We start from the raw sequence: 230,686 nt of genomic DNA, 5'->3' as shown, positions 1-230,686 counted from the left end.
ACCATTGCGCCGGATCCCGGGCGATGGCGGCGTTGGCGCGCTGGCCCAGCCTTTGGTAAAGCGCAGCGAAAGGCAGCGGCTGGCCGGTCTGCTCCAGCGCGGGCAGCAGGGCGGCCAGCCCGCCTAAGCCCATCTCGCCCAGCGCCCCATCCTGCTCCAGCAGGGCGGCAAGCGCCAGGGCCCAGGCCTTGGCCCTGGGGTAGATGGGGGAGCGCGGGTCCATCTCGGTCAGCACAAAGGCGCAAAGCGCCGCGGTAAGGCCGATGCTCTCGACGCGGTTGGCCTGCTCGTCATAGCTCCACCAGGGCGCGCGGGGGCAGGCATCGTTGCTGGGGATGGAAAAGCGCCAGCCGTAATCGGCGGTATCCGCGCCGCTTTCCAAATAGCGCAGGATGCCCTGAAACAGCGGATGCACCTTGTCGGCAAAGCCGATCTCGCGCAGGATGTTGAGGGCGCACAGCGTCTGATAGGGCGAGGATTGCGGGTTCCAGCAGTCCGGCTCCAGCGCGTGGCCAAAGCCCCCGTCCTCGTTTTGGTAGTAGGCCAGCGCGGCCACGACCGCCTGCGCGCCGCCGCCCTCAAAGCGGCAGCGCCACAGCGCCAGCTCCAGCGGCCGGGCGTTGCGGTGCATCCAGGCGCGTACCTCGTAAAACAGTTGATGATCCATTTTATAACCCCCTTGGATGATGATTGTCTCCTAACCCTATCACAGAGGGCCGCCGCCGGTATTGTAAAAAGCCGACAGGCCGCGGGCCAGGCGCACCGCCTCGCCCAGGGGCATGCCGTGGTGGCGGCGGAAAAAGTGGAGCAGATGGGCCTGGTCGCAAAAGCCCAGGGCGAGCACCTGATCCTGCACGTCGAAGCGGGGCTGGGTCACGGCCCGGCTCCACAGGGTCTGGTAGCGGATCAGCGCGGCGGTCTGCTTGGGCGAGGCCCCCAGATGCCGGGCGAACAGCCGCTCCAGCGTGCGGGCGCTGTAGCCGGTGTGCCCGGACAGGGCGCAGACCCGGGCGTCGCCGCCATGGGAAAGGAGATAATCGATGCTGTCCAGCAGCGCGTCCGGCGCGCCGGCGCGGGAGAGCCGCCCCAGCAGCCACCCTTCCAGCAGGGCCTTGCGGCCGGCAAAGTCCAGCGCGGCAAACTCGCCCTCCTGCGCCAGGCGGGAAAGAGCGGGGAGCAGGGTCTCCTCCAGGGCGGGGAGGCCGCCGGGGCATAAAAAGGGCAGCGCCCAAAAATAAAAGCGCACCGCAAACAGGTCGGGCGCCTGCGCGGACAGATCCGACCAGAAGGGCTGCTGATCCAGCGCGCAAAAGCGGGTGCGCACGCGGCCATTTTTTAAGGTAAAGATGATGTCCACGCAGGCGTCGGGGATGACCAGCTGGCGCCCGCCCGCCCCCTGGGCGGCGCTATGGCCCCAAAAACAGCGCACCAGCGGCCGCAGCGCCGGGCAGGGGGCCGCTTCAATACAGCGATCCGCCCGGGAAAAGGGGGTGGCCGTCAGGGGCGTAAACCGGGTGTGGAAGGTGAGCGTCATTTTATTACCTCGTGCGGGGCGTTAGTCCAGCGCAGGCATCTGCGCCTCCTGCGGGGTCAGGGGGTACTGGGCCTTGGCGGTGATGATCTCAGGGGTGACCTTCAAGATCAAAAGGTTATCGGTGGCGGGCATTTTCCGGAGCGCCGGACGGCCGGAGTGGCGGACCATCACGTTCATCCCGGCCAGGGAGGCGGCCTCGTCCGCCCTGGGGATCACCTGCGCGCGGCCAAACACCGTAACGCTGCGGTAATCGTGGGTCTCGCCCCGGTAGCTTTTATGGCCGCGCCGGTCCAAAAAGCTGTAGATATTGCAGGCCACCCGCGGGTCCTGGCGGATCAGCTCCAGCCGGTGGCCCTTGGCGGCCATGTGCAGGTACAAGGTCAGCTGCTCATCCCAGGTGTAGCCAAAGTTCATGGGCACGGGATAGGGATAGGGCCCATCGTGCAGGCAGAGGGTGCAGACATAGGTGGAATCCAGGATCGCGCGGATCAGGGCCGGATCGGTGATGCGGCGGTCCTCATGGGCCATGGAAAGCTGGGTGTGATCGGTCATGGACGGGGCGCTCCTTTCCAAGATGGGGCGCGGCCTGGGGCCGCGCGCATTACTAAATGATATCATCCTACCCAAGCGGGCAGGCGGACGCAGTCCCCGGGCAAGGGCTGCTTAAAATTTATTATACCACGGCGCGGGGCGTTGGGGGGCAGGAAAGCGCCCCGCGCCGCCGCCAGAAATTGGAAAACGCCCCGGCAGCTACCGGGGCGCGGAGGATCAGATATAATGGTATTTTTTGCGCTTGGCCGCAAGAAAGATCACCGAGATCAGGCAGGCAAAGACCTCGGCCACCGTGATGGCCCACCAGATGCCGTCGATCCCTAGGATCAAGGGCAGGAGCAGCACCGACAGGGCCTGAAAGACCAGCGTGCGCAAAAAGGAGATGGTGGCCGAAACGCCGCCGTCGTTTAAGGCGGTAAAAAAGCCCGAGGCGAAGATGTTGAAACCCGCCAGCAAGAACGAGAAGGCGAACAGGCGGAAGGCGTGCACCGTCAGGGCGTACAGCCCCGGGTCATACCCCACAAAGAGCTGGGCCAGCGGGCCGGCCAGCGCCAGGGCCAGGGCGGTGAGCACCACCCCCGAGCCCGCGGCCAGGGTCACGCTTTTGCGCAGCATGTTTTTCAGCTCCCCGTAATTCTGCGCGCCGTAATGGTAGCTGACGATGGGGGCGCTGCCGATGGCGTAACCGATGGCGATGGCGATGAAGATGAACTGCACGTACATCAGCACCCCATAGGCCGAAACGCCGTCCTCCCCGATCAGGCGCAGCAGCTGGAAGTTGTAGAGCATGCTTACGATGGAGGAGGAGATATTGCTCATCAGCTCAGATGAGCCGTTGGCGCAGGCCTTGAGCAGGGGCCGCGCCTCAAGCCCGGTCTTGTGCAGGCGCAGGTTGGCGCCCGGCCGAAGAAAGTAGACCAGCGGCGCCAGGCCGCCCACGCACTGGCCGATACCCGTAGCCAGCGCCGCGCCGGCCAGCCCCCAGCCAAAGCCGATGATAAAGACCGCGTCCAAAATGGCGTTGGTCACCCCGGCGGCCACGGTAAAGACCAGCCCCAGCCGGGGCCGCTCGGCCACGACCAAAAAGCTCTGGAACACGTTTTGCAGCATAAAGGCGGTGGTAAAGGAGATGACGATGCTGCCGTACAGCACGCAATCCTCCAGCATGGCCTCGGTGGCGCCCAGCATAAGCGAGATGGGGCGCACGAACAGTAGCCCGCCCATTGTGAGGACCAGGCCCAGCAGCACGGTAAAGATCAGCATCATGGTAAAGTAGCGGTCGGCCTTTTCCCGGTTGCCGCGGCCCAGCTCCCGGGCCACCAGGGCGCTGCCGCCGGTGCCCACCATAAACCCCATGCCGCCCAGGATCATGATAAAGGGCGTGACGAAGTTTAAAGAGGCAAAGGCGGTCTTCCCCACAAAGTTGGAGACGAACAGCCCGTCCACCACCCCGTAGATGGAGGTAAAGATCATCATGATGATGGAGGGCAGCACGAAGTGCGCCAGCTTTTTATAGGTAAAATGGTCGCTCAGACGAATGTTCATTTTTATCCTCTCCTATAGGCCGCGCGCGCGGCCGGTTGACCGGGGCTAAAGCGCGTCCATCCGCGCCTTTAACGACTCGGTATATTTCCGCAGCAGGCTGATAAAGGCGGCCTGCTCTTCCTCGCTCATATCCAGCAGGGCGCTGCATTCCGCGGCCAGCACCCGGTCTATGGTATTCTCGGCCAGGGCCAGGCCGCGCTCGGTCAGGCGCACCTGCTTGCTGCGCCGGTCGCTGCCGCTGCTTAGCTGCAAATACCCTTCCGCCTCCAAATGCTTCAGGGCGGAGTTGACCGTCTGCTTGGGCTGGTAGAGGGCGGCGCAGATCTCGCTCTGGGTCAAAGGGGCGCTGCTCTCCCGCAGGGTGTAAAGGATCCAAAAGGCGCAGTCCGGCAGGCCCAGGCGTTTGGCCGCTGCGCGGTAGATCTCGTCGTTTTCCTTAAACAGGTCGTTATACTCGTTTAGCCGTTTGCGGGCCCTTGCATGGCGCATGAACGGATCCTCCTCAAATAAAAATATCCGAAATCGGACTTTTTGCATTATAGTCTGATTTCGGATGATTGTCAAGGCGTATCTGCGGGTTAAAAAAGAGCGCAGGCCATAACGGCCTGCGCGGCGGTGCAGCGTCCTGGCGTTTTACGATTCGTAGGTGAAAAAGCCGTAGTTCGCCTCCCGGTTGTATAACCCGTAGCAGGAGAGGGTGGACGGCGTGCTGCCATCCTGGGAAAAGCGCAGGGGCCACCAGCTCAAAAAATCCTCCGAGAGCCGCTGCAGCGGCGTTTCCGGCGTGTAGAGCAGGAAGGACTTGCCGGTTTCCAGCCCGTACGGGTCGGCGGCGATATAGCGGATGCCGTCCTGGATCCAGGTCTCATCCTTGGGTTTTTCGGTGGCGACCTTCCCCAGCGTCAGGGCATAGGTGTGGTCATCCACCTGCCGGATATCCTCAAAACGGCCGCTGAAGGTGCACACGTAGACGGTGCCGTTGGGGTAGCGGGCCTCATCCCGGTCGCCCATCTCAGAATCGTGATAAGAGCCGGTAAAAGTGCCGTCCGGCTGCAGGGTCAAAACGGTGCCCCAGCCGCCGGCGCCGCTGGAAAAGGTGAACTCCAGGGGGAATGCATCGGGCAAAAGCGCCCCTTGCGCCTGTGCGGTAGCTGTAGGCTGGGCGGTGGGCTGCACGGTGGCGGTGGGCTGCGGCGCCTGGGTGGGCGCGGGCGAGGCCGGCGCCGTGGATGCCGCGGGGGTCGCACTGGGCGAGGGCTGCGCCGGGGCCGCGCAGCCGCCAAGCAGAGCCGTGCAGGCCAGGGCGCAGACCCAAGCGGTCAAAAGGGTGATGGTCTTATGCATTTTCATACGGAACATACGCCTCCCATGTCGTTGCTTTCAACATCATACTACAATTTGCGCGGCGGCGCTATACTTTGGGGCGGGGACAGCGTTTTACGATAGGCCGGCTGCTTGCGGATATAAAAATACCGCGGCCTGTAAATACAAATCGCGGTATCGGGCACTCGCTTGCCGCTGTGTACCGGTGACGATAAGGGCGCAGGCCCCCAGGCAATTACTTTGGATCATATGGAAATTTGCAGCTTAGAATAAAAAAGGATGCTTCCCGCCGCAGTGATATCCGCAAAAGAGTGGTAGCGCGGTGGAGGCGTAGCGAGCGCGTTTACAAGCAAGCAGCCGCAATAAGCGTGGCCTTTTGCGCATGAGGAGAAGCAAGGGAACGGGCGGATGGTTTATTTTTATAAAAAAAGCCGGAGCAAAGCGAACTTTGCTCCGACGTGTCAGATCGTTACAAAGAAGATGCCGCGTGCCCTTCCCGCCGCAGCGAAACCGCAAAAGGTTGGTAGCGAACAAACAGGCGCAAAGCGCCCGCGCTTGCAAGGGCGCAGCCTGTGCGAAGCGTGACCTTTTGCGGAAAAGGAGGAGCAGCGGCATGAGTGCGCTCCGATTTTTCACAAAAAAATCGGAGCAAGCGATATAAAGCTTGCTCCGACGTGGTGGTGCTTACTGGACTCGAACTAATACACGCATTTTTCAGGCGTATTTTCGGCAAATAAGAATGTAGCTAAAACCCTTACAGAATGCGGGTTACACGGTCTTGACATAAACAAGTGTAAACCCCATAAATACGCCCGTATGTAAAAAAGTGGGTTATTTTGTGGGTTACTAACACACCCCTGTTTTACCCTTTACCCTTCTTCGACAGAAGACAAAATTTTTGTAAACGCATCGTTTATCAGTCTCGCTGCTTGTGCCGCCTCGCCATCAAGTTCATGGCCGTAGTGGCCAAAAGTATCAAAGGCGTCGCTATGCCCGCCCACCAGTTTTACCAACTCTTCCGGAAGCGCTTTGTTGACTGAGAAAAACGTGTGCCGCAGCTCATAGGGAGAGATATCTGATAGTCCGTTGTGCTTTTTGAAGCGTACCCAATGCCGATAGCTGGTGTCATGCCGGGTGGCCCCTCCGTCTGGTTCAGGGAACAAATAAGGGGAGATCACGCCGTTTCGCTTGAGCATTTTTTGCTGGGCGATCACCTCGGCTACGGCTACGTCAGGGAGGACAAAGGAGCGGATCGCGTTTTTATTTTTGCCTTTAGTGGGGTTGTTACGGACGTCGAAGGATCCTTCGACCCGGCAGGTTTTTGCCTTTAGGTCGACGTTTTCCCTGCGCAGCGCAGCCAGCTCCCCAGGCCGCAGACCTGTGACCGCGGAAAACCTAAAAGCATGTATGTACCACTCGTCGACCTCTACGCCTCTATACGTCGTTTTGGTGGCGGTAAACAGCTTGCGGAGATCAGCAGGCTGTAGCGCCTGCTTATTTGGTTCGGCGGCATCTTTTGGAATCGTCAATGACTCGGGCCGCAGGGTGGATATGCCGTTTTTACGAGCGTATTTAGCAAAGGCGCACAGGCATCCCTTGATATCTCTCAGAGATTTTTTAGACAGGGGCTTACCCTTTGTAGGATGTTCCCAGGCGTAGAGGATCACGTCCTGATAGTCCTGCTCAGTTAAGGACGCCACCTTTTTAGACCATAACACCGGTTCCAGATATTGCCGGGTGAAAGGGTCAAACGCAGCTATGTGGCTCACGCTGGCAGTTATGCGCAGCTCATCTACCATACGGGTATATAGTTTACCCACCCTTATTCTAGGGTCTGTTGTTACCCCCTCGAGCCAGTCATCCGCCTTTTTGTTACAGATCCGTTGGCCCGTCCTCCCGGGGATTGAGCATGTAAATGTCCGCCGCTTACCATCCTTTTGCACATTGATCTGCCAGCGCTTTTGGCCCTCAAGCCACTTAGCGGTGTTGGTACGTATAGCCATAAAAAATCCCTCCTGAAATTGATTGTAAATGGAGGGCATGCTATAATGAGATATAGCAATGCCCGGTGGTACGTGGTTTTGCTTCTTTGGCCCGTCTCCTGTTGGCGCAGGGGGCGGGTCGTCGTTTATGATTTCTTATCGCGGGATTCTAACATCTTTTTGGTAGCTTTATCAAAATCAGAAATAAACTCGCGATCTTGTATTACTCTGAATTTCTCATACTCGCCTATAGCCAATTCGTCGGCAACGGCTCTCGTCACTTTACCCAGATTGTTTAATATTTCATACTCGTTAAATCTCAAAAAGGCATCTAACCTATCGGCCCAATCCGACATAGACATGAGATTATTCCGCTGGGCCTGCATTTCTGCATAGTCAAGATACATATTGACTATCGCGTTTAGTTCGCTGAGCTCGCGTTGCTGGAGGTAGTTCTTGGAAACGGTTACATCGCTTTTTAAAATCTTCCCATCGGGAGCATTTTTCCATGTCGTAAGCCCCATGTGCTCTTTTTTACTGTCGGCTCGCTCAGATATTAATTCTGGCGCTGTTTGCCCGGTAATAGCAAACAGCAATTTGTTCTGAGTATTTTGAAAAAATTTATTTGTAATTTCGCTATCGCTTCGATAATCGTAGCTACACTCTTTATAGATATCGGTAATCTTTTGATAAAAACGCCTTTCGCTCGCTCTGATCTCTCTGATACGCTCAAGGAGTTCATCAAAATAATCCTGACCAAAGGGGCGACCGTTTTTGAGCATATCGTCATTCAGCACAAACCCTTTGATAATATATTCTTTCAGCGTGTTTGTAGCCCATTGCCTAAAATGAGTGGCCTTCTTTGAATTAACGCGATATCCAACGGCGATGATTGCGTCAAGGTTATAGAACTGGGCATATTTTGTTTGGGTTTTTCCTTCAATCGCACCATGCTGAGTGGTTATTTCCATTTTGGAAACAACCACTTTTTCATCGAGTTCCCCCTCCAAAAAAATATTCTTTAAATGCTTACTAATGGCTGGTATTTGCACATCAAATAATTCAGCCATGGCTTTCTGCGTAAGCCAAAATGTTTCGTTTGCATAATAGACCGAAACGTTGACTTTGCCTTCTTCGGTTTCATACAACAAAATATTAGCTGTTGTAATATTGTCCATACTGCCTCCTGTAATTAGCGGTTTGGGAGAGCAAAGCCCTCCCACCGCCATCCATTAGCCTTACTTGATACGCCTAAGCTTTGGGTACGCGACCAGGTCCTTCAACCGACGCTGGGCTTGCAGCAGCTTCCATATCTCTGCGCCAGTAATGCTGATCTGCTCGCCACCTTGGCGGAGCATTAACCTGTTGTCCTTTATCCTCATGGTTACATTGGATTTCAACTTCATCAGAAATCCCTCCTGCGTTTTACTCAGCCACCTCTGGCGGCCGGCAAACCTTGCAGGGTTCTTTGCCCAATCTCAACGCCTCGGTTAAAGATACCGTCGTGACGCTGGCCCTGTCTTTAACATACTGGCAATCCGGTAAATGGTATTTATCACCGGTCGCGGTGATGAGCACTTCAGCGGCAGTCAAATCTCCAGGCTGTCCATTCTCCGCCTGGATACCAGCTGATCGGGAAGCCCCCGTCGCCGGAGCTGCCGAAATAGTTCCGTAGAGCACCCATGCAATGCAAAAGACCACGCACGCGCCAGCGATGGCAGCCGCCGCTGGCCAGTGCCGAATAGGTGTAAGGGACTTGGCCTGACAGTATTTGAATACCAACATGGTGAAACGCTCAGCATCGGTCTCATCCTGGTCCATTAGGCTTTCAATATCGTGCCCCAGGAGGATATGCCCCAATTCGTGAAGGAGCAAATGCCGTAGGTCCGCAAGGTGATCCTTGTTAACGCAAATGATTACGTCCCAACCCATCCGCAAACTAAAAGCTTCACGCCAGCGGATATAGTTTTTCGCAGCAGGGTATAGCTCTAAAAATTCGCAGCAGTCGTTTTGATCGAAGATATAGACCTTGAACCTGTTTTTCTCCAGATAATTCTTGACCGATTCTGTAGTAGCTGCTCCGAGCTCGCGTGCAACGTCTTTTGCTTTACGCCTTACGATATCCATAAGGACACCCCCAAATATTATTTGGGTACAATCTTCGACGTTGTAATACAAAAATCTTGCAGAATATATCACCGATTTTATTACGGGTGAGGTATGCAGGCGTTAGTCTTTACGGTTCTTTTCGTTTTGCTTCCGCCAGAATTCTTCTGCCTTTTTCTGCTGGTCCTTGGTTTGAATGATCGCGTCGGAATCACCACCATAGGCTGCGATTCCCCCGATGGTGGGCGCGTCCCGCTCGATGATAGCATCGGTGTAGAGCAGCTTGGCTTTATTATAGAGATAATCCTGCGCAGATGGCCCCATGCCTCTGTAAAATTTCAGCAGATCCTGCTCGCGGGGGGGGAGAACCGCCGACAAGGACCAGGCCTCTTCATTCGGATCGTCCGACCAGCCCATTATTTTAGTTGTGGTAGTTTGGAGTGCTTCAGCCAATTTGGCAATCTTATCTCTACGCATGTTTGCGATGTCTCCACTCTCCCACCTTGATACAGTACCTTCCGAAACCCCTACGCGCTCCGCGACTTGCTTCATCGTTAAGCCGAGTTCGGATCTTCTATTTTTCAAATAAGAATAATTACTCATAACAAACTCCTTATAATATGGAGTATACCCCTGCTTTTGCAAAAATGCAAGAAAAGCTTGCATAAAAGCATTGACAAACTGAAGCAGCGGGGTTATGCTTAACTTGCGGAAACGCAAGAAAGGGGCGCGACGGTGATTAACCGAAATGAATTTAAGGCGAGCTATGACAGGCTAGGCCTAAACCAAAACGATGTCGCTAGTAGGATAGGCGTGAATCCGACTACGTTACAGAGAAAGTTGAATGGAACAAGCGATTTTAATAGGAACGAAATCCAATTACTAAAGTCAGGGCTAAAACTGAGTGTCGACCAGGTGGTGAATATTTTTTTGCCGATGACTTGCATATACGCAAGAATTAACTCTAAAAAGGAGATATACAAATGGGTAGAAAGGAGCAAGAGAATGGCGAATCTGAGCACAAGATTTAATAGCATCGACAACGAAAAGGTTTTCCCTGCAATCAGCGAAGCCGTGGGGGCGCTGGTTGCGGATACAGAACCGTGGGCTATTAAGAAGTGGAAAGCCGGGGTTTTTGCCCCGGCTTTTTTTATTTTACCCAAGTGGGTTATTTAGTGTGTTATTTGACTCAATTTTGGGTAAATAAAAACCCCGCAACCGTGCATGATTGCGGGATTTCTTACCTGGTGGTGCTTACTGGACTCGAACCAGTGACCCCATCGATGTGAACGATGTGCTCTACCAACTGAGCCAAAGCACCATAACGAGGACGATTTATAATATACCAGCTTTGGGCGCTTTCGTCAAGATGCGAAAGCAAATTTTTCGGCCCGCGGGCGCAAAACCGGTTGGCGACAGGCGGCGGGCAGATGGAGATAACATGTTGTAAACCCCACGCGCGGGTGCTATACTTTTGGAAGGAGGGATGAAGATGGAGAATGTCATCTACTACTTTACCGGCACGGGCAACTCGCTGATGGTGGCCAGGATGCTGGCGCAAAAGCTGGATGGGGAGACCGAGCTGCGGCCGGTAGTCCGTGAGCTGGACAAAGAGAGCATCGTTGTGGATGCCAAGCAGACCGTAGGCTTTATATTCCCGGTATACGGCGGGCAGGCGCCCTGGCCCATGATGGCCGCGGCGGAGAAAATGAAGATCCCTAAGGGGGTATATCTTTACGCCATTGGCACCTGCAACGAGCGGGGCGGCACCTGTACGGATCTTTTCAACTGCTTTTTAAACAAACATGGCTATGCTCTGTCCTACGCCAAAAAGCTGGATATGCCCGGCAACTGCCTGCCCAGCAACGAGCAGGAGAACGCCCAGCGGCTGGAGCTGGCCAAGATCTGGATCGACGTGATGGCCAAAAATATCAACGACCGCTTTGTGGGCACCGTGGAGGATTTTGGTTCCCCGGATAACAATACAGAGGCCGTGCGCGCAAAGTATGCCCAGCAGCCCTTTGGCCCCTGGCGGGTGAACGGAGAGGCCTGCACGAGCTGCGGGCTGTGCGCCAAGCTGTGCCCCATGGAGAATATCGCCCTGCGCGAGGGCGTACCGCAGTTTGCGGACCGCTGCGCCTACTGCTTTGCTTGTTTCCACTTCTGCCCGCAAAAGGCGATCTATAAGGACTATCCGCACTTTGGAAGCGCGGATGGGCGCCCCCGCTACCACCATCCGGAGGTGACGTGGAAGGACATCGCCGCCCAGCGCAAAGGGCGCTAAAGCCGTTTGGACTTATGCCGGAGCGGGCAGCTGCCTGCCCCGGCCCTTTTATGCCCTAGCGCACCCGCGCGGTAAAGGCCACCGCCCGGCCCAGGATGCGTACCTCTTCGGCCTGGCCGGCGGCGTAGACCATGGGGGGATACAGGCTGTTCTCGGCGATGAGGGTGAGCTGGCCGTTGCTCTTATACACCCGCTTTAAGGTGGCCTCCTCGCCGATGAGCACGGCGGCGATCTCGCCGTTTTCCACGTCCGGCTGGGCCTGGATGTAGACGATATCCCCATCCCGAATGTGGGCGCCGGTCATGCTGTCGCCCTTGCAGCGCAGGGCGAAGTCCGCATGGATATACTCGGGGACGGATACCTGATCCTCGATATTCTCCTGGGCCAGGATGGGCGTGCCGCAGGCGATGGTGCCCAGCAGCGGCACGCTGCGCAGCTGGGGCATGGGCTCCAGCCCCGCGATGTGGGCAAAGGGATCGGGCACGGGGCGGGCGCGGGGGGCATCGTATCCGGCCAGCCAGTCCTCCCCCACGCCCAGGGCCTCGGCCAGGGCGCGCAGGGTGGGGCGCTTGGGCTCGCGCACGCCGCTTGTGTAGGCGCTGATTGCCTGCTTGGACAGGCCCACCTTATCGGCCAGAGCAGTGGCGCTTAAGGGGGAGGCGGCCAGCGCCTCCTTTAAACGGGTCTGAAAGTCAGCATTCTTTTGGGTCAAGGCGATCACTCCTTCAAATTAAGATCAGTATACCAAAGGGAGTACACAAAATCAACGATTATTAAAATATTACCAGAATATAGTCCACAATATTGACGATATCTCCCAAAAGTGCTAGGATAAGATTGTCCACAAAATAGTATATAGGGCGGCCTGTGGGGAAGGTTGCCGAAGATGTGGATGCGGAAATAAGGCCGGAGAGCGCATTTTTGTGCACGGTATGGGGGCGAAGCGGTGTGTTGCTACCTACGAGTACACAAAATGTACAAAAGGCCTCCGCAAAGAGCAAAGGGGGAAGGAAGATGACGTTAGAGGAGAAGCCGGGCGGGCGCGGGGCGGCGGCCCGGCTGCGCGCCGTGGGCGATTGGGTGATGGTGGATTACCCCTCTACCCAGCTTTTTGGCATTTCAGGCACGTTTAAAAAGACGCCGGCCCAGGTGCTCAGGGCCTATCCGCGGTTTTACCTGTGCCGCACGCCGGGCGGGCAGATGGTATGCCAGCCCATTGACGATGCGCGCCGGGCGCGCAGGCAGGAGGTGGCGGGGATATGAACGGCGTTTTGGAGGCGATGCTGGGGGCGCTAGCCCTGCTGGTGGCGGCGCTGGCCGCGGCGGACGCGGTGCGCCAGGCAAAATACCTGCGGGAGATGCGTAATATCCGCCGGGCGCTGGAATGTATCGCGCGCAAAGAGCGCAAACAGAGAAAGGGAAAGGAGTAGAAAGATGGATCTAACGCAAATGCTGGCGCCGGAGTTCGCGCTGATCGCCGCATTTTTATACGGGCTGGGGGCGGCGCTGAAAAAGCTGCCCCGGTTCCCGGACTGGGGCATCCCGCTGGCGCTGCTGATCTGCGGGATGGCGCTGGGGCTGTGCTACGGGCCCTTTGCCCTGGGTGGGCAGGGCTGGCCCTATTACCTGATGATGGGCGGCTTTGCCGGATGGACGGCAGTAGGGCTTGACCAGACGATCAAACAGATTGTAAAAAGCGACAAGGAATAGCCGCGGTTTTTGTGCAAAAGGGCGAAAAGGCGCTGGGGGGCCATCCTCCGGCGCTTTTTGCTTGTGGGCGGCCGCGGCAAGATGGTAAACTTTAAAAAACGGCTCAATATCGCCAGGCGAGGCTTATCTTTTGGCACATAACGCTTCTATATGGACGCATATCATCTTTTCAGCAGGCTGGGCGGCGCGCCCGGCAGTACGTTGCATTTAAATGGAATAAGAGGGAGGCGCTGTTTATGGCCAAGGCGCGGGATATGACCCGGGGCAGCCCTGCGCGGCTGCTGGCTGGCTTTGCCCTGCCGCTGATGCTGGGGCATGTGTTCCAGCAGATCTATAACATGGCCGACAGCGCCATCGTAGGCCGGCTGATCTCCATCGACGCGTTTGCGGCGGTGGGCGCGGCCGGGTTTTTGAGCTGGCTGGTGACCAGCGCGATCCTGGGGCTGACCCAGGGCTTTGGCACGGTGTTCGCCCAGCGGTTTGGCGCGGAGGACGCGGCGGGCCTGCGCAGGAGCGTGGGCGTAGGGGCGGGCTGCGCGCTGGGCGTAAGCGTGGCGCTGACGGCGCTGGGCATGGCGCTGGCCGTACTGGCGCTGCCGGCTATGGACACCCCTGCGGAGCTGCTGGGGGATGCGCAGCTTTACCTATACGTGCTCTTTGGGGGCACGCCGCTGCTGATGGGCTATAATTTTGCCGCGGCGGTGCTGCGGGCTCTGGGGGACAGCAAAAGCCCAGTGTACGCGGGCATCCTGTCCAGCCTGCTCAACATCGCCCTGGATTATGCGGCGGTGGCCTATTTGGGCATGGGCGTAGCGGGGGTGGCGCTGGGCACGGTGCTGGCCCAGGGCTTTTCGCTGCTGTTTTGCCTGTGGCGTCTGCGGGGGTTTGCGCAGGTGCGCCTGGGGCGGGAGGACCTGCGGATGGACGGGGCGGTGGCGCGGCAGCTCTTCGCCTTGGGCGGGCCTATGGCCCTGCGGGATGGGTTGATGGCCGTTGGCGGGCTGATCTACCAGCGGGTGATCAACGGCTTCGGCGCGGTGACCGTGGCGGGTGTGGCGGCCGCGTGGCGGTATTTTGCGCTGATGGAGGTGGTAGGCGCCGGGCTGGACGGCGCGGTGGCGGTGTATGTGGGGCAGAACCACGGCGCCGGGCGCGGGGACCGGGTGCGCCAGGGCATCCGCGTGGGCCGGCGCATGGCGCTGGGCGGGGCGGTGGGCATCGCTTTGCTGATGGCGGGGAGCGGGCGGGGACTGCTCGCCCTGCTGGTAGCCGGAGAGGCCGGGGAGGTGGCGGCCGTGGTATCGGTAGGTTATGGGGCGATGCTGGGAATGGCGCTGTTTCTGCCGGCGCTCTACCTGCTTTACATCCACCGCGCGGCGCTGCAGGGGATGGGGGACGCGCTCTGGCCCATGGGCGCGGGCCTGTTGGAGCTGGCGCTGCGGGTGGGGGCGGTGCTGACGCTGCCCGCCTTTCTGGGGCGCTGGGGCGTGTACCTGGCCGACGGCGTGGGCTGGCTGGGCGCGGCCCTGTTGCTGACGCTGGCGCTGGGGCGCGTGCTGCGGCGGGAGGGGATCAAGCGGCAGAGCGTGACGCAGCGGAAAAGCACCGGAGCGAAGGACGATGATGAAGGGCGAGGATAAAGCGGTATAAGGGCGAACGGGGGAAACAAAAGGACGGTGGTGGGGGCGCGGGCGGAAAGGCAGCGAGCAAGGCAAGCGGCTTTCCCAGCGAGGGATCAAGGGCTGCGCTGCGGGGACGAATGCTGGGGCGCAGGGCGGTGATGCGGGGAAGGGATAAAGCGGTATAAAAGCGGGCGGCGGAAAAAGAGCGATGAGGGCGCGAGCGGAAAGACGGTAAGCAAGGCAAGCGGCTTTTCCGGCGAGGGATCAAGGGATGCGCTGCGAAGATGAATGGGTGATGCGGGGAGTTGGTAAAGCAGCAGAAAGAGCGCGAAGGGGAACGAATGGGAAAGGCGATGGATGCCCTCCCGGATGCGGGCGGGTTTTGTATGTGCGGCCATGTACAAAAATCCGCGCAAACCCTCTGGACAACACCCGGCGCTTATGCTATAATAGCCTTTGCAATCGGCCTTGATGGAGGCGGATTGGCGTGCCAATGTGGCTCAGTTGGTAGAGCAGCTGATTCGTAATCAGCAGGTCAGCGGTTCGAGTCCGCTCATTGGCTCCAGCAGCGTGAAGCTGCACCCAGGTTCGCAAACTGCTTATGTGGTTTGCGAACTTTTTTATACCCAAAAGCAGGCATCCAATTCGTAAAGTTCTTTAAGCGCGGGCTGCTGCAATTTGCTTGTGCAGATTGCGGCAGTTTTTATGCCCGCAGGCCAATAGCCATAGGGCAAGATCTTGTGCCGCTGTGAACGATGTATCGTTTGGCAACGGCTTTTCCATAACATCAATAGGTTGATATGCCCCAGCACTTCCATTTCCATAAATGGGACGAAAGATGAGGATGGGGACGCGCATGAAACGTGCTGATTACGCCAGCGAGGCGGCCGCCCGCGGCGCACGGGCCGCAGGCGCAAGCCTTTTGTATTTAAGAGAACGCCGCGCAGTGTTTTGCGGCCCGCTGTAGGCCCTTGGGGTGCGAACTGCAAGCACACAGACTTTTCCCGGCGGTTTCGCACCGCATTTGCCATATGATTTATAGGCGGAGACCACTTTTTATGGTTGCGCACTCCCCGAAAAAAGGCTATATTGTAGATGAGCGGCGGCGAAACACAAGCTGTTGCAGTCGCTCCCCGCAAGGGGAGCGTGGGTTGAAATATCTGCTTTGACGATGATGTACATGGGCTGCGCCGGTCGCTCCCCGCAAGGGGAGCGTGGGTTGAAATCCCTATAAAAAGCGTTGTGCCGCTTGACGTGAACGGTCGCTCCCCGCAAGGGGAGCGTGGGTTGAAATGGTTGCGATGTGCATGGTCTCACCATGAGCTGGGTCGCTCCCCGCAAGGGGAGCGTGGGTTGAAATACTCATCTAGCCCTCCTTAGTCCCGTACCTGCTCCGTCGCTCCCCGCAAGGGGAGCGTGGGTTGAAATGACCGTGGCCGCATGTTCAACGTGGATACCATGGAGTCGCTCCCCGCAAGGGGGGCGTGGGTTGAAACGCTCGCCAGCGTTCCGCGTGGATCGACAAGGAGAGTCGCTCCCCGTGAGGGGAGCGTGGGTTGAAATGTCCATCATGTCCGCCCAGCCCTGCACGTCGGACTGTCGCTCCCCGCAAGGGGAGCGTGGATTGAAACGGGCAGGGCTTTAAGGATATGTCCCCGCCTACCGGTTGTTCCCCACATGGGAGCGTGGGTTGAAATGCCGTTGGGGTCGTAGACCTGGAAAACCGCCCCTCGGTCGCCCCATATGGGGGGCGTGGATTGTAACGCAATGGATTGTGATTTTTTCGCGAATCCTGTCTGCCGCTCCCCACATGGGGGCGTGGGTTGAAATACTACCTGCGAGCTGTTTCAGGACGGCCCGGCATTTGTCGCTCCCCGCAAGGGGAGCGCGGGTTGAAATGCCAAGGAGATTCTGACGCTGATCACCGGCTTAGGGGGAAAAGCGAAAAAGACCGCGATCCGGCCATCCGGATCGCGGTCTTGCTTTTAAAAAGGAACGGCGAAGTGGGGTTTACGGCTGCGCCGGCCGGAACGTCAGCCGCTCAAAACAGGCCTGCGCCTCCTCCTGGGAGTTTGGATTGGCCAGCAGAATGCCGGTTTCGGAGCCGGAGATCAGGATCAGGTGGTCAAACTCGGCCTCGCCATAGGCGTAAAAGGTATAGCGGATGCCATCGCCCTTGCCGCTATCCAGTATGGTGGCGGTGGGGTCGGCCTGCACTGCCTGCAGGTATGCGTCGTATTCATCGGCGGTAATGATGGCGCCGCGGCTGAGCACATGGCCGTCCTTCTTGACAAAAAACGGCAGATCGGGCGAAAAGGTATAGCCATCGGTGGTATCCAGCTCCACCTCGACCGCGTCGCCGTTATCCAGCTGATAAGTATAGCACACATAGGTAGAAAAGTTGGCGCAGCCCGTTAATGCAAGGGCCGCAAGGCAGGTTAGAAAGATCAACGATAAAAGCGCCTTTTTCATTTTGGTCATCCCCTCTCATATCGTACCGCGGCAAAGGCGGATCGCGCCGCCCGCTATCCCGCAGGATCGCACCGCACCCCTAAATTATACCGGAACCGGCGCGGGCGCGTAACTGCTGTGCACATTCCGACGGACAGGAAAAGAATTATGGCGAAATGTGGCGAAAAATAGGACGGAAAACCTTGAAGCCGCCCCCGCCCCATGGTATGCTAGGGGTAGTTTTACAAGTCTGTTCCAAAACCTCCCGGGCGGGTGGGAGCGCCGGGCGGTTTTGAACGCAAATGAAAAAAGAGGGGGATTATGCAATGGAGGCAATCGACTGCGGATGGTTATCCATCCTGCCGCCCATCATCGCCATCGTGCTGGCGCTGCTGACCAAGGAGGTGATCAGCTCGCTGATCATCGGCATTCTGGCGGGTGGGCTGATCTATACGGGCTTTAACGTGGTGGGCGCGGTGGACGTGACCTTTAACGTGATGGCCGAAAAAATGGGAGGCAACAGCTTTATTCTGCTGTTTTTGGCACTGCTGGGCGCGCTGGTGGTGGTAGTCACCAAGGCTGGGGGTTCCCGGGCGTACGGCCAGTGGGCGGTGACCAAGCTCAAGAGCCGCACGGGCGCGCAGCTGGCCACCAGCGCTTTGGGCGCGCTGATCTTTATTGACGACTATTTCAACTGCCTGACCGTGGGCACGGTGATGCGGCCGGTGACGGACAAGCACCGCATCTCCCGGGCCAAGCTGGCTTACTTGATCGACTCCACCGCGGCACCGATCTGCATCATCGCCCCGGTATCCAGCTGGGCGGCGGCCGTGGCCGGCTTTATGACCGATGCGGGCATTGAAGATGGGCTGGGCACCTTTGTGCAGACCATCCCCTACAACCTGTACGCGATTTTGACGATCCTGATGATCTTGGTGCTGGTCTTTACCAAGATGGACTTTGGCGCCATGCGCCGCTTTGAGCGAAAGGCGCAAGAGCAGGGGGACCTGGACGCCCAGGAGGGGGCCATCGAATCCACCGAGGAGTTTGACGGCACCAAGATCTCCGATAAGGGGCGGGTGTTTGACCTGGTGATCCCCATCGTGGCGCTGATCGTCTTCTCCATCCTGGGGATGCTGTACGTAGGCGGGCTGTTCACCGGCGGCGCGGCGGATATCGCCGAGGCCTTTGCCAACACGGACGCCTCGGCCGGGCTGACGCTGGGCGGCTTTGCGGCGCTGGTGGTGGCGTTTTTGCTGTTCGTGCCCCGCAGGGTACTCTCCTTCCGGGACTTTATGGCGGGCATCACCCAGGGGGTCAAATCCATGGTGCCGGCGTTTATCATCCTGATCCTGGCCTGGACCATCTCGGGCATGTGCCGGGATCTGCTCTCTACCGGTGAATTTGTGGGCAACCTGGTGCAAAGCAGCAACATCAGCCTGCAGCTGCTGCCGGCGATCGTGTTCGTGGTGGCAGGCTTTTTGGCCTTTGCCATGGGCACTTCCTGGGGCACGTTTGGCATCCTGATCCCCATTGTGGTGATCATCTGCGGGACGAATTCGCCCTACCTGATCCCCTCGCTGGCGGCTACGCTGGCCGGCGCAGTGTATGGGGACCACTGCTCGCCCATTTCGGATACCACCATCCTCTCTTCCACGGGGGCGGGGTGCAACCATATCGACCACGTATCCTCCCAGATGGGGTATGCCACGCTGGTGGCGGTGATCTGCTTTATCGGCTACCTGGTGGCGGGGCTGACGGAGAACCTGTTCATCACGCTGGGGGTATCGGTGGTGCTGCTGGGCGCGGTGCTGGCGGTGGCCTTTTACCTGACCCGGCGCAGGGAAGCGCGGGGCTAGGGCCGCGATAAGGACAAGTAAGGCCCCCGGGCGAGAAGGCCCGGGGGTTTTTTGTAAAGAAAACCACGCGTTAGACGCGTGGTTCAAAAGAGCCTATGGCGAAGAAGAAGAAAACTCCCTTTGCTAAAATAAAGTGTAGTCTGCCAACTGCACAAAGAAAGCAAAGGGAGTTTACATATGGGTATAAATGATATTAATAGTCTATCGCATAGCCGATGGAATTGCAAATACCACATAGTATTTGCGCCAAAGTACAGGAGAAAAGTGTTTTACCAAGAGAAACGGGAAGCAGTGGGGAAGATATTAAGACAACTATGCGAATGGAAAGGAGTAAATATAATACAAGCAGAAGTATGCCCAGATCATGTGCATATGCTGGTGGAGATACCGCCAAAGATAGCAGTATCAAGCTTCATGGGATACCTGAAAGGAAAGAGTAGCACAATGATGTATGAGCAATTCGGGGAACTGAAATATAAGTATAGGAATAGAGAGTTCTGGTGCAAAGGATATTATGTAGACACAGCAGGGAAGAATGCGGGAAGGATAGCAGAATACATCAAGAATCAATTAAAAGAGGATGAATTGGGAGAGCAGTTAACAATGCCTGAAGGCAGCCCTTTTAAGGGCTGCAGGTAGCAGAATACGCAGTTGGCAGACATATTTATGCGTTTACGCATCCCGCGAAGAGCAGAGGGCTTCGCCCGCACATGAAATACCACCCGCTTGGCGGGTGGATGTTTATTGTATGGGGAAGGATAGAGTATAGGAGAGAAGCAAGGTTATACTGGAACAATAATGCGCTGCCCCAAATTTATGCGAGTATCAATCCCAAAAGCCCAAACATATCAGGTCAACAATGGCCTCTTTACATGCTGGACAAATCGGAGAGGTGGTCCTGATCGGTTTAAAGTGATGGCTTGCGCAGTCGGGGCAGGATTGGTGTGCTTCAAATAGGAAAGCAAAACCGTTTTTTACAGACCAGTTGCCCAGAATTTTTTTGCTGTGCCACTTTAGCAAATTTTTACATTGTGCGCATTGATAAAGGTGTTCATCACAGCAATAAAACAGCTCATCTGGTGAGCTGGAACGCACGATGGTTTTGATCAATTGCCCATGTTGTCCAGCCAGGGCTTCATTTTTAAGTTGGTTACTCGCTTCTTGGCTTTTGGCGAAATATTTCTCTCCGGAGAGAAAACCAATGCCAAGACGGAATTCTTTTTCAAATCCACATTGATCACATTTATAGCGATAAAATTCTCCCATAGCATCTCCTCACAGAGCGGTAGATACGACATATTTTGTACACATTATACCAAAGTACAATCTGAACGGCAAAACACAGGTATATATGGAGATGTTGCTTGGTAAATTTGAAGCAGGGTATCCCCCTGGACGTGGGGAAAGGGCCGTGCTATCCTTAGAGAAAAAGGGGGCGAAAGGGCATGCGCGTGATCGATGGGATCGACTTTCTGCTGGACCGGCCCGCGGGCAGCGTTTTGGCGCTGTACCACTGCGGGCAGCAGACTTGCGCGCCGGGGCATGCCTTTGGGCCGGCCATTCGGGCGCACTTTTTGGTGCACGCGGTGCTATCAGGCCGGGGGCAGTTTACCTGCCAGGGGCATACCTATGCCCTTGGCCCGGGGGACGCGTTTTTGATCTGGCCGGGGGTATCCACCTACTACGCCGCGGACGGACAGGACCCCTGGACCTATTGCTGGGTGGGGCTGGACGGGGAGGACGCCGAGGAGATGTTGCGCGCCTGTGGCTTTAGCCGGGAGCAGCCCATCCTGCCGCAGCCCTGCCCGGCCTTTGGAGAGGCGCTGCGGGAGCTGGCCCAGGCCGCCGGCGCCGGCAAGGGGCACTATGCGCTGCTGGGGCTGGCCTATTCCGCCTTTGGGTTGATCGCCCGGGAGCCGGGCGCGCAGGGGGAGGGCCCCGGGTATCTGGCCCGGGCCATGGCCTATATCCGCCATAACTATCCCTACGAGATCACCGTGGCGGACGTGGCCCGGCAGGTGGGCTTGAGCCGCAGCTATCTTTATAAAGTATTCATGGCGGGACGGGGGGTGTCCCCGGCCCGGTACATTGCCGATACCCGGCTGGAGGCGGCCGCCGGGCTGCTGGAGCAGACCGACCTATCGGTCACCGAGGTGTGCTACAGCGTGGGGTATAACCTGCCCGCGGCCTTTACCAAGGCCTTCCGCAAAAAGTACGGAGTGGCGCCGATGGGCTACCGGCGGGCGAACCGGCAAAGGCGCTAGAGGGCAACGTTGCTGCCGCTGGCGGCTTAGAGCAAATGCGCGAGGCAGTATCCGGTAAGCGCGGGTCGTGCGACACTCCCTCCGGCAGGCTATGCCTGCCACCTCCCTCGTCAGAGGGAGGCGAGGGAGAAGGGGGAAGCTGGAGTGAGGTGGGACGGGCGCTTTATCCGGGTGGAGGGGGTGCGGGCGGGGCCAAGAGGGTGTAAAGAGATTCCTCGCCTGCGGCTTCGGAATGACAGAGTACCGCAGCAGTTAGCGGGCGCAAGGCGCGAGAAAGCGCGCGGCACATGGGCGGCTAAAGGGACGCTAGCCCTGCTCGGAATGACAAGGTACCGCAGCAGTTAGCGGGCACAAGGCGCGAGGAAGCGCGCGGCGCATGAGCGGCTAAAGGGGCGCTAGCCCTGTTCGGAATGACAGGACAGTGGAGCGGCGGGGCGCGGGGGTTGCAACTGGTAGCGGCATTGTACCCGGAATTGCGCCGGTGCGAGGGATCCGAATCTTAACTTTTGACAATAGTTATTTTTAGTGTTATTATTATCCGGCGGGGGGAGCGTTTCCCCGCGAAATCGACGATAAGACGGGGAGGGATGGGCGTGCAACGGGTCAAGGATATGACGAGCGGGCGGCCGCTGAAGCTGATCGTGACCTTTGCCCTGCCGCTGATGCTGGGCAACATGGGCCAGCAGCTTTACATGGTGGTGGACGGCATCGTGGTGGGCCAGGGGGTGGGCGTGGACGCGCTGGCGGCCCTGGGCGCCACGGACTGGACCTGCTGGATGCTGCTGTGGATGGCCCAGGGGTTTGCCCAGGGTTTCTCGGTGCTGGCGGCCCAGCGCTTTGGCGCGGGGGATCTGCAGGGCCTGCGCCGGGGCGTGGCCATGAGCGTGGTGCTGGGGCTGGGGCTATCGGTGGTGCTGACGGCCCTGGGACTGGGGCTGGCCCGGCCGCTTTTGACCCTGCTGGGCACGCCGGAGGACATCTTCCCCGGGGCGATGGAATACATCACCACCATGTTTTGGGGGATGACGGTGGTGTTTGCCTATAACCTGGCGGGGGGCATCCTGCGGGCGCTGGGGGATGGCAAGACGCCGCTTTACGCCATGGCGGTGGCGGCGGGCACCAACATCGCGCTGGATCTGCTGTTTGTGATGGTGTTCCACTGGGGCATCGTGGGGGCGGCGGTGGCCACGGTGCTGGCGCAGGGGGTCTCCTTCCTTTACTGCCTGCTGGTGATGCGGCGCATGCCGGCCCTGGGGCTGAAAAAGGCGGATTTTGCGCTGGATTGGCCGCTTTTGGGCCGGCTGTGGCGGCTGGGGCTGCCGGTGGCGCTGCAAAACGCCTTTATCGCCGTGGGCGGGATGGTGGTGCAATCGGTCCTCAACGGGCTGGGTTTTTTATACATCGCCGGCTTTACGGCCACCAACAAGATCTACGGCCTGATGGAGAGCGCGGCCATCGCCTTTGGCTACTCCATGACCACGTACATGGGCCAGAACCTGGGCGCCGGGCGGCACGACCGCATTCGGGAGGGCATGCGCTGCATGGTCAAGCTCTCCATCGTGGTGGCGGTGGGCACGGGGATACTGGTCTCCCTGGCGGGGCGGCCCATCCTCTCGCTGTTCGTTTCATCCACGGAGGCGAACGCGGGCCAGGTGGTGGACATCGCCTTCCAATACCTGTTTATCATGTGCTGTAACCTGATCGTGCTCTACCTGCTGCACGCCTACCGCTCGGCCCTGCAGGGGCTGGGCAATACCACGGCGGCCATGGTATCCGGGGTGATGGAGTTTATCTGCCGGGTGGGCACGGCGCTGATATTGCCGCGCCTGATGGGGGACTTTGGCATCTTCTTTGCCGAGCCCATGGCCTGGCTGGGGGCGGCGGTGTTTCTGTTTTTCGCCTACTACAAAGAGGCCCGTTCCCTGCGGGAGCGGGCTGTGGGGGGGATCGGCGGCCAGGCGTAGGAATAAGCGCCCCGGGCGAGAAGCCCGGGGCGCTTGCTGTTTGGGAGAAAGAGGGGGCCGGTCAAAGGCAGAGGGCGAACTCTAAAAGCAACAGCAGGCCTATAAGGTTGGCGCCGGTAAAGGCCGCAAGGTAACGCAGCGGCTGTGCGCCAGGCTCGCGCAGGTAGAATTTAAGGGAGATCAGGCTGGCTAAAGAGGCTATGGGCGTGCCCAGCCCGCCGATGTTGACCCCCAGCAGCAGCCCCTGCCAGTTGGCGGTAAAGCCGGAGAGCAGCACGGCGGCGGGGACGTTGCTGATAAACTGGCTGGCCAGCGCGGCGGTCAAAAGCGTGCTGCGGGATAGCAGATCCTGCAAAAGGGTGCGGACCCACGCGATCTGCCCCAGGTTGCCCGAGAAGATGAAAAAGCACACAAAGGTGGCCAGCAGCCCATAATCCGGCGCGCGCAGCAACGCCCGGTCAAAGCCCAGCAGGGCGATGAAGATCAGCCCGGTCAACACCCACCAGGGCAAAAGGCCGAAGACGGACAGCAGGCAAAGCGCGAACAGCCCGCCGTACAGGGCCAAAAGCCGGGCGGCGGGCCGGGGCGCGGGGGCCAGTGCGGGGACGGGCACCGCCCGGGGCAGCGCCGGCAGCGCGGCTGCGGTAAGGCAGATGAGGCTGAGCAGGACGGGCGGCAGCAGCAGGGTGAAAAATCCGCCGGCATCCAGGCCGTAAAAGCTGTACAGATACAGGTTTTGCGGGTTGCCCACCGGGGTGGCCATGCTGCCCAGGTTGGCGGCCAGGGTCTGCAGCACCACGATGGGGATGGCCGCGCGGGCCTGCCCCGCCCGCTTTAACAGCACCAGGGTAAAGGGCACAAAGGCAATCAGCGCCACGTCGTTGGTGACGGCCATGGCGGTAAAAAAGGGCAGCAGCACCAGCACCACGGCCAGCGCGCGCCCGTTGCCGCGGGCGGCCGATAGCAGGCGCGCGGTCATCCAGGCAAAGGTGCCGCAGGCTCGAAAGCCGGCCACCACGGCCATCAGGCACCATAAAAGGCCCAGCACCCGCAGGTCGATATACGCGGCGTAGGCGGCGCTGGGCGGCATGGCAAACATGCTGGCCAGCGCCAGGGCGGCGGAGATGCAAAGCAGCTTTTCCCGCCGGCAAAAACGCAGAACTTTCTTCATCAATACCTTCCCTCCCACCAGTTGGCCCTCCATATCCTACCACAAGCGGGCGGCGGGCTCAAGCGTGGATGCGGCAGAGGAGAAAGGGGCCTAAAGGGCGCCGCGCCCCCTGCGGCGGTACTCACGGGGCGAGCAGCCGGTCCGCTGGCGGAAACACTTGCCAAAGTGGCTGACCTGATGGAACCCCACCCGGCTGGCGATCTCGCCGATGGGCAGGTCGCTCTGGCGCAGCAGGGCCTCGGCGCGGGAGAGGCGGTATTCCAGCAGGTAGCGGTAGGGCGTGGTGCCCATGCTCAGCCTGAAGCAGCGCAGGCACTCGGACTTGCTGACATTGGCGCTGCGGGAGAGCTGATCTAAGGTGATCTCCTGGGCAAAATGGGCGGCGATATAGCGCAAAAAGGCCTGCATCCGCTCGCTGACGGGGGAGGGCTGGCTGGCTTTGGCCGGCGCACCCTGCAAAAGGGCCAGATAGAGCGCGCTCAGCGCGGAGAGGACCTGATAGGGGTACAGCGGGCCCCGATCCGCCTCCAGAGCGGCCAGACGGGCCAGGACGGCCAGCGCCGCATCCTGCCCGTCGGGGCGCAGCGCCAGCAGCGGCAGCTGGGGCTGGCCTACGATGCGGGATACCAGCTCGCGGGCCGGGCTGCCGGGATAAAACTCCAGAAAATAGGCGGGAAAGATAAAACTCTTGTAGTGCCCATCCGTACTGTGGGCCACATGATGCACCACATCGCGGTTGATAAAGCACCCTTCGCCCGCGGACAGCGCCAGAGCCGTATCCAGCGTCCTGAGCTGGACGCGGCCCTCTAAAACGTAGATAAATTGCAGATCCTCATGCCAGTGCATGACCTGAAAGCCCGGGTTGCGGGGATGGGCGCGCCCGGCAGCCACATCCAGCACCAGATAGGGAAAATCGCTTTCGGCCCTGAGGTTGACCGAGTTGATAAAGGATTCGCGCGCTGTAGACATGGGTTGCCTCCCTTTATGCCAGTTTTGCAATATTATGATAATTTAGGGTGGTTATTTAATATTATATCACACGTTAATGTGATAAGATCATAATATCGAAGATGGAACCGCGGGAAAGGGACGTTAAAGGCACGGAGAGGGGAACGGTTATGGAAAAAAGGTTGCAATACATCGCACATGCCGCCTCGCCGCTGGGGGAGATCACCCTGTCCAGCGATGGGGAGGCGCTGACCGGGCTGTGGTTTGACGGGCAAAAGTACTTTGGCGCCACGCTGGACGAGGGTGCACAGGCGCGGGAACTGCCGGTGTTCGCGCAGACCCGCCGGTGGCTGGAGGTCTATTTTGCGGGGCGGGAGCCGGCGTTTATCCCGCCGCTGCGACCGGCAGGCTCCCCTTTCCGCCAGGCGGTGTGGCAGGTGATGGCCCAGATCCCCTACGGGCAGACCCGGACCTATGGGCAGCTCGCCCAGATCATCGGACGGCAAAGGGGGCTGGCGCGCTTTTCGGCCCAGGCAGTAGGGGGCGCAGTGGGGCACAACCCCATCTCCATCCTGCTGCCTTGCCACCGGGTGGTGGGGGCGGATGGCAGCCTGACCGGCTATGCCGGGGGCGTAGGGCGCAAGGCGGCGCTGTTGGAGCTGGAGGGAACGGATATGACCGGGCTGTTCAGCCCGAAGAAAGGAAGTGCGTTATAGATGAAACCGGAGAATCTGGAGGCGATTCGCGCCTCTTTCGGGGTGCAGGCCAGGGCGTTTGAGAGCGGCAAGATGAACTTCTCCAAAAAGGAGTACCTGGATTATACGCTGGCCTGCATCGCCCCGCAGGCGGGGGAGGATGTGCTGGAGGTGGCCGCCGGTACCTGCGCCTGCGGCCGGGCCCTGGCCCCCTATGCGCGCAGCGTGACCTGCCTAGACGCCACGCCCGCCATGCTGGAGGTGGGGCGGGAAGCCTGCGCGCGGGAGGGGATCGGCAACCTGCGCCCGGTGATCGGCTATGCTGAGGAGCTGCCCTTTTTGGATGCCAGCTTTGACATCGTGGTCTCGCGGCTGGCCTTCCACCACTTTACGCAGATCGAGCGGCCCTTCCAGGAGATGGCGCGGGTGCTAAAGCCCGGCGGGCGGCTGGTGCTGATCGACATGGAGGCGGCGGCCCAGCCCCTGCGGGCGGTGGAGGACCGGATCGAGACCCTGCGGGACCCTTCCCACATAAAGAACCGCAGCGCAGAGGAGCTGCGGGCGCTGTACGCGCAAAACGGCCTGCGGGTGGAGCGCTGCCAGAGCACGCCCATCCCGGTAGCCCTTGAGAACTGGATGGAGCTGACCCAAACGCCCCAGCCGGTGCGCGCGCAGATCACAGCGCTGATGCAGTGCGAGCTGGCGGGCGGGGAGAAGACCGGATTTGCCCCGTATTTACGGGAGGGGCAGCTTTATTTTGACCAGCGCTGGGTGCTGATAATCGGCAGCCGGTAAGGAAAATGACGGATAGACGTGCGGCGCGGCCCATTGGGGGCTGCGCCGTTTTGGCGTTTGGGAAGTTGACGCGCAGGGGCTGATGGGCTAGGCCGGAGAGGCGGGAGAGGGGGGAGCGGGGAGAGGGGAGAGGGGGGAGCGGTGGGCAGGAGATTACGCGCTGCGCCCGGAATGACAGAGAGGGCATAAGGCAGCGTGATGCAAACAGGCCGCGAGGTGGGCGGGAGGAAACTCCCTCCGGCAGGCGGGGCCTGCCACCTCCCTCAAACGAGGGAGGCAAGGGCTTGCGAGGGGCGGCAGTGCTGGGGGGATAAGGCTGCGCGGTGCAAACAGGCTGCGAGGTGAGCGGTGGGGAAACTCCCTCCGGCAGGCATAGCCTGCCACCTCCCTCAAATGAGGGAGGCAAGGGCTTGCGAGGGGCGGCAGTGCTGGAGAAGGTGAAGGCGCATGGCTCAAGAGAGTGGGGGTGGAGGCGGGACTGCGAGATTGGCGGGAGGAAACTCCCTCCGGCAGGCGGGGCCTGCCACCTCCCTCAAACGAGGGAGGCAAGGGCTTATGAGGGGCGGCGGTGCTGGGGGGAAGGCGCTTGACTCAAGAGAGGCGGGGTGGCGGAGCCGCGAGGCAGATAGGTGATTCTTCACTGTGCCCGGAATGACAGGGAGTGCATAAGGCTGCGCGGTGCAAACAGACTGCGAGGCAAGCGGAAGGTGCGGATCGATCAGCGGGCATGAAAAAGCGCCGCATCATGCGATGCGGCGCTTTGAAGTACGCTGACAGGGCGCGCGGGATCAGAATTCCTCCCGGGGCTTGCCCATGAAGAATAGGGCCACCGTGCCCGGGCCGGAGTGGGAGCCAATGACCGGGCCCACAAAGTGGATGAGGATCTCTTTGACCTTGAACTTCTCCCGCACCATGGCGGCCACGGCCTGGGCGTCCTCCTCGCAATCCCCATGGCTGATAAAGACGGTCTGCTCCTCGTTCGGGTCGGCCATTTTGACCATGTAATCCACCAGCGAACGCAGGGCGCGCTTGCGGCCCTTGACTTTGGTGACCGGCACCAGCCGGCCGGCCATATCCACGTGCAGCACGGGCTTAATATCCAATATAGTGCCTAAAAAGGCCATGGTGCCGGACAGGCGGCCGCCCCGCTTTAAAAAGTTCAGGTCATCCACGGTGAACCAGTGGTTCAGGCGCAGCTTATTCTTTTCCAACCAGGCCACCACCTCCTCGATGGGGCGGGCGGCATCCCGCAGGGCCACCGCCTGGTGGATCAGCAGCCCCTGGCCCAAAGAGGCGCAGAGCGAATCCACAATATAAATTTTACGGTCGGGATATTTATCTTTTAAAAGGTTGGCGGCCAGCATCGCAGACGAGCAGGTGCCGCTAAGCGCCGAGGAAAAGCCGATGTACAGGATATCCTCCCCGGCCTCCAGGCTTTTGGTAAACGCGTCGATAAACCGCTCGGTATTGACCTGGCTGGTCACCCCGTTCTTGCCCGAGCGCAGCATGGCATAGTAATCCTTGGGCGTCATGCTCTGGCCAAAATCATCCAGATATTCCTTGCCTTCCACGATAAAGGACAGGGGCAGGGCGGTGATCTCATGTTCATCCACATAGCTTTTGGGAAAATCACAACATGAGTCGGTAAAGATCCTGAAACGCATATAGACCTCCAAAGGATTTACTAAACCGTTTTATGGAACGATTCAATTCATTATAATGGATTGGCAAATTAAAAGCAATCGAGAAATTGTCGAAAATATTTGACCTGAGGCCTTTGAAAGGGTAAAATAAGCGTTGTTCTATTAGATGAAGTCATTTGTGATGAGAAAATTGGGAGTGGAAGTTTTGATCAAAGAACGCAATGATGTCCGCAATGTAGCGATTATCGCCCACGTAGACCACGGCAAGACCACGCTGGTGGACGGCCTGCTGCGCCAGGGCGGCGTGTTTCGGGACAACCAGGCCGTGCAGGAGCGCGTCATGGACTCGGGAGACCTGGAGCGGGAGCGTGGCATCACCATCCTGTCCAAAAACACGGCGGTGCACTACAAGGGCTACCGCATTAATATTGTAGATACCCCCGGCCATGCCGACTTTGGCGGCGAGGTGGAGCGGGTGCTCAAGATGGTGGACGGCGTGCTGCTTTTAGTAGACGCCTTTGAGGGCCCCATGCCCCAGACCCGGTTTGTGCTGCGCAGGGCCCTGGAGCTGAACCACCGGGTGATCGTGGTGATCAACAAGACCGACCGGCCGGATGCCCGGCCCGAGGCGGTGATCGACGAGGTGCTGGAGCTGTTTATGGAGCTGGACGCCAACGACGAGCAGTTGGACAGCCCCTTTGTATTCGCCTCCGCCCGCAACGGCACGGCCACCACGGACTTAAGCGCCCCCGGGGAGAGCCTGCTGCCGCTGCTGGACGCGATCATCGATTACGTGCCCGCGCCCAAGGGGGATTTTGAGGGGCCGGCGCAGGTGCTGGTCTCCACCATCGACTATAACGACTATGTGGGCCGCATCGGCGTGGGCCGGGTAGAGCGGGGCGAGATCCGCGTGGGGCAGGACGTGGTGGTCAGCGACTTCCACGGGAATAACGCGGCCCGGCGCACCCGGGTGAGCAACCTGTTCATCTACGACGGGCTCAAGCGCATGCCGGTGGAGCGCGCCCAGGTGGGGGATATTGTGGCGGTATCCGGCATTGAGGATATCAATATCGGCGATACCATCTGCGACGCGGCCGCCCCTGAGCCCCTGCCCTTTGTGAATATTACCGAGCCCACGGTGGCCATGACCTTCTCGGTCAACGATAGCCCGCTGGCCGGTACCGAGGGCAAGTTCGTCACCTCCCGGCATCTGCGGGCGCGGCTGTTCCGCGAGGTGGAGACCGATGTGAGCCTGCGGGTGGAGGAGACCGACTCGGCCGATTCCTTTAAGGTTTCCGGCCGGGGCGAGCTGCACCTTTCCATCCTGATCGAGACCATGCGCCGCCAGGGGTATGAGTTCCAGGTATCCAAGCCCGAAGTGCTCTACCACGAGGTGGACGGCAAGATGCTAGAGCCCGTGGAGCGGGTGGTGATCGAGGTGCCCGAGGAGAACATGGGCCCGGTGATCGAGGAGATGGGCCGGCGCAAGGGCGAGATGCTGAACATGGCCGGCGGCCAGGGGGCCATGATGCGCCTGGAGTTTAAGATCCCCTCCCGGGGGCTGTTTGGGTACCGCTCCAAGTTTATGACCGATACCAAGGGCGAGGGCATTATGCACGCGGTGTTTGAAGGGTACGAGCCGGTGAAGGGGGAGATCGCCTCCCGCGCGGCCGGCGCGCTGATCGCCCACGAGGCGGGCGAAACCGTGACCTACGGCCTGTTTAACGCGCAGGACCGGGGCACCATGTTCGTAGGCCCGGGCGAGAAGGTGTACGCGGGCATGATCGTAGGGGAGAACGCCCGAACGGACGATATCGAAGTAAACGTGTGCAAGAAAAAGCACGTGACCAATATGCGCGCCTCCGGCTCGGACGAGGCGCTGCGCCTGACCCCGCCGCGCAACCTCTCTTTGGAGGATGCGCTGGAGTGGCTGGGGGAGGACGAGCTTTTGGAAGTGACCCCCAAGAGCCTGCGCCTGCGCAAGAAGATTTTGGATTCTCTGGCCCGTATGCGCTATAACAAGCGGCTGAACCAGGCGCAAAACAGCTAAAGAAACGAGCAAAGGTTGCTTAAAAGGCCGGCCCCCGGACAGGGGCCGGTTTTTTTATGGAAAGGGGGGGCGGGGCATCTCACGCGCGGGGCAGGATATCCATATATTATATCGAACGGGAATGAATGGGGGATATATGAAAGGAGCGATCACGATGCGCTACCAGACGAGATACCCCGGCGCGGGCTGCCCGCCCGACGGCTGTTTGCCTAACTGCTGCCCACCTATGCGCTGCTGCACAGGCCCCACGGGCCCGCAGGGGAGGCGGGGCCCCATTGGCCCCACCGGTCCACAGGGGCCCATGGGACCTGAAGGAGAGCCCGGCCCCACCGGCCCTACCGGCGCAACTGGCGCCAACGGGGCGACAGGAGCAACCGGCCCGGCAGGCTTCGCGGGAGCAACCGGCCCGACTGGCCCTAGCGGTGCAGCAGGTGCAGCAGGCGCAACCGGCGCAACCGGTCCCGCAGGCCCGGCCGGAAGGGATGGAACGCCCGGAGGGCCCACCGGCCCCAGCGGCGCGGCAGGAGCGATAGGCCCGACCGGCCCCAGCGGCGCAGCAGGAGCGACCGGCCCGACTGGCCCTAGCGGCGCGGCGGGAGCAACAGGCCCGACTGGCCCCAGCGGCGCGGCGGGAGCAACCGGCCCGACCGGCCCCAGCGGCGCAGCGGGAGCGACCGGCCCGACTGGCCCTAGCGGCGCGGCGGGAGCAACAGGCCCGACCGGCCCCAGCGGCGAAGCAGGGGCGACCGGCCCGACCGGCCCCAGCGGCGCAGCAGGAGCGACCGGCCCGACTGGCCCTAGCGGCGCGGCGGGAGCAACCGGCCCGACCGGCGCAACTGGCCCGGCGGGGACGGATGTGCTGGGCTGTGCCTGTGTGGCGCAGATGACCCACCTGCTTACGCAGATCATCACCCTGTATCCCAACGATAATATCGTGGTGGCCATGGAGAGCGGCAATAACGTCAGCGGCCGCCCAGGCACACTGCTGCCCGCGCCGGATTACGGCCTGCTGCAGCTGACCAACAACCAGGGCGTCCCACAGGAGGCGGTCTCGCTTTGCAGGATCGCTTCGGTACGGGTGACCAGCGCCGCGTATAATAACGCGATCACGTACCTGCCCGCCCCCGTGCCCGCGCCCACCGGCTGCGGGGCGGATTGCGAGGCCGCCGTACGGGCCTACCTGCCGGTAGGCACCACAGGCGCGGCCATCAATGCCGGGGGGCAGACGGTAGGCCAGGGGCAGGTACTGCGCAGCGAGTTTGGCGTTACGGTACTGGTAGGCCCCAACCAGAGCGACCCGACCTTCGTTTCCAACTGCAAGGCCGAGGTGCTGACCAAATAGGATATAAGAACGGCCAAAGGCCGGCCCCGAGCATGGGGCCGGCCTTTTGGGCTGGGCGGGGTGCGCCTGCAAAAACGAGAAGTATATAGACGATAGAATAACGGCGCGGCCCATCAAAAAAAGCGATGGACCGCGCCGCGTTTTTGGATGTTGTGCTGTACCGCTTAATCCTGCGCGTCCGCGGGCGGGGCTTTGGTCTCCTCCTCATCCTGCGCCGCGTCCACGTCTACATCAGACTGCGGGGCGGGCTGCGCCTCGCAGTCGTTTACGGGCTGGGCCTGCGGCGCGGGAGTATTTTGCACGGGCTCCTCCGCCTGTAACTGGGCCTTGCGCCCGCGGGAGGGCAGCACGCCCACCAGGATCAGCGCTACGCCGGCGGCCACCAGCGTCAAGGGCCACCAGCGGATGATCCACTCCGTCAGCTTCCACATATCCAGGTTGTAGAGCAGCAGGCTCAAAAGCCCGGCCGCGCCTACGCACAGCGCCACCACCAGGGGCCACACGCCCGTGCGCCGCCAACCCAACAGGTAGATCAGCAAAAAGCCCACCGTCATCATCAACATAAAGACCGAGGGGGCGGGCACATAGGGCACCCCGCCCAGGGAACCCACCACCCAGGCACCGCCCAGGCCCACGGCCACGCCGCCGGGGATCAGCACCCCCAGGTTTTTGATCATCACATCCCCCAGGATCAGGATCAGCCCCACCAGCAAAAGGAACGTGCCGCCTACAAATTTAGCCGTGGCCAGCTGCTGGAAGAGCAGGTACCCGCCCAGCAGGGCCAGGGCCAGCCCCAGCCATATCATCAGCCTTGTCGTGCGTTTATCCAATATCCTTACCTCCTTGCCATAAGGAACCCATTTGGCCCCTCTGGAATATAAACATTATAGGCCAACCAAAAACCAAACTGCAAGGGGGTATACCTTTTATGAACAAAACGTTACATAATTTGCTGCGCCCGGTTCTGGCGCTTGCGCTTTGCGCCTGCATGCTGCTGGGCTTTACCGGCTGCGGGGCGGGGGATGAGCTGCGCACGGTCACGCTGTGCGAGGTGACCCACAGCGTATTTTACGCGCCCCAGTACGTGGCCATCAACAAGGGATTTTTTGAGGCCGAGGGGCTGAAGGTGGAGTTGAGCAACGGCGGCGGGGCCGACAAGGTGATGACCGCCGTGCTGGCCGGGCAGGCGCAGATCGGGCTGATGGGGCCGGAGAGCGCCGTATACGTGTACAACGAGGGCAAGACCGAGCACGTGCGCGCCTTTGCCCAGCTGACCAAGCGGGACGGCTCCTTTCTGGTGGCGCGCCAGGCCCCGGAGGGGGAATTTGACTGGGATGACCTGCGGGGCAAGGTGCTGATCGGCGGGCGCAAGGGCGGCGTGCCGGAGATGACCCTGGAATACGTGCTGCGCAAACAGGGCTTGACGCCCGGGCAGGATGTGGAGGTGCTGACCAACGTACAGTTCGACCTGATGGCCGGGGCCTTCTCCGGCGGAAACGGGGACTATGTGGCCCTGTTTGAGCCGGTGGCCAGCCAGACCGAGCAGCAGAACGTGGGCACCATTGTGGCGGCCATCGGCGAGGCGTCCGGCGAGGTGCCCTATACCGCCTACATCGCCCAGACGGCGCTGATGCAAAAGGAGCCCGAGCTTTTCGGCGCCTTTACCCGGGCCATCTACAAGGCCCAGCAGTGGGTGCAAAACGCCACGCCCCGGGAGATCGCCGAGGCCATCGCGCCCTCCTTCCCGGACAGCGACGTGGAGCTTTTGACCACCGTGGCCGAGAACTACCAGAAGATCGACGCCTGGATGGCCACCCCGCAGATGAAGGCGGAGGCCTTCGAGCGGCTGCAGGACATCATGGACGAGGCGGGCGAGCTCAAAGCCCGGGTGCCCTTTGAGGGACTGGCGGACAACAGCTTCGCCGACGCGGCGGTGGAAAACGCGAAATAAAATTTTAAACGGAGCAGGGGCAGCGGCCTCCCGCATAGGCGGGGGGCCGCTTTTTGGCGTGGGGGGAGATATGTGGGCAATGTGAAAATAACAGGCCGCCCTTTATGTCTAGATTCGTAGACGGCGCGAAAGAAACATAGTAAAATTTAACTAATGATAAGAAAAATCATAGAAGGGCAGCTGAGTGCGTGGCGTACGGCGGAGCCGGTTGGAGGGAAAATTTATGGTAACGGGAATGAAGATCTGTGTACGAAAGCCTTTTCGGCGCCCGATCTGCCCTGATTGTAACGTGAGGCTGGATGTTCGTTACCAAAATCGCGCAGTTCATTCCAGCTCGCCCGAGGCAAAGAATTATGACTTTTCTACCGGCGGGGACACCTTTTATGTTGGAACGATAGATTTTGTGACCAATTACTATATGTGCCCCCAATGCGACCGGAAATTTACCGTAGACGATGTATTGAAACTGCAGGCAGAACGAACCCGTTTAAAGAGGGCAACGCACAAGCGCGGGCTGAAAAACTTGGTCGCACGCTGGGTTAAAGGACAGCGGGAATGAGCGTGGTGTTTCCGGGAAAAAGGCGGCTTTTGCGGGAAACGACATAACCCTGGAAGGGGAGAAAGGCAGTCTGCAATGAGCGTTAAAAACCGGTTGGCTTTTTTGGGGGCGCTGGTGATGATGCTGAGCTTGGCCAAAACGGGCTTTGCTGCGCCTAAATACCAAAAGGCGGAGGTACTGGGACTCCAGCGCCAAAAGGAGATATTTGAGGCAATCGAGATACAGCCGCTGGAAGCTTATGCCCCTGAGTATCCCATCGTCGGCTTTGATATCCGGCAGGATGGATATTTATTATTGGGTGTACAGGGTAGCGGCAATACTGGCCAAAATGAAATCTATATCTTTAACCCGCAGGGGCAGTACGAATACGGATTTGCCTTTCAATGTACGGGCCTCTATTTTGTCAGATGGAATGGCGAGAACGCCCAGCTGTACTTTGTACGCGGAGATACTTTGGTGGAATTAGACCGGGAGGGGAACCGGGTAGACGTGCAAAATCTGAGTTTTGCGCAATGGAATGCTATTGAGCCGCAGTTGCGCAGGAGCCGGATCAAAAAGAACGGATATACTTACGTTATTGAAAAGGCAAACGGCGTTGCGGGCTGTTTGGCCGACTATTACGCTAGAATAGTAAGACTGGGCCCGGAGGGAACCCGAGAGGTTATATATGACGTCGGTCAGGCTTTTGAGACCAGGGCGAATACGATGTTTGTGATCGCAATGTGCGGAATCGGGGGTGGAATAGCCTGCGCCGTATCTTCTGCTATAGATAAAAGGCGGCGCTACCGGGTCTACGCGGATTAACGCAGCTGCGGCATTTCCTGATGGAGATGGAAAGGATGGGACAGGCTTAAACAGGCGAGCTCAAGGCCCGGGTGCCCTTTGAGGGACTGGCGGACAATAGCTATGCCGACACGGCGGTGGAAAACGCGAAGTAAAATTTGAACGAAGCAGGGGCAGCGGTCTCCCGCATAGGCGGGGGGCCGCTTTTTGGCGTGGGGGGAGCGCGGCGTTTTTCACATAGATAGCCCGCACGCCAAGCGGGGGATATCCATATACTATAGATGAAGAAAAGGGAAGATATATCCCGAAGGAGTGGAAGAATATGAGCGATTATTGCAACCGGCCACAGAACTGCTGCCGTCCGCCTTGTCCACCGCCTTGCCCACCGGCGTGCTGCTGCCCTGGACCCACCGGGCCCCAGGGAAGGCGCGGCCCCATTGGGCCTACCGGGCCTACGGGCGCGGCTGGCAACGCGGATACCATTATCATCAACCAGACGCTGACAGGAGAGCCGGGCACGCAGGCCCAGGTGATTGACCGGACGGGCGGGCCGGAGCACGTGCTGGACTTTGTGATCCCAGCTGGCGCTACCGGACCTACCGGCCCCGCTGGCCCTCCGGGCCCCGCAGGGAGTATCGGAGCCACCGGTGCGCAGGGTAGACAGGGCGACCAGGGGTTTGCCGGAGAGACCGGCGCGGATGGCGAGATGGGCCCCACTGGCCCAGCAGGAGCGGATGGAGCCGACGGAGCAACTGGCCCTACCGGCCCGGCAGGAGCGGATGGAGCCGACGGAGCGACAGGGCCCACCGGCCCGGCAGGAGCGGATGGAGCCGACGGAGCGACAGGGCCCACCGGCCCTGCGGGAGCAGATGGAGTAGACGGAGCGACCGGCCCTACTGGCCCGGCGGGCGCTGAAGGCCCCACCGGCCCCACGGGAGATGCGGGAGCGCAGGGTGAGGTTGGCCCCACCGGTCCCACGGGCCCGGAAGGCGCGGCGGGCGCTGAAGGCCCCACTGGCCCCACAGGAGATGCGGGAGCGCAGGGTGAGGTTGGCCCTACCGGTCCGACAGGTACGGATGGTGCGACGGGTCCGACAGGCCCGGAAGGCGCGGCGGGCGCTGAAGGCCCTACCGGCCCGACAGGCCCAGAAGGTGCTGAAGGCCCCACCGGCCCGACAGGCCCGGAAGGCGCAGGCGGCGGAGAAGGCCCCACTGGCCCCACGGGTCCGGCAGCCACGATCCAGATCGGCACCGTTACCACCGGCGACCCGGGGACGGACGCGCAGGTGACCAACGTTGGCGACGAGAACAACGCGATATTCGACTTTGTGATCCCTCAGGGCGAACCGGGCGGGGGCGGTACGCTGGACGTACTGGCGGCGGTAGACCCTTCCAGCCAGTCCCCGGCCGCGGGCGGCAACCTGATCTTTACCGATACGCCGCTGCTGGTGGGTAATTCCATCACCCATAACGCGGGGGACCCGCAGGTGCAGATTTTACAGCCCGGCATTTATCAGGCCACGTTCAGCGCATCGGTCACGCCCAATGCGGGCACGTCCATCCCGGCGCTGGCCGAGGTGCAGATGAACCTGAACGGGACGATGGTGGCCGGCGCCATTGCGCGGCACTCGTTTACAGCCTCTTCGGAGATCGCTACAGTTAGCTTTTCCATGCCCTTCCGGGTGACCAGCACGCCTTCGAACCTGGAGATGGTGGTCAACCAGGATGGCTTCAGCTTCCAGGAAGCGGCGTTGACCGTGGTTCGCCTGGGCGACGGCTAGGTTTTAGATTAAATTTGCCGAGCCAAACCAAGGCCGCAGGGATTGCCCTGCGGCCTTATCCTTTGCCTGGGCGGGATAAAAAGGATAAGGCTGTGCCCGGGCGCAGGCGTTTGGCGGGAGGAAATGCGCGGAGCGGTAAAAGGGATGAATGTGAGAGTAAGTAGAACGGCAGCTGGCGGGTACGGGCGAGGATAATTTTTGAGGCTCGGTGCAGACGGGGCCAAGGGATTGCCGAGAGATTCCGCGCTGCGCTTGGAATGACGGGGAAAGCAAACGGGCGGGACCGCAACTCCCTCCGGCAGGCGGGGCCTGCCACCTCCCTCCCAGGAGGGAGGCAAGGGCATTGGCGGAGCTGTGGGCGGTGTAGGCTTAAATTAGACGACGCAACACCTGTCGTTCAGAGCGGAAGCGAAGCTTGCGCGAAGAACCTCGTGCGCGGGCGGGGGCGCGGCGTTTGAACCGCGCGGTTTAGGGGGACGAGTAAGGGCGCGGCACAGCGTAAGACAGCGTGGGGAGACGTTTTGCCATCTTGGCACGGTGCGGGGCGCAACTCCCTCCGGCAGGCGGGGCCTGCCACCTCCCTCCCAGGAGGGAGGCAAGGGCATTGGCGGAGCTGTGGGCGGTGTAGGCTTAAATTAGACGACGCAATACCTGTCATTCAGAGCGGAAGCGAAGCTTGCGCGAAGAATCTCGTGCGTGGGCGGGGGCGCGGCGTTTGAACCGCGCGGTTTAGGGGGACGAGTAAGGGCGCGGCACAGCGTAAGACAGCATGGGGAGACGTTTTGCGGTGTGAGGCGCGACTTCCTCCGGCAGGCGGGGCCTGCCACCTCCCTCCCAAGAGGGAGGCAAGGGCATTGGCGGAGCTGTGGGCGGTATAGGGTCAAATCAGACGGTACAGGCGGTCACTTTGCCTGCGGGCGCGGGCAGGGCCAATAGGTTGTCAAGAGATTCCGCGCTGCGCTCGGAATGACAAGAGAGTGGCTCACGGCGGGCGATGCGCACATGGAGGCCTGGGGCGAAAGGGAAAGCCCGTGGCGGGCGCGAACGAATGGGGGATAGTTAAGAAATGAGCGGTAAGAGGGGCGTAAGCCCGTCATGCGAAAGGGGGATAAAGAAGAAAGCGCATGGCGGGCACGAACGAATGGGGGGTAGATAAGAAATGAGCGGTAAGAGGGGCGTAAGCCCGTCATGCGAAGGAGGAATAAAGAAGAAAGCGCATGGCGGGAGCGAATGATGAGGGGACAGATAAGAAATGAGCGGTAAGAGGGGCGACAGCCCGATATGCCAAGAAGGAATGAATAGGGAAAGCTCGTGGCGAGCGAGGGTGGGGATAACACTTTAAAGGCTCGGTGCAGACGGGGCTAGGGAATTTCCAGGAGATTCCGCGCTGCGCTCGGAATGACAAGAGAACGGCTCACGGCGGGCGATGCGCACATGGAGGCCTGGGCGAAAGGGAAAGCCCATGGCAGGCGCGAACGATTGGGGGACAGTTAAGAAATGAGCGGTAAGAGGGACGTAAGCCCGATATGCGAAAGGAGGAATAAAGAAGAAAGCCCATGGCGGGCGCGAACGATTGGGGGACAGATAAGAAATGAGTGGAAAAAGAGGCGTAAGCCCAGTATGCAAAGAAGGAATGAATAGGGAAAGCTCGTGGCGAACGAGGGTGAGGATAACACTTTAAAGGCTCGGTGCAGACGGGGCTAGGGAATTGCCAGGAGATTCCGCGCTGCGCTCGGAATGACAAGAGAATGGCTCACAGCGGGCGATGCGCACATGGAGGCCTGGGGCGAAAGGGAAAGCGCATGGCGGGTGCGAACGATGGGGGGGATAGTTAAGAAATGAGCGGTAAGAGGGGCGACAGCCCCATTGCTTTTGGCGGCTGGCGCAAGCTATAATGAAAGAAACGCCCGGGCCGGCGGGGCGCGGGCGGATGAAGGCAAAATTCCTAAGGAAACGGGGCGTGGTCAAATGGCGCAGCGCGTGGTGGTAGGCCTCTCGGGCGGAGTGGATTCCTCGGTGGCGGCTCTGCTGCTCAAAAGGCAGGGGTACGAGGTCATCGGCGTGTTTATGAAAAACTGGGAGGAAAAAGACGAGGAGGGGGCCTGTACCTCGGACGCGGACTTTGCGGACGTGCGCCGGGTGTGCGAGGTGATCGACATCCCCTATTATACGGTGGATTTTGCCCGGGAGTACTGGGACCGGGTGTTTACCCATTTCTTGGAGGAATATAAGCGGGGGCGCACCCCCAACCCGGATATTTTGTGCAACCGGGAGATCAAGTTTAAGGCGTTTTTGGAGTTCGCCCTCTCCATAGGGGCGGACAAGATCGCCACCGGGCACTTTGTGCGCAGCGATGCGCCCCAGGGCAAGCCCCGCCTGCTGCGGGGGGTGGACCCGGGCAAGGACCAGAGCTACTTTTTATACGAGGTGCCGGCCGCGGCGCTGGGAAGGGCGCTCTTCCCGGTGGGGGGGATGACCAAGGCACAGGTGCGGGCGCTGGCCGCCCAGGAGGGGCTGGCCACCGCGGGCAAGCGGGATTCGACCGGCATCTGCTTTATCGGCGAGCGGAACTTTCGCCAGTTCCTCTCCCAGTACCTGCCGGCCCAGCCCGGGCAGATGCTAGATTATCACACCGGCCGGGTGGTGGGCCAGCACATGGGCCTGATGTACTACACGCTGGGCCAGCGGCGGGGCCTGGGCATCGGCGGGGACGCCCAGGGCGATGGGCGGCGGTGGTTCGTGATCCGCAAGGATTTGGAGCGCAACGTCCTCTATGTGGCCCAGGGAGAGGATGCGCCCGAGCTGTACTCGGGCGGGCTGATCGCCCACGGGCTGCACTTTTTTGACCCGGACGAGGCGCGGGAGCAGTTCAGCTGCACGGCCAAATTCCGCTACCGCCAGGGCGACCAGGGGGTGCGGGTTACCCGTACCGGGCCGGACGAGATGCGGGTGGACTTTGAAACGCGCCAGCGGGCGGTGACCCCGGGGCAGAGCGTGGTGCTCTACGATGGGGAGGTCTGCCTGGGGGGCGGTGTGATCGACCAGGTGCTGGATTAAGGCCCGCGCGGAGACAAAGGCCTCGAGGGCGCTTTGCCAGCCTGGTAAGGTGCAGACAAGGTGAAGTGGTTGTAAAGAAATGCCTCGCTGCGGCTCGGAATGACGGGGAAAGCAAGGGATGCGGGTGGAGCAGGCATTGAATGGGTAAAGCATAGCGTCTGTCATTCAGAGCGGAAGCGAAGCTGGCGCGAAGAATCTTGTGCGCGGGCGGGAGTGCGGCGTCTGAACCGCGCGATTTAAGGGAATGAGCGGGGCACGGCCCGGCATAAGACAGCATGGGGAGACGCTCTGCCATCTTGGCACGGTGTGAGAGGACGCGACTCCCTCCGGCAGGCGTGGCCTGCCACCTCCCTCTCAGGAGGGAGGCAAGGGCATTTGCCGGGGCTGTGGCGGCGGGGGCGTAGATTGCAGGGCGCTTTGCCGGCCTGGCGAGGTGTGGGCAGGGCGAAGTGGTTGTCAAGAGATTCCTCGCGAGGCTCGGAATGACGGGGAAAGCAAGGGCTGCGGAGCAAAGCGCGGGCTGAGGCGCAACTCCCTTCGGCAGGCGGGGCCTGCCACCTCCCTCCAAGGAGGGCGGCGAGGGCATTTGCCGGGGCTGTGGCGATGCGGGCGTAGATTAGAGGGCGCCAAGGCGCTTTACCCGCACGGCGGGGCATGGGTAGGGCCAAGCGGTTGTCAAGAGATTCCTCGCCTGCGGCTCGGAATGACGGGGAAAGCAAGGGCTGCGGGTGGAGCAGGGATTGAACAGGTAAAGCATAGCGTCTGTCATTCAGAGCGGAAGCGAAGCTGGCGCGAAGAATCTCGTGTGCGGGCCGAGGACGCGACTCCCTCCGGCAGGCGGGCCTGCCACCTCCCTCCAAGGAGGGAGGCAAGGGCATTTGCCGGGGATGTGGCGGTGCGGGCGTAGATTAGAGGGCGCCAAGGCGCTTTACCCACGCGGCGGAGCACGGGCAAGGCCAAGCGGTCGTCAAGAGATTCCTCGCCTGCGGCTCGGAATGACAGGGAAAAGGCGAACGCGTGGAAGCGCAGAACTATAAGAGTGGATAAGAGGGCGGACAAAAGCCGCAGCGCGGGGGAAAGGGCGCGCAGCCGCCTAAAGGCCCGGAAGATACGGTTACAAGAGAAGAGGAAAGGAGGGGCGCTATGCCGCCGCTGACGTTGCTGATCAAACCCGCGTCCAGCCTGTGCAATATGCGCTGCCGCTACTGCTTTTATGCGGACGTATCCGACAGGCGGGCGGTGAAATCCTACGGGGTGATGGACGGGGAGACCGCCCGGGCGGTGGTGCGCCGCGCCTTCCAATATGCCGATGGGGCGGTGACCTTTGGCTTCCAGGGGGGCGAGCCTACCCTGGCGGGGCTGGACTATTTCCAGAACTTTGTGGCCCTGGTGCGGGAGTATAACACCCGGGGCCTTGCGGTGCATTACGCCCTGCAGACCAACGGATACGCGCTGGACGAGGCGTTTGCGGCCTTCCTGGCGCAGCACGGGTTTTTAGTGGGCCTGTCCATGGATGGGCCGCAGGCCCTGCACGACAGTCTGCGCCCCGGCGCGGACGGGGCGGGCAGCTATGCGCGGGTACAGGGGGCCGCGCATCTGCTGGAGCAATACAAGGTGGCCTTTAACATCCTGTGCGTGGTCTCGGGCCCGGTGGCCAGAGCGCCCAAGGCGGTTTTCCGTGCGCTGGCGCCCTACGGCTTTTTGCAGTTCATCCCCTGCCTGGACGACTTTGGCGGGGCGGGGGCGGACTACTCGCTGACGGCGGAGGATTACGCGGGGTTCCTCAAGGGCTGTTTTGATGAATACGAGCGGGCGTTTTACGCGGGGAAATACGTATCGATCCGGCTGTTTGACAACTATGTGGGCATGCTGGCCGGCCGCCCGCCCGAGGCCTGCGACATGCGGGGCGAATGCGGGGGCTATCTGCTGGTGGAGAGCGACGGGGGCGTGTACCCCTGCGACTTTTACGTGCTGGATGAGTGGCGCATGGGCAACCTGAAAGAACAATCCCTGACGCGGCTGATGAAGAGCCCGGTGCTGGCCCGTTTTTTGCAGGAGGGCCGCAGCCATGAGGCGGCTTGCCAGGATTGCCGGTGGCGCGCCCTGTGCCGGGGCGGCTGCCGCCGCCACCGGGAGCAGGAACGGGGCGCGCTGGGGCCCAACCGCTTTTGCGAGAGCTACCGGGAGTTTTTTGCGTACGCCTACCCGCGCATGGCCCGGATGGCCCGCAACCTGCCGCGCGGGTAGCGCGCCGGGGTTGAGGGCGTTTGCAGCAGGCGGAGCCGGGCGCGGTAGAGGGGCCGTTGCGGGGCAGGTGAGCGAGGGCAAAAGGAATCTCGTACATCGATACTGGGCAGCGCTTGATCGCCGCTGTACAGAGGTAAGAAAGGCAAACCAGTTGTCAAAAGATTCCTCGCCTGCGGCTTCGGAATGACAGGTATGGCAATGGCCAGGCCTTTGCGCACCGAAACCCGCAAACGGTGGGAGCGGCTAAAAGGGCGCTAGCCCTGTCATTCAGAGCGGAGGGCGGAAAAAAGCAAAGCTGATGGCGGGCGGTGGCGTCGGGGTGCGGACAAGGTAGAGCGCGGTTCAGCGGCGGCAGCCCCGCAGCGAAGAATCTCACGCGTCGATACTGGGCAGCGCTTGATCGCCGCTGTACAGAGGTAAGAAAGGCAAACCAGTTGTCAAAAGATTCCTCGCCTGCGGCTTCGGAATGACAGGTATGGCAATGGCCAGGCTTCTGCCCGCCGAAAACCACAAGCGCAACGCGCGGTCAAGCGGGCGTTAGCCCCCCTCAAAAGACGGGCCCCTTTCCCTTGTCTTTGGCGGGCCTCTGCGCACCTAAACCCGCAAACGGTGGGAGTGGCTAAAAGGGCGCTAGCCCCCTCAAAAGACGGGCCCCTTTCCCTTGTCTTTGGCGGGCCTCTGCGCACCGAAACCCGTAAACGGTGGGAGCGGTCAGACGGGCGCTAGCCCCCCTCAAAAGACGGGCCGCCTTCCCTTGTCTTTGGCGGGCCTCTGCGCACCTAAACCCGTAAACGATAGGAGCGGCTAAAAGGGCGCTAGCCCCCCTCAAAAGACGGGCCGCCTTCCCTTGTCTTTGGCGGGCCTCTGCGCACCTAAACCCGTAAACGATAGGAGCGGCTAAAAGGGCGCTAGCCCCCCTCTTGACAAACCGGCGCTTGGGCAGTATGCTTAATTTTAGACATATGCCCAATACTTAGGGGCTTATGCTTTGTATGTGAAGGAGTGGAACACATGGCGGAAGCTGAAAATTGCACGCACAATTGCGAGACTTGTGGAGAGGATTGCCCCTCCCGCATGGCCCCGCAGGATTTTTTGGAGAAGCCCCATCAGCTCAGCAGCATTAAAAAGGTGGTGGGCGTGGTCAGCGGCAAGGGCGGCGTGGGCAAGTCCCTGGTCACCTCGCTGATGGCCGTGGGCCTGCAGCGGCGCGGCAAACACGCGGCGATCCTGGATGCGGATATCACCGGCCCCTCCATCCCCAAGGCCTTTGGCATTAAGGAAAAGGCCACGGGCAGCGAGGATGGCATCTATCCCGTGCGCACCAAGACCGGGATCGACGTGATGAGCATCAACCTGCTGCTGGAAAACGATACCGATCCTGTGGTCTGGCGCGGACCAATTCTGGCGGGTACGGTCAAGCAGTTCTGGACGGACGTGATCTGGAACGACGTGGACTATATGTTTGTGGACATGCCTCCGGGAACCGGCGATGTGCCGCTGACCGTCTTCCAGTCCATTCCCCTGGACGGGATCATCATCGTGGCCTCCCCGCAGGAACTGGTGGGGATGATCGTGGAAAAGGCGGTCAACATGGCCAATATGATGAATATTCCCATCCTGGGCCTGGTGGAGAATATGAGCTATGTGGTCTGCCCGGACTGCGGCAAGCAGATCAAGGCCTTTGGCGAGAGCCATATCGACGAGATCGCCGAAAAGTACGGCCTGAAGGTGCTGGGCAAGCTGCCCGTGGATCCGCACCTGGCTGCCGCCTGCGACGGCGGGCTGATCGAGCTGTATAACGGCGATTATCTGGACGCCGCGGCCGACCAGGTGGAGGCGCTGTAAAGCGCACCGGGCGTATAGCTTTTCCGCAAGACAAAAGCCGTCCCCCAAAAACGGGGGGCGGCTTTTTCACGCCCGGTTGGGATCATTAAAAAAGAGCTGCGGGGGCGGGCGGCAAAGGCGCTGCGCCCGCCGCCCGGTCTACCTTCCGGCTCTTTTCCCTTACTTCTCTTTTATCCCTTAGCGGTTGGCCGCCACGTAGATGTTGTACACATCATCCCGGCTCAGCTTTTTAAACCCGCCAATGGCCGTACGCCCGCGGGACACGCACATGTCCGCCATCGCCGCCATATCCTCCTCGGTCACGCCGCTCTGGATCTGGGGGATGTTGATGGGCATGCCGATGGAGGCGAAGAATTTCTCCGTGCAGGCGATACCCGCAAGCGCCGTGCGCTCGGGATCGGCCGAATCAAAGTCGCAGCCCCAAACGTTAACGGCGTACTGCGCAAAGCGCAGCACATTTTCGCTCATCACATACCGCGCCCAGGCGCCCCAAACCGCGGTCAGGGTCGCGCCGTGCGCCGCATCGTAGCGCGCGCTGAGCTCGTGGCCGATCAGGTGGGTGGCAAAATCGCCGCCGTTGCCGCAGCCGGTCATGTTGTTGTGGGAGATGGAACCGGCCCACATCACCTCGGAGGCCGCCTTGTAATCGTCAGGCGTGGCCAGATACTGCGGCCCGTACTGGATCATGGTCTTTAAGACGGACTCGGCGATCCGGTCGGTCAAATCGTTGCCCAGCGTTTCGGCAGCGGAGAAATAGCGCTCCAGCGTGTGCATGATAATGTCCGCAATGCCGCAGCCGATCTGGTATTTAGGCAGCGTGTAGATCAGTTCGGGGTTCATCACCGCAAATTTGGGGCGGATGGCGTCCTGATCGATGGAGCGCTTAACGTGCGTGCCATCCTCTTCCACCTTGGTGACTACGGAGGAGTTCGAGGTCTCGGAGCCCGCGGCGGCGATGGTCAGCACCACGCCCACCGGCGCCATTTTTTGGACCTGCTTGCCGAAATAAAATTCCCACACGTCCTCGTCCGGATGCCCCAGCCCCACGCCGATGGCCTTGGCCGAGTCGATGGTCGATCCGCCGCCCACCGCGAGGATAAAGTCTACCCCCTCGGCCTTGCACAGTTCGATCCCCTCGTAGATCAGGCTCAAGCGCGGGTTGGGCTGCACGCCGCCCAGGCTGACGAACGGGATCCCTTCCGCCTTAAGGGAGGCTTTGACGCGATCCAGCAGGCCGGATTTTTCAGCGCTCTTGCCGCCGTAATGCAGCAGCACCTTTTTGCCGCCCCATTTTTTGACCAGCGCGCCCACCTGCTGTTCGCCGCCCTTACCAAAGACGACCTCGGTAGGAGAATAAAAATCAAAGCTTTTCACGATTCTGGCTCCTTTCACATCTTGGATTATTAACTTTCAAAATAAACGTTTGCCAAAAACATTGTACTGCATATCCTCACCCATTTGCAAGCAAAGGTTCGCCCTTTTGCGCATATGGTTTATATTGTGCATGCCGCCCCGGCGCACGCCGGTTTACAGCCTCCCGCGCCCGGCAGCGCGATCGTCTGCATGTACCAAAAACATTCCCCGCCCCAAGTCGGTGCAGGTCCACGCGCTAGCGCACGCACCTTACCTGCACCGAAGTTCTCGCATTGGGCCATACGCCGCTCGGTTCGATTCTTCGCCTAGGGCCCGGAATGGCACTTGGCATGCCTGAGAAGTGAATGGATAAGTATGGGGTTTCGTTCAACGGAATCTCTCCCTCCGGCGCACCCAAAGGGTGCGCCACCTCCCTCGTCAGAGGGAGGCAAGAGAAAGGGAAAACAAGCAGCGGAGCATAAGCGAAACGATTGGAGAATATGTCTTTTTATCAGCATCGGAGAGCTTGAAAAACCTCCGTCCCCTCCACTTCAGTGGCCGTTTGGGGAAATCTATAGCACCCGCCGCCAGTGGAGTACGGAGTGAGCGCCGGCAGTGCCGGATGCAGCGAACGCAGTACTCTGTGAGTACGAGGTAAGCCCAAGGGGCGAAAGCCGCGCAGGGCGAACCCGTAACGAACAGAGGCTGACGGACCCGCAAAGCGAGCGATGATTTCTGTGAGGGTACGGAACGAGCGCCGGCAGTGCCGCGACGGGCGAACCCACAGTGAACAGAGGACCTTTAGGTTTAGGGATTGTTAAGGGGGTAAAGGGGGAAATCGGAATCCCCCTGCTTGCGCCCCCTCTGTTCGCTATGGACGCAGACTTCGCGGCACGTTGGCCGCTCGCCTTTGTCTCATGCTCACAGAGCGCTGCACTCACTTACCGGGACCATCTCTGGGGCCACCTCTGTTCGCTGAGGTTTCGGCCTTCGTGCCAAAGGGCACTTGCCCTCAACTTACGCTCACAGAAATCATCGTGCCCTTCATCGCCCACCGGGCGCGGGCACTATAGATTTCCACTAGCGGCGTTCGTTCCGCGCTCCCTTAACATATAAAACACGTTCCCTAACTTTTCTCCCTGTTTCGCATGAAGCCTTGGTTTTCTACTGAACAAAAAACCATACTTTAATGAAGGGGCTGTCGCCCGTCTTACCGCTTAGGTGGTTTTTGGTTTTAGGCGCGTAGAAGCCCGACCCTTGCCATACCTGTCATTCCGAAGCCGCAGGCGAGGAATCTCTTGACGCTTTCTTGGCTGCGCATGTCCTCCAGCCCTACAGTTCAAGAGTCACTTCTTTGCCAACGCATCAGATTCTTCGCTCCGGCTTCGCCTGCGCTCTGAATGACAATAGGATGCGAACGTTAAAGTATGGGTTTTGCGCATGGGGGCAAAAAAAGGATCTACGGGGTTGTGCCCGCAGATCCTTTTTCGCAACAAAAACCTTAGTTTATTTGGCCCTATGCGCGCGCAGCTTATAGCCCAGCGTGCAGATGATGGCCGCAAGGGCCAGCAGCGCCAGCATCACATAGGGGAGCAGGGAGCCGGACTCGCCGGTATCCGGCGTGCTGCCGGCAGACTGCGTGGGGGCCGGGGTAGGCGTGGCCGGGGCAGCGGGCTGCGGCGTGGGCAGCACGGCCTCGCCGCCGCCCTGGGCAGGCTGCTCATCCTCATAGGCCAGGGCGTAGGTGGAGAACGCATCGGTCTCAAACTCGCCCAGTGCGCCGTTCAGGGTCAGGGGCAGCTTTTGGGCCACGCCCTCGTGCACCCGGATGACATAGAAGCTGCGGCCCTCTTTGAGCAGCGCCTCGGGCACCAGCACCTGCACTTTGATGGGCGCGTCGAGCTTATCCAACGTGCCGATGGGCTGCCCGTCGGCCGTGATCACCAGGCGGATATCCAGATACTGGGCGATCTGCCCGTTTTCACCGGCCAGGGTCTGGGCTTTTTCCGCATCCGCGCCCGCCGCCTGGGGGGTCACCGGGGCGGCCTGCACCTGCAGGGCGATGGCGCTGCCCTGTTCGGCAGCCTGGGCGATGGCAGCCTGGGTCTGGGGGCTGACCGCATCCGGCGTGCCGCCGGTCACGATCTGATCCACCACGTCTTTAAGCTGATGATTCACCGCGTCGGCCGCCTGCTGGGGCAGGCCGGGGGTGACGGTATCCACGGGTTCATCCGGGTCCACCTGCGGAGGCTGGGCCTTTTCTACCACGATAACGGTGCACGTGGCGCGCTTATCCCCCGCTGTGGCGGTGATCTCGGCGCTGCCGGCGGCCCGGGCGGTTACGTTGCCCTGGGCGTCCACGGCGGCGACAGATGCGTCGCTGCTGGCAAAGGCCACGGTCTTATCCGCCGCCTCGCCGCCGGTGACAGTGGCATTCAAAAGCAGGGTATCCCCGGGGTTAAGGGTAGCGCTGCCGCGATCCAGCGTTACGGCGCTGATGCGCGCGTCCTTCACCTTGCCGGTGCTCTCCTCAAAGATGAAGCCGTTTGCCAGGTAGCTTTTTACCACCGGGTCGGGCGCGCCGTTTTTAAGGTAGGTGCCGCCCTCCACATAGGGGTTGCCGGTGACCTGGGCGCCGTAGATGGCCGAAATGCCGCCGTTAAAGGTGCCGCCGTAAATCGTCGTGGTGGCGTCGGCATTGATGCCGCCGTCGCCGTTCGTATTATCGTTGCCGATGTGGATGGCGTGTTTGGGGCTGGAGAAGTTGCCCCCGTACACAAAGCCCTGCACCACATCCGCCTCGCCGGCGATGTAGAGCGCGTAGAAAGAGGCGGAATCATTCCAATCGGTAGAGAAATTGCCGCCCTTTACCGTCAGCGTGCCGGCATTGGAGGCCAGCGCGCCCTGGATGCCGGTGATGGTGGCGTTATTCACCGTCATGATATTGGAATTGCGCACGCAGTAGGCAAAGCTGGGGTTGCGGTTGGAGGAGGTGGAGTGGAACGCCCCGGCGTTGATGGTGCAGGTCCCCTCGTTGACGTGGGCAAAGTTGGAGGCGTTGACCGTCACGTCGTTAAAGACCATGGTGCCGCCGGCCTCGTTCAAAATAGCGGTGCCGCCCTCGGTCGAGTGGGTGATAAAGGTGCCGCCGTTGACGGTCATATGGCCGAAGTTGCCCACGGCGTTGCGGTAGGCGTCCACCACGCCGGTGCCCTTGGAATCGTTAATGACCATGGTGCCGTAGTTATCCAAGATACGGCCGTTGCCCTGGGGCTTTTCCACCTTATGGCCGTTTAAATCCAGGGTGATGGTCAGCTCCGCCGGCACGGTCAGCATGACCCCGTCCGGCACGGTGATGTCGGCATCCAGCCGGTAGCTGCCCGAGGCAGTGATCTGCCCCAGCTGCTCCAGGCTTTCGATGCCGGTGACTTCCTCGCCCGCGGCCAGCCCCGTAGCGGGCAGGGGCAGCAGGCAGACCGCCAGCGCCAGCGCCAAAAACGCCTTTACATGATGCTTCATTTGTCTTTCATCCTCTCTGATCCGCCGGCAAGACCCAAAAGGGGAAACACGCAAAAGGGACGGCCCCCATTGCATTGCAAGAAGGCCGCCCCATAAAAGGCGCGGAAAAGGTGCAACTGGCTGCCATACCCCATTGTGGCGGTGAAGGCCCTCTAGCTTTGCGTCCCAGCCTTTCGGCCGGTTTGCCGACGATATTTTGTTATGAAGTACTACATTTTATATAATACTTTCGACCCCCATTCTACGCGCCGCGCAACACCCTGTCAACCCGTTTTCCGTCTGGAAAGAGATGGTAGAACGCGTGGGATCGGCCCGGCAGGGGGGCCATCCCCAAAAAATGCCCCCTATAGAGGTAAAAAAACCGGCCTTGTTTCCCCGTTGCGCGCGCCCTTATAATGGAGAAAGATTAACAGCGCGTAAAGAGCGAGAGAGCGCAAGGCCCCGCCCTTTGCCGCCACGCCAATGAAGGGGGATTAAACCATGGCAAACTGTTTTAGCCGCCAGCGGGTGGAGGGCTTTCTCCACACCCAGGGGCGCATCATGGTCAACGGAAAGGGCGAGGAGGTCATCCTGCGGGGCTGGGGCATGGGCAACTGGAACAACCCCGAGGGCTTCATGGTGGGGGGCACCAACGGCCTGCAGGACTGGGGGGAGGACTTCCGCCTGCCCGGGCGGATGGACCGCGCCCGCTCCATGAGTGCCACCATCGCCGAGCTGTGCGGCAGCGCTTACCGGGACGGGTTCTGGCCCCGGTGGTACCGCAACTATTTAGGTGAAAAAGATATCGCCCAGGTGGCGGAGGATGGGTACAACTCCATCCGCCTGCCGCTTTGCGCCTGGGCCTTTTTGCCCGAGGAGCCGGGCTACAACTGGAACGAGGATTCCTTTGCCATGCTGGACCAGATCTTGGACTGGTGCGAGCAGTACCGCATCTACGCCATCCTGGACCTGCACGCCGCCCCGGGCGGGCAGAGCGGCATCGCCTGCGACGACGGGCTGGACAACGTGCCCCACATGTTTGAGGCTGAGAATTACGAGCGCACCATCCGCCTTTGGGAGGAGCTAGCCAGCCGCTATAAGGACCGCTGGATCGTAGGCGGGTACGACCTGCTCAACGAGCCGCTCTCCCCGCCCCAGTGGGATTACCTGCTGCCCCAGCTCTCCCGGTTTTACGACGAGCTGATCGCCCGCATCCGCAAGATCGACCGGCGGCACATGCTCTCCATCGAGGGGCACCGCTTTTCCAGCCGCCTGGAGATCTTCGACCAGGATATGGACCCGGAGTGCCACAACTGGTGCATCCACGTGCACTGCTACGGCGCCTCGCCCGAGCCGGGCAGCATGATGGGCTACCTGGCCAAATCCGCCGAGCTGAACGTGCCGGTCTGGCTGGGGGAGACCAACGGCTCCAACGACTGGATGGCCACCTTCTTTGAGATGCACGTGCAGTACCACATCGGCTTTAACATGTGGTGCTTTAAGGTGGCAGACCAGCCCGGGATCTCCCACCACGGGTACGGGTTCCCCCTGCCCGAGGACTGGGCGCTAGTGCGGGATTACTGCGAGGGCGGCACCAAGCCCAGTTTTGAGAAGAGCCAGGCCATCTTTGACCAGCTGCTGGAAAACGTCAAGCTGGAGAACTGCCGCCGCATCGACCTGGAGAGCGATAAGCACATCCTGCGCCGGCCGGGCATCGCCATCCCGGCGGTGAGTTACGACCCGGTGCCCGGGCGCGGCCTCTCCTTTGACGGGGGATACGCCTACGGCAACCTGTTTGATTTCCGCCTGGCCGACGGCATGCACATCATGCCGGAGCCGGGGTATGTGGCGCCGGATAAGCCGCACTGGACGCAGTTTATGAAAAAGAAGCCCGGGCGGGATCACCGCGCCCCCTGGCGCAGCCGCCTGCTGCTGGGGCTTAGGGACGGCAGCTTTGCCTGCTACACCATAAGAGATGTGGCGCAGCCCTGCCCGCTGGCGCTGGACTATTACGCCGATGAGGAGGCGGAGCTGCTGGTGGAGATACCGGGCTGCCCGGAGCGGGCGGTGCTGCTGGCGCCCTCGACGGATAAACCCCAGCGGATAGAATTGGGCACCATCCCCGAAGGGGAAGCAGTACAGGTGAAATTGACGGTGGCCAGCGGCCGGGCCCGGTTGCAGAACATCCGGTTCGGCTGTTAATGCCATAGGGCGGCGCGCAAAGGGGGAAGCGCCGCCAGGGGAACACACTTTTGAAGCGAAAGCAGTGAGGGAAACGCGCCCGGCACATCTGGAATGGCAGATGGGCTGGGCGCGCTTTCCGTTGCGGGGCAAAAGAGGGGAGGAACATGGGGGCGGGAAAGCGGCGGCGTGGAAAGCACCGGGGCGCGAAGGAAAAGTGGATTTGGGAGGCGGGTGGCGCAGGCGCGGCCGGGCAGGAAAACGGGAGATTTTTCGCGCGGGGCTGGCCGCCCACCCTGCCGCGCCCACTTTTGTGCGCATTTATATGCTTGCGCCCGCCGGGGACGTGTTTGAACGGTGGCGGGCGCTGAATGACGGGCCGAAGTGGGCTAAATTTTATATGAAACTTATGCAATGGGAGGGGGACGGCGCTCCCTCCGTCAGGCTGCGCCTGCCACCTCCCTGCGCCGAGGGAGGCAAGGGGAAGGAGAAAGCCCGGCGCTGGGAGTGGGAGCTGGGCTTTGATAAAAAACGTGTGTGCGGTTAAAAGGGTGATAACCCCGGGGGTGTGGAAAGGCACGAGCGGGAGGGAAGCAATAGATTCTTCGCGCGGTGTGCCACGCTCTGAATGACAGGCTAGCACGAGGCGAATTTTTATAACGTAGCCTATGCGGATGGGGCGGGACAACGCTCCCTCCGTCAGACTGCGCCTGCCACCTCCCTCCGCCGAGGGAGGCAAGGGGGAAGAGAAAGCCCGGCTTCAGGAATGTGAGCTGGGCTTCAATTCATAACGTCTATGCGATTAAGAGGGCTTTAGCCCCGGGGAGTGGATAGGCGTTGGCGAGAGATTTTGCGCCCGACCACGGGCCGGGCGAAGAATGATAGGCTGGCGTGGGCTGAATTTTATAACGTAGCCTATGCGGATGGGGCGGGACAACGCTCCCTCCGTCAGGCTGCGCCTGCCACCTCCCTGCGCCGAGGGAGGCAAGGGGAAGAGGAAGTCCGGCTCTGGGAGTGGGAGCTGGGCTTTGATAAAAAACGTGTGTGCGGTTAAAAGGGTGATAACCCCGGGGGAGTGGATAGGCGTTGGCGAGAGGTGGGCGAGAGATTTTTCGCCCGACCACGGGCCGGGCGCTGAATGACGGGCTGATGTGGGCTGAATTTTATATGAAACTTATGCAATGGGAGGGGGACGGCGCTCCCTCCGTCAGGCTGCGCCTGCCACCTCCCTCCGCCGAGGGAGGCAAGGGGGAAAAGGAGAAAGCCCGGCGCTGGGAGTGGGAGCTGGGCTTCGATAAAAACGTGTGTGCGGTTAGGTGGGCGATAGCCCCGGGAGAAGAGGCAAGGGGAAGAAGAAAGCCCAGCTTCGGGAATGGGAGCTGGGCTTCAAATAATAATGCCTGTGCGGTTAAAAGGGCTTTAGCCCCGGGAGGAGAGGCAAGGGGAAGAAGAAAGCCCGGCTCCGGGACTGGGAGCTGGGCTTCAATTCATAACGTCTATGCGATTAAAAGGGCTTTAGCCCCGGCGGAAGAGCTTGTCCATCAGGGCGCGCACCTCGGCCTGGCGGCGGCGGGTCTCCTCGGGATCCAGGGCTATAGGGTTGCCCGCCTCATCCAGGCGCAGGGCGTCCCCGGCCCGGGCGCCCTGGGGCAGGGCCGCCCGGGGCAGGTCGCGCATAGCGCCGTCCGGCATCTCAAGGACAGCCATGTCCCCTTCAAAACGGTCGATAATGGCGTATTGCATGGGCCGATCCTCCTTAATCCTCTATCCGTTGCCAACCCTGGCCTTGGCTTTGCAGGGTGATGGTGCCCGCCTCATCGGTGCGCAGCACCTGCGCGCCGGCCTGCGTAAGGCGCTGCACCACCTTGGCGTTGGGGTGGTTATAGCTGTTATCCTGCCCCACCATGATGACGGCAAAACCCGGGGCCACCTTTTTAAGGAAGGCCGCGCTGGTGGAGGTGGAACTGCCGTGGTGCCCCACTTTAAGCAGGCCGCTGGCAAGCTCGCCGGGCAGCTGAGCCTCCACCTCCTTTTCCGCATCGCCGGTGAGCAGCACGGCGTCCTGCCCAAAGGTGATGCGCAGCACCACGCTGGCGTTATTGGGGTTATCCCCGGCGGCAGATTCGGCGTCCTCCGGGGGCCAAAGCACCTGCCAGGCGCTTTGACTGTCCAGCCCCAATGCCATGCCCTGGGCGGCGGGGGTGATGCTCAGCCCCTTTTGGTCGATGGCGGTGAGCAGGTCCCGATAGACCTTGGTGGTGGCCGGGTAGTAGGGCATGACCACCTCCCCGATCTCGTAGCGGGGGATGACCGCGACCAAGCCGCCGATGTGATCCTCGTGGGGATGGGTGGCGATCACCCGGTCCAGGCGGCGTATGCCCAGCGCGTCCAGATAGCCGCAAAGGGCCTGGCCGCTGGCCCGCGGCCCCCCGTCGATAAGGATGTTCTCCCCGGCCGGGGTGGTGACCAGGGTGGCATCGCCCTGGCCCACGTCAAAAAAGTGCAGGGTAAGCGCGCCCTCGGCCGCCGGTACGGGGGCAGGGGAGGACGCGGCGCTGGACGGGGAGGATGATGCGGACGCGTAAGGCAGGCCGGCGCCCGAGGACAGGCTGCAACCGGCCAGGCACAGGCAGACCGCCAGGCAAAGGGCCGCCAGCGCGGCGGGGCGGCGAAAACGGGATCGCATAGAGGATTCCTCCTTTATATATTGTGGATTCAATGGAGCAGGCAGGTCAAGCGCAGCTGACCTACCCATGCACGAGATTCTTCGCTCGGCCTTGCGGCCTCCCTCTGAATGACAGGGCTATCGCCCTTTTAGCCGCTCCTGGTTTTTGAGTGTTTTCAACCGTCTACCGCCCGTCACGAGCGTTATTCTGCTCTGAATGACAACGGGGCGAGTGCTGAAGTATAGGTTTTCGTTCAACGGCATCTCTCCCTCCGGCACACCTAAAGGTGCGCCACCTCCCTCGTCAGAGGGAGGCAAGAGAAATGGAAAACAAGCAGCGAAGCACAAGCGAAACGGTTGGAGAATATGTCTTTTTATCAGCATCGGAGAGCTTGAAAAACCTCCGTCCCCACCACGGAGTGGCCGTTTGGGGGGATTAGGGATTGTTAAGGGAAATCTATAGCGCCCGCCGCCAGTGGCGGATCAAGGGTGCGATGATTTCTGTGAGTGCGTGGTAAGCCCCAGCGCCTTTGGGCGCGCAGGGCGAACCCGTTACGAACAGAGGGGCTTTAGCCTAAGGGGGAAATCGGAATCCCCCTTCCCCCTTCCCCCTTAACCTAGTAAATTCGTTCTTTAGCTTTTCTCCCTGTTTCGCATCAAGCCTTGGTTTTCTACTGAACAAAAACCTATAGGTTTTTGTTCAACGGCATCTCTCCCTCCGGCACACCTAAAGGCGCGCCACCTCCCTCATCAGAGGGAGGCGAGTGTGAGTTAAATCAAAGAGCATAGCATAAGCGAAACGGCTGAAAAAGGAATTGGTTTATCAGCATCGGAGAATATGAACAACCTCCGTCCCTGCCACTTCAGTGGCTGTTTGGGGAAATCTTTTCTCCCTGTTTCGCATGAACTTTGGTTCTCTACTGGATAAAAAACCATACCTGGCTGCCGCCCTTTTAACGGCTCCGGGCGGCGGGGGCATACATTGCCGCGCCACCGGCCCGCCATTAGCTTACCACATTGGCCCGTGCGGGCACAACCATCCGCTGAATGACACGGTTGAACCGAACGTTTTACCAAAATGCGGGAAAACTTGCAAATACCCCCTTGACTATAAAAATAGAACGCGATATGATATTCCAATACGTTTATACAATCTTAATCTTTTAAAGAAGATTCTTCTCTACACCCAGCGACCGCCAAAAGGCGGCTTTCTTTCTCTTTCAACTGCAAATTAGGAGAACGCTAGCCCTGCAACGCATGGGAAGGGGAGAAACTGCGAGGAGGCAATATGGCGGGGAAACTCTCAAAATTCTTTGGCGCGCAGGATATGACAAAGGGGCACCCCTGGCTGAATTTAGTCCAGTTTTCCGTGCCGCTGCTGATCGGCAACCTGGCCCAGCAGCTGTACAACACGGTGGACTCCATCGTGGTGGGCCAGTACGTGGGGGATACGGCGCTGGCCGCGGTGGGGGCCAGCGGGCCGATCTTTAACCTGGTGCTGGTGCTGTTCATCGGCGTGGCTACGGGCGCGGGCATCATGGTATCCCAATACTTTGGGGCCAAGCAGCGCGAGCAACTCAGCAAGACCGTGGGCTGCACCCTGACGCTGACGTTGCTGGCCTCTCTGGTGATCATGATCGCCGGGCCGCTTTTAACCGGGCCGCTGATGACCCTGCAGGATACCCCACCGGACATCTACGCCATGGCCTGCGATTATCTGAACATCATCTTTATCGGCTGCGCGGGGTTGGCGTTTTACAACATCGTGGCCGGTATTCTGCGCGGGATGGGCGACTCGCTGATGCCGCTGGTATTTCTGCTGGTGGCCTGCGGGCTGAACATCGTGCTGGATATATGGTTTGTTTCCTCGGGCATGGGGGTAGCCGGCGCGGCCTGGGCCACCATCATCGCCCAGGCGATCTCGGCGGCGTTGTGCCTGTGGCGGCTGTGCCGCATGCGCGAGACGCTGGATGTGAACCTGCATACCATGAAACTGAATAAAAAGCTGGTGGTGCAACTGGTCAAGCTGGGCCTGCCTGCGGGGCTGACCCAGGCGGTATTCTCGGCGGCGGCCATCGTGGTGCAATCGCTGACCAACAGCTTTGGCACCAGCGTGATCGCCGTATCCACGGTGGTGATGCGGGTGGACGGCTTTGCCATGATGCCCAACTTCACCTTTGGCACGGCCATGACCACCTTTGCCGGGCAGAACGTGGGCGCGGGGCGGATGGACCGGGTGGACCAGGGCACCCGCGACGGCATGAAGATGGGGCTTTTGACCTCGGCGGTGCTGGTGGGGCTGATCCTGATCTTCGGCGAGGCGCTGATGCGCATGTTTACCACCACCGACACGGTGATCGACCTGGGCGTGCGGATGCTGCGCATCCTGGCTGTGGGGTATGTGGCCATGGCGGTGACGCAGATCCTCTCGGGCGTGATGCGGGGCGCGGGGGACACCATGACCCCCATGTGGATCTCCCTGGTGACCACGGTGGTGATCCGCGTGCCTATCGCCTACGCGATGGCGTACTTTACCAAGAGCGCGGCGCAGCCGGCGGGCAGCCCGGATTCGCTGTTCGTATCCCTGCTGGTGGCCTGGGTGCTGGGCGCGGCCATCACCACGGTGTTTTACAAGCGGGGTACCTGGCGGGGCAAGGCCATCGTCCACGAGCACGGGGCGAAGAACGAGCCCCACGAGGCGGCTTAGGGCAGAGGTTGTTTGAGGGGCTGTTTGCGTGCCCCTTAAAGATGTGGGTTTTAGTTTAAGGTAATCTCTCCCTCCGGCGCACCTAAAGGTGCGCCACCTCCCTCGTCAGAGGGAGGCAAGTATGGGTTAAATCAAAGGGCATAGCACGCAAAGAAAACCTAAAGAGAAAATGCGGTTAAGGGGCGACAGCCGCAGGTGCGTGAAAAAGCGGAGAAGCCCGGCCCCGGGAAGAAGTGCAAAGAAAACCTAAAGAGAAAATGCGATTAAAGGGCGACAGCCCCGGGCGGGTGTGATAAAATAGCTTTTGGGTGGCCGGGGCGCCCTGCGGGGGAGAGGCCCAGCGGCCGTAAAGCGAGGAGGAAGACAGATGAGATTAGGCGCACTGGAAGCGGGCGGCACGAAGATGGTCTGCTCGCTGGGCAACGAGAACGGGGACGTGCTGGAGCGGGAGAGCTTCCCCACCACCACGCCGGAAGAGACCATGCCGCTGCTGATCGGCTTTTTTAAGGATAAGGGGATTGAGGCGCTGGGCATCGGCACCTTTGGCCCGGTGGATCTGAAAAAGGAATCCCCCAGCTATGGGTATATCACCACGACCCCCAAACTGGCCTGGCAGAACCACCCGCTGCTGCCCCAACTGCGGGACGCGCTGGGCGTGCCCTGCGAGATCGACACCGATGTGAACGCGGCGGCGCTGGCCGAGTACACCTGGGGCGCGGCCAAGGGGATGGGCAGCTGCTTGTATGTGACGGTGGGCACCGGCATCGGCGGGGGGCTGGTGATCGAGAACAATCTGGTACACGGGCTGCTGCATCCGGAGTTTGGACATATGCTGATGCGGCCCATCCCGGAGGACATTATGCCGGAGGGGATCTGCCCCTTCCACACGGGGTGCCTGGAGGGGCTGGCCTGCGGCCCGGCCATTGAGAAGCGCTGGGGCGTAAGCGCCAAGGAACTGCCCAAGGATCACATCGCCTGGAGCATTGAGGCGGGGTATCTGGCGCAGATGTGCGCCAACGCGGTAGTCTGCCTGTCGCCTGAGAAGATCATTCTGGGCGGGGGCGTAATGGCGCAGGAGCACCTGTTCCCCATGATCCGCAAGGAGACGGGGCGGCTGCTGGGCAATTATGTACAGCACGAGGCTGTGCTGGAGGGAATGGACGGCTATATCGTACCGCCTGGGCTGGGGATCAACAGCGGCGTGGCAGGGGCCTTGCTTTTGGCCCGCCGCGCGGTAGCGGGCTAGGCCTGTATAAAGGAGAAGGGCAAAGCGGTATGGCCGGCCCTGCGCGGGAAAGCGCGGGGCTTGCCTGCCGCTTTTTTGTTAGGGAAAAGGCCTGGGCTGGAATGGGGGACAGGGTGGCCAGCGAAGATAAAGCGGCCGGAATGGGGAGAAACGGGCAGAAGCGTGCGCACGGCGGGCGCGGGTGCCGGTAAACCCGCGAAGGATGAGAACGGAGAAAAGGGGTAACACCCCCGAATGGAGCGGACGGAAAAAGTCCAAAAGCTCATGGCGGGCCGGGGACGCCGATAAACTCGCAAAGGATGAGAGTGGAGAAAGGCGAAAGCTTTGTTGCCCGGAGTGGGCCTAAGGCTGCATGAATTTTGCGGGCAGGGTGCCGGTAAACCCGCGAAGGATGAGAGCGGAGAAAGGCGAAAGCCCTGTCATTCAGAGTGAAGGCGAAGCCGGAGCGAAGAATCTATTGCGTGCGCAGTGGGCGGCGCTGGGCCGCAAAGTGTGGGGATTGAGATAGGCCTGCCCCGGGTTTCGCATAAGCGGGAGAAAGAGAGAATGCCTGAGATCCCTCGCCTGCGCTCGGGATGACAGTGAGAAAAGCGGCAGAAGCGGGCGCATGGCGGGCTGGGTGCCGGTAAACCCGCGAAAGATAAGAGCGGAAAAAGGCGGCAGCGCTGCTGTCCGGAGAGGGCCTAAGGCTGCATGAATTTTGCGGGCATGGGGACGCCGATGAACCCGCGAAGGATAAGAGCGGAAAAAGGCGAAAGCCCTGTCATTCAGAGTGAAGGCGAAGCCGGAGCGAAGAATCTATTGCGTGCGCAGTGGGCGGCGCTGGGCCGCAAAGTGTGGGGATTGAGATAGGCCTGCCCCGGGTTTCGCATAAGCGGGAGAAAGAGAGAATGCCTGAGATCCCTCGCCTGCGCTCGGGATGACAGTGAGAAAAGCGGCAGAAGCGGGCGCATGGCGGGCTGGGTGCCGGTAAACCCGCGAAGGATGAGAACGGAGAAAGGCGAAAGCCCTGTCATTCAGAGTGAAGGCGAAGCCGGAGCGAAGAATCTGCTGCGTGCGCAGTGGGCGGCGCTGGGCCGCAAAGTGTGGGGATTGAGATAGGCCTGCCCCGGGTTTCGCATAAGCGGGAGAAAGAGAGAATGCCTGAGATCCCTCGCCTGCGCTCGGGATGACAGTGAGAAAAGCGGCAGAAGCGTGCGCACGGCGGGCGCGGGTGCCGGTAAACCAGCAGAAGATCAGAGCGGAAAAAAGGGGTAACACCCCCGAATGGAGCGGACGGAAAAAGTCCAAAAGCCTATGGCGGGCGCGGGACGCCGATAGAAGCGCGAAAGATTAGAGCGGAAAAAAGGGGTAACACCCCCGGACAGAGGCGAACCGTAAAGCACAGAAAGCCTATGGCGGGCGCGGGACGCCGGTAAACCCGCGAAGGATAAGAGCGGAAAAAGGCGAAAGCTTTGTTGCCCGGAATGGGCCTAAGGCTGCATGAATTTTGCGGGCAGGGTGCCGATAAACTCGCGAAGGATAAGAGCGGAGAAAAGGGGTAACACCCCCGAATGGAGCGGACGGAAAAAGTCCAAAAGCTCATGGCGGGCTGGGTGCCGATAGAAGCGCGAAAGATAAGAGCGGAAAAAAGGGGTAATACCCCCGGACAGAGGCGAACTGTAAAGCACAGAAAGCCCATGGCGGGCAGGGTGCCGATAAACTCGCGAAGGATGAGAGCGGAAAAAAAAGGGGTAACACCCCCGAAGGGGAGAGAACGGATGCTTGAAAAGTATTTTGGGGGACGGGATTTTTGGAACGCGGTGCTGCGGCTGGCGATCCCCATCGCCTTCCAGAACCTGTTGACCAGCTCGTTTACGCTGGTGGATACCATCATGATCGGCCAGCTGGGGGAGGTGCCGCTGGCCGCGGTGGGCATGGCCGGGCAGTGGAGCTGGCTGCTGAACATCGTGCTGTTTGGGTTTATGAGCGGCGCGTCGGTCTTTATCGCCCAATACTGGGGCACGAAGGACATGCCGGGCATCCAGCGCACCTATGGGCTGCTGCTGGTGTGCGCGGCCGCGGGCGGGCTGATCTTTATGGGTGTGGGGCTGTGCGCGCCGGGCTGGGTGCTGGGGCTGTTCACGCAGGAAGCGCCGGTGGCGGCCGAAGGGGTAAGCTACCTGCAGCTGGCGGCGCTGAGCTTCCCGGCCATCGCCCTGAACCAGACCTTTACCACGCTTTTGCGCTCCACCGAGCAGGTGAAGCTGCCCATGTACGTCACCGCCGTCTCGGTGGCGGCCAACGCGGCGCTCAACGCGGTCTTCATCTTCGGGCTGGGGATGGGGGTGCGCGGCGCGGCGCTGGCCACGGCCATCTCGGCCTGGATCAGCCCGCTGGTGCTGTTTATCGTAGCGCTCAAGACCCGGAATATCATGATCGCCCCGGCCAAGCGGCTGTTCCACTGGACGGGGGAGTTTATCGGCCAGTTTTTGCGGATATCCCTGCCAGTGCTGCTGAACGAATCGCTCTGGGCGGTGGGTACGGTGGGCTACAATATCCTGTACGGCAATGTGGATACCCAATTCTACGCGGCGCTGACCATCTTCCGCTCCATCGAGAACATCGGCTTTGTATTCTTTGTGGGGCTGTGCCACGCCTGCGCGGTGCTGGTGGGCAAAAAGGTGGGCAGCGGGCTGATGCGCGAGGCTGTGGACGACGGGCGGCGATTTACCTTTGTGGCCATCGCCTTCTCGCTGCTGGTGGGCGGCGGGGTGATCGCCCTGCGGGACGTGATCATGCTGGCCTTCAACGTCAGCGCCACGGTGAACGCCGCGGCCCACACCATTATGCTGTGCTATGGACTGGAGCTGTGGCTGCGCAATATCCCCTATATTTTGATCGTGGGGGTGTTCCGCGCGGGCGGGGATACCCGCACGGGGCTCAAGTACGATATTCTGTGCGTATGGCTGCTGGCCCTGCCCCTAAGCTGCCTGGGCGCGCTGGTATTCAAGTGGCCGCTTACCACCGTATACCTGGTGATGTTATTAGCCGAGGATCTGCCCAAGGTGCTGCTGTGCCTGCGGCGCTTTAGAAGCCGGGCCTGGCTGATGCCGGTGACCGACCAGGGCCGCCAGGCGCTGGAGCAGCAGTAGCTTTCCAGAAAATGTAATACCAAAATATTACAATAGTCTTTCCATAACCGGCGGCGCGGAGGTATAATAAGGGCAAGCACGATACCGCCAAGGGAGGGAAGGGCCATGGAGAAAAACGGAAACGGCGCGGGGCCGAAGCTGGAAAAGGAAGAGCTGACAGCCGAGGAGGCGCTGATGCTGAAATTTTACCGGACGCTGAGCGAGGGCCAGCGCAAGGATCTGGTCAAGCGCATGGCCGACGGGGACTTGCGCGAAGGCGGCCTGCCGGATGCGCGGTATGAGAAGATCGACGCATCGCTCAAACACCTGCGCGAAACGGTGAATGGTCAGAAAAAGGATCAATAACCGCATGAATATTGGGATGGCGCCGGAGAGATCCGGCGCCTTTTTCGTACCCGGAAAGGGAAACTTAGGGGATGTGGGGCCGGGGGATTCAGACCAGAGCGAGAGGGAGTAAAGAGATCCCGCGCTGCGGCAGGAATGACGGGGAGAAAATGGGGTGTACGGGAAAGAACGATGCGCGCAACGTAAACGGAGCGGACAGGACGGATATACAGCTTGCTGTGTACGGGCCTATAAGGGAAGCGGGTTGAGCTGCCGCAAAGGGGCGCGGATATGTTATGATAGAGGGGGAAAACGCGGCCCGGGTGAACCGGTGAGAGGAGAGGATAACATTTGGAATTCAGACCGATGAGAAGGGCGCGCCAGGCCCTTAGCCGGGAAGAGAGCGAGGCGATCCTGCTGCAGGGCAGCTCGGGCGTGCTGGCGCTGCTGGGGGACGGGGGCTACCCCTACGCGCTGCCGATCAGCTACGTATATGCGCAGGGCAGGCTGTACTTCCACTGCGCAAAGGCCGGGCATAAGCTGGACGCGATCCGCCGGTGCGATAAGGCCTCCTTTTGCGTGATCGGCCAGGACGCGGTGAAGATGGAGGAATATACCACCTACTTTACAAGCGCCATTGCCTTTGGACGGGTGCGGATTTTGGAGGACGAGGCGGAAAAGCGGGCGGCTATCGACCTATTGGCCCGTAAGTACGCGCCGCAGGATAGCGCACAGGGGCGGCAGCGCGCCATCGAGCGGGAGTACGCGCCCCTTTGCATGCTGGAGATGCGGGTGGAGCACCTGAGCGGCAAGGCGGCCATCGAGCTTGTGCGGGACAAAAAGGGCTAGTAGATGCGGACGGGCGCTAAGGTAGCGTAAAGCGCAAACGCCACAAGCGTGTAAGGCCGAAAGAAAAGATGGGTGAAAAGCCGCTGGCGGGCGTAGTAGGTTGGAGGATGGGAAGAAGGGAAGAACGGTAGAGAGGGGGGGAAAAGCCCCGGAGTAAGGCATTTTGCCGCGAGGGCAAGGAGCGGCGCTAGAGCGAGGATGAAGCGGGGCAGGCAAAGCCGAGCGGTTTTCAAGAGATTCCTCGCTGCGCTCGGAATGACAGGGAGGTCAAGCACATGGCGGGCGCGGTGAGTTGGGTGATGATAAGAAGTATGAAGCGGAACAAGGGGCTTTAGCCCCTCTGTCATTCAGAGGGAGGCCGAAAGGCCGAGCGAAGAATCTTATGCGTTAGTAGGAAGCTGAACTTGACCTATTTGGCGCGGCGTTAGGCGGCACGGCCTTGGTACTCGTTCTAACAACAGCAAAGGCCCGGCAACTCTCGGTTCGCTGGGGGCTTGCGCTGCGCGGCTAACGCCACTTGCGCGCGCCTTACGCTCACCGGGCGCTGCGCTCGGAATGACAAGGATGAGATGCTCGCGCGGGGCGGAGGAAAAGGAAGCAAGCCCTGAATGAGAAGTTGAGAGCCGTGCAAAAGCAGCTGGCGGGGGCGGGAGGCTAGATAATCAAAACGTGTGGAGCGGAAAAAAGGGCGTGAGCCCTGAATGAGAAGTTGAGAGCCGTGCAAAAGCAGTTGGCGGGGGCGGGAGGTTAGATAATCAAAACGTGTGGAGCGGAAAAAAGGGCGTGAGCCCTGAATAAGAAGATATAAAGCGCGCAAAAGCCGCTGACGGAGACGGGTGAGGTAACGAGAAAAGGCGCAGAGCGGGAGAAGGGGCTTCCAACCCCATGCCAAAGGCCCCCGGGGGACGGGGGCCTTCGAACTTGAGAGAGGGGTATGTAGGTTGTAAAAAGTTATCTGTCGTTCATTCGTATCTCTTTGCTTCTCTGTCGCAATGTTAGAATACCCAAAGATGATGAACGGGATACATCTTTTTTGTTAAAAAATTTTATGCAATTCGTGAAGAAATTGTTAAGACCCGCCGGAGGGGCGCCCGCCCGCGGTGGCGGCGTTATAGCGCCGCTCGGCCTCGCGCCAGTTGAGCAGGGAAAACCAGCTTTCCACATAGGCATCCAGCCCTGTATAATAGGGGGAGAAGTAGGCGTGCTCCCAGGCATCCAGCACCAGCACGGGGGTAAAGAGATTCAGCTGCGGGGTGCGGTAATCGTTGGTGATGGCCAGGTGGATGTTGCCGGCGGCATCGGTATTGAGCCAGACAAAGCCCACGCCCAGAATATCCCCAGCGGCCTGACGCACCAGGGACTTAAAGGCCTCCAGGCTGCCGTACCGGGCGAGGATGGCCGCGCGCAGCGCCCCCTGGGGGGAGGCGGCGCCCTGGGGGCAGAGGCCGGCAAAGTACAGCTCGTGGCTAAAAAGGCTGCCGGCCAGGTGGCGGATGCGGGCGCGGTCTACCGTGCGCACAGAGGGCAGCGGATCGGTCAAAAGGGCGGCCAGCGTTAGGCCCTGCGCGTCCGGGTATTGGGCCAGCAGGGCGTTGAGGGCGGTTACATCCCCGCTGTAAAGGACGCTGTGGTGCAGATATACGCCATCGGCCTGCAGGCCGGGGGTCAGCCCATAGCAGGGATAGGGCAGCATTTGCGGGGCGAAGGGATAGGTTCGCGGCATGGATGATCCTTCCTTTCCTAGAAGAGATGGGGGACATCGGCCCGGGGGGAGAGGCCCCCAATGCTATGCTTATGCGCTCGCGGGGCGGCGGATGCCAGGGAGAGTACGGCATAAAAACGGCAAAGGAGAGGATCATCAATGGAACTGATTACCGCGCGCACGCGCATGCGTCCACTGGAGGAGGGGGATCTGCCGGGGCTGCGGGAGATTTTGCAGGACCCGGTGGCGATGACCGCCTATGAGCACGCCTTCACCGAGGAGGAGGTGCAGGCCTGGCTGCGCAACCAGCTGCGGCGCTACCGGGAGGAGGGCGGGCTGGGGCTGCTGGCGGTGCTAGACAGGAAAAGCGGCGCGTTTCTGGGCCAGGCGGGGCTGACCTGGCAGAGCGTGGAGGCGGACAGGGTGCTGGAGATCGGCTACCTTTTCTGCCGGCGGCACTGGCACAAGGGCTATGCCACCGAGGCGGCCAGGGCTTTGCGGGCGTATGCCTTTGAGACGCTGGGGGCGGGGGCGGTTTATTCCATCATCCGGGACAGCAACCTGGCCTCCCAGGCGGTGGCCCGGCGCAACGGCATGGCGCCGGTGCGGCGTTTTATCAAGCATTATTACAATACCGACATGCCTCACGATGCCTGGCGCATCACCCGGGAGGAATTTGAGGCGCTGTCCGAGGCGGAAAAATAAAAAAGGGTGACCTTTTGCCCCAAATGTCGCCCAAAGGGCTTTCAATGCGCAGGGCGGGGCGCTATACTAAAGCTAAAGAGGACGAAAAGGAGGGCGGGTTTATGATGCTGCTGATCGGCGGACCGATGGTGCTTTTGGGGTTTGTGATGCTGCTGCGGCCCCGTTTGATGTGGGGGCTGGCTTCCAGCTGGCGGTTCTACCCGCCCGCCAAGCCGCCCGAGGCGCACTTTAAACTGGTGCGGGTGGTGGGCGCGCTGGCGCTGATCGCTGGGCTGGCGGGCGTCGCGTGGTTTTTGTACATGAACCGCTACGACATCGGGGCGTTTTTGCGGTTTGGGATGATGTAGAAAAAGGGATAGGCGAGAAGGACAGGATAAAGGCAGGGCTTTGAGGCCCTGCCTTTTTCTGTGGAGAGGCGCGCGCAGGAGGGCGGGTGGGGGAGACGGAGAACGCAGAAAAATAGGAGCGGATAAGGGGGCGATAGCCCGCGGAGTGACAAGGGGGAAAGCGGATGGCGGGCGGAAGGAGTTTTGGCAACATGAGCAGATTAAAACGTTTAAGGAGCGATAGCCCCGGGGCGGGGACTCCCTCCGGCGCACCCGGTGGGTGCGCCACCTCCCTCATTCGAGGGAGGCGAGAACGCAGGCGGAATTGCCAAGGTAGGGAGGTGTGGGCACTTGACCTGCGCAAGAGGGCAAGGCAGGGGTAAGCGGTTGTCAAGAGATTCCTCGCGCTGCTCGGAATGACAGAGAAGGAGCGGATGGCGGGGGAAAAGGCCGAGAGACGCGAAAGCCAAGAGCGGTTAAAGGGCGGCAGCCCGCGGAGTGACAAGGGGGGGGAAGCGGATGGCGGGCGGGAACGTTTGGCAATGTGGATAGGTTAGAGCGGATAAAAGGGCGACAGCCCCGGGGCGGGGACTCCCTCGAATGAGGGAGGCGAGAACGCAGGAGGAATTGTTAAGGTGGGGAGGTGCGGGGCACTTGACCTATGCAAGAGGGCAAGGCAGGGGCAAGCGGTTGCAAAGAGATTCCTCGCGCTGCTCGGAATGACAGAGAAGGAGCGGATGGGGGGGCGGGGGCGTTTGAGAATATGGAAGGCGAGGCGGGGAGGGCAGACCGCAAAGGTTGGACGAAGATAGTGCAGCTTTTGTCATTCAGAGCGGAAGCGAAGCTGGAGCGAAGAATCTCTTGTGACGGCAGGAAAGCGGCGCATGTTCACAAAGACGCCAGGACAGGCGGAAGGGGAGGCGGTGAGGGCGGAATTGCCAAGGTGGGGAGGTGCGGGGCACTTGAACTATGCAAGAGGTGTAAAGCAGGGGCAAGTGGTTGTAAAGAGATTCCTCGCGCCGCTCGGAATGACAGGAGAAAAAGTAGGTGGTAGGCAGAGAGACGGGACAGGTGAGGGCAGGTTAGAGCGGTTAAAGAGGCGGCAGCTCCTTGGCGGGGCAGGGAGGAGAAGCAGATGGTGGGCGAAAAGGCCGGGAGACGCGAAAGCCAAGAGCGGTTAAAGGGCGGCAGCCCGCGGAGTGACAAGGGGGGAAAGCGGATGGCGGGCGGGGGAGACAGAGAACGCAGAAAAATAGGAGCGGATAAGGGGGCGATAGCCCCTCGGAATGACAGAGAAGGAGCGGATGGGGGCGAAAAGGCCGGGAGACGCGAAAGTCAAGAGCGGTTAAAGGGGCGATAGTCCCTTAGAGGGGCAGCGTAAAAAAGGACGCCCTGGCAGGGCGTCCCTTGAATGTTTGGCCTTAGCGCGCGGCCTGGGCGGGGGGCGTTTGGGCGGCTTGGCGCACCCGCTCATAGGCGGCGGCTACCTGGGCCATGGTCTGCTCCAGCGAGCGGCCCTCGGCGTTTTGCTGCCAGGGGCGCAGCGGCTCGCACAATACGGGGCCGGCGTAGCCCGCCCGCTCAAAGAGGCGGTAGGGCAGGGCCGCGTCGATGATGCCGGAGGTGAGCGGCAGCTGGCGCTCCAGATCCTCCTGCTGGGTGCGGGTGCGGCCGGGCACCCCGTCGTTTAGGTGGAAGTTGACCATGCGATCCACCTGGGCGGCGGCCAGATAGGCCTCGTCCACGCGCTGATAGCTGCCGGTGTACCAGTGGTAGGTATCAAACAGAAAGCCACAGCGGGGGCTGACCGCGTCCGCCAGGGCCAAAATGCCCGAGAGGCTGTTAAAAAACGGGTAGCGGAAGCTGCGCTGCAGCGGGCAGGGCCCTAAAAACTCCATGCCGTAGTGTAGGCCGTGGTCGTCGGCCACCTTCCAAATGCGGCGCAGGCGGCGCAGCACCCACTCAAACTGGGCCTCGGACTTGCGGGCGTTGCTGCCGTTCCACACGTGGTTATAGCAGTAGCGCACGCCCATCTTCTCGCCCGCGTCTGCCCAGCGCTTGAAGTGCTCCAGGGCGGAATCAAACGCCGCATCGGTCACGCTCTCGGTAAAAAAGTCGGCCGGGGTGGGCAGCAGGCTCCAGCGCAGGCCATGGTCAAAGATAAAGTCCGCCGCCGCCACGCCGGCTTTGGGGTCCTCCAGCAGGTTCTGGGGCACGGCTACCCCGCCGATGCCGTACTTTACGGCCAGCGGCGCGATCTCGTACACGCTGGCGGAAACGCCGCAGTGGCCCGGGTCAAATACCGTATACATGGGCTGATCCTCCTTTTCTTACAGGCCGGCGGCCAGCAGTTTTTCCCGCATGATGGCGATCGACGGGGCGAAATCCGCCGGGTCGTGCACGCCGTGCAGGATGAGCGGGCCGGCGTAGCCGATCTTCTTGAGCAGGTCAAAGTACAGGTCGTAATCCACAATGCCCATGCCGGGCGAGGCAAAGTGCACCGCGTCCCCCTCGGCCACGTCCTTGCCGTGGGCCAGCACGATGTCCCCGCCCAGCAGGGAGAAGGCCTCGCCGATGGTGGCGGCCACGTTCTCCCGGCGGGCGGTGCCGGCGGGGAAGAGGTTGGCGCAATCCATAATCACCTTAAGATGGGGGCTGGCGATCTCATCCAAATACCGGCGGGTGCGCCGGGCGGTAAACACCACGTTGCTGGCCTCGGTCTCCACGCCCAGGGTGAGGCCGTAGCTTTCGGCCACGGGCAGGATGCGCCGGGTGGTGGCGAGCAGCTGCTGAAATACCGGCTCCTCGGCGGTGGCGGGCGAATAGCGCCACATGCCCTCCGGGCTTTTGGAGCCGGTGCAAAGGGTGACGATTTTGCAGCCGAAATAGGCGCAGGCCTGCGCGATGACGGTAAAGCGGCGGATGTAGGCCTCCAGGCGTTCCGGGTCGCTATCCACCATATTAAAGGTGCCGTTGACGGCTGCAATGGAGATGCCGTTATCGCGGGCGGCCTGGGCCACCCGCGCAAGCTCGCCGGGGCCAAAGCCGGCGGGCATCTCCTCGCCGTGGGAGGTATCAAAATCGTACTGCACCTGGGTAAAGCCCAGGGCGCGGGCTTTGGCAAAGACTTCTTCGACGTTCTGGCCGGAAATTTCGGGGCTGAAAAATCCCAGTTCCATATTCTTCCTCCTCATCATGCAATGGAACGCGCCGCGCGGATGGGGCGCGGGTAAAAAGCTTACAGGGCGATGACGGCCTTGACGATGGCGGCCTTGTTGTCGATGCTCTCGTCAAAGGCCTGCTGGGTCTGGGCAAAGGGATAGATACGGTCGGCCACCTTTTGCACCGGCAGGATGCCCGCTGCGACCGCCGCGATGGCGGTGGGGTAGATGTTGCGGTAGCGGAACACGCCGCGAAGGGTGAGCTCGCGGTTGACGAAATCCTGCAGGTCGAAGCTGTCGGGCATGGCGCCGGAGGGATTGCCTACCAGCACGATGGTGCCCGCGCTCTTGGCCGCCTTTTGGGTCAGCCCGATGGCGGCGGGGTTGCCCGAGGCGTCAAACACCACGTCCGCGCCCCGGCCGGCGGTAAAGTCTTGGATGGCGGAAACCGCATCCTCCCGGGCGGAGTTGATGGTCAGCGCCGCGCCCAGCTCTTTGGCCTTTTGCAGGCGGATGTCGGCCACGTCGCACACGGCGATGCGCCCCACGCCCCGGGCCTTTAAGGCCAGCAGGGTCATAAGCCCAATGCAGCCGGCGCCGAAGATCACCGCGTCCATCCCCAGGCCCGCCCCGGACAGGGAGGCGGCGTGCATGCCCACGGCCACCGGCTCGATCAGCGCGCCCTGGAGGGTATCCATATTCTCGGGCAGCTTAAAGCACAGGTCCACCGGGTGGCTGGCGTACTCGCGCAGCACCCCGTCGCGCTGGCCGCAGACCGAGAGGAACTGCACGTCGGGGCACAGGTTATAAAGGCCGCGCTTGCAAAACTCGCACTTGCCGCAGGTGCTGCCCGGCTCCAGGGCCACCTTGTCCCCCACGGCAAAGCCCTGCACCCCTTCGCCTAAGGCGACCACCTCACCCGCGCCCTCGTGGCCCAGGATGAACCCGCCCTGGGGCAGGGCCTTGTAGCGCGCGCCCTCGGCCATGAAGGCGTGCAGGTCGCTGCCGCAAACCCCCACGTGGCGGATGCGGATGAGCAGCTCGCCCGGGCCGGGCTGGGGCACGGGGATGCGGCGCAGCTCCATCTGGCGGTTATCCACGGTATAGGCGGCTAACATATCTTTTTGCATAAAATTTTCCCCCTTTTAAATTTAAGTCTGATGGGTATTGTATGGGTGAAAAGCGCTGGAAGGCGCTTTACCGGTGTTGGGAATGGCCGCGCGGGCAGTGCGCGGGTGGTGCTGCCTTGGCCAACAGCTTGCGCGTGAGGTTCTTCGGTACGGCGGGAACGGTAAGGCGAGGCCGACAGCTGGCGCGGGAGGTTCTTCGCTCGGCCTGCGGCCTCGCGCTGAATGACAGGGGGCAGCGGGCGGTTGAGGGAATCTCTCCCTCCGGCAGGCTGCGCCCGCCACCTCCCTCGTCAGAGGGAGGCGAGAAGGTTAGCTGGGCGGCGGTGCGCGGGTGGTGCTGCCTTGGCCGACAGCTGGCGCGGGAGGTTCTTTGCTCGGCCTGCGGCCTCGCGCTGAATGACAGGGCGCGGCGGGCGGTTGAGGGAATCTCTCCCTTCGGCAGGCTGCGCCCGCCACCTCCCTCATCAGAGGGAGGCGAGAAGGTTAGCTGGGCGGCAGGGTGCGGGTGGTGCTGCCGGTTCTGCTTTGGCCAACAGCCGGCGCGTGAGATTCCTCGCTCGGCCTGCGGCCTCGCGCTGAATGACAGGGCGCGGCGGGCGGTTGAGAGAATCTCTCCCTCCGGCAGGCTGCGAGCGCCACCTCCCTTGGTAGAGGGAGGCGAGAAGGTGTGCTGGGCGGCGGTGCGCGGGTGGTGCTGCCTTGGCCGATTGCTCACGCTAGAGGTTGTTCGCGTTGGCGGACACGGTAAGGCGAAGCCGACTGCTGGCGCGCGAGGTTCTTTGCGCGGGTGGGTACGGTAAAGCGAGGCCGACTACTGGCGCACGAGGTTCTTCGCTCGGCCTGCGGCCTCGCGCTGAATGACAGTGGGCAGCGGGCGGTTGAGGGAATCTCTCCCTCCGGCAGGCTGCGAGCGCCACCTCCCTCATCAGAGGGAGGCGAGAAGGTGTGCTGGGCGGCGGTGCGCAGGTGGTGCTGCCTTGGCCGACTGCTGGCGCGCGAGATTCTTCGCTACGCTCGGAATGACAGGCATACAGGGCGATTGATCCCCCCTGATATGTGCCTAAACAGGGCCACAGGCACAGCATAGCATGGCAGTGCGCGTTCGTCAATTAACTTTTAAAACATTGTTTGGACGAGCGGACAGGTATGTTTTGCGGGGCGGCGGTCAACAATAAAAAACGAATGCCTAATGGAAGGAAGGAAAAGCCATGCTTACCGTATTTATACGCGCCCTGATCCTGTATGTGGCGCTGATCGTGGTCATCCGCGTGATGGGCAAGCGCCAGCTGGGGCAGCTGCAGCCCTTTGAACTGGTGCTGGCCCTGCTGCTGGCCGACCTGGCCGCCACGCCCATGAGCGATGTGGACATCCCCCTGATTTACGGACTGGCGCCCATACTGGCGCTGCTGGTCATCCACCAGGTCATCAGTTTTATCCTTTTAAAGAGCGAGAAGGCCCGCGCGCTGATCTGCGGGCGGCCCGCCATATTGATCTACCACGGCAAGATCGACGAGCGGGAGCTCAGCCGCCAGACCTGCACGCTGAACGACCTGCTCGAGCAGCTGCGCCAAAACGGCGTGACCGACATCAGCGAGGTGGACGCGGCGGTGCTGGAGCCCAGCGGCATGCTCAGCGTGCTGCAATCGGCCGACAAGCGGCCGGCCACGCCCAGCGACCTGAACATCGCCGTCCAGCCCGCATCCCTGCCCTACACGCTGATTTTGGATGGAAAAGTCAACCGGATGAACCTGCAAAAGGCGGGCAAGGATGAAAAGTGGCTGACCGAGAAGGTGCGCGCCCAGGGCCTGCACGGGCCGGAGGACGTGCTGTACCTGCTGTTGGATAACACCAGCGGGCAGATGCAGTTTCAGGCCCGGGAAAAGGGCAAGCGCAAAAGGAGGGGTGCGGTATGAAGACCAAGGAGATCTGCATTGCGGTGGCGCTGGTGCTGTTTTTGGGGCTGAGCCTGTTTTCCTACCTGGGCATCAAAAGCGACGCGGACGAGCTGCTGGGCCTGGTGGATGGGGCGATCACCGCCATTGACGGGGGAGACCACGCCAGCGCTAAGGCCAGGATCGACGAGGCGCAGGCCCGCTGGCAGGAGATACGCCACGGTTGGGAGCTGACGTGCGACCACGGAGAGCTGGACACGATCACGGGGAGCTTTGCCCGGGCCGCGGCCATGGCCAAGAGCGACCAATCCTTAGACGAATTGGGCGCGGAACTGGCGGCGCTGGCGGCCATGATCGAGCACATGCCGGTGCGCACGGCCCCGCTGATCGAAAACATCATATAGACCCTTTAAGATGCGAGAACGCCTCCGGTTGCCGGGGGCGTTTTGCGTGGAAAAATAAAGGGGAAGGGATTGACTTTTTGCTTTCGATCGCATAATATGAAGGTAGCTTCATGTGAAGTAAACTTCGTATTTAGGAGGCGATGGGGCGTGAAGACCAGGGTGCGCCAGGCGCGTTTGGCCGCGGGGATGACCCAGCAGCAGCTGGCCCAGGCGGTGCGGGTTTCCGCCAGAACGGTGATCTCCATCGAAAAGGAGCAGTATAACCCCTCGCTGATGCTGGCTTACCGGTTGGCGCAGGTATTTGGCACCACGGTGGAAGAGCTTTGCTGCCTAAAGGAGAATTTAGAAGCGGAGGAACTGGCGTATGAAAAGATTTAAAGCCTTAACCTATGTTCAGCAGATCCAATGGCGGATACGCTTGCTTTGGGCGGCGGTGGCGCTGATGTTGGGCTACATGGTATTGGTCGGGGAGACCGGCGGGGGAGATTCGCGGGTGATGACCGGGTTTGCGGACGCGGCCAGCCGGGTGATCTTTTTCGGCGGGCTGATTTACATCTTTGTGTGCATCCACCGCAACAAAAGGCTGCTGCGGGACCGGCAGGCCCGCAGGGCGCAGGCGCTGGAGCGCAGGGACGAACGAAAATGCTATCTGCACGATAAGAGCGGCGGGCGGGTGATGGATATTTTGCTGGTGGCGCTTTTGGCCATTACGCTGACGGCGGCGCTTTACGATATGACGGCGTTTTACACGGCGGCCGCCATCCTGGCGCTGGCAGCCGGGCTTAAAGGCGCGGCGTACTGTGTGGCGCGCTGGGCGTAAAGGAGAGAACCCAGGCGGGGCGGACGCGCCGGGCTGGGACAAACGCCCTCCAGCAGGCAGGGCGCGCCGGAGGGAGAGATACATCTGAACAAAAACTCATACTTTCCCCTTGCGGCGCGGTGCGGGCCTTTTAGAGGAAAGAGCGGGCATAGCAAAAGCGCCCTGCGCATTGCAGGGCGCTTTTGTTTATCCTGGCGGCGGAGTTATTTGAGGTTTTCGGGGTTGAGGGGCTCAAGCTCAGGCAGGACGAAAATGCCGTCCTTGCGCACCAGCACATCGTCAAAATACATCTCGCCGCCGCCGTATTCCGGGGTCTGGATGAACACCAGGTCCCAGTGCAGGGCGGAGGCGTTGCCGTTGGGCGCCTCATCGTAGCAGGCGCCGGGGGTAAAGTGGAAGGAGCCGGCGATCTTCTCGTCAAACAGGGTATCGCGCATGGGGCGGGTGATGTAGGGGTTGACGCCGATGGCGAACTCGCCCACGTACCGGGCGCCCGCGTCGGTATCCAAAAGGCTGTTGATGCGCTTTTCGTCGTTGGCGGTGGCGCGCACGATCTTGCCCTTTTGGAACTCCAGCCGAATATCCTGGAAGGTGAAGCCCGCCTCCAGCGAAGGGGTGTTAAAGGCGATATGGCCCTCCACCGAATCTTTCACCGGGGCGGTAAAGACCTCGCCGTCGGGGATGTTCATGCGCCCGTCGCACTTGATGGCGGGGATGCCTTTGATGGAAAAGCGCAGGTCGGTATCCCTGCCGGTGAGGCGCACCCGGTCGGTGCGCTCCATCAGGGCCACCAGTGCGTCCATGGCGGCGGACATTTTGGCGTAGTTGAGGTTGCAAACGGCAAAATAGTAATCCTCAAACTGCTCGGTGCTGGTGCCCGCCAGCTGGGCCATGGCGGGGTTGGGGTAGCGCAGCACCACCCATTTGGTGCGGGGCACGCGGATGCGCCCGTGCACCGGCTCCCAGTAAAGGCGCTGGTAGCGCTCCTGCTGGGAAGGGGGCACGTCGGACAGCTCGCTCATATTATCCCCGCCGCGCACGCCGATGTAGGCCTGCATGTTGGCCATGCGCTCGCCCTCCAGACGGGCCATGAGGGAAAGCTGCTCGTCAGTACAGCCCATTTGCAGCGCGCGCAGCACGGTGTTGTTTTGCAGCTGCACAAAGGGCAGCCCGCCGGCCTTGTAGGCCTCCTGCACCAGGGCGCAGGTAAGGGCGTTATCGATGCCGATGGCCTCGATAAGCACCCGCTCGCCGGGCTGAAGGTCCACCGAATAGGTGATGAGGTTGTGGGCCAATTCTTTGATGCGTGGGTCTAGCATAATGAAAATACCATCCTTTCGTTTGGTGGATTTTGGACGTTTGTTGAGGCCTGCGCGCAGCTGGGGAGCAACTCCCTCCGGCAGGCGGGGCCTGCCACCTCCCTCAAAGAGGGAGGCGAGAAGGGGGTGCGTTACCCATGCGCTGCCGGGCGGCAGGACGTTGTACCTAAACAGCGCGGTACAGGCGGGGCTTTCGAGGTAGCCGTGAGATTCCTCGCTTGCGCTCGGAATAACAGAGAGGGAAAGCGTTTGGCGAGCGAAAGCCTGCGGGAACGTACAACGTATGAGCGGTCAGGGGGGCGATAGCCCTGCTCGGAATGACAGGGGCAAATGGCCTGCGCATGGGGAGCAACGCCCGCCGGCAGGCGGGGCCTGCCACCTCCCTCAAGGAGGGCGGCGAGAAGGGGGGCCTTCTGCGCTGCCGGGGTTTTTGCCCCATCGGCGCGCCGCCATGCGGTCTATCCCTATTGTACCACGTTTGGCGGCGGGGTAATCCGCCGGTAAAGGGGCGCGGAGGTGAAAAAATCTAAAAAAGTTAACAAAAAACGCCACGCGCGGTGGAGAATCCTTTGGGAATGTGCTATTATAATTACGCCGACAGGAAATGTACCGGCCATGCGGGCCGGCAAATAGAATAAAAGGAGTTTGGAAATGGACAACCAGAGGCAGACGGAGAATGTGGAAGTGCAATTGTTTTTCGACGAGGCGGACTGCGTAGGACCGCTGGGCATTATCCCCTTAGAGGGCGCAAGGGAGCTGGGGGATAAGATCAACAACCACCTGCTTAACTGGGCCAAGGAGGCCGGACGCGACCATGAGACCTTTATCGTAGAGAGCGAGTGCCCCCGCTTCTCCTCGGGAGACGGCAAGGGCATCATCAAATCCACCGTCCGGGGGGATGACCTGTACTTCATCATCGACGTAGGCAACTACTCCTGCAAATACAACATGTTCGGCCAGCAGAACTCCATGTCTCCCGACGACCATTTCCAGGACTTAAAGCGCCTGATCCAGGCGGCCAGCGGCAAGGCCAAGCGCATCAGCGTGATCATGCCGCTGCTTTACGGCGGCCGCCAGCACCGGCGCAGCTACCGGGAGAGCCTGGACTGCGCGGTGATGCTCCAGGAGCTCCAGCACATGGGGGTGAGCAACGTAGTCACCTTTGACGCGCACGACGCCCGGGTGCAAAACGCCGTGCCGCTGATGGGCTTTGACAACGTGATGCCCAGCTACCAGGTGCTAAAGACCCTGTTTAAGCACGTGCCGGACATCAATATCGACCGGGAGCACTTTATGATCGTCAGCCCCGACGAGGGGGCCATGAACCGCAACATGTACTACGCCTCCGTGCTGGGGGTGGACCTGGGCATGTTCTACAAGCGCCGGGATTACTCCCGCGTGGTCAACGGCCGCAACCCCATCGTGGCCCACGAGTACCTGGGCAGCTCCGTGGAGGGCAAGGATGTGTTCATCGCCGACGACATCATCTCCTCGGGCGAGAGCATGCTGGATATCGCCTACAGCCTGCAAAAGCAGAAGGTGGGCCGCATTTTTGCCTACGCCACCTACGGCATTTTCACCGGCGGGTTCGCCGCCTTTGACAAGGCCTACGAGGAGGGCGTGATCTCGGGCGTGCTGGGCAGCAACTTGACCTATGTGCCCGAGGAGCTGCGCAAGAAGGAGTGGTTCTTCGAGGTGGATGTATCCAAGTACATCGCCTACTTTATCGCGGCGCTGAACCACGATATCTCGGTCTCCACCATTATCGACCCGCACCAGAAGATCGAGGCGCTGCTGAAAAAGCGCGGCCAGCGCTAGAGGACAAGCTGAAGATCGAGGCCCCCGCCTATATATAGGCGGGGGCCTTTTTGTATTGGGGGAGAGAGGGGATGCCGCACCCGGCGGCGGGCAAGGAAAAACGAGGGGGAGGGAAGGGGGACTCTCCCTCCGGCAGGCAGGGGCCTGCCACCTCCCTCAAAGAGGGAGGCAAGTGGGGAGAGGATGGCCTGGGTGGGGAGGCGAGGGGACTTTGCCGTGAGGCGGGTTGTGCAGGCTGGGTAGAGAAGGCGGTAAGGAGATAACGCGGTGTGCAGAGAATGAGAGAGGAGATTACTCCCTCCGGCAGGCAGGGCCTGCCACCTCCCTCAAAGAGGGAGGCAAGTGGGGAGAGGATGGCCTGGGTGGGGAGGTGAGGGCACTTTGGCGTGTGGTTAGCAGTGCAGACCGGGTGGAGAAGGTGGTAAGGAGATAGCGTGGTGTGCAGAGAATGAGAGAGGAGATTACTCCCTCCGGCAGGCAGGGGCCTGCCACCTCCCTCAAAGAGGGAGGCAAGTGGGGAGAGGATGGCTTGGATGGGGAGATGAGGGCACTTTAACTTAAAGGAAGTGGCGCGTGCAGGGTCAAGCGGTTGTCAAGAGATTCCTCGCTGCGCTCGGAATGACAGAGGGGGAAAGCAAATGGCGGGCAAGAGGGACGGAGAAAATTGTAAGGGCGGGGAGCGGTTAAGGGGGCGATAGCCCGCTCGGAATGACAGAGAGGGAAAGTAAATGGCGGGCGAAAGGGACGGAGAAAATTGTAAGGGCGGGGAGCGGCTAAGGGGGCGGCAACCTTGGCTGGAATGATAGAGAGAAAGAAAGCAAATGGCGGGCAAGAGGGACGGAGAAAATTGTAAGGGCGGGGAGCGGCTAAGGGGGCGACAGCCCTGCGAGGGATGACAGAGAGGGAAAGTAAATTGCGGGCGAAAGGGACGGAGAAAACTGTAAGGGCAGGGAGCGGCTAAAGGGGCGATAGCCCTGGCTGGAATGATAGAGAGAAAGAAAGCTGCTGGCGGGCGAGAGCATGTGGGGACGCACAACGTATGAGCGATCAGAGGGCGATAGCCCGCGGGGAATGACAGAGAGGGAAAGCATATGGCGTGCGAAAAAGCGCAAGGCAGTGCGCAAGGGCAGGAGCGGAACAAGAGGGGCCATGGCCCCAGGAGGAATAACGCGGGGGCAAGGCAAATGATGGTTGGAAAAGCGGAGGAAATTGCGCGGGAGGGGCCGGGACAGATCAAAAAGCAAAACGACAAAATTTGTAAAACTATTTTTACTTTAGGGGTTGCTTTTTAGAAGCGCAGCAGGCATAATGTGAATATAAAGTGAAGAATATGAATTAAATATGGCTAAAACGTGAAATAAAACCATAATTCGACGTAATTCTAGGCAATATACTCTTGTTCCAAGCTGATCTATTCCAAAAGGGCCCGGGCGGCAGGGGCGCCCATCTTTCTACAACAGGCGGTAAACAACATAGCGGCCGGGGTGGGCTTTGCGCTTACAGGTAAGCGCAGGGGCGTATTTTTTGTACCCATTTTACGGGCAGGCCGGCAAAAAGGCAAGCAAGACCTCTTCGCAAAAGGGCAGGAGGGGGGAGAGGTCTAAGGGTAAGGGCTTGAAGCGAACGACCCAAAATTGAAGGAGGGACACACAGCAATGAAAAAAGGACTGACCCTGATCATGAGCCTGCTTTTGGTGGCGGCCATGGGCCTAAGCATGGTAGGCTGCGGGGGTGCGCCGGACGCCGGCGGCGCCGCGACCACGGGCGGGGACGCGTCTTCCAGCGCCAGCGGCGGCACAGGCATGGCCGCCGAGCCGGTGGAGATCGTCTTTTGGGACATGGCATGGGGCGCGGCGGAGAAGTATCCCGCCATCGCTGAGGAGACCATCAAGCGTTACACCGAAGAGGTGGACCCCAACGTGACCTTTAACTACACCAACCTGCCCTGGAGCAACTGGTTTGAGACCTTCTCTACGGCGGTGGCCTCCAACTCGGCCCCGGACTTTTCCACCGGCGGCGGGTTCATGCCCTTCCAGTTCGCGGTGACGGGCGAAGCGGCGGACCTGCAATGGATCGTAGACGAGTGGAAGAAAGAGGGCACGGATACCGACTTCCCCGAGGGGGCCCTGGAATATTGGACCTATAAGGGCAAGCAGATCGGCATCCCCTGGAACTTTGACCCGCGCATCACCGTCATCCGCCAGGATTGGCTGGACGAGGCCGGGCTTGCCATGCCCACCAGCTGGGAAGAGATGATCGACGTGGCCAAGGTGTTCCGCAAACGGGGCAGCGATGTGTACGGCATCTCCTTTGGCGTAGCGGCCGACGGCAAGATCGCCAACATTTACGGCACGGCCAACGGCGGACTGTACTATGACAAGGACGGCAAGGCCAACCTGGATAAGAAAGAGACCTACAGCCTGATGAAGTGGATCCGCGACATGAAGGACGAGGGCGTGATCCCCGAGGGCATCGAAGGTTACCAAGGCGAGGACGCCAAGAAGCTGTTCATGGCCGAGAAGGCCGGCATCATCGTCGGCGGCACGGCCGAGCTGCGCGAGCCCCTGGCGGCTGGGCTGGATGTGGCGGTGGTCCCGCCGCTGAAGACCTATGACGGCGGCATCATGAAGGGACAGAACTGCATCAACGGCTTTATGGTGTTCGAGCAGAGCAAGCATAAAGACGTGGCGATGAAGGTGCTCAAGTGGTACAGCGAGAACACCAGCGAGTGCTTTGCCAAGGGCGATATGAACCCGCTGCCCACCCGTTCCAGCTTCTTTGACAAGTGCGAGAGCGAGTTCCAGCAGATGGTAATCAAGGACGTGCTGCCCAACGTAGTGCCCATGTGCTACCCGCTGCCCGCCTCTCCGCCTAGCGCCTCCTCTGTTGAGGGACAGCGCTTCTCGATGCAGATCGTCCAGAGCGCGCTGACGCAGGATGAAGCTGCGCAAAAGCAGACCATCGCCAAGCTGCAAAAGGATCTGGAGGATCTGATCGCGGCCAACGACCAGTAAAGGCGGCTTGTTATAAGAAAAATAGACTAATCGCGTTCGCTTAATGTTCGTTCCCCTGAAAAGCAGAAGGGGCCGGGAGACCGGCCCTTTTTGCGTGGCCGGGCTGCGCAAAGGAGCGAAGGGAGGACGGGTAGGAAAGCGGAGGGAACGGCGAGGGCGGGGAGCGGGGATTACTCCCTCCGTCAGGCAGGGCCTGCCACCTCCCTCAAGGAGGGAGGCAAGTGGGGAGAGGATGGCCTGGATGGGGAGGTGAGGACGCTTTGCCGTGAGGCCGATCGTGCAGACGGGGCGGGGGAGGGGGTAAGGAGATTCCTCGCCCTGCTCGGAATGACAAAGAGGGAAAGCACTTGGCGGGTGGAAAAGCGCGAAGCAACACGCAAGGGCAGGAGCGGAACAAAGGGCGGCAGCCCTGCTCGGAATGACAAAGAGGTAAGGCAAATGGCGGGCGAAGGCATGCGGGGACGCACAACGTATGAGCGATCAGGGGGCGATAGGCCGCGAGGAATGACAAAGGGGGAAAGCGGATGGCGGGTGAAAAAGCGCGAAGCAACGCGCAAGGGCAGGAGCGGAACAAAGGGCGGTAGCCCTGACTAGAATGATAAAGAGGGAAAGCACTTGGCTGGTAGGAAAGCGGAGGGAACGACGGGGCGGTGAGCGGGGATTACTCCCTCCGGCAGGCTGCGCCTGCCACCTCCCTCAAGGAGGGAGGCAGGTGGGGAGAGGATGGCTTAGACGGTGAGAGGGGGCCGCTTTGCCGTGAGGCCGGTCGTGCAGACAGGGCGGGGAAGGTGGTAAGGAGATTCCTCGCCCTGCTCGGAATGACAAAGAGGTAAAATAGAAGGCGGCAAGAAAGTGAAGGAAATTGCGAGGGCGGGGAGGGGGGGATTACTCCTCCGTCAGGCAGGGCCTGCCACCTCCCTCAAGGAGGGAGGCAAGTGGGGAGATGGAATGACCGGGAGGGGAAGAAGGGACGCTTTACCGTGAGGCCGATCGTGCAGACGGGACGAGAGAGGTTGTAAGGAGATTCCTCGCCCTGCTCGGAATGACAAAGGGGGAAAGCGGATGGCGGCAAGAAAGTGAAGAAAATTGCGAGGGCGGGGAGGGGCCAAGGGGGTGAAACCCCGTCATTCAGAGGGAGGCCGTAAGGCCGAGCGAAGAATCTCGTTCGTTGGCAGGGGGCGTTACTTGTAAGATGAATGGCGTGGCAGATAAGGATAAAGGGGTGCAACGTGGTGTGCAGAGAATGAGAGAGGGGATTACTCCCTCCGTCAGGCTGCGCCTGCCACCTCCCTCAAGGAGGAAGGCAGGTGGGGAGAGGATGGCTTAGGCGGGGAGGGAGCGGCAGATAAAGACAAAATGGCGCGATTTGTTAGCCGCGCCAAAAGACCGATGGAAAAAAGCAAACTGATAAGTAAAAAAATAGGAATCAATTTTAAGCAAAAAGGGGTTGATTTTTGCGCGGATAACCGGCATAATGTGAATACAATATGAACAAAGAAAACAAATCAGGCATAAGATATCATAAATAGCACATTTAAAAAAGACGGATCGAACCAGGACTCTGCCGTAAAGGCATCTGAAGCGGCCCGCTCGGGCCAAGAAAAATACAGGACGCGACAGCAGACAATTCCATAGGCATAAATGACGATGACCCAGGGGAAAAGTGCCCTTACTTACTTGTCAATTAGATTTCTTCTTAAGGGGGGAGAGATCTAAGGGTATACCACGCAAAGCGGACGACCCAAAGATTGAAGGAGGAGTGGACACATGAAAAAGAGATGGACTCTTGCACTGAGCCTGATCCTGGTGGTAGCCATGGGGCTGACGCTGGTGGGCTGCGGCGGCGCGCCGGACAGCAGCGCGTCAACCGGCGGGGAGGCCTCATCTGGCGCCAGCGGCGGCGGTGCCGGCATGGCCACGGAACCTACGGAGATCGTCTTCTGGGATATGGCCTGGGGCGGGGCGGAAGCCTATCCTCCCCTGGCTGAGGAGACGCTGAACCGCTACACCACCGAAGTGGACCCCAATGTGACCTTCAACTACACCAACCTGCCCTGGAGCAACTGGTTTGAGACCTTCTCCACGGCGGTAGCCTCCAACTCGGCGCCCGACTTTGCCACTGGCGGCGGCTTTATGCCCTTCCAGTTCGCGGTCAACGGCGAGGCGGCAGATCTAAGCTGGATCGTAGACGAGTGGAAGAAAGAGGGCACGGACACCGACTTCCCCGAAGGGACGCTGGATTACTGGGTGTACAAAGACAAACAGGTGGGCATTCCCTGGAACTTTGACCCCCGGATGACCGTGATCCGCCAGGACTGGCTGGATGAGGCTGGGCTTTCGATGCCCACCACCTTCACCGAGTTTATCGACGTGGCCAAGGTGTTCCGTCAGCGGGGGGACGATGTGTACGGCGTTTCCTTCGGCGTAGCGGCTGACGGAAAGGTGGCGACCATCTACGGCACCATGAACGGCGGCATCTACTACGATAAGGACGGCAACGCCGACCTGGATAAACAGGAAACCTACGGCGTGATGAAGTGGATCAACGACATGAAAAAAGCCGGTGTGCTGCCCGAGGGCATTGAAGGCTACCAGGGCGAGGATGCCAAGAAGCTGTTCCTGGCCGAGAAGGCCGGTATCCTGATCGGCGGTTGCTCGGAACTGCGCGAATCCCTGGCCGCGGGCTTTGATGTGGCCATCGTCCCGCCGCTTGAGACCTACGAGGGCGGCATTATGAAGTACCAGAACTGCATCAACGGCTTTATGGTATTTGAGCAGAGCCAGCACAAAGACATCGCCATGAAGGTGCTCAAATGGTACAGCGAGAACACCGGCGAGTGCTTCCAGAAGGGCGAGATGAACCCGCTGCCGGCGCGTACCAGCTTCTTTGAACAGTGCGACCAGCAGTACCAGCAGATGATCATCAAAGAGGTCATCCCCAACGCGGTGCCGCTGTGCTACCCGCTGACCGCCTGCCCGCCCAGCGCCTCCTCCGTCGAGGGCCAGCGCTTTGCGATGGAACTGACCCAGAGCGCGCTGACCATGGACGAGAACGGCTGGAAGGATACCGTGGCCAAGCTGCAGACCCAGCTGGAGGGCCTGGTAAACGACCTGGACCAGTAATGAAATAAAGATGAGAAAAATACGCTTCGCTTGACGTGTAAACCCCTCAGAAGGGGGCTGGGCATATGGCCCGGCCCCCTTTTGAGTTGCATGGACGGCGCTGTTTGCGGTGAGGTTTTGGCGGGTAGCCCGAGAAAGGGGCTGGACATGGGCCGCGCTTACCCTGTGCGGGGGCTGCGCCCGGGCAGGCAAGGATGGGCAAAAGCGGGTTGGCCCGCTGGCGAGGAGGACGTCCGGCGGCGGATGGAAGCGGGGGGACAGACAAAGCGATTAAGGGTATTGGGGGATGGCGGAGAGGGAAACGCTGACCCAATAGGAGGACACAGAAAAGTGCATCCTGCGGTACAGGGTGGAAAGACAACTGGCAGGCGTATTGCAAAGGGAGCGCAGAGCGAGAGGCGGGGCCGCAAAGCGGGCCTGGATGCGCAGGGCGGGCTGCAATTGCCGCCTTGGAAAATGGTGGAAAGAAAGTCTGTGAGGGGCTTGACGGAGGTAAAATTAGCGTATAATATGAAATTAAAGTGAAAGATTGTGAAATAAATGTGAACTAAAGACGGATGCGACGTAAAAAAATCCGTACGATAGGCGCGTGCCGGGCCGCGGCCCGGTAAGGCGAGAAGAAGGAGGGATACTATGAAACGAGGATGGACGATGCTCTTGAGCCTGGGGCTGGCGGCGGCCATGGGCCTGGGCATAGCGGGCTGTGGAGGCGCGCCGGACGCCGGCGGCGCAGGGAGCAGCGGCGGGGCCTCGGGCAGCGCGGGGAGCGGGGCCGGCATGGCCACCGAGCCGGTGGAACTGGTCTTTTGGGACATGGCCTGGGGCGGCGCGGAGACCTATCCGCCGCTGGCGGAGGCCACCATCAAGCGCTATACCCAAGAGGTGGACCCCAACGTGACCTTTAACTACACCAACCTGCCCTGGAGCAACTGGTTTGAGACCTTCTCTACGGCGGTGGCCTCCAACTCAGCCCCGGACTTTTCCACCGGGGGCGGGTTCATGCCCTTCCAGTTCGCAGTGACGGGCGAAGCGGCGGACCTGCAATGGATCGTAGACGAGTGGAAGAAAGAGGGCACGGATACCGATTTCCCCGAAGGGGCGCTGGACTACTGGCGCTATAAGGACAAACAGGTGGGCATCCCCTGGAACTTTGACCCGCGGCTCTCGGTGATCCGCAAGGACTGGCTGGACGAGGCCGGGCTTGCCATGCCCACCAGCTGGAAAGAACTGATCGACGTGGCCAAGGTGTTTGACCAGCGGGGGGACGATATTTACGGCGTCACCTTTGGCGTGGTGAACGACAGCGCGTGCTTCAACCACTTTGGCACCATGAACGGCGGGCTGTACTACAACGAGGATGGCAGCGGCAATGTGAATAAGCCCAGCACGCTGAGCACCATGAAGTTCTTTAGCGATATGAAAAAGGCCGGCGTGCTGAACGACGGCATAGAAGGCTACCAGGGCGAGGACGGCAAAAAGCTGTTTATCGCGGGCAAGGCCGGCATCCTGATGGGCGGCACCGCCCAGCTGCGCGAGCCCCTGGCGGCCGGGCTGGATGTGGCGGTAATCCCGCCGCTGAAGACCTATGACGGCGGCATTATGAAAGGGCAAAACTGCATTAACGGCTTTATGGTGTTTGAGCAGAGCAAGCACAAGGATGTGGCGATGAAGGCGCTGAAATGGTACAGCGAAAACACCGGCGAGGTATTTGCCAAGGGCGATATGAACCCGCTGCCGGCGCGCACCAGCTTTTACGAGCAGTGCACCAGCGAGTACCAGCAGATCATGATCAAGGACGTGCTGCCTGAGCTGGCGCCGCTGTGCTACCCGCTGACCAGCGCACGGCCCTCCACCTCCTCTATCGAGGGGCAAAAGCTGGCGATGACGCTGCTGCAAAGCGCCCTGACCCAGGACGAGGCGGGCATGAAGGAGACCCTGGGCAAGGTGCAAAAAGACCTGGAGGAGCTGATCGCCGCCAACGACAAATAGCGGCAGGAGAGATTATAAGCGGAACCGTTCCCCATACCGCCCTCGTGGCCAGAAGGGGCCAAGCCGCGTAAGGCGCGCCCCTTTTGGCGTGGAGGGCAGAACCCAAGTCCTTAAGCGGCCGGTAAACCATCCCGGCGGCTTTTGTGAAGCGGGCGCCCTGACCCTATGCAGGCGTCCGTTGTTCCCCGCGGCAGGGGCCGGGCAGTTTTGTCCGGCCCCTGCCGTTTGTGGTTATGGAGAGTTGCGGGGAAGGGGCGGCTAAAGGAGCAGAGGGAAGGGTGGGGACAAAGAAGCGCAGGACGGAGAGCAGGGGAAAAGCGGCCGCGCTTACCCTGTGCGGGGGCTGCGCCCGGGCAGGCGGCCGGAGACCACCTCGCGCGTGGCGCACAGCTTATCGGCCAGGCAGAGGAGGACGCCTTCCCGCGTGCGGGGCGGGTGCAGATTTAAAGGGAACATGTGCCGCAGGATCATATCCCGCTCGACAGGGCGCAGGGCAAAGTCCCGCTGGGCGTTTTGCAGCGCACGGGCGGCGTGGTGCACCCCGTGCCAGCGGTGGCTGGCATCCTTATGGTGCCAATCGTAGAGAAAATAGTCGTGCAGCAGGGCGCCGCGCACCAGTGCGCGCTGATCGGCCCGGATATGCAGGCGGGCGGCGATGGCCACGCAGGCCAGCGCCACGGCGAGGGAGTGGCTGTATACGCTGACATGGCCGTGCTGGAGATAAAGCCTGGTTTGCTGCATGCCCGGGGAGGCAAGGATCTCCCGGCCATAGCGGTGGACCAGCGCGCAGGCGTACAGGCTGTAGTTCATCCTTTCACCATCCTAAAGAATATACCTTATTTTATACGATGGACGGGGTGCGGGTAAAGCGGATGGATTGGATTTTGTGCGATGGAAGGGCAGGCGAGGCTTCACGCCCTCGGCTACGCTCGGAATGACAGGGCTAGACGAATATGGGAAACGGCAAAGAGGACGATAGCCCTGCAACGAGAGTCAACAAACAAACCCTTATGGCGGGCACAGGCGAATTGGGAAATGCGGTGTTGAGAGCGGTTAGAAGGGCGGCAGCCAGTTCTCTCCCTCCGACGCACCCAAAGGGTGCGCCACCTCCCTCATCAGAGGGAGGCAAGGGGCGGAGCGGATGGGCAGACGCGCCCTGTCATTCAGAGAGAGGCCGAAAGGCCGAGCGAAGAATCTTATGCGTCGGCAGAGGGTGGCGCTTGACCTGTGCGGCGCGGTGGCAGAAGGGCCAAGAGGGTGCCAAGAGATTCCTCGGCTACGCTCGGAATGACAGGGAGAAGTAGAGGGCGAATGAGGGCGCAGGGGAACGCGGAGAAGTAAGAGCGGATAAGGGAGCGACGGCCGTGCTCGGAATGACAGGGAGGTAAAGTGGACGGCGGGTGAGGACGTATGAGTTCGAAGAAAAATGAAAAGCGCCGCCTGATGTCAGGCAGCGCTTGAGTAACGTTAATGGCGTGCGAAAATAGGCGATACGATCAGGCTGTTAGAGCGGCTAAAAGGGCGGCAGCCCGCAGATGGTAAGGAGAGCGAGGTAAATAAATGGCGGGCGGAAATAAGCGATACGGTCAGGCTGTTAGAGCGGTTAAAAGGGCGGCGGCCCTGGGAGGATAGAGAAAGGAAAAAGCCCGGCCCCGGGACTGGGAGCCAGGCTTTAATTTATGGTTTGTGCGGTTAAGAGGGCGATAGCCCAGGGAAGAGAGAAAAAAGGAAAAGCCCGGCCCCGGGACTGGGAGCCAGGCTTTAATTTATGGTTTGTGCGGTTAAAAGGGCGGCAGCCCTACTCGAAGGGACAGGGAAGAACAGTGCGCAGGAGCGCAGGCCCCCTAAACAGGTGGTAAACCAACGGTCGATTGTGCCGGAGCACCTTTTCTTTTATACTGGATTTAATTCAGGAGGATAAACGCATGAATATCACACAAATCGGCCGTTTTATCGCACAGCGGAGAGCCGCCCTGGGGCTGACGCAGGCGGAGCTTGCCGAGCGGCTGGACATTACCGATAAAGCGGTATCCAAATGGGAACGCGGAAAAAGCATACCGGATGTGGCCCTGCTAAGCCGGCTGGCGGCCGAACTGCGCACCAGTGTGGTGGAGATATTGAGCGGCGAATCCCGCCATGTGGCGCGCAGCAGTAATCTGGATGAGTGTCGCGCGCCGGACGAGGACGGACGCACGATCCATGAGGCAGCGGGCCAGGGGGAAACGCTGGTGCTCGAACCTGTTGACGCCGGCGACCTTTTGGTTTCTCCTTATCTGTTCGGCAGCAATTTGGAGCACACCCGCTCCTGCCTGTACAGCGGCCTGTCGGCGCAGATGCTGCGCAACCGGAAGTTTGTGGGCAAGCCCACGGCTGGGATGGGATGCGCGATGGCGTGGTACCCCATCGGCAAACAGGCGATTTTTACCTTTGACGACCCCTACACGCGGCATGGAGAGGGCTACCATATGCAGCGCATGGCGGAGTGCAACGCGCTGCACATCTTGAACCCCCGCGCCGGAGCGGCGGCCGGGTTGGGGCAGCACGGCGTCTCCATTCAGGCGGAGCGGCCCTACCTTTTTGCCATGGTGGTTAAAACCCGGGGCCCAATCGCGGTTTCCATAGCGCTGACGGACCGGACGGAGGAACGCGTATACGCCCGGCATACCGTTGCGGCGCAGGCCGAGGACTGGACCCGGTATGAAATCGAGCTGACCCCCGGCAAAGGCGACGCGGACGCGGACCTGCGCATTACCTGGGAGGAGGCGGGCAGCGTTTGCTTTGGGGCGCTTTCGCTTTTGCCCAAGGATCATTTTCGGGGCATGCGCCGCGACGTGGTGCAGGCCATGGCGGCGCTGGGCATAGGCGTGCTGCGCTGGCCGGGCGGAAATTTTGCGGGGGAATACAACTGGATGGACGGCCTGCTTCCGGCGGATATGCGCGCGCCCTTCCAATCCTATTTAGGGCTGGAAACCCAGCCGCACACCATGGGCTACGACTTTAACGAAATGAACACCGATGATTTTATCGCCCTGTGCCGCGAAATCGGCGCTGAGCCGTTTATCACCATCAACCCCTGTTGGAATACGCCGGAAGAAAACGCGGCATGGGTAGAATACTGCAATGGGGACAGCGCCACGCACTACGGCGGGCTGCGTGCGGCCCGCGGGTATGTGGAACCCTACCGCGTCCAGCTCTGGTCGTTGGGGAATGAATTTGGCTACGGGCACATGGAGGGGGACAATACCCCGGGCGGGTACTGCAAAACCGTGCAGGAGCACGGCAAGAAAATGCTGGAGGTATCGCCCAACCTCAGCCTGTGCTCTTCCGGCCCCTATCCCAACCGGGAATGGGCGGAGCTTTCGGCACGCCCCCTTTCCGGCATGGCGCAGATGATCTCGCAGCATTACTATGGGTACGCGCCCTGCTTTACGGACCTGATGGCCGTGGAGCAGGAATACAACCGGTGTCTGGCCTCGATTGCTCGCATGCGCTGCCTGATCCGTCAGACGCACCAGATGCTCAGCCCCAATATGCGGATTTCTCTGGACGAGTGGAACGTGTGGTACGCCTGGTACAGGCCTTCCAGCGTGACGGACGGCATTTACGCCGCGCTGGCCATGCACCTTTTGATTGAAGAGGCCGAAAAGAGCGGCATCGCCATCGCCTGCCACTTTCAGGCGGTAAACGAAGGTATGCTCTGCGTAGAACCCGACGGCGTGCGCATGTCCGCCCAGGGGCAGATATTCGCCTTAATGCGGTGCCACGCGGGTAACCACCTGTGCTTTGCCTCACAGGAGGCCGTGGCCACAATGGACCGGGAGGGAAGGGTGACAGTTACCCTGATCAACGCTTCTTACCGGCAGTGTAAAACAGTGAACTTTTCCAAGTATGGCGCCTGCAGGGAAGCCGTGCTCTATTCCAGCGACAATGTACTGCCGCCGTCCTTCTTTTCAGAGACAAATCTATTGGAGCAGGCGGGCAGCGGCAGCCTGTGCATGCCACCGCACAGCGTTCTAAAGATCAGCTTTTAAGTCATCCACACACAACCATATAAAAAACAACAAAAAGTACAAGATTTCTTCTTAAGGGGGGAGAGGTCTTGGGGTTATGTCACGCAAAGCGGACGAATCCAAAGATTGAAGGAGGAATGTACACATGAAAAAGAGATGGACTTTGGTAGTCAGCCTGATGCTGGCTGCAGCCATGGCACTGACGATGGTGGGCTGCAGCGCGCCGGAGGCGGAGAAGGAGGCGGCTACGACCAGCGCCCAAGGGCAAGGCGGCGAAGGAATGGCCACTGAACCCACCCAGATCGTATTCTGGGACATGGCCTGGGGCGCGGCGGAGAGCTACCCGGCCATCGCCGAGACGACGCTGAACCGCTACACCGAAGAGGTAGACCCCAACGTAACCTTCAGCTACACCAACCTGCCCTGGAGCGGCTGGTTTGAGGCCTTCTCCACGGCGGTGGCCGCAAACGCCGCGCCGGATTTTGCCACCGGCGGCGGGTACATGCCCTTCCAGTTCGCGGTGTCGGGCGAGGTGGCGGACCTGAGCTGGATTGTGAATGAGTGGAAGAAAGAGGGAACGGACACCGACTTCCCCGAAGGGGCGCTGGAGTACTGGACGTACAAGGGCAAGCAAGTGGGCATTCCCTGGAATTTTGACCCGCGGATGACCGTGATTCGCAAGGATTGGCTGGATGAAATGGGCCTTTCGATGCCCGGGAGCTGGAAAGAGATGATCGAGGTGGGCAAAGCCTTCCGCAGCCGGGGCAGCGACATCTACGGCGTTGCCTTTGGCGTGGTCAACGGCGGCATCGTCGGTAACTACGGCACCATGAACGGCGGCGCCTGGTACGACGCGGACGGCAACGCCAACGTGGATACGGAGGCAAACCTGAGCCTGATGCAGTTTATCCGCGACATGAAGGATGCTGGCATTTTGCCCGAGGGGATTGAGGGCTACCAGTCGGAGGACGCGCGCAAGCTTTTCCTGGCCGAAAAGGTGGGCATTATCAACGGCGGCTGCGAGGAGCTGCGAGGCGCGATGAGCCAGGGCCTGGATGTAGCGGTTATCCCGCCGATGGAGACCTATGACGGCGGCATTAAAAAATACCAGAACTGCACCAACGGCTTTATGATGTTTGAGCAGGGGCAGCACAAGGACATTACCCTGCGCGTGCTCAAGTGGTACAGCGAAAACACGGGCGAGTGCTTCGCGAAGGGGGATATGAACCCGCTGCCGGCGCGCACCAGTTTTTATGAAAAGTGCACCAAGCCTAACCAGCAGATGATTATCAAAGACGTTATCCCCAATGTTGTGCCGATGGTTTATCCGCTTGAGGCCTGTCCGCCCAGCGCTTCTTCTGTTGAGGGGCAGATGTTCGACCAGGTGTTTACCCAGGCGGCGCTGACCATGGATGAGAACGGCTGGAAGGATACCCTGGCTAAACTCCAGAGCGATTTGGAAGAGCTGGTAGCTGAACAGGACCAGTAGGCAATATAAGCATTACATGACACGTATCGCTTGGCGTGTGACCCCTAAAGAGAGAAGGGCGGGCTCCGAAAGGAGCCCGCCCTTCTCTCTTTAGGGGGGTATTGGAGGCGGGCGAGGTGTAGGCAGAGAGGAAAAATGAAGGGGCGTGGATAAGGGGGGTAGCCTGCTGGGAAAGACAAAGAGATAAAGCGCTTGGAGTGCGAAGCCGTACGAGTACACAGAAAATAGGAGCGGTTAAAAGGGCGACAGCCCAGAGAATATAGAAAAAGGAAAGAGCCCGGCTTCGGGACTGGGGGCCCGGCTTTAATTTGTGGTTTGTGCGATTAAGAGGACGATAGCCCTGCAGCGAGAGTCAACAAACAAACCCTTATGGCGGGCACAGGCGAATTGGGAAATGCGATGTTGAGAGCGGATGGGCAGACGCGCCCTGTCATTCAGAGAGAGGCCGAAAGGCCGAGCGAAGAATCTGTTGCATTGGCAGTGAGCAATGCTTAGCCTGTACAATGTGGTGGAAGCAGGGCCAAGAGGATACCCAGAGATTCCTCGCCTGCGGCTCGGAATGACAGAAAGGGAGAAGCCACTGGCGGGCGGAAGCGCAGGACAATATGCGATGTATGAGCGGAAAGGGGGCGCAAGCCCTGTCTCAAGTTCTCTCCCTCCGACGCACCCAAAGGGTGCGCCACCTCCCTCATCAGAGGGAGGCAAGGGGGAGAGCGGATGGGCAGACGCGCCCTGTCATTCAGAGAGAGGCCGAAAGGCCGAGCGAAGAATCTCATGCATTGGCAGTGAGCAGCGCTTGGGCTGTGCAGCGTGGTGCTGACAGGGCCAAGAGGATACCCAGAGATTCCTCGCCTGCGGCTCGGAATGACAGAGGGGAAATAGAGGGCGGGCGGGAGCGCAGGACAATGTGCGACGTATGAGCGGAAAGGGGGCGCAAGCCCGTTGGAAGAGCCAACACACACAACCCTTATGGCGGGCGCAGGTGAAGGGGGAAGTGTGGTGTTGAAAGCGGCTAAAGGGGCGGCGGCCCAGGGAGAATAGAGAGAGGAAAAGCACGGCTCCGGGAAAGGAGCCAGGCTTTAATTTGTGGTTTGCGCGGTTAAGAGGGCGGCAGCCCAGGGAAGATAGAAAAAGGAAAAGCCCAGCTCCGGGACTGGAGCCAGGCTTTGATTTATAGTTTGTGCGGTTGAAAGGGCGCAAGCCCCTCTTAGCGGTACATGGCCATGTAGGGGCCATGAGCCTCAATCAGCTCGTCGCACATGGCGATAATATCGTCGATGGACAGCTCGGCGGCGGTATGCGGGTCCAGCATGGCGGCGCGGTAGATGTCCTCCTTGCATCGGGTGCGGGCGGCCTCAATGGTCAGCAGCTGGACGTTGACGTTGGTCATGTTCATGGCGGCCAGCACCGGGGGCAGGGCCCCCACCCGGCAGGGGGTCACCCCGCTGCCATCCACCAGGCAGGGCACTTCCACGCAGGCATCGGCGGGCAGATTCTCGATGAGATGGCCGCAGTTGAGCACGTTGCCCCCGATCTTATAGGGCGCGTTTGTGACCATGGCCTCCATGATGTAGCTGGCGTACTCGTTGCTTCGGGTGTGGGTGATCTTCCCGTCGGCCAGAATTTCGTCCCGCTCTTTCTCCCAGCCGGCGATCTGATTGATGCAGCGGCGGGGATATTCGTCTAAGGGGATGTTGTAGCGGTCGATCAGCTCGGGATATCTGGATTTAATATAGAAGGGATTGTACTCGGCATTATGCTCGCTGGACTCGGTACAGTAATAGCCCAGATGGCGGATGTACTCAAAGCGCACCATGTCGTCATGTTTCCCGGCGGCATTTTTGGCTGCGGCGCGCCGGCGGATCTCCGGGTACAGGTCGTTGCCCTCCCGGTCGCAAATCTCCAGCAGCCAGCCCATATGGTTGATGCCGGCAATCTTCTCCCGCCGGCCGGGGAGCTTATCGGCCATATCCAGGGTCTGGAGCAGTTTTTCCGAGCACACCTGCACGCTGTGGCACAGCCCCACGGTTTTGATGGGCGTGTAGCGCAGCATGTAGCCGGTGAGCATGGCCATGGGGTTGGTGTAGTTGAGCAGCCAGGCGTCCGGGCAGACGGCGGCCATATCATCGGCAAAATCCTGCATGACGGGGATGGTGCGCAGCGCCCGCATGATGCCGCCGATGCCCAGGGTATCGGCAATGGTCTGGCGCAGGCCGTACTTTTTGGGGATCTCAAAATCGATGACGGTGCAGGGCTCGTAGCCTCCCACCTGGATGGCGTTGACCACGAAAGAGGCGCCTTGCAGGGCGGCGCGGCGGTTTTCCACCCCCAGATGGGTGGTGATGCGGGCGCGGCCGGCGTTCACGTTCTCGTTAATGGCGCGGATGATGATCTCGCTCTCGCGCAGGCGCTGGGCGTCGATATCGTACAGGGCGATCTCGCTCTCGCGCAGGGCAGGGGTGCACATGCTGTCCCCCAGTACATTGCGGGCGAAGATGGTGCTGCCCGCGCCCATAAAGGTGATCTTGGTCATAAGGAATTCCCCCTTCATATTTCGTTTGGGGACAAGGTCCCCTTGAACCGCACGTGGGTTGGTGGATGTCATTGGTTGCAGCCCGCCAGAGGCGGGGTGGGTGGTCGTTCTTGAGCGATTTGGGGACAGGGTCCCCTTGAACCGCATGCGGGTCGGTGGGTTTTGCGAGGCAGCGCCCGCCGGGGCGGGTGGCCGTTCTTGAGCGGTTTGGAGACAAGGTCCCCTTGAGCCGCACGTGGGTTAGTAGGTGTTGCGAGGTAGCAGCCCGCCGGGGCGGCGGGAATGTGCCAGCCGCAATAAGGGCATGCGCGCGACCGCATTGGATCACCTTTATGATACCCGCTGGCCGGGGGAGGGGGCGAGGGCCGCAGGTTGCGGAAAATTGTCCATATGTTTCCTGATGGGGTGGGAGATGGGGTTTAGGGGAGGGTCTCTCCCTCCGGTAGGCTGCGCCTGCCACCTCCCTCATCAGAGGGAGGCGAGGGGGAGCGAATAGACGGGAGCGAGGGGGATGGGCGCTTGACGTGTGCGGCGTGGTGCAGACGGGGCCAAGAGGGAGTCAAGAGATTCCTCGCTAGCGCTCGGAATGACAGAGGAAGTGAAGCAAATGGCGGGAGTAGGCGCTGGGCTTGAGGCGAAAGACGGAGCGGCAAAAAGGGCGAAAGCCCCTAAGTGGAGCGCAGGGTAAAACGGCAACGCCACTGGCGGGCGCCGTTCTGAAACGATTACTTTGTAACGAGCGGCAAAAGGGCGGCAGCCCTGCCACAAGGTCTCTCCCACCGGCAGGCTGTGCCTGCCACCTCCCTCGTCAGAGGGAGGCGAGGGGGAGCGAATAGACGGGAGCGAGGGGGAGCGAATAGACGGGAGCGAGGGGGAGGGGGGCTTTGCCGCGGCGGAGCGGTGGGAGCGGAGTGGCGTATGAACTCGTCCCAGCAACGGCAAAGGCAGTCAACTCTCGGTTCGCTGTGGGTTCGGGCTACACGCCTTAAGGCGTTTGCCCTCACCTTACGCTCACCGGGCGCTGCACTCGCTGCATCCGCCACTGGCGGCGCTCGTTCCGCGCCCTCGCGTTGCTCGGAATGGGATCTATAGTGCCCGCGCCCAGTGGGCGAAGAAGGGCGCGATGATCCCTGTGAGCGTGAGGAGAGGACAAGTACCGTAAGGTACGTAGGCCGAACCCACAGCGAATAGAGTGACCCGCGGAGCAAACATTTAATAAAAAAGCGGCAAAAGGGCGGCAGCCCCTAAGTGGAGCGCAGGGTAAAAACGGCAACGCTGCTGGCGGGCACTGTTCTGAAATGACCACTTTGTAACGAACGGAAAAAAGGGCGGCAGCCCTGCCACAAGGTCTCTCCCACCGGCAGGCTGCGTCTGCCACCTCCCTCATCAGAGGGAGGCGAGGGGGGAGCACATCGGGTGCTTGGGTTTTATCTCGCGCTAGACGGCGGGCGGGGGAGCAGGGGGACGCAGGCAGCCCAGAGCGGAAAAAAGGCGAAAGCCCCGCGTGGAATGATGGGACGAGCAAGACTTTTGGCGGGCAAGGGCGCGTGGGGACTCGGGTAGCCCAGAGCGGAAAAAAGGGCGGCAGCCCTGTCACAAAGTCTCTCCCTCCGGCAGGCTGCGCCTGCCACCTCCCTCGTCAGAGGGAGGCGAGGGGGGAGTACATCGGGTGCTTGGGTTTTATCTCGCGCTAGATGGCGGGCGGGGGCGCGTGAGGACGCGGGTAGCCCAGAGCGGATAAAAGGGCGAAAGCCCCTAAGTGGAGCGCAGGGTAAAACGGCAACGCCGCTGGCGGGCACCGTCTTAAAACGCCCACCCTGTAACGAGCGGTAAAAAGGGCGACAGCCCCGCATAGCGGGCGAGGCGCGGGGGCATACTGGGCTTGACAAAAGCGGGCTTTGGCACTATGCTGAATATACCCCCCGGGGGTGGGGGTGGTGCAAAGGCGACGAGGTACGGACCGGTGCAAAGGCCGGTATAAGTGCCGTTATCAAAACCCTACGAAAGGGGAGAGGAAGATGACAAAAAAAGCGTTTGACGTGACGGGCATGACCTGCTCGGCCTGCAGCGCGCACGTGGAAAAGGCGGTGCGCAAGGTGGCGGGCGTGCAGGACGTGCAGGTGAACTTGCTGGGCAACAGCATGAACGTGACCTTTGACCCGGACGCGACCAATGAGGGCGCGATCTGCCAGGCGGTGGAGCATGCCGGGTACGGCGCCTTCCCTAAGGGGGACGAAAAAAGCGGCGGCAAGGCGCAGGCGCAGGATGGCGCAGCGCGAGAGGCCCAGCGCCAGAAAAAGGGACTGATCGCCTCCATCTGCTTTTTGGTGCCGCTGTTTTACCTATCCATGGGGCACATGATGGGCTGGCCGGTGCCGGGCTTCTTTTTGGGCGAGGCCAACGCCATGGCCTTTGCGCTCACCCTGTTTTTGCTGACGCTGCCCATCGTGGCCATCAACCGGCACTACTTTATCAACGGATTTAAATCGCTGTTCCACGGCGCGCCCACCATGGACAGCCTGATCGCCATCGGCTCGGGGGCGGCGCTGGTCTACGGGGTGATCGCCCTGTACCGCATCGGCTACGCGCTGGGGGCGGGGGATATGATGAGCGTGCACCACGCCGCCATGGACCTGTACTTTGAAAGCGCGGGCATGATCCTAACGCTGATCTCGGTGGGGAAATATTTAGAGGCCCGGGCCAAGGGCAAGACCAGCGCGGCCATCGCCCGCCTGGTGCAGATGGCCCCCAAGACCGCCGTGGTGCTGCGGGACGGGCAGGAGACCGAGCTGCCGGTGGCCCAGGTGCGGGTGGGGGACACCGTGGTGGTGCGCCCCGGCCAGGTGGTGCCGGTGGACGGCGAGGTTTTAGAGGGCTACTCGGCCCTGGATGAGAGCGCGCTGACCGGCGAGAGCCTGCCGGTGGAAAAGGGCCCTGGGGACAGGGTGGTGGGCGCCTCCATCAACGGCAACGGGCACTTTACCTTTACCGCCACCCGGGTGGGGGAGGATACCGCCTTTAGCGAGATCATCCGCCTGGTGGAGGAGGCCAGCGCATCCAAGGCCCCCATCGCCCGGATGGCCGACAAGATCAGCGGGGTTTTCGTGCCGGTGGTGATATTCATCGCCCTGGTGGCGGCCGTGGCCTGGCTGATCGCGGGGCAAAGTGTGGCCTTTGCGCTTTCCATCGGCATCGCGGTGCTGGTGATCTCCTGCCCCTGCGCCCTGGGGCTGGCCACGCCCACGGCCATTATGGTGGGCACCGGCAAGGGGGCGGAAAACGGCATTCTCATCAAATCCGCCGAGGCTTTGGAGACCCTGCACGGGGTGAACGCGGTGGTGCTGGATAAGACCGGCACCCTGACGCACGGCAAGCCGGTGCTGGTGGAGGTCATCCCCGCCGAGGGCGTGGAGGAGGACGAGGCGCTGCGCATTACCGCGGCGCTGGAGCAAAAGAGCGAGCATCCGCTGGCAAACGCCATTTTAGAGGCCGCCAAGGCCCGGGGGTTGACGCTGCCCGGCGCGCAGGATTTTACCGCCATCCCCGGAAGGGGGTTAAGCGGCGTGGTGGCGGGCAAGCGCTACTATTTGGGCAACCTGCAACTATTAGGGGAGCAGGGGGCCGAGGCCGGCGCGCTGAAGGCCGCGGGGGAAGCGCAGGCGCAGAGCGGGCGCACGCCACTGTTTCTGGCGGATGGGCAAAGGGCGCTGTGCGTGCTGGCGGTGGCCGATACCTTAAAGCCCACCAGCGCCGCCGCGGTGCAGGCCATGCGGGAGATGGGGCTTGAGGTGATCATGCTCACCGGGGACAACGCGGCCACGGCCCAGGCCATCGCCCGCCAGGCGGGGGTGGATACCGTGATCGCCGACGTGATGCCCCAGGACAAGGAGGCCCAGGTGCGCCAGTTGCAGGCCCAGGGCAAGCGGGTGGCCATGGTGGGGGACGGCATCAACGATGCGCCCGCCCTGGCCCGGGCGGACGTGGGGCTGGCCATCGGCGCGGGGACGGACGTAGCCATCGAATCGGCGGACATCGTGCTGACAAAGGGCGACCTTTTGGGCGTGCCCGCGGCGGTACAGCTCAGCCGGGCCACGCTGCGCAACATCAAGGAGAACCTTTTCTGGGCGCTGATCTACAACACCATCGGCATCCCGCTGGCGGCGGGGGTGTTTTACCTGGCCTTTGGCTGGCTGCTCAACCCCATGTTTGCGGCGTTTGCCATGAGCCTGTCCAGCGTGTGCGTGGTGGGCAATGCCCTGCGGCTGCGGCTGTTTAAGCCCAAGTTGCCGCAGGTGGAGGCCTGCCCGGTGGGGCAAGGGGCCTGTCCCATTGATTTGGAAGAGAATCCCGGCGAAAAGGCGGCCCCTGCCGGGGAGGAAAGCGAGCAAGCGGGGGCAGACCCTGCAAAAAATAAGGAGGAAGAAAAGATGACGAAGGTATTGAAGGTGGAAGGCATGAGCTGCATGCATTGCAGCGCGCGGGTGGAAAAGGCGCTGAACGCTTTGGAGGGCGTGCAGGCCAAGGTGGATCTGGAAAAGGGCGAGGCCACCGTGACTTTAAGCGCAGAGGTGGAGGATGCGGCGCTCAAGGCCGCGGTGGAGGACGCCGGCTACGAGGTAACGGGCATCGCATAAAGCAAAAGGGGTGTGGGGCGTATGATGGCGGACCAGGAGATGATCCTGCGGCTGCTGCGCACGGCGCGCGGGCAGATCGACGGGATCGAAAAGATGGTGGCCCAGGACCGGTACTGCATCGACATCTGCAACCAGATACTGGCGGCGGAATCGGTGCTGCGCAAGGCCAATAAGGAGATCTTGCGCGCGCATATGGGCCACTGTGTGCGGCAGGCCCTGGCCGGGCAGGACGAGGTTCAGGCCGAGGTGAAGGTGGAGGAGATCGTCGGCTTGCTGGATAAGATGAGCAAGTAGCCCGAGGGGCGGGGAAAGGTGCTGGGTTTGAAGCGAAAGGTTGAGCGGAAAGAAGGGCGAAAGCCCTGCTTGGAGTGACGGAGGATGAGTAAAGCCCATGGCGGGCGGAGGGGCTGGGACTGCAGCGAAGGGCCCGGAGCGGAAAAAAGGGCGAAAGCCCAGCCTCGAGGTCTCTCCCTCCGGCAGGCTGCGCCTGCCACCTCCCTCGCCAGAGGGAGGCAAGGACTTTTCCGCGACGGTGTGGTGCAGGATTGGCCAAGAGTGCGTCAGGAGATTCCTCGCATGGCTCGGAATGACGGTGAAGTAATGCGGATGGCGAGGCGAAGGCACGCGGGGACGCGGGTAGCCTAGAGCGGTTGCAAGGGAGATAGCCCAGCTCGGAATGACAGAGAATGAGTAAGGCCTAGGGCGGGCGGAGGGGCTGGGGCTGCAGCGAAGGGCCCGGAGCGGAAAGAAGGGCGAAAGCCCAGCTTGGAATGACGGTGAAGTAATGCGGATGGCGAGGCGAAGGCGCGCGGGGACGCGGGTAGCCTAGAGCGGTTACAAGGGCGGAAGCCCAGCGTGGAATGAGGGAGCGAGTAAAGCCCATGGCGGGCGGAGGGGCTGGGGCTGCAGCGAAGGGCCCGGAGCGGAAAAAAGGGCTATAGCCCGGGACGGCAAAAATCAGCGAAAAAATTGTAAAAAGGGCTTGACCAGAAATGGGTAGCTGCGCTATAATAACGGAGCAGCCAACAAACGGCCTGCCCGTGGGGGTATAGCTCAGCTGGGAGAGCGCTTGAATGGCATTCAAGAGGTCAGCGGTTCGATCCCGCTTATCTCCACCAAAGGAAACACCCGCAATCGTCTGAAAATACAGCGATTGCGGGTGTTTTCTTTTCTTCACTTCGGGAAGCCACCTGCATATACATAGCCTATTTGTAGCCTAATCTATTTCTTCTATTGCTTTTCACAGCCGCTCAATATTCGCCGACGGATAACCGCCGGAGCCGTTGTCCTCAATATCCAAAGTGTGAAAAAGGCGTATGCGGCGCGGACTTTTGGGGTATGCGTAAAATCATTGGCGGGAGCCTGAGGCCGCTATGGGTTTACAGGGGTCTGCGCAGCTTTAAAAAGGTGAGGTTGACCTCGCCGTCGGTGGCGTTGGCTGAGCCGGAATAGGTCAGGGAAAAGGTGGTGCTGGTGGGCGCGTACAGGATAAAATGGGCCGAGCCGGTGGCGCTGGAGCCATTGGCGGTGGTGGCAAAGTAGATGCCCGCCTCCAGATGCGGCGCGTTATTATAATAAGGCGTGATCTGCATGTAGTTGGGGGACTGGAAGAGGGCGGATACCTTGTAGGAAACCAGGTAATACCCCGCGGCCAGGGCGATCTGCGTGGTGCTGGTGAGGGCGATCTGCCCGGTCGGGTCTGTGACGGAAGGGAGCAGGGATATTTGATCTCCCACGGTAAGCGGGGTTTGCGGATTATAAAAGGACGCGAAAACATCGTCGGGCAGGGCGGCAGCAGGGCCGGTAGGCCCGGTAGCACCGGTGGGCCCAGTAGGGCCGGACAGACCCGCAGCGCCGGTAGGGCCGGTAGGGCCAGTCGGCCCGGACAGACCGGTGGAGCCAGTAGCGCCAGTGGGGCCGGACAGACCCGCAGCGCCGGCAGGGCCGGTAGGCCCGGTAGCACCGGTAGGCCCGGTAGCACCGGTGGAGCCAGTAGGGCCGGGCAGACCGGTGGAGCCAGTAGGCCCAGTAGGGCCGGACAGACCCGCAGCGCCGGTAGCGCCGGTAGGGCCAGTAGGCCCGGGCAGACCGGTGGAGCCCGTAGGCCCGGTAGCACCGGTGGGTCCGGTAGGGCCGGTGGGGCCGGACAGACCCGCAGCGCCGGTAGGGCCGGTGGGGCCAGTAGGGCCGGACAGACCCGCAGCGCCAGTAGGGCCAGTAGGCCCGGTAGCGCCGGTTTCGCCGATATGTCCCTCGTCGCCGGTGCGTCCGGCAGCACCTGCGGGCCCGGTGGGGTCGGTAGGGCCGGGCAGACCGGTGGAGCCAGTGGGCCCAGTAGGGCCGGGCAGACCGGCGGAGCCAGTAGGGCCGGGCAGACCGGTGGAACCCGTGGGCCCCGTGGGGCCAGGCAGGCCGCTACCCGCAGGTCCGGTAGCACCGGTAGGGCCGGGCAGACCGGTAGAACCAGTGGGCCCGGTGGGGCCGGTTTCGCCGATATGTCCCTCGTCACCGGTGCGTCCGGCAGCTCCCGCAGGCCCGGTAGGGCCAGTAGGGCCAGGCAGACCGGTGGAACCCGTGGGCCCCGTGGGGCCAGGCAGGCCGATACCCGCAGGACCCGTAGCGCCGGTGGGGCCAGTAGGGCCCATCCACATGGGGCAGCACGGGCAGGGGCAGTTTGCGCAGTTTCTATTGCAGGATGGATAGGAGCAGTACATGAAGATCCCAACCTTAATGATGATTTTACACTATTATATTCCCGGAGCGGGCATGACGTGTTACCGCCCCTTTGCCGGGAGAAGGGCCGGCACGGAAAAAGAAAGAGGAAGGCGTTTGAGGGGTAGCGGAGATGATGAATAAAAATGAAGCGATAGAAGGGGAAGATGGCCCCATACCGCCCCCTCTCACGCGCAGGGGAGTGGCGGCCGGCGTGGGCCTGTGGTAGGATAAAAGGGCGGGGAACGCCCCGCAAAATGCGCCCGGTGCGGCGGAAAGGCGGATTCAATTTGTTCAGGCGCGAAAAGAAGGAACTAAACGCATTGCAAATCAAGCTCAAGCGGGAGTTCCGGATCAACAGCATGCTGCGCTGGCTGTTTGTGTTGACGCTGATCAGCATATTTCTGGGGGTTGCGCTGGTAGTCTCCATCTCGCCCATGATGCAGGCGGGGGCCGATTACATGTGGGCGATGCTGTTTGTGCTGCCCATCCCGCTGGCCTCCATCGTGCTGGGCATCGTATACCGTAAAAAGGGCTACCGGTGCACGAAGAATATCGTGGCCGGGGCGATCGTCGCCCTTTACATCGGCGGAATGGGGCTACCCAGCCTGTTTTTCGGGCCCAGCGGAACGTATGATTATGGTTACGTGGCCCAGGTGGGGCAGGCGGTGGGCGTGGAAATGCCCGAACAGGGCCGGATCACCACCCGGGATTTTGGCACGCGGTTTTCTACCAATGATAAGGTAAACGTGCTGCGGGACAGCCACGTGATCTTTGAAGAGCAGGCGGAGGTGGACCGACTGGGCGGGGCGGTGCTGGAGGATGAGCGGTGGACTACCGACATCAAGACCGAGCAGGTCGGCCTTTTGCCTTACAGCTATGCGGGCATCTTTGAGACCGGGCATTACGACCGGTTTATGATCTACAACGCCACGCTGGATGCGTACAACACCCTGCCCCAAGAATCGGGCGAATATAAGTTTTATTACCTTGCATACAATACCAGCCTGGGTACGATGGACGTGACTGAGTATTACCTGACGGTGCTGGTATAGCGCCAGACGAGCAGGGCTGGGGCGGAAGGCTCCGGCCCTTTTTTTATGCCCGAAGGGCGCGCCTGCAAATTTGGCACAGGGATTTATATTGTATAAATATTGCTTTTTTGCTATAAATTCTGCATTTTTCATTCACTTTTGTTGCTATAATTGTTATAATAAAATCACATATCGGAGTAAATGTGACGGGGAACTCTGATCTATGACGCGAAGGTTGCGCCCGAAGCCGGACGGCAGGCCCGGACGGACGCATGAAACGGCAAAAGAACTGTTGACAAGGAAGTGGTCTTCATCTTTAACGCTGAAGAAAGGAAAGAAAGGATACTGATCGTTGACGATGCTCAGATGAATCGCGCCATACTGGCGGATATGCTGGAGGCCGATTATGAGATCATCGAGGCGGAAAATGGCGTAGAGGCAGTTTCCATCCTGCAAAAACGATCCGGGGAGATCTCGCTGGTGCTGCTGGATATGGTCATGCCCGAAATGGATGGCTTTGAAGTACTGGATGTGATGGAACAGGAACACTGGATGGACAGCATCCCGGTCATCATGATCTCTGCGGAAAGCGACGTTATACAGATGCAGCGGGCTTACGACAAGGGCGTGGTGGACTTTATTTTGCGGCCCTTTGACGAGCGCATCGTCCGCCGGCGGGTCGTCAATACGATATTGCTTTATACCAACCAGAAAAAGCTCATCGAATTGGTGGCGGAGGAGATATGGGAAAAAGAGCGCGTCAGCAACCTGATGATCGAAATACTCAGCCACGTAGTGGAATTCCGCAACGAAGAAAGCGGGCAGCATATTTTGCGCATCCATGTTTTGACCGAGCTTTTTTTGAAGCACCTGGCGGGCAAGACGCAGCGGTACCACCTCTCGCCGGCGGATATCTCGCTGATCGTAATGGCATCCGCGCTGCACGATATTGGAAAGATCGCCGTAGATGAACGCATACTGAACAAACCGGCGCGGCTGACCGATGAGGAGTTTGAGATCATCAAGACCCATACGCTGCTTGGCGCCAAGATGTTGGATAATCTGCCGATCTATACGGACGAACCGCTTTTAAAGGTAGCCTACCAGATCTGCCGCTGGCACCATGAGCGCTATGATGGCCGCGGGTACCCGGATGGATTGGCGGGAGACGATATCCCGATCGCCGCGCAGGTGGTGGCCCTGGCCGATGTGTATGACGCGCTGACCAGCGAGCGGTGCTATAAAAAAGCGTACAGCCATGAAACGGCGGTCAATATGATCCTGGAAGGGCAATGCGGCACCTTCAACCCCCTGCTGATGGAATGCCTCAGGGAGATGGATGACGGGCTGGAGGAGACGATCAAAAAGAGTGAATCGGCCCAAAACCAGCATGAGCTGTGGAAGACGATGCAGGAGGCGCTGCGCAACAAGGATGTAAGCATTTCGGACCGATCCTTACGGCAGCTGAACCATGAGCGGATGAAGGCGAATTTCTACGCCGATATGAGCGGGGAGATCCAATTTGAATATACGCTGGCGCCGGAGATGCTGACTTTATCGGATTGGGGTGCGCGTAAGCTGGGGCTTGAAAAGATCATTGCCGACCAAAAGCATGACCAGGCCATCCGGCAGATCGGCGGGGCGGATAAGCTGGATACCATCAGCAAAGCGATACGTTCCACCACGCCGGAGGCCCCGGTGGTACGCTATGAATGTGAGCTGCACCATGACGGCCAGCCCAGGTGGTACCAGATCGTGGCCAGATCGATCTGGGAGGAGGGCACGCCCCCCAAATATGTAGGGGCTATAGGCAAGGCGGTGGATATACACGAATCGCTGATGCGGCTGATGGAACTGGAAAAACAGGCCTCCTACGACATGATGACAGACCTTCTAAACAGATACTATGCCGAAAGGTATATTAAAGAGCGGCTGGCGAAAAACCAAAACGCTGAATTTGTGCTGGCATTGCTTGATCTGGACGAGTTTAAGCGCGCCAACGACACCAACGGCCATCTGTTTGGGGACCGTATGCTTCAGCACGTGGCACAGCTGCTGCGCCAGGCTGTGCGCGGCAGCGATATCATAGCGCGGGCGGGCGGAGACGAGTTTTTGGTCTTTCTCAAATATACGGAGGATACGGACCTGGATGCCATCATCAGCCGGATATTTAATATGCTGACAGGATCGTACCACGGGTTTAAGATCTCCATCAGCATGGGGGCTGCCCAGACCGCCACGGTGGGTTATGATTATGACAGATTGTTTCAGGCGGCTGACCAGGCCCTTTACAGCGCCAAAAAAGCCGGGAAGGGGCGCTACTGCTATTACGATGCAACCATGCGCAACACGCTTTCCGCCATTTCGCCCATTGACGGGCAGGATAACAAGGCGCCAGATTTGAGAGGGGGAGGCGTACAATGACATTGGAACAGTGTTACTTAGCGGTGGGCGGAGACTACGCCGACGTGCTGGCCCATTTGCGTAAAGAAGAGCGGATCAGAAAATTTCTGCTCCGGTTTCCGGAGGACCCAAGCTATGCGCATTTATGCCAAGCGATGGAGAGCCGGCAATATGACGAGGCGTTTCGCGCGGCGCATACCATTAAAGGGCTATGCCAGAACCTGGGCCTTGGCCGGCTGTACCAATCCGCCAGCAGGCTGACAGAGGCGCTGCGCGCAGGGACGGCGCCTGAGGACGGCGCCCTGTTTAAGCGCGTGCAGGAAGATTATGCCAGCACGATAGCCGCCATCGGCAAGCTGGAAGAGGGAGGATCACAAGCGAGATGAGAAACAAGATATCCCACTTTTTGATCATCAGCCTGCTCGCCAGCGCGCTGTTGTGCATCGGCGTTTTCTCCTCTCTGCTGATTTATATGAACCATAAGCAGGAGGAAACGATCGAAGCTGTAAGCGGAATCTATATGTCCGGGATGAACAGGCAGATCATCAAACAGTTCGGCCTGATCTTTGATAACTACATGGAAGCGGTCGAGCAGATCGACGAGTCGATCACGCCGGATATGGATGAAGCGCAAATATACCAGACGCTGGCTGCCACTGGGCAGACACAGGGATTTGAGGCCCTGGCCTTTTGCTCGGCAGAGGGAAAGATGGAAAAGATATATGGCGAACTGTTTGCTTCGCTGGATCCGGAACCGTTTTTAGCATCGTTAGAGCGGGGGGATAAGAGGATATCAACGGGCGCGGACGCGTCGGGTAACAAGAAGGTTTTGATCGGCGTGCCCCTTCGGGACAGTGTGGCGGAAAAGCTGGGGCATATCTCCCTTATCGCAGCCGTACCGGTTGACAATATCAGCGATGCGCTGAACCTGTACAGCGAGGATATGCTGATCTACTCCTTTGTGATACGCCGGGACGGCAGCTTTGTGATACGGAGCTACGACGCGTATCGGGAAAGCTATTTTGAGCGCATCCGCTCGGAGTATCAGCGGCTGGATGGCAAAGATGCGGAGCAGTATGTGGAGGAGCTCGCCAGCGCCATGCGTAATGGTGAGGACTACTCGGCGGTGTTCCTTGCAAAGCAAGGAGATAAAAGGCAGCTGCAATGCACCGTTTTACCCTATTCGGAGTGGTACCTGATAACGGTGATGCCCTATGGCCCGCTAAATGGGCAGGTAGAACAGATGAGCAGCCAGTGGCTGCTGGCGACGATCGGCAGCTGCGCGGTCATTTTGCTGGCGCTTTTGCTGATATTTATGCGCTATATGCAGCTAAACCGGATGCAGCTAAAGGAGCTGGAGGACGCCAGGCATCTTGCCGAACAGGCCAGCAGATCCAAAAGCGAGTTCCTCTCCAACATGAGCCATGATATACGGACGCCTATGAACGCCATTGTGGGGATGACCGCCATCGCCACGGCCAATATAGACGATACCCAGAAGGTGCGCAACTGCCTGAAGAAGATAACCTTATCCAGCCGGCACCTGCTGGGCCTGATCAACGATGTGCTGGACATGTCCAAGATCGAGAGCGGAAAGATGACGCTGAGCATGGACCGCCTCTCCCTGCGGGAGATGATGGAGGGCATCGTCAGCATTGTACAGCCCCAGGTGCATGCAAAAAAACAGCAGTTTGATATCTCCATCTACGATATTACCGCCGAGACGGTATGCGCGGACGGCGTGCGGCTCAACCAGGTGATGCTCAACCTGCTGTCCAACGCGATCAAGTTCACGCCCGAGGGCGGTACGATCCATGTATCGATGTACGAGGAGTCCTCTCCCGTTGGAGAGGACCATATCCGCGTACACCTGCGGGTAAAAGACAACGGCATCGGCATGACCAAGGAATTTCAGGAAAAGCTCTATGAGGTCTTTGTGCGGGAGGATAACGACCGGATCAAGAGGACCGAGGGAAGCGGCCTGGGCATGGCGATAACCAAATATATCGTGGACGCGATGAAGGGCAGCATCGAAGTGGAGAGCCAGCCGGGCGTGGGAACGGAATTCCACGTTACGCTGGACCTGCAAAAGAGCGCCGAGCGGGAAGAGGAGATGATCCTGCCCGAATGGCACATGCTGGTGGTAGACGACGACCAGCAGATGTGCCAGAGCGCCGCGGCGTCATTGCAATCCATCGGCGTGCGGGCGGATTGGACGTTGGATGGGGAGAGCGCGGTGGAACTGGTGTGCGCGCGCCATGAGGCGCGCCAGGACTACGATATCATCCTGCTGGACTGGAAGCTGCCGGGCATGGACGGCATAGATACGGCGCGGGAGATCCGCCGCCAGCTGAACGAGGATATCCCGATCCTGCTGATTTCGGCCTACGACTGGAGCGAGATCGAGCAGGAGGCGCGGGCGGCGGGCATAAGCGGGTTTATCTCCAAGCCGCTGTTCAGGTCCACCCTTTATTATGGGTTGAAGGCCTATGCGAATCTGCCCGATGAACAGGCGCCCGAGGGTGAAGCGCCGATAGAGCTGGCGGGCCGGCGCATACTGGTGGCAGAGGACAACGAGCTTAACTGGGAGATCGCCCAGGATCTGTTAGAGGATGTGGGCCTGGAACTGGAATGGGCAGAGAACGGGAAAATCTGCGTAGACAAGTTTGCCGGCGCTCCAGTGGGGCGGTATGACGCCATACTGATGGATATCCGCATGCCGGAAATGAACGGATACGAAGCTGCGCAGGCCATTAGAAGCCTTGAGCGCCCGGACGCCGGTATCCCCATCATCGCCATGACGGCCGACGCTTTTGTAGAGGACATCCAAAAATGCATGCAGTACGGGATGAACGCCCATATTGCAAAGCCCATCGACATCGATGAGGTGCTGGGGCTTTTGAAGAAATTCATCCAATAACATGCTGGGGCGCAGCTGGCCGGGCTTTGGCATGAAGCATGCTATGCCAGGGTTGGAGGATGGAACACTGTGAAATAGACGCGCCGCGCGCCCGGGATAAAGGGTGTGCGGCGCCTTTTTTGCGTACCGGCGGGGAAGAGAGCCGATGTCCCCATGAAGCGGCGGGATGGGCGTGCCGCTTGAGCAACGGCGCGCGCCTGCAAATTTGGCCCGGGTCGTGTATAATGGGGGTAAAAGAGGGGGCGCTCAAGGCAAGGGGCGTCCTGCAAAATCAAGGAGGGATGCGCGTGAACATTCAGCAGCTGCGCTACGTGGCGGAGGTAGCCCGGACCCAGAGCATCTCCCAGGCCGCAAAGAACCTGTACATGGGCCAGCCCAACCTGTCCAAGGCCATCAAAGAGCTGGAGGGGGAGCTGGGCATCAGCCTGTTCCGGCGCAACGCCCGGGGGGTGGAGCCCACCGGCGAGGGGCTGCAGTTTCTGCGCCACGCACGGGAGATATTAGATAAAATGGACGCGCTGCAATCCCTGTACGCGCCGCGGGAGGAGGGGGAAAAGCGCCTGGAGGTATCCGCGCCCCGGGCCACCTACATCGCCACCGCCTTTGCCCGGTTCATGGCCGAGTACGCCGCCGGGGACGAGGCGCTGGAGGTGCAGTACAAGGAGACCCACTCCATGGAAGTGATCGAGGATGTGGCGGGCGGGCGCAGCGCGCTGGGGGTGCTGCGCTATCAGGACATCTATGAGGAACACTTTTTAGGACTGTTGGCCGAGCACCACCTGCAGCACGAGCACCTGTGGTCCTTCCGGATGGGGCTGGTGATGCACAAGGACCACCCGCTCTCGCTGCTGCACAACATCCCCTACCTGATGCTGGGGAAATACCCCCAGCTGGTCCACGGGGATTTTCAGGTGCCGGCGCTGCCGCCCGAGCGGCTGGAGAACCTGCAGCGGGTGCAGCAGGTGCAAAAGCGCATCTATATTTACGACCGGGGCAGCCAGTTTGACCTGCTGCGCACCGTGCCGGGGGCCTACCTGTGGGCCAGCCCGGTGCCCCCGGAGGAGCTGAGCCGCCACGGCCTGGTGCAGGTGCGCTGCACGGACGCGGGGGTGAACAAGGACGTGGTGATCTACCCCCGGCGGGAGAGCCTGCCCCCGGAGGGGCGGCGGCTGATCGCCCTGCTGCAGGCGGGGGTGCGCGCGCTGCGGTAGGGAGAGAGGGACAGGCGCTTGATCTGCGCTGCGCGGTGCAGGCGAGGCCAACAGGGCGTAAGGAGATTCCTCGCTCACGCTCGGAATGACAAAGAGGTAAAGCCGCTGGCGGGCGAGGGAAGCGGAGGCAATGGCGAGAGTAAGGAGCGGATAGAGGGGGCGCAAGCCTTACGCTGAATGACAAAGAGGTAAAGCTGCTGGCGGGCGAGGGAAGCGGAGGCAATGGCGAGAGCAAGGAGCGGAATGAGGGGCGCAAGCCCATAAGTGGAATAGGGAAGGATAAAAAGCCGCTGGCGGGCGAAGTAGTAGGAAGTGCTGGGAGCAATGAGCGGATGGGAGGGCGCGAGCCTCACGCTGAATGACAAAGAGGTAAAGCTGCTGGTGGGCGAGGGAAGCGGAGGCAATGGCGAGAGCAAGGAGCGGAACGAGGGGGGCGCAAGCCCATAAGTGGAATAGGGAAGGATAAAAAGCTGTTGGCGGGCGAAGTAGTAGGAAGTGCTGGGAGCAAGGAGCGGACGAGGGGGGCGAAAGCCCTGGTTCAGAGAAACTCCCTCCGGCAGGCATAGCCTGCCACCTCCCTCAAAGAGGGAGGCGAGGGGAGAGAGGAAAGCCGCTGGCGGGCGAGGGAAGCAGGGGCAATGGCGAGAGCAAGGAGCGGATGGGAGGGCGAAAGCCTTACGCTGAATGACAAAGAGGTAAAGCTGCTGGCGGGCGAGGGAAGCGGAGGCAATGGCGAGAGCAAGGAGCGGAACGAGGGGCGCGAGCCCTGGTTCAGAGAAACTCCCTCCGGCAGGCAGGGCCTGCCACCTCCCTCAAAGAGGGAGGCAAGGGGAGAGAGGAAAGCCGGGACGGCGAGGGGCGCAGTTGGCAGAGTGGCGGGAGCGAGAGTGGCGTATGAACTCGCTCCAACAACGGCAATGCCAGGCATCTCTCGGTTCGCTGGGGGGTGGGCTTCACGCCTTACGGCGTTCGTCCTTACCTTACAGAAAGTGAACGAATTAGTATGGGTTTTCGTTCAGTAGAGAACCAAGGCTTCATGCGAAACAGGGAGAAAAGTTAAGGAACGTGTTTTATATGTTAAGGGGGAAGGGGGATTCCGATTTCCCCCTTTACCCCCTTAACAATCCCTAATCCCCCCAAACGGCCACTCCGTGGAGGGGACGGAGGTTTTTCAAACTCTCCGATGCAGATAAGTAGATATATTTTCCAGTCGCTTCGCTTATGTTTCACTGCTCGATATCCATATCTCTCGCCTCCCTCTGACGAGGGAGGTGGCGCGCCCAAAGGGTGCGCCGGAGGGAGAGAGTCTACTGAACGAAAACCCATACCTTTATATGCAAGTGTGTCATTCAGAACGAAGGCGAAGCCGGAGTGAAGAATCTGATGGCGTAGCTGGAAAGAGGCGCTTTATCAGGACTGCGAGGATGCAGGCCGCAGGCGAGAGGTTGTAACGAGATTCCTCGCTCACGCTCGGAATGACAAAGAGGTAAAGCCGCTGGCGGGCGAGGGAAGAAGGGGCAATGGCGAGAGCAAGGAGCGGAATGAGGGGGGGGCGAGCCCAGCTTCAGAGAAACTCCCTCCGGCAGGCAGGGCCTGCCGCCTCCCTCAAAGAGGGAGGCAAGGGGAGAGAGGAAAGCCGCTGGCGGGCGAAGCGGTATGAGGGAAAATTTACATCCCGGGGCGAAATAGGGGTAGTTTCCACGGTGTCAAGGGTGTATAATAAAGGTCAAGGGCCCGCCTTTTGGCGGGGCACAACCGGATAAAGGAGAGATGAAGATGGCGGCAATTGGCGACGAGGTATTGAACCAGTTCCAACAGAAAAAGAAACCCCAGCAGGTGATCGACCCTGAGCGCAGGCTCAAGGTGGGCATCATCGGCACGGGCTGGATCGCGGAATCCCATATCGAGAGTTACCTGCGCATGCCGGATGTGGATATTGTGGCGGGCGCGGACCTGATCGACGGCAAGGCGGAGGCCTTCTTTAAAGATTACGGCGTGGAAAACGTGCGCCTGTACAAAAACCACCACGAGATGCTGGAAAACGAGCAGCTGGACGCGGTCAGCGTTTGTACCTACAACACCACCCATGCGGAGTGCACCATTGACGCGCTGGAGCACGGGGTGAACGTGCTGCTGGAAAAACCCATGTGCGTGACCATGGAGGAGGCGGCGGCCATCATCCGCGCGGAGAAAAAGAGCGGCAAGCTGCTGTCCATCGGCTTCCAGCCCCGGCTGGACGAGAACATGAAGATGATCAAAAAGATCGTGGAATCCGGCGCGTTGGGCGAGGTGTACTACATCCAGACCGGCGGCGGACGGCGCAGGGGCATCCCCAACTCCACGTTTATCGAGCAAAAGACCGCGGGCATCGGCGCGTTGGGCGATATTGGCTGCTACTCGCTGGACATGGTGCTCAACGCCATCGGCTATCCCAAGCCCCTAACGGTGACGGGCTACACCTCCGACTTTTTCGGCACCAGCTACGAGTATTCGGCCCCGGAGAACGCCAGCCGCTTTAATGTGGACGACTTTGCGGCGGCCTTTATCCGCCTTGAGGGCGGCATTATTTTAGACTTCCGCATCGCCTGGGCCATGCACCTGGATACCCCGGGGGATACCATCATCATGGGCAAGAAGGGGTCGCTGCGCATCCCCTCCACCGAGTGCTGGAACGGCACGGTGGGCGGGCCGATGACGCTGTACTACGAGCTGGCGGGCAGCCAGGTGGAGACCATTATCCCCGTGATCGAAAACGAGGGCCCGGGCCTGTTTGATAAGAAGATCCGCTCCTTCCTGGATGCGATCAAGACAAACGGCAAGCCGCCGGTACCCTCCAGCCAGATCCTGTACAACCAGGCCATCATCTGCGGCATTAAGGACTCGGCCGAAGCCGGCCACGAAGTGGAAATTCAGATTCCCGAGGTGTAAACAAAAAACAGACCTGCATGCGGCCCCCGCCATTTTTGGCGGGGGCTTTTGCGTGCCCGGGCGAGTGGAGGGATGGGGGAAAGCCCTGGTGGGGATGATAATAAAGTAAAGATTATGGCGGGAGTGCGGAGCGAGGGGACGCACGGGAGCGCGTGCGGCTAGAGGGGATAGGTCAAGCCCATGGCGGGCGAAAACGGCCAATAAAGGCGGGCTGTTGGAGCGGATGAAGGGGGCGGGGATGATAGTTCTTGCAAGTCCCTTGGCGGGCCGGGGAAGTTTGGCTGATTTGGAAGGCCGTGAGCGGTTATAGGGTGGCAGCCCTGGTGGGAATGGCAGACGGATAAGGCTATTGGCGGGCTGGGGAAGCTTGGCTAATTTGGAAGGCCGTGAGCGGATGAAGGGGCGACAGCCCTGCTTGGAATGGCAGACGGATAAGGCCCTTGGCGGGTTGGGGAAGCTTGGCTGATTTGGAAGGCTGTGAGCGGAACAGGGGGGCGATAGCCCCCTGTCATTCAGAGCGGAAGCGAAGCTGCAGCGAAGAATCTATTGCGTTGGCAGTTGGACGGGCTGGGCGCGGGTTGCGCAAACGGGTGAGATGGAGTAGCTTACATGCTTTGCCCGGCGACGGCGAGGGTAGGCGACTCTCCCTCCGGCGTCCCCCAAGGGACGCCACCTCCCTCGACAGAGGGAGGCGAGGAAGCAGGCGAAATTGCCAAAGCGGGGAAGTGCGGAGCACTTGACCTGCGCAAGAGGGCAAGGCAGGGACAAGCGGTTGTCAAGAGATTCCTCGCGCTGCTTGGGATGGCAGACGGATAAGGCCCTTGGCGGGCTGGGGAAGTTTGGCTGATTTGGAAGGCTGTGAGCGGTTATAAGGGCGATAGCGCCGAGTGCGCTGCGGCTACCTGTGAATAAGCTCATGGCGGGAGCGAGTGCTTGACGAGCCTGGAACCCGTGAGCGGAACAGGGGGCGATAGCCCCGAGAATTCACAAACTGTTCACAGACGGCGCGTTGACAAACGCGGAGGAAGGGCATAGAATATTTAACATAGTTAATTATTAGCATGCTGATAATTAACATGGTTAAAATATGGCGCGAATGTGGCGGGCCCGGCAAGGGCTGCAGGGCAGGACGATAGGACGAGCGCAAAACGCTAAAGGAGGCGAAGGCATGCCAACGCAGGAGGACAGGTGGTTCAGGACCATGCACCGGTTCCGGCAGCTGAACCTGGCGGAGGCGCTGCGGCTGATCCCCCAAGGGGAGATGATGGTGCTAAAGACCATCAAGGAGATCGAAAAGGAGCAGGGGGAGCAGGGGTGCAGCGTGTCGGGCATTGCCAGGCGGCTGACGATCTCTCCGCCGGCGGTGAGCCGCTCGGTACGGCATCTGCGGGAAAAGGGATACCTGGAGGCGGTGACTGTGGAGCGCGACCGGCGGGGCGGGTACCTGAAGATCACCCCGCTGGGGCACGAGGCCATGGCGCAGGATCTGGCGCGCATCAAGGCATTTATGCAGCGGGCGGTGGCCCACCTGGAACCCGGGGAGCTGGATGAGTTTTACCGCATCTTCCAAAAGCTGTACCAGGGCTTTTGTGAGGAGATGGAGCGGGTGCGCCAGGAGCAGGGCCTGGACGAGCGGATGCGGCCCGGGCCGGGGCACGGGGTGCGCCGGGCGGGGTTGGAGCGGCACGGACGCGGATAGGCAGGTGGCCTCCCCGCAGAAAAATGGCAAAAGCTGCGCGCGGAGAAGAACGGGGATCGCTTTTGCCGGGATGAGAACGCCCACCACCGCCTTTTCGGCGGTCCCCTCCCTCAAACGAGGGAGGCAAGGGGCGAGAGGATGGGCGGGGCGGGGAGCGGAAGGCACTTTGCCCTGGCGGAGAAGGTAGGGCTGGGCTAAGCGGGTGTAAAGAGATTCTTCGCTCGGCAAGCCTCGCTCTGAATGACGGTTTGAAGGGTGAAGCTGCTGGCGGGAGCACGGAGCGAGCGCCGCCAGTGGCGGATGCAGCGAGTGCAGTGCTCTGTGAACGTGTGGCAAGGGCGAGTGACGGAAGGAACGAAGCGCGAGCCCACAGTGAACAGAGGGTATGTGAGGGCTTTACGCTTCAGATAGAGCGGCTGAAGGGGACGAAAACCCCTACTCCCTCCGTCAGGCTGCGCCTGCCACCTCCCTCAAACGAGGGAGGCAAGGGGAAAGCGGATGAGCGGAGCGGGGAGCGGAAGGCACTTTGCCCTGGCGGAGAAGGTAGGGCAGGGGCTAAGAGGGTGTAAGGAGATTCTTCGCTCGGCAAGCCTCGCTCTGAATGACGGTTTGAAGGGTGAAGCTACTGGCGTGCCTTGCAAGTGAAGGCTTTACGCTTCAGATAGAGCGGCCAAGAGGGGCGAAAGCCCCTACTCCCTCCGTCAGGCTGCGCCTGCCCCCTCCCTCAAACGAGGGAGGCAAGGGGCGAGAGGATGGGCGGAGATGTGGAGAGAAAGCAAAGCTACTGGCGTGCCTTACAAGTGAAGGCTTTACGCTTTAGATAGAGCGGCCAAGAGGGGCGAAGCTCCCCCTGAGAGAGAAGCTCGAGAACAAGAAGCCTATGGCGGGCCTTGCAAGTTAAGGCTTTACGCTTTAGATAGAGCGGTTAAGAGGGACGAAAGCCCCTACTCCCTCCGTCAGGCTGCGCCTGCCACCTCCCTCAAACGAGGGAGGCAAGGGGCGAGCGGATGGGCGGAGCGGGGAGAAAAGGGCACTTTGTCCTGGCGGAGAAGGTAGGGCTGGGCTAAGAGGGTGTAAAGAGATTCTTCGCTCGGCAAGCCTCGCTCTGAATGACGGTTTGAAGGGTGAAGCTGCTGGCGGGAGCACGGAGCGAGCGCCGCCAGTGGCGGATGCAGCGAGTGCAGTGCGCTGTGAACGTGTGGCAAGGGCGAGTGACGGAAGGAACGAAGCGCGAGCCCACAGTGAACAGAGGGTGTGTGAAGGCTTTACGCTTCAGATAGAGCGGCTAAGGGGGGGCGAAAGCCCCGCGAGCGTAGATGTGGAGAAAAAGCAAAGCTACTGGCGGGCTTTACAAGTGAGGGTGCTACGCTTTAGATAAAGCGGCTAAGAGGGACGAAGTCCTCACAAGTGGAGATGTGGAGAAAAAAGCAAAGCCGCTGGCGGGCTTTACAAGTTAAGGCTTTACGCTTCAGATAGAGAGGCTAAGGGGGACAAAGTCCCCCCTGAGAGAGAAGCTCGAGAACAAGAAGCCTATGGCGGGCTTTACAAGTGAAGGCTTTACGCTTCAGATAGAGCGGCTAAGAGGGGCGAAGTCCCTACAAGTGGAGATGTGGAGAAAAAGCAAAACCGTTGGCGGGCGTGGAGGCTGGGGTGCCTTGTAATACTTGGAGCGGCTAAGGGGGACAAAGTCCCCGCGAGCGTAGATGTGGAGAGAAAGCAAAGCTATTGGCGTGCCTTGCAAGTGAAGGCTTTACGCTTCAGATAGAGCGGCTAAGAGGGACGAAGTCCCCCCAAAGAAGGAGGATGAAGGTTTGATCAAGATATTGCGGAATATGAAGCCGTACTGGAAGGCGGTGGTGGCCATTGTGGTGCTGCTGCTGGTGCAAGCGGTGTGCGACCTGAGCTTGCCCAACTACACCTCAAAGATCATCGACGTGGGCATACAGAACAGCGGCGTGGAGTACGCCACGCCCACGGTGATGCGCCAGGAGAGCTTTGAGGGGCTGCAGCTGCTGATGACCGAGGATGAAAAGCAGGCCTGGCAGGCATCCTATACGGTGGGGGAGGACGGCTACTACCACCTGACCGAGGATGCGGCTAAGGACATGGAGGCGTTAGACGAGCAGTTTACCACCCCCATTTTGATGGGCGCGATGCTCGAACAGATGGACGAGGGCCAGCTGGCCCAGATGCAGGCGGCCATGGCCCAGCAGGGCGGCAACCCGGCACAGGCCCCGGATGGAACACAGGCCGGGGAAGGCGCGGGGCAGATGCCGCAAACTCCGCCAGAGGGCGCGCAGGCCCCGGACGCCGCGCAGAACCAGCCCGGCGGGGAAAACGGTATGCCGAACGCGGGGCAAACCCCGCCGCAGGGCGCGCAAGGCTTTGACCTGACTGCCATCCGCGAGGAGGTGGAGGCGCAGATGGCCGCCATGGGCGAGAGCCTGATCCACTCCACGGCGGTGAACTTTACCAAGACCGAGTACGAGGCCGTGGGGCTTTCCTTAGCGGACATCCAGAGCGGCTACCTGTGGCGCACGGGCGGACTGATGCTGGCCATCACATTGGGGATGGCGGCGGCCGCGGTGCTGGCCGGGCTTTTGGCCAGCCGGGTGGGCGCGGGCGTGGGGCGCGACCTGCGCGAGAAGGTGTTCAACAACGTGGTGGGCTTTAGCTCGGCGGAGATCAACAAGTTCTCCACCGCGTCGCTGATCACCCGCTCCACCAACGACATCCAGCAGATTCAGATGGTCTCCACCATGATCCTTAGGATGGTGCTGTACGCGCCGTTGCTGGCCATCGGCGGCATCTTTATGGTCTTGCGGACCGGGGCGGGGATGGAATGGATCATCGGCGTGGCGGTGCTGGCCATCGTGGCGCTGGTCGCCTTTTTGATGGCGGTGGCCATGCCCAAGTTCAAGCTGATGCAGGTGCTGGTGGATAAAGTGAACCTGGTGGCCCGGGAGATCTTGACCGGCCTAAACGTGATCCGCGCCTTTGGACGGGAAAAGGTGGAGGAGGAGCGCTTTGACGGGGCCAACCGCAACCTGACAAAGACCATGCTGTTCACCAACCGGACGATGACCTTTATGATGCCGATCATGATGCTGATCATGAACGGGATCAGCGTGCTGATCGTCTGGACGGCGGCGGGCGGCATCGACGCGGGCACCTTAGAGGTGGGCACCATGACGGCGTTTATCACTTACACGATGCAGATCGTGATGAGCTTCCTGATGATCTGCATGATCTCCATCATGCTGCCCCGGGCGGCGGTGGCGGCCGAGCGCATCGACGAGGTGGTGAACACCAAGCCCTCCATTTACGACAGCGAAAACGCCGTGGACTTAAAAGACCCCAAGGGCGTTGTGGCCTTCCACCATGTGGACTTTAAGTACCCGGGGGCGGAGGGGTACACCCTGCAGGATATCGACTTTACCGCCCAGCCCGGGCAGACCACGGCCATCATCGGCTCCACGGGCAGCGGCAAATCCACCTTAATTAACCTGATCCCCCGCTTCTTTGACGTGACGGACGGGCAGATCACCCTGGACGGGGTGGATGTGCGCCAGCTCACCCAAAGCTCGTTGCGGGCGGCGGTGGGGCTGGTGCCCCAAAAGGGCGTGCTGTTCTCGGGCACCATTGAGAGCAACATCCTCTACGGCGCGCCGGATGCCGGACAGGGGACCATGGAGGAGGCGGCGGCCATCGCCCAGGCCACGGACTTTATCGCCGAAAAGGCCGAAGGGTACGATAGCCCCATCGCCCAGGGCGGCAGCAACGTTTCCGGCGGGCAGCGCCAGCGGCTCTCCATCGCCCGGGCGATTGCCAAGGACCCGAAGGTGTACATCTTTGACGACAGCTTTTCGGCCCTGGACTTTAAGACCGATACCGCGCTGCGTAGAGCTTTAGGGCCCAAGGTGAAGGACGCCACGGTGCTGATCGTGGCCCAGCGCATCTCCACGATTTTGTATGCCGACCAGATCCTGGTGCTGGACGAAGGACGACTGGTAGGCAAGGGGCGGCATGGCGAGCTGCTGAAAAACTGTGAGACCTACCGGCAGATCGCCCAATCCCAGCTATCGCCTGAAGAGCTGGGAGAAGATTACGGAAAGGCGGGTGAATAAGCATGACGAAAAAGCAATACGCGCCCGAAGGGCGGCCGGCGGGACGGCCCCGGGGGCCTATGGGCGGCCACGGCCCCATGGGCAGCGGCGAAAAGGCCAAGGATTTTAAGGGCACTATCAAAAAACTGCTGGCCTATATCGGCCGCTACAAGATCGCGGTGGGGGTGGTGGCGCTGTTTGCCATCGGCTCTACGGTATTCTCCATCATCGGCCCCAAGATCATGGGCAACGCCACCACGGAGCTGGCAAACGGGCTGATGGCCAAGATACAGGGCACCGGCGGCATCGACTTTGGGGCCATCGGCACCATCCTGCTCTGGGTGCTGGGGCTGTACGGGGTGAGCGCCCTGTTCAGCTTTGTGCAGGGCTATGTGATGACCGGGGTGACCCAAAAGCTGTGCTACCGGCTGCGGCGGGAGCTGACCGAGAAGATCGGCCGGATGCCCATGAAGTACTTTGAGACCCGCACCTATGGCGAGGTGCTATCCCGCATCACCAACGATGTGGACACCCTGGGCAACGGCTTAAACCAGAGCGTGACCCAGCTGATCACATCGGTGGCCACCATGCTGGGCGTGATCGTGATGATGCTGACGATAAGCCCGCTGATGACGCTGATCACCCTTGTGATCCTCCCCATCTCCTTGGGGTTCATCGGCGCGGTGGTGAAAAAGAGCCAGAAGCACTTCCGCACCCAGCAGGAGTACCTGGGCCACATCAACGGCCAGGTGGAGGAGGTGTACGCCGGGCACGAGATCGTGCGGGCGTTTAACCAGGAGGGCGCGGTGCGCGAGCAGTTCCACAAGACCAACGAAGTGCTGTACCAAAGCGCCTGGAAGAGCCAGTTTTTAAGCGGGCTGATGCACCCCATCATGGTGTTTGTGGGCAACCTGGGGTACGTGGCGGTGGCCATCTCGGGGGCGTTTTTCGCCATCCAGGGGGCCATCACCATCGGCGACATTCAGGCCTTTATCCAGTACGTGCGCAACTTTACCAACCCCATCCAGCAGATCGCCCAGATCACCAACATGCTCCAGTCCATGGCGGCGGCAGCCGAGCGGGTGTTCGCCTTTTTGGACGAGGAAGAAGAGGCGGCTGCGCCGGAGAACCCCGTGCGCTTGAAGGACGTGCAGGGCAACGTGCAGTTTAACCACGTGCGCTTTGGGTACGACCCGGACAAGATCATCGTCAAAGACTTTAACGCGGACGTGCGCGCCGGGCAGAAGATCGCCATTGTAGGCCCCACCGGCGCGGGCAAGACCACCATGGTCAAGCTGCTGATGCGCTACTACGACGTGACCGGCGGCAAGATATCCTTAGACGGGCACGACATCCGCGACTTTGACCGCCACGAGCTGCGGGGCGCCTTTGGCATGGTGCTGCAGGATACCTGGCTGTTTAAGGGCACGATCATGGAGAACATCCGCTACGGGCGGCTGGACGCCACGGATGAAGAGGTGATCGCCGCGGCCAAGGCGGCCCACGCCCACCACTTTATTATGACGCAGCCCGGCGGTTACCAGATGGAGCTGGGCGAGGAGGCGGGCAACGTATCCCAGGGGCAAAAGCAGCTGCTGACCATCGCCCGGGCGATACTGGCCGACCGGCCGGTGCTGATCTTGGACGAGGCGACAAGCTCGGTGGATACCCGCACGGAGGTGCAGATCCAAAAGGCTATGGACAATCTGGTCCGGGGCCGCACCAGCTTTATCATCGCCCACAGGCTTAGTACCATCCGCAACGCGGACCTGATCCTTTGCATGAAGGATGGGGACATCGTCGAGCAGGGCACCCATGACGAGCTGATCGCCAAGGGCGGCTTCTATGCTGACCTGTACATGAGCCAGTTTGAGAAGGTGTCGTAGCGGGGCAAAAAGGAAAGCGGGCGCTTGACCGTGGAGGATGCGGTGCGGACATGCGGGGCGCGAAGGGCTTTTTCTTAAGTTGCGGCGGTGCGGGCAGGACAGCCGCGTGAGGGCTTTGCCCTAAGCTGTGGGGCGGTAAACGCCCACCACTGCTTAGCAGGCGTGGAATCTCTCCCACCGTCAGGCTGCGCCTGCCACCTCCCTCGTCAGAGGGAGGCAAGATAAAGAGGAGAACCAAAGCAGCTAGGGCGTGGGCACTTAACCTAAGCGGCGTGGTGTGGAAAGGGCCGAGAGGGCGTAAGGAGATTCCTCGCTGCGCTCGGAATGACAGACAGAAAAGCCATTGGCGGGAGTGGACGCATAGAAACATGCAGAAGTAGGAGCGGCAAAGAGGGCGCAAGCCTCCAGGAAAGAAGGTCATATCAATGAGATATAATTGCGTGACGATTGAGCGCGAGTATGCCAGCGGCGGCCGGGAGGTGGCCGCGCGGCTGGCCGAAGCGCTGGGCTGGCCTTATTACGGCAGCGAGGTGCTGGCGCTGGCAGCCCAGGAACTGGGCCGGGAGGTAGAGAACCTGGCCGGACAGGACGAGGCGCCCCCTACCCTGCGCACCTACGTCCGCATGGCGGTGGCCAGCGCCTATGGGCTGGAAAACGCTCTGCGGGGCGAGGAGGTGCAGGACGCCGAGGCACGGGTGATCCGCGGGCTGGGGGATAAGGGCGGCTGCGTGATCATCGGCCGGCGGGCAGGCGCCATCTTGCGCGGGCGGCGGGATGTGCTGCGGGTGTTTATCCACGCGGCGCGGGACGTGCGGCGGGAGCGGGCCGTAAGGGTGTATGGCGTGCCCGAGGAACGGGCGGAATCCACCTTGAAAAAGTACGATAAGGCCCGGGCGGCCTACTATCATTACTACGCCGGGCGGGGCTGGGACGACGCGGGCGAATACCACATGATGCTGGACAGCGGCCTGCTGGGGCTGGACGGCTGCGTCAAGGCTATCCGCGCGCTCTTGACCTAGTCCATTCGTTCCCTAACGCACTACCTACCTCGCATTAAGCCTTAATTCTTCCCCTGAGCAAAAATCTATGGGTTTTTGTTCGGGGGCATCTCTCCCTCCGGCGCGCCTAAAGGCGCGCCACCTCCCTCGTCAGAGGGAGGCAAGATAAAGAGGAGAACCAAAGCAGCTAGGGCGTGGGCATTTAACCTAAGCGGCGTGGTGTGGAAAGGGCCGAGAGGGCGTAAGGAGATTCCTCGCTGCGCTCGGAATGACAGAGGGAAAAGCTATTGGCGGGAGTGGTCGCATGGCAATGCGCAGGAGCTTGAGCGGTTAAAAGGGCGCAAGCCCGGGAGCGGAGGCCCATTTGGAATAGAGATGAAGCCATTGGCGGGCGAAGAAGTGTGGGTTAAAGCCTGTCCCCATGAGCGGTTAAAAGGGCGTAAGCCCCGGGAAGTTCGTTTGAATGAGAAGAAAAGCTGTTGGCGGGTGAACAAAGTATGCAGCGAACCTATCCCCATGAGCGGTTAAAAGGGCGAAATCCCTGTCATTCAGAGCGTAAGCGAAGCTGGAGCGAAGAATCTCGGGCGTTGGCAGTTGGGATGACTGGACTAAAGACAGCGCGGTGCGGGCAGGGCCGAGAGGGCGTAAGGAGATTCCTCGCCTGCGCTCGGAATGACAGAGAGATAGAGCTATTGGCGGGAGTGGACGCATGGCAATGCGCAGAAGTTTGAGCGGTTAAAAGGGCGTAAGCCCCGGGAAGTTCGTTTGAATGAGAAGAAAAGCTGTTGGCGGGTGAACAAAGTATGCAGCGAACCTGTCCCCTTGAGTGGAAAAGGGGGCGATAGCCCCGGAGCGGAGTGAGGATGGATAGAAAAGCCATTGGCGGGAGTGGACGCATGGCAATGCGCAGAAGTTTGAGCGGCTAAGAGGGCGTAAGCCCCGGGAGCATAAAAAAGGCCCGGATGGAATTCCATCCGGGCCTTTGGTTAGGACTGAAAAAGGCGCGCTATTGCAGCAGGCCGCTGCCCTCCAGGCATTGGTTTAAGCGCAGCATATAGGCGTTGAGGGTATTAAGGTCCCCTGCGGTGCCCTGCTGGAGGAAATCCCGGTTCAGCTCCACCAGGGGCGAGAGGCTTTGCTGGGCCTGGCGCAGGGCCTCTAGCTGGCCGTTGGCGGCCTCCAGCTCCTGCTGGGTCTGTTGCAGGCGCACGGCCAGCAGGTCGTGCCGGGCGGAGAGGGCGTCAAACTGCTCCAGGCGCTTGCGCCAGGAACCCGCCCGGGCGGCGCGGGAGGCCAGATCCTCCAGGCCCATGACCAGGGCCATCACCCCGGGGCCGTTTTGCCCGCGCAGCAGGCTGAAGATGCGCGAAAGGGCGCTGGCCAGCTCCGCCTCGTCCCACTCGGGCGCGGAGGCGGCCGCCTCGTCCGGCGCAGACTCTGCCTGGGGCAGGGGCGCTTTGCCGGCAAAGGGATCCTTGACGGGGACGCCCTGCTCCCGCAGCTCGGCCACCACCTCGCCCACCAGCGCGGGGTGAGAGCGCAAAAGACTTCTATACTTATTCTGGTAGCGCAGCATGCGGGTCTTATCCCCGCCGGCCAGCTCCATGGTGGCCTGGCGCACCGATGCGCCCCGGCCCACCGCCATCAGCACGGCGCGCAAAAGATCGCGTATCTCCTCGCCCGTAAAGGGCACAAAGGGCCCGTGGGCGCCGTTAGCCCCGCCGGGCAGGGCCATCTCCCGACGCAGCTGGGGGCGGATAGCCGCATAGTAATAATTGCGCACGCTGCCGCTCTTGCGCCCGGTCTTGCGGGCGATCTCTTCAAATACTTCGCGCAGGGGCCGCCCCTCCTGCAGAATCTGCGCCGCGCGGGCGCGCAAAAGGTCGGTCTCCGCCTGGGTCCAGCCTACGTGGGCCTGGGCTGCCGCCGTCGCCTCAAATGAGGTCATCTCCCGTCATCTCCCTTGCAGTTTGTTTGTATATACTATTCCCGCATAAAATGGGGCTTATACAGCGCGGGGCCGTATAAAAAACATATTTTGTAAATTCATATGTAGGGCCAACTTGTCCTCATGCAAGGGAAAGGGGCGGCTTTACGGGATTTGGGCGAAAAATACGCTTTTTAATCGTACAGGCCGGCCATGATGCGGGCAAGCTGCTCCACATCCGAGGTCTCGCGCAGCATTTGCTGGCGGCGCGCCTCGACCTTGGCCAGGCGCTCCAGGCGCAGGGCCACATCCCCCAGGGCCTGGCGGGGGAACTTGACCGCGCCGTTTTCATCCAGGTGGACGATCTCCCCGGGGGAGACGGCCATGGAGCACACCTCCACCGGCACGTTGACGGCCTGCAGGGCAAAGGGGCCGTGGCCGGGGGCGACGCCGGTGAGCATGTAGTGCAGCCCCAGCGCGCGCACCTCGTCCACATCCCGGGAGGGGCCGTCGCTGATCACCCCCACCGCGCCGGCAGAGCGCAGCGCCGTCATCATATTGCCGCCCAGCAGGCCGTTTTTGCGCTTGATCTCCTGGGGGAAGTTCTGTTTGACGATCACCACCGCCGGGCCGGGGGCCGCATCCACCGCGCGCAGCAGATCCCCAAAGGAGAGGCGGGTAAAGCCCGGGTCGGGCAGGCCGTACACGCAGGTGACCGCAAAGCCGGCGCGGCGGCCCAGCTCCGGATACATGCAGCGCAGGCGCTCGTCGGTGTACCACTGGCCCTGCCAGGGGTGGTAAAGGCCCAGGCAGTTCTCCTTGTCCTCCGGGTAGGTGGCCACCACGTTGGTGACCGAGGGGGTGTCGTAGGCTTTCAGCTGCTCGAGCAGCGCCAGCTCCTGTGGGCAGGCATTTTTCATGGTTGCAGCGCTCCTTCCAAACCGCCGGGCGGTTTTTTCTTTATTATAGCACGGGAAGGGGCGGATGGCGGGGGAAAGTCAGGGGGAGGGGCAAATGGCTACGGCAAAGCGGTATGCGTGGGGGGGAGAAGCGGGGAGCGCGGAGGGAATGGGAGGGGGGGCTTTTGCACAATGATGTGATATAGGCTAAGCTAAGGGGTCGTCAAGAGATTCCTCGCTGCGCTCGGAATGACAGGCTGTTGGCGGGCGTAAGTGTATGGAACGCGCAGAAGCCAAGAGCGGTTAGCCCGGAGCGAAGAATTTAGGGGCATCTCTCCCTCTGGCAGGCTAGGCCTGCCACCTCCCTCATCAGAGGGAGGCGAGGGGGGAGAGGAAAGAGAGGGGTAGGCATATAGGGCCACTGGCGGGCGTAAGTGCATGGAACGCACGAAAGCCAAGAGCGGTTAAGAGGGCGGCAGCCCTGGAGCGAAGAATCTAAGGCGTTGATAGAGGCGTGTTGCTTGACCGGTACGGCTGAGGCACAAGCGAAACCAAGCGGTTGCTAAGAGATTCCTCGCTGCGCTCGGAATGACAGGCCGTTGGCGGGCGTAAGTGCATGGAACGCGCAGAAGCCAAGAGCGATTAAAGGGGCAACAGCCCTTAGATCTGCTTTTTCATGCGCTCCAGGGCGCCCTTTTCCAGGCGGGAGACCTGGGCCTGGGAGATGCCGATCTCCCCGGCCACTTCCATCTGGGTCTTGCCCTCGAAAAAGCGCAGGGTGAGGATCTTGCGCTCCCGGTCGTTCAAGCGGCTCATGGCCTGGCGCAGGGCGATCTGCTCCACCCACTGCTCGTCGCTGTCGTCGCCCTGCACCTGATCCATGACGTACAGGGCGTCCCCGCCGTCGTGATAGATGGGCTCAAACAGGGAGACCGGCTCGGCAATGGCGTCCAGGGCAAAGACCACGTCCTCCCGGGGCAGGTCCATCTCCTTGGCGATCTCTGCCACGGTGGGGTCCTTGCCGGAGGCGTTGGTCAGCTTTTCCCGGGCCTGCAGGGCTTTATAGGCCGTATCCCGCAGGGAGCGGCTGACGCGGATGGCGTTGTTATCCCGCAGGTAACGGCGGATCTCCCCGATGATCATGGGCACGGCATAGGTGGAAAAGCGCACGCCCAGGGTGGTATCAAAATTATCGATGGCCTTGATCAACCCCATGCAGCCCACCTGGAACAGGTCGTCCACATTTTCCCCCCGGTTATTAAAGCGTTGGATGACGCTGAGCACCAGGCGCAGGTTGCCGCGGATAAAGGTCTCCCGGGCGGCGTTGTCCCCCGCGTGGATCTTGGGGAAGAGCGCGCGCATCTCCTCGTTGGTAAGCACCGGCAGCTTGGACGTATCCACGCCGCATATTTCAACTTTATTAATCAAAGGAATTCCCCCCGTCGTTTGATGTGTTCCGAATTTAGCATAGCCTTGGGACCGGGGATTTATACGGGCGCGGGCGGGGCGCGCGGGGTGCGAATTTAGTCGGACTTGGGGCGCGGCGCGGAGAGGCGCGAGAGCGGGAGCAGACCAATATGGCCATTGGCGGGTGTGTGAAAAAGGGAAAAGATTGAGCGGTTAAAAGGGCGGCGGTGCGGGAGTGAGGAGAGAAGCAATGGAATAAAGCAAATGACGAGCGCGGAGAGGCATGGAAATGCGCGAAGTTTGGGCGGTTAAGAGGGCGACAGCGCGGGAGCATCTCTCCCTCCGGCAGGCTGAGCCTGCCACCTCCCTCATCAGAGGGAGGCGAGAGGGGCGGAGGAAGAGCGGAGTAGGCCGGTATGGTCATTGGTGGGTGTTGGGGGCGGAAATGCGCGAGAGCCGGAGCGGTTAGAAGGGCGACAGTGCGGGAGCATCTCTCCCTCCGGCAGGCTGTGCCTGCCACCGCCCTCATCAGAGGGAGGCGAGGAGAGAGAGCGGAAAGAGGGGCGATAGGCCGGTATAGCCTTTGGCGGGCGCGGGCGTGTGAAAAAGGAAAAAGATTAAGCGGTTAAAAGGGCGGCGGTGTGGGAGCATCTCTCCCTCCGGCAGGCTGAGCCTGCCACCTCCCTCGTCAGAGGGAGGCAAGGGCTTTTGCGCGATGATGTGGTGCAGGCCTGGCCAAGAGGTTGTAAAGAGATTCCTCGCGTTGCTCGGAATGACAGTGGGAGTAGGCCAGTAGAATTTTTTGCGGGTGTTGGGGGCGGAAATGCGCGAGGGCTGAGAGCGGTTAAAAGGGCGGCGGTGCGGGAGCATCTCTCCCTCCGGCAGGCTGAGCCTGCCACCTCCCTCGTCAGAGGGAGGCAAGGGCTTTTGCGCGATGATGTGGTGTAGGCCTGGCCGAGAGGTTGTAAAGAGATTCCTCGCTGCGCTCGGAATGACAGAGCGGTAAATCAAATGGCGGGCGTTGGACGCATGGAGGTGACAAAGTTTGAGCGGTTAAGAGGGGCGATAAGCCCAAAAACCGCCCGGGCGGGGCGGCTTTTGGGGGTTGGGTCGTTGGGGAGCCATTAGATGGGGCGGCGGTTTTTGGCCGTGTCCGCCATGTTGGGCGAATCACCCTTGGGGGTTCTGGGCGGGTGGATGGCGTACAGGTCCGCGTAGGACTGGGCCTCCTCATCGCTCATGATCCCGCTGGGCGCCAGCCCCGTGCACTCGGTAAACGAGGCGACCTTATCCAAATCGTAAAAGGCCTGGTCGTTATCCGGGCGCTTGCGGTTCCGGGTCTCCAATTGGAGCGCGTCTTTTTCCAACAAATTTAGCCACTCCTTTCTCAAAAAGCAGGCTAAGGATAGTGTGCGCCGGCAGCGGCGAATTATAGCGGTAAGTTGCTGGAAATGGGGGAGAGGATTTCCAAAAAATAGAAAAATGCGAACCAAGGCGCGAAAATGCAAGTGTACAATAACCCTGAAGGGGGGTGTGGACGTGGAATTTTGGGAGGATGGCCTGAGTGCCGGCGAGGAGGCCGCGGGCGCGGCGGCCCGCCTGCTGGAGGCGCGCAGCGCGCTGGCACAGGAGCAGGAGCGGGAGAGCGAATACCGCCTGGCGGCCTGGCCGCTGGGGTTTTAGCGGGCGGATCTATGGGGAGCGGCGCCGGTTTGGTTGTGGGATGGGCCCGGGCAAGGGGTTGCCGGGGGAATCTCTCCCTCCGGCAGGCTGGGCCTGCCACCTCCCTTGGTCAGAGGGAGGCGAGGGGGAAGTGGAAAGCCGGGGTGCGGCGGGTCAGGCACTTGACATGTGCGGTGTGATGCAGGCTGGGGCGAGCGGGTGTAAGGAGATTCCTCGCTGCGCTCGGAATGACAGAGCCAGAGCGATACGGCAGAACCAGACAACTCGGGGTTCGCTGCGGATTCGCCCTTCGCAGCACGGCTTATGTGCTCTTCCTAACGACGGCAAAGCCAAGCAACTCTCGGTTCGCTGGGGGCTTGCGCTGCGCGGCTAACGCCGCTTGCGCGCGCCTTACGCTCACCGGGCGCTTCGTTCGCTTACCAAGACCATCTCTGGGGCCGCCTCTGTTCGCTGAGGTTTCGGCCTTCGTGCCACAGGGCACTCGCCCTCAACTTACAGAATCTCAAGCAACGGCAAAGCCAAGCAACTCTCGGTTCGCTGGGGGCTTGCGCTGCGCGGCGAACGCCACTTGCGCGCGCCTTACGCTCACCGGGTACTGCTCTCGCTTTTTCGCCCACTGGGCGCGCTCGTTCCGTGCCCTCACAGAAATCATCGCTCGCTTTGGCTCTGTAGGCCCGTCAGCCTCTGTTCGTTACGGGTTCGCCCTGCGCGGCATAAGCCGCTTGTGCTTACCTCGCACTCACAGAGTACTGCGTTCGCTCCTCCCGCCACTGGCGGCGCTCACTGCGTACTCCACCGGGCGCGGGCACTATAGATTTCCACTGGCGGCGCTCGCTCCGCGCCCTCGCATTGTTCGGAATGACAACGGGAGTGGAGTACGAGGTAAAGCCGGTAGCGGGGGAAAAACAGGGTGGACAGGAGAAGCCGAGAGCGGAACAAAGGGGCACAAGCCCCTGTCATTCAGAGCGGAGGGCCGATTGGAGCAGAGCTAAAGCCAGTAGCGGGAGTGGGTGGGACGTGGAAACACACGGGAGCAGGGCGGAACAAAGGGCGACAGCCCTGGGAGGGGAAGCGCGGGAAACCGGCGAGGTGGCTGGCGGGCGCAATGCGAATGGAAACGCGCGGGGTTTGAGCGGTTAAGAGGGCGCTAGCCCCGGAGCGGGAGTGGAGTACGAGGTAAAGCCATTGGCGGGAGTGGGTGCATAGAAACGCGCGGAGCAAGAGCGGTCAAGAGGGCGCTAGCCCCGGGAGGGGAAGCGCGCGGAGTTTGAGCAGATAAAGGCCTCTTTTTTTTACCCTAGACCTCACTTTTTAATAAGATACTTATAAATGCGATATGTAAAAGGGCGAACCAAAGGGTGGAGTCCACAAAAGGGACAAGAGGATCCTATAAAAATAGAGGAGGAGAGAACAAGGGCGATGGCGTGGATCGAACTACACGACAACCTGCCCGACCATCCCAAGACACTGGCGGTGGCGCGGGCGCTGGACATGGACAAGGACATGGTAGTGGGCAAGCTGTGCAGGCTGTGGACCTGGTGCCTGGCCAACCGGGAGGACGGCCTATTGGCGTTGGAGGACGGGGAGACGCTGTGTGAGGTGATGCGCTTTACTGGCGGGGCGAAAAAGCTGATGCAGGCGCTGTGCACCCCGCCCAAAGGGGGCGAGGCGGGCTTTATTGAGCCGACGCCCGGAGGTTACCGGCTGCACGGCTGGGAGGAGCGCACCAGCCTTTTGATGGAGACCCGGGCCAGGAAGCGGGCGCAGACGATGGAGCGGACGCGGCGCTACCGGGAGCGGAGAAAGGAGCAGGCATCGCAGGGCGGCGGGGATGGTGACGCAGTTGGTGACGCAGCTGTGACGCGTCACGGTGACGCGGGTTGTGACGCGGCTGTGACGCAGTGTGACGCACCTACCGAACCGAACCCAACCGAACCGTACCCAACCGAACCCAACCCCCTCGGGGGGATTCCTCCGCGGGAGGTGCGCGGCAAGGGCCGCGAGCAGGAAGGGCCCCCTGCGGGGGCGTGTGCGGGGCAGGCGGACGCGGGGCGGCGAAGGGATCGGGCGGAGGCGCAAGCGCGCAGGACGCTGGAGGACGGCGGCGCGGGAGCGTATGTGGGGGCGCGTAAGGCCGGTGAAAGCGTGAGAGAACAGCGGGAAGAAAACGGGCCGGATGAAGGGCGAAGTGAATGTGAGCCGATGCGCGCGGAGAATGAAACGCCGGTGAACGGCAGGTTGTTGGGTCAGAGGGCGGCGCACGGGAGGCACGGCGAGGCCGGTTGGCAGCGAGGACAAGGGGCGTGCGGGCTGGATATGGGGGATTGTGAGCGAACTGATGCGAAGGAGACCGGGCGGCTGGAGGACGGCGGCGCGGGGGCGTATGTGGGGGCGCATAAGGCCGGTGGAAGCGCAAAAGAACGGCGGGAAGAAAGCGGGCCGGATGAAGGGCGAAGTGAATGTGAGCCGATGCGCGCGGAGAATGAAACGCCGGTGAACGGCAGGTTGTTGGGTCAGAGGGCGGCGCACGGGAGGCACGGCGAGGCCGGTTGGCAGCGAGGACAAGGGGCGTGCGGGCTGGATATGGGGGATTGTGAGCGAACTGATGCGAAGGAGACCGGGCGGCTGGAGGACGGCGGCGCGGGAGCGTATGAGGCGTGCAAGGCAGGTGAAAGCGCAAAAGAACGGCAGGAAGAAAACGGGCCGGATGAAGGGCGAAGTGAATGTGAGCCGATGCGCGCGGAGAATGAAACGCCGGTGAACGGCAGGTTGTTGGGTCAGAGGGCGGCGCACGAGAAGTGCGGCGAGGCCGGTTGGCAGCGAGGACAAGGGGCGTGTGGGCTGGACTGTGCGCGGACTGACGCGGAGGAGCAAGGCGGCGCGGGGACGATCCCCCATGAAGAGAAAGCCGGTTTTGCGGATGGGCCCGGCGGGATGCCCTTTGCCCTGGAAGCGGGCGCGGTCTTTACCCTGCCGGCCAGGGACGGAGAATATGCGCTGGGTGCGGCGCAGATCGGCCAGCTGCAGGCGGCCTTCCCGGAACTGGATCTGGCCGGGGAGCTGCGGGCCATGGACAGCTGGCTGCGGGCCAATCCGCAAGGGGTGCGCCCGGCCGGGATGATGCCCCGGTTTGTGGACGGCTGGCTGCGCAACGCCCAAAAGCGGGTCTGCCGGCCCGTCGCGCGGGGGGACACGGTAGAACGCTTTCTGGCGCTGGCACAGCAGATGGAGCGGGAGACGTGAGGGGGGAGGACAGGTACGGCGGTTTATCTGGGCAGAGGGGGGTGGTTTGGCCAGCGGTCTGGCTTTGCCGTTGTTGAAGCGCGCACGCTGTGACCTGGAGGGCAACCCCGCGGTGAACGGAGGGCGAGGGGGCTGCGGAGCTGAAAATGCCTATGGCGAGCTGTGAGCGTCTCTCCCTCCGGCAGGCTACGCCTGCCACCTCCCTCATCAGAGGGAGGCGAGAGGGAGGAGGGAAAGCCGGGGTAAGGTGGGGTGGGCGCTTTACCCGGGCGGAGGAGGGGTAGGTAGGGGTGAGAAGATATCAGAGGAGAGGTGCTTGACCTGTGCGGCGGAGGTATGAGCGGAACCAAGAAGTTGCAAGGAGATTCCTCGCTCACGCTCGGAATGACGGGACAACGGCAGGCTGCGGGGGACATGGAAACGTACGTAGTAAGAACGGAACAAGGGGCGCAAGGCGCAAGGAAATGCGCGAAAGTAAGAGCGGTTAAAAGGGCGACAGCCCCGGGAAGGGAAGTGCGGAGATCCGGCGAAGTGGTTGGCGGGCGCAAGGAACGAGGAAATGCGCGAGAGCGGGAGCGGTGGTTGGGCGGTGGTGTGGGAATATCTCTCCCTCCGGCAGGCTAGGCCTGCCACCTCCCTCATCAGAGAGAGGCGAGGGGGAAGGAAAAGCGCCCATGGCGGGCGCAAAGCGCAAGGAAAGGTGCAGAAGCAAGAGCGGAACAAAGGGCGACAGCCCCGGGAAGGGAAGTGCGGGAACCCGCGAAGTGGTTGGCGGGTGCAGGTATAAGGGAATGCGCGAGAGCGGGAGTGGTGGTTGGGCGGTGGTGTGGGAATATCTCTCCCTCCGGCGCTGGCGCGCCACCTCCCTCGTCAGAGGGAGGCGAGGGGGAAGGGAAAGCGCTCATGGCGGGCGCTGGGTGTATGGAAAGGTGTAAGAGTAGGAGCGGTTAAGGGGGATGCATCCCTGTCATTCAGAGCGGAGGGCCGATTGGAGAAGAGATAAAGTCGGTGGCGGGAGTTGGCGCTGAGACGCGCAGGAGTAAGAGGGGAACAAAGGGCGATAGCCCGGAGCGAAGAATCTAATGCGTTGGCAGGGGAGAGGCGCTTGACCTGTAAGGCGGAGGTATGAGCGGAACCAAGAGGTTGCAAGGAGATTCCTCGCTGCGCTCGGAATGACAAAAAGCGCCCATGGCGGGCGCAAGGCGCAAGGAAAGGCGCGAGAGTAAGAGCGGAACAAGGGGCGCAAGGCGCAAGGAATGGCGCGAAAGCAAGAGCGGAACAAAGGGCGACAGCCCCGGGAAGGGAAGCGCGGAAATCCGACGAAGTGGTTGGCGGGAATTGGCGCATAGAAACACGCAGAAACAAGAGCGGAACAAGGGGCGATAGCCCCGGGAAAAGAGAAGGAGGAAAAACAGATGCGAAGGGAAAATAGACGATTTTGGGGAGACGGACAGGGGGTGCGGGCATGACGGCGGCGCAGACGGCGCGGCTGCTGGCGGTGCTGACGGCAGCCTATCCCGCAAGTAAGATACGGGCGGACCAGCACACCGTGGCGCTTTGGCAGGAGATGCTGGGCGACCTGCCCGAGGCGCTGGTGCTGGCGGCGGCCAAGCGGTTGATCGCCATCAGCCCCTACCCGCCCGCCATTGCGGACGTGCGGCGCAGCGCGGCGGAAGGGCTGCAGGAGGCCAGCGGTCAGCCCGAGGCCGACCAGGCCTGGACGATGCTGGCGCGGGCCATCTCCCGGTACGGCTTTTACGAGGGGGAGGCGGCGCTGCGCTCTTTGCCCGAGCCGGTGCGCCGGGCGGCACAGCGCTTTGGCTGGCGGGAGCTGTGCCTGAGCGAGCTGGATCATCAGGCCGTGCTGCGGGCCCAGTTTATCAAGACCTACGAGGCGGAACGCGAGCGGGAACGCAACAACATCCGCCTGCCCGCGCAGGTACAGGCGCGGCTGCGGGCGCTGGCGCAGCAGGGGGCAAAGTTATCCCTGAAAGGGGGTGAGGCGGATGCGGGAGCGGACGCTGGTTCTCGATAAGGCGGGCATCAGCCGGGAGGCCTACCGGGAATTGCTGCACTTTTGCCGGCAGCTGGAGGAGAAAAAGCGGCGGTTATCCCACCTGCGGGGCTGGGGCGGGCCGGAATGGGAGCGGGCGCGGCTGGAAAGGGATGTGGCGCTGATCGCCCGTCTGGCCCGGGAGGCTGCCGGGGAGGCGCTGGTGCTGAACGTGTGCTACGGGGTGCGCTTTGAGGCGCTGGGGGCGCCCTGCGGCAGACGCCAGTTTTACGAAATGCGCAGGCGGTTTTTCACCCTTCTGGCCCGGGCCAAGTGGGGGCCGGGGGATGAGGCGTGCGGGGAGGGATGAGAGCAGGCGGTGGGGAGGCAGGGATGAAGAAGGGAGGCGCGCAAGAGAGGAGGAGCGTTGGGAGAGGGTAGAGGGAGGACTGGGTGGAATGGGTGACGGGCGAGCGGGAGCGCGAGGGGAAGCTAAGGGTGTGGGGAGGGATGAGAGCAGGCGGTGGGGAGGTTGGGATAGAGAAGGGAGGCGCGGAGGAGAGGAAGAGCGCTGGGAGCGTTGGGAGCGCGAGGGGGAAAAGCCGTGCGGGGAGATGAGCTTGGACGGAGAGGCAGAGGGAACCAGCGGGGTGTGCGGGAGCAGAAAGAAGGGAAAAGAGGTCCGGCGGGATAGGGGAAAGAAGTGCAAGCCGGGGAGCGCGGAGAGCAGGATAAATGGAGAGGGGAGGCGTGTGGAGGAATTAGAGCGCGCCGGGACAATTTGGGAGGGGTGGGGTAAGGAGGAACGCGAGGCGGTGGGAGTGGGGAAGCGCGAGGGGGAAAGAGAGCTGAGGATACGGGGGACGAGAGCAGGCAATGAGGAGGCTGGGGGATGAGTGAAAGTGCAGCCGTGGAGAATATGGGGGAGAAGGGGGAGGAACGGCGGCGGTCCGGTTGCGGTGTAGGCCGAGAGGTTGGCGTGGGCAGCTCTCCCTCCGGCAGGCTATGCCTGCCACCTCCCTCGTCAGAGGGAGGCGAGGGGGAAGGAGGGAAAGCCGGAGTAAGGTGGGGTGGGCGCTTTACCCGGGCGGAGGCGGTGCGGACGGGGCGAGCGGTTGCCGGGAGCATCTCTCCCTCCGGCGCGTGCGCGCCACCTCCCTCAACATAGGGAGGCGAGAGGGAAGGAGGAAGCCGGGGTAAGGTGGGGTGGGCGGGCCAAGCGGTTGTAAAGAGATTCCGCGCTGCGCTCGGAATGACAGCGGAAAAGCGCCCATGGCGGGCACTGGGTGTATGAAAAGGTGCAAGAGCAAGAGCGATTAAGGGGTGCAAGCCTGTCATTCAGAGCGGAAGCGAAGCTGAAGCGAAGAATCTAGCATGTTGACAAGGGAGTGCTGCTTGACCAGTTCGGTTGAGGTACAGACTTAGCCGAGCGGTTGCCGGGAGCATCTCTCCCTCCGGCAGGCGGGGGCCTGCCGCCTCCCTCGTCAGAGGGAGGCGAGGGGGAAGGGGGATGCCGGGGTGCGGAGGGGGAGCACTTTGCCGGAGCAGAGGCGGTAGAGCCGGAGCAAGAGGGCGTAAGGAGATTCCTCGTTTCACTCGGAATGACAAAATACCGCAGCAGTTAGCGGGCACAAAGCGCGAGAAAACGCGCAGGAGCAAGAGCGGTTAAAGGAGCGTTAGCTCCCCCGGGAGCGGAGCAGGGCAACGGAAATAAGCCCGTCGCGGGCGCTGGGTGCATGGAAAGGTGTAAGAGTAGGAGCGGTTAAAGGGGCGCTAGCCCCGGCGCTTGGCGGTGAGGGAATCCACCGGGAGGGCCCAAACGGCGGTGGCGCGCAGGGCGGCATCCGCATAAATATGGGGGCCTGGGCCGGCCACGTGGTCCATGAGCGCGTCCAGAGCGGCGCGCTTCTCCGCATCCCCGGTGACGGCGCGGGGCGTGCCCTCCCCAATGATGGAGGCGAAACACTGGCTGAAGTTGCAGGCCAGCTCGCCGCGAATGATCTCGCCGGGGATATCCATCTCAAAACAGGCGGGGCTGCCGGCCAGCAGGGCACGGGGCAGGCGGCCCTCCCGGGCGGTGTGGAAGTACAGGGTGAGGCTCTCGCCCGCGCCGGTGTAGCCAAAGTGCAGGGGCACGACGTAGGGCTTGCCATCGGCCACCAGCGCCAGGCGCAGGATGGTGCAGGCATCGAGGATGGCCTGGATGGCGGCGGGGTCGGTGATCTGGCGGTCGCTTCTTCTCATTTGCATAAGGGGTACTCCTTTCAGGTTGGGTGGTCGTAGTGTGTCGGGTTTATGGGGAGCGGCACCGGTTCGGTTGTGGTGCGGACGGGCCGAGCGGTTGCCGTGGGAATCTCTCCCTCCGGCGCTGGGGCGCCACCTCCCTCGACAGAGGGAGGCGAGGGGGGAGGAGGAAGCCGGGGTAAGGTGGGGTGGGCGCTTTACCCGGGCGGAGGCGGTGCGGGCAGGGGCGAGGGGTTGCCGTGGGAATCTCTCCCTCCGGCAGGCGGGGGCCTGCCACCTCCCTGGTCAGAGGGAGGCGAGGGGGAAGGAGGAAGCCGGGGTAAGGTGGGGTGGGCGCTTTACTCGGGCGGAGGCGGTGCGGACGGGGCCGAGCGGTTGGCGTGGGAACCTCTCACTCCGACGCTGGGGCGCCACCTCCCTGGTCAGAGGGAGGCGAGGGGGGAGGAGGGAAAGCCGGGGTAAGGTGGGGTGGGCGCTTTGCCGGGGCGGAGGCGGTGCGGACGGGGCGAGCGGTTGGTGCGGGAAGCTCTCCCTCCGGCGCTGGGGCGCCACCTCCCTCGACAGAGGGAGGCGAGAGGGAAGGAAAAGCCGGGGTAAGGCGGGGTGGGCACTTTACCCGGGCGGAGGCGGTGCGGACGGGGTCGAGCGGTTGGCGTGGGCATCTCTCCCTCCGGCGCTGGCGCGCCACCTCCCTCATCAGAGGGAGGCGAGAGGGAAGGAGGGAAAGCCGGAGTAAGGTGGGGTGGGCACTTTACCTGGGCGGAGGTGGTGCGGACGGGGCCAAGAGGGTGTCAAGAGATTCCTCGCCTGCGGCTTCGGAATGACAGCGCATGTAAAGCCCTTTGCGTGCCCGTGCCGCGAGGCGTTCCGCACAACATAGGAGCGGTCAAGTGGGCGTTAGCCCCCCGGCAGCAGGGTGGAGGAAGGAAGCCGATGGCGGGCGCGGGCATATAAGTACGCGCAAGAGCTGGGAGCGGCCAAAAGGGCTTTAGCCCCCGGCAGCAGGGTGGAGGAAGCAGACACCGCCCTTTGCGTGCCCATGCCGCGAGGCGTTCCGCACAACATAGGAGCGGTCAAAAGGGCTTTAGCCCCCCGGCAGCAGGTCCTGCTGCACGGCCTCGTCGATCATGGCGCTGACGGTGGGCCAGAGGGCGGGCATCCACTTGGCGATGGGGGCCAGGCGGTTTTCCAGCTGGGCGCGGGTGATCTGCCCCAAGCGCCAGGTGTGCCCCTGGGTATTGACGTTGAGAATGAAGGGCTGCAGCCGGTCCACCGCGGCGGCGAACTGGCTGTCCGGGGTGTCCATGGCGTCGAACTCCTCCCACAGGGCGCGGTACTTTGCGCCCTGATCCTCGGGCAGCATACCGAAGATGCGGTCGGCCGCGGCCTGCTCCCGGGCGGCCTTGGTGGCGTTGCCCGCCTGGTCATAACAAAAAGTATCCCCGGCGTAGACCTCCACCAGGTCGTGCACCAGGGCCATGGCGATGGCGCGCCCCACGTCTGCCCCGGGCGGGGCGTACTCGGCCAGCACCAGGGCGCAAAGGGCCATGTGCCAGGAGTGCTCGGCATCGTTCTCCTGCCGGCGGGCCTTTATGGTGACGTTGCGGCGGAACACGTCCTTCATCTTGTCGATCTCGGTTAAAAACTGCAACTGGGCCTGCAAACGCTGCATGCTTAGTCCTCCTTTTCATATTCCAGAATGTCGCCGGGCTGGCAGTCCAGCACCTCGCAGATGCGCTCCAGCGTGGAGAAGCGCACCGCGCGGGCCTTGCCGTTTTTGAGGATGGACAGGTTGGCCATGGTCACCCCCACCCGGTCGGAAAGGGTGGTCATGCTCATCTTGCGGCGGGCCAGCATCACATCCAGATTCACTCGAATTCCCATAGCGCCCTCCTTTAGATGGTCAGCTCGTTTTCGCTTTGCAGCGCGGCGGCCTTTTGCACCAGGTGGCTTAAAGTCGCCGCCGCCACCGCCGCCGCCACGCCGATAAAGATCACAAGCCCCATGGCCAGCAAGACGCTGGGGTGGCCCACATTGCCAATCACCAAAGCGACCGCGCCCAAAAAGTACCACAGGGTATCGATCAGCGCCAGGCGGGAGATGGCCTTTAAGTGGGCGGCGTTTTCGGCGCAAAAGGAATGATCCCGCCCCACCTGCTGGAGCACCCGGTAGGCCCGGTAGAGCGCCAGGTAGAAGGGAATGGCGCTGACGGCCAGAAAGATCAGCGCCGGGGCCAGCATAAAGGCGAACTCCGGGTTGGCCGCGGCGATGTCCTGCCCCATGGTGGGGGCGATCAGGCACAGGAAGATGGCGGTGATGGCCGCGGTGAGCAGCACGATCATCCTGAGCCAGCGGGAGAGTTCTTGTTGTTTCATATCATACACCTGCCTTTGCCTTTATTATAGGCGGGATGGGGACGAAATGCAATAAAAATTTATTGTTTTTCGATATGACGGGCGCGGCCGGGGCGGTAGTGGTGCGGGTGGGGGGAGAGGTGATTTAGGGGCAGCAAGCCCTGTCATTCAGAGTGAGGCCAAGGGCCGAGCGAAGAATCTGACGCATTGGCACTTGCCCAACCCGCACCCCAGCCACCGCGCCCCAAATAAAGCCAAGCAGTTGTAAAGAGATTCCTCGCCGCGCTCTGAATGACAATTAAACAAACGTTAAAGCACGCCCTTCTTGCTTCCCTCTGAGGAGGGAGGTGGCGCACCCTTTGGGTGCGCCGGAGGGAGAGATACATCTGAACCCAAACCCATACCTTTAGAGGGCACGCAAGGGCGAGCGCGGTTGAAGGTGGGGCACCTGGGGGACGTTGGGGCGCCCTATGATGGGGACAGGAACAGGACGGGAGGGTTTGCATGAAGGCGCAGGGCGCAAAGGAGATCGAGCGGGCGGCGCGGGCGTACTTTGAGGACTGCGCGGGGCGGGCCGTCTGCGACCCGGCGAGCGGTCAGCCGCTTTTGGACAAGCGCACGGGGCTGCCGCTGCGGCAGGGGGCGCATCCCCCCACGCCGGCGGGGCTGGCCGGGGCGCTGGGGTTTGGCAGCGTGCGCCAGATGCAGGCGGCTTCCCGCAAGGGCGGCGAGCGGGGGCGCGCGGTGGGCGCGGCCATGCTGCAGGTGCAGGCCTACGCCGAGGGGCTGCTCTTTGAAAAAGAGGGCCGGGAGGGCGCGGCGCAGGTGTTGGCCCGGTTCTTTGCGGACTGGGGAGAGTTTCCCGGAGAGGCGGCGCCCGGCGGCCCGCTGGTGGAGATACGGGTAGCAGAGCCGACGGAACAGCGACCCGAAGAAGGATAGGAATGACAAAGCGGTAACCCATAAGCAGTTGGTGGGCGAAAGTGTATGGGACGCGCAAAAGTGGGAGCGGCGGTTGGGCGGTAGTGTGGGAATATCTCTCCCTCCGGCAGGCTGCGCCTGCCACCTCCCTCGTCAGAGGGAGGCAAGGGGAAGAGGAAAGCCGAGGGGCGCGTGTGCTTGCCAGGGCCCAGCGGTTGCCAGGAGATTCCTCGCGTTGCTCGGAATGACAGAATGAGAAATGATAACCCGCGTGGGAAAGTATACTTTATCACGCAGCCTGCGCAGGAGAGCGCGCGAGAGCGGAGCGGCGGTTGGGCGGTAGTGTGGGAATATCTCTCCCTCCGGCAGGCAGGGCCTGCCACCTCCCTAGTCAGAGGGAGGCAAGGGGTAGGTAAAGTCAAGGGCGCGTGTGCTTGCCGGGGCCCAGCGGTTGCCAGGAGATTCCTCGCGTTGCTCGGAATGACAGAATGAGAAATGATAACCCGCGTGGGAAAGTATACTTTATCACGCAGCCTGCGCAGGAGAGCGCGCGAGAGCAGAGCGGCGGTTGGACGGCAGCGCGGGAATATCTCTCCCTCCGGCAGGCTGCGCCTGCCACCTCCCTCGTCAGAGGGAGGAGAGGGGGTGTGCGGATAAAGGGGCGGTAGCCCTGTCATCCAGAGCGGAGGCGAAGTTGGAGTGAAGAATCTTCCGCATAGGCAGGAAAGCTGCGCTGAACCTGCGCGGTAGCGGCGGCCCCTCTGCTACGCGGTGCGGACGGGGCTGCCCAAGAGGTCAGGAGATTCCTCGCCTGTGGCTCGGAATGACAGTGCGGCAACATGTGGCAGGCGAAAACGCGGGAGAGCGCGCAAAAGGATGCGCGACTTAAGGGGACGGTCCCCCAAAGGATGAGCGGTTAAAGGGGATGAAGTCCCCTACGCGAAAGCGCGGGGAAAAGCGGAGCGGCCCTCGGCGGGCACAAGCTACGGGGAAACGCACAAGGGCATGTGCGGTTAAGGGGACGAAGTCCCCTACGCGAAAGCGCGGGGAAAAGCGGAGCGGCCCTTGGCGGGCTCGGAGGCGCGGGGAAACGCACAAGGGCAAGAGCGGCTAAAAAAGACGAAGTCCCCCTACGCGAAAGCGCGGGGAAAAGCGGAGCGGCCCTTGGCGGGCACAAGGCGCAAAGAAACGCACAAAAGCATGAGCGGCTAAGGGGGACAAAGTCCCCCCTACGCGAAAGCGCGGGGAACAGCAGAGCGGCCCTTGGCGGGCTCGGAGGCGCAAAGAAACGCGCAAAAGCATAAGCGGTTAAGGGGACGAAGTCCCCAAAAGGAGGAGCGGATTTGGCACAGGTGTACACGCTGACGCGGCGGCAGCAGGCCTTTATGGACGCGGGGGCGGACGAGGTGCTGTTCGGCGGGGCGGCGGGGGGCGGCAAGAGCTATGGGCAGCTGATCGACGCGCTGTACTACGCGCTGCGCTACCCGGGCAGCAAGCAGCTGATCTTGCGGCGCACCTTCCCCGAACTGGAAAAGTCCCTCATCCGGGTGGCGGAGGAACTTTACCCAGCCGCGGCCTACCGCTACAACGCGGCCCGGCACATGGGGAAGTTCTGCAACGGGTCGCTGATCGACTTTGGCTACTGCGACAGCGAGCGGGACGTGACCCGCTACCAGAGCGCGGAGTACGACGTGATCCGCTTTGACGAGCTGACCCACTTTACCGAGCGGATGTACACCTACCTACTCAGCCGGCTGCGGGGGGCCAACCCCTATCCCAAACAGGTGAAGAGCGCCACTAACCCCGGCGGGGTGGGGCACGCCTGGGTCAAGGCCCGGTTCATCACCCCCATGCCGCCGGGGGAGGAGCGACGATTTGCCGGGGGCAGCCGCATCTACCTGCCCGCGCGGGTGAAGGACAACCGCTTTTTGCTGGATGCGGACCCGGGGTACCTGCGCAGGCTTCAGAACCTAAGCGAGCGGGACCGGCAGGCCCTGCTCTATGGGGATTGGGATCTGTTTGAAGGCCAGTACTTTGACGAGTTCAAGCGGGGCGTGCACGTGGTAGCTCCCTTTGCGATACCGGAGGATTGGACGCGCTACCGCACGCTGGACTACGGGCTGGACTGCCTGGCCTGCTACTTTATCGCCCTGTCGCCGGAGGGGAAGGGGTACGTGTACCGGGAGATCTTTGAGAGCGACCTGATCATCTCCAGGGCCGCGGAGCGGATACGCACGGCCACCGGGGCGGGGGAGCGGATACGGGCCACCTTCGCCCCGCCAGACCTTTGGAACCGCCGCCAGGATACCGGGCGCAGCGCGGCGGAGGGGTTTGCCGCCGCCGGGGTGGGGCTGACAAAGGCGGACAACCGGCGGGTGATGGGCTGGTATGAGCTGAAGGAGTGGCTGCATCCCGGGGAGGCGGGGCCAAGGCTTTTGATCTTCCCCGGGTGCGTGAAGCTGATCGAGAGCTTAAGCTCCATCCTGGCCGACCCGGATAACCCGGAGGACTGCGCCCGGCAGCCCCACGAGCTGACCCACGCGCCGGACGCGCTGCGCTACTTTGTGGCCGGCCGGCCGCACCCGGCAAGATCGCGCCCGGGCGAGCGGGGGCTGGCGGCCTTCCTGCGGTATGGGGGATGAAGGGAAGGAAGGAGCGAGCGGCGGAAATCTGTAGCGAGCGCGTCCGGTGGGCGATGAAGGGCACGATGATTTCTGTGAGTGCGAGGTAAGCACAAGCGGCTTATGCCGCGCAGGGCGAACCCGTAACGAACAGAGGCAACCCCAGAGACGGACTATGCAGTGAGTGCAGTACCCGGTGAGGGCGTGGAGCGAGCGCCGCCAGTGGAAATCTATAGTGCCCGCGCCCAGTGGGCGATCAAGGGCACGATGATTTCTGTGAACGTGAGACAAGCGCGAGTGACGTAAGGAGCGAAGCGCGAGTCCACAGTGAACAGAGGCGACCCGCAGAGCCAAACTTGAAGCGAACGCAGTACTCTGTGAGGGTACGAAACGAGCGCGCCCAGTGGGCGAAGCAGTGAGTACAGTACCCGGTGAGCGTAAGGTGAGGGCGAACGCCGTAAGGCGTGAAGCCCAAACCCCCAGCGAACCGAGAGTTGCCGGGCTTTGCCGTTGCTAGGGCGGGCACATAAGTTAAGCCGCGCAGCCCAAACCCCCAGCGAACCGAGAGTTGCCTGGCTTTGCTGTTGCCGGGGCGAGTACATAAGCTAAGCCGCGCAGCCCAAGCCCCCAGCGAACCGAGAGTTGCCTGGTTTTGCCGTTGTTTGAGAGTCTGTAAGTTGAGGGCGAGTGCCGTGTGGCACGAAGGCCGAAACCTCAGCGAACAGAGGGAGACGGGCCTACGCGGAAACGTGCAAGCGTAAGAGCGGATAAGAGGGCGAAAGCCCTGTCATTCAGAGGGAGGCCGTAAGGCCGAGCGAAGAATCTCCTGCACCAATAGGAAGGCAACGCTTGAGCAGGAGGCTAAGAGAACGGGAAGGACGTATTGGGCCGGAACGTACCGGCGTGAGCAAAGCCAAGTGATTGTCAAGAGATTCCTCGCGTTGCTCGGAATGACAGGCGAGAGGCTATTAGCGGGAGTACGGAGCGAGCGCCGACGGTGGCGGAAGAAGCGAACAGAGGGAGACGGGCCTACGGAGCGAGGGCAAATAACGGTTTGAGCGGAACAAAGGGCGCAAGCCCCGGGAGGGAGAGCGTGGACATCCGGAAAAGCTTTTGGCGGGCTGTGAATGATGGTAAAACCACAAAGACATTGAGCGGAACAAAGGGCGCTAGCCCCCCGGGAAGGAGAGCGTGGACACCCGGAAAAGCCATTGGCGGGCTGTGAATGATGGTAAAACCACAAAGACATTGAGCGGAACAAAGGGCGCTAGCCCCCCGGGAAGGAGAGCGTGGACACCCGGAAAAGCCATTGGCGGGCTGTGAATGATGGTAAAACCACAAAGACATTGAGCGGAACAAAGGGCGCTAGCCCCCTGGGGAGGTGAGAGAATGGCCAAGTTGTTTGAAGCGGCGCGCCTGGCGCGGGAGGTGCGGGCGCTGCAAAGGGAGAACGAGCGGATGCTGGGCCGCATGCAGGAGCTGGAACGGGAGCTTGCGTACGAGCGGCGGGCCTCGCAGATCGCCCAGCAGTGGCAGAACCTGTGGCGCTACGACGGGCGGGATCAGACGCCTATGGAATAGGGCGCGCGCCGCGGTGGGGAACTCCCCCAGCCGCCCGAAGGGCGGCAGCCCCCTCAAAGGAGGGGGCCAAGGAGAGCAGAGCGGGCTGTAAAGAGGAAAGCGAATAGAGGAGAGATTCTCCCTTAAGGAAGGCGGAGCCGCGGCAGGCTGCAAAAGCTGCTGCGCGCAGTAGCGCGGGACAAACAGAAAAAGCGAATGCGATTAAGGGGAAGGTTTCCCCCAAAGCGCGGGCGGAGCGGATTAGGTACTTTGCCCTAACGGAGCGGTGCATGTCAGGCCGGGCGGTTGCCAGGAGATTCCTCGCGCTGCTCGGAATGACAGCGCGGTAATTCACAAGGCTGTTGGCGGGCTATGAGGAGATGGAAATGTGCGGGAGCGGGAGCAGCGGTTAGGCGGTAGCGCGGGAGCATCTCTCCCTCCGGCAGGCTGCGCCTGCCACCTCCCTCGTCAGAGGGAGGCGGGGGGGCGAGGAAAGAGCGGGGTAGGCCAAGATAGCCCTTGGCGGGACGCGGACGTAGGGAAATAAGCAAAGATAAGAGCGGATAAAGGGGACACTGTCCCCGGGAAAGACGAGGCATGCGGATGAAAAAGCGATTGGAGCCCCAGGCGATCTGGGAGGAATATGCCCGGGGGCGGGCCTATAACGCCCGGCACGGGCTGTATGAAACGGTGAAGCAGAACGAGAACTTCTACATCGGCCGCCAGTGGGAGGGGGTGGACGCGCCGGACCTGGATAAGCCGGTGATCAACATTTTAAAACGGGTGGTGGCCTACTTTATCGCCACCATCGTTTCCGACGACGTGGCGGTGCAGGTCTCCTTCCCCGGCGGGGCGGACCAGGGGCTGGGGCAGGCGCTCTCTGGCGAGGTGGCCAGGGTGATGGAGCAGGCCAAGCTCAAGACCCAGAACCGGGACGTGATCCGCAACGCGGCGGTGGACGGGGACGGGGCGATGTACCTGCGCTTTGAGGTGGAGGCCGACCCGCTAAACGGCGGGGCTATCGTTAGTGAGGTGGTGGACAACACCTGCGTGATCTTCGGCAACCCCCAGGTGGCGCAGGCACAGCGCCAGCCCTACATCCTGCTGGCGCTGCGGCGCACGGTGGAGAGCGTGCGCGCGGAGATGGCGCAAAACGGCTTTGCCCAGGCGGCCGAAAACCTCAAGCCCGACGGGGAGGGCGAATCCGCCGAGGACGGACGGGTGACCGTGCTGGTGCGCCTGTGGAAGGAAAACGGCAGGGTACACGCCATCAAGACCACGCGGGAGTGCGTGGTCAAGCCCGAGGTGGATTTGGGGTTGACCCTCTACCCCCTGGCCTGGCTGAACTGGGATAAGGTGCGAAACAGCTACCACGGGCAGGCGGCCATCACGGGCCTGGTGCCCAACCAGATCTTCATCAACAAACTGTTTGCCATGGGGATGGAGCACGTGAAAAAGATGGCCTTCCCCAAGGTGGTGTTTAACGAGGCGCTGCTGCCCGAGGGGTGGAGCAACCGGGCGGGCGAGGCCATCGCCGTGCAGGGAGACCCGCAGGTGGCGGTGGCAAGCCCCCTGCCGGCGGTAGATATGTCGAATCAGGTGATGATGCTGATCGAAAAGACCATCGCCTACACCCGGGAGACCATGGGCGCCACCGACGCGGCGCTGGGCAACGTGCGGCCGGACAACACCAGCGCCATCATCGCGGTGCAAAAATCCAGCGCCATGCCGCTGGAGCTGCAGCGCATGGGCTTTTACCAGTTTATGGAGGATGTGGTGCGCATCATTTTAGACCTGGCAAGGGTGCATTACGGGGTGCGCCTGCTGCCCACAGAGCAGGGCGGGGCGCTGCGGCTCGACTTTTCCAGCCTGGACAAGCTGCGCTACGCCCTGGCGGTGGACATCGGGCCTTCCACCTACTGGTCGGAACTGATGCAGGTGGAGACGCTGGACAACCTGTTTGAAAAGGGCGTGATCCAGGACGCGGAGACCTACCTTGAGAACGTGCCGGACGCGTACATCCGCAACCGACGAAAGATATTGGACAAGCTGCGCGCGCGCAGCGCCATGACGAGTATGGGAGGGATGCAGAATGAAGCTATGCCCCAGCTGCCGTACGGCGCTGAAGATCGGTAAAAGCTATACCCGGGTGGAGGGGGACCAAAGCTCGGAGACCCCCACGCGGGTGTACCTTTGCCAGGAGCTGTACTGCCGCAACCCCGCCTGCCCCCAGGCCAAAGGCGGGCAGGCGGTGGAGACGGTGGAGCACCGGGTGGTGTAGGAAATCTATAGTGCCCGCGCCCGGTGAGGGCGTGGAGGGAGCGCCGGTAGTGGCGGAAGTGGCGGGCGCAGCGCCCGGTGAGGGTAAGATAAACCCGAGCGGCCGACGTACTGCGAGGGTTAAGCTGATAGAAAAACAGGGAGGGGAGTTAGGGAACGAATTATATATGTTAAGGGGGAAGGGGGATTCCGATTTCCCCCTTTACCCCCTTAACAATCCCTAATCCCCCCAAACGGCCACTCCGTGGTGGGGACGGAGGTTGTTCAGACATTTCGAGGAGAATGGACCAATCAATTCTTCAGACGTTTCGCTGCACCACTGTGAACAAAAAATGCAAGTTAGGAAGAAGGATATGGAATAGGGGAGAAGCAAATAGCGGGCAGAGGCGCTTGTAAAAGCATGCGGCTTGAGCGGACAAAAGGGCGACAGCCCCGTCTCTCCCTCCGGCAGGCTGGGCCTGCCACCTCCCTCGTCAGAGGGAGGCAAGGGGAGAACCGGTATGGCCAGGATGGGGCAGGCATGAGCAGTTGACCTATACAAGGCGTTGCAGGCAGACCGAGCGGTTGCAAAGAGATTCCTCGCCTGCGGCTTCGGGATGACAGAGGTAACAAAGGCAAATAGCGAGCGCAAGCGCATGAAATACGCGAGAGGTAGAGCGGATAAGAGGGCGACAGGCCGAGGCAGAATGGTAAAGCAAATAAGGCAAATGGCGGGCGCGAGCGTATGCAAAAGCATGCGGTTTGCGCGGACAAAAGGGCGCAAGCTCGGAAGAAGAGCAAGGGAAAGAGTAAAAGCAAATAGCGAGCGTGAGCGCTTGAAACACGCGAGAGGTAGAGCGGATAAAAGAGCGACAGCTCCGGGCGGCAAAACCAGCTGGCCTGGGGATAAGATGGAGGGAAAGAGCATGACGGATCAAACCAATCCGGAGGAAAGGACGATGGATACGGCCCCGGAGGGGGCCGGGGACGCGGGCTTTGAGGCGGGGCTTGCCGGCGGAGAGGAGCAGGCGCGCTACATCGTAAAGTACAACGGGCAGGAGATGGAGATGGGGCTGGAGGAGTTGATCACAAACGCCCAGAAGGGGTTGAATTACGACCACGTCAAGGGCGAGCGGGACGCGCTGCGCGCCCAGCTGGCCGGCGGAGAGGACGGCTTTGCCGCCCTGGCCCGGGCCTATCCCGACCTCCAAAAACTGCCCGAGGCGGTGGCGGCGGCCATCGCGAAGGGGGCAGCCCCCCTTGAGGCTTACCGGGAGTATGAAAACCAGATGCTCCGGGAAGAGCTGGCCCGCAGCAGGCAGGAGACCCGCAACCGGGCGCTGTCCCTGGGCAGCGTTTCCGGCGAGGGCGCAGGCGAGGCCGACGATTTTTTGAGCGGCTTTGACTCGATCTAAACAACATGAATTAAAGGAGAGAAAAATTTATGGCGATTACCTTACACGACAAGTATGCCAAGCAGATCGCCGCGATGTTCGCGGAAAAGAGCTTTGTGACCGGGCGGCTCTCGGACGATTACGACTGGAGCGGGGCCAAGACGGTCAAAGTGGTCACCCCCCTTACGGTGCCCATGAACGACTACACCCGCACCGGCACCAACCGCTACGGCGAGCCGGTGGAGATGCAGGACATCGTCCAGGAGATGACCCTGACCCAGGACAAGAGCTTTGCCCTGACCATTGACAAGGGCAACAACGCCGACCAGAGCGGCTTAAAAGCCGCCGGCAAGATGCTGGCCCTGCAGATCGCCGAGCGGGCGGTGCCCACCATGGACGCTTACGTGCTGGACCGCCTGGCCAACCTGGCCGGCCGCATCGTGGGCAACGAGGAGGCGCTGACCACTGCCAACATCTGCGAGCGCATCTCCGAGGGCACGCTGGCCCTGGACGACGGGGAGGTGCCCCAGGAGGGGCGCACGCTGTTCGTATCCAACGCCACGTACAAGCTGCTTAAGCACTCGGACGAGTTTCTGGCCATTGACGAGCTGGGGCAGGCGGCGCTGTGCAAGGGGCAGGTGGGCCAGTACGACAACATGGCCGTGGTGAAGGTGCCCCTTGGCCGCTGGCCCAAGCACGTGAACTTTATGCTGGTGTACAAAAACAGCGCCACCGCGCCGGTGAAGCTGAACGATACCCGGCTGCATCAGGACCCCCCGGGCATCTCGGGCAACCTTTTGGAGGGGCGGCAGTATTACGACTGCTTTGTGTTCGGCGCGCGTTGCGAGGGGGTGTACGTGGAGGTGGATACCGCCCAGGGCAAGGGCGAGGTGGCCAAGACCCCCACGATCTCCAGCGCGGGGGCCATCACCTGCGCCACCAGCGGCGCGTCCATCCGCTACACCACCGACGGGACCGACCCGCGCTACAGCCCCACGGCCAAGACCGGCGCCCAGAGCGACGTGACCGCCACGGGCACGGTGGTGCGCGCCTATGCCTATAAAGAGGGCATCTACCCCAGCGCCCTGGCGGAGATGACGCTGTAACTTTGGGGGATAAGGACAGAAGGGCTTACTCCGCGTCCGCGGAATGACCGGAAGAAATGCTGGCGGGGGAAAGGGGCCCATAAAGCGAGCTGTTGGGGGGATGAAGGGGCGAGAGCCCTGGTGGGGATGACAGTTCTTGCAAGGCCCCTGGCGGGCTGGTGAAGTTCGGCCGATTTTAAGGCGTGAGCGGATGAAAGGGCGAAAGCCCCTGCCCGGAATGGCAACGCAGTTAAGCCCCTGGCGGGCGAAAACGGCCCATAAAAGCGGGCTGTTAGAGCGGAACAAAGGGACGGGAGTCCCAGGCGATGGGCAGCATGTGCCCAGGGTATGGACGGTGGGGATCTTAAATAGGAAAGGCGGGGATGCACTTGACGGGCAGAGCGGTATTCCGCGCGGCGCTGGGGCTGCTAGGAGAAGGCAGCGCGGCGGTGGCGGATTACGAGGAGGAAGCGGTATTGGCCATGCTCAACGCCACCCTTTGCGAGGTGCAGGATGTGAATAACGGGCTGCGCCTGGCTGCGGGGTTGGCGCGGGGCCAGGCCCTGGCTTTGGACACCCTGGACGGGGAGACCGGCGCCCAGGGGGAGCTGGAGCGCGGGGCGCTGCCCTTTGCGCTGGCGGCGCGCCTGGCGCTGACCGACGAGGAGACCACGCTGGCGGCGTATTATAACGCCCTGTATGTCGAGCAGGTCAACGCGCTGACGCGGGGGCGCGTGTGCCCAGTGCGGGACGTGTATTGAGGAACGGCAGGCGCTGGAGCGGGGCGCGGAACGGGCCGGGCGGCTTATGTGCTTTGTCCGGCAACGGCAAAGATAGGCAACGCTCGGTTCGCTGGGGGGTTGCGCTGCGCGGCACGGCGGCCGCTCGGGTTTATCTCGCGCTCATTGGGCGCTGCACTCGCTGCATCCGGCACTGCCGGCGCTCGTTCCGTGCCCTCACCGGGTGCTGCTCTCGCTGCTTCCGGCACTGCCGGCGCTCACTCCGTGCCCTCGGAATGACAGCGCGGGTTAAGCCTGCAGCTAGCGGCCTGAACCCGTGCGCAGTTCACTCCCACCACCGCCCGGAGGGCGGTCCCCCTCCCTCCACTGAGGGAGGCAAGGGGAGAGCGGATAAGGACGTGAGAGGGAGAGGCACCGTGCCCTGGCAGAGCGATATGGGCCGGGCCCAGCGGTTGCCAAGAGATTCCTCGCGTTGCTCGGAATGACAGTTCTTACAAATGCCCCTGGCGGGCCGGTGAAGTTTAGCCGTTCTGGGAAGGCCGGAAGCGGAACAAAGGGCGAAAGCCCCGGCGTTCGGAATGACAAAGCAAACAAAGCCCGTTGGCGGGCAAGAGCCGCCAATAGCAGCCCCGCGGGACTGGATCAAAGCACAAAGGAGTTATGCCAATGATAGGGAAAAACGATGGCCGGGACGGGAAAGCGCGGTTGCCCTTTGCCGCCCCGGCGGATGAGAAAGGGGGAGGGCGATGCGCGCAGGCGTGATCCGCGGCGGAAACGGGAATCTTTTATCCCTGACCCTGAGCGATTTTAAGGGGGTGGACCTGACCAACGCCCCGGCGGGGGTGGCGCTGGGGCGCAGCCCCAATGCGCCCAACATGCTGCGGGACGTGCCCGGCAAGGTGCGCAAGCGCATGGGCTATACCACCGTGGCCAACTATTCCGGACGCATCAACGGCCGCCACGCCCTGGCGCAGGGGGATGCGGTGCGGGAGCTGATCCACGCCGGGGACAAGCTGTACTTTGAGGGCCAGCCCATACGGGAGGGCCTGGCCGACGGGCGCAGCGTCAGCCGCCAGTTCGGCGGGAAACTCTACATCTTTGACGGCAAGCAGGCCCTGTGCTACGGGGAGGCCGATGGGCAATGGGCCGTGCAGCCCCTAAGCCAGACGGCCACGGTGCCGCTGGTGGCCATCTCCCGCCGCCCGGACGGGGGTGGCACGGATTACCAGCCGGTGAACCTGCTCGCCCGGGGCTGGCAGGAGAGCTTCCTTTGCACGGCGGAGGATACGGTGTACCAGCTGCTCTTTGACGGGCTGGCCACCGACCCGGTGCAGTGCGAAAAACTGGCCGCAGACGGCAGCTGGCAAACCCTGACCGAGGGGACGGATTTTTCGGTGGACCGGGCCGCCGGGCAGCTGACCTTTGTGACCGCCCCGGGGGAGAGCCCCATCTCCGGCCAGGACAACCTGAAAGTGACCGCCTTTAGGGAGTGGGCGGGCTACGCCGGCCGCATCGACGGGTGCCGGGTGCTGGAGACCTATGGGGTAAACGCGGCGGCGGACCGGCTGTTCGTCACCGGCAACGGGGACTACCCCAATTACGACTGGTACAGCGAGTATAACGACCCCACCTTTTTTGGGGATACCCGCTACAGCGTGCTGGGGCAGGACGACGCGGCGGTGGTGGGCTACTCCATCGTGGGGGACCTGCTGGCCGCCCACAAGGCTAAGAGCGAGAACGGGCGCAACGTGATCCTGCGCCGGGGCGAGATGGCGGACGGGCAGGCCGCCTTCCCGGCGGTGGGGGCGCTGCAGGGCGAGGGGGCGGTCTCCCCCTACAGCTTTTGCTACCTGGGCACCGAGCCCCTGTTTTTGACCGGGGCGGGCGTGTACGCCATCACCCCCAAGGACGTGACCGGGGAGCGCTACACCCAAAGCCGCAGCTTTTTTCTGGACGGGGCGCTGACCAAGGAGCCCGACCTGGCGGACGCCTTTGCCACCCGCTACCGGGACTTTTATCTGCTCTGCTGCGGGGAGAACCTTTACCTGCTCGACGGCCTGGTGCGGGATTACGACCGGGCCCGCCCCGAGAGCGCCTGGCAGTACGAGGGCTACTTTTTCCCGGGGCTAAAGGCCCGGGTGCTGTGGGAAGGGACGGACGGTGCGCTGTACTTTGGCCGGGCGGACGGGGCGGTTTGCCGCTTTGCCACCGACGTGCAGGCCCCCGAGAGCTACTTTGACGACGGGCAGCCCATTGAGGCTTATTGGGATATGGCGGATTTCTCCGGCAGGGAGTTCTTCCGCAACAAGACCATCCGCTTTATCGCAGTGCAACTGGCCGCGGCGGCGGATACCGGGGTGACGGTCAAAAGCCAGGTGCGCGGGGCCTGGCGCACCCTATGGGACAGCGCGGGCCGCGCCCGGTACTTTAGCTGGGGGGACCTGCGGTGGAGCCAGCTCTCCTGGACCGGGGACGCCACCCCCCGGACGCTGGGGAAGAAGATACGCATTAAAAAGGTGGATAAGACCCGGTTCCGCCTGCAAAACAGCGCCGGCGGCCAGCCCTTTGGGCTATACCAGGTGGGGCTGGAATACCGGGAGAAGGGGAGGTACAAGCGATAGCCTATGATCAAGAAGATTAATGAGGCGGACTTAGAGGGCCTGGGCGTCATCGGCCAGCCGGATATTCCGGGGCTTAGCGCCCTGGAGATGCAGCAAAAGGTGGAGGAGGTGGCGCGCAGTGGCATCATCCCCGCCTACAACGCCATGGTAGACGACCTGCAAAGCCCCTCTGAGGGCAGCGGCGCGGCCAACGTGGGCAGCGCCCCCATCGCGGGGCTGGCGGGCGTTACCGTGCAGGAAAAGCTGCAATCGGCCATGGACGCGCTGAACCGGAAGGTGGGGGCCGAGCAGATCAAAGAGATCCGGATCAACCAGCTGGGGGAGCTGGAATACTCCTACGACGGACAGAACTTTTTCCCCATCGCGGCGGACGTGATGGGCGCGGCCAAGGTGCCCTATGTGGTGATCCCGCTGGGGGAGAGCATCCCGCCCGCGCAGCGGGTGCCGGACACCCTGTACTTTGCCACGCTGGCCCAGGCCGGCGTCTACGGCGCCCGTTGGGCAGAAGGGTCGCCGGCCAGCGCCGGGGAACGGGTGGGGGATGCCGCAGGGATGGTAGCCAACGCCGGCGTGGGCGGCGAAACCGTGCAAAACGACTTTGACGGGGTGTACCCCTGGGCCGGGCGGCGGCGCTGCAACGGCTACCGGGGCAGCGACGGGGAGTTCGTGGTCACCGCCTACGAGGGCGAGGCGGGCTACAGCCAGACCGACCCGGACAAGCTGGTCTACGTGGAAACGCCCCTGTTTTACTACTTTGACGGGGTAAAAGACGGCTATGAGCAAAAGCTGATCTCCATGCAGCCCCAGCCCGGCTTTTTGCCCAGCCCCGCCTGCGTGGGGTCGGATGGCAGCCTGCGCAGCCATTCCTACAGCGCCGCCTATCTGATGGCCCTTGAGGATGGCAAGGCCACCAGCCGCGCGGGGGTATTCTCCCAGCCCTTCTCCCTGGACAGCGCCATGGCAGGCGCGCGGACCCTGGGCGCGCAGTACGCGGCCATGCGCATGGCCGATCACTACGTGGACGCCTTGCTGATGACGGTGGAATTCGCCACCAAAAACCTGCAAAGCGTGATGGCCGGGGCCACCTCGCTGCCGGTGACCACTAACCACAAGGCGGTGGCGGCGGAAACCGGCGTGAACCGCATCGCCATCGCTACACAGTACGCAGAACTTTACGTGCCGGGCTGCACCATCGAGATCACCGACGACGGCAGTACCTGGGGCAACAGCGTGGCCGCCAACCGCCGGGTGACGGCCATCGCGCAGCGGGACGCGCAGAGCAGCTACCTGTACTTTGACGGAGACCCGGTGGATATTACCACGGACTGCATGGCCGTGGCCCGGGCCTGGATCAACGGGGCGGCGGACGGCGTAGCGGCCACCAGCGGCTCGCCGGGGGCTAACGCCAGCGGCAAATACCCCTGCGTATACCGGGGCAAGGAGAACCCCTACGGCAATGGCGACCAGGTTGTGGCCGACCTGATGAGCCGCTGGGAGGAGGTGGACGGCGCCCCAAAACAGGTGATGTACTTTTTGCCGGACGCCACGAAGTATGTGGAAAGTACCCTGACGGCGGATCATAAAAAGGTGGACATTGCATTTGCCACGGTAGGCGGTTACATTAAAACGACCGGCCATGACGCGGTTTACCCGTGGGTATGGCTGCCCACGCAGACAGGGGGTAGCAACGCGACCTATTATGCCGACCAGTTTGGGCCCAGCAGTGCGCAAAACGGCGTCAAAATGAAGGTCACCGTCGGCGGGGTATGGTATGGCGCAGGGGCCTGCGGGCCTTATTACATGCAGACCGGCAACAATATATTCTCCCCGCGCGCAACAGATCGCGCCAGGTTGGGGTAAAGGAGGAGAAAAGATGGCACACGACATCATACAGATACAGGACGCGGGGGGCAACGTGTTTTACCCGGAGACTCTTTCCGCGGCGGTGGCGCGGGCGGATGGGCAGAGCGTGGAGCAGGCGCTCTCGGCCCTGGAGGCGCCGCAGCGCCAGCTACTGGCCTTTAGCTACCAAAACGGCTGGCAGGATTATACGGAAGATAACAGCCTGGAGATCTGGAAGGACCCCTGGGGCTATGTGCACCTGGCCGGGTCGATCACCGGCGGAACTGACACGGGCGTGCTGGCCCTGCCCCAGGGCTGGCGGCCCCGGCGCACCTATGCCCAGATGGCGCGCAACGCCTCAAACGGGGCTATGGCGGCCTATTACTACATCGGCGCCGATGGGGAGATGCGGCTGGTAGATGGAGCGCTGTCGGGCGGCACCTACAACATCAACGGTTATTTTTACGCCGGCTGAGGGTGGCGCGGGAAATGTTGTGCCACCAAATGGTAGCATTAAGGGGAGAAGCGGATGGACGAAATGGAGCTGGTACGGGAGATCGGCGCGCTGCGGGCGGACGCGGCCGTGCTGCAAAAGGAGATGCGCACGGCCTTCCGGCGGATCGACGAGCAGCAGCGGCTGGTAGAGGGCGTGCACGCCCTGGCCCTGACCCTGCGGGAGATGGCGGCGGAGCTCAAGGCCCAGCGGCGGGAGATGGAGCGCCTGCGAGAGGATGTAGAGCAGGTGCGCGCCCACCCCGCCCAGCGGTGGGAGGCGCTGGTGCGCGCGCTGCTTACTGCGCTTGCGGGCGCCCTTGCCGGGGCAGGCATGGGGCTTTTGGTGCGGTAGGCGAATGACGGGACTGAAGGCGGATAACGGTAGAAACGGGGGAAGATCATGGCGGAAGTGTACGATTATGTGGGGGCGGTGCAGGCCATCTATGAGGAGCAGCGCCGCCAACTGCAGCAGGCCCAGCAGCGGGCCGAACAGCTGCAGCGGCAAAAGACCGCCCTGGCCGTGCAGGAGCTGGAGAGCAGGCGGCCGGGGTACCAAAGGGAGTATGACGCCGGGGCGCGCCAGGCCTATGTGGCCAAGCGCGTGGCCCAGCGGGACCTGCCCCAGCAGCTGAGCGCCCTGGGGCTTAGCGGCGGCATGGCCGAGACCAACGCCGCCCGGTTGGAGATGAATTACGGCAATACCCTGGGGGAGCTGCGGGGCGTTTTGAACCAGGCCCTGGCCGCGCTGGAGAGGCAGATCGCCGCCACCACCGGCGAGGGGGAGCTGGCCTTAGGGCAGATCGGCGGGGAGTTTGAACAGAAGCTGGGCGAGCTGTATGTGGATTACCAGCAAAGGCTGGAGAGCGCGCGGCAAAAGCAGCGGGCCGAGGAACTGGCCGCGCAGGCCGCGGCAGCCAAGGCCGCCAGCGCCAAAAGCTCGGGCGGGAGCAAAAAGAAGGGCTCCTCCTCGGGCAAGGCTACCGCTTCCGGCAAAACCGCCACCACCGGCTCGGGCGGGGAGACCATGCAGAACCAGTACAACCAGAATACCGTGGACCAGTACCAGATGTACCTGAACGCCATGAAGCTGCAAAAGCAGCTGCAGGGCCAGGGCGCCAAGGCCTACGGGGTGCTGGGATCGGCGGTGAAGAGCGGGGCCATCAACGATAAGTGGCGCGGCATCATCCTGGGGAACCTGGGCCTGGCCAATTAGGGCGGGGGAACCAGACAAAGCGGATACAAGATAAGGCGGGGCTCTCCCCGCCTTTTTTGTGCTGTGATGAGGTTAAACGGCGCCTTTGCGCAGGGCAGGCGTATGGCCGGGGCCAAAGGGGAGAGCGGTTAAAGGGGCGGCAGCCTCAAGAGCGGGGCCGGGAAACGGAACAAAAACCATGGCGGGCGAGAGTGCATGGAAACATAGGAAGCCAAGAGCGGTTAAACGGGCGATAGCCCCCGGGGAGAAGAAGCGGGAAAGGCACATCAGTCAATGGCGGGCGGCAGCGTCTGCCATACGCACACGCCTGGAGCGGTTAAAAGGGGGCGCAAGCCCCCCTGTCATTCAGAGCGGAGGGTGGCTTGGAACAGTTATAGGGCATGTGGCGGGCGGGAGCTGTAGGGAAATATGGAACCTTGAGCGGTTAAAGGGGACGAAGTCCCCCGCAGCGAAGAATCTCCCGCATGGGCAGTTGGCCAGGGAAGAAGGGGCTGCGCCGGTCATGCAGCGGTGGAAAAGCCCTGCCGCGCCGGCTGTCAAGAGATTCCTCGCCTGCGTCTCGGAATGACAGATGAGAGCGCCCGAACAGCGGGCGCTTACGTCTGCCGTACGCACACGCCCGGAGCGGTTAAAGGGGCGGCAGCCTCAAGAGCGGAGCCGAGAAAGGGAATAAAAACCATGGCGGGCGAGAGTGCATGGAAACATAGGAAGCCAAGAGCAGCTAAAGAGGCGGCAGCCCCACGCATGGCGGCATGGCGAATGAATATGCCAATGGCGGGCGGCAGCGTCTGTCATACGCATACGCCCGGAGCGGTTAAAGGGGCGATAGCCCCCCTGTCATTCAGAGCGGAGGGTGGCTTGGAACAGTTATAGGGCATGTGGCGGGCGGGAGCTGTAGGGAAATATGGAACCTTGAGCGGTTAAAGGGGACGAAGTCCCCCACAGCGAAGAATCTCCCACATGGGCAGTTGGCCAGGGAAGAAGGGGCAGCGCCGGTCATGCAGCGGTGGAAAAGTCCTGCCGCGCCGGCTGTCAAGAGATTCCTCGCCTGCGGCTCGGAATGACAGATGAGAGCGCCCGAACAGCGGGCGCTTGCGTCTGCCGTACGCACACGCCCGGAGCGGTTAAAGGGGCGGCAGCCCTACGCATGGCGGCATGGCGAATGAATAGGCCAATGGCGGGCGGCAGCGTCTGTCATACGCATACGCCCGGAGCGGTTAAACGGGCGATAGCCCCCTACCGCTTGGCGCCCAGGGCGAACTTGTGCCCGTGGTGCGGGGCGCGGGCCTTGCGGGGCTGGCGCGGGGGCGGGGGCAGCCCCGCAGGGCCGGTCTTTTCCGCGCGGGGGATCACGTGGGCCAGAAACAGCGAACCCTTGGCGCAGGCCGGGCCGATCATCTCATAGAGCACCGAGGAGCTTAAGATGATGGTGCTCAAAAGCCCCCCGGTCTCCGGCGGGAGGATGCGCTGGGCCAGCAGCGCCAGGCCTATGGCCACCCCGGCCTGGGGGATCAGCCCCATCCCCATAAAATTGCGTACCGCTTTGGGCGCACGGCTAAGCGCCGCACCCGCAAAGCAGCCCGCGTACTTGCCCAGGATGCGCACCAGAAAATAGGCTATGCCGATCACCCCGGCGCTGGAAAGCGCCGTTAAGTCCAAGCGCATGCCGCTGAGCACGAAGAAGATGGCCAGCACCGGCACGGCAAAGGTATCCACCTGGCTGAAGATCTCCTGCTGCTTGCCGGCGTTGATGTACACCGCCCCCAGCGCCATGCAGGCCAGCAGCGGCGACAGGTCTAGCGCCGAGCAAAAGCCGGTCACCACCAGGATCATGGCCACGGCCACCATCAGCCGGGTATCCTTGGTATGGTTGGCGTCGATCACCTTATGCAGCGCGTAGCCCAGCAGCCCCCCAAGGCCGATGGCCGCAAAGTTCAGCAAAATGGGCTCCAGCACCGTCGCCAGGCTGAACCCCTCGCCCGCCAGGCCCTGGGCCACCGCCGCGCAGGCGCTAAAGGCCACCAGCGCCACCACGTCGTCCAGCGCCACCACGGCCAGCAGAATATCCACAAACTGGCCCTTGGCGTGGTACTGGCGCAGCGTCATGATCGTGGAGGCCGGGGCCGTGGCCGAGGCGATGGCCCCCAGCAGCAGCGCAAAGCTCACCGGCAGGCGGAAGACGGCGATCATGGTCACCGTCACCACCGCGGCGGCCACCAGCGCCTCAAAAAGGGTGATGATCAGCACGTGGCTGCCGTTCTTCTTCAGGTTGTCCCAGCGCAGATACTTGCCCACCGAAAAGGCGATAAAGCTCAGCGCGATGTCGGTGACGAAATCCATATTGTCGATGGCGGCCTGGGGGATCAGGCTGAGCATGCACGGCCCGATGAACACCCCCGCCAGAATATACCCGGTAACGTTGGGCAGGTGCAGCTTTTTGGTCAGCCGGGTCATAAAAAAGGCGGCCAGCAAGATGGCGGCCAGGCAGACCACCACCAGGGTGTGTTGGCTCAGGTGCCAGCTCTCAAAGATCATGACCCTTCCTCCTTCTCTCGGCGATAAAGTACATCCCCGCCGCCAGCAGCGCCCCGCAGGCCAAGGCCCCCGGCCCCGGCAGCGGGCTTTTTGCCAGCACGATCAGCGAGGTGCATAAATATAGAAACACCGCCACCGGGCTTTGCCGGTAGGCCCCGTAAAACAGGGCCGCCCCATAGCCGGCCAGCATCATCAGCCAATAGGGCAGGTGCGCCGCACCCGCGGCCACCAGCACGCCCAGCCCCAGCCCCACTGCCTCCAGCGCGCCCCCCGCGTCCAGCAGCAGGCCCACCAGCATCAGCACGATCGCCGCGTCCAGCGCGGTATGGGTCGCCCGTAGCGCCGGCAGCGCCGTTGCAGGACGCAGCAGCAAAACATGCACGGCCCGGCTGGCCACCGCCGCCCCCGCGCAGGGCAGCGCGCCCCGCATGGCCCGCTGGCGCAGCCTTATATACCGCCCCGCCAGGTAGGGGCTTATCGCGCGGGCCTCCTCATCCCATGGGTCTGCAAGGTATTCCCGTCTGTCCATCTGCCCGCGCCTCCTTTCGCCTCACAATAACGGCTTGCTTTGGATAATGTCCATTATATGCTTGCTTTTTAATAAAAGAAAATGATATTATTTTAGTTAGCCATAAATATAATGAATGCAAAGGCATGCTAAGGGGGAAAAACACCCATGATCGATCCCAAGATCCGCACTTTTTTAATGATCGTCGAGCTGCGCAACTACACCCAGGCGGGCAAAGTACTGGCCATGAGCCAGCCCGCCGTCAGCCACCAGATGCGCCAGCTGGAGGAAGAATACAACATAAAGATCTTCTACCCAAACCGCCGGCCCCTGATGCTGACGCCCGAGGGCGAGGTGCTGCTCAAATACGCCAGGCGGGCGGTCTCCATCGCCAATACTGCAAGACAGGCCCTGGAGGATTGCAAAAACAGCGTCAAACGCTTCTCGGTGGGCATCACCACCACCGTATCGGAGTACGTCATCAGCCGGGTACTGGCCGATTACTGTCTGGAGCACCCGGACGTGCATATCAATATTGTGACTGACTCCATAAAAAATATTTATGATAAGCTGCAGTCCTACGAGCTGGACTGGGCCATTATCGAGGGCACGGTGCCCAAGAACAGCTACCACAGCGTGCTGCTGGATACCGATTACCTGTGCCTGGTGGTCTCCCCCCAGCACCCCTTTGCCGGCCGCGCCCAGGTCTCCCTGGACGAGCTCAAGCGGGAGAAGCTGATCCTGCGCTCCCGGGCGGCAGGCACGCGGCTGCTGTTTGACAACTACCTGTACAACCACTCGGACGATATTGCCAACTACAACATCGTCATCGAGACGGACAACATCACCACCATTAAAGAGCTGGTAGCCCAGAATTTCGGCCTGAGCGTGATGGCCCGCAGCGCCTGCCGGGCCGAGCTGGCCACGGGCAGGCTGCGGGAGGTGCCGATGGAGAACTTCCGCATCGTGCGGGAGATCAACCTGATCTACCGGGAGGATTTCTCCCATACCGATATTCTGGGCGAGATCCGCCAGCTCTACGCCCAGAACCAATAGCACCCCGCGGGACAATAGGCCTTGCCAGCCGCGTCCCTTGCCTCCCGCTGACGAGGGAGGTGGCGCGCCTTTAGGTGCGCCGGAGGGAGAGATGCTGTTGAACAAAAATCTATGCTTTAACACGCGCTATGTTGTCATTCAGAACGAAGGCGCAGCCGGAGTGAAGAATCTATTGCGTTAGCAGAAAAGTGGCGCTTGAGCTGAGCTGCGCGGTGCAGTCGTAACAATGAGCGTACCCTGAGATTCCTCGCTTACGCTCGGAATGACATGTGCAGCATACTGTTGATGAGTGGAAAGGTATGGGTTTATGCGCAAGTAGGGGGCGTCTCTCTATCTGTCATTCAGAACGGAGGCGAAGCCGAAGTGAAGAATCTATTGCGTTAGCAGAAAAGTGGCGCTTGATCTGCGCTGCGCGGTGCAGCCGTAACAATGAGCGTACCCTGAGATTCCTCGCTTACGCTCGGAATGACATGTGCAGCATACTGTTGATGAGTGGAAAGGTATGGGTTTATGCGCAAGTAGGGGGGCGTCTCTCTATCTGTCATTCAGAACGGAGGCGAAGCCGAAGTGAAGAATCTATTGCGTTAGCAGAAAAGTGGCGCTTGATCTGCGTTGCGCGGTGCAGTCGTAACAAAGAGCGTACCCTGAGATTCCTCGCTTACGCTCGGAATGACATGTGCAGCATACTGTTGATGAGTGGAAAGGTATGGGTTTATGCGCAAGTAGGGGGGCGTCTCTCTATCTGTCATTCAGAACGGAGGCGAAGCCAGAGTGAAGAATCTCATGCTTAGGCAATCTGCTGGTGCAGAACCAGAAGCGCCGGGCGTATAAAAGTGAAAAGCCATGCCGCAGAGGTTGTAATCTCGCCTAAGGCTCGGAATGACGGAAGCCTTCTTCGGCATGCGGCCCCGCCCGCACCGCGCCGCATGGGCCGGACGCCCCACGCGCGCCGACGTCGCTTAGCTCGCCCCGCACTGCGCCGCATGGACCGGCCCCGCCCGCACCGCGCCGCTTTCGTTTCCCGCGCACCTTCCCCCAGGGCAACACAAAAGCCCGGGCCAATTTGGCCCGGGCTTATTCCTTCAATGCTGGCGCCGCCTATTTGTGGTGCTTGTGCTTGCGGTGGCGGATGATCATCAACTCGTCGTAGAACTCCTCGTCCACGTCTTTGACGATGTTGGCCAGCTCATCGTCCCCCATCACGGTGTTGCGGCCCTGGGCGTACAAGGCGTCCACCCGGTCCTTGACCGCGGCAACGATGTTCGAGCGCTTGCCCACCACTTCTTCATCCTTTAAGCGGAAGTAGCCGTTCATCCAGTGGGCGATGCCCGCAAGGCCGCTGTGGCTGTCCACCGCTACGGTGGCCGGGCGGTTTAAGATCTTGGCGGTGTTGAAGATGTTGTAGATCTCCTCGTTTTTCAGCAGCCCGTCGGCATGGATGCCCGCGCGGGTGGAGTTGAACGAGCGCCCCACAAAGGGCGTGCGCGCCGGGATCATGTAGCCGATCTCCTCTTCAAAGTACTCGGCCACCTCGGTGATCACCGAAAGGTCCATCCCATCGGTGGTGCCCCGCAGGGAGGCGTACTCGATGGCCATGGCCTCCAGCGGGCAGTTGCCCGTGCGCTCGCCAATGCCCAGCAGCGCGCAGTTCACGCCGCTGGCGCCGAACAGCCAGGCCGTGGTGGCGTTGTTGACCACTTTATAAAAATCGTTATGCCCGTGCCACTCCAAAAGGTGGCTGGGCACGTGTGCAAAGTGCTGCAGCCCGTAGATGATGCCCGGCACGCTGCGGGGCAGCGCCACGCCGGGGAAGGCCACGCCGTAGCCCATGGTATCGCAGGCGCGGATGCGGATGGGGATGCCGCTCTCCCGGGAGAGGTTCATCAACTCCGTGGCAAAGGGCACCACAAACCCGTAAAAGTCCGCCCGGGTGATGTCCTCAAAGTGGCAGCGGGGGCGGATACCCTGGCTGAGCGCCGCCTTGACGATGCCCAGATACTTATCCATGGCCTGCGAGCGCTTCATGCCCATCTTCTGGAAGATGTGGTAGTCCGAGCAGGAGACCAGGATGCCGGTCTCTTTCAGCCCCATGGCCTTGACCAACTCAAAGTCCTTCTCGTTGGCGCGGATCCAGCTGGTCACCTCCGGGAACTCGTAGCCCAGCTCCAGGCACTTTTCCACAGCCTCCCGGTCCTTATCGGTGTAGAGGAAAAACTCGCTCTGGCGCACCAGCCCCTTGGGCCCGCCCAGGCGGTGGAGCATCTTGTAAAGGGTGACGATCTGCTCCACGGTAAAGGGCGAGGTGGACTGCTGCCCGTCCCGGAAGGTGGTATCGGTAATCCACAGCTCCGCGGGCACGTGCATGGGCACCTGGCGGTGGTTAAACGAGATCTTGGGCACGTGCTCGTAATCGAACAGGTCCCGGTACAGGTTGGGCTCATCCACATCCTGCAGATCGTAATGATACACGCTCTGCTCGAGCAGGTTGGTCTTATCGCTGAATTCCAGCATGTTTATTCCTCCTTCTTTCGCGCTTTTCGCCTCCGTCCAATCTTTTCATCTTCAGGGAGGATCAGCTTGTCGTTTTATTTCAGCTTTTGGACAAAGGCCGCAATGCGATCCATGCCCTTTTCAATGTTCTCGCGGCTGGTGGCATAGCTCAGGCGCACGTATTCGTCCGCGCCAAAGGCCACGCCGGGCACCACGGCCACCTGGGCCTGATCCAGCAACACGCCGGCAAAGTCCATGGAGTTGCTGATGGTCTGGCCCTCGTAGCTTTTGCCGTACAGGCCGGATACCCGCATCATCACGTAAAAAGCGCCCCCCGGCCGCACGCAGCTAAGCCCCGGGATGGCCTCGATCCGGTCGCACAGGTAATCCCGGCGGGCGGCAAACTCGCGCACCATGGCCTCCAGGTCGTCCCGCGGGCCGGTCAGCGCCGCCACCGAGGCCCACTGGGCGATGGTGTTGGCGTTGCTGGTGGCGTGGCTTTGATAGTTGGCGATCACCTTGGCCACGGGGACGGGCGCCGCGCTGTAGCCGATGCGCCAGCCCGTCATGGCGTGGGCCTTGCTCATGCCGTTGATCACGATGGTCTGTTCGTAGATCTCTTTTCCCAGCGAGGCGATGGAGATGTGCTGGGCCCCGTCGTAGGTCAGCTCCTCGTAGATCTCATCGCTGATGATGTAAAACTGTTTTTCCACCGCCAGCGCGGCGATGCCTTCCAGCTCCTGGCGGGTGTAAATGGCCCCGGTGGGGTTGGAGGGGGAGTTTAAGATCATGGCCACCGTGCGGGGGGTGCAGGCCGCCCGCAGGGCCGAAAGCGAGGGCTTAAAGCCATCCTCCGCCGCGCCGGGTACGAATACCGGCACGCCGCCGGCCATCTTGACCATCTCCGGGTAGCTCACCCAGTAGGGCGAGGGGATCAGCACCTCGTCCCCCGGCTCCAAGATAGCCTGGAAGGTGTTGTACAGCGCGTGCTTGGCGCCGTTGGAGACCACGATCTGCGCGGGGGCGTAACGCACCCCGTTGTCCTTTTGCAGCTTATCGCAGATGGCCTGGCGCAGTTCCAGCAGCCCGGCGGCGGGCGTATAACGGGTCAGCCCCTTGTCCAGCGCGTCCTTTGCCGCGTCGATCACGAACTGGGGGGTGGGGAAATCCGGCTCGCCCGCGCCAAAGCCCACCACGTCAATGCCGTCCGCCTTCATCTTTTTGGCCTTGGCATCGATCTCCAACGTCACTGAACCCACAACGCCCGCAGCCCTACTGGAAACCTGCATGTTTATGCTCCTCCTTAAATATCGCCCAACCAGATTGCAAACCCTTGGTATATCGTGTGGTTCTAATGATAGCACAATCGGGAAAGGGTGACAATAGTTTCAAACCATTTTTTGCAATTCTATGTAATTTATTCTGCATTTATGCGTTAAGAATTTCACAATATCCGGCCCGTCCGGCTGCAAAATGAATGAACTGGTAAATACAAATGCACGGTGCGCAGGTTTAGCTGCATATTTCCCGCCCCTGCCCGCCGGGGGTGGGGGAGAAAGGGGCGGCGCGGGGGAAATGGCGGTCAGAAGGCCCGCCGGGCGCGCGTAAGGCGGGCTGCTTCGGGGTTAAAAAGGATGGCGGGCGCCGGGCGCGCGCGTTTCATAGCAACGCGGCAGGCCGGGAGAGCTTGAAAGGACGATAAGCCCCAGCAGCCGGGCACGGGCGGCAGGGCTGCGGCGGGCACAGGGCGGATAAAAATATGGGTTTTTGTTCGGCGGAGAACCAGGTTTAACGCAAGGCAGGGAGAAAAGTTAGGGAACGTGTTTTATATGTTAAGGGAGCGCGGAACTTTCCGCCGGCGGCGCTCACTCCGTACTCCACCGGACGCGCTCGCTATAGATTTCCTTTAACAATCCCTAATCCCCCCAAACGGCCACTCCGTGGTGGGGACGGAGGTTTCTTAAGCTCTCCGATGCAGATAAACAGATATATTTTTCAGCCGTTTCGCTTATGTTCTGCCCTTCGGATCAACCCACACTTGCCTCCCTCTGACGAGGGAGGTGGCGCGCCCAAAGGGTGCGCCGGAGGGAGAGATTACGCCGAACAAAAACCCATACTTTAACGTTCGATTAATTGTCATTCAGAGCGAGGCCGCAAGGCCGAGCGAAGAATCTCCTGCGTTAGCAGAGTCGCGGCGCTTGACCTGCGCTGCACGGTGCGGACGAGGCCAACAGGCCGTCAAGAGATTCCTCGCCTGCGGCTCGGGATGACAGCGCAGGGAAGTCTTACCTATTATCGGGAAGTCCTTCGCCTGTCGCCGCATCCAACGCCCTTAGCAGGCGCAGGATGTCCGGATGCCGCCCGTCCAGGCGGTAGCGCATCCCCTCCAGCAGCAGGTATAGATCCATCAGCGCCAGTAAAATGCAGCGGCGCTCGCTCATGTCCGTACCGGGGAACTCCTCCTCCACCATTTCCAGCAGGGGCTGTGGGTCGATGGCCATGATCCATGCCTCCTTTTAATAGCCGTATACTGTGTAAAAACTTAATAGTTAGTAAATACTTAAAGAAGTAAAGTTATTAATAGTCTTTTTGCCATTATAAAACTTAATATTAAGTTTTTCAATCAATAAAGACTAATAAAAATCTACAAGTGTAACTGATCTTCCTTATACTTGATCTTGTAAGGAGGTGCTTTTAATTGGACAAGATGAAGGTGACGGCCTTTGTACTGCAGCGCATTAGTGAGCTGCGGCTGCAAAAGGGCGTGTCTGAAAAGCAGATGAGCCGCGAGATCGGCCGAAGCGCCTCCTACCTTTCGGCAATGATAAATAATAAAAGTTTACCCTCTCTGGCTACGCTGATCGAGATATGCGATTATCTTGAGGTCACGCTGGAAGAGTTTTTTAGCGCCGACTATGAGAATCCCGTCCGGGTCAACCGGCTGGTGGCGCAAGCGCGCAGACTAACCGATGAAGAGCTGGATATGCTGACCCACCTGGCCGAGCATATGAATAGGCTGAAAGAGGAATAGACAGCGCATGCCGCTTAGCGCGTAAAAGCAAGAGCGAGTAAAAATCATTTCAAGTCAGTTGTTTTATATACAGCAACATCTGAAAATCAGATAGCCTACGCTGGTATTGGTGATAAAAGTGCGAATTGAACCTTTAAAGTATGAGCGCATCCGCTCCGAGCGGATCGACCGCGAGCTGACGCAAGCGCAGGTGGCCCAGCTGCTGCACGTTAAACAGAATACCTATTCGCAGTACGAGATCGGCGTGCTGAACTTTCCGCTGGAGGTGGTCATCAAGCTGGCAAGGTTTTACGGTACCAGCGTAGACTATCTGGTGGGGCTGACCGACGTGCGCCAGCCCTACCCGCAGAGCCGGTAGCCCCACTACCCCAGCCGCCCGTACTTTAAGCAAAGCCGAGCGACCGCAAGAGTTCCCTCGCTTACGCTCAGGATGACAAGCTACCCCATTATGGCGGGCGCAAGCGCGTTCCCAATAAAAAAATAGACGGAAAAAGAGCGCAGGCGGCGGTCTAAATAAGACGCCGTCCACGCTCTTTTTAAGGTTTAACCGATCAGCAAGGCTTTAATTAGAAGCTGCGCTGATTGTTGTTGTTCTTCTGCTGGTTATTGTTATTGTTCTGCTGCTGGTTGTTATTGTTGTTGTTCTTCTGGTTCTGGTTGTTGCAATCCTGCTGATTGTTGTTCTGCTGGTTGTTGTTGTTGTTAAACTGGTTCTGCTTGGAAGAATTATTGTTCATCGTTTTTTCCCTCCTTTCGTTCAACTTCAAAACTATTATGGGCCGAGTGGGCGGGCTTTATTCAGCTTTGGGGCATGATTATTTTGCCGCGTATAATCCCGCAGGCGCGCTGCATAATAGCCATGAACGCTTTTATAAAGGAAGGATCTATTTTGATTTTAATTGAGAACGCCCGCGTTTGGACCATGGCCGGCCCGCCCATCCCCGGGGGCAGCGTGCTGGTGCGGGAGGGGAAGATCGCCGCCGTGGGCCGGGATATCGCCCTGCGGGATGCGCAGGATCTGCAAAGGATCGACGCGGCGGGCGGCTGGGTGCTGCCGGGGCTGGTGGAGGCCCACTGCCACATCGGCATCTCGGAAGAGCGGGTGGGCGGCGTGGGGGACGATTGCAACGAGCTGGTCACCCCGCTCACCCCAAGCCTGCGGGCGGTGGACGCGGTCAACCCCATGGACAGCGCCTTCCACAACGCCCTGGCCGCCGGCATCACCACGGTGATGACCGGGCCGGGCAGCGCCAACGTGGTGGGCGGGCAGTTCGTGGCCCTCAAGACCCACGGGCGGAATATCGCGGAAATGGTGCTGCGCCAGAGCGCCGCGCTCAAGGTGGCTTTTGGCGAAAATCCCAAAACCAATTACGGGGGCAAGGGCAGCGCCCCGGCCACCCGCATGGCCATTGCCGCCATGCTGCGGGAGGCGCTTTTCAAGGCGCGGGACTATTTAAATGAAAAGCAGGCCGCCCAAAAGGCCGGCCGCTTCTTTAAAATGGATTACGGACAGGAGGCCTACCTGCCCGTCCTGCGGGGCGAGATCCCACTCAAAGCCCACGTGCACCGGGCGGACGATATTCTCACGGCCATCCGCATCGCCAAAGAGTTTGGGCTGAAGATGACCCTGGACCACTGCACCGAGGGGCACCTGATCGCCCGCGAGGTGGCCGCCTCGGGCTTTCCGGCCATCGTGGGGCCGTCGCTGGCCTCCCGCAGCAAGGTGGAGGTGGAAAACCTGGATTTTAAGACCGCGGGCGTGCTGCGCAAGGCGGGGGTGGAGGTGGCCATCTGTTCGGATCACCCGGTCACCCTGATCCAGTACCTGCCCATTTACGCGGGGCTGGCCGCCCGGGAGGGCCTGGGCCAGGCCGGCGCGCTGCGGGCCATTACCGCCGGGGCCGCCCGCATCCTGGGGGTGGATCACCGGGTGGGCACTCTGGAGCCGGGCAAGGACGCGGACATCGCCATCTTTTCGGGCAACCCGCTGGAGACCGCCACCTGCACCCTTTACACCCTGGTGAACGGCCAGGTGGTCTACGACCGCGCCCGGGACGGGGAGCGGTAGGGAAGCGCACGGGCGGGCAGCCAGCCTAAAGGATTGCCCGTCTACCCGCAAAGCCGCTGGCGGGTGAAAAGGTTTGGCGCGAGCAAGCTATTCTTCAATCTTTTCACTTATGCGCTGCCTTTTTCTTGCCTCCCTCTGACGAGGGAGGTGGCGCGCCTTTAGGTGCGCCGGAGGGAGAGATTGCGCTGAATAAAGCCCCAAAAGTGCGGGAAACCCCAAGGCGTCCGCTTGCAAAGCCGCTGGCGGGCGTAGACGTTCGGCGCGTGCAAACGTCAAGAGCGGTTAGGAGGGCGCAAGCCCCTGCTGTGCAGTTGTAAGCCAGAGAAAAAGCCGCTGGCGGGCGTAGATGCCTGGCGCGTGCAAGCTATTCTTCAGCCTTTTCGCTTATGCGCTGCCTTTTTCTTGCCTCCCTCTGACGAGGGAGGTGGCGCGCCTTTAGGTGCGCCGGAGGGAGAGATTGCGCTGAATAAAAAGCCCCAAAAGTGCGGAAACCCCCAAGGCGTCCACCCGCAAAGCCGCGCCGGGCGCGAAGGTTTGGCGCGGGCAAGCTATTCTTCAATCTTTTCACTTATGCGCTGCCTTTTTCTTGCCTCCCTCTGACGAGGGAGGTGGCGCGCCTTTAGGTGCGCCGGAGGGAGAGATTGCGCTGAATAAAGCCCCAAAAGGGCGGGAAACCCCAAGGCGTCCACCCGCAAAGCCGCTGGCGGGTGAAAAGGTTTGGCGCGAGCAAACGCCAAGAGCGCTCAAGAGGGCGAAAGCCCCTACCGTGCAGAGCCAGAGAAAAAGCCGCTGGCGGGCGCAAACGCATAGAAACGCACAACGCCGTAAGCGACTAAGAGGGTGGCAGCCCCCCTGTCATTCAGAGCGAGGCGAAAGCCGAGCGAAGAATCTCGTGCGTTAGCGGTTGGCAGTGCATAAACCATGAGCCACAGGGCACTCCCTCCGTCAGGATGCGCCTGCCACCTCCCTCATTGAGGGAGGCAAGCGGGAACGGTGAGAGCCAAAGCCGAAGCGGGACGGGCACTTGACCCGTACTGTGTGGCGCAGACTAGGGCAAGAGGGTGTAAAGAGATTCCTCGCTGCGCTCGGAATGACAGAGCCAGATAAAACCGCTGCCGGGCGCGGGCGTTTGATGAACATACACGCCGTAAGCGGATAAAAGGGCGCCAGCCCCTACCGTGCAGTTGTGGGTCAGAAACAATGCCTCTGCCGGGCGCAAACGTCTGGCGTACGCAAACGCCAAGAGCGGCTAGAAGGGCGCCAGCCCCTCACATCCGCTCCAGCCACCAGCGGCTGTCCTCAAAATAGAGGTAGGCCCGGGTCCGGCCGATCACCACGGCGTACCGGGTGCCGGTGCCCTGAGCCTTCAGGCTGCGCATGGGCCGCGCGTCCAGCACTCGGTCTATCCGGTACAGCCGGCCGTCCTCCCACTCGATGCTGCGGGGCGTCAGCCGGCCGTCCGGCGCGTAGTGGGCCACCACGCCCAGGTATTTTCTGCCCTGTTCCATCCTTTCACCCCCTTTTGCCATTAAGCATACCCGCAACCGGCCCGCCTTATTGGGGATAGGCCGTTTTTTTGCCCTTTGCAGGCCCGCCCGCCCTGCCTTATAATGGTAAAAAGGGGTGATTTTTTGCGTACGCTTTATGTCAGCGATCTGGATGGCACCCTGCTGGGCCGGGATGGAAAGCTATCCGCCTATACCGCCCGCACCCTGCAGGCGCTTACCCGCCGGGGGATGTGTTTTTCCTACGCCACGGCCCGCTCGCTCTCCAGCGCCCAGAAGGTGATGGGCGGCATCGCCCTGCCCGGGCCGGTGATCGTGTACAACGGCACGTTTATCCGCCGCACGGATGGGGAGATTTTGGAGGCCCGCTATTTTGAGGCGGATACCGCCACATTTTTGCGCGGGGCGATGGCCGCCATGGGCTTAAGCCCGGTGGTTTACGCCTATATCGGCGCGCGGGAGTGCGTCAGCTACCTTGCCGGGGCCGCCAATCCGGCGGTGCGGGAGTACCTGGCCGCCCGCCCCGGGGATAAGCGCTTCCGCCCGGTACAGGGGGAGGCTGCGCTCTATGAGGGCCGCAGCTTTTATATGACCTGCATGGGCGAGCGCCAGCAGGTCTATCCCCTGTATGCCGCCCTTGAGGGGCACAAGGGGGTGCGGGTCACCTTCCAAAGGGAGCTGGGCAGCCGCTATTACTGGTGCGAGATGATGCCCCCCGAGGCTACCAAGGCTGCGGCGGCGCGGACGCTTAGCCGGATGCTGGGCTGCGGGCGCATCGTGGCCTTTGGGGATGCGGTCAACGACATCCCGCTGCTGGAGGCGGCCGACGAGGGGTACGCGGTGGGCAACGCCGTACCGGAGCTGAAAAGGGTGGCCCGCGGGGTGATCGGCGCCAACGACGAGGATGGCCCCGCCCGCTTTATGGCCCAGGATTTTCTGGCCCGCCTGGAAAACCGGGCCTGAGGGGGCTGCCGCCCTCCTAACCGCTCTTGACGTTTGCACGCACCAAACGCACGCGCCCTCTTAATCACTTTTGGCGTTTGCACGCGCCAGACATCTACGCCCGCCAGGGGCTTTGCGGGTGGACAGGCTATCCTTTAACGGTCCTCGCTCTGTCATTCCGAGCGCAGCGAACCCCGAGTTGTTTGGTTCTGCCGTTGTTGGGGAGAACACTGAAGCTGCCCGCTTCCTCACCGTTCCCACTTGCCTCCCTCGTTGAGGGAGGTGGCAGGCGCAGCCTGACGGAGGGAGTGCCCTGCGCCGCGCGGTTTGAGCGCCGCCAACCGCCAATGCACGAGATTCTTCGCTCGGCTTTCGCCTCGCTCTGAATGACAGGGGGGCTTGCGCCCTCCTAACCGCTCTTGACGTTTGCGCGCGACAGACGCCCGCGCCCGCCAGCAGCTTTGCGGTGGACTCCTTGTGGTTTTCCGCCCTTTTGGGGTTTTATTCAGCGCAATCTCTCCCTCCGGCGCACCTAAAGGCGCGCCACCTCCCTCGTCAGAGGGAGGCAAGAAAAGGGCAGCGCATAAGCGAAAAGGTTGAAGAATAGCTTGCGCGCGCCGAACGTCTACGCCCGCCAGCAGCGTTGCGGGTGGACAGGCTATCCTTTAACGGTCCTCGCTCTGCCATTCCGAGCGCAGCGAACCCCGAGTTGTTTGGTTCTGCCGTTGTTGGGGAGAACACTGAAGCTGCCCGCTTCCTCACCGTTCCCCCTTGCCTCCCTCGTCAGAGGGAGGCAAGAAAAGGGCAGCGCATAAGCGAAAAGGTTGAAGAATAGCTTGCGCGCGCCGAACATCTACGCCCGCCAGCAGCGTTGTCTCTCGTTCAAACTGCACAGCAGGGGCTTGCGCCCTCTTAACCGCTTTTAGCGTTTGCACGCGACAGATGTTCGTTCCCGCCAGCGGCTTTGTTTCTAGCTCACAACTGTATGATAAGGGCTTTCGCCCTTTTACCGCTTGCCCCAGCCTGCACCACACCGCACATGTCAAGTGCCTCACCCGCCTCACCCCGTTCCCACTTGCCTCCCGCGTTGAGGGAGGTGGCAGGCGCAGCCTGACGGAGGGAGTGCCCTGCACCGCGCAGTGTTTAAGCGCCGCCGCGCGCCGCCCGCCCCGTTTGGACATAAAAAAACGGCCGGGCCCTTCGGCCCGACCGGTGGTGCGCCTGCGCGCTTAATTAAATTCCTCTTCCTTCACCTTGTACATGGCGATGGCCTCGCGCTTCAGCTCGGTGTACAGCCCCGCCTGCGCCGTGGTCATGTAGGGGATCACGTAAAGGATGTTCAGGATGCCCAGCGTCAGCACGCCCAGCAGCATCCAGCCTAAGAAGCTCAAGTCAAACACAAAGATATCCGCCCGGTGGCCCTTGGTGATGCGCGCGCTGAGCTTGAGCGCGTCAAAGGCCTTGATCTGGTGCGATTCGGCCAGGATGAACCGGGTCATCGAAAGGATGTAGTACACCACCGCTATCAGCACCAGGATGGCTAAAGCGATCAGGCCCAAAACCACTGAAAATATGGCGCTGGTAGCCATCGTGCCGCCGCCCGTCGCCGCGGATATGCCCATGGCAATACCGAAGATGATCCCCACCAGCATAGCCACCAGCAGACCGGACAGATACGCGCACACTATAAACAGCCCCTGCAGCAGCATGCTGCCTAAGTTGCGGCCAAAGTGCTCGAACCCGTCAAAGATCATGCCCACCTGGCAATCCTCCCGCCCGGTATAGGTGGCCAGGGCAAACAGGCTCAGCCCCACCATCAGCACCGGGGATAGTACGATAAAGGGCGATGCGAAGTAGATCAGCGCCCCGGCGGCCAGCACGCCGCCCAGGGTGCGCCCATAACGGGCCGTAAAGCGCTCTTTTGCCAGGCGCTTGATCTGGGCTCTTGGCAACATCCAAACCTCTCCTCTCAAGGGGCCCTATCCGGCCCTAATTATAGCTTAACCCAAAAGCGCGCCCAGCGCAATGCGTTTTTGTCTTTTGCCCCGGGGAAAGGGGAGCGGCCCGCCCGCTTCCCCCAATTTGCCCTTTGGGCGCAATAATTTACAAACCGGAAAGATTTTGTTCACCCCAAAACCACGGGTTCAGAGTACAATAGAAATAAAGAGAGCATTCAGACAAAGGGGGATCAGAATATGGACCGAAGAAAGCTGCGCTCTGCCATCTACCGGCGGCACTCCCGCCGGGCGTTTGCGGATAAGCCCCTGTCCGCCCGGGCGGAGCAGGTGTTAAAGGGCGAGATCGCCCGCATCAACAAAAAAAGCGGCCTGCACATCCAGTACCTGGCGCAGGGTTCCCGTTTTTTCAACCGCCTGGCGGGCGGGTACGGCATGTTCAAAAACGTGCAGGCGGTCATCGCCCTGGTGGGCCCGCCGGATACGCCCCGCATCGCCCCCGGCTACTGCGGGGAGGAGCTGGTGCTGGCCGCCACCGTGCTGGGGGTGGATAGCTGCTGGGTGGGGGCCACCTATCATAAAAAGGACGTGAAGGATTGCGTCAAGCTGGCCCCGGGGGAGGCGCTTTGCGCCGTCATCGCCCTGGGCTACGCCGGGCCCAAGCGCAGCCTGGTCGAGGGGCTGATGCTGAAGTTCGCCCACCGCAAGCCCAAAAAACTGCCCAAACTCTTTAACGAGGTGCAGGGCACGCCCAAAAGCTTTATGCGGGGGATGGAGGCGGTGGGGCGCATGCCCTCGGCCCTGAACCGCAAGGCGGTGTACTTCACCTTTGAGCGGGGGCGCGTGGCCGCCGCCCTCACCGGCGGGGATAAAAGCGGCGGGCTGGACCTGGGCATCGCCATGCTGCACTTTGAGCTGGGGGCCGGGCTTGCCGGCCGTTGGGAAAAGCAGGGGGAGCACTACCTGTTTTACCCGGAGCTGAATAATTTTTGATCTTGGGGAGGATGCTTTTGCACTACAAGGGCTTTATCTTTGATTTTAACGGCACCCTGTACCGGGACGCCCCCTACCAAAAGGCCGCCTGGGGGGTGATCTCTTCCCGCCTGCGGGGCGGGCGCGCCCTGACGGACGCGGAGATGGAGCGGCAGGTCAACGGCTGGCCGGGGGCTGCGGTGTTCGCCTACCTGCTGGGCCGCCCCCTGCCCCAGCAGGAGGTCTGGCGGCTGCTGGAGGAGAAGGAGGCCATCTATCGGGAGCTGTGCCAAAAGGACGCGGCGAACTTCCACCTCATCGCCGGGGCCGAAGGCTTTTTGGACGCGCTGAAGGCCCGGGGCGTGCCCATGACCATCGCCACCGGATCCGAGATCGTCAACGTCCGCTTTTTTATGGAGCGCTTCCGTCTGGACCGCTGGTTTGCGCTGGAGCGCATCGTCTACGACGATGGACAGCTGCCCGGCAAGCCCCACCCGGATATTTACCAGAAGGCGGCGGCAAACCTGGGCCTGGCGCCGGAGGTCTGCGTGGTGGCAGAAGATGCCCCCGCCGGGGTGGCCGCCGCCCGTGCCGCGGGCATCGGGCGCATTTTAGCCGTGGCGCAGGGGGAGGCGGCCGATCGCATGGCGGCCCGGCCCGGGGTGGACAAGGTGATGGCCGATTTCACCGGCCTGGATGCGGACGCGCTGTTTGGCCCCCCGCCGCGCTGAAGGGGAGGGCGGTGGGTTAGCGCGCCTGCAGATGGCGTATCCAAAGCGGATAAACCCATCAATTTTCCAGCCGTTTCGCTTGTGCTTTGCTGCCTGTTTTCCTTTTCGCTTGGTTTCCCTTTTTCTTGCCTCCCTCTGAGGAGGGAGGTGGCGCACCTTTAGGCGCGCCGGAGGGAGAGATGAGGCCGAACGAAAACCATAGGTTTTTGTGCGGTAGAGAACCAAGGCATTTTTTCAGTCGCTTCGCTTGTGCGCCGCCGCTTGTTTTACCTTTCTCCTGCCTCCCTCTGAGGAGGGAGGTGGCGCGCCTTTGGGCGCGCCGGAGGGAGAGATGAGGCCGAACGAAAACCATAGGTTTTTGTCGGTAGAGAACCAAGGCATTTTTTCAGTCGCTTCGCTTGTGCTCCGCCGCTTGTTTTACCTTTCTCTTGCCTCCCTCTGACGAGGGAGGTGGCGCGCCTTTAGGCGCGCCGGAGGGAGAGATGAGGCCGAACGAAAACCATAGGTTTTTGTGCGGTAGAGAACCAAGGCATTTTTTCAGTCGCTTCGCTTGTGCTCCGCCGCTTGTTTTACCTTTCTCTTGCCTCCCGCTGACGAGGGAGGTGGCGCGCCTTTGGGCGCGCCGGAGGGAGAGATGACGTTGAGCAAAACCCCGTACCTTAACACTCGCTCCGTTGTCCTTCAGCATGGAGGATGACTTGGGGCAGGAATAACATTTGTGACGGGCGAGCGTGTACGGCAATATAGGCAGTCAGGAGCGGCAAAAGGGCGATAGCCCAGGTACGGAGCCGAGAAACGGAACCAAGACCATGGCGGGCGAGAGCTTAAAGAAACATAGAAAGCTAGGAGCGGATAAGAGGGCGATAGCCCAGGAACAGAGCCGGGAAACGGAACCAAGACCATGGCGGGCGAGAGAATAGAAAAACATGGGAAGTTAAGAGCGGATAAGAGGGCGATAGCCCAGGAACGGAGCCGGGAAATGGAACCAAGACCATGGCGGGCGAGAGCTTAAAGAAACATAGGAAGCTAGGAGCGGCTAAAAGGGCGATAGCCCTGGAACGGAGCCGGGAAACGGAACCAAGACTATGGCGGGCAAGAGAATAGGAAAACATGGGAAGTTAAGAGCGGATAAGAGGGCGATAGCCCTGTCATTCAGAGCAAGGCCGTAAGGCCGAGCGAAGAATCTCTTGCATTAGCGGTTGGCAGTGCATAAACCATGAGCCGCAGGGCACTCCCTCCGTCAGGCTGCGCCTGCCACCTCCCTCAATGAGGGAGGCAAGGGAGAAAGGGGAGAGCGGGGGCGGAAGCGGGACGGGCGACTTACGTGCTCCCCCTAGCAATGGCAGAACCAAACAACTCGGGGTTCGCTGCGGATTCGCCCATCGCAGCACGGCTTAAGTTCTCCCTCTAACAACAGCACAGGCCCGGCAACTCTCGGTTCGCTGGGGGCTTGCGCTGCGCGGCTTAACTTATGTGCTCCCCCTGACAACGACAAAGTCAAGCAACTCGGGGTTCGCTGCGGATTCGCCCATCGCAGCACGTCGGCTGCTCGGGTTTATCTCGCGCTCATTGGGCGCTACGTTCGCTTCTTCCGCCACTGGCGGCGCTCGCTCCTCGCCCTCACCGGGCGCTTCGGAATGACAGCGCCAAAAACGTGAACGGCGGGTGCAAGCACGACGAAAAGCACAAAGTGCGAGCGGCACAAAGGACGCTTATTACGCAAGAGCGGAGGTGAAAGCTTTGAACCAGACCTTGATCCAATACTTTGAGTGGTACCTGCCCAGCGACGGGGCGCACTGGCGCCGCACGGCCGGGGATGCCCAGCACCTGGCCCAGCTGGGCTTTACCGGCGTGTGGCTGCCCCCGGCCTATAAGGGGGCCAAGGGCGGGGCGGATACCGGCTACGCGGTGTACGACCTGTACGATCTGGGCGAGTTTGACCAAAAGGGCAGCGTACCCACCAAGTACGGCACAAGGGCGGAATACCTGGCCGCCATCGCCGCGCTGCACCAAGCGGGCCTTGCGGTCTATCCGGATATCGTGCTCAACCACCGCATCGGCGCGGACGAGACCGAGCGGGTGACCGTGCGCCGCAGCGACGAGGCCGACCGCACCCGGGAGATCGGCGGGGAGGAGCAGATCGACGCCTGGACCCGTTTTACCTTCCCCGGCCGGGGCGGCCAATACTCCCCCTTCCAATGGAATTGGACCCATTTTAACGCCGTGGATTGGGATAACGGCGGCCAGCGCAGCGCCATCTTCCGCTTTGAGGGCAAGCCCTGGGAGCGGGATGTGGACAAGGAGCGGGGCAATTTTGACTACCTGATGGGCGCCAACCTGGACACCAAGAACCCCGAGGTGGTAGAGGAGCTGGACGCCTTTGGCGCGTGGTACTTGCAGACCACCGGGGCGGACGGCTTCCGGCTGGACGCGGTCAAGCACATCCGCTTTGACTTTTTTACCCATTGGCTGGAGCGCCTGCGCAATCTCAGCGGCAGGCCGCTTTTCGCGGTGGGGGAGTATTGGAACGGCGAGGTGGGCATGCTCACCCATTACCTGGACGCCTGCGGAAGGGTGATGCACCTTTTCGATGTGCCGCTGCACTATAACTTTTACCGGGCCTCCACCAGCGGCGGCAATTTTGATATGCGCCGCATCTTCGAGGGCACGCTGACCGCCGCGCGCCCTTGCCGGGCGGTGACCTTTGTGGATAACCACGATACCCAGTGCGGCCAGGCGCTGCACTCCCCGGTGCAAAGCTGGTTTAAGCCCCTTTGCTACGCGCTGATCCTGCTGCGGGAGGCGGGGCTGCCCTGCGTGTTTTATGGGGATTATTACGGCACCGGGGATGGCACCCAGCCCCCGCTGCAAGGGGTGCTGGACGTGCTGCTGCGCGCCCGCAAACACTGCGCCTATGGCGAGCAGACCGATTATTTTGACGATTATAACATCGTCGGCTGGACTCGCGCCGGGGATGCCGCCCACCCGGGCAGCGGCCTGGCCGCGGTGCTCAGCGATGGGCCGGGGGGCGAAAAGGAGATGTGCATGGGCGTTGCCTTTGCCGGGCGCGGGTTTTACGATGCGCTGGGCGGCTGCCCCGGGCGCGTGGTGATCGGGGAGAACGGCTGCGCCCGTTTCCCGGTGGGCGGCGGCTCCGTGGCCCTGTGGCTGCCCGAGGACGGGGCGCTGGGGCGGGCCAAATAGGCCGCACAGGGGACGATTGTTTGTGTTCGCCTTGCCGCCCGGTCTTCCCGCATTTCCCGCACCGCCGCTTAAGTGCTCGCTCCACGGGCCGGGCAATAGACGGGGCGTTTGCGCCCACTGTGCCGCCTGGCCTTCCTACATTTACCGCTTAAGCGCTCGCCCTGTAACGGTGGGCCCGCGCTTCGTCCCTTTTGCCGCTCGCGCTTGTATTCCCTTTCCGTTCGCTTCTCAAGTATACCCCCGTCATTCCGAGCCGCGGGCGAGGAAGCTTATTTGGCTTCGCCTCCGTTTTGAACGACATGCTCGCGCATAAAGGTATGGGTTTTTGTGCAGCGGAATCTCTCCCTCCGGCGCACCCAAAGGGTGCGCCACCTCCCTCGTCAGAGGGAGGCAAGAGAAATGGAAAACAAGCAGCGAAGCACAAGCGAAACGGCTGGAGAATTAATTGATTCATTAGCATCGGAGAGCTTGAAAAACCTCCGTCCCCACCACGGAGTGGCCGTTTGGGGAAATCTATAGCACCCGCTGCCGGTGGAGTACGGAGTGAGCGCCGGCAGTGCCGGATGCAGCGAACGCAGTGCTCTGTGAGTACGAGGTAAGCCCAAGGGGCGAAAGCCGCGCAGGGCGAACCCGTAACGAACAGAGGCTGACGGACCCGCAAAGCGAGCGATGATTTCTGTGAGGGTACGGAACGAGCGCCGGCAGTGCCGGATGCAGCGAGTGCAGTACCCGATGAGCGTAAGGTGCGGGCGAACGCAGTAAGGCGTAAAGCCCAAACCCCCAGCGAACCGAGAGTTGCCTGGTTTTGCCGTTGCTGGAGAAAGTACTAAAGTTAAGCCCCAGTGAACAGAGGGGCTTTAGCCTAAGGGGGAAATCGGAATCCCCCTGCTTGCGCCCCCTGAAGTTCGCTATGGACGCAGGCTTCGCGGCACGTTGGCCGCTCGCCTTTGTCTCATGCTCACAGAGCGCTGCACTCACTTACCAGGACCATCTCTGGGGCCACCTCTGTTCGCTGAGGTTTCGGCCTTCGTGCCAAAGGGCACTTGCCCTCAACTTACGCTCACAGAAATCATCGTGCCCTTCATCGCTCACCGGGCGCGGGCACTATAGATTTCCACCGGCGGCGTTCGTTCCGCGCTCCCTTAACATATAAAACTCGTTCCCTAACTTTTCTCCCTGTTTTGCATAATGCTTTGATTTTCTCCCGAACGAAAACCTATGCTTTTCCACCCGCCCGACACCATACACTCCCGTCATTCCGAGCCACAGGCGAGGAATCTTTTTATACCCTCTTGGCTGCGCAAGCCATGCCGCAGCGGGGAGCCTATCCCGAACGGGGGAGGGCATTAGGTTGTACCTGCTCTTTGGGGCGGGCGCCCCTTAGGCCGCATGGACAGCGCAAACGCGCCCCGCGCCGGCGCCGGGCACAGCAAAAGGCCCGCCTCCCCTGCGGGGCTGGCGGGCCTTTGATCGCGTCCGTTAGAGATCCAGCGGCGAAAAGCCGGAGAGGATGGTCTCCGTCCCGTCGGCCGTGGCGCTGGTCACGGTCATCACCACCATATACTTCCCTTTGCACTTGACAAAGGTGGTGATATCCATGCTCATGTCCAACCCGGCTTCGGGCTGGACCAGCTTTACCGTATAGGGCAGGCTGGTAAACGTTACCCCGCCGATCTCCTGCTCGGCAATTTCGCCAAAGGCGATCGTCATGCCCTGCGAAGTAAAGGCCTTCTCCATCTGGGATTGGGACAGCGTCAGGTACTGCCGTTCCGACAGGGAGACCAGCGCCTCCTCAACCAGCATGTTCACATTATCTCCTTCTGAGGACACGCACATCATCTCGTAGCCTAAGTTTCCGGCAGTCTTCTCCAGCATCTGCTGGCCTTCCTCATCCAGGATGACCTGCCCGCCCGCCTGCATAGACTGGCGCATCTGCTCTTCATCCAACATGATCATCCCCTTGGGCGGGGTGAATTGAAGGCCCAACCAGGTGCTGATATAGCCGTCCTCGCTCAGCTCGCCCGGACGATAGGCGGTTTCAGGCTCCTTTGCAGGGGTGGGTTCGGGCGTGGCGGTAGGCGTGGGCGCAGGCGTAACGGTAGCGCTGGCTGTTGGCTGCGGGCTTAGCGCCGCATCCTTACTGGCCAGCGCCTTCAAGCCCGCCTCACGAGAGGCGCAGCCTGCCAGAGCCGTGCAAGCCAACGCCAGGGCCAGTATGCAGCAGAGTAGCTTTTTCTTCCCCATAATTCTACCTCTCTCTACAATTTCTATACTGATATTGTATTATAGCTACAGGGCGGGGTCAATCTCCCGTTTAGATAGCAGAGGATGGGATGAATTGGAAGCCGGGCAGCAGGCCGGCGCTTGTCCGCCCATGAACGGTTAATGGGGATACGCATCTTTTTCGCTGCGCTGGGAAAAAGTGAAAGCCGCTGCCAGGAAATGAGGCCAGGGCGTATCGCCACAGTATATGCGATTAACGGGGACGATGTCCCCTTTGGGGTTGCGCTGGGCAACAGGGACACCCGCTGCCGGGCGCAGGAGGTGGCGTAAATCTCACAGCACATGCGGTTAACGGGGACGATGTCCCCTTTGGAATAAGCGTAATCAACCGGCACACCCGCTGCCGGGCATTGAAGTCAGGGCGTATCGCCACAGTATATGCGATTAACGGGGACGATGTCCCCTGTGGAATAAGCGTAGTCAACCGGCACACCCGCTGCCGGGCAATGAAGTCAGGGCGTATCGCCACAGCATAGGCGGTTAACGGGGGCCATGCCCCCTTTGGGACAGGGCGCGGCGCACCAGCACCTGGGCCACCGCCCCTACCGGCACGGCCAGGATCATGCCGGGGATGCCGAACAGCCCGCCCCCCGCCAGCACGGCGATCAGGGTCAGCGCGGGACTCAGGCCCAGCGCATTGCCGAACAGCCGGGGCAGGATGATGTAGTTATCCAGCGCCTGTGCCACCAAAAGGTAGCATAGGCCGCCCAGCACCACCTGCGTACCGTCCATCAGCCCCACCAGCGCCACCAATGCCCCGCCGATCAGCGAGCCGATATAGGGGATGAGATTGAGCACCGCCACCAGCACCCCCACCAGCGCCCCGAACCGCAGCCCGGAGAGGGAGAAACCGGCCATCAATACCAATGCCAACAGCGCGGTTTCCACCAGGCGCGCGGTAACGTACTGGCCAAAGGCCCGGTCCACCTCCTGGACCAGGGCGTGTAGATGCCGCTGCCGCTCCCGGGAGAGGAACAGCCCGGTCAGCCTGCCGGCGATGGCCGCTAGCTTTTCCCGCTCCGCCAGCAGGTAAAACGACACCACCACCCCCAGGCCCAGGTTCATCAGAATGCCCAGCCCGTTCATCAAATGGTAGGCCACCTGCCCCGCCAGCGCGCTCAGGTTTAGGGTCAGCCCCGCGGCCGCCTCGTCCAGCGCGCGCAGCAGCCCCTCTGTCAGCGCCGGGTCGCTCAACAGCGGCACCCGGGCCAGCAGGCCGCCAAGCTGCGCTTTGAGCCCGGCCATATCCTGCGGCAGGCAGGCTGCCGCGTCAATCAAATTGGCGTAGACAGCGGGCAGGGCGTACGCCGCCGTCAGCGCCAGCGCCCCGCCGATCAGCGCGTACAGCAGCCCCAGCGAGAGTGCGCGGGCCTTTTTCTCCAGCCCGGGGAAGATCCGAAGGCAGCCCTTTTCCAGCCCCGAGGCCAGCGGCCGCAGGATATAGGCCAGGATCATTCCGCAACTGAGCGGCAGCATGCCCTGCCACAGGCCGGCCGCCGCCTGCCCCAGCGCGCCCCACAGGTTCCCCAGGGAGGAAAGCCCCTGCTGAAACAGCAGCAGGGCAGCCGCGGTTACGAAAAGATAGAGGGCCGGTTTAAAGTACCGTGGATCGGGCTTTCGCATCCGCATGGGTCACCTCCTTTGGGCTATCGCCCCTTGTTCCGCTCATTGCAGCACTGTTTTCCATAGTACAACGCCCGCCAAATGCGTTGCAGCTTTGCCCTGCTTTACACTCCGGGGCTATCGCCCTTTTCACCGCTCACCACGGCTCTATTTTCTATAGGGTAGTGCCCGCCAGGGGCGTTACAATTTCGCCCTGCTTTACGTTCAGGGGCTGTCGCCCTTTATTCCGCTCATCGCGGCACTATTTTCTATGGGACAGCGCCTGCCAAGGACGTTGCGGTTTTGCCCTGCTTTACGTTCAAGACTTCATCTCACCACAAGTCTGTCATTCCGAGCGTAAGCGAGGAATCTCTCGACGTCCTCTTGGTTTTGTCGGTACCAGGCTGCATTGATTAAACACTTCGCCAACTGCCAATGCGTGAGATTCTTCGCGCGGGCTTTGCCCGCGCTCTGAATGACAGGGGGGCTATCGCCCTTTGTTCCGCTCATTGCGGCGCTATTTTCCATAGGGCAGTGCACGTCCCCCTTTACTCCTATGCGGCGCCGGGCGACAAGATTCCCCTGGGGCTATTGCCCTTTTCACCGCTCACCACGGCCCTATTTTCTATGGGGCGGTACCCGCCAAATACGTTGCAGCTTTGCCCTGCTTTATTCCCCTGGGGCTATTGCCCTTTTATCCGCTCTTCACACTTCTATTTTCTGTGGGGCGGTACCCGCCAAATACGTTGCAGCTTTGCCCTGCTTTATTCCCCGGGGGCTATTGCCCTTTTATCCGCTCATTGCGGCGCTATTATCTATGGGGTGGTACCCGCCAAATGCGTTGCAGCTTTGCCCTGCTTTATTTCCCGGGGCTGCCGCCCTTTGTTCCGCTCATCACTCCGCTATTTTCCACAGCACCACGCCCGCCGGGGACGCTAACACCCGCTTCCCCTTTGCGGGCCGGCATCCCCTTTCCCGCTGCACCGTCGCGCCATAATTAAGACAAAAGACAGATAATAAGGCGAGCGGTCCGCCTCATTTCCCGGCGCGGTATGTCATAAAATTGAAATTTCACAATTTTTACCCTTTGCGGGGGGGTGATTCTATGTTAAGATGAAGCCGTTTGGTGTTGCACCATAGAGATGGAGAGAGGGGTGCTACAGATGGACATAGCACAGATTCTGGCGGTGGTCATCTTTATCGGGATGTTTTTGATGATCGTGCTGGACAAGTTTGAACGGCATTGGATCACCCTGGGCAGCGGCGCGCTGGTGCTGGTGGTGGTCTTTGGCCTCTGCATGCAGAATTTCGAGGCGATTTGGGATACGCTGAACCTGCAAAGCGTGGTGATGCCCAGCTTCTGGTACGGACAGGCCTCTGAGAGCACCGGCGGCATCAACTGGGAGACCATTATCTTTATCGCCGGGATGATGGTGATGGTGGAGGGCATGGGCCGGGCGGGCTTTTTCCGCTGGCTGTGCCTGACGCTGGCCAAGGCCGTGCGCTACCGCACGGTGCCGCTTTTGATCTGCTTTATGTGCATGAGCGGGCTTTTGGCCATGTTTATCGATTCGATCACGGTGGTGCTTTTCCTGGCGGCGGTGACGGTGGAGCTGAGCCGGGTGCTCAAGTTTGACCCGGTGCCCATGATCCTGGCCGAGATCTTCTGCGCCAACCTGGGCGGGGCGGCCACCATGTGCGGGGATCCGCCCAACATCATCATCGGCACCTCGCTGCACTACACGTTTTTTGACTTTATCACCAACACCGGCCCCATCGTGGCGGTGTGCTTCGTGCTGACGGTGGTTTACTTTTACCTGTGCTTCCGCAAGCGCTTAAAGGCCAGCGACAGCGCCCGGGGCGAAGGGGTGGCCTATCCCGAACCTAAAGGCGCCATCACCAATAAAAAGGCCTTTATCGGCGCGGCGGCGGTGTTTGCCATCGCCATCGTGCTGCTGGTCACCCACGCGGAGACCGGGCTGACGGTGGGCTGCATCGGCGTGCTGGTGGCCGCGCTCACCCTGCTCATCACCGCATTGACTGCAGGCGGCGGGGATGTGCGCTACATCTTCCGCCATATCGATTACAAAACGCTGCTGTTTTTCATCGGGTTGTTTATCTCCGTCAGCGGGCTGGAGCACACCGGCGTGCTGGTGGCCATCGCGGAGTTTATCGGGGTGATCAGCGGCGGCAACATCGCCATCATCATCGCCATCGTGCTGTGGCTCTCGGCCATCGCCAGCGCCTTTGTGGACAACATCCCCTTTGCCGCCACCATGGTACCGGTCATCCAATCCATGGCTGCTACCCAGGGGGTAGATTTAAACATGCTGGCCTGGTCCCTGTCCCTGGGCACGGATATCGGCGGCAACGCCACCCCCATCGGCGCTTCGGCCAACGTGGTGGGCACCTCGGTTGCCGCCAAGAGCGGGCACCCCATCGGCTGGGGCAAGTACTGTAAGTATTGCGTGCCGGCCACGGTTATGGTTATAATAGTATCAATGGTATGCTTATATATAAAATACCTGTAAAGGGTGGGGGAAGATGTATCAACAGCTGATCGTTACCATCGGCCGCGAATTTGGCAGCGGCGGGCACTACATCGCTGAAAAGCTCTCGGAGCGGCTGGATCTGCCGCTGTTTGACAAGAAGATTTTAGAGCACGTGGGCTACTCCCAGGAGGATATCCACAAGTACGACGAAAAGCCGGGCAATCCGCTGCTCTCCCGGCGGGTGGGGCGCTTTTCCAACTCCATTGAGGAGGTACTGGCCGAGCGGACCTTTGACTTTATCCGCGAGCTGGCGGAAAAGGGCGAGTCCTTTGTGGTGGTGGGGCGCTGCGCCGAGCAGGTGCTGCGGGAGAACCCCAACGCCTACTCCATCTTCGTGCTGGCCGATGAGGCCACCAAGGTCAAGCGCATTGCCGAGCTGTATACGCTGACCGAGCGCAAAGCCCTGGAGCTGATGCGCAAGCAGGACCGGCGGCGCAAATATTACCACAACACCCATAGCGACATCAAGTGGGGGGATTCCCGGGGGTACGACCTGTGCATCAATTCCAGCACCCTGGGCGTGGATAAGACGGTGGAGGCCATCTTGCAGTTTTTGGCGTTGCGTAAGGACAAGTAAGCGGCACGCAGGGCAGGCGGCTTTCGCTTTAGGGGCGCGGCGACTAAAGCGCCGGGGATGCCCCCGATGAGCGGTAAAGTAAAAAAAGGCTCCGGGCCTATAGCCCGGGGCCTTTTATGTTGTCGCGGCCCTACAGCCACTGGACAAAGCCGGTCTTATCTACGCGGTTATAGCCTGCCTTTTCGTAAAAGCGCAGGGTGCCCGCTGCCTTGGAGCCGGTGAGCAGCATCAGCTTATAGCACCCGGCCTGGCGGGCCCGCTCCCGGGCCGCGTGCAGCAGCCCCAGTCCCAGCCCCTGGCGGCGGAAGGCCGCATCGCACACCACGTTTTCCACCAGCGCATAGGGCCGCCGGCCGTGGGTGAGGTTGGGCAGGATGACCAGCGTGCAGGTCGCCCGGGGCACGCCCTCCACCTGCGCCACCAGCACCTGCATGCAGGGGTTGGCCAGCATTTCGGCCCAGGCGGCCGTTGCCGCTCCGTCCGGCGCCGCGCGCTCCCCAGGTTTAAGCTGGGCATACAGCGCCAGCAGGGCGGGCAGGTCGCTTGCCACAGCCTGGCGGATGGTGTGCGCCATCGTTCCGTCTCCTTCCATCATTTCCTGTCCTAGTCCTCCCGGGCAGCCACAGGCAAGGTGTACTAATGAGGGCAAAGCCGCGCTTTTCCCGCCTGTAGCCTGATCTCCGTCATTCCGAGCGGCGCGAGGCATCTCTTTACAACCTCTTAGCGCTGTCTATACCTCCCGTTCCGATAATCCCTCGCCTCCCTCTGCCCGAGGGAGGGGGACCGCCGAAAAGGCGGTGGAGGGAGAGATACCGCGCCGCATAGATTCAGCACGACCAACTACAAGACGCAGGAGATTCTTCGCTCGGCCTTGCGGCCTCACTCTGAATGACACGCCATTACCTTTTTGTCATTCCGAGCGCAGGCGAGGCATCTCTTTACAACCTCTTAGCGCTGTCTATACCTCCCGTTCTGATAATCCCTCGCCTCCCTCTGCCCGAGGGAGGGGGACCGCCGAAAAGGCGGTGGAGGGAGAGATACCGCGCCGTATAGATTCAGCACGACCAACTACAAGACGCAGGAGATTCTTCGCTTCAGCCTTGCGGCGTAAACCCAGCACTTTTCCCGCCTGTAGCCTGATCTCCGTCATTCCGAGCGGCACGAGGAATCTCTTGGCTACCGCTGGGCTTTGCCCCTGCCGCGCCGTATTGATTCAGCACGACCAACTACAGGACGCAGGAGATTCTTCGCTCGGCCTTGCGGCCTCACTCTGAATGACAGGGCTATCGCCCTTTTTCCGCTCTCTCCGTTGTTCTTTTCTATTGTACTACACCCGCCACCGGCTTATTTCCGGCCCTTGCCCTAGGCCTCCTCCAAAATGGCCAGGCCCCAGGGGGGCAGGCTGATCTCCTCCTCCGGTGCGATGGGCTTGCCGCCCACAAGCTCGGTGGCCGGGCCGCCGAACCAGTGCAGGCTGCGCCGCAACCCCGAATAGTTGAACAGGTAACGCACCGCTTTGCCCGCCCGGTTGCGCCCGCCCCGGGCGATCAGCGGGAAGTGCAGCGGCGGCGGGGCGATCCCCGCGTCCTTTGCGGCGGCCAGCGCCACGGCCTCCATGGCCTCCCCTTCCGGCAGGTAGCACCCCAAATACCAGGCCGCGCCACGGCCATAGGCATTGCGGGTCAGCGCCGCATAACTTCCCCAGAAGGGATGCGCGTAGCTGGCCAGCACTTGCGCGCCGCAGGGAGTCAAAAGCTCCATCCATCCGGCGGCTTTAGCCCCGGAAATGCCGGGCAGCTCCCCCTCCAGGGGCACCCCGCCTGGCAGGGTGAACTGGCTGTAGCTGGCCCCGAACACCTCGCTTAGCCCCGCGGGCTGCAGGGCGGCGCGCACCTTGGTCTCCTCGTCGCTAAAGCCGAACTTGAAGGTGGCCAGCAGATGCCCGCCGTCCGCCACGTAGCTTTTCAGCCTTTGCAAAAGCCCATCCTCCGCACAGTACAGCGCCGGGGCGATCAAAAGGTCGTAATCCGCCAGATTCGTACTCTCCGGGCCGATAAAATCGCAGCCGATATTCTGGCGGTAGAGCGCGTCGTACACCCCGCGCACCACGTCGTTGTATGCCACCCCGTCCCCCATGGGGAAGGCTTTGACTCCAGTGAGCGCCTCGTTAGAGACCAGGATGGCCACCCGGTTTTCCACCTTTAGGTCGATCAGCTTATCGCTCAGCCGCGCAAAGTCCGCGCCGATGGTGCAAGCCTCCTGGTAGGTGGGGTTGGGGGCAAAATCCTGGGAGAGCAGGCCCTTCCAATAGGTCTCGTAGCTGTTGTGGATGGAGTGCCAGTGCCAGTACATCACCCCGTTTGCGCCGCTGGCCAGGTGGCTGAAGGCCTGCAGCCGCAGCTGGCCCGGGTAGGGCAGCCACTGGGGGAAGCCCTGGGCCTCGGTCTCCAGCACCAAAAAGTTATCCTTTTTGAGCGAGCGGCTCATGTCCCCGCCAAAGGCGATCTCCGCGCCGGTGAGGTGATCCTGGGAGGGGTGGTAGATATCCACCCCCGCAAAGTCCAGCGGGGCGCAGGCGGCAAAGTGATCCACATCCGGCTGCACGCCGAAGGAGTAGCCCCGCCAATCGTAATCAAAATTATGGGTGATGAACTGATCTTCCCGGCGGTATTCGTTGACAATATCCGCCTGCCACTGCAAAAACTCTGTGACCAACTCCCGTTGGAAGCGGGCGAACGCCCCGGTCAGCGAGGCGTTGATGCTGCCCCGCACGTCCGGAAAATCCTCCCAGGCGTCGATGCGGTTGGACCAGTAGTCCAGCCCGAAGGCCTTGTTCATCGCCTCCAGCGAGCCGTTAAAGCGCCGCTTTAAGTGCGCTACGAACTGGCGCTGCACGCTCTCCCCGGCGGTGCCGTAATGCTTGGTCTCGTTATCCAGCTGGTAGCCGATGACGCAGGGCGCGTCCTTGACGTGTTCGAGCAGTTTACGGATCACCCGCTCGCCGTAATAGCGGTAGGCCGGGTGGGTGATGTCCATGTTCTGCCGGTGGCCGTACAGCCCCCGGCCCTGCTGCGTCATCGCCAGCACGTCCGGGTGCCGGGCCGCAAGCCAGGCGGGGATGGCGTAGGTAGGCGTGCCCACGATCACGTCGATGCCCGCCTTCTCCATGGCGCAGAGCGCCCGGTCGATATGGGTAAAATCGAACACGCCGGGCTGGGGCTCCAGCGTGGACCAGGTGGATTCGGCAATGCGCACGGTATTGATGCCCGCCGCCCGCATCATCTCCACGTCCTTTTCCAGCCGCTCGCAGGGCATGTATTCGTCGTAATAGGCCGCGCCGTAGCGCAGCTTGGGGAAGTGCTTCATCTTCTATCCCTCCCGGCCTTCCCGGTCGTAAGCGTCCATCAGGGCCAGGCCGTCCTGGTGGTGGCCGGCGTAGTTGGCAAACAGCCAGGCCTCGATCATCCGCAGCGCCTCGGGCACGGTGATCATCCAGGCGCCGGTGCAAAGGATATTGGCGTTGTTATGCTCCCGGCTCATGATGGCCTGGAAGATGTCAAAGCACAGCGCCGCGCGCACCCCGGGCACCTTGTTGGCCGCCATGGCCATGCCCTGGCCGGTGCCGCACAGCAGGATGCCCCGGTCCACCTGGCCGGAGACCACCAGGTCCGCCACCTTTTTGGCCTCGGTGGCAAACAGGCCTTCCTGGGCGGAATCGCACCCCACGTCGTAAACGCTGTAGCCGTTTTGCTCCATCACCCGGAGGATCTCCACCTTAAAATCGTAGGCTGCCGGGTCGCACCCCATGGCGATCTTGAGTTGTTGCTGCATGAATTTTTCCCCCTTCTTTTACTGCTTGTAACATTATAGCGCCGCCAGGCGGGCCAGCGCCTCCTCCTTGGTGGGGAGGAAGCACACCTGCCGCCCGCGGTTGCTCTCGCGGATAAAGTCCTGCAGGGGCTTGCTGGTATAGCGGGTAAAATCCCCGTAAAAGGCCGCGCGTATCCCGTAGGTGACGAACTTTTGCAGGATCTCCCCGGCCATGCCACTGCTGAGGATGAAAAATTCCGCCGGCATGGCCCGTTTATCCACGGCCACCCGCTCGGCCCCGGCGGCGTATTTGACGTCCATGATCAGGTCCAGCGCCTGTGCAGCGCTTGCGATGCGGGCACCCGCCCCGCCCAGGTGGGCGATGGGGATGCCGTCTATGATTAAGGTTTCGATATCCATGTTTTTTCTCCTTTCATTTTTCCATATCCCGCGCTTTCTTTTTTCATTCTACCATATTTTGCCCGGCAGTGCGCAGGGAAGGCCGGGCGGTTTTTTGGGCGCGCGGGGGAAAGGGCGGGCCGGGGGCGGGGAAGGTTAGACGCCTGCCCCGTGCAGCGCGGTGCGGGCTGGGGTGGCTTTTCAGGCGGGCCAGGCAGCGAGCGGTTGAGCGGGGGGCGCGCGGGAAAAGTACAAACCGAGGCGGAAAGAGTTAAGACGCCTGCCCGTACAACGCGGTGCGGGCCGGGAGGGTGCAAAGAGATTCCGCGCATTCGCTCGGAATGACGGGGTTGTAAGCTGTCGGGCGGGTGGAAAAGTATGGGTTTTGTTCGGGGGAAAAACTTAACGCAAGGTAGAGAGGAAAGTTAAGGAACGACTCCACTAGGTTAAGGGGGAAGGGGGATTCCGATTTCCCCCTTTACCCCCTTAACAATCCCTAATCCCCCCAAACGGCCACTCCGTGGTGGGGACGGAGGTTTCTCAAGCTCTCCTATGCAGATAAACAGATATATTTTCCACTCGTTTCGCCTATACTCTGCCCTTCGGATCAACCCATACTTGCCTCCCTCTGACGAGGGAGGTGGCGCGCCTTTAGGCGCGCCGGAGGGAGAGATTCCTCTGCATTTCCCGCCCGCAGTCTGGCCTTCCCGCCGACCCTTGCGCACACAAAAAAGCGCCCCCGAAAAACGGGGGCGCTTGCAGCAAATGCGGTTTTATTTGGCCACGATGTTGACCAGCCGGCCGGGCACCACGACCACTTTTTTGATCTCCTTGCCCTCCAGCATGGCGGCGATCTTCTCATCCGCCAGCGCGGCGGCCTTGGCCTGCTCTTGGGTGGCGTCGCTGGGGAGCGTGATGCGCCCGCGCACCTTGCCGTTTATCTGCAGGGCCAGCTCCACGTGGGAGCGGGTGAGCTTGCTCTCGTCAAATTCCGGCCACTTCTGGTTGAATACCGAGTAGGGGTAGCCCATCTTTTCCCACAGCTCCTCGATAAAGTGGGGGGCAAAGGGCGCCATCATCAGCATTAGGTCGCGCACCACTGCCTCCAGATAGGTCCCGTCCACGTTGCCCTCGCCCTCGTACTTGTACAGGGCGTTGACCAGTTCCATCATCCGGGCGATGGCGGTGTTGAACTGGAACTTCTCGGTATCGTTCGTCACGGCCTGGATGGTGCGGTGGCGCACGTACTCCACCTCTTCATCGGAGCGGCCCTTTTGTCCGCGCAGGGCGATGGCACGCTCTACCAGCCGCTCCACCCGGTCTAAAAAGCGGGCTACGGACTTGATGCCGTTGTCGTTCCAGGGGCCGCCCTCGGTGTAGGCAAAGCCGAACATCAGGTACATGCGGAACACGTCGCTGCCGTATTGCTCCACAAACCCGTCGGGCGAGATCACGTTGCCGCGGGATTTGCTCATCCGCATCCCGTCCGGCCCCAGGATGATGCCCTGGTGTACCAGGGATTTGAAGGGCTCGTCAAAGGAGAGGTAGCCCAGGTCCCGCAGCGCCTTGGTAAAGAACCGGGCGTAAAGCAGGTGCATGCAGGCGTGCTCGGCGCCGCCCACGTACTTGTCCACCGGCAGCAGTTTGTTGGTCCACTCCTTGTTAAAGGCCTCGCTGCCGTCGTGGGCGTTGGGGTAGCGCAGGAAGTACCAGGAGGAGCAGACAAAGGTGTCCAGCGTGTCCGGGTCTCTGCGGGCCGGGCGGCCGCACTTGGGGCAGGTGGTGTTCATAAAGCCCTCATGGCTGGCCAGGGGGGAGGAGCCGTCCGGGGTAAAGTTCACGTCGTAGGGCAGCTGCACCGGCAGCTCCGACTCGGGCACGGGCACGGTGCCGCAGTGCTCGCAGTGGATCATGGGGATGGGCGCGCCCCAGTAGCGCTGGCGGCTGACCAGCCAATCCCGCAGGCGGTAGTTGACCTTAAAGCCGCCCTTGCCCTGCTCTTTCAATTCGTTTAAGATGGCCTCCCGGGCCTGGGCTCCGGTCAGCCCGTCCCGCTTATCGCTGTTCACCAGCACGCCGTCCTCGCAGAACGGCAGCGCATCCTCGCCGCCGTCGGCGGACTTGATGACCCGCTCGATAGGCAGGTCATACTTGGTGGCAAAGGCAAAGTCCCGCTCGTCATGGGCGGGCACGGCCATCACCGCGCCGGTGCCGTAGGAGTAGAGTACGTAATCCGCCACCCAGATGGGCACCTTGCGGCCATTGATGGGGTTGACGGCATACGCGCCGGTAAACACGCCGGTCTTTTCCCGGGTGGTGGAAAGCCGGTCGATCTCACCCATGCGGGCGCACATCTTTTGGTATTCCTCCACCGCCGCCCGGTTTTCGGGGGTGGTGATCTCGTCCACCAGCGGGTGCTCCGGGGCCAGCACCACATAGGTGCAGCCGTACAGCGTGTCCGCACGGGTGGTAAATACGGTAAAGCCGTCCTTGCGCCCGTCCAGCGCAAAGGTGACCTCGCCGCCCACCGAGCGGCCGATCCAGTTGCGCTGCATCATCTTGGTCTTTTCCGGCCAGTCCAGCTTGTCCAGGTCGTTTAACAGCTCATCGGCATACTGGGTGATCTTAAAGAACCACTGGGTCAGGTTGCGCCGCTCTACGATGCTGTGGCACCGCTCGCACGCCCCGTCCACCACCTGCTCGTTGGCCAGCACCGTGTTGCAGCTGGGGCACCAGTTCACCGGCGCCTCCTTGCGGTAGGCCAGCCCCGCCTCGTACAGCTTTAAAAAGATCCACTGGGTCCACTTGTAGTAGTCCGGCATGCAGGTCTTGATCTCGTAATCCCAGTCAAAGGTCGCGCCCATGGCTTTGAGCTGGCGCTCCATGGTCTCGATATTTTTAAAGGTGGAATCCTGCGGGTGCACGCCGGTCTTAATGGCGTAGTTCTCCGCCGGAAGCCCGAACGCGTCAAACCCCATGGGGTGGAACACGTTGTAGCCCTGCATGCGCTTAAAGCGCGCCCAGGAATCCGTGGGCCCGTAATTGTACCAGTGGCCCACGTGCAGCTTGGCCCCGGAGGGGTAGGAGAACATCTCCAGGCAGTATAATTTGTTGTCCGCATCCTCTTTGTTGAAGCGGTACAGCCCGGTCTCCTCCCATTTCTTTTGCCATTTGGCCTCTACCCGTTTGGCGTCCATGCTTAATACTCTCCTTCCAAAATCCCGTTTCGGGTCAATGCGGGCCAAGGGCGCGCCCCCGGCCCCGCATTTTCGCTACGCTTGTACCCAACCATTATAATGAAAAGGGCCTTAAAACACAAGCGGCAGCGGCAAATCTCTGGCGGGTGGGATGGAACTCAGCGGTGGGGAATAATCCAAAAACGTTATTGGGGAGAGCAAGGCCGTAAGGGCGCGCGAAGAATCTCTTGCATTGGCAGTGGGCGGGGCTTTGCCGCCGTGGCAGGGGTGACAGGTTGGAAAGACAGCAATATGGGCGCCAGCCGTTTCCGGGCTTTGACGCAAAAAAACCCGGCCTTTGGGCCGGACCGCAGTTTTGCGCTATCCCCTGGACAGCTCCTTCTCGCAGGCGGCTGCGGCAGCTTCCACCGCCCGCAGCAGGCGCGGGATATCCGGCTCCTTGGGCCCTGCGCAGTCCCGCAGGATCGACAGGTACATAGAAAAATCCGTCAGCGCCAGCAACAGGCATTTGCATTCGCCGTCATTGGCCAGGGGGAATTCCTCCTTCACCAGCGCCAACAGGGGGGATAGTTTGTCAGACATGCCAACGTCCTCCTTATATAAACTTTCGCCTTAATTTTGGTCATGGAGCAGGCGGGATATTTCCGCTTCGGTTATGCCGGTCGCTTGGGCGTATCTGCGCAGCTGTTCGGGGGAAGCGTTGCACAGCAGGCGGCGCAGCAGGGCACGGCTGTCCGCATCCATTTTTAACCATAGGATAAACGCCCGGCGGATATCATCGTCCATAGCGGCCTCCCGCAGGTAAATTTGTAGGTTTTATTGGGGGCATCTCTCCCTCCGGCGCACCCATTGGGTGCGCCACCTCCCTCGTCAGAGGGAGGCAAGTGTGAGTTAACCCGAAGAGCAGAGCATAAGCGAAACGAGTGGAAAACATATCTTTTTATCTGCATAGGAGAGCTTGAGAAACCTCCGTCCCCTCCACGGAGTGGCCGTTTGGGGGGATTAGGGATTGTTAAGGGGGTAAAGGGGGAAATCGGAATCCCCCTTCCCCCTTAACGAATAAAATTCGTTCCCTAACTTTTCTCCCTGTCTCGCAATATCCTCGTTTTCTCCCTGAATAAAACCTATAATTTATCATAGAATAGAATTTATAAACTGTCAATAATTCAAATAATGACATTAGATAAATTAACAAAATGGGAATGCTTGACGCGTTTTGCGTCCGAACTTAAACTGAATAAAAAAGGAAGATGGAGGCGGAAACGGTGGGAGAGCGTTTATACAGGCTGCGCGAAGAACTTGGTTTGAGTCAGCGGGCGTTTGCTCGCAAAGTAGGCATATCTCAGGCCACGGTCAGCGCGGTGGAGCTGGGCAAGCGCGAGCTGTCCACCGGCCAGATCAAAATGGTGTGCGGCGCCTTCATGGTGAACGAGGCGTGGCTGCTGCGCGGCGAGGGCGAGATGTTCCAGCCCGCCAAAGACGCCAATGAATTTCTGGAGGCCCTTAACCAAATGGACGCGGGCATGCGCCAGCTTACCCTCAAAATCGCCCGGCTGATCCTGCAAGAGCAGGAAAGGCGGGAGGGGAAGTAGACTATCGACTCATATGGGAGGGTATAGGTACAAAATGGATGCTAGACAGGAACACTACAGAAGACTGTTACTTTTTGAACAGTTGTTTGAGGGCAAGAATAAGTTTAAAGGTCCATTATTTCACTATACAAGGAGGCAGGGACTTACTGGAATCCTTCGAAGTGATAGTTTAATATTTTGGTTTTCGGCGGCTAATAAGTTAAATGATATGGAAGAAGGAGAAGAAATATATTCCATTGTTTATGCTGTAGGCAACAAGTTATTAAATGAACACAACATTTCAGAAGATTTTTTTAACTGTTTATTGAATTGTTGGATTTTATCTAAAGTAGTCGCACCCTTTAGCTATTATACTGATGATGGTGACAAAAGAGAGATACTAGATGAATATGATGTTTATATTTTATCTTTATCAAGATCTAAAGACTTGGCTTCAATGTGGAGAAGTTATACTAATCTTCCAGAACATGATGGTTTTGTAATTGGACTTGATCAAAATGTAAAGGATTATTTTCTATCTAGAACTAAGGACTTATACTATCAAGCTGTGCATATGCAGTTTAGAGAAATCATTTATGAAGATAGTATAAAACATAAAATACTTTACAATGATTTGCTTTTGCTTTATAAATATTTTTGTGAAGCTAAGGAGCGAGCTCAAAATTTTGTTATGGTATATTTATCCTCGCTGAGGTTTTCATTTAAAAATCAAGGATTTTGTGATGAACATGAAGTGCGCTTTATTGTTAAGTTGCCAAGCAATGTGCCTTTGCCAGGATGTAGCAAAAAACCTTACAAGATAGAAATAAGAGAAGGAGATGGGTATAGTATACCTTATATAGAATTCCCTTTACCCAAAAAATATTTAAGCAGTATTACCATTGCACCTACGATGGCGGTAGACGAAACAAATCTATACTTACGATCTTTATTGCAAAGCAGGATGTATGACGACAATCAAATACAGTTGGATGCTTCTAAAATAAAACTCCGTTTTTAAAAGTGTATATAGCAATCCACAAGCCAAAGCCCCCGGAACTCCGGGGGCTTTACCCTTACCTTTTCTTATTTTATCCTCACACGCGCGTCAAGTGTCAATCCGCCGCGTCCGCTGGCAGCCCCAGGATAAAGTCCTTCAGGGCGGCGTTGCGCGCCTCGGGGCAGGCGGCCGGGCCGGGGAGGGTGGTGAGGCGGGCGGGGCAGCCGCCGGCCTTGAGCCTCTCCAGCAGGGCGGGGGCCTCGGCATCCTCCGGCGCGGCGTAAAGGGAGAGGGCGGGCTTTTCGCAGCCCAGGGCGTCGGCAAGCGCGGGCAGGGCGTGCGCCGCGGCCTGGCCCCCCTCCGGCGTGCCGAATACGTAGGCATACTGCGCCGCGTTCCAGTGCGGGGCCAGGTTTTGGGGCGTGGGCTCCAGCAGCCCGAAAAAGCTGGCCGCCCTGCCGTAGCGGCCGGGGTGCTTCAGCGCCAGGCGCAGCGCCGCGTATCCCCCCATGGAGAACCCGGCGATAAAGGTATCCTCCCGCCGCTGGGATACGGGCAGCATCTGGCCGATCACCTGGGGCAGGCCGTTTAGCAAAAAGTCCTCCCAGGGGTCGCCCCGCTCTAGGTCCAGGCCAAAGCTGTTCTCAATGGTGGGGCAGACCACCACTAGGTCCCGCTGGGCGGCGTAGGCCTCAGCCAGGGTAAAGCGCAGCGGGTCCACACCGCTTTCCCCCTCCGCGTGCAGCAGGTAGAGTACCCTGAATTTCTGGCCGTAAAACGCCGCCTCGCTCATCCGGGCGTGGTGGGGCGCGTCCCCATATTGGGGGATCACCACATCCATCGTGGCCGTGCCGAATGCGGAATAGTTGATCTCAAGCCTTGCCATACCTTATTTCCCCCTCTTTTGAAAGTGATGCGGCGCCTCGGGCAGCTTTTCCACCGGCAGCCACTCCAGCAGGCGCTCGATATACGCGCTCCAGAAATCCCAGTTGTGCACGCCCGGGCCCTCCATATAGGTGTGGTCCAGCCCCTTGGCGCGGAAAAAGTCCCGCATGTCGCAGTTGATCTCGTAGGTAAAGTCCTCCGTACCGCAGGCGGAAAACAGCCGGGGCATGGGGTTGCCCTGCGCCAGGTTGCGCTCCACCAGAAAGCGGATCTCCCGGTCGGTGCCGATCAGGCTGTCCGCCGGCACCAGCGTGCGGCTGCCGGTGTGGCGCGCCCGCAGGTCCGCCACGATGTCCAAGGGGCTGGACAGGCTGCCCGCGCAGGCGTAGCGCTCCGGGTGGTTCAGGGCGATGCGGTAGGAGAAGTACCCGCCCATGGACAGCCCGGCGATAAAGGTATCCTCCCGCCGGTTGGAGATGGGTAGCATCCGCTGCAGATAGGCCGGCAGCTCCTGGGAGAGGTAGGCGTAATAGTCCGCATCCGCCCGGGAGGAGGTAAAATCGCGTATGCTGGGCATGACCACCAGCAGGTCCCGCGCCTCGGCCAGGTCGGCAATGCGGGTGCGCGTCAGCCAGTCGCTGTAGTTATCCCCGCCGCCGTGCACCAGGTAGAGCACCTTGAATTTTTCCGGGATGGGGGCATAGGTCACCTTTCTGCCCTCCGGGTCGCCAAAGGTCTGCCGCCGCAGGGGATAGATAATGTTCACATCCGTGCTGGCGCGCAGCGCCTGCGAGCGCAGGGTCAACCGTAAGATCGCCATGTTTTCTTCCTCCTTTTTTTATTTGATATAGGGATCAACGGGGCAGCCGCCCCGTTTCGCTTGCGCGATGCGAGCAATGTGCTTGCCTCCCTCGTTTGAGGGAGGTGGCAGGCGCAGCCTGACGGAGGGAGTAGAGCAGCCTTACCCCCGCCCCAAGCCGAGCGGCTCGGGGGCTGAAGGACAGGGGTCTCACCTTACAGCCCCGCCGGTTGGCCAGGGTAAACGCCAGTTTCCGTCATTCCGAGCGCCGGCGAGGAATCTCTTGACAACCGCCCGGCCGGGGCCCGCGCCCCGCCGTTTGGGCAATGTGCTTGCCCACATCTCACCTTACGGCCCCGCCGTTTCCGCGGCGGGCTGCGCAGGGGCGGGGAGGCCTGCCCGCGTCCGCTCCTTTTTCAGGTACCACACGTACCAGGCCACCGTGGCGGCGGCCAGCCCCGTGGCCACCCAGTACAGCCCCGCGTAGCCCAGCCCCAGAAACAGCCCCCAGGCCATGGCCCCCACGCCGGAGCCCACGTCCTTGGCGCCGAAGAACAGGGAGTTGGCCGCGCCCCGGGTATCCGGCCCGGCGTGGCGCACGGCCGATACGTTGAGCAGCGTATAAAGCCCGCTGTAGCCAAACCCATACAGCAGCCCGGCGCTCCAGATGCCCGGCTCGCCCAGGGCAGGGGTCAGGGCGATCAGCGCGTAGGCAGTCACCAGCAGGATGCCGCTGCCCACCGCCACGGGGATGTCCCCAAACCGGTCGCACAGGCGGCCCAGGGCGAACTTGGAGAGCACCAGCCCAAACACGTTCACCGTGAAAAAGGCGCTGGCCCCGCCCACCCCCAGGCTGGCCGCGAAAAAGGCCAGGTAGGTGGAAAGCGCCGTCTGGCACAGGATAAAGATCACCAAAATGCCGGAGGGCAAAATAGCCCCGCTGCGCACTGCCTTTTGCCAAAACCCGCCCTTTGGCCCTTTGGGCTGGGGCGCGTGGTCGTAGTGGACCAGCAGCAAAAGCCCCAGGCAGAGCAGGGAGGCGGCGGCCCCCACCCAAAACAGGTACTGGAAGCCCGCCTGCGCCAGAACAAGCCCCAGCGCCGGCCCGGCCGAGAGCGCCACCGCGTTGCCCAGGGAGAAGTAGCTCATCCCCCGGGTGAGGTTCTCCGGCGGCACCATGGCCGTGGCCACCGTGCCAAGGGCGGTGGTGATCAGCCCCAGCCCCGCCCCCTGCAGTATCCGCAAGGCCAGCATCAGGGGCAGGTTATCGCAAAGGAAATAGGCGGCGAATACCCCCACATACAGGGCGATGCCGGCAAAGGCTGTCTTTTTGCCGCCAATGCGGTCCACCAGCGCCGTGGCAAAGGGCCGGGCCAGCAGCGCGGCCAGCGTACAGGCCGTGGTGGCGCTGCCCGCCAGGGATTGCTCCACCCCCAGGGCCACCACGAACAGCGGCATGGCCGATACCGTCATCTGCAAACAGATGGTGGTTATACAGCTGAGCGGCGTCACCAGGATAAACGAGGGGGTAAAGAGTTTGGGGCGGGCTTTTTCCAAGGCGCTCTCCTCCTTCACAGGGTATTTACGGGGCGCTTGGCCCCTTTATGCCCATCATAGCAGAAGGATAGATTGACAAACAAACCGATTTGACCTAGGATTTATGTAGAAACTGCATAAATCCTCCGGGCATGCTGCGGCGGCAGCCGGGCCGGTGCCTCCGCCTGTAACCCTGGCCTCTGCCATTCAGAGCGTTGCCCGGAAGGACGGAAGCGAGAACCCTCACACAGCATTTCACCCGTGCAACCCGCGTAAAACAAGGCCTGAAGGCTGGCGGAAACGAAATAAGGAGGCGCGCATGAAGACCGAGTTCATCGAGGAATTTGTAGTGCTGGCGGATACCGGCAACTTTTTGGAGGCGGCCGAGCGGCTGTATATCGCCCAATCCTCCCTCTCGCGGCATATCCGCGCCATGGAGCAGGAGCTAGGGGAGCCGCTGTTTGAGCGCACCACCCGCCACGTGGCCCTGAGCGAGTTCGGCCGCATCTTTTTGCCCTATGCCCGGGAGATCGCCGCGCTGCAGGCCGGCTACCGCCAGGCCCTGGGGCGCTACCGCAGCGCGCTGGGCGGCACGCTGGCAGTGGGGCTGGTGCCCGCCGTGGCCCGCTACCCCGTTACCGATATGCTGATGGCCTTTGGCCGGGAAAACCCCGGGGTCAAGCTCAACCTGGTGGAGGAGGATTCCAATATCCTAAGCCAACGCCTGCTCTCCGGCCAGCTGGACCTGGCCTTTTTGCGGGAGGGGGAGGCCAAGGCCGCCGGGCTTAAACGCATCCCACTTTACCGGGACAGCCTGTGCGCGCTGCTGCCCCCGGGGCATCCGCTGGCCGGGGAAAAGGCCCTGCGGCTAGAGCAGCTGCGCGACGAGGCGTTTTTGCTGCTGCCCCAGGGCACGCTGGTGCACGCGCTCAGCCTTGAGGCCTGCCGCCGGGCGGGCTTTGCGCCCCGCATCGCCTACACCGGGCACCGGGGGGAGAACATGGCCCGCATGGTGCAGGGGGGCATGGGGGTGGCGCTTTTGATGCGCACGCCCTCCATGGAAATGGCGGGGGAAGGGGTGGCGGTGCTGCCCATCGTTCCGGAGGTGGCCACCACCATCAGCCTGGTCTACCCCGGGGAGCGGACCCTCTCCCGGGCGGGAAAAAGGCTGCTGGACTATGTGCGCGGGCCGGGCCGCGCGGCCTTGAAGGAGGCCTTGCCGCTGCAGGAGCCGGGCTGATGGACGCCTGGTTTTGAGCGGACCCATTTGCCGTTTGCAAAGCCCCTGGGCTGCCCCGGGGGTTTTGCCCTATCTTTACATACCTGCCGCGGGCACACGTTGACAAACAGGCGGGGTTTGCAATAGGATGGAGGGCGTATAGCGATCATGCAAGAAAGGGGAGCGCGCGATGGATAGGGAGAAGTGCTGCTGCTTTACCGGCCACCGGCCCGAGAAACTGCCCTGGGGGAGCGACGAGGGCAGCCCGGCCTTTCGCCGGGCCATGGCGGCGGTGGAGGCGGCCATCATCGCCCGGATCGAGGATGGCTGCACCTGGTTTTATACCGGCATGGCCCGGGGGATGGACCTTTGGGCGGCGCAGATCGTGCTCAAGTACCGGGATCTGGGCGCGGGCGAGCGGCTGGGGGTGCGGCTGTGCGCCGTGCTGCCCTGTGCGGATCAGGCGGCCCGCTGGAGCAGGACGAACCGGGCGCGGCACGAGCAGGTGCTGGCGCAGGCGGACAGAAAGGTGGTGCTGGCCCCCCGGTACGCGCCGGGCTGCATGCAGGCGCGCAACCGCTATCTGGTGGAGCATGCCGGGCACATCATCGCCCTGTACGATGGCCGTAGCCCCGGCGGCACCCGCCAGACGCTGGAGCTGGCCCGCCGGGCCGGGCTGGCCGCCACAGTGATCGACCCCGCCGCGCCGGCCCTCTACCCCTCGCTGCTGGGCGGGGGATGATCCCTTGTGTTATATAAGGAAGAAAGAGGGAAGGCCTGGCTCCCATCCCTGTCTGGAGCGCGGGTGGCGCTTTGCCCCCAGCGGCGGGCGGGATGGCCTGAAGTGCGCAGCGGTAAGAGCGGCCACAAGGGCGGCAGTCCCACAGCAACGCCGGATAAAGCCCAACCCTTACTGCCGTGCCCCGTCCCTTATTACAATCTCACTCCCTGAAACGACCAAAAGGGCGTATAGCCCCGTTGCAATTCGGGGACGGGTGGGTTAAAATAGAAATGGTGTTTGTAAACCCAGTTGAATTAAAGGACGAAGATTGAAGGAGGGCTTTATACATGTGCGCCAAATACACGGCTAAAACCGAAATGATCCCGGGGCTGGAGATCGAGCAGATCGTGCTGGAGGGCGAGGGCCAGGTGGCCAAACTCGCGCCGGCCAAGGGCGGCAACCTGTTTTCCTATGTGGTGGACGATCTGGAGATGCTGGAGACCCCGGCCAACTTTGACGGGGCGGGCACGGGCTACGGCTTCCCGGTGATGTTCCCCTATGCCAACCGCATCGTGGACGCCACCTTCCAGTTCAAGGATAAAAAGTATCAGGTGGTCAAAAACGGCGTGCCCAAGGTGCTGCACGGCATCGTCAACGACGAGGCCTTTACCGTGGAGGACGTTTGCGCCTGCGAGGACAAGGCCAGCGCCACCATCTCCATCGAGTTTGCGCCGGGCGGGGTGCTGTACACCATCTTCCCGTTCTACCTGAAGCTGTATATGACCTATTCCATCTCCAAAGACGGCCTGCGCCTGGATTGGGCCGTGGAGAATAAGGACAGCAAGGAAGCGCCCTTTGGCTTTGGCGTGCACACCTTCTTCAACAAGCTGGACCCGGTGACCGATACTTTTGTGACCGTGCCCAACCGCCTGATGATGGAAACGGATAACTGCTACCCCACCCGCAAGATGCTGGATACCCAGGGCACCAGCTGGGATCTGTCCGAGGGCAAATGCCTGGCGGAGATGAACTTTGACAACCTGTTCGGCGGGTTCGACTCCTCCAAGGTCTCCACCATCGAGTACCGCAAGAGCGGGCGCAAGCTGGAGCTGCGCGCTTCTGACGATATGAAGTACATGGTCATCTTCACCCCGCCCATGCGCGCGGGCGGCTTCTGCCTGGAGAACCAGACCAACGCCACGGACGGCTTCAACATGCTGGCCCAGGGCAAAAAGGATATGGGCAACGTCATCGTGCTGCCCGCGGGCGGCCGCCACGAGGGGTGGATCACCCTGCAGGCCGGCTACCTGAAATAAGGCTTAAAACGCCAGGCGGCGCTTCCGGTTCATCCCGGGGGCGCCGCCTTTTTGCCCCGGTGGCGAGCCCCCATTTGGGGCGGGTAAGGGCGATAAAAAACGGTAGCAAAAGCTAGAGCGGCATAAGCGCCCGAACTTGGGGAATATATTCCCCATAGCAAATTGACAAACGCCCGGCAATATATTAAAGTATGATTATAAACCAAGTAAATTTAGCAGGTTCCCAAGGGGCCCGTAGGGCCAGCACACATCCGTCGTCCTTCGCTTTTGAAGAAGGGGTCACCCTATGTTTTGACTAAAAAGGAGAGGTGCGAATCCATGTCCCAAGAAAAACTCAGCATTTCCACCCGTATCCCACTTTCCAGCGGCAACAGCATCCCCCAGTTCGGCTTCGGCGTTTGGCAGCTGGGCAGTGGCGAGGAGGCCAAGCGCGCCATTTTGTGGGCGCTGGAGGCGGGCTACCGCCATTTTGATACCGCCGCGGCTTACCAGAACGAGGGCGTCGTGGGCGAGGCCATCCGCGAGAGCGGCGTGCCCCGGGAGGAGATCTTCATCACCACCAAGCTGGCCAACATCCACCAACGGGACGGCCGCCAGCGCCACGGCTTTGAAAAGAGCCTGGAGAACCTGGGGCTGGATTATATCGACCTTTACATCCAGCACTGGCCGGTGCCGGGGCGGTATAAAGAGTCCTGGGCCATTATGGAGGATTACTACAAACAGGGGCTGACCAAGGCCATCGGCCTTTCCAACTTCCGCGTCAGCCATTTAAAGGAAATTATGGCGGATGCCACAGTCATGCCTGCGGTGGATCAGATCGAGTTCAACCCCGGCATACAGGATTATGAGACCATCAACTTCTGCAAGGAGCACAATATCGCCGTGGAGGCCTGGAGCCCCTTAGGCGGCGGCATGGCCGCCAGTGACCCCACCATTGCGGCCATCGCCCAGAAATACGGCAAGAGCGGCCCGCAGGTGGTGCTGCGGTGGATCCTGCAAAAGGGCATCATCGTGTTCCCGCGCTCTTCCAAACAGGAGCGCATCGTGCAAAACGCCGACGTGTTCGACTTCGAGCTAGCCGCCGAGGATTGCGCTAAGATCGACGCGCTCAACGCCTGGAAGCGCACCGGCCGCGACCCGGATCATCCGGAGGGCTTTATCTACCGCGTGCTGGACTAGGGGGATGGCATCCCTTTTAACCGCCCAAGGCGGGGGAGGAAAGCGGAGGCTTTATTGCCCGATCAAGGCGAAGCGGTATCGCTGTTAACAGCATTTGGGGATAACATCCCTTTTAACCGCCCAAGGCGGGGAAGAAAGCAGAGGCTTTATCGTCCGTCCAAGGCATAACGGGCGCGTCCGGCTAATAGGCTAGGCTGTCCGCCGTCATTGCGAAGCGGCAGCGGGGAATCAGCTACCCCCTCTCGGCCACGCCTACGCTCCGCCGCCGGGGCAAAGTGCCCGCACCCAACGCGCTTTACTATTGCGCGTACCCTTGCCTCCCTCTGCTAAAGGGAGGTGGCAGGCGAAGCCTGACGGAGGGAGAGGGAGGCCCAGCTGCCAAACTTTGTCGTTCCGAAGCGGCAGCTGGGAATCCGCTACCCCCTCTTGGCCGCGCCTATGCCCGGCCGCCGGGGCAAAGCGCCCGCACCCAACGCGCTTTACTATTGCGCGCACCCTTGCCTCCCTCTGCTAAAGGGAGGTGGCAGGTGGAGCCTGACGGAGGGAGAGGGAGGCCCGGCTGCCAAACTTTGTCGTTCCGAAGCTGCAGCGGAGAATCCGCTACCCCCTCTTGGCCACGCCTATGCCCGGCCGCCGGGGCAAAGCGCCCGCACCCAACGCGCTTTGCCATTGCGCGCACCCTTGCCGCTTAACCTAACGCCTGAAAAGTTTTAGACCGGAGAAATATCTTTCAGGACCAGAAGACATTTTATTTAGGAGGAAACCCACATGTACAAAGAAGTCATCACCCTGGGCGTGATGCCCACGAAGCGGCCCACCTTCTCGCTGGAGACCGCCACCAAGGAAAAAGACGCGCTGATGCCCATCTTCCGCGCGCAGATGCCGGAATTCGTCAAGCTGGTGGATTGCGACGACATCCTGGCCGAGAACAACGGCATGGGCGCTTTCCCGGAGGATATCGACAAAGTCGTGGCCAAGTTCAAGGCCAATAACGTAGACGCGCTCTTCTTCCCCTTCTGCGACTTCGGCTGTGAAGAAGTGGTGGTGGGCGTGGCCAAGCAGTTCAAGCTGCCGGTGCTGGTCTGGGGCAGCCGGGATAAGGTCTCCACCTGGGAGCACCGGGAGAAAGAGACCCAGTGCGGCCTGTTTGCGGCCACCAAGGTGCTGCGCAACTATGGGGTGACCTTCAGCTACATCTTCAACTGCGAAAAGGACAGCCCGGTGTTCGTAGAGGGCTTTGAGAAGTTCATCCGCGTAGCCAGCGTCTTAAAGAGCCTGCGCAACCTCACCGTGGCCGAGATCGGCGACCGGCCGCCGCAGTTCTTCAGCGTGATCCACAACCAGCTCAACCTCATTCGGGACTTTGGCATCACCGTAAAGCCCATCGCCATCGCCCTGGTCAAAGAGCGTACCGAGCAGATCCTCGCCGAAAAAGGCAAGGCCCTGACCGATTACTATGCCGAGTACACCGCCCGTATCGATTGCTCCCGCACCGAGGATGAAGTGGTGTGGAAGCTGCTGGCCTTTGAGATGGCCGTCGAGCAGCTGATGGATGAGCACGGCGCCCGCTGCGCGGCGCTGGATTGCCCGGGCCTGCGCAACGTGCTGGGGCTCAAGTCCATCTGCGCCATGCAGGGCGAGTTGACCGACCACGGCTATCCCACCTCCTGTGAGACGGACGTGTGGGGCGCCATCGGCCAGCTGATGTGCACCGCCGCCACCCTGGGACAAGAGGCCGAGTTCCTGGCCGACTGGACCTACCGCCACCCGGATAACGACAATGCCGAGCTGATCTGGCACGGCGGCCCGTTCGCCTATTCGCTGGCCACCAAGGAGCGCAAGCCCCGCCTGATCGACGGCGTGTCCGCCTGGGAGATGAAGCAGGGGGATATGACCCTGATGCGCATGGACGAGATCGACGGCGAGTACTTCATGTTCTGCGGCGAGGGCAAGACCACCACCGGCCCGGAGACCACCGGCACCTATGTCTGGCTGGAAGTGGACAACTGGAAGCGCTGGGAAGAGAAGCTGATGTTCGGGCCCTACATCCACCACGTGGCGGGCGTGTACGGCAAGTACCTGCCCATCTTCCGCGAGGTGGCCCGTTACCTGGGCGTAAATTTTGATACCGTAGACGATAAGGGCCCCTATAGCCTATAATAGGGCTAGTAGCTTAGCGCAAAAGGCAGCGGCGGCTTGCAGGCGGATGGATCAGCCGGCCTGCGGCTCCATGCCTTTAGCGGATAGAGGGGGAGATCATATCCCCCGGCTTTGATGACGATAAAGGGCAATAACCTGCTTAAAGCGCGAACACGCCGGCTTCCCCAAAAGACGGTTGCACCCCGCCTTGGAGAAGAGGGCTTGCAGCGCGGCAGGGCGGGCAAAAGCCCTTGATCGTATCAGCCCCTTTTAAGAACGGCAGGCGCCCTGGAGGCGGGACTTCGACCACCTCGCCTTCCAGGGTTGTGTGCCGTATGTGTCCCCTAATGCCCGCGGTACGGGCGGAAATCAGCATCAAGTTTGGCCTTTGCGGCGTTGGCGCCGCTTTACCCCCTCCTGGCCGGCGGGGCCGGCAATCTGGACTGTGTAAAGGAGCCTGGTGAAACATGCTGCGCTATTTCCGTATGCTGCGGGAGCGGCTCCAGCTGACCTGGGGCAATAAAGACATGCGGGTGACCCTGCTTTTCGGCCTGGAAGGGCTGATGCTGCAATACGTCACCTCTATAAACGGGTTCGGCAACAACCTGTACGCCACCAACATGGGCGCCAGCGACAGCCAGATCGGCATGGTGCAGCTGGTGCTTAACCTGGTGGCGGTGGTGTTGCTGTTGCCCATCGGCATCGTGGCCAACCGCCAGCGCTCCAGTAAGACGCTGCCGGTGGCCATGTTGCTTTTTATGGGCGCCATGTACTTTGTGTACGCCACGGTGCCGGAGTTCGGCAGCAACCGCATCGCCTTTTTCTTCGTGTTCCTGGGGCTTACAGCCGGCGTGCTGGCGGTGTACAACGCCCAGTGGCAGGCCTTTTTCGGGGATGCGGTGGAGGAGCGCAAGCGCAATGGCGTCTATTCCTTCCGCAACCGCTTTATGTTCCTGGTGGGCACGGTGGCCCCGGTGATCTGCGGGCTGTGCATGGGCACGGCGGTGGACAGCGAGGGCAAGCTGGTGGTGCTGCGCGTGTTTTACTACATCGCCGGTGCCCTGGTGCTGACCCAGGCGCTGATCCTCTCGCGCATCCCCTGCCCCAAGCGTACGGATGCCGAGATGGCGGCCATCAAGCGCTTTTCGCCAAGGGAGATCGGCCAGGCCTTAGGGCAGATGGCCACCACGCGGGCCTTCCGCTCGTTTTTCCTTTGCATCATGTTCTTTTACCTGGCCTGGCACCTGGACTGGAGCATGTGGTACATCGGCCAGACCCAGTACATCCATATGACCGAGGCCCAGCTCTCCTACTATAACGGGCTGGTGTGCGTGGGCCAGCTGCTCACGGTGGGCCTTTTCGCCCGCTTGAACGAGCGCAAGACCGTGCACTTTTCCTTTATCTTCGCCGTGCTGGGGCATACGTTTTGCTCGCTGGCCATGCTGGTAGGGGTCAACCTGCCCCAGGGCAGCCAATTGATCCCCTTTATGGCCATGGGCATCCTGGGCAGCGTGCCCCAGGGCTGTATCCAGCTTTGCGCGGTGCAGATGCTGCTGGATGTGACCCCGCAGCGCAACCGTGCGCTGATCATCAGCCTGCACACCATGGTGGTCACCCTCTCCAATGCGGTAATGCCTTACCTGGGCGTGCAGCTATACCAGGCGCTGGGCGCGGACCAGCACGCGATGACGCTTTTCGCCCTGATCGCCCTGCTGGCCCGGGGCAGCGCGGCGCTGCTTTTCATCTGGCGCTACCGGCACCTGAAAAAGGCCGGCCGGCTGCACCCCACCATGCCCTAACGTTTGCAACTTTTGTTGAATAATACATTGTAAAATCGCTGAAGAAATGGTAAAGTATAAAGGGCGAATGCGTGCGCTGCCACTTGGAGGGCTTGCACCGCCGCCTGGAGAATCCATTTTATTTTGAACCAAATTAACAGGGGGTAACAGGAATGGCAAAAGTGAAACCAGTCAAAGTCGGCCTCATCGGTTCGGGCGCGATCAGCTATACGTACCTGACCAACCTGACGAACACCTTCTCCATCATCGATATGGTGGGCTGTTCGGACCTGATCCCGGAGCGGAGCAAGGCCCGCAGCGAGCTGTTCGGCATCCGGCAGATGACCAATGAAGAGATCTTGAACGATCCTGAGATCGAGATCGTGGTCAACACCACGCAGATCACCTTCCATACGGAAGTGACCAAGATGATCCTGGATGCGGGCAAGAACGTCTATTCCGAAAAGATGATGGGCTGCTCCTTTGAGGATGCCAAGGCCAACATCGAATATGCCAAGAGCAAGGGCCTGCTCATCGGCGCGGCGCCGGATACCTACATGGGCGCTGCCCACCAGACCGCCCGCAAGCTGATCGACGACGGTTGGATCGGCGATCCCATCATGGCCCAGGCCTTCGTGCTGCGGCCCAACCGCCCGGCCAGCCTGGCTGCCGAGCCGGATCGCGCCAACTTCGGCGGCGCCGGCACCACCATGCCTTACGACATGGGCGGCTATTACATCAACGCTCTGCTCAACCTGCTTGGGCCCGTCAAGCGCGTGTCCGGTTATGCCGGCAGCCGTGCGGATCGGGTATATACCAATCCTATGCATCCCAACTTCCGCGAGCCCATCAAGGTCTATCCGGGGCCCACGTCTATCATGGGCTGCCTGGAGTTCCACAACGGCTGCTGGGGCAACCTGGTGGTCATGGGCGAGAGCTATGAGAAAGAGATTCCGCGCATCGAGATCTACGGCACCAAGGGCTGGATCTCCGTGCCCGACCCGAACATGTTCGGCGGCTACGGCAACGATGTGTACATCACCCTGTCCGGCAACGAAGGCACCTTCAAGATGCCCTTCACCCACGGCTATGGGGATACCGATCCGTCTCTGCCCACCACCAGCGGCAAGCCGGAGCCCTGCTACAACTCCCGCCGCGGCATCGGCGTGGCGGATATGGCTTGGGCCCTGCGCGATGGACGCACCCCGCGTCAGAGCGCCGAGCAGGCCCTGCACGCTGTGGAGATCGTCACCTCCATTGAGAAGAGCTGCCGCGAGAACGTGGTGTGCGAGCTGACCACCAAACCGGCCCAGCCCGCGGCACTGCCCTGCGGCTTCATCACCGGCGACGATATGGAGGCCGCTCTGGCTTTCTAATCCGGGCCAAACCTTTTACTGAAACGAACCAGAAGAGGACGTGGAAAATTCCACGTCCTCTTTTTTGGAGCTATCGCCATTTTAACCGCTCAAAGCGGATAGGGAGGCCTGACTTTAGCGCCCGGTAAAGGCTATTATCGTCCCTTGCCTCCCTCTGCCGAGGGAGGTGGCAGGCGAAGCCTGCCGGAGGGAGAGGAAGCCCCCTGTTCCCAAACCCGCTGTCATCCCGAGCGGCAGCGAGGAATCTCTTTGCCCCCTCTTAGCCGCGCTCATACTCCGCCGCCGGGGTAAGGTGTCTAACCCACACCTCCTCGGTCAAGCGTCGCGCCCTTGTCACCTCATTCCCGTGTGCCAAATGGTAGGGCAGGCCTTTACCCGCCCGATCCACCGTCTGCCGCGCGTCCGCGCCCACACCGTCCTATTCACGCCTGTCAACGGATGGCCCCCAGGCCCGCGCTCCCCGCACACAATAAAATCCCCCGGCAAAATGCCGGGGGATTGGCTTTATCCTTTTGGCACGCCCTTAGGGCGCGGTGGCCGGACGCACCGAGTCGATCACTTCATTGGCGTCAAACAGGTCCAGGTTGCGCTCGCGGGAGTTGCGTAGGGAATACCCGTCAAAGGGCCGGCGGTCCTGGAACAGGGCGTCGCCGTTCTTCTCCAGCTTCAGGTAGGGCTTGGGGCCCACGCCGCAGAAGATGCGGAACCCGTCGTCGTACAAGACCTGCCACTTCTCCGAGCCGTAGGTCACCTTTTCCCCATAGGGATAGGCGAATACCTGCGTCTCGCCCACCAGGGATTCCACCTCGTCGTGCCACTTCTGGGTGTCGTCCTTCATCTTTTCAAGGTCGTACTTCTGCTCCATATGCCCGTGCCCATAGGAGTGGGAGCCAAAGTTCCACCCGGTCTCCTTCAGCCGCGCGATCACCGGCTTTACCGCCTCGATCTCCGCCTCCCGGTCCAGCGGGCTGTCGTGCTGGGTGCGGTAACCCAGTATGCCCTGGAAGCCCGTCAAAAACAGCGTGCCCTTGGCGCCTTTAAAGGAGAAATCCGGGTGCTCTTTGACGAACGCGTCGATAATGGGGAAGACCTCGTTGTCGTAGCGCACCTCCTCGGTGCCGTCGGCGTGCTTGGTGTAGGTGGCGATGTTGCCCTCGCTGTCCAGGATCAGCTTGTCCACCATGCCGGTGCCGGCCTTGCGCGCGTCGTACACCACGTCGTCCACCGAGAGCACCAGCGGCTTTTTGCCCTTGGGCAGCTTCAGGTCGCTCACGTAGATCTTGCCGTCCTGCTCTTCACTCTTGCCCACCAGGGCGTTGATGTCGATCAAAATATAGCCCTTGTCGTATAAGGACTGGATGATCTTGGTGAACTCCTTGGGCGTCAAACAGTCGGTATCCAGGGATTTCATCATCTCGGGGCTGGAGTAGCAGATCTCGGGGTAGGCGATCAGGCAGTGGGTGAACACGTGCTCCACCGGGCCTGAATAGCTCACCAGGGATTCCTCGTACTGCTCCAGCGCGTTTTTATAGTCGTTCACCCGGTTTTGCAGCGCCGTATCGTTGGGGAAAAAGGCCGCCGCCCGCTCTACCAGCGCGTAAGCCCCCTCGTAATCCCCGGCCTGGTACAGCTTTTCGCTCTCGGCCATGGCGCTGGGCAGCAGCTTTTCAAGGTTGACCGCCTGCACCTCCTGGGCCTTGCCGTAATAGGCCGCATCCTCGGGGATCACCAAGGCCAGTTCCTCCACGGCGGTGGCGTAGTCCCCGCTGTCGCTGGCCGCCATGCCCTTTTCATAATGGTCGCGGGATTCGTAATAGGCCGCGGCCTGGGCGCTGTATTCGTCGCACAGCTCGCCTGCAAAGGGCAGCAGCCGGTAGTTTTGGATAAAGCGGGCCATCTGCTCATAGGGCAGCTGCTCGCTGATATACTGCTGCACGGCACCCTGCAGCTCGGAGTGCACCTTGGCGCTCACCAGGTCCGGGAAGCGGTCCAGCGCGGCTAGGTCCGCCGGCACATCGCTCAGCGCCGCGTCCTCTTTGTCGATGTCCTTGCGCGCCAGGGCGCTAAAAGCCTCCACCTTGGCGTTTAAGTGCTGGGTGATCTGCTGCACCGTGCGCTCGTGCAGCGCGCCCATGCCTGCCACCTCGGTGTCCAGATACTCCCGGGCAGCGTCTACCTGCCCCTCGTTTAATAATTGAATAAAGCGGGCGCTGGCTCCGCTCACCTTGCCGTTATCCACCAGGGCCTTGACCCCGAAGAACCCGCCGATCAGCACCAGAACGGCCAGGGCCAGCATAAAGGTGGGCCGGGGCTTAAAGCGGTAGCGCCTGCGGGCCCGCGCGCGGGCCGTGTTTTTCTTTTGCGGCATCACTCGCCCTCCCTCTGTTATGAGAATTATCCGCATATTGTGCTAAAATACCACAAATTTATGCTATTTTCATTATACACAATACCGGCTGGGAAAGCCATTTCAAAAATATGTCTTTTCCTTCATAGATTCCTCTCTAAAGTGTAAAAATTGATATTTGCGCCGAAATTAGAGCGAGCGGGCTTTTTTTTAGCAAAAGGCCATGATATAATAGGCCAGGACGTGGGACAGGCCCTGTGCCGCCCAGGTCGCTTAGCGCTCCCCGCAGGGGCGGGGCGCGAGGGAGAAGGATCCTGCCCGTTTTTTCCGGGCGTGATGAAGTATTTGGAGGAACGATTTATGGAGCAACAACCGCAGAGAAGGCCGGCCCCCCAGGGCGGGCCCCATAAAAAGCCCAATGCCGCCGCCATTGCCAAGCGCGTGCGCAAAGAGAAGCGCACCATCGCTATTTTAAGCGTATTTTCGGTGGCGCTGGCCGTGGGCATCTATTTCATGGCGGATTTTTTGATCGTCAACCAGAGCCCGGCGCTGACCACGATCCCGATCGCCTCGTCCACCGAGTCGGCTGAGGAGATCATCCCGCCCAAGGCGGGCCCGGCGGTCACCGCCATCGAGCTGGCCGATACCCTGTACGTGCCCAGCGAGGGCGCGATGACCATTAAGTATTTGGTGGATCAGGATTGCCAGGTGCACGTTTCCATCCAGAAGCCGGACGGCACCACCGTGCGCCGCTTGAATGAGGAGTGGCTGGACGTCAAGGCGGGCGTGAACCGCATCACCTGGGATGGTAAGGACGAAAACGGCAAGACCCTGGCCGAGGGCAAGTATCAGGTACTGGTGGACGCCGGTATCGATGGGGACATCACCGGCACCGAGACCAAGGACTTTACGGTGGCCTATTCCCGCGCCACCCCCACGCCGCAGGCTACGGCAAAGCCCACCGCCAAGGCCACGGTGAAGCCTACGGCCAAACCTACGGAGAAACCTACCGCGAAACCTACGGCTGAGCCTACCGCTAAGCCTACGGCTGAGCCGACTGCTAAGCCAACGGTTAAACCTACGGCTGAGCCTACCGCCAAACCCACGGCTGAACCGACTGCTAAACCTACGCAAACCCCTACGAATAGCCCGGCGGCCCCTACCCCGGATGACGGGGATCACGAGTAGGGGGAAGGCGCCCCGCGCACAGATAGGAATCAGGGCCGGAGAGCAAATGCTCTCCGGCCCTTTTGCATGCACGGGGAAGATCAGGCCGCGAACGGGGGAGAGGGGTGAGGGAAGGCCGTTATGCCGCGCTGAAGCGAATGGCCGTGAAGCGCGCTGATGTTTCCTGCCGCTTCTGGTAAGATTATTCCATAAAAATAGCTTTCCCGTCATTCCGAGCGGCGGCGCGGAATCTCTTTATAACCGCCTGGCCAGGCCTGCACCACGCCGACCAGACATGCGCTCAGGTTAACCCCGTCTGCCCCGGTAAAGCCTGGCCCCCGCACCGTCCAGCCCCGCGCCCAGTTAGCACCGTTGCCCTGCCCGCCCCCGGCAAAGCCCTGCTGCAACCGCAAGCATACACCCTGTAAATGAGCTATGCCCCCGGGATATACCCCCCATTCCCATTAAACATTACCCGGTTTTGCCCGCGCGTGCTATACTGGCACTGTAAGAAAAAGGGAGCCTCCGGCCAAGGGAAAAAGGCCGCCGGCCCCCACAATAACCGCCGGGACCGGTATAAAGCGCGGCGCGCCAGAACATCATAAAAGGAGCAAGGCGCCCCACCTTACGGGCCGGGCCCGACAGATTTTAACGATCAACGGTCGAAAGGACGACACGAAGGAGGATCATTATGGCACGTTTTACACTTCCCCGCGACATCTATTACGGTAAAGGCACCATGGAAGAGCTCAAGAACCTGGATGGCAAAAAGGCCATCATTGTTCTGGGCGGCGGCTCGATGAAGCGCTTCGGCTTCGTAGACAAAGCGGTGAATTATCTGAAAGAGGCTGGCATCGAGGTCCAGCTGTTTGAAAACGTAGAGCCCGATCCGTCGGTGGAGACGGTGATGAAGGGCGCCCAGGCCATGCGCGAGTTTGAGCCGGACTGGATCATCTCCATGGGCGGGGGCAGCCCCATCGACGCGGCCAAGGCCATGTGGGTGTTCTACGAGTATCCCGACGCCAAGTTTGAGGACCTGATCACCCCGTTTAGCTTCCCCAAACTGCGCACCAAAGCCAAATTCTTAGCCATCCCGTCTACCTCCGGTACGGCGACCGAAGTGACGGCCTTCTCCGTCATTACGGATTACGCCAAAGGGATCAAATACCCGCTGGCAGACTTTAATATCACCCCGGATGTGGCCATTGTCGACCCGGATCTGGCCGAGACGATGCCCCCCAAGCTCACGGCCCACACCGGCATGGACGCCCTGACCCACGCCATCGAAGCGTACGTTTCCACGCTTAACTCCCCCTTCACCGATCCGCTGGCGATCAAGGCGATCCAGATGGTATTCGAGTTCCTGCCCGCCTCTTTTGCAGGCGACATGAAAGCGCGCGAGCAGATGCACTACGCCCAGTGTCTGGCCGGTATGGCGTTTAGCAACGCCCTGCTTGGCATCGTACACTCCATGGCGCATAAGACCGGCGCGGCCTTTGAGACCGGGCACATCCCCCACGGGTGCGCCAACGCCATGTATCTGCCCTTCGTGATTCAATATAACGCCAAGGATGAGACCGCCAAAAAGCGCTATGCCGATATCGCCCGGGCTGTGGGTCTGGAGGGCAAGGACGATTGCGAGCTGGTCAATGCCCTTTGCAAGAAGATCGACGCCTACAACGTGGCGCTGAACATCCCCAAGACCCTCAAAGCGTTTGGCATCAACGAGGACGAGTTCAAGCGCAAGGTCGCTTCCATCGCGGAATTGGCGGTGGGGGATGCCTGCACCGGCTCCAACCCGCGCGCCATTACGCCCAAGGAGATGGAGAAGCTGCTGGAGTGCTGCTACTACGGCACGGAAGTGGATTTCTAAACCGTAGCCTCAACACACGCGAACACGGCTCTGGTCCTACAAATATACACGCGATACACCGGAAAGCGGGGGAGGCGGATGAACGCCCCTCCGCTTTCCAGTTTTGGGGCAAAGCGGTAGGGTAACCCCTCATTCAAAGCGCAGGGCCGGTTGGAATGGGGATAAAGCCTCTGGCGGGAGCTGCCGCACAGGAATATACAAGGGCAAGAGCGGCAAAAAGGGCGAAAGCCCCGCCTCTCCCACGCTATACCCTTTGAGTTACTGGCGGGCGCAAACGCCGGGTGAATATGAAAGGCTATGAGCGGTTAAATGGGCGCTAGCCCCCTTGCGGGCCGGTGCACGCAGCGCAGATAACCTTTTGCCAGGATTTTTTAATTGACAATGGACAAAAAATACATGAGAATAGTAGAGTCCCCAGGTTTTGCCTGGTGCGTGGCCGCTATCTGCGGCGGCCATGGAGGAGCGTACCTTTAGGAAAGGGAAGGGAAGAGCATGTTTGAGATCGTCAAAAAAGAGCCTTTGAACGCCACGGTCACCAAGATGGTGGTCAAAGCGCCGTTAATCGCCCGCAAGGCACAGCCCGGGCAATTCATTATCTTTCGCGCGCTGCCCGACAGCGAGCGCATCCCGCTGACCATTGCGGATTATGACCGGGAAAAAGGCACCGTCACCATCATCTTCCAGATCGTGGGCCGGGGCACGATGGAGCTGAACACCTTAAACGTAGGGGATAGCATCAACGACTTTGTGGGCCCCTTGGGCACCCCCAGCCACCTGGACGGGCTTAAAAAAGTGGCCGTGGTGGGCGGGGGCGTGGGCTGCGCCATCGCCTATCCCGTAGCCAAAAAGCTGCACAAGATGGGCGCGCAGGTGCACGCCATCACGGGCTTCCGCAATAAGGAGCTGGTGATCCTCGAGCAGGATTTCCGGGACATCAGCGACGTGTATAAGATCGTCACCGACGATGGCAGCTATGGCGAAAAGGGCCTGGTGACAGATGCCCTGGAGCAGCTGATCAAAGAGGGCAACCAGTATGACGAGGTATTCGCCATCGGCCCGCTGATCATGATGAAGTTCGTCTGTCTGCTCACTAAAAAGTACGGCATCAAGACCGTGGTGTCCATGAACCCCATCATGATCGACGGGACGGGCATGTGCGGGGGCTGCCGGCTGACCGTGGGTGGAGAGACCAAGTTCGCCTGTGTGGACGGGCCGGACTTTGACGGCCACCTGGTGGACTTTGACGAGGCCATGAAGCGCGGGGCCATGTACCGCCAGTTTGAAGCCCGGGAGCGGGAGGAAGAGTGCGAGCTGATGCAAAAGGAGGTCGAAGGCTGATGGCGTTTGAGCGGAATATGGACCCTAAAAAGACCCCCATGCCCACGCAGGATGCGGAAAAGCGCAGCCATAACTTTGAGGAGGTAGCCCTGGGCTACACTTATGAGATGGCCGTTGCCGAGGCGCGGCGCTGCCTGCACTGCAAAAACAAACCCTGCCAGAGCGCCTGCCCGGTGGCCATCGACATCCCGGGCTTTATCGGCAGGATCGCCGAGGAGGACCTGCAGGGCGCCTGGGAGATCCTCTCGGCCTCTACGGCGCTGCCGGCGGTGTGCGGCCGGGTCTGCCCGCAGGAGCACCAGTGCGAGGGCAAGTGCGTGCGCGGCATCAAGGGCGAGCCGGTGGGCATCGGGCGCTTAGAGCGCTTTGTGGCCGACTGGCATAACGCCAGGGAGGATCAAAAAACCGAAAAGCCTAAGGCCAACGGGCATAAGGTGGCCATCGTGGGCAGCGGCCCGGCGGGGCTGACCTGCGCCGGCGAATTGGCCAAGATGGGTTACGAGGTCACGGTGTACGAGGCGCTGCACCAGGCCGGCGGCGTGCTGGTATACGGCATCCCCGAGTTCCGTCTGCCCAAGGCCATCGTGGCCCAGGAGATAGAAGGGCTGAAAAAGCTGGGCGTTAAGGTGGAGACCAACATGGTCATCGGCAAGGTGCTGACCATTGACGACCTGTTTGACATGGGCAACGAGGCCATCTTCGTAGGCTCCGGCGCGGGGCTGCCCCGGTTTATGAACATCCCCGGGGAGAATTTGAAAGGGGTGTACTCGGCCAACGAGTACCTCACCCGCGTCAACCTGATGAAGGCCTATCAGCAGGATAGCAAGACCCCCATCCAGCGCAGCCAAAAGGTGGCGGTGGTCGGCGGGGGCAACGTGGCCATGGACGCGGCCCGCTGCGCCCGGCGCATGGGGGCGGACGAGGTTACCATCGTCTACCGCCGCTCGATGAACGAGCTGCCCGCCCGTAAAGAAGAGGTGGAGCACGCCTTAGAGGAGGGCATCGCCTTTAAGACCCTGTCCGACCCCATCGAGGTGCTGGGGGATGAGAACGGCTTTGTCTGCGGCCTGCGCTGCATTGCGATGGAGCTGGGCGAGCCGGACGAGAGCGGGCGGCGCCGGCCGGTGCCGGTAAAGGACTCGGCCTTTGATATCCCGGTGGACGCGGTGATCGTGGCCATCGGCACCAGCCCCAATCCGCTGATCCGCAAGACCACCCCGGGGCTTGAGACCAACAAGCGCGGCTGCATCATCACCGAGGACGAGGGCGGGCTGACCAGCCGGGACGGCGTGTACGCCGGCGGCGACGCGGTGACCGGCGCGGCTACGGTGATCCTGTCCATGGGCGCGGGCAAGGAAGCCGCCAAGGCCATGGACGCCTATATCAAAGGGAAGAATCAGTAATCGTTTCGTACGCAAAAGCCATGCGGGGTACTGCATGGCTTTTATCATAGGGGGAGCCGTATAAAAAGAAGGGAGCGTGACGGCTATGACCAGGTGGCCCGGCGTGGGGATGCGGATGCTCAAAAGCGTGCTGGCCGTTTGGCTGTGCCTGATGCTGGGGCTTTTGCGCCCGGGCGGCATGCCCTTTTACTCGGCCATCGCGGCGGTGCTGTGCACCCAGCCGGACGTGCGGGGCAGCCTGAAGGTGGGGCTGAACCGCACGGTGGGCACGCTGTTGGGCGGCGCGGCGGGCATGGGCATGCTCTACGCCTTAAAGGGGATGGGCGTGCCGGCGCTGGGGGCGGGGCACTATACCCTGATCGCCCTGGCCCTGCTGCCGCTGATGTATCTGACGGTGCTGCTGGAAAAGCGGCCGGCCACTTATATCACCTGCGTGGTGTTTTTGAGCGTGACCATCTCCCACGGCGCGGACAGCGTCCCCTGGCTTTTTGCCCTCAACCGCGTGGTGGATACCCTGATCGGCATCGCCGTGGCGCTGGCGGTCAACTTTCTGCTGCCCGGCGGCCGCGGGGGAGAGCGCCTGAAACGTGGAAAGGGAGACGCCTTGCGCCCCACAAAATAGTAGGAGGAAAAGAAAATGATCATCACCACTACGCCCAGCGTCGAAGGGCGGCGCATTACTGACTATTACGGCATCGTGTTTGGAGAGGTGGTCTCCGGCGTGGACTTTATCAAGGATTTTGCGGCCGGCCTGCGCAACTTTTTCGGCGGCCGCTCGGGCAGTTACGAGGGCGAATTGATCGAGGCGCGGGAGGCCGCCCTGCAGGAGATGGCAGAGCGCGCCCGGGCGCTGGGCGCGGACGCGGTGGTGGGCGTGGATATCGATTATGAGGTGCTGGGCGAAGGCGGCAGCATGCTGATGGTCACCGCCAGCGGCACCGCGGTGCGGCTGGGGGCCTAACCCGCGCAGTCATTCCGAGCCGCAGGCGAGGAATCTCTTTATGGCCTCTGGGCTGTGGTTGCACCGCTCCGCCCCGGTCAAGTCCCGCGGCATTGCCAAAGCGCTTGCCTCCCTCAGCCGCAGGGAGAGGGACCGCTATTAGGCGGTGGAGGGAGTGAGCGGCGCATGGCCCCAAGCCGCAGCCTGCACCCGTGCCTAACCCGCGCAGTCATTCCGAGCCGCAGGCGAGGAATCTCTTTATGCCCTCTGGGCTGTGGTTACACCGCTCCGGCCCCGGTCAAGTCCCGCGGCACCGCCAAAGCGCTTGCCTCCCTCAGTGGAGGGAGGGGGCCCGCCGCCCGCGCCTTTGCCATTGTTCACCTTTTTTCACAGCCCGGGGAGCGATTGTGCGCCTTTCAGTCCCGCCGGGACGATTGCGCGCCCCCTTCAACCGTGTTATAATGGTTGCGGAAAGCCAAGGGGGTTTAGAAACCTTATCGACAAAACGAAAAGGGAATTGGAGTGAAACGAAATGGGCATCATTGAAAAACTTCGGTTAGACGGCAAAAAGGCCTTTGTCACCGGCGGCGCCCGGGGCATAGGCAAGGCCATCGCCACGGCGCTGGCTGAGGCGGGGGCGGACGTGGCCATCGTGGATGTGGACATCGACGAGGCCCAAAAGACGGCCCAGGAGATCGCCGCGGCCAACGGCTGCAAGACCCTGGCCCTCAAGTGCGATGTGACGGATAAAGAGCAGGTGGACGCCACCATCGCCGAGATCCGCGGCCAGTTCGGCCGGATCGACGCGGCTTTTTGCAACGCGGGCATCTGCATCAACGTCCCTGCGGAGGAGATGACCTACGAGCAGTGGAAAAAGGTGATCGACATCAACCTAAACGGCGTGTTCCTCACCGCCCAGGCTGCGGGCAAGGTGATGCTGGAGCAGGGCGCAGGCTCGATCATCAACACCGCCTCTATGAGCGGGCATATCGTCAACTTCCCTCAGCCCCAGTGCGCGTATAACGCCTCCAAGGCCGGGGTGATCATGCTCACCAAATCCATGGCGGTGGAATGGGCCAAAAAGGGTGTGCGGGTCAACTGCATCAGCCCCGGGTATATCGGTACGGATCTGATCAACAATGCTGAGCACTTAAAGCCCCTCATCAAGATCTGGAACGAGCAGGGCCCGCTGGGCCGGCTGGGCAGCCCCGAGGAGCTGCAGGCCATCGCCGTGTATCTGGCGGGGGATTCCAGCGCCTTTACCACGGGCAGCGACTTTGTCATCGACGGCGCTTTCACCTGCGTGTAAGCGCAAAGTTTTACGGTTTTCAGGGCGCGCGGAGGATTCTCCGCGCGCTTTTGCTTTACCCCCCGGCTCCGCACCCGAGGCGTTTTCGTCCCTTTTAACCGCCAAACTCTGCCAAAGCCCTCGCCTCCCTCACCGGAGGGAGGGGGACCGCTATTAGGCGGAGGAGGTGGTGGGTGGCGCATGGCTCCAAGCCGCAGCCCGCACCCGTGCCTAACCCGCGCTGTCATTCCGAGCGACGCGAGGAATCTCTTTACGCCCTCTGGGCCGTGGTTGCACCGCTCTGTCTTGGTCAGGCCCTGCGCCCCGGCCCTGCGTCTCACCCCGGTCAAGCCCCGTGCCCGCTCCGGTCAGGCCTTACACTCCGCCCCGCCCTGGCCCTGTGCTCCGTCACGGTCAGGCCCGGCGGTACAGCTTTAAGCGCCGCCCACCGCCAATGTGGGAGATTCTTCGCGCGGGCAAAGCCCACACTCTGAATGACAGGGCTAACGCCCTTTAACCGCTCATATATTGTGCGCGTGCATGCGTCCCCGCCCGCCAACGGCTTTAACGCTTTGCCCTTCCAAGTAGGGCTAACGCCCCTTTAACCGCTCATACATTGTGCGCGTCCATGCGCCCGCGCCCGCCAACGGCTTTAACGCTTTGCCCTTCCAAGTAGGGTTTTCGCCTCTTTAACCGCTTTTGTACGTGCCTTTCATTGTTATTCATGTTTGTCATTCCGAGCGGAAGCGAGGAATCTCTTTACACCCTCTGGGCCGTGGTTGCACCGCTCCGTCCCGGTCAGGCTTTACGGTACAGCTTTAAGCGCCGCCCACCGCCAATGCGGGAGATTCTTCGCGCGGGCAAAGCCCGCACTCTGAATGACAGGGCTAACGCCCTTTAACCGCTCATACAGTGTGCGCGTGCATGCGCCCCCGCCCGCCAACGGCTTTAACGCTTTGCCCTTCCAAGTAGGGCTTTCGCCCCTTTAACCGCTCATACATTGTGCACATCCATGCGCCCCCGCCCGCCAACGGCTTCAACGCTTTGCCCTTCCAAGTAGGGCTTTCGCCCCTTTAACCGCGCTTGCCTTTGTGTGCATCCACGCGTTCCCACCCGCCAACGGCTTTAACGCTTTGCCCTTCCAAGTAGGGTTTTCGCCTCTTTAACCGCTTTTGTACGTGCCTTTCATTGTTATTCATGTTTGTCATTCCGAGCGGAAGCGAGGAATCTCTTTACACCCTCTGGACCGTGGTTGCACCGCTCTGTCTTGGTCAAGCCCTGCGCCCGCTCCGGTCAAGCCCTGCGCCCCGGCCCGGTCAGGCCTTACGCTCCATCCACCCCCGGCCCTGCGCTCCGTCGTCCCACTCCAACCCCCACCCCGAAGGCGGTGGGGGTTGCAAACCGCTTCTCCGCCCGCCTTCTGCCCCAACCCGATTTTCCCATTCCGCCCCCCGGCGCGGGCGCGCATTTCTCGCGGGGCACGCCTGCTGCGGGCGCATATAATCTTGAAAAAACGGCGTTTATAGGGTATACTAACCTGTAACCTTGTATCCTTGCGGCCTTTTGGCCGCTCTATCGTGCGATTAGGAGCGCAGGACCACCCGCGCGGCCGGCGGCCTCTTCCTTACTCGGGAGGTGCGCTGCCGGCTGGCTCAAACCCTGTTTTGCGGCGGGGGCGCTCCCCTAAGGAGGAAGCCATTTTTTATGGAAGCGGAACGCAAAAAGATCGTCTTTAGCGGCATCCAGCCCAGCGGTACGCTGACGCTGGGCAACTATATCGGGGCCATCCGCTCCTGGGTGGAGATCCAGGAGCAGTACAACTGCCTTTACTGCGTGGTGGATGAGCACGCCATCACCGTGCGCCAGGTGGCAAGCGAGCTGCGCGCCCGCACGATGAGCACCCTGGCACTGCTGATCGCCTGCGGGCTGGACCCGGAAAAGAACATCATGTTCGTCCAGTCCCACGTGTCCGGCCACGCGGAGCTTGGCTGGATCCTCAACTGCTATACCTACATGGGCGAGCTGCAACGCATGACCCAGTTTAAGGAAAAATCCCAAAAGCATGCCGATAACATCAACGCAGGGCTCTTCGATTATCCGGTGCTGATGGCGGCGGACATCCTGCTCTACCAGGCGGATCTGGTACCCGTGGGCGTGGACCAAAAGCAGCACCTGGAGCTGACGCGGGACATCGCCATCCGCTTTAACAACCTCTATGGGGACGTGTTTACCGTGCCCGAGCCCTACATCCCCAAGGTGGGCGCCCGGGTGATGAGCCTGCAGGACCCCACCCGCAAGATGTCCAAGTCCGACGAGGCGCAGACCTACATCGCCCTTTTGGATAAACCGGAGGATATCCGCCGCAAGTTCAAGCGCGCGGTGACCGATTCGGACGCGGAGATCCGCTACGACCCGGAGCATAAGCCAGGGGTGAGCAACCTGCTGGACATCTACGCCGCCATGACCGGTACCGCCATCGAAAAGGCGGTGGCGGCGTTTGAAGGGCAGGGCTACGGCGTCCTGAAAGAGCGGGTGGCCGATGCCGTCATCGCCAAGCTCGAGCCTGTGCAGCAGGAGCACGCCCGCCTGATGGCGGATAAGGCGCACCTGTCGGCCATCATGGCCCAGGGGGCGGAGCAGGCCGCGCGCCTGGCCGGGCGCACGCTTTCCAAGGTCAAAAAGAAGGTAGGCTTTATCCTACCGTAAGGAGAAAACATTGTTTGGATATATCGCGCCCTTCCGCCCGGAGCTCAAAGTCCGGGACGAGGCGCTGTTCAAGGCCTATTATTGCGGGCTATGCAAGGCCATCGGCCGGGGCTGCGGGGCGGTCTGCCGCCTGGGGCTGACGTATGACCTGGCGGCCCTGGCGGTTTTTGCGGATATGGTGCAGCCCGTCCCGGGCAAACTGTACGCGGGGCGCTGCGCGCTGCACCCCACCCGGCGCCGCCCGCTGGTGGAGCGGGGGGAGGCCCTATCGTACGCGGCGGACCTGAATACCCTGCTGATGGCCGGCAAGCTGCGCGACGACGTGGCCGACGGCAAGAAAACCCGCTTGCCCGCGGTGTGGGCGCTTGCGCCCGGGGCCAAAAAGGCGGCTGCCCGCCGCCCAGAGCAGTATCAAAGCATCAAAGAGAACCTCGCGGCCCTGGCGGAGCTGGAAAGGGCGGGGTGCGACGTGGCCGACCAGGCCGCCCACCCCTTTGCCACCCTGATGGGGGAGATCTTTTGCGGGGCCGTGCCCGGGGAAAAGCGCAGCGCCCGGGAGGCTTGGCGCTTTATGGGCTACAACCTGGGGCGCTGGGTCTACCTGCTGGACGCCTGGGACGACCTGGGGCGGGACCTTATAAGCGGCAATTATAACCCCCTGCGCCTGTCCCGGCCCGGCCTCTCGCAGGAGGGGGAGATACGCGCTAGCCTGCGCGAGGAGATGGCTTTTTCCCTCACCCAGTCCCTGGCGCAGGCCTCCCGGGCCTTCGAGCTGGTGGCCGCCGGGCGCAATCAGGCGCTAGCACACAACATTTTGTACGACGGATGCGCCCAGAAGATGGACGAGATTCTGGCCCATCCGGGAGAAAAACGGAAAAGAGAAGGAAGAAAAAAAGAAGATGAATCCTTATGAAGTATTAGGCGTGCCGGAAAACGCCTCCCAGGAGGAGATCAAAAAGGCCTACCGGGAGCTGGTGCGCAAATACCATCCGGACCAGTATCAAAATAACCCCTTAAGCGAGCTGGCCCAGGAAAAGCTTAAGCAGATCAACGAGGCCTACGACATGCTGACCAAGGGCAGCGGCGCCCGGGGCGGGTCATCCTCGGGCTACAGCGGCGGTGGCTACGGCGGGGGCGGCTATGGCGGTGGCCGCGCGTCCTCGGGCTATGGCGGCTCGGCCAGCTATAATGACGTGCGCAGCGCCTTGAACCGCAACGACGTGCGCACCGCAGAGGCGATGCTGGACCGCATCCAAAACCGGGATGCGGAGTGGTATTACCTGCGCGGCATGGTCTACGTGCGCAATAACTGGTACGCCCAGGCGCTGCAGTGCCTCCAGCAGGCCGTGCGCATGGACCCCACCAACCCCGAGTATCAAAGCGCCTTAAACCAGCTAAACGCCGTCAACCAGCAGTACCGGGCAGGGGGCTACCGGGGCGGCGGCGGGGGGATGGACGCCTGCTCCATCTGCCAGACGCTGTGGTGTGCGGATTGCTGCTGTGAGTGCTTCGGCGGCGATCTGATCTCCTGTTGTTAGATATGGATAGGAGAAGGCAAGCTGCCGCAAACGGCGCGGCCAAGCGGGTGGCGCTCTCGGCGCTGGTGGCCGCGCTCACGCTCATCTGCCTGGCCGGGGCGGGTATGCTGCCCACCTCGCGCCTGGCGCTGTACGCCCTAAGCGGCCTTTTTATCGGTGCGCTGATGGTGGAGGGCCAGGTGCGCGGGGCGATCCTCACCGTGCTGGGGGTGGGGATACTGGGCTTTTTCATCCTGCCGGACAAGACGGCCATCCTGCCCTACGCCTGCTTTTTCGGCTGGTACGGGGTGGCCAAGTATTATCTGGACGGGTTCCATTCAAGGCTGGCGCGCATCGCCTTAAAAGCGCTGGCCTTTAACCTGGGCCTGGGCGCGGGCTACCTGCTCGTTACGCTGGTGTTCGGCCTGCCCATGCCCACCGGGCTTTGGCTCTTGGGGCTGTGGGCCGGGGCGCAGGCGGGCTTTGCGGTTTACGATATTTTGTACGGCCGGCTGGCCCAGATCTATATGCGCCGCTTTCGGGGCCGCATTTTCGGTGGCTAATAAAGGAGGAAGGTTATGACCAGGCGGGAATACCAAAAGGTGTTGGAGGAAAGAGGGCTGGGCCTTGGCGCCCTGCAGATCGAGCCCTTCGAGATGGACGACCTGCTCTTTGACGGGCGGACCTGGCTCAAGTGCCTGTTCACCTGCGAGAGCGAGGGCATCCGCCCTGCGGACCGGGCGGATCTGGAGCTTAGGCAGCGTATGCTGCGCGAGTTCAGCTGGGGCGCCTTTATCCGCGCAAAGGACGCGGGGGAGGCCGCGGCCATCGCATCCGAGCTGGAAAAGCGCGCCATGGAGGACGGGTACTACTTCGCCTTTGCCATTGGCGAGTGCGCCGCCGCCTGCGGGGAGGGCCCGATGCCCATTTGCCAACGCCCGGCCTTTTACGGCATGGGGATCGACCTGATCGCCACCGCGCGCAGGCTGCAAATGCCCATCAGCCTGCAGCATACCATCCCCGGCACGCCGGACGACGGGTACGCCACCATCTTTGTGGAGTAGGGGCAGAGCGGTTAATAATGGTACAAGAAAGCATTTAAAGAAAACGTATGAACCCTAAGAGCATTGGATTTGTTATATAGAAATTATAGCCGTTATATATGAGAAGAAAAGCTTGGGGGTGCTAAACGGTGGATATACAAAAATATGTTGATAAAGATATTTTACATAAATTTGAATTTTATAATTATGGACATGCTATAGAGATACTTCATGAGGCGTTTCCTTTAGAATGGAAAGAGTTGCAAGAGTGTTTGCGTGAATTAAAACTTACTTTGGGTGATATTAAAATTGAGGGAGGAAATGAGTCGCCAATTCCCAAAAAGTTTGATGCAGTTTTATATCCGTTTGGCTGGAGAGAGATACGGATAAGCGGAGACTTAATCGTTAAAGAATATCCAAGACGTATTGCCATGGGAAGAGGAAAAGGAAAGTTTTCAGATGAGCCTAGCGATATCTCAAAATTAGAAGGTTATGTTGACGGGCATAATATTGATTTTTTAAAAAATAGAGTTGCTTTTGACTTAGAATGGAATAGTAAAGACCAAACGTTTGACCGTGATTTATTAGCGATGAGAACCTATTTTGATTGTAATTTAATTGATGTCGGCGTTATCGTTACAAGATCTGAAGAACTAAACGAAATTTTTAAACAAGAAAGAGATAGTCGTGGGCAACTTCTTATGAAAAAGTATGGAGCCAGTACGACATGGATGGGAAAACTGATTCCTAGGCTTGATTCGCGTCGAAATGGAGGATGTCCAATTTTAGCAATAGGGATTAGAAAGGACTGTGTTGAGGGATATGACAGAGCTAACGAGTACAATACAAAATCTGCGACTTTTTGCAGGGGAGAAGAAATATAATACGATTTATGCCGATCCACCATGGCAATTTAAAAATAGGACTGGCAAGGTCGCACCCGAGCACAAACGCTTAGCTAGATATGAAACTATGACGCTTAAAGATATAAAGGCGCTACCTATTTCAGACATCGCCGGTGAAAAGGCGCATTTATACCTATGGGTCCCTAATGCTTTGTTACCAGATGGCCTTGCTGTAATGGATGCGTGGGGCTTTGATTATAAAGCGAATATAGTATGGGAAAAGGTTAGAAAAGACGGTGGTCCCGATGGACGAGGTGTTGGCTTTTATTTCAGAAATGTAACTGAGCTACTTTTATTTGGTGTCAAACGAAATAGCACTCCGAATCGAACTTTACAACCTGCCCGTTCTCAGGTCAATTTAATTCGGGCAATGAAGCGGGAACATAGTCGTAAACCAGATGAGATTATACCCATTATCGAAGCCTGCAGCCAGGGACCTCGAATTGAATTGTTTGCTAGAGGAATAAGAAAAGATTGGGATATGTGGGGAAATCAAGCAATTGCTGAGTATGAACCAACTTGGAATACATATGCTAATCATACTACAGCAACTATTGACAAACCGTAGACAGATAAAAGAATCCCATAAAATTTAGAAAATTTAAGTTATCCCATTGACAAGGAGGAAAAAATATCATAATATATTTGATATTTTGTTGACAACGGTTCGCTAGGTGGATTATAATTATAATTCGCCCCGGTGTGCGCCTTTTTAGGCCGACGCACCATAAGGCAGGAGGAGGCCGCAAAAGCATTTGCTGCTTTTCACCACGGTATCAAAAACCCAATTTCTGGGAAAAATAGGGTTGGAAGAAAACGGATGAAGCCGGTAGTCCCCTTTGAAAAAAGGGGGGAGACCGTGCCTGAATCCGTATTGCCATTTTACGAGAGGAGATGAGCCACCATGTACGACGTACAGATGGGTAAGCGTACGCGCAAATCCTTTTCGGAGACCAAAGCGGTTCTGGACATGCCCGATCTGATCGAGGTGCAAAAGAACTCTTACAAACGGTTTCTGGAGGAGGACCTGCGCGAGGTACTTGCCGACGTTTCTCCAATCACCGATTACAATGAGAACCTGGTGCTCGAATTCACCGATTATTCTTTGGACGAGGCGCCCAAATATACGGTGGAAGAGTGCAAGGAGCGGGATGTTACCTATTCCGCACCGCTCAAGGTAACGGTCCGTCTTTTGAATAAGGAAACGCAGGATATCATCCAGCGCGAAGTCTTTATGGGCGATTTCCCGCTGATGACCGAGCACGGCACCTTCATCATCAACGGGGCCGAGCGCGTGGTGGTCAGCCAGCTGGTGCGCTCCCCCGGCGTGTATTTTCACGACGCCATCGACAAGACGGGCAAATACCTGTACTCGGCCACGGTCATCCCCAACCGGGGCGCCTGGCTGGAGTATGAGACCGATTCTAACGACGTGATGTGGGTGCGGATCGACCGGACCCGCAAGCTGCCCCTTACGGTGCTGCTGCGCGCCATCGGCTATGGTACCGATGCGCAGATCGTAGAGCTGCTGGGCGAGGATGAGCGCTTGAGCGCCACCATCGAGCGGGACAGCGCCAAGAGCCGCGAGGAGGGGTTGCTTGAGATCTACCGCAGGCTGCGCCCCGGCGAGCCCCCCACGGTGGAAAGCGCCACCAGCCTGTTGCGCGCCCTGTTCTTTGACCCCAAGCGCTATGACTTAGCACGGGTGGGCCGCTATAAATTCAATAAAAAACTGGCCATCTCCCGGCGCATCTCCGGGCAGACCGCCGGGGCCGATGTGATCCATCCTGCTACCGGCGAGGTGCTGGTGGCCGCGGGGGAGACCATTTCCCGCGAAAAGGCCATGGAGATCGAAAAGGCCCCCATCAACGAGGTCACCCTTTCCGTACAGGGCAAGGCCCTGAAGGTGATCTCCAATAACTTTGTGGATGCGTCCGGCTTTTTGCCCTTTGATCCGCTGGAGGCCAACCTCAAAGAGAAGGTGCACTATCCCACCTTGGTGGAGATCATCGAAGCCGCCGCCGGGGACGTGGATGAGCTGCGCGCCCAGCTGAAGGCCAACCACGATAAGCTGATCCCCAAACACATTTATGTGGACGACATCATCGCCTCGGTCAGCTATGCCATCGGCTTAAGCTATGGCATCGGCACTACGGACGATGTGGACCACCTGGGCAACCGGCGCCTGCGCTCGGTGGGCGAGCTGCTGCAAAACCAGATCCGCATCGGCCTTAGCCGCTTGGAGCGCGTGGTGCGCGAGCGCATGGCCTTGCAGGATACCTCCACGGGCGTGGATCCCCAGGCGCTGATCAACATCCGCCCGGTGTCCTCTGCCATCAAGGAGTTCTTCGGTTCCTCGCAGCTTTCGCAGTTTATGGACCAGACCAACCCCATGGCTGAGCTGACCCATAAGCGCCGCCTTTCGGCCCTGGGCCCCGGCGGACTGAACCGGGAGCGCGCCTCTTTCGACGTGCGCGACGTGCACTACTCCCACTACGGGCGCATGTGCCCCATCGAGACGCCTGAAGGTCCCAACATCGGACTGATCGGCTCGCTGGCCACCTATGCCCGGGTCAACCAGTATGGGTTCGTGGAGTCCCCCTACCGGGTGGTGGATAAGGTGGGCAAGCGCGTGACCGACCAGGTGGTGTACCTGACCGCCGACGAGGAGGACGAATTCGTGGTGGCTCAGGCCAACGAGGAGCTGGACGAGAACGGCTACTTCGCCCACGAGCGCGTGATGATCCGCGTGCGCGATGAGATCATCGAGACCAACCGCGACGCGGTGGACTTTATGGACGTAAGCCCCCGGCAGGTGGTATCGGTGGCCGCGGCCATGATCCCCTTCCTTGAAAACGACGACGCGCAGCGGGCGCTGATGGGCTGCAATATGCAGCGCCAGGCCGTGCCGCTGCTGCGGCCTGAGGCTCCCTTTGTGGGCACGGGCATGGAATATAAAGCCGCTTATGACTCCGGGGTGGTGCTCATCGCCCGGGAGAGCGGTACGGTTACCAAATCTTCGGCCCGCCACATCGTCATTACCGATGATAACGGCCAGCAGCACGTGTACCGGCTGCAAAAGTTCGTGCGCTCTAACCAGGGCACCTGCATCAACCAGCGCCCGGTGGTCAAGGCCGGGGACCGGGTGGAAAAAGGCCAGGTCATCGCCGACGGCCCCTCCACCGATCAGGGCGAGATCGCGCTGGGCCGCAACATGCTCATCGCCTTTATGCCCTGGGAGGGGTATAACTACGAGGACGCGATCCTGATCTCCGAGCGCCTGGTCAAAGACGACGTGTTCACCTCCATCCATATTGAGGAGTACGAGTCCGAGGCGCGGGATACCAAGCTGGGGCCTGAGGAGATCACCCGGGATATCCCCAACGTGGGCGAGGACGCCCTGCGCGACCTGGACGACCGGGGCATCATCCGCATCGGCGCGGAGGTGCACGCCGGCGATATTCTGGTAGGCAAGGTCACCCCCAAGGGCGAGACCGAGCTGACCGCGGAAGAGCGGCTGTTGCGCGCCATCTTCGGCGAAAAGGCGCGCGAGGTGCGGGATACTTCCCTGCGCGTGCCCCACGGCGAGGGCGGCATTATCGTAGATGTCAAGGTATTCAACCGGGAGAGCCGGGACGAGCTTTCCCCCGGGGTCAACCAGCTGGTGCGGGTGTATATCGCCCAGCGCCGCAAGATCTCCGTGGGGGATAAGATGGCCGGCCGCCATGGCAACAAGGGCGTTATCTCCCGCATCCTGCCCGAAGAGGATATGCCTTTCCTGCCGGATGGCACGCCGCTGGACATCGTGCTAAACCCCATGGGCGTGCCCAGCCGAATGAACATCGGCCAGGTGCTGGAAGTGCACCTGGGGCTGGCGGCCAAGGCCAACGGCTGGCACATGGCCACCCCGGTATTTGACGGGGCCTCGGAAGAGGAGATCATGGAGCTGCTCGAGCAGAGCGGCCTCTCGCCCGACGGCAAGACCGTGCTTTACGACGGGCGCACCGGCGAACCCTTTGAGAACCGGGTGACCGTGGGCTATATGTACATCCTAAAGCTGCTGCACCTGGTGGACGATAAGATTCACGCCCGCTCCACCGGCCCGTACTCCCTGGTCACCCAGCAGCCGCTGGGCGGCAAGGCCCAGTTCGGCGGCCAGCGCTTTGGTGAGATGGAGGTTTGGGCGCTGGAGGCTTACGGCGCGGCTCATACCCTCCAGGAGATTCTGACGGTCAAGAGCGACGATGTCACCGGGCGCGTGCGCACCTATGAGGCCATCGTCAAGGGCGAGAACATCCCCGAGCCCGGCGTGCCGGAATCCTTCAAGGTTTTGATGAAGGAGCTCCAGTCCCTGGCGCTGGATGTGCGGGTGTACGGCGAGAACCATCAGGAGATCCAGATCCGCGAGATCGAGGAGGATGAGGACGATATCCCCAGCCGCCTGGAGGTCAACATCGAGGGCGACGAGCCCGCCGCCCCGGGCGAGGATGAATACACCGCCCCCGCGGCCGCCGCTGCGGTGCCCGATGAGGAGCTGGAGGAAGAGGTCGACTTTGACGACTTCGATCTGGACGATATCCAGGGCATCGATACCGACGACGCACTGCTGGATGACGACGAGGAGACAGACGGCCTAGCGTAAGCTTGGCCCCTGCTTCCCCGTTTCCCATAGGCTTAATAGAAGGGAGAGTGTCCCCTTGCAAAACGAACTGAACAATTTTGATTCCATTCAGATCAATCTGGCCAGCTCCGAGCAGATCCGCGAGTGGTCTTACGGCGAGGTGAAAAAGCCGGAGACCATCAACTACCGCACCTTGAAGCCCGAGCGGGACGGCCTGTTCTGCGAGCGCATCTTCGGCCCCCAGAAGGACTGGGAGTGCCACTGCGGCAAGTACAAGCGCGTGCGCTACAAGGGCGTGATCTGCGATAAGTGCGGGGTAGAGGTCACCCGGGCCAAGGTCCGGCGCGAGCGCATGGGCCACATCGAGCTGGCCGCGCCCGTATCCCACATCTGGTACTTTAAAGGCATCCCCTCCCGGATGGGCCTGCTGCTGGATATGAGCCCCCGGGCGCTGGAAAAGGTGCTCTACTTTGCCTCCTTCGTGGTGCTGGACCCGGGCGAGACGCCGCTGATCAAAAAGCAGCTGCTGACCGATAAGGAGTACCGCGAGGCGCAGGATCAGTACGGGGCGGACAGCTTTAAGGCCGCCATGGGCGCCGAGGCCGTCAAGGTGCTGCTCGAGGAGATCGACCTAGAAAAGATGGTCGAGGAGCTGCGCGCCGAGATTGCAAACGCCACCGGGCAAAAGCGGCTGCGCGCCGTCAAGCGCCTGGAGGTGGCCGAGGCCTTCCACCAGAGCCATAACAAGCCCAGCTGGATGATCCTGGACGTGGTCCCGGTCATCCCGCCCGAGATTCGGCCCATGGTGCAGCTGGACGGCGGACGCTTTGCCACCAGCGACCTAAACGACCTGTACCGGCGCGTGGTCAACCGCAACAACCGCTTAAAGCGGCTTTTGGAGCTCAACGCTCCGGATATCATCGTGCGCAACGAAAAGCGCATGCTGCAAGAGGCCGTGGACGCGCTGATCGATAACGGCCGGCGCGGCCGCCCGGTCACCGGCCCTGGCAACCGGCCGCTCAAGTCCCTGAGCGACATGCTGCGCGGCAAGCAGGGGCGTTTCCGCCAGAACCTGCTGGGCAAGCGCGTGGACTACTCCGGCCGTTCGGTTATCGTGGTCGGCCCGGAGCTGAAGCTCTACCAGTGCGGCCTGCCCAAGGAGATGACCCTGGAGCTGTTCAAGCCCTTTGTAATGAAAAAACTGGTTCAGGAGAACCATTCCCACAATATTAAGAGCGCCAAGCGCATGGTCGAGCGGGTGCGCCCCGAGGTCTGGGACGTGCTCGAGGAGGTCATCAAAGACCATCCGGTGCTGCTCAACCGCGCGCCCACGCTGCACCGCCTGGGCATCCAGGCCTTTGAGCCGGTGCTGGTGGAGGGCCGGGCGCTGAAGATCCACCCGCTGGTATGTACCGCCTACAACGCCGACTTTGACGGCGACCAGATGGCCGTACACGTACCCCTTTCGGTGGAGGCCCAGGCTGAGGCCCGGTTTATGATGCTTTCGGCCAACAATATCCTAAAGCCCCAGGATGGCAAGCCCGTTGTCAGCCCCACGCAGGATATGGTTATCGGCTGCTATTACCTGACCATCGTGCGCCAGGGCGCCAAGGGCGAGGGCAAAATCTTCCGCGATTTCGACGAGGCCGTGCTGGCCTACAGCGTGGGCGAGCTGAGCTTGCAGGCGCAGATCAAGGTGCGCATCACCCGCGAGATCGACGGGGAGAAAAAGACCAAGATCATCGACACCACCGTTGGCCGGTTGATCTTCAACCAGGCCATTCCGCAGGATCTGGGCTTTGTGGACCGCAGCGAGCCGGACAGCGCATTCCTTTTGGAGATCGATGGCAAGGTGGGCCGCAAGGAGCTGGGGCAGATCGTGGATAATTGCTTCCGCGTGCACGGCACCACCCGTACCGCCCAGATGCTGGACGATATCAAGGCCATGGGCTTTAAGTACGCCACCCGCGCGGCCATCACCGTGGGCATGGGCGACGTACAGGTGCCGCCTGAAAAAGCCGATTACCTGGAGGCGGCCGAGGCCTCGGTGCTCAAGGTCGAGCGGCAGTACCGCCGCGGCCAGATCTCTGAAGAAGAGCGCTACACCCGCGTGGTGGATATCTGGACCCAGACCACCGATCAGGTAACCGCCGCGCTGAAAAAGACCATGAGCGAGTTTAACCCCATCACCATGATGGCGGATTCCGGCGCCCGTGGTTCCATGAACCAGATTCGACAGCTGGCGGGCATGCGCGGCCTTATGGCAGACCCCTCGGGCCGGATCATCGAGCTGCCCATCCGCTCAAACTTCCGCGAGGGCCTCTCGGTGCTGGAGTTCTTTATCTCCACCCACGGTACCCGCAAGGGCCTGGCCGATACCGCCCTGCGTACGGCGGACTCGGGGTACCTGACCCGGCGCCTGGTCAACGTGGCGCAGGACGTCATCATCCGCGAGGAGGATTGCTTCCATAACCTGGGCGAGAAGATCTCGGGCGTATGGGTAAGCGATGTGACCAACGGCAAAGAGTGCATCGAGCCGCTGCACGACAGGATTTTGGGCCGCGTCTCGGTGGATGAGATCACCGATCCTAAAACGGGAGAGGTCATCGTCCACGCCAATGAGATGATCGACCATGAGATGGCCCACCGGATCGTGGACGCGGGCATCCGCCAGGTGCAGATCCGCTCGGTCTTCACCTGCCGGGCCGAGCACGGCGTGTGCGCCAAGTGCTACGGCATGAACCTGGCCACCGCCAAGCCCGTGGACATCGGCGAGGCCGTGGGCATCATCGCCGCCCAGGCGATCGGCGAGCCGGGCACGCAGCTGACGATGCGTACCTTCCATACCGGCGGCGTAGCCGGCGACGATATCACCCAGGGTCTTCCCCGCGTAGAGGAGCTGTTTGAGGCCCGCAAGCCCAAGGGCCTGGCCATCATCAGCGAGATCTCGGGCATTGTCTCCCTGGGCGAGAACAAGAAAAAGCGGGAGATCACCGTCACCAGCGACAAGGGCGAGGCCAAGACCTACGCCATCCCCTACGGCAGCCGCATCAAGGTGATCGAGGGGCAGGAGATCGAGGCCGGCGACGAGCTGACCGAGGGCTCCATCAACCCCCACGATATCCTCAAGATCAAGGGCGTCAAGGGCGTGCGCGCTTACCTGCTCAAAGAGGTGCAGATCGTTTACCGCCTCCAGGGCGTGGCCATCAGCGATAAGCATATCGAGGTCATCATTCGCCAGATGCTGCGCAAGGTCAAGATTTCGGATGCGGGCGATACGGAGCTGCTGCCCAACGCCTTGGTGGATATCTTCAAGTTTGAAAAGGAGAACGAGCAGGTCATCTTGAATGACGGCATGCCCGCCACCGCCAAGCGCGTGCTGCTGGGCATCACCAAGGCCACGCTGGCTACGGATTCCTTCCTGTCGGCGGCCGCCTTCCAGGAGACCACCCGCGCGCTGACCGATGCGGCCATCAAGGGCCGGGTCGATCCCCTGGTGGGCCTGAACGAGAACGTCATCATCGGCAAGCTCATCCCCGCCGGTACGGGCATGAAGCGGTATAAGGATATCGAGATCAAGTCCACCGAGCCGGTCATCGGGGTCTAGGTCCAGGGCAATAAAAAAACTGCCAAAGATGGTATAAAAAGGGCGCTTCGCGGGCAATCTTTCCCGTGGGGCGCTCCCTTTTTAGGGGAATGGCGTGTCTGGGAAGATCAGCGCGGGATCAGGCGTTGCGCGGGGCGCAGCCATAGCGCCCTCAGCCGGCGGGCTGTGCCGCTGCCGGGGAGAGCGCCTGAGGGGAAATGCATGGGTTTTTGTTCAGTGAAGAAGCAGAACTTAACGCGAGGCAGGGAGAAAAGTTAGGGAACGAATTTTATTCGTTAAGGGGGAAGGGGGATTCCGATTTCCCCCTTTACCCCCTTAACAATCCCTAATCCCCCCAAACGGCCACTCCGTGGTGGGGACGGAGGTTTCTCAAGCTTTCCTATGCAGATAAGCAGATATATTTTCCACTCGTTTCGCTTATGCTCTGCCGTTTGGATCAACCCCCACTTGCCTCCCTCTGACGAGGGAGGTGGCGCACCCTTTGGGTGCGCCGGAGGGAGAGAGTCTACTGAACAAAACCCCATACCTTAACGTTCAATTAATTGTCATTCCGAGCGTAGCGAGGAATCTTCTTACGTCCTGTCGGCCTCGCCTGCACCGCGATGCTCGGGTCGAGCGCTATACCCTTGTCAGCACACGCGATTCCTCGTTCGGCAAAAGTACTGCTGCAAGGGGGGGCCCTGCGGCTTTAGTCCAAAGCGGCGCTGCGGGAAACATCAATGGCCATCCCCAAAGGTTTGATGAGGAAAACGTTGACAAACCCCGCTTTTACGGCTTATAATATTCATCGTGCTGTTTTGTGTGCATTTTTTGCGATGAAGGAGCGTTTTGAAGGTAAAATGTTGGAAGATGTTACATCGGCTCCCGGGCGATCAGTCGGCCGCAAACAGGCCCTGCGCGCCATCGAGGCCGGGCAGGCCGCCAAGGTCTACCTTGCCCCGGATGCGGACGAGCATTTCCGGCGCGGCTTATTGCAGGTGTGCGCGGAAAACGGCTTGACGGTGGATGAGAGCGCGACCATGGCCCAGCTGGGCCGTGCCTGCGGCATCGACGTGGGCGCTGCGGTGGTGGTCATCCACAAAAATTAGCTTGAAACCCCCGAGGGTTGCGGGGGATTTCATAGATTCAACTTTGAACCGAGTACCGAAAGGAGGTGCCTTATGCCTACCATTAATCAGTTGATCCGCAAAGGCCGTCAAAAGATGGAATACAAGACCACGGCTCCGATCCTCAAGGGTTGCCCGCAAAAGCGCGGCGTGTGCCTGAGCGTGCGTACGATGACGCCCAAAAAGCCGAACTCTGCGCTGCGTAAGATTGCCCGTGTACGCCTGACCAACATGGAAGAAGGTACGGTCTACATTCCGGGTATTGGCCACAATCTGCAGGAGCATAGCGTAGTGCTGATCCGCGGCGGCCGCGTACGCGACCTGCCTGGTGTGCGTTACCACATCATCCGTGGGGCTCTTGATACCGCTGGCGTAGCCGGCCGTATGCAGGCCCGCAGCTTGTACGGCGCCAAGCGTCCGAAGAAGTAAAAAACGACCTGAAACCGCTTTTTTAGGGGGAGACCGCCTGTCGGGGTTTGGAACGGCTTCGGCAGGGGGGTTGCGCTTTTTCTAAAAGGGTGGCGGACTGGTTTTTTGGAACCTCCGGCAGGGAGCAAGACCCGGCCGGAATGCGTCATGCTTATTGAAGCGGACGATTTGAAGTACAAGTAAAGGAGGGGAAGAAATGCCTCGACGTGGTTTTATACCCAAACGTGAAGTGCTGCCCGATCCCATTTACGGGAACGCGGTCATCACCAAACTGATCAATAACGTCATGCTCGACGGCAAGCGCGGGGTTGCCCAGCGTATTTGCTACGATGCATTTGAGCTCATCCGTGAGCGCACCGGCCAGGACCCCAATGAGGTATTCGAGCAGGCCATGAATAACATTATGCCCATGCTGGAGGTCAAAGCCCGGCGCGTGGGCGGTTCCAACTATCAGGTGCCTATCGAGGTGCGCCCGGAGCGCCGCCAGACCTTGGGTCTTCGGTGGCTGGTGGAGTTTTCCCGCAAGCGCGGTGAAAAGACCATGCATGAGCGCCTGGCCGCCGAGATCATGGATGCGGCTAACGGCACCGGCGCGGCCGTGAAGCGCCGCGAGGATACGCACCGTATGGCGGAGGCCAACAAGGCGTTTGCCCATTACCGGTGGTAATCTGTTTGTAAGGGGTTAAGATTTTGACGAGTAAGACTACGCTGCCCGCCGCTTTGCTTTGCGGGCACAATGCGATTGTAAAAGAAAGGAGGAGCGGACGTGCCTAGAGAATTTCCTTTAGAGAAGGTGCGTAATATCGGCATCATGGCTCATATCGACGCCGGTAAGACCACCACCACCGAGCGCATTTTGTACTACACCGGCCGGGTGCATAAGATCGGCGAGACCCATGAGGGCTCTGCCACTATGGACTGGATGGAGCAGGAGCAAGAGCGCGGTATCACCATTACGTCGGCCGCGACGACCGCTCAGTGGAAAGGGATCCAGATCAACATTATCGACACTCCGGGTCACGTAGACTTCACCGTAGAGGTGGAGCGCTCTCTCCGTGTCCTGGACGGCGCCGTGGCGGTTTTCTGCGCCAAGGGCGGCGTCGAGCCGCAGAGCGAGACCGTGTGGCGCCAGGCGTCCACCTACGGCGTGCCCCGCATCGCCTTCGTCAACAAGATGGACATCATGGGTGCGGATTTCTACCGCGTGGTGGACATGATGAAGGACCGCTTGCAGGCCAACGCGGTGCCCATCCAGCTGCCCATCGGCTATGAGGATTCCTTCGTGGGCCTGATCGACCTGATGGAGAACCAGGCCATCATCTATCATAATGACGACGGTAAGGTCTCCGATACCGTGGAGATCCCCGACGATATGAAGGAGAAGGCCGAGGAATACCGCCAGGCTATGATCGAGGCCATCGCCGAGACCGACGAAGAGCTGATGATGAAGTACTTGGAGGGCGAGGAGATCACCGTGCCGGAGCTGAAAAAAGCCCTGCGCGCGGCCACCATCGCCAACGAGATCGTGCCGGTATGCTGCGGTACCGCTTACCGTAACAAGGGCGTACAGCCCCTGCTGGACGCTGTAGTGGATTTCATGCCCTCTCCGGTGGACGTGCCCGATGTACAGGGTACCGAGCCGGGCGACGAGAGCGTGGAGCTCACCCGTCCTTCCAGCGACGATGCTCCCTTTGCCGCCCTGGCCTTTAAGATCATGGCGGACCCCTTCGTAGGGCGGCTGGCCTTCTTCCGGGTCTATTCCGGTACGCTGACCAGCGGCAGTTACGTTTATAACCCCGTCAAGGGCAAGCGCGAGCGCGTAGGCCGCATCCTGCGGATGCACGCCAATCACCGCGAGGAGATCCAGGAGGTGCGCGCCGGCGACATCGCCGCCATGGTGGGCCTGAAGGATACCTCCACGGGCGATACGCTGTGCGACGAGAACCATCCCATCGTTCTGGAGTCCATGGTCTTCCCGGAGCCGGTTATCTCGGTAGCCATCGAGCCCAAGACCAAGGCCGGCCAGGATAAAATGACCATGGCGCTGATCCGCCTGGCTGAAGAGGATCCCACCTTCCGTACCCATACGGATGAGGAGACCGGCCAGACCATCATCGAGGGCATGGGCGAGCTGCATCTGGAGGTTATCGTTGACCGGATGATGCGCGAGTATAAGGTAGAGTGCACCGTGGGCGCGCCCCAGGTTGCCTACCGTGAGACCATCCGCAAGGCCGTGCGCGCCGAGGGGCGCTACGTCCGCCAGTCCGGTGGCCGCGGCCAGTACGGCCACTGCGTCATCGAGATGGAGCCGGCCGAGCCGGGCGAAGGGTACAGCTTCGAGAACAAGATCATCGGCGGCGTCATTCCCAAGGAGTACATCGCCCCTGTGGACGAGGGCATCCAGGAAGCCTCCAAGTCCGGCACGCTGGCCGGCTACGAGGTGGTGGACTTCAAGGTCCGTCTGGTGGATGGTTCCTACCACGAGGTCGACTCTTCCGAAATGGCGTTTAAGATCGCCGGTTCCATGGCCTTTAAAGAGGCGATGGCCAAGGCGAACCCGGTGCTGCTCGAGCCTATGATGTCCGTAGAGGTCGTCGTGCCCGAGGATTACATGGGCGATGTTATCGGCAACTTGAACTCCCGCCGCGGTATGATCGAGGGTATGGAAGCCCGTGCGGGCTCCCAGGTGATCCGCGCCTTCGTGCCGCTGAGCGAGATGTTCGGTTACGCGACAGACCTGCGCAGCCGCACCCAGGGCCGCGGCACGCACACCATGCAGTTTGACCATTATGCGGAAGTGCCCAAGTCCATCGCGGAAAAAGTGATGAAGAAATAATCCCTCTCCAATTTGAGGAATTAAGGAGGAAAAGATCAAATGGCTAAGGCTAAATTTGAGCGGAACAAACCGCACGTAAACATTGGCACGATCGGCCACGTAGACCACGGCAAGACCACGCTGACGGCGGCGATCACA

At 61.1% G+C, this 230,686-nt stretch carries 168 protein-coding genes, 3 tRNA genes, 1 CRISPR repeat array and 1 riboswitch (1 of these 173 cut by a window edge); of the genes, 110 read left to right on the top strand and 61 right to left on the bottom strand.

Going from position 1 to position 230,686, the window contains the following annotated elements; genetic code table 11:
- The 11 genes from H8699_RS10290 to H8699_RS10240 all read right to left on the bottom strand — a co-directional run.
- Positions 1 to 667, bottom strand: the 5' portion of a protein-coding gene (locus tag H8699_RS10290; RefSeq protein ID WP_249285624.1) for a hypothetical protein. Its footprint begins 275 nt before the window's first position; the window shows 667 of its 942 coding nt (coding positions 1–667); it begins with the start codon at positions 665 to 667; its stop codon lies off the left edge, out of view.
- Positions 668 to 706: 39 nt separating this feature from the next.
- Positions 707 to 1,534 (bottom strand): helix-turn-helix domain-containing protein, encoded by an 828-nt coding sequence (locus tag H8699_RS10285; RefSeq protein WP_249285623.1) that lies wholly within the window; start codon positions 1,532 to 1,534, stop codon positions 707 to 709.
- 21 nt (positions 1,535 to 1,555) lie between these two features.
- Positions 1,556 to 2,086 (bottom strand): pyridoxamine 5'-phosphate oxidase family protein, encoded by a 531-nt coding sequence (locus tag H8699_RS10280; protein WP_249285622.1) that lies wholly within the window; start codon positions 2,084 to 2,086, stop codon positions 1,556 to 1,558.
- A 216-nt stretch (positions 2,087 to 2,302) separates the two neighbouring features.
- Positions 2,303 to 3,631 (bottom strand): MATE family efflux transporter, encoded by a 1,329-nt coding sequence (locus H8699_RS10275; protein WP_249285621.1) that lies wholly within the window; start codon positions 3,629 to 3,631, stop codon positions 2,303 to 2,305.
- Positions 3,632 to 3,676: 45 nt separating this feature from the next.
- A complete protein-coding gene (locus H8699_RS10270) occupies positions 3,677 to 4,120 on the bottom strand; it encodes a MarR family winged helix-turn-helix transcriptional regulator (protein ID WP_138294346.1) in 444 nt (147 codons plus the stop codon).
- Between the two features lie 144 nt (positions 4,121 to 4,264).
- The gene (locus H8699_RS10265) at positions 4,265 to 4,981 is read right to left on the bottom strand and encodes a hypothetical protein (RefSeq protein WP_249285620.1); all 717 of its coding nucleotides are present in this window, start codon (positions 4,979 to 4,981) and stop codon (positions 4,265 to 4,267) included.
- Positions 4,982 to 5,823: 842 nt separating this feature from the next.
- Entirely contained in the window at positions 5,824 to 6,957 is a 1,134-nt protein-coding gene (locus H8699_RS10260) for a tyrosine-type recombinase/integrase (protein ID WP_249285619.1), read from the bottom strand.
- Between the two features lie 125 nt (positions 6,958 to 7,082).
- Complete coding sequence (locus tag H8699_RS10255) at positions 7,083 to 8,114, bottom strand: virulence RhuM family protein (RefSeq protein WP_249285618.1); 1,032 nt, start codon at positions 8,112 to 8,114, stop codon at positions 7,083 to 7,085.
- A gap of 60 nt (positions 8,115 to 8,174) precedes the next feature.
- Positions 8,175 to 8,342 carry a hypothetical protein gene (locus H8699_RS10250; RefSeq protein WP_249285617.1) on the bottom strand — a complete coding sequence of 56 codons (168 nt, stop codon included), beginning with the start codon at positions 8,340 to 8,342 and terminating at the stop codon, positions 8,175 to 8,177.
- 19 nt (positions 8,343 to 8,361) lie between these two features.
- Positions 8,362 to 9,063: an ImmA/IrrE family metallo-endopeptidase gene (locus tag H8699_RS10245; RefSeq protein ID WP_249285616.1), complete on the bottom strand. Its 702-nt coding sequence runs from the start codon at positions 9,061 to 9,063 to the stop codon at positions 8,362 to 8,364.
- Positions 9,064 to 9,165: 102 nt separating this feature from the next.
- Complete coding sequence (locus H8699_RS10240; RefSeq protein ID WP_249285615.1) at positions 9,166 to 9,645, bottom strand: helix-turn-helix domain-containing protein; 480 nt, start codon at positions 9,643 to 9,645, stop codon at positions 9,166 to 9,168.
- A 402-nt stretch (positions 9,646 to 10,047) separates the two neighbouring features.
- Here H8699_RS10240 and H8699_RS10235 point away from each other — a divergent pair, with 402 nt between their 5' ends.
- Positions 10,048 to 10,218 carry a hypothetical protein gene (locus H8699_RS10235; protein WP_249285614.1) on the top strand — a complete coding sequence of 57 codons (171 nt, stop codon included), beginning with the start codon at positions 10,048 to 10,050 and terminating at the stop codon, positions 10,216 to 10,218.
- Between the two features lie 69 nt (positions 10,219 to 10,287).
- Here the strand turns inward: H8699_RS10235 and H8699_RS10230 are convergent.
- A tRNA-Val gene (locus tag H8699_RS10230) sits at positions 10,288 to 10,363 on the bottom strand.
- 171 nt (positions 10,364 to 10,534) lie between these two features.
- Between H8699_RS10230 and H8699_RS10225 the strand changes: the two genes are divergently transcribed.
- Entirely contained in the window at positions 10,535 to 11,326 is a 792-nt protein-coding gene (locus H8699_RS10225; RefSeq protein WP_249285613.1) for an EFR1 family ferrodoxin, read from the top strand.
- Positions 11,327 to 11,381: 55 nt separating this feature from the next.
- Here H8699_RS10225 and H8699_RS10220 read toward each other — a convergent pair whose 3' ends face one another.
- Positions 11,382 to 12,038, bottom strand: a complete 657-nt coding sequence (locus H8699_RS10220; protein WP_249285612.1) for a LexA family protein — start codon at positions 12,036 to 12,038, stop codon at positions 11,382 to 11,384.
- A gap of 302 nt (positions 12,039 to 12,340) precedes the next feature.
- Here H8699_RS10220 and H8699_RS10215 point away from each other — a divergent pair, with 302 nt between their 5' ends.
- The 5 genes from H8699_RS10215 to H8699_RS10195 all read left to right on the top strand — a co-directional run bounded on the left by H8699_RS10215 (position 12,341) and on the right by H8699_RS10195 (position 15,223).
- Positions 12,341 to 12,589 carry a hypothetical protein gene (locus tag H8699_RS10215; protein ID WP_249285611.1) on the top strand — a complete coding sequence of 83 codons (249 nt, stop codon included), beginning with the start codon at positions 12,341 to 12,343 and terminating at the stop codon, positions 12,587 to 12,589.
- Positions 12,586 to 12,756: a hypothetical protein gene (locus tag H8699_RS10210; RefSeq protein ID WP_249285610.1), complete on the top strand. Its 171-nt coding sequence runs from the start codon at positions 12,586 to 12,588 to the stop codon at positions 12,754 to 12,756. The genes H8699_RS10215 and H8699_RS10210 overlap by 4 nt, the downstream gene beginning before the upstream one ends.
- A gap of 4 nt (positions 12,757 to 12,760) precedes the next feature.
- A complete protein-coding gene (locus tag H8699_RS10205; protein ID WP_138294340.1) occupies positions 12,761 to 13,036 on the top strand; it encodes a phage holin family protein in 276 nt (91 codons plus the stop codon).
- Positions 13,037 to 13,272: 236 nt separating this feature from the next.
- A complete protein-coding gene (locus H8699_RS10200; protein ID WP_249285609.1) occupies positions 13,273 to 14,676 on the top strand; it encodes an MATE family efflux transporter in 1,404 nt (467 codons plus the stop codon).
- A gap of 471 nt (positions 14,677 to 15,147) precedes the next feature.
- Positions 15,148 to 15,223, top strand: a tRNA-Thr gene (locus tag H8699_RS10195).
- A gap of 560 nt (positions 15,224 to 15,783) precedes the next feature.
- A CRISPR array of direct repeats spans positions 15,784 to 16,289; the repeat unit is 33 nt; unit sequence GTCGCTCCCCGCAAGGGGAGCGTGGGTTGAAAT.
- A gap of 379 nt (positions 16,290 to 16,668) precedes the next feature.
- On the opposite strand, the gene H8699_RS10190 is transcribed toward H8699_RS10195, so the two are convergent.
- Complete coding sequence (locus H8699_RS10190) at positions 16,669 to 17,130, bottom strand: hypothetical protein (protein ID WP_249285608.1); 462 nt, start codon at positions 17,128 to 17,130, stop codon at positions 16,669 to 16,671.
- 305 nt (positions 17,131 to 17,435) lie between these two features.
- On the opposite strand from H8699_RS10190, the gene H8699_RS10185 reads away from it, so the two are divergent.
- Both H8699_RS10185 and tnpA read left to right on the top strand, forming a co-directional pair.
- Positions 17,436 to 18,968, top strand: coding sequence for a Na+/H+ antiporter NhaC family protein (locus H8699_RS10185; protein WP_249285607.1), 1,533 nt, complete (start codon positions 17,436 to 17,438; stop codon positions 18,966 to 18,968).
- A gap of 177 nt (positions 18,969 to 19,145) precedes the next feature.
- Positions 19,146 to 19,607: an IS200/IS605 family transposase gene (gene tnpA / locus H8699_RS10180; protein ID WP_283244213.1), complete on the top strand. Its 462-nt coding sequence runs from the start codon at positions 19,146 to 19,148 to the stop codon at positions 19,605 to 19,607.
- Between the two features lie 186 nt (positions 19,608 to 19,793).
- Here tnpA and H8699_RS10175 read toward each other — a convergent pair whose 3' ends face one another.
- Positions 19,794 to 20,234 (bottom strand): hypothetical protein, encoded by a 441-nt coding sequence (locus H8699_RS10175; RefSeq protein ID WP_249285606.1) that lies wholly within the window; start codon positions 20,232 to 20,234, stop codon positions 19,794 to 19,796.
- 179 nt (positions 20,235 to 20,413) lie between these two features.
- Between H8699_RS10175 and H8699_RS10170 the strand changes: the two genes are divergently transcribed.
- On the top strand, positions 20,414 to 21,232 hold the full coding sequence (locus H8699_RS10170) for an AraC family transcriptional regulator (RefSeq protein ID WP_249285605.1): 819 nt from the start codon (positions 20,414 to 20,416) through the stop codon (positions 21,230 to 21,232).
- 593 nt (positions 21,233 to 21,825) lie between these two features.
- Positions 21,826 to 23,196: an MATE family efflux transporter gene (locus H8699_RS10165; protein WP_249285604.1), complete on the top strand. Its 1,371-nt coding sequence runs from the start codon at positions 21,826 to 21,828 to the stop codon at positions 23,194 to 23,196.
- A gap of 61 nt (positions 23,197 to 23,257) precedes the next feature.
- On the opposite strand, the gene H8699_RS10160 is transcribed toward H8699_RS10165, so the two are convergent.
- A complete protein-coding gene (locus H8699_RS10160; protein ID WP_249285603.1) occupies positions 23,258 to 24,367 on the bottom strand; it encodes an SLC13 family permease in 1,110 nt (369 codons plus the stop codon).
- Positions 24,368 to 24,457: 90 nt separating this feature from the next.
- Positions 24,458 to 25,336 carry an AraC family transcriptional regulator gene (locus tag H8699_RS10155; protein WP_249285602.1) on the bottom strand — a complete coding sequence of 293 codons (879 nt, stop codon included), beginning with the start codon at positions 25,334 to 25,336 and terminating at the stop codon, positions 24,458 to 24,460.
- 149 nt (positions 25,337 to 25,485) lie between these two features.
- On the opposite strand from H8699_RS10155, the gene H8699_RS10150 reads away from it, so the two are divergent.
- The gene (locus tag H8699_RS10150; RefSeq protein WP_249285601.1) at positions 25,486 to 26,031 is read left to right on the top strand and encodes a methylated-DNA--[protein]-cysteine S-methyltransferase; all 546 of its coding nucleotides are present in this window, start codon (positions 25,486 to 25,488) and stop codon (positions 26,029 to 26,031) included.
- On the top strand, positions 26,032 to 26,805 hold the full coding sequence (locus tag H8699_RS10145; protein WP_249285600.1) for a methyltransferase domain-containing protein: 774 nt from the start codon (positions 26,032 to 26,034) through the stop codon (positions 26,803 to 26,805).
- Between the two features lie 788 nt (positions 26,806 to 27,593).
- Here H8699_RS10145 and H8699_RS10140 read toward each other — a convergent pair.
- Positions 27,594 to 28,469 (bottom strand): DegV family protein, encoded by an 876-nt coding sequence (locus H8699_RS10140; RefSeq protein ID WP_249285599.1) that lies wholly within the window; start codon positions 28,467 to 28,469, stop codon positions 27,594 to 27,596.
- Between the two features lie 160 nt (positions 28,470 to 28,629).
- Here H8699_RS10140 and typA point away from each other — a divergent pair, with 160 nt between their 5' ends.
- Positions 28,630 to 30,498: a translational GTPase TypA gene (gene typA / locus H8699_RS10135; protein WP_249285598.1), complete on the top strand. Its 1,869-nt coding sequence runs from the start codon at positions 28,630 to 28,632 to the stop codon at positions 30,496 to 30,498.
- An 856-nt stretch (positions 30,499 to 31,354) separates the two neighbouring features.
- Complete coding sequence (locus H8699_RS12545; protein ID WP_330605230.1) at positions 31,355 to 31,840, top strand: hypothetical protein; 486 nt, start codon at positions 31,355 to 31,357, stop codon at positions 31,838 to 31,840.
- Positions 31,841 to 32,004: 164 nt separating this feature from the next.
- Here H8699_RS12545 and H8699_RS10125 read toward each other — a convergent pair whose 3' ends face one another.
- Positions 32,005 to 32,670 carry a hypothetical protein gene (locus H8699_RS10125; RefSeq protein ID WP_249285597.1) on the bottom strand — a complete coding sequence of 222 codons (666 nt, stop codon included), beginning with the start codon at positions 32,668 to 32,670 and terminating at the stop codon, positions 32,005 to 32,007.
- Between the two features lie 98 nt (positions 32,671 to 32,768).
- On the opposite strand from H8699_RS10125, the gene H8699_RS10120 reads away from it, so the two are divergent.
- The 6 genes from H8699_RS10120 (at position 32,769) to H8699_RS10095 (ending at position 44,062) form a co-directional block, all read left to right on the top strand.
- Positions 32,769 to 33,791, top strand: a complete 1,023-nt coding sequence (locus H8699_RS10120; RefSeq protein WP_249285596.1) for an ABC transporter substrate-binding protein — start codon at positions 32,769 to 32,771, stop codon at positions 33,789 to 33,791.
- Positions 33,792 to 34,425: 634 nt separating this feature from the next.
- The gene (locus H8699_RS10115; RefSeq protein ID WP_249285595.1) at positions 34,426 to 35,154 is read left to right on the top strand and encodes a hypothetical protein; all 729 of its coding nucleotides are present in this window, start codon (positions 34,426 to 34,428) and stop codon (positions 35,152 to 35,154) included.
- A gap of 301 nt (positions 35,155 to 35,455) precedes the next feature.
- Complete coding sequence (locus H8699_RS12475; protein ID WP_283244212.1) at positions 35,456 to 36,913, top strand: collagen-like domain-containing protein; 1,458 nt, start codon at positions 35,456 to 35,458, stop codon at positions 36,911 to 36,913.
- 1,968 nt (positions 36,914 to 38,881) lie between these two features.
- The gene (mnmA, locus tag H8699_RS10105; protein WP_249285594.1) at positions 38,882 to 39,970 is read left to right on the top strand and encodes a tRNA 2-thiouridine(34) synthase MnmA; all 1,089 of its coding nucleotides are present in this window, start codon (positions 38,882 to 38,884) and stop codon (positions 39,968 to 39,970) included.
- A gap of 1,143 nt (positions 39,971 to 41,113) precedes the next feature.
- Positions 41,114 to 42,217, top strand: a complete 1,104-nt coding sequence (locus tag H8699_RS10100) for an anaerobic sulfatase maturase (RefSeq protein WP_249285593.1) — start codon at positions 41,114 to 41,116, stop codon at positions 42,215 to 42,217.
- A 1,011-nt stretch (positions 42,218 to 43,228) separates the two neighbouring features.
- Positions 43,229 to 44,062 carry an Mrp/NBP35 family ATP-binding protein gene (locus H8699_RS10095; protein ID WP_138294319.1) on the top strand — a complete coding sequence of 278 codons (834 nt, stop codon included), beginning with the start codon at positions 43,229 to 43,231 and terminating at the stop codon, positions 44,060 to 44,062.
- Positions 44,063 to 44,239: 177 nt separating this feature from the next.
- On the opposite strand, the gene H8699_RS10090 is transcribed toward H8699_RS10095, so the two are convergent.
- Complete coding sequence (locus H8699_RS10090) at positions 44,240 to 45,436, bottom strand: iron-containing alcohol dehydrogenase (protein ID WP_249285592.1); 1,197 nt, start codon at positions 45,434 to 45,436, stop codon at positions 44,240 to 44,242.
- A gap of 1,485 nt (positions 45,437 to 46,921) precedes the next feature.
- Positions 46,922 to 48,934: an Ig-like domain-containing protein gene (locus H8699_RS10085; RefSeq protein WP_249285591.1), complete on the bottom strand. Its 2,013-nt coding sequence runs from the start codon at positions 48,932 to 48,934 to the stop codon at positions 46,922 to 46,924.
- A 108-nt stretch (positions 48,935 to 49,042) separates the two neighbouring features.
- Positions 49,043 to 49,131: riboswitch (cyclic di-GMP riboswitch) on the bottom strand.
- A gap of 283 nt (positions 49,132 to 49,414) precedes the next feature.
- Between H8699_RS10085 and H8699_RS10080 the strand changes: the two genes are divergently transcribed.
- Positions 49,415 to 51,115, top strand: coding sequence for a glycoside hydrolase family 5 protein (locus H8699_RS10080; RefSeq protein WP_249285590.1), 1,701 nt, complete (start codon positions 49,415 to 49,417; stop codon positions 51,113 to 51,115).
- 1,494 nt (positions 51,116 to 52,609) lie between these two features.
- Here H8699_RS10080 and H8699_RS10075 read toward each other — a convergent pair.
- Complete coding sequence (locus H8699_RS10075) at positions 52,610 to 52,837, bottom strand: DUF3006 domain-containing protein (RefSeq protein ID WP_249285589.1); 228 nt, start codon at positions 52,835 to 52,837, stop codon at positions 52,610 to 52,612.
- Between the two features lie 13 nt (positions 52,838 to 52,850).
- The gene (locus tag H8699_RS10070; RefSeq protein WP_249285588.1) at positions 52,851 to 53,780 is read right to left on the bottom strand and encodes a ComEC/Rec2 family competence protein; all 930 of its coding nucleotides are present in this window, start codon (positions 53,778 to 53,780) and stop codon (positions 52,851 to 52,853) included.
- Between the two features lie 1,267 nt (positions 53,781 to 55,047).
- Between H8699_RS10070 and H8699_RS10065 the strand changes: the two genes are divergently transcribed.
- The 5 genes from H8699_RS10065 to H8699_RS10045 all read left to right on the top strand — a co-directional run bounded on the left by H8699_RS10065 (position 55,048) and on the right by H8699_RS10045 (position 62,019).
- Positions 55,048 to 56,466 carry an MATE family efflux transporter gene (locus tag H8699_RS10065; protein WP_249285587.1) on the top strand — a complete coding sequence of 473 codons (1,419 nt, stop codon included), beginning with the start codon at positions 55,048 to 55,050 and terminating at the stop codon, positions 56,464 to 56,466.
- Positions 56,467 to 56,833: 367 nt separating this feature from the next.
- Positions 56,834 to 57,712, top strand: coding sequence for an ROK family protein (locus H8699_RS10060; RefSeq protein ID WP_249285586.1), 879 nt, complete (start codon positions 56,834 to 56,836; stop codon positions 57,710 to 57,712).
- 1,760 nt (positions 57,713 to 59,472) lie between these two features.
- Positions 59,473 to 60,846, top strand: coding sequence for an MATE family efflux transporter (locus H8699_RS10055; RefSeq protein WP_249285585.1), 1,374 nt, complete (start codon positions 59,473 to 59,475; stop codon positions 60,844 to 60,846).
- Positions 60,847 to 60,951: 105 nt separating this feature from the next.
- Positions 60,952 to 61,191: a hypothetical protein gene (locus tag H8699_RS10050; RefSeq protein WP_249285584.1), complete on the top strand. Its 240-nt coding sequence runs from the start codon at positions 60,952 to 60,954 to the stop codon at positions 61,189 to 61,191.
- A 345-nt stretch (positions 61,192 to 61,536) separates the two neighbouring features.
- Positions 61,537 to 62,019 (top strand): pyridoxamine 5'-phosphate oxidase family protein, encoded by a 483-nt coding sequence (locus tag H8699_RS10045; RefSeq protein ID WP_249285651.1) that lies wholly within the window; start codon positions 61,537 to 61,539, stop codon positions 62,017 to 62,019.
- Positions 62,020 to 63,088: 1,069 nt separating this feature from the next.
- On the opposite strand, the gene H8699_RS10040 is transcribed toward H8699_RS10045, so the two are convergent.
- A complete protein-coding gene (locus H8699_RS10040; protein WP_249285583.1) occupies positions 63,089 to 63,742 on the bottom strand; it encodes a superoxide dismutase in 654 nt (217 codons plus the stop codon).
- A gap of 138 nt (positions 63,743 to 63,880) precedes the next feature.
- Here H8699_RS10040 and H8699_RS10035 point away from each other — a divergent pair, with 138 nt between their 5' ends.
- A complete protein-coding gene (locus tag H8699_RS10035) occupies positions 63,881 to 64,426 on the top strand; it encodes a GNAT family N-acetyltransferase (RefSeq protein WP_249285582.1) in 546 nt (181 codons plus the stop codon).
- Positions 64,427 to 64,527: 101 nt separating this feature from the next.
- Positions 64,528 to 64,773, top strand: a complete 246-nt coding sequence (locus H8699_RS10030; protein ID WP_249285581.1) for a DUF6199 family natural product biosynthesis protein — start codon at positions 64,528 to 64,530, stop codon at positions 64,771 to 64,773.
- 1,400 nt (positions 64,774 to 66,173) lie between these two features.
- On the opposite strand, the gene H8699_RS10025 is transcribed toward H8699_RS10030, so the two are convergent.
- From H8699_RS10025 to H8699_RS10015, 3 genes are read right to left on the bottom strand one after another with little or no spacing between them, the layout of a single operon-like run.
- Positions 66,174 to 67,064, bottom strand: a complete 891-nt coding sequence (locus H8699_RS10025; protein WP_249285580.1) for a sugar phosphate isomerase/epimerase family protein — start codon at positions 67,062 to 67,064, stop codon at positions 66,174 to 66,176.
- An 18-nt stretch (positions 67,065 to 67,082) separates the two neighbouring features.
- Positions 67,083 to 67,931, bottom strand: a complete 849-nt coding sequence (locus H8699_RS10020; protein WP_249285579.1) for a sugar phosphate isomerase/epimerase family protein — start codon at positions 67,929 to 67,931, stop codon at positions 67,083 to 67,085.
- 59 nt (positions 67,932 to 67,990) lie between these two features.
- A complete protein-coding gene (locus H8699_RS10015) occupies positions 67,991 to 69,043 on the bottom strand; it encodes an NAD(P)-dependent alcohol dehydrogenase (protein ID WP_249285578.1) in 1,053 nt (350 codons plus the stop codon).
- 1,208 nt (positions 69,044 to 70,251) lie between these two features.
- Here H8699_RS10015 and H8699_RS10010 point away from each other — a divergent pair.
- The 4 genes from H8699_RS10010 to H8699_RS09995 all read left to right on the top strand — a co-directional run bounded on the left by H8699_RS10010 (position 70,252) and on the right by H8699_RS09995 (position 72,159).
- Positions 70,252 to 70,956: a DUF421 domain-containing protein gene (locus H8699_RS10010; RefSeq protein WP_249285577.1), complete on the top strand. Its 705-nt coding sequence runs from the start codon at positions 70,252 to 70,254 to the stop codon at positions 70,954 to 70,956.
- Positions 70,953 to 71,339 (top strand): DUF4363 family protein, encoded by a 387-nt coding sequence (locus H8699_RS10005; RefSeq protein WP_249285576.1) that lies wholly within the window; start codon positions 70,953 to 70,955, stop codon positions 71,337 to 71,339. Before H8699_RS10010 ends, H8699_RS10005 begins: the two co-directional genes overlap by 4 nt.
- 147 nt (positions 71,340 to 71,486) lie before the next feature.
- Positions 71,487 to 71,717, top strand: coding sequence for a helix-turn-helix transcriptional regulator (locus H8699_RS10000; RefSeq protein WP_249285575.1), 231 nt, complete (start codon positions 71,487 to 71,489; stop codon positions 71,715 to 71,717).
- Complete coding sequence (locus H8699_RS09995; RefSeq protein ID WP_249285574.1) at positions 71,704 to 72,159, top strand: hypothetical protein; 456 nt, start codon at positions 71,704 to 71,706, stop codon at positions 72,157 to 72,159. The genes H8699_RS10000 and H8699_RS09995 overlap by 14 nt, the downstream gene beginning before the upstream one ends.
- A 203-nt stretch (positions 72,160 to 72,362) precedes the next feature.
- Here H8699_RS09995 and H8699_RS09990 read toward each other — a convergent pair whose 3' ends face one another.
- On the bottom strand, positions 72,363 to 73,478 hold the full coding sequence (locus tag H8699_RS09990; protein WP_249285573.1) for an aminopeptidase: 1,116 nt from the start codon (positions 73,476 to 73,478) through the stop codon (positions 72,363 to 72,365).
- Positions 73,479 to 74,129: 651 nt separating this feature from the next.
- On the opposite strand from H8699_RS09990, the gene H8699_RS09985 reads away from it, so the two are divergent.
- The 4 genes from H8699_RS09985 (at position 74,130) to H8699_RS09970 (ending at position 83,422) form a co-directional block, all read left to right on the top strand.
- Complete coding sequence (locus H8699_RS09985; protein ID WP_249285572.1) at positions 74,130 to 75,296, top strand: ribose-phosphate pyrophosphokinase; 1,167 nt, start codon at positions 74,130 to 74,132, stop codon at positions 75,294 to 75,296.
- Positions 75,297 to 76,951: 1,655 nt separating this feature from the next.
- Positions 76,952 to 78,310, top strand: coding sequence for an ABC transporter substrate-binding protein (locus tag H8699_RS09980; protein WP_249285571.1), 1,359 nt, complete (start codon positions 76,952 to 76,954; stop codon positions 78,308 to 78,310).
- A 1,767-nt stretch (positions 78,311 to 80,077) separates the two neighbouring features.
- Complete coding sequence (locus H8699_RS09975; protein WP_249285570.1) at positions 80,078 to 81,433, top strand: ABC transporter substrate-binding protein; 1,356 nt, start codon at positions 80,078 to 80,080, stop codon at positions 81,431 to 81,433.
- Positions 81,434 to 82,066: 633 nt separating this feature from the next.
- Positions 82,067 to 83,422, top strand: coding sequence for an ABC transporter substrate-binding protein (locus H8699_RS09970; RefSeq protein WP_249285569.1), 1,356 nt, complete (start codon positions 82,067 to 82,069; stop codon positions 83,420 to 83,422).
- Between the two features lie 327 nt (positions 83,423 to 83,749).
- Here the strand turns inward: H8699_RS09970 and H8699_RS09965 are convergent, their stop codons facing one another.
- Positions 83,750 to 84,232, bottom strand: coding sequence for an HD domain-containing protein (locus H8699_RS09965; protein WP_249285568.1), 483 nt, complete (start codon positions 84,230 to 84,232; stop codon positions 83,750 to 83,752).
- Positions 84,233 to 85,347: 1,115 nt separating this feature from the next.
- On the opposite strand from H8699_RS09965, the gene H8699_RS09960 reads away from it, so the two are divergent.
- Together H8699_RS09960 and H8699_RS09955 are read left to right on the top strand one after the other, a co-directional pair.
- Complete coding sequence (locus H8699_RS09960; RefSeq protein ID WP_249285567.1) at positions 85,348 to 87,453, top strand: helix-turn-helix domain-containing protein; 2,106 nt, start codon at positions 85,348 to 85,350, stop codon at positions 87,451 to 87,453.
- A gap of 124 nt (positions 87,454 to 87,577) precedes the next feature.
- Complete coding sequence (locus H8699_RS09955) at positions 87,578 to 88,921, top strand: ABC transporter substrate-binding protein (RefSeq protein ID WP_249285566.1); 1,344 nt, start codon at positions 87,578 to 87,580, stop codon at positions 88,919 to 88,921.
- Between the two features lie 1,207 nt (positions 88,922 to 90,128).
- Here the strand turns inward: H8699_RS09955 and melA are convergent.
- On the bottom strand, positions 90,129 to 91,454 hold the full coding sequence (gene melA, locus H8699_RS09950) for an alpha-glucosidase/alpha-galactosidase (protein ID WP_249285565.1): 1,326 nt from the start codon (positions 91,452 to 91,454) through the stop codon (positions 90,129 to 90,131).
- Positions 91,455 to 93,472: 2,018 nt separating this feature from the next.
- Between melA and H8699_RS09945 the strand changes: the two genes are divergently transcribed.
- The 3 genes from H8699_RS09945 (at position 93,473) to H8699_RS09935 (ending at position 97,206) form a co-directional block, all read left to right on the top strand.
- Positions 93,473 to 96,088, top strand: a complete 2,616-nt coding sequence (locus H8699_RS09945; RefSeq protein ID WP_249285564.1) for a heavy metal translocating P-type ATPase — start codon at positions 93,473 to 93,475, stop codon at positions 96,086 to 96,088.
- 21 nt (positions 96,089 to 96,109) lie between these two features.
- Positions 96,110 to 96,382, top strand: coding sequence for a metal-sensing transcriptional repressor (locus H8699_RS09940; RefSeq protein WP_249285563.1), 273 nt, complete (start codon positions 96,110 to 96,112; stop codon positions 96,380 to 96,382).
- A 748-nt stretch (positions 96,383 to 97,130) separates the two neighbouring features.
- Positions 97,131 to 97,206 (top strand) — tRNA-Ala (locus H8699_RS09935).
- Positions 97,207 to 97,467: 261 nt separating this feature from the next.
- On the opposite strand, the gene H8699_RS09930 is transcribed toward H8699_RS09935, so the two are convergent.
- Positions 97,468 to 98,733 (bottom strand): collagen-like protein, encoded by a 1,266-nt coding sequence (locus H8699_RS09930; protein WP_456237271.1) that lies wholly within the window; start codon positions 98,731 to 98,733, stop codon positions 97,468 to 97,470.
- A gap of 357 nt (positions 98,734 to 99,090) precedes the next feature.
- Between H8699_RS09930 and H8699_RS09925 the strand changes: the two genes are divergently transcribed.
- From H8699_RS09925 to H8699_RS09880, 10 genes are all read left to right on the top strand, one after another.
- Positions 99,091 to 99,855 carry a hypothetical protein gene (locus H8699_RS09925; protein ID WP_249285562.1) on the top strand — a complete coding sequence of 255 codons (765 nt, stop codon included), beginning with the start codon at positions 99,091 to 99,093 and terminating at the stop codon, positions 99,853 to 99,855.
- Between the two features lie 282 nt (positions 99,856 to 100,137).
- Complete coding sequence (locus H8699_RS09920) at positions 100,138 to 102,258, top strand: bifunctional diguanylate cyclase/phosphohydrolase (RefSeq protein WP_330605228.1); 2,121 nt, start codon at positions 100,138 to 100,140, stop codon at positions 102,256 to 102,258.
- Positions 102,255 to 102,623, top strand: coding sequence for an Hpt domain-containing protein (locus H8699_RS09915; protein WP_249285560.1), 369 nt, complete (start codon positions 102,255 to 102,257; stop codon positions 102,621 to 102,623). Before H8699_RS09920 ends, H8699_RS09915 begins: the two co-directional genes overlap by 4 nt.
- Positions 102,620 to 105,157 carry a response regulator gene (locus H8699_RS09910; protein WP_249285559.1) on the top strand — a complete coding sequence of 846 codons (2,538 nt, stop codon included), beginning with the start codon at positions 102,620 to 102,622 and terminating at the stop codon, positions 105,155 to 105,157. Before H8699_RS09915 ends, H8699_RS09910 begins: the two co-directional genes overlap by 4 nt.
- Before the next feature lie 287 nt (positions 105,158 to 105,444).
- Complete coding sequence (locus H8699_RS09905; protein WP_249285558.1) at positions 105,445 to 106,368, top strand: LysR family transcriptional regulator; 924 nt, start codon at positions 105,445 to 105,447, stop codon at positions 106,366 to 106,368.
- Between the two features lie 1,776 nt (positions 106,369 to 108,144).
- Complete coding sequence (locus H8699_RS09900) at positions 108,145 to 109,296, top strand: Gfo/Idh/MocA family protein (protein ID WP_249285557.1); 1,152 nt, start codon at positions 108,145 to 108,147, stop codon at positions 109,294 to 109,296.
- Positions 109,297 to 110,464: 1,168 nt separating this feature from the next.
- Positions 110,465 to 110,995: a MarR family winged helix-turn-helix transcriptional regulator gene (locus H8699_RS09895; protein WP_249285556.1), complete on the top strand. Its 531-nt coding sequence runs from the start codon at positions 110,465 to 110,467 to the stop codon at positions 110,993 to 110,995.
- Positions 110,996 to 112,806: 1,811 nt separating this feature from the next.
- Positions 112,807 to 115,122 (top strand): ABC transporter ATP-binding protein, encoded by a 2,316-nt coding sequence (locus H8699_RS09890; RefSeq protein ID WP_249285555.1) that lies wholly within the window; start codon positions 112,807 to 112,809, stop codon positions 115,120 to 115,122.
- Positions 115,123 to 115,124: 2 nt separating this feature from the next.
- Positions 115,125 to 116,987, top strand: coding sequence for an ABC transporter ATP-binding protein (locus H8699_RS09885; protein WP_249285554.1), 1,863 nt, complete (start codon positions 115,125 to 115,127; stop codon positions 116,985 to 116,987).
- A gap of 425 nt (positions 116,988 to 117,412) precedes the next feature.
- On the top strand, positions 117,413 to 118,006 hold the full coding sequence (locus H8699_RS09880) for a cytidylate kinase-like family protein (protein ID WP_249285553.1): 594 nt from the start codon (positions 117,413 to 117,415) through the stop codon (positions 118,004 to 118,006).
- A gap of 985 nt (positions 118,007 to 118,991) precedes the next feature.
- Here the strand turns inward: H8699_RS09880 and H8699_RS09875 are convergent.
- The 4 genes from H8699_RS09875 to H8699_RS09860 all read right to left on the bottom strand — a co-directional run bounded on the left by H8699_RS09875 (position 118,992) and on the right by H8699_RS09860 (position 123,588).
- A complete protein-coding gene (locus H8699_RS09875) occupies positions 118,992 to 119,933 on the bottom strand; it encodes a hypothetical protein (protein WP_249285552.1) in 942 nt (313 codons plus the stop codon).
- A gap of 173 nt (positions 119,934 to 120,106) precedes the next feature.
- On the bottom strand, positions 120,107 to 120,832 hold the full coding sequence (locus H8699_RS09870; RefSeq protein WP_249285551.1) for an RraA family protein: 726 nt from the start codon (positions 120,830 to 120,832) through the stop codon (positions 120,107 to 120,109).
- Positions 120,833 to 121,471: 639 nt separating this feature from the next.
- Entirely contained in the window at positions 121,472 to 122,239 is a 768-nt protein-coding gene (gene sigG / locus H8699_RS09865) for an RNA polymerase sporulation sigma factor SigG (protein WP_249285550.1), read from the bottom strand.
- 1,103 nt (positions 122,240 to 123,342) lie between these two features.
- Positions 123,343 to 123,588 (bottom strand): hypothetical protein, encoded by a 246-nt coding sequence (locus tag H8699_RS09860; RefSeq protein ID WP_249285549.1) that lies wholly within the window; start codon positions 123,586 to 123,588, stop codon positions 123,343 to 123,345.
- Between the two features lie 169 nt (positions 123,589 to 123,757).
- Here H8699_RS09860 and H8699_RS09855 point away from each other — a divergent pair, with 169 nt between their 5' ends.
- From H8699_RS09855 to H8699_RS09835, 5 genes are all read left to right on the top strand, one after another.
- Complete coding sequence (locus H8699_RS09855; protein WP_171026119.1) at positions 123,758 to 123,901, top strand: hypothetical protein; 144 nt, start codon at positions 123,758 to 123,760, stop codon at positions 123,899 to 123,901.
- Positions 123,902 to 125,320: 1,419 nt separating this feature from the next.
- Entirely contained in the window at positions 125,321 to 127,144 is a 1,824-nt protein-coding gene (locus tag H8699_RS09850) for a putative sodium/potassium/calcium exchanger (RefSeq protein WP_249285548.1), read from the top strand.
- Between the two features lie 1,465 nt (positions 127,145 to 128,609).
- Positions 128,610 to 129,179 (top strand): replicative helicase loader/inhibitor, encoded by a 570-nt coding sequence (locus H8699_RS09845; protein WP_249285547.1) that lies wholly within the window; start codon positions 128,610 to 128,612, stop codon positions 129,177 to 129,179.
- Positions 129,151 to 129,507, top strand: coding sequence for a hypothetical protein (locus H8699_RS09840; protein WP_249285546.1), 357 nt, complete (start codon positions 129,151 to 129,153; stop codon positions 129,505 to 129,507). The genes H8699_RS09845 and H8699_RS09840 overlap by 29 nt, the downstream gene beginning before the upstream one ends.
- A 130-nt stretch (positions 129,508 to 129,637) precedes the next feature.
- A complete protein-coding gene (locus tag H8699_RS09835; protein WP_249285545.1) occupies positions 129,638 to 130,033 on the top strand; it encodes a hypothetical protein in 396 nt (131 codons plus the stop codon).
- An 877-nt stretch (positions 130,034 to 130,910) separates the two neighbouring features.
- On the opposite strand, the gene H8699_RS09830 is transcribed toward H8699_RS09835, so the two are convergent.
- From H8699_RS09830 to H8699_RS09815, 4 genes are all read right to left on the bottom strand, one after another.
- On the bottom strand, positions 130,911 to 131,387 hold the full coding sequence (locus tag H8699_RS09830) for a pyridoxamine 5'-phosphate oxidase family protein (RefSeq protein WP_249285544.1): 477 nt from the start codon (positions 131,385 to 131,387) through the stop codon (positions 130,911 to 130,913).
- 1,078 nt (positions 131,388 to 132,465) lie between these two features.
- Positions 132,466 to 133,053, bottom strand: coding sequence for an HD domain-containing protein (locus H8699_RS09825; RefSeq protein ID WP_249285543.1), 588 nt, complete (start codon positions 133,051 to 133,053; stop codon positions 132,466 to 132,468).
- 2 nt (positions 133,054 to 133,055) lie between these two features.
- Positions 133,056 to 133,265, bottom strand: a complete 210-nt coding sequence (locus tag H8699_RS09820; RefSeq protein WP_249285542.1) for a helix-turn-helix domain-containing protein — start codon at positions 133,263 to 133,265, stop codon at positions 133,056 to 133,058.
- An 11-nt stretch (positions 133,266 to 133,276) separates the two neighbouring features.
- The gene (locus H8699_RS09815) at positions 133,277 to 133,756 is read right to left on the bottom strand and encodes a DUF2975 domain-containing protein (RefSeq protein ID WP_249285541.1); all 480 of its coding nucleotides are present in this window, start codon (positions 133,754 to 133,756) and stop codon (positions 133,277 to 133,279) included.
- Positions 133,757 to 134,239: 483 nt separating this feature from the next.
- Between H8699_RS09815 and H8699_RS09810 the strand changes: the two genes are divergently transcribed.
- From H8699_RS09810 to H8699_RS09750, 13 genes are all read left to right on the top strand, one after another.
- The gene (locus H8699_RS09810) at positions 134,240 to 134,677 is read left to right on the top strand and encodes a hypothetical protein (protein WP_249285540.1); all 438 of its coding nucleotides are present in this window, start codon (positions 134,240 to 134,242) and stop codon (positions 134,675 to 134,677) included.
- 1,331 nt (positions 134,678 to 136,008) lie between these two features.
- Positions 136,009 to 137,298: a terminase large subunit domain-containing protein gene (locus tag H8699_RS09805; RefSeq protein WP_249285650.1), complete on the top strand. Its 1,290-nt coding sequence runs from the start codon at positions 136,009 to 136,011 to the stop codon at positions 137,296 to 137,298.
- A 1,368-nt stretch (positions 137,299 to 138,666) separates the two neighbouring features.
- On the top strand, positions 138,667 to 138,858 hold the full coding sequence (locus tag H8699_RS09800; protein ID WP_249285539.1) for a hypothetical protein: 192 nt from the start codon (positions 138,667 to 138,669) through the stop codon (positions 138,856 to 138,858).
- Between the two features lie 582 nt (positions 138,859 to 139,440).
- Complete coding sequence (locus H8699_RS09795; protein WP_249285538.1) at positions 139,441 to 140,973, top strand: hypothetical protein; 1,533 nt, start codon at positions 139,441 to 139,443, stop codon at positions 140,971 to 140,973.
- Complete coding sequence (locus H8699_RS09790) at positions 140,930 to 141,118, top strand: hypothetical protein (protein ID WP_249285537.1); 189 nt, start codon at positions 140,930 to 140,932, stop codon at positions 141,116 to 141,118. Before H8699_RS09795 ends, H8699_RS09790 begins: the two co-directional genes overlap by 44 nt.
- Positions 141,119 to 142,022: 904 nt before the next feature.
- A complete protein-coding gene (locus H8699_RS09785) occupies positions 142,023 to 142,511 on the top strand; it encodes a hypothetical protein (RefSeq protein ID WP_249285536.1) in 489 nt (162 codons plus the stop codon).
- A gap of 29 nt (positions 142,512 to 142,540) precedes the next feature.
- Entirely contained in the window at positions 142,541 to 143,596 is a 1,056-nt protein-coding gene (locus H8699_RS09780; protein WP_249285535.1) for a chitobiase/beta-hexosaminidase C-terminal domain-containing protein, read from the top strand.
- A 368-nt stretch (positions 143,597 to 143,964) separates the two neighbouring features.
- Positions 143,965 to 144,336 (top strand): hypothetical protein, encoded by a 372-nt coding sequence (locus H8699_RS09775; protein ID WP_249285534.1) that lies wholly within the window; start codon positions 143,965 to 143,967, stop codon positions 144,334 to 144,336.
- A gap of 725 nt (positions 144,337 to 145,061) precedes the next feature.
- A complete protein-coding gene (locus H8699_RS09770; RefSeq protein ID WP_249285533.1) occupies positions 145,062 to 146,936 on the top strand; it encodes a hypothetical protein in 1,875 nt (624 codons plus the stop codon).
- Positions 146,937 to 146,939: 3 nt separating this feature from the next.
- Entirely contained in the window at positions 146,940 to 148,796 is a 1,857-nt protein-coding gene (locus H8699_RS09765; protein ID WP_249285532.1) for a hypothetical protein, read from the top strand.
- Between the two features lie 13 nt (positions 148,797 to 148,809).
- Complete coding sequence (locus H8699_RS09760; protein WP_249285531.1) at positions 148,810 to 149,253, top strand: hypothetical protein; 444 nt, start codon at positions 148,810 to 148,812, stop codon at positions 149,251 to 149,253.
- 54 nt (positions 149,254 to 149,307) lie between these two features.
- Positions 149,308 to 149,625 (top strand): hypothetical protein, encoded by a 318-nt coding sequence (locus H8699_RS09755; protein WP_249285530.1) that lies wholly within the window; start codon positions 149,308 to 149,310, stop codon positions 149,623 to 149,625.
- A 48-nt stretch (positions 149,626 to 149,673) separates the two neighbouring features.
- On the top strand, positions 149,674 to 150,486 hold the full coding sequence (locus H8699_RS09750) for a hypothetical protein (RefSeq protein WP_249285529.1): 813 nt from the start codon (positions 149,674 to 149,676) through the stop codon (positions 150,484 to 150,486).
- Between the two features lie 1,236 nt (positions 150,487 to 151,722).
- Here H8699_RS09750 and H8699_RS09745 read toward each other — a convergent pair.
- The gene (locus H8699_RS09745) at positions 151,723 to 153,021 is read right to left on the bottom strand and encodes a cation:proton antiporter (protein ID WP_249285528.1); all 1,299 of its coding nucleotides are present in this window, start codon (positions 153,019 to 153,021) and stop codon (positions 151,723 to 151,725) included.
- Positions 153,011 to 153,550, bottom strand: coding sequence for a hypothetical protein (locus H8699_RS09740; RefSeq protein WP_249285527.1), 540 nt, complete (start codon positions 153,548 to 153,550; stop codon positions 153,011 to 153,013). The genes H8699_RS09745 and H8699_RS09740 overlap by 11 nt, the downstream gene beginning before the upstream one ends.
- Positions 153,551 to 153,697: 147 nt before the next feature.
- Here H8699_RS09740 and H8699_RS09735 point away from each other — a divergent pair, with 147 nt between their 5' ends.
- A complete protein-coding gene (locus H8699_RS09735; RefSeq protein WP_138296640.1) occupies positions 153,698 to 154,585 on the top strand; it encodes a LysR family transcriptional regulator in 888 nt (295 codons plus the stop codon).
- A gap of 1,098 nt (positions 154,586 to 155,683) precedes the next feature.
- Here the strand turns inward: H8699_RS09735 and H8699_RS09730 are convergent.
- From H8699_RS09730 to H8699_RS09720, 3 genes are all read right to left on the bottom strand, one after another.
- The gene (locus H8699_RS09730) at positions 155,684 to 157,096 is read right to left on the bottom strand and encodes a beta/alpha barrel domain-containing protein (RefSeq protein WP_138296639.1); all 1,413 of its coding nucleotides are present in this window, start codon (positions 157,094 to 157,096) and stop codon (positions 155,684 to 155,686) included.
- 74 nt (positions 157,097 to 157,170) lie between these two features.
- Positions 157,171 to 158,364 carry a pyridoxal phosphate-dependent aminotransferase gene (locus H8699_RS09725; protein ID WP_249285526.1) on the bottom strand — a complete coding sequence of 398 codons (1,194 nt, stop codon included), beginning with the start codon at positions 158,362 to 158,364 and terminating at the stop codon, positions 157,171 to 157,173.
- A gap of 996 nt (positions 158,365 to 159,360) precedes the next feature.
- The gene (locus H8699_RS09720; RefSeq protein ID WP_249285525.1) at positions 159,361 to 159,576 is read right to left on the bottom strand and encodes a hypothetical protein; all 216 of its coding nucleotides are present in this window, start codon (positions 159,574 to 159,576) and stop codon (positions 159,361 to 159,363) included.
- Positions 159,577 to 159,782: 206 nt separating this feature from the next.
- On the opposite strand from H8699_RS09720, the gene H8699_RS09715 reads away from it, so the two are divergent.
- Positions 159,783 to 160,106 (top strand): helix-turn-helix domain-containing protein, encoded by a 324-nt coding sequence (locus tag H8699_RS09715; RefSeq protein ID WP_249285649.1) that lies wholly within the window; start codon positions 159,783 to 159,785, stop codon positions 160,104 to 160,106.
- 118 nt (positions 160,107 to 160,224) lie between these two features.
- The gene (locus tag H8699_RS09710) at positions 160,225 to 160,464 is read left to right on the top strand and encodes a helix-turn-helix domain-containing protein (RefSeq protein WP_138296635.1); all 240 of its coding nucleotides are present in this window, start codon (positions 160,225 to 160,227) and stop codon (positions 160,462 to 160,464) included.
- Positions 160,465 to 160,672: 208 nt separating this feature from the next.
- On the opposite strand, the gene H8699_RS09705 is transcribed toward H8699_RS09710, so the two are convergent.
- The gene (locus tag H8699_RS09705; RefSeq protein WP_249285524.1) at positions 160,673 to 160,843 is read right to left on the bottom strand and encodes a hypothetical protein; all 171 of its coding nucleotides are present in this window, start codon (positions 160,841 to 160,843) and stop codon (positions 160,673 to 160,675) included.
- A gap of 152 nt (positions 160,844 to 160,995) precedes the next feature.
- Here H8699_RS09705 and H8699_RS09700 point away from each other — a divergent pair, with 152 nt between their 5' ends.
- Entirely contained in the window at positions 160,996 to 162,174 is a 1,179-nt protein-coding gene (locus H8699_RS09700; RefSeq protein ID WP_249285523.1) for an amidohydrolase, read from the top strand.
- Positions 162,175 to 163,442: 1,268 nt separating this feature from the next.
- Here H8699_RS09700 and H8699_RS09695 read toward each other — a convergent pair.
- Positions 163,443 to 163,682: a hypothetical protein gene (locus H8699_RS09695; protein ID WP_138296632.1), complete on the bottom strand. Its 240-nt coding sequence runs from the start codon at positions 163,680 to 163,682 to the stop codon at positions 163,443 to 163,445.
- 123 nt (positions 163,683 to 163,805) lie between these two features.
- On the opposite strand from H8699_RS09695, the gene H8699_RS09690 reads away from it, so the two are divergent.
- Entirely contained in the window at positions 163,806 to 164,642 is an 837-nt protein-coding gene (locus H8699_RS09690; protein WP_249285522.1) for an HAD family hydrolase, read from the top strand.
- A gap of 1,208 nt (positions 164,643 to 165,850) precedes the next feature.
- Here H8699_RS09690 and H8699_RS09685 read toward each other — a convergent pair.
- Entirely contained in the window at positions 165,851 to 166,576 is a 726-nt protein-coding gene (locus tag H8699_RS09685) for a DUF975 family protein (protein ID WP_249285521.1), read from the bottom strand.
- Positions 166,577 to 166,816: 240 nt separating this feature from the next.
- Between H8699_RS09685 and H8699_RS09680 the strand changes: the two genes are divergently transcribed.
- The 3 genes from H8699_RS09680 to H8699_RS09670 all read left to right on the top strand — a co-directional run bounded on the left by H8699_RS09680 (position 166,817) and on the right by H8699_RS09670 (position 171,483).
- Entirely contained in the window at positions 166,817 to 167,569 is a 753-nt protein-coding gene (locus H8699_RS09680) for a nitroreductase family protein (RefSeq protein WP_249285520.1), read from the top strand.
- Positions 167,570 to 167,586: 17 nt separating this feature from the next.
- A complete protein-coding gene (locus H8699_RS09675; RefSeq protein ID WP_249285519.1) occupies positions 167,587 to 168,279 on the top strand; it encodes an HAD family hydrolase in 693 nt (230 codons plus the stop codon).
- Between the two features lie 1,740 nt (positions 168,280 to 170,019).
- The gene (locus tag H8699_RS09670; protein ID WP_249285518.1) at positions 170,020 to 171,483 is read left to right on the top strand and encodes an alpha-amylase; all 1,464 of its coding nucleotides are present in this window, start codon (positions 170,020 to 170,022) and stop codon (positions 171,481 to 171,483) included.
- A gap of 1,479 nt (positions 171,484 to 172,962) precedes the next feature.
- Here H8699_RS09670 and H8699_RS09665 read toward each other — a convergent pair.
- Positions 172,963 to 173,727: a hypothetical protein gene (locus tag H8699_RS09665; protein WP_249285517.1), complete on the bottom strand. Its 765-nt coding sequence runs from the start codon at positions 173,725 to 173,727 to the stop codon at positions 172,963 to 172,965.
- Positions 173,728 to 174,246: 519 nt separating this feature from the next.
- Positions 174,247 to 175,395 carry an AI-2E family transporter gene (locus tag H8699_RS09660; protein WP_249285516.1) on the bottom strand — a complete coding sequence of 383 codons (1,149 nt, stop codon included), beginning with the start codon at positions 175,393 to 175,395 and terminating at the stop codon, positions 174,247 to 174,249.
- Between the two features lie 1,136 nt (positions 175,396 to 176,531).
- Here H8699_RS09660 and H8699_RS09655 point away from each other — a divergent pair.
- Positions 176,532 to 177,899 (top strand): ArsB/NhaD family transporter, encoded by a 1,368-nt coding sequence (locus tag H8699_RS09655; protein WP_249285515.1) that lies wholly within the window; start codon positions 176,532 to 176,534, stop codon positions 177,897 to 177,899.
- Between the two features lie 13 nt (positions 177,900 to 177,912).
- Positions 177,913 to 178,497, top strand: coding sequence for a cytidylate kinase-like family protein (locus H8699_RS09650; protein WP_147517018.1), 585 nt, complete (start codon positions 177,913 to 177,915; stop codon positions 178,495 to 178,497).
- 130 nt (positions 178,498 to 178,627) lie between these two features.
- Here the strand turns inward: H8699_RS09650 and H8699_RS09645 are convergent, their stop codons facing one another.
- The 7 genes from H8699_RS09645 to H8699_RS09615 form a co-directional block, all read right to left on the bottom strand.
- The gene (locus tag H8699_RS09645) at positions 178,628 to 179,071 is read right to left on the bottom strand and encodes a GNAT family N-acetyltransferase (RefSeq protein WP_249285514.1); all 444 of its coding nucleotides are present in this window, start codon (positions 179,069 to 179,071) and stop codon (positions 178,628 to 178,630) included.
- Between the two features lie 788 nt (positions 179,072 to 179,859).
- Positions 179,860 to 181,863: a beta-galactosidase gene (locus tag H8699_RS09640; protein ID WP_249285513.1), complete on the bottom strand. Its 2,004-nt coding sequence runs from the start codon at positions 181,861 to 181,863 to the stop codon at positions 179,860 to 179,862.
- Between the two features lie 3 nt (positions 181,864 to 181,866).
- The gene (locus H8699_RS09635; protein WP_249285512.1) at positions 181,867 to 182,328 is read right to left on the bottom strand and encodes an RpiB/LacA/LacB family sugar-phosphate isomerase; all 462 of its coding nucleotides are present in this window, start codon (positions 182,326 to 182,328) and stop codon (positions 181,867 to 181,869) included.
- A 33-nt stretch (positions 182,329 to 182,361) separates the two neighbouring features.
- On the bottom strand, positions 182,362 to 182,727 hold the full coding sequence (locus H8699_RS09630) for a DUF4180 domain-containing protein (protein WP_249285511.1): 366 nt from the start codon (positions 182,725 to 182,727) through the stop codon (positions 182,362 to 182,364).
- 752 nt (positions 182,728 to 183,479) lie between these two features.
- Positions 183,480 to 185,903, bottom strand: coding sequence for a leucine--tRNA ligase (leuS, locus tag H8699_RS09625; protein ID WP_249285510.1), 2,424 nt, complete (start codon positions 185,901 to 185,903; stop codon positions 183,480 to 183,482).
- 360 nt (positions 185,904 to 186,263) lie between these two features.
- Entirely contained in the window at positions 186,264 to 186,485 is a 222-nt protein-coding gene (locus H8699_RS09620) for a hypothetical protein (RefSeq protein WP_249285509.1), read from the bottom strand.
- Positions 186,486 to 186,515: 30 nt separating this feature from the next.
- A complete protein-coding gene (locus H8699_RS09615) occupies positions 186,516 to 186,689 on the bottom strand; it encodes a hypothetical protein (protein WP_249285508.1) in 174 nt (57 codons plus the stop codon).
- A gap of 479 nt (positions 186,690 to 187,168) precedes the next feature.
- Between H8699_RS09615 and H8699_RS09610 the strand changes: the two genes are divergently transcribed.
- Entirely contained in the window at positions 187,169 to 187,495 is a 327-nt protein-coding gene (locus H8699_RS09610) for a helix-turn-helix domain-containing protein (protein WP_249285507.1), read from the top strand.
- Positions 187,496 to 187,529: 34 nt separating this feature from the next.
- Positions 187,530 to 188,495: a DUF2971 domain-containing protein gene (locus H8699_RS09605; RefSeq protein ID WP_249285506.1), complete on the top strand. Its 966-nt coding sequence runs from the start codon at positions 187,530 to 187,532 to the stop codon at positions 188,493 to 188,495.
- A 94-nt stretch (positions 188,496 to 188,589) separates the two neighbouring features.
- Here the strand turns inward: H8699_RS09605 and H8699_RS09600 are convergent, their stop codons facing one another.
- From H8699_RS09600 to H8699_RS09590, 3 genes are all read right to left on the bottom strand, one after another.
- Positions 188,590 to 189,360 (bottom strand): alpha/beta hydrolase, encoded by a 771-nt coding sequence (locus H8699_RS09600; RefSeq protein ID WP_249285505.1) that lies wholly within the window; start codon positions 189,358 to 189,360, stop codon positions 188,590 to 188,592.
- A 3-nt stretch (positions 189,361 to 189,363) separates the two neighbouring features.
- Positions 189,364 to 190,179, bottom strand: coding sequence for an alpha/beta hydrolase (locus tag H8699_RS09595; protein ID WP_249285504.1), 816 nt, complete (start codon positions 190,177 to 190,179; stop codon positions 189,364 to 189,366).
- Between the two features lie 327 nt (positions 190,180 to 190,506).
- A complete protein-coding gene (locus H8699_RS09590) occupies positions 190,507 to 191,715 on the bottom strand; it encodes an MFS transporter (RefSeq protein ID WP_249285503.1) in 1,209 nt (402 codons plus the stop codon).
- Positions 191,716 to 192,013: 298 nt separating this feature from the next.
- On the opposite strand from H8699_RS09590, the gene H8699_RS09585 reads away from it, so the two are divergent.
- The 7 genes from H8699_RS09585 to H8699_RS09555 all read left to right on the top strand — a co-directional run bounded on the left by H8699_RS09585 (position 192,014) and on the right by H8699_RS09555 (position 201,422).
- Entirely contained in the window at positions 192,014 to 192,934 is a 921-nt protein-coding gene (locus H8699_RS09585) for a LysR family transcriptional regulator (protein WP_249285502.1), read from the top strand.
- Positions 192,935 to 193,103: 169 nt separating this feature from the next.
- Positions 193,104 to 193,655: an SLOG family protein gene (locus H8699_RS09580; RefSeq protein ID WP_249285501.1), complete on the top strand. Its 552-nt coding sequence runs from the start codon at positions 193,104 to 193,106 to the stop codon at positions 193,653 to 193,655.
- A gap of 326 nt (positions 193,656 to 193,981) precedes the next feature.
- Positions 193,982 to 194,950: an aldose 1-epimerase gene (locus H8699_RS09575; protein WP_249285500.1), complete on the top strand. Its 969-nt coding sequence runs from the start codon at positions 193,982 to 193,984 to the stop codon at positions 194,948 to 194,950.
- A gap of 318 nt (positions 194,951 to 195,268) precedes the next feature.
- A complete protein-coding gene (locus H8699_RS09570; protein WP_249285499.1) occupies positions 195,269 to 196,129 on the top strand; it encodes an aldo/keto reductase in 861 nt (286 codons plus the stop codon).
- Between the two features lie 768 nt (positions 196,130 to 196,897).
- On the top strand, positions 196,898 to 198,289 hold the full coding sequence (locus tag H8699_RS09565) for an L-fucose/L-arabinose isomerase family protein (protein WP_249285498.1): 1,392 nt from the start codon (positions 196,898 to 196,900) through the stop codon (positions 198,287 to 198,289).
- A 446-nt stretch (positions 198,290 to 198,735) separates the two neighbouring features.
- Positions 198,736 to 200,067: an MFS transporter gene (locus H8699_RS09560; protein ID WP_249285497.1), complete on the top strand. Its 1,332-nt coding sequence runs from the start codon at positions 198,736 to 198,738 to the stop codon at positions 200,065 to 200,067.
- Positions 200,068 to 200,219: 152 nt separating this feature from the next.
- Positions 200,220 to 201,422: a Gfo/Idh/MocA family protein gene (locus H8699_RS09555; RefSeq protein WP_249285496.1), complete on the top strand. Its 1,203-nt coding sequence runs from the start codon at positions 200,220 to 200,222 to the stop codon at positions 201,420 to 201,422.
- A 523-nt stretch (positions 201,423 to 201,945) separates the two neighbouring features.
- On the opposite strand, the gene H8699_RS09550 is transcribed toward H8699_RS09555, so the two are convergent.
- Positions 201,946 to 203,790, bottom strand: coding sequence for a polysaccharide deacetylase family protein (locus H8699_RS09550; protein WP_249285495.1), 1,845 nt, complete (start codon positions 203,788 to 203,790; stop codon positions 201,946 to 201,948).
- Positions 203,791 to 204,129: 339 nt separating this feature from the next.
- On the opposite strand from H8699_RS09550, the gene H8699_RS12470 reads away from it, so the two are divergent.
- Positions 204,130 to 204,957, top strand: coding sequence for a FlgD immunoglobulin-like domain containing protein (locus H8699_RS12470; RefSeq protein ID WP_283244206.1), 828 nt, complete (start codon positions 204,130 to 204,132; stop codon positions 204,955 to 204,957).
- A gap of 206 nt (positions 204,958 to 205,163) precedes the next feature.
- Here H8699_RS12470 and H8699_RS09535 read toward each other — a convergent pair whose 3' ends face one another.
- Positions 205,164 to 205,349: a hypothetical protein gene (locus H8699_RS09535; protein WP_249285494.1), complete on the bottom strand. Its 186-nt coding sequence runs from the start codon at positions 205,347 to 205,349 to the stop codon at positions 205,164 to 205,166.
- 278 nt (positions 205,350 to 205,627) lie between these two features.
- On the opposite strand from H8699_RS09535, the gene H8699_RS09530 reads away from it, so the two are divergent.
- The 20 genes from H8699_RS09530 to H8699_RS09435 form a co-directional block, all read left to right on the top strand.
- Positions 205,628 to 206,809, top strand: coding sequence for an iron-containing alcohol dehydrogenase (locus H8699_RS09530; protein ID WP_249285493.1), 1,182 nt, complete (start codon positions 205,628 to 205,630; stop codon positions 206,807 to 206,809).
- A gap of 492 nt (positions 206,810 to 207,301) precedes the next feature.
- A complete protein-coding gene (locus tag H8699_RS09525; RefSeq protein ID WP_249285492.1) occupies positions 207,302 to 208,147 on the top strand; it encodes a sulfide/dihydroorotate dehydrogenase-like FAD/NAD-binding protein in 846 nt (281 codons plus the stop codon).
- Positions 208,147 to 209,550 carry an NADPH-dependent glutamate synthase gene (gltA, locus tag H8699_RS09520; protein ID WP_249285491.1) on the top strand — a complete coding sequence of 468 codons (1,404 nt, stop codon included), beginning with the start codon at positions 208,147 to 208,149 and terminating at the stop codon, positions 209,548 to 209,550. Before H8699_RS09525 ends, gltA begins: the two co-directional genes overlap by 1 nt.
- An 85-nt stretch (positions 209,551 to 209,635) precedes the next feature.
- Complete coding sequence (locus H8699_RS09515) at positions 209,636 to 210,172, top strand: FUSC family protein (RefSeq protein WP_249285490.1); 537 nt, start codon at positions 209,636 to 209,638, stop codon at positions 210,170 to 210,172.
- Positions 210,173 to 210,187: 15 nt separating this feature from the next.
- Positions 210,188 to 210,511: a putative heavy metal-binding protein gene (locus H8699_RS09510; RefSeq protein WP_249285489.1), complete on the top strand. Its 324-nt coding sequence runs from the start codon at positions 210,188 to 210,190 to the stop codon at positions 210,509 to 210,511.
- Between the two features lie 511 nt (positions 210,512 to 211,022).
- Positions 211,023 to 211,799, top strand: a complete 777-nt coding sequence (locus H8699_RS09505) for an SDR family oxidoreductase (protein WP_249285488.1) — start codon at positions 211,023 to 211,025, stop codon at positions 211,797 to 211,799.
- A gap of 1,683 nt (positions 211,800 to 213,482) precedes the next feature.
- A complete protein-coding gene (trpS, locus tag H8699_RS09500; protein ID WP_249285487.1) occupies positions 213,483 to 214,484 on the top strand; it encodes a tryptophan--tRNA ligase in 1,002 nt (333 codons plus the stop codon).
- Positions 214,485 to 214,494: 10 nt separating this feature from the next.
- Positions 214,495 to 215,397, top strand: coding sequence for a DUF5685 family protein (locus H8699_RS09495; protein WP_249285486.1), 903 nt, complete (start codon positions 214,495 to 214,497; stop codon positions 215,395 to 215,397).
- Positions 215,384 to 216,022 carry a J domain-containing protein gene (locus H8699_RS09490; RefSeq protein WP_249285485.1) on the top strand — a complete coding sequence of 213 codons (639 nt, stop codon included), beginning with the start codon at positions 215,384 to 215,386 and terminating at the stop codon, positions 216,020 to 216,022. The genes H8699_RS09495 and H8699_RS09490 overlap by 14 nt, the downstream gene beginning before the upstream one ends.
- Before the next feature lie 2 nt (positions 216,023 to 216,024).
- Positions 216,025 to 216,564: a hypothetical protein gene (locus H8699_RS09485; protein ID WP_249285484.1), complete on the top strand. Its 540-nt coding sequence runs from the start codon at positions 216,025 to 216,027 to the stop codon at positions 216,562 to 216,564.
- A 15-nt stretch (positions 216,565 to 216,579) separates the two neighbouring features.
- Positions 216,580 to 217,065, top strand: a complete 486-nt coding sequence (locus tag H8699_RS09480; protein WP_249285483.1) for a hypothetical protein — start codon at positions 216,580 to 216,582, stop codon at positions 217,063 to 217,065.
- A 128-nt stretch (positions 217,066 to 217,193) separates the two neighbouring features.
- Positions 217,194 to 217,928 carry a BglII/BstYI family type II restriction endonuclease gene (locus H8699_RS09475; RefSeq protein WP_249285482.1) on the top strand — a complete coding sequence of 245 codons (735 nt, stop codon included), beginning with the start codon at positions 217,194 to 217,196 and terminating at the stop codon, positions 217,926 to 217,928.
- A complete protein-coding gene (locus H8699_RS09470; protein ID WP_249285481.1) occupies positions 217,867 to 218,517 on the top strand; it encodes an MT-A70 family methyltransferase in 651 nt (216 codons plus the stop codon). Before H8699_RS09475 ends, H8699_RS09470 begins: the two co-directional genes overlap by 62 nt.
- Before the next feature lie 336 nt (positions 218,518 to 218,853).
- On the top strand, positions 218,854 to 222,591 hold the full coding sequence (gene rpoB, locus H8699_RS09465) for a DNA-directed RNA polymerase subunit beta (RefSeq protein WP_249285480.1): 3,738 nt from the start codon (positions 218,854 to 218,856) through the stop codon (positions 222,589 to 222,591).
- 55 nt (positions 222,592 to 222,646) lie between these two features.
- On the top strand, positions 222,647 to 226,177 hold the full coding sequence (gene rpoC / locus H8699_RS09460) for a DNA-directed RNA polymerase subunit beta' (protein WP_249285479.1): 3,531 nt from the start codon (positions 222,647 to 222,649) through the stop codon (positions 226,175 to 226,177).
- Between the two features lie 839 nt (positions 226,178 to 227,016).
- Positions 227,017 to 227,265: a ribosomal L7Ae/L30e/S12e/Gadd45 family protein gene (locus H8699_RS09455; RefSeq protein WP_138296593.1), complete on the top strand. Its 249-nt coding sequence runs from the start codon at positions 227,017 to 227,019 to the stop codon at positions 227,263 to 227,265.
- Between the two features lie 72 nt (positions 227,266 to 227,337).
- A complete protein-coding gene (gene rpsL, locus H8699_RS09450) occupies positions 227,338 to 227,712 on the top strand; it encodes a 30S ribosomal protein S12 (protein ID WP_138296592.1) in 375 nt (124 codons plus the stop codon).
- Positions 227,713 to 227,908: 196 nt separating this feature from the next.
- Positions 227,909 to 228,379: a 30S ribosomal protein S7 gene (gene rpsG, locus H8699_RS09445; RefSeq protein ID WP_249285478.1), complete on the top strand. Its 471-nt coding sequence runs from the start codon at positions 227,909 to 227,911 to the stop codon at positions 228,377 to 228,379.
- 99 nt (positions 228,380 to 228,478) lie between these two features.
- Positions 228,479 to 230,548, top strand: coding sequence for an elongation factor G (gene fusA / locus H8699_RS09440; RefSeq protein ID WP_249285477.1), 2,070 nt, complete (start codon positions 228,479 to 228,481; stop codon positions 230,546 to 230,548).
- Between the two features lie 39 nt (positions 230,549 to 230,587).
- The coding region (locus H8699_RS09435; RefSeq protein WP_139283883.1) for a GTP-binding protein at positions 230,588 to 230,686 on the top strand (99 nt) is incomplete at its 3' end.

The sequence above is a fragment of the Luoshenia tenuis genome, from assembly GCF_014384745.1.
GTDB lineage: Bacteria > Bacillota > Clostridia > Christensenellales.
The sequence above is the reverse complement of the archived record's forward strand: the minus strand, read 5'-3'. Positions and strand labels throughout refer to the sequence as shown.

Excerpts from the sequence above, each read along its gene's own strand:
- H8699_RS10285 (WP_249285623.1), bottom strand. The coding sequence starts at position 1,534 with ATGACGCTCACCTTCCACACCCGGTTTACGCCCCTGACGGCCACCCCC.
- H8699_RS10280 (WP_249285622.1), bottom strand. The coding sequence starts at position 2,086 with ATGACCGATCACACCCAGCTTTCCATGGCCCATGAGGACCGCCGCATC.
- H8699_RS10275 (WP_249285621.1), bottom strand. The coding sequence starts at position 3,631 with ATGAACATTCGTCTGAGCGACCATTTTACCTATAAAAAGCTGGCGCAC.
- H8699_RS10270 (WP_138294346.1), bottom strand. The coding sequence starts at position 4,120 with ATGCGCCATGCAAGGGCCCGCAAACGGCTAAACGAGTATAACGACCTG.
- H8699_RS10265 (WP_249285620.1), bottom strand. The coding sequence starts at position 4,981 with ATGAAAATGCATAAGACCATCACCCTTTTGACCGCTTGGGTCTGCGCC.
- H8699_RS10260 (WP_249285619.1), bottom strand. The coding sequence starts at position 6,957 with ATGGCTATACGTACCAACACCGCTAAGTGGCTTGAGGGCCAAAAGCGC.
- H8699_RS10255 (WP_249285618.1), bottom strand. The coding sequence starts at position 8,114 with ATGGACAATATTACAACAGCTAATATTTTGTTGTATGAAACCGAAGAA.
- H8699_RS10250 (WP_249285617.1), bottom strand. The coding sequence starts at position 8,342 with ATGAAGTTGAAATCCAATGTAACCATGAGGATAAAGGACAACAGGTTA.
- H8699_RS10245 (WP_249285616.1), bottom strand. The coding sequence starts at position 9,063 with ATGGATATCGTAAGGCGTAAAGCAAAAGACGTTGCACGCGAGCTCGGA.
- H8699_RS10240 (WP_249285615.1), bottom strand. The coding sequence starts at position 9,645 with ATGAGTAATTATTCTTATTTGAAAAATAGAAGATCCGAACTCGGCTTA.
- H8699_RS10235 (WP_249285614.1), top strand. The coding sequence starts at position 10,048 with ATGGCGAATCTGAGCACAAGATTTAATAGCATCGACAACGAAAAGGTT.
- H8699_RS10225 (WP_249285613.1), top strand. The coding sequence starts at position 10,535 with ATGGAGAATGTCATCTACTACTTTACCGGCACGGGCAACTCGCTGATG.
- H8699_RS10215 (WP_249285611.1), top strand. The coding sequence starts at position 12,341 with ATGACGTTAGAGGAGAAGCCGGGCGGGCGCGGGGCGGCGGCCCGGCTG.
- H8699_RS10210 (WP_249285610.1), top strand. The coding sequence starts at position 12,586 with ATGAACGGCGTTTTGGAGGCGATGCTGGGGGCGCTAGCCCTGCTGGTG.
- H8699_RS10205 (WP_138294340.1), top strand. The coding sequence starts at position 12,761 with ATGGATCTAACGCAAATGCTGGCGCCGGAGTTCGCGCTGATCGCCGCA.
- H8699_RS10200 (WP_249285609.1), top strand. The coding sequence starts at position 13,273 with ATGGCCAAGGCGCGGGATATGACCCGGGGCAGCCCTGCGCGGCTGCTG.
- H8699_RS10190 (WP_249285608.1), bottom strand. The coding sequence starts at position 17,130 with ATGAAAAAGGCGCTTTTATCGTTGATCTTTCTAACCTGCCTTGCGGCC.
- H8699_RS10185 (WP_249285607.1), top strand. The coding sequence starts at position 17,436 with ATGGAGGCAATCGACTGCGGATGGTTATCCATCCTGCCGCCCATCATC.
- tnpA (WP_283244213.1), top strand. The coding sequence starts at position 19,146 with ATGGGTATAAATGATATTAATAGTCTATCGCATAGCCGATGGAATTGC.
- H8699_RS10175 (WP_249285606.1), bottom strand. The coding sequence starts at position 20,234 with ATGGGAGAATTTTATCGCTATAAATGTGATCAATGTGGATTTGAAAAA.
- H8699_RS10170 (WP_249285605.1), top strand. The coding sequence starts at position 20,414 with ATGCGCGTGATCGATGGGATCGACTTTCTGCTGGACCGGCCCGCGGGC.
- H8699_RS10160 (WP_249285603.1), bottom strand. The coding sequence starts at position 24,367 with ATGAAGAAAGTTCTGCGTTTTTGCCGGCGGGAAAAGCTGCTTTGCATC.
- H8699_RS10155 (WP_249285602.1), bottom strand. The coding sequence starts at position 25,336 with ATGTCTACAGCGCGCGAATCCTTTATCAACTCGGTCAACCTCAGGGCC.
- H8699_RS10150 (WP_249285601.1), top strand. The coding sequence starts at position 25,486 with ATGGAAAAAAGGTTGCAATACATCGCACATGCCGCCTCGCCGCTGGGG.
- H8699_RS10145 (WP_249285600.1), top strand. The coding sequence starts at position 26,032 with ATGAAACCGGAGAATCTGGAGGCGATTCGCGCCTCTTTCGGGGTGCAG.
- H8699_RS10140 (WP_249285599.1), bottom strand. The coding sequence starts at position 28,469 with ATGCGTTTCAGGATCTTTACCGACTCATGTTGTGATTTTCCCAAAAGC.
- typA (WP_249285598.1), top strand. The coding sequence starts at position 28,630 with ATGAGAAAATTGGGAGTGGAAGTTTTGATCAAAGAACGCAATGATGTC.
- H8699_RS10120 (WP_249285596.1), top strand. The coding sequence starts at position 32,769 with ATGAACAAAACGTTACATAATTTGCTGCGCCCGGTTCTGGCGCTTGCG.
- H8699_RS10115 (WP_249285595.1), top strand. The coding sequence starts at position 34,426 with ATGAGCGTTAAAAACCGGTTGGCTTTTTTGGGGGCGCTGGTGATGATG.
- H8699_RS12475 (WP_283244212.1), top strand. The coding sequence starts at position 35,456 with ATGAGCGATTATTGCAACCGGCCACAGAACTGCTGCCGTCCGCCTTGT.
- mnmA (WP_249285594.1), top strand. The coding sequence starts at position 38,882 with ATGGCGCAGCGCGTGGTGGTAGGCCTCTCGGGCGGAGTGGATTCCTCG.
- H8699_RS10100 (WP_249285593.1), top strand. The coding sequence starts at position 41,114 with ATGCCGCCGCTGACGTTGCTGATCAAACCCGCGTCCAGCCTGTGCAAT.
- H8699_RS10095 (WP_138294319.1), top strand. The coding sequence starts at position 43,229 with ATGGCGGAAGCTGAAAATTGCACGCACAATTGCGAGACTTGTGGAGAG.
- H8699_RS10085 (WP_249285591.1), bottom strand. The coding sequence starts at position 48,934 with ATGAAGCATCATGTAAAGGCGTTTTTGGCGCTGGCGCTGGCGGTCTGC.
- H8699_RS10080 (WP_249285590.1), top strand. The coding sequence starts at position 49,415 with ATGGCAAACTGTTTTAGCCGCCAGCGGGTGGAGGGCTTTCTCCACACC.
- H8699_RS10075 (WP_249285589.1), bottom strand. The coding sequence starts at position 52,837 with ATGCAATACGCCATTATCGACCGTTTTGAAGGGGACATGGCTGTCCTT.
- H8699_RS10070 (WP_249285588.1), bottom strand. The coding sequence starts at position 53,780 with ATGCGATCCCGTTTTCGCCGCCCCGCCGCGCTGGCGGCCCTTTGCCTG.
- H8699_RS10065 (WP_249285587.1), top strand. The coding sequence starts at position 55,048 with ATGGCGGGGAAACTCTCAAAATTCTTTGGCGCGCAGGATATGACAAAG.
- H8699_RS10060 (WP_249285586.1), top strand. The coding sequence starts at position 56,834 with ATGAGATTAGGCGCACTGGAAGCGGGCGGCACGAAGATGGTCTGCTCG.
- H8699_RS10055 (WP_249285585.1), top strand. The coding sequence starts at position 59,473 with ATGCTTGAAAAGTATTTTGGGGGACGGGATTTTTGGAACGCGGTGCTG.
- H8699_RS10050 (WP_249285584.1), top strand. The coding sequence starts at position 60,952 with ATGGAGAAAAACGGAAACGGCGCGGGGCCGAAGCTGGAAAAGGAAGAG.
- H8699_RS10045 (WP_249285651.1), top strand. The coding sequence starts at position 61,537 with ATGAGAAGGGCGCGCCAGGCCCTTAGCCGGGAAGAGAGCGAGGCGATC.
- H8699_RS10040 (WP_249285583.1), bottom strand. The coding sequence starts at position 63,742 with ATGCCGCGAACCTATCCCTTCGCCCCGCAAATGCTGCCCTATCCCTGC.
- H8699_RS10035 (WP_249285582.1), top strand. The coding sequence starts at position 63,881 with ATGGAACTGATTACCGCGCGCACGCGCATGCGTCCACTGGAGGAGGGG.
- H8699_RS10030 (WP_249285581.1), top strand. The coding sequence starts at position 64,528 with ATGATGCTGCTGATCGGCGGACCGATGGTGCTTTTGGGGTTTGTGATG.
- H8699_RS10025 (WP_249285580.1), bottom strand. The coding sequence starts at position 67,064 with ATGTATACGGTATTTGACCCGGGCCACTGCGGCGTTTCCGCCAGCGTG.
- H8699_RS10020 (WP_249285579.1), bottom strand. The coding sequence starts at position 67,931 with ATGGAACTGGGATTTTTCAGCCCCGAAATTTCCGGCCAGAACGTCGAA.
- H8699_RS10015 (WP_249285578.1), bottom strand. The coding sequence starts at position 69,043 with ATGCAAAAAGATATGTTAGCCGCCTATACCGTGGATAACCGCCAGATG.
- H8699_RS10010 (WP_249285577.1), top strand. The coding sequence starts at position 70,252 with ATGCTTACCGTATTTATACGCGCCCTGATCCTGTATGTGGCGCTGATC.
- H8699_RS10005 (WP_249285576.1), top strand. The coding sequence starts at position 70,953 with ATGAAGACCAAGGAGATCTGCATTGCGGTGGCGCTGGTGCTGTTTTTG.
- H8699_RS09995 (WP_249285574.1), top strand. The coding sequence starts at position 71,704 with ATGAAAAGATTTAAAGCCTTAACCTATGTTCAGCAGATCCAATGGCGG.
- H8699_RS09990 (WP_249285573.1), bottom strand. The coding sequence starts at position 73,478 with ATGCTAGACCCACGCATCAAAGAATTGGCCCACAACCTCATCACCTAT.
- H8699_RS09985 (WP_249285572.1), top strand. The coding sequence starts at position 74,130 with ATGGACAACCAGAGGCAGACGGAGAATGTGGAAGTGCAATTGTTTTTC.
- H8699_RS09980 (WP_249285571.1), top strand. The coding sequence starts at position 76,952 with ATGAAAAAAGGACTGACCCTGATCATGAGCCTGCTTTTGGTGGCGGCC.
- H8699_RS09975 (WP_249285570.1), top strand. The coding sequence starts at position 80,078 with ATGAAAAAGAGATGGACTCTTGCACTGAGCCTGATCCTGGTGGTAGCC.
- H8699_RS09970 (WP_249285569.1), top strand. The coding sequence starts at position 82,067 with ATGAAACGAGGATGGACGATGCTCTTGAGCCTGGGGCTGGCGGCGGCC.
- H8699_RS09965 (WP_249285568.1), bottom strand. The coding sequence starts at position 84,232 with ATGAACTACAGCCTGTACGCCTGCGCGCTGGTCCACCGCTATGGCCGG.
- H8699_RS09960 (WP_249285567.1), top strand. The coding sequence starts at position 85,348 with ATGAATATCACACAAATCGGCCGTTTTATCGCACAGCGGAGAGCCGCC.
- H8699_RS09955 (WP_249285566.1), top strand. The coding sequence starts at position 87,578 with ATGAAAAAGAGATGGACTTTGGTAGTCAGCCTGATGCTGGCTGCAGCC.
- melA (WP_249285565.1), bottom strand. The coding sequence starts at position 91,454 with ATGACCAAGATCACCTTTATGGGCGCGGGCAGCACCATCTTCGCCCGC.
- H8699_RS09945 (WP_249285564.1), top strand. The coding sequence starts at position 93,473 with ATGACAAAAAAAGCGTTTGACGTGACGGGCATGACCTGCTCGGCCTGC.
- H8699_RS09940 (WP_249285563.1), top strand. The coding sequence starts at position 96,110 with ATGATGGCGGACCAGGAGATGATCCTGCGGCTGCTGCGCACGGCGCGC.
- H8699_RS09930 (WP_456237271.1), bottom strand. The coding sequence starts at position 98,733 with ATGGGCCCTACTGGCCCCACCGGCGCTACGGGTCCTGCGGGTATCGGC.
- H8699_RS09915 (WP_249285560.1), top strand. The coding sequence starts at position 102,255 with ATGACATTGGAACAGTGTTACTTAGCGGTGGGCGGAGACTACGCCGAC.
- H8699_RS09910 (WP_249285559.1), top strand. The coding sequence starts at position 102,620 with ATGAGAAACAAGATATCCCACTTTTTGATCATCAGCCTGCTCGCCAGC.
- H8699_RS09900 (WP_249285557.1), top strand. The coding sequence starts at position 108,145 with ATGGCGGCAATTGGCGACGAGGTATTGAACCAGTTCCAACAGAAAAAG.
- H8699_RS09895 (WP_249285556.1), top strand. The coding sequence starts at position 110,465 with ATGCCAACGCAGGAGGACAGGTGGTTCAGGACCATGCACCGGTTCCGG.
- H8699_RS09885 (WP_249285554.1), top strand. The coding sequence starts at position 115,125 with ATGACGAAAAAGCAATACGCGCCCGAAGGGCGGCCGGCGGGACGGCCC.
- H8699_RS09880 (WP_249285553.1), top strand. The coding sequence starts at position 117,413 with ATGAGATATAATTGCGTGACGATTGAGCGCGAGTATGCCAGCGGCGGC.
- H8699_RS09875 (WP_249285552.1), bottom strand. The coding sequence starts at position 119,933 with ATGACCTCATTTGAGGCGACGGCGGCAGCCCAGGCCCACGTAGGCTGG.
- H8699_RS09870 (WP_249285551.1), bottom strand. The coding sequence starts at position 120,832 with ATGAAAAATGCCTGCCCACAGGAGCTGGCGCTGCTCGAGCAGCTGAAA.
- H8699_RS09850 (WP_249285548.1), top strand. The coding sequence starts at position 125,321 with ATGGCGTGGATCGAACTACACGACAACCTGCCCGACCATCCCAAGACA.
- H8699_RS09845 (WP_249285547.1), top strand. The coding sequence starts at position 128,610 with ATGACGGCGGCGCAGACGGCGCGGCTGCTGGCGGTGCTGACGGCAGCC.
- H8699_RS09840 (WP_249285546.1), top strand. The coding sequence starts at position 129,151 with ATGCGGGAGCGGACGCTGGTTCTCGATAAGGCGGGCATCAGCCGGGAG.
- H8699_RS09830 (WP_249285544.1), bottom strand. The coding sequence starts at position 131,387 with ATGCAAATGAGAAGAAGCGACCGCCAGATCACCGACCCCGCCGCCATC.
- H8699_RS09825 (WP_249285543.1), bottom strand. The coding sequence starts at position 133,053 with ATGCAGCGTTTGCAGGCCCAGTTGCAGTTTTTAACCGAGATCGACAAG.
- H8699_RS09820 (WP_249285542.1), bottom strand. The coding sequence starts at position 133,265 with ATGGGAATTCGAGTGAATCTGGATGTGATGCTGGCCCGCCGCAAGATG.
- H8699_RS09815 (WP_249285541.1), bottom strand. The coding sequence starts at position 133,756 with ATGAAACAACAAGAACTCTCCCGCTGGCTCAGGATGATCGTGCTGCTC.
- H8699_RS09810 (WP_249285540.1), top strand. The coding sequence starts at position 134,240 with ATGAAGGCGCAGGGCGCAAAGGAGATCGAGCGGGCGGCGCGGGCGTAC.
- H8699_RS09800 (WP_249285539.1), top strand. The coding sequence starts at position 138,667 with ATGGCCAAGTTGTTTGAAGCGGCGCGCCTGGCGCGGGAGGTGCGGGCG.
- H8699_RS09795 (WP_249285538.1), top strand. The coding sequence starts at position 139,441 with ATGAAAAAGCGATTGGAGCCCCAGGCGATCTGGGAGGAATATGCCCGG.
- H8699_RS09790 (WP_249285537.1), top strand. The coding sequence starts at position 140,930 with ATGAAGCTATGCCCCAGCTGCCGTACGGCGCTGAAGATCGGTAAAAGC.
- H8699_RS09785 (WP_249285536.1), top strand. The coding sequence starts at position 142,023 with ATGACGGATCAAACCAATCCGGAGGAAAGGACGATGGATACGGCCCCG.
- H8699_RS09780 (WP_249285535.1), top strand. The coding sequence starts at position 142,541 with ATGGCGATTACCTTACACGACAAGTATGCCAAGCAGATCGCCGCGATG.
- H8699_RS09770 (WP_249285533.1), top strand. The coding sequence starts at position 145,062 with ATGCGCGCAGGCGTGATCCGCGGCGGAAACGGGAATCTTTTATCCCTG.
- H8699_RS09765 (WP_249285532.1), top strand. The coding sequence starts at position 146,940 with ATGATCAAGAAGATTAATGAGGCGGACTTAGAGGGCCTGGGCGTCATC.
- H8699_RS09760 (WP_249285531.1), top strand. The coding sequence starts at position 148,810 with ATGGCACACGACATCATACAGATACAGGACGCGGGGGGCAACGTGTTT.
- H8699_RS09755 (WP_249285530.1), top strand. The coding sequence starts at position 149,308 with ATGGACGAAATGGAGCTGGTACGGGAGATCGGCGCGCTGCGGGCGGAC.
- H8699_RS09750 (WP_249285529.1), top strand. The coding sequence starts at position 149,674 with ATGGCGGAAGTGTACGATTATGTGGGGGCGGTGCAGGCCATCTATGAG.
- H8699_RS09745 (WP_249285528.1), bottom strand. The coding sequence starts at position 153,021 with ATGATCTTTGAGAGCTGGCACCTGAGCCAACACACCCTGGTGGTGGTC.
- H8699_RS09740 (WP_249285527.1), bottom strand. The coding sequence starts at position 153,550 with ATGGACAGACGGGAATACCTTGCAGACCCATGGGATGAGGAGGCCCGC.
- H8699_RS09735 (WP_138296640.1), top strand. The coding sequence starts at position 153,698 with ATGATCGATCCCAAGATCCGCACTTTTTTAATGATCGTCGAGCTGCGC.
- H8699_RS09730 (WP_138296639.1), bottom strand. The coding sequence starts at position 157,096 with ATGCTGGAATTCAGCGATAAGACCAACCTGCTCGAGCAGAGCGTGTAT.
- H8699_RS09725 (WP_249285526.1), bottom strand. The coding sequence starts at position 158,364 with ATGCAGGTTTCCAGTAGGGCTGCGGGCGTTGTGGGTTCAGTGACGTTG.
- H8699_RS09720 (WP_249285525.1), bottom strand. The coding sequence starts at position 159,576 with ATGGCCATCGACCCACAGCCCCTGCTGGAAATGGTGGAGGAGGAGTTC.
- H8699_RS09715 (WP_249285649.1), top strand. The coding sequence starts at position 159,783 with ATGAAGGTGACGGCCTTTGTACTGCAGCGCATTAGTGAGCTGCGGCTG.
- H8699_RS09705 (WP_249285524.1), bottom strand. The coding sequence starts at position 160,843 with ATGAACAATAATTCTTCCAAGCAGAACCAGTTTAACAACAACAACAAC.
- H8699_RS09695 (WP_138296632.1), bottom strand. The coding sequence starts at position 163,682 with ATGGAACAGGGCAGAAAATACCTGGGCGTGGTGGCCCACTACGCGCCG.
- H8699_RS09685 (WP_249285521.1), bottom strand. The coding sequence starts at position 166,576 with ATGTTGCCAAGAGCCCAGATCAAGCGCCTGGCAAAAGAGCGCTTTACG.
- H8699_RS09680 (WP_249285520.1), top strand. The coding sequence starts at position 166,817 with ATGGACCGAAGAAAGCTGCGCTCTGCCATCTACCGGCGGCACTCCCGC.
- H8699_RS09665 (WP_249285517.1), bottom strand. The coding sequence starts at position 173,727 with ATGGGGAAGAAAAAGCTACTCTGCTGCATACTGGCCCTGGCGTTGGCT.
- H8699_RS09660 (WP_249285516.1), bottom strand. The coding sequence starts at position 175,395 with ATGCGGATGCGAAAGCCCGATCCACGGTACTTTAAACCGGCCCTCTAT.
- H8699_RS09655 (WP_249285515.1), top strand. The coding sequence starts at position 176,532 with ATGGACATAGCACAGATTCTGGCGGTGGTCATCTTTATCGGGATGTTT.
- H8699_RS09650 (WP_147517018.1), top strand. The coding sequence starts at position 177,913 with ATGTATCAACAGCTGATCGTTACCATCGGCCGCGAATTTGGCAGCGGC.
- H8699_RS09645 (WP_249285514.1), bottom strand. The coding sequence starts at position 179,071 with ATGGCGCACACCATCCGCCAGGCTGTGGCAAGCGACCTGCCCGCCCTG.
- H8699_RS09640 (WP_249285513.1), bottom strand. The coding sequence starts at position 181,863 with ATGAAGCACTTCCCCAAGCTGCGCTACGGCGCGGCCTATTACGACGAA.
- H8699_RS09635 (WP_249285512.1), bottom strand. The coding sequence starts at position 182,328 with ATGCAGCAACAACTCAAGATCGCCATGGGGTGCGACCCGGCAGCCTAC.
- H8699_RS09630 (WP_249285511.1), bottom strand. The coding sequence starts at position 182,727 with ATGGATATCGAAACCTTAATCATAGACGGCATCCCCATCGCCCACCTG.
- leuS (WP_249285510.1), bottom strand. The coding sequence starts at position 185,903 with ATGGACGCCAAACGGGTAGAGGCCAAATGGCAAAAGAAATGGGAGGAG.
- H8699_RS09620 (WP_249285509.1), bottom strand. The coding sequence starts at position 186,485 with ATGTCTGACAAACTATCCCCCCTGTTGGCGCTGGTGAAGGAGGAATTC.
- H8699_RS09615 (WP_249285508.1), bottom strand. The coding sequence starts at position 186,689 with ATGGACGATGATATCCGCCGGGCGTTTATCCTATGGTTAAAAATGGAT.
- H8699_RS09605 (WP_249285506.1), top strand. The coding sequence starts at position 187,530 with ATGGATGCTAGACAGGAACACTACAGAAGACTGTTACTTTTTGAACAG.
- H8699_RS09600 (WP_249285505.1), bottom strand. The coding sequence starts at position 189,360 with ATGGCAAGGCTTGAGATCAACTATTCCGCATTCGGCACGGCCACGATG.
- H8699_RS09595 (WP_249285504.1), bottom strand. The coding sequence starts at position 190,179 with ATGGCGATCTTACGGTTGACCCTGCGCTCGCAGGCGCTGCGCGCCAGC.
- H8699_RS09585 (WP_249285502.1), top strand. The coding sequence starts at position 192,014 with ATGAAGACCGAGTTCATCGAGGAATTTGTAGTGCTGGCGGATACCGGC.
- H8699_RS09580 (WP_249285501.1), top strand. The coding sequence starts at position 193,104 with ATGGATAGGGAGAAGTGCTGCTGCTTTACCGGCCACCGGCCCGAGAAA.
- H8699_RS09575 (WP_249285500.1), top strand. The coding sequence starts at position 193,982 with ATGTGCGCCAAATACACGGCTAAAACCGAAATGATCCCGGGGCTGGAG.
- H8699_RS09570 (WP_249285499.1), top strand. The coding sequence starts at position 195,269 with ATGTCCCAAGAAAAACTCAGCATTTCCACCCGTATCCCACTTTCCAGC.
- H8699_RS09565 (WP_249285498.1), top strand. The coding sequence starts at position 196,898 with ATGTACAAAGAAGTCATCACCCTGGGCGTGATGCCCACGAAGCGGCCC.
- H8699_RS09560 (WP_249285497.1), top strand. The coding sequence starts at position 198,736 with ATGCTGCGCTATTTCCGTATGCTGCGGGAGCGGCTCCAGCTGACCTGG.
- H8699_RS09555 (WP_249285496.1), top strand. The coding sequence starts at position 200,220 with ATGGCAAAAGTGAAACCAGTCAAAGTCGGCCTCATCGGTTCGGGCGCG.
- H8699_RS09550 (WP_249285495.1), bottom strand. The coding sequence starts at position 203,790 with ATGCCGCAAAAGAAAAACACGGCCCGCGCGCGGGCCCGCAGGCGCTAC.
- H8699_RS12470 (WP_283244206.1), top strand. The coding sequence starts at position 204,130 with ATGGAGCAACAACCGCAGAGAAGGCCGGCCCCCCAGGGCGGGCCCCAT.
- H8699_RS09530 (WP_249285493.1), top strand. The coding sequence starts at position 205,628 with ATGGCACGTTTTACACTTCCCCGCGACATCTATTACGGTAAAGGCACC.
- H8699_RS09525 (WP_249285492.1), top strand. The coding sequence starts at position 207,302 with ATGTTTGAGATCGTCAAAAAAGAGCCTTTGAACGCCACGGTCACCAAG.
- gltA (WP_249285491.1), top strand. The coding sequence starts at position 208,147 with ATGGCGTTTGAGCGGAATATGGACCCTAAAAAGACCCCCATGCCCACG.
- H8699_RS09515 (WP_249285490.1), top strand. The coding sequence starts at position 209,636 with ATGACCAGGTGGCCCGGCGTGGGGATGCGGATGCTCAAAAGCGTGCTG.
- H8699_RS09510 (WP_249285489.1), top strand. The coding sequence starts at position 210,188 with ATGATCATCACCACTACGCCCAGCGTCGAAGGGCGGCGCATTACTGAC.
- H8699_RS09505 (WP_249285488.1), top strand. The coding sequence starts at position 211,023 with ATGGGCATCATTGAAAAACTTCGGTTAGACGGCAAAAAGGCCTTTGTC.
- trpS (WP_249285487.1), top strand. The coding sequence starts at position 213,483 with ATGGAAGCGGAACGCAAAAAGATCGTCTTTAGCGGCATCCAGCCCAGC.
- H8699_RS09490 (WP_249285485.1), top strand. The coding sequence starts at position 215,384 with ATGAATCCTTATGAAGTATTAGGCGTGCCGGAAAACGCCTCCCAGGAG.
- H8699_RS09485 (WP_249285484.1), top strand. The coding sequence starts at position 216,025 with ATGGATAGGAGAAGGCAAGCTGCCGCAAACGGCGCGGCCAAGCGGGTG.
- H8699_RS09480 (WP_249285483.1), top strand. The coding sequence starts at position 216,580 with ATGACCAGGCGGGAATACCAAAAGGTGTTGGAGGAAAGAGGGCTGGGC.
- H8699_RS09470 (WP_249285481.1), top strand. The coding sequence starts at position 217,867 with ATGACAGAGCTAACGAGTACAATACAAAATCTGCGACTTTTTGCAGGG.
- rpoB (WP_249285480.1), top strand. The coding sequence starts at position 218,854 with ATGTACGACGTACAGATGGGTAAGCGTACGCGCAAATCCTTTTCGGAG.
- H8699_RS09455 (WP_138296593.1), top strand. The coding sequence starts at position 227,017 with ATGTTGGAAGATGTTACATCGGCTCCCGGGCGATCAGTCGGCCGCAAA.
- rpsL (WP_138296592.1), top strand. The coding sequence starts at position 227,338 with ATGCCTACCATTAATCAGTTGATCCGCAAAGGCCGTCAAAAGATGGAA.
- rpsG (WP_249285478.1), top strand. The coding sequence starts at position 227,909 with ATGCCTCGACGTGGTTTTATACCCAAACGTGAAGTGCTGCCCGATCCC.